This is a genomic window from Sorangium sp. So ce367 (assembly GCF_051520455.1).
In the GTDB taxonomy this organism is placed as follows: domain Bacteria; phylum Myxococcota_A; class Polyangia; order Polyangiales; family Polyangiaceae; genus Sorangium; species Sorangium cellulosum_B.
On the sequence record NZ_CP150334.1, the window covers coordinates 5,203,143 to 5,433,828 of the forward strand.

Annotated in this window: 178 protein-coding genes (2 of these 178 only partly in view); 108 read left to right on the forward strand and 70 right to left on the reverse strand. The window is 72.6% G+C overall.

Features of this window, described 5'->3' with window-relative positions:
* Positions 1-669: the end of a hypothetical protein gene (locus WME97_RS19810; protein WP_437553902.1), read on the forward strand. 1,026 nt of this gene lie to the left of the window's left edge; only the last 669 of its 1,695 coding nucleotides appear in the window; the start codon falls outside the window, past its left edge; its stop codon occupies positions 667-669.
* A gap of 73 nt (positions 670-742) precedes the next feature.
* The gene (locus tag WME97_RS19815) at positions 743-1,339 is read left to right on the forward strand and encodes a GNAT family N-acetyltransferase (RefSeq protein WP_437553904.1); all 597 of its coding nucleotides are present in this window, start codon (positions 743-745) and stop codon (positions 1,337-1,339) included.
* Between the two features lie 590 nt (positions 1,340-1,929).
* Here WME97_RS19815 and WME97_RS19820 read toward each other — a convergent pair.
* The 6 genes from WME97_RS19820 to WME97_RS19845 form a co-directional block, all read right to left on the reverse strand.
* A complete protein-coding gene (locus tag WME97_RS19820) occupies positions 1,930-3,201 on the reverse strand; it encodes an outer membrane protein assembly factor BamB family protein (protein ID WP_437553906.1) in 1,272 nt (423 codons plus the stop codon).
* Positions 3,188-4,486 (reverse strand): hypothetical protein, encoded by a 1,299-nt coding sequence (locus WME97_RS19825; RefSeq protein ID WP_437553908.1) that lies wholly within the window; start codon positions 4,484-4,486, stop codon positions 3,188-3,190. The genes WME97_RS19820 and WME97_RS19825 overlap by 14 nt, the downstream gene beginning before the upstream one ends.
* 31 nt (positions 4,487-4,517) lie before the next feature.
* Positions 4,518-8,030: a sulfatase-like hydrolase/transferase gene (locus WME97_RS19830; RefSeq protein WP_437553910.1), complete on the reverse strand. Its 3,513-nt coding sequence runs from the start codon at positions 8,028-8,030 to the stop codon at positions 4,518-4,520.
* Positions 8,027-8,503 (reverse strand): transcription elongation factor GreA, encoded by a 477-nt coding sequence (greA, locus tag WME97_RS19835; protein WP_012236225.1) that lies wholly within the window; start codon positions 8,501-8,503, stop codon positions 8,027-8,029. The genes WME97_RS19830 and greA overlap by 4 nt, the downstream gene beginning before the upstream one ends.
* Before the next feature lie 111 nt (positions 8,504-8,614).
* Entirely contained in the window at positions 8,615-8,929 is a 315-nt protein-coding gene (locus WME97_RS19840; RefSeq protein ID WP_044965207.1) for a hypothetical protein, read from the reverse strand.
* The gene (locus WME97_RS19845; RefSeq protein ID WP_437553912.1) at positions 8,926-9,783 is read right to left on the reverse strand and encodes an outer membrane protein assembly factor BamD; all 858 of its coding nucleotides are present in this window, start codon (positions 9,781-9,783) and stop codon (positions 8,926-8,928) included. Before WME97_RS19845 ends, WME97_RS19840 begins: the two co-directional genes overlap by 4 nt.
* A 119-nt stretch (positions 9,784-9,902) precedes the next feature.
* Here WME97_RS19845 and WME97_RS19850 point away from each other — a divergent pair, with 119 nt between their 5' ends.
* On the forward strand, positions 9,903-11,414 hold the full coding sequence (locus tag WME97_RS19850; protein ID WP_437553914.1) for a sigma-54-dependent transcriptional regulator: 1,512 nt from the start codon (positions 9,903-9,905) through the stop codon (positions 11,412-11,414).
* Positions 11,415-11,434: 20 nt separating this feature from the next.
* Here WME97_RS19850 and WME97_RS19855 read toward each other — a convergent pair whose 3' ends face one another.
* Entirely contained in the window at positions 11,435-12,979 is a 1,545-nt protein-coding gene (locus WME97_RS19855; RefSeq protein ID WP_437553916.1) for an ATP-binding protein, read from the reverse strand.
* A 293-nt stretch (positions 12,980-13,272) separates the two neighbouring features.
* Between WME97_RS19855 and WME97_RS19860 the strand changes: the two genes are divergently transcribed.
* The 5 genes from WME97_RS19860 to WME97_RS19880 all read left to right on the forward strand — a co-directional run bounded on the left by WME97_RS19860 (position 13,273) and on the right by WME97_RS19880 (position 22,848).
* Positions 13,273-13,923, forward strand: coding sequence for a transaldolase family protein (locus tag WME97_RS19860; RefSeq protein WP_437553917.1), 651 nt, complete (start codon positions 13,273-13,275; stop codon positions 13,921-13,923).
* A 6-nt stretch (positions 13,924-13,929) separates the two neighbouring features.
* Positions 13,930-15,507, forward strand: a complete 1,578-nt coding sequence (locus WME97_RS19865; RefSeq protein ID WP_437553919.1) for a methyltransferase domain-containing protein — start codon at positions 13,930-13,932, stop codon at positions 15,505-15,507.
* 402 nt (positions 15,508-15,909) lie between these two features.
* A complete protein-coding gene (locus WME97_RS19870; protein ID WP_437553921.1) occupies positions 15,910-16,695 on the forward strand; it encodes a hypothetical protein in 786 nt (261 codons plus the stop codon).
* A gap of 198 nt (positions 16,696-16,893) precedes the next feature.
* Positions 16,894-20,925 (forward strand): hypothetical protein, encoded by a 4,032-nt coding sequence (locus tag WME97_RS19875; protein WP_437553922.1) that lies wholly within the window; start codon positions 16,894-16,896, stop codon positions 20,923-20,925.
* Between the two features lie 240 nt (positions 20,926-21,165).
* Positions 21,166-22,848 carry a hypothetical protein gene (locus tag WME97_RS19880; RefSeq protein ID WP_437553924.1) on the forward strand — a complete coding sequence of 561 codons (1,683 nt, stop codon included), beginning with the start codon at positions 21,166-21,168 and terminating at the stop codon, positions 22,846-22,848.
* 17 nt (positions 22,849-22,865) lie between these two features.
* Here the strand turns inward: WME97_RS19880 and WME97_RS19885 are convergent, their stop codons facing one another.
* From WME97_RS19885 to WME97_RS19895, 3 genes are all read right to left on the reverse strand, one after another.
* Positions 22,866-23,114 carry a hypothetical protein gene (locus WME97_RS19885; protein ID WP_437553926.1) on the reverse strand — a complete coding sequence of 83 codons (249 nt, stop codon included), beginning with the start codon at positions 23,112-23,114 and terminating at the stop codon, positions 22,866-22,868.
* A gap of 53 nt (positions 23,115-23,167) precedes the next feature.
* Positions 23,168-24,439 (reverse strand): hypothetical protein, encoded by a 1,272-nt coding sequence (locus tag WME97_RS19890; protein ID WP_437553928.1) that lies wholly within the window; start codon positions 24,437-24,439, stop codon positions 23,168-23,170.
* Between the two features lie 142 nt (positions 24,440-24,581).
* Positions 24,582-25,946 (reverse strand): hypothetical protein, encoded by a 1,365-nt coding sequence (locus tag WME97_RS19895; RefSeq protein WP_437553930.1) that lies wholly within the window; start codon positions 25,944-25,946, stop codon positions 24,582-24,584.
* A gap of 284 nt (positions 25,947-26,230) precedes the next feature.
* Between WME97_RS19895 and WME97_RS19900 the strand changes: the two genes are divergently transcribed.
* Positions 26,231-28,141: a L,D-transpeptidase gene (locus WME97_RS19900; RefSeq protein WP_437553932.1), complete on the forward strand. Its 1,911-nt coding sequence runs from the start codon at positions 26,231-26,233 to the stop codon at positions 28,139-28,141.
* A 198-nt stretch (positions 28,142-28,339) separates the two neighbouring features.
* Positions 28,340-29,365, forward strand: coding sequence for a tetratricopeptide repeat protein (locus tag WME97_RS19905; protein WP_437553934.1), 1,026 nt, complete (start codon positions 28,340-28,342; stop codon positions 29,363-29,365).
* Between the two features lie 57 nt (positions 29,366-29,422).
* Here WME97_RS19905 and WME97_RS19910 read toward each other — a convergent pair whose 3' ends face one another.
* The 8 genes from WME97_RS19910 to WME97_RS19945 all read right to left on the reverse strand — a co-directional run bounded on the left by WME97_RS19910 (position 29,423) and on the right by WME97_RS19945 (position 37,536).
* The gene (locus tag WME97_RS19910) at positions 29,423-29,902 is read right to left on the reverse strand and encodes an ATP-binding protein (protein ID WP_437300662.1); all 480 of its coding nucleotides are present in this window, start codon (positions 29,900-29,902) and stop codon (positions 29,423-29,425) included.
* Positions 29,899-30,483, reverse strand: a complete 585-nt coding sequence (locus WME97_RS19915) for a SpoIIE family protein phosphatase (RefSeq protein ID WP_437553936.1) — start codon at positions 30,481-30,483, stop codon at positions 29,899-29,901. Before WME97_RS19915 ends, WME97_RS19910 begins: the two co-directional genes overlap by 4 nt.
* A complete protein-coding gene (locus WME97_RS19920; RefSeq protein WP_437300664.1) occupies positions 30,480-31,265 on the reverse strand; it encodes an anti-sigma regulatory factor in 786 nt (261 codons plus the stop codon). Before WME97_RS19920 ends, WME97_RS19915 begins: the two co-directional genes overlap by 4 nt.
* Positions 31,246-31,641, reverse strand: a complete 396-nt coding sequence (locus tag WME97_RS19925) for an STAS domain-containing protein (RefSeq protein ID WP_157906757.1) — start codon at positions 31,639-31,641, stop codon at positions 31,246-31,248. Before WME97_RS19925 ends, WME97_RS19920 begins: the two co-directional genes overlap by 20 nt.
* Before the next feature lie 23 nt (positions 31,642-31,664).
* Positions 31,665-33,014 (reverse strand): STAS domain-containing protein, encoded by a 1,350-nt coding sequence (locus WME97_RS19930; protein ID WP_437553939.1) that lies wholly within the window; start codon positions 33,012-33,014, stop codon positions 31,665-31,667.
* Positions 33,015-33,607: 593 nt separating this feature from the next.
* A complete protein-coding gene (locus WME97_RS19935; RefSeq protein WP_012236244.1) occupies positions 33,608-34,297 on the reverse strand; it encodes a tetratricopeptide repeat protein in 690 nt (229 codons plus the stop codon).
* 224 nt (positions 34,298-34,521) lie between these two features.
* The gene (locus WME97_RS19940) at positions 34,522-36,957 is read right to left on the reverse strand and encodes a DEAD/DEAH box helicase (protein ID WP_437553941.1); all 2,436 of its coding nucleotides are present in this window, start codon (positions 36,955-36,957) and stop codon (positions 34,522-34,524) included.
* 39 nt (positions 36,958-36,996) lie between these two features.
* Positions 36,997-37,536, reverse strand: coding sequence for a hypothetical protein (locus tag WME97_RS19945; protein WP_437553943.1), 540 nt, complete (start codon positions 37,534-37,536; stop codon positions 36,997-36,999).
* 140 nt (positions 37,537-37,676) lie between these two features.
* On the opposite strand from WME97_RS19945, the gene WME97_RS19950 reads away from it, so the two are divergent.
* On the forward strand, positions 37,677-39,164 hold the full coding sequence (locus tag WME97_RS19950) for a hypothetical protein (RefSeq protein ID WP_437553945.1): 1,488 nt from the start codon (positions 37,677-37,679) through the stop codon (positions 39,162-39,164).
* Between the two features lie 60 nt (positions 39,165-39,224).
* On the opposite strand, the gene WME97_RS19955 is transcribed toward WME97_RS19950, so the two are convergent.
* Positions 39,225-40,271 carry a hypothetical protein gene (locus WME97_RS19955; RefSeq protein ID WP_437553947.1) on the reverse strand — a complete coding sequence of 349 codons (1,047 nt, stop codon included), beginning with the start codon at positions 40,269-40,271 and terminating at the stop codon, positions 39,225-39,227.
* A 161-nt stretch (positions 40,272-40,432) separates the two neighbouring features.
* On the opposite strand from WME97_RS19955, the gene WME97_RS19960 reads away from it, so the two are divergent.
* From WME97_RS19960 to WME97_RS19970, 3 genes are all read left to right on the forward strand, one after another.
* The gene (locus WME97_RS19960) at positions 40,433-41,932 is read left to right on the forward strand and encodes a TolC family protein (protein WP_437553949.1); all 1,500 of its coding nucleotides are present in this window, start codon (positions 40,433-40,435) and stop codon (positions 41,930-41,932) included.
* A 116-nt stretch (positions 41,933-42,048) separates the two neighbouring features.
* Positions 42,049-43,638 (forward strand): 3,4-dehydroadipyl-CoA semialdehyde dehydrogenase, encoded by a 1,590-nt coding sequence (locus WME97_RS19965; RefSeq protein ID WP_437553951.1) that lies wholly within the window; start codon positions 42,049-42,051, stop codon positions 43,636-43,638.
* 53 nt (positions 43,639-43,691) lie between these two features.
* Entirely contained in the window at positions 43,692-45,254 is a 1,563-nt protein-coding gene (locus WME97_RS19970; protein ID WP_437553953.1) for a protein kinase domain-containing protein, read from the forward strand.
* Between the two features lie 93 nt (positions 45,255-45,347).
* Here the strand turns inward: WME97_RS19970 and WME97_RS19975 are convergent, their stop codons facing one another.
* Positions 45,348-48,044 carry a dynamin family protein gene (locus WME97_RS19975; protein ID WP_437553955.1) on the reverse strand — a complete coding sequence of 899 codons (2,697 nt, stop codon included), beginning with the start codon at positions 48,042-48,044 and terminating at the stop codon, positions 45,348-45,350.
* 250 nt (positions 48,045-48,294) lie between these two features.
* Here WME97_RS19975 and WME97_RS19980 point away from each other — a divergent pair, with 250 nt between their 5' ends.
* Positions 48,295-53,463, forward strand: coding sequence for a pentapeptide repeat-containing protein (locus WME97_RS19980; protein WP_437553957.1), 5,169 nt, complete (start codon positions 48,295-48,297; stop codon positions 53,461-53,463).
* A gap of 31 nt (positions 53,464-53,494) precedes the next feature.
* Here the strand turns inward: WME97_RS19980 and WME97_RS19985 are convergent, their stop codons facing one another.
* Positions 53,495-54,121 carry a recombinase family protein gene (locus tag WME97_RS19985; RefSeq protein ID WP_437553959.1) on the reverse strand — a complete coding sequence of 209 codons (627 nt, stop codon included), beginning with the start codon at positions 54,119-54,121 and terminating at the stop codon, positions 53,495-53,497.
* 288 nt (positions 54,122-54,409) lie between these two features.
* Between WME97_RS19985 and WME97_RS19990 the strand changes: the two genes are divergently transcribed.
* The 5 genes from WME97_RS19990 to WME97_RS20010 all read left to right on the forward strand — a co-directional run bounded on the left by WME97_RS19990 (position 54,410) and on the right by WME97_RS20010 (position 63,286).
* The gene (locus WME97_RS19990) at positions 54,410-55,204 is read left to right on the forward strand and encodes a helix-turn-helix domain-containing protein (RefSeq protein ID WP_437553961.1); all 795 of its coding nucleotides are present in this window, start codon (positions 54,410-54,412) and stop codon (positions 55,202-55,204) included.
* 24 nt (positions 55,205-55,228) lie between these two features.
* Complete coding sequence (locus WME97_RS19995; RefSeq protein WP_437553963.1) at positions 55,229-55,708, forward strand: DoxX family protein; 480 nt, start codon at positions 55,229-55,231, stop codon at positions 55,706-55,708.
* Positions 55,709-55,813: 105 nt separating this feature from the next.
* The gene (locus WME97_RS20000) at positions 55,814-58,306 is read left to right on the forward strand and encodes a TIR domain-containing protein (RefSeq protein WP_437553965.1); all 2,493 of its coding nucleotides are present in this window, start codon (positions 55,814-55,816) and stop codon (positions 58,304-58,306) included.
* Between the two features lie 107 nt (positions 58,307-58,413).
* A complete protein-coding gene (locus tag WME97_RS20005; protein ID WP_437553967.1) occupies positions 58,414-60,045 on the forward strand; it encodes a hypothetical protein in 1,632 nt (543 codons plus the stop codon).
* Positions 60,046-60,274: 229 nt separating this feature from the next.
* Entirely contained in the window at positions 60,275-63,286 is a 3,012-nt protein-coding gene (locus WME97_RS20010) for a TIR domain-containing protein (protein WP_437553969.1), read from the forward strand.
* Positions 63,287-63,484: 198 nt separating this feature from the next.
* Here WME97_RS20010 and WME97_RS20015 read toward each other — a convergent pair whose 3' ends face one another.
* The 3 genes from WME97_RS20015 to WME97_RS20025 all read right to left on the reverse strand — a co-directional run bounded on the left by WME97_RS20015 (position 63,485) and on the right by WME97_RS20025 (position 71,048).
* Positions 63,485-65,239, reverse strand: a complete 1,755-nt coding sequence (locus WME97_RS20015; protein ID WP_437553971.1) for a hypothetical protein — start codon at positions 65,237-65,239, stop codon at positions 63,485-63,487.
* Positions 65,240-65,445: 206 nt separating this feature from the next.
* Complete coding sequence (locus WME97_RS20020) at positions 65,446-69,351, reverse strand: serine/threonine-protein kinase (protein ID WP_437553973.1); 3,906 nt, start codon at positions 69,349-69,351, stop codon at positions 65,446-65,448.
* Positions 69,352-69,575: 224 nt separating this feature from the next.
* The gene (locus tag WME97_RS20025; RefSeq protein ID WP_437553975.1) at positions 69,576-71,048 is read right to left on the reverse strand and encodes a hypothetical protein; all 1,473 of its coding nucleotides are present in this window, start codon (positions 71,046-71,048) and stop codon (positions 69,576-69,578) included.
* Positions 71,049-71,425: 377 nt separating this feature from the next.
* Here WME97_RS20025 and WME97_RS20030 point away from each other — a divergent pair, with 377 nt between their 5' ends.
* Positions 71,426-72,160, forward strand: a complete 735-nt coding sequence (locus WME97_RS20030) for a hypothetical protein (RefSeq protein ID WP_437553977.1) — start codon at positions 71,426-71,428, stop codon at positions 72,158-72,160.
* A 31-nt stretch (positions 72,161-72,191) separates the two neighbouring features.
* Here the strand turns inward: WME97_RS20030 and WME97_RS20035 are convergent, their stop codons facing one another.
* From WME97_RS20035 to WME97_RS20045, 3 genes are all read right to left on the reverse strand, one after another.
* Positions 72,192-73,148: an outer membrane protein assembly factor BamB family protein gene (locus WME97_RS20035; RefSeq protein ID WP_437553979.1), complete on the reverse strand. Its 957-nt coding sequence runs from the start codon at positions 73,146-73,148 to the stop codon at positions 72,192-72,194.
* Between the two features lie 225 nt (positions 73,149-73,373).
* Positions 73,374-73,964, reverse strand: a complete 591-nt coding sequence (locus WME97_RS20040) for a Uma2 family endonuclease (RefSeq protein WP_437553981.1) — start codon at positions 73,962-73,964, stop codon at positions 73,374-73,376.
* Positions 73,965-74,057: 93 nt separating this feature from the next.
* A complete protein-coding gene (locus tag WME97_RS20045) occupies positions 74,058-74,684 on the reverse strand; it encodes a CDP-alcohol phosphatidyltransferase family protein (protein WP_437553983.1) in 627 nt (208 codons plus the stop codon).
* A gap of 222 nt (positions 74,685-74,906) precedes the next feature.
* On the opposite strand from WME97_RS20045, the gene WME97_RS20050 reads away from it, so the two are divergent.
* Positions 74,907-77,333, forward strand: coding sequence for a PQQ-binding-like beta-propeller repeat protein (locus WME97_RS20050; RefSeq protein ID WP_437553985.1), 2,427 nt, complete (start codon positions 74,907-74,909; stop codon positions 77,331-77,333).
* Positions 77,334-77,354: 21 nt separating this feature from the next.
* Here WME97_RS20050 and WME97_RS20055 read toward each other — a convergent pair whose 3' ends face one another.
* Positions 77,355-77,723, reverse strand: a complete 369-nt coding sequence (locus WME97_RS20055; RefSeq protein WP_437555439.1) for a septal ring lytic transglycosylase RlpA family protein — start codon at positions 77,721-77,723, stop codon at positions 77,355-77,357.
* A 191-nt stretch (positions 77,724-77,914) separates the two neighbouring features.
* Positions 77,915-78,466 (reverse strand): hypothetical protein, encoded by a 552-nt coding sequence (locus WME97_RS20060; protein WP_437553987.1) that lies wholly within the window; start codon positions 78,464-78,466, stop codon positions 77,915-77,917.
* Positions 78,467-78,781: 315 nt separating this feature from the next.
* On the opposite strand from WME97_RS20060, the gene WME97_RS20065 reads away from it, so the two are divergent.
* The 3 genes from WME97_RS20065 to WME97_RS20075 are packed head-to-tail and all read left to right on the forward strand — an operon-like array spanning position 78,782 to position 82,848.
* The gene (locus WME97_RS20065) at positions 78,782-79,423 is read left to right on the forward strand and encodes an RNA polymerase sigma factor (protein WP_437553989.1); all 642 of its coding nucleotides are present in this window, start codon (positions 78,782-78,784) and stop codon (positions 79,421-79,423) included.
* A 60-nt stretch (positions 79,424-79,483) separates the two neighbouring features.
* A complete protein-coding gene (locus tag WME97_RS20070) occupies positions 79,484-80,356 on the forward strand; it encodes a hypothetical protein (RefSeq protein ID WP_437553991.1) in 873 nt (290 codons plus the stop codon).
* Positions 80,344-82,848, forward strand: coding sequence for a hypothetical protein (locus WME97_RS20075; RefSeq protein WP_437553993.1), 2,505 nt, complete (start codon positions 80,344-80,346; stop codon positions 82,846-82,848). The genes WME97_RS20070 and WME97_RS20075 overlap by 13 nt, the downstream gene beginning before the upstream one ends.
* On the opposite strand, the gene WME97_RS20080 is transcribed toward WME97_RS20075, so the two are convergent.
* Together WME97_RS20080 and WME97_RS20085 are read right to left on the reverse strand one after the other, a co-directional pair.
* Positions 82,849-83,625, reverse strand: a complete 777-nt coding sequence (locus WME97_RS20080) for a sigma factor-like helix-turn-helix DNA-binding protein (RefSeq protein ID WP_437553995.1) — start codon at positions 83,623-83,625, stop codon at positions 82,849-82,851. It abuts the gene before it with no gap.
* 242 nt (positions 83,626-83,867) lie between these two features.
* Positions 83,868-84,386, reverse strand: coding sequence for a MerR family transcriptional regulator (locus tag WME97_RS20085; protein WP_437300694.1), 519 nt, complete (start codon positions 84,384-84,386; stop codon positions 83,868-83,870).
* Positions 84,387-84,841: 455 nt separating this feature from the next.
* Here WME97_RS20085 and WME97_RS20090 point away from each other — a divergent pair, with 455 nt between their 5' ends.
* From WME97_RS20090 to WME97_RS20100, 3 genes are read left to right on the forward strand one after another with little or no spacing between them, the layout of a single operon-like run.
* Positions 84,842-85,633, forward strand: coding sequence for an alpha/beta fold hydrolase (locus WME97_RS20090; protein ID WP_437553997.1), 792 nt, complete (start codon positions 84,842-84,844; stop codon positions 85,631-85,633).
* The gene (locus WME97_RS20095; protein WP_437553998.1) at positions 85,630-88,320 is read left to right on the forward strand and encodes an ABC transporter substrate-binding protein; all 2,691 of its coding nucleotides are present in this window, start codon (positions 85,630-85,632) and stop codon (positions 88,318-88,320) included. The genes WME97_RS20090 and WME97_RS20095 overlap by 4 nt, the downstream gene beginning before the upstream one ends.
* Positions 88,317-89,429, forward strand: a complete 1,113-nt coding sequence (locus tag WME97_RS20100) for an ABC transporter permease (RefSeq protein ID WP_437554000.1) — start codon at positions 88,317-88,319, stop codon at positions 89,427-89,429. The genes WME97_RS20095 and WME97_RS20100 overlap by 4 nt, the downstream gene beginning before the upstream one ends.
* Positions 89,430-89,444: 15 nt before the next feature.
* Here WME97_RS20100 and WME97_RS20105 read toward each other — a convergent pair whose 3' ends face one another.
* From WME97_RS20105 to WME97_RS20115, 3 genes are all read right to left on the reverse strand, one after another.
* Positions 89,445-92,492, reverse strand: a complete 3,048-nt coding sequence (locus WME97_RS20105; RefSeq protein WP_437554002.1) for a response regulator — start codon at positions 92,490-92,492, stop codon at positions 89,445-89,447.
* A gap of 181 nt (positions 92,493-92,673) precedes the next feature.
* On the reverse strand, positions 92,674-94,587 hold the full coding sequence (locus tag WME97_RS20110; protein ID WP_437554004.1) for a protein kinase domain-containing protein: 1,914 nt from the start codon (positions 94,585-94,587) through the stop codon (positions 92,674-92,676).
* A 123-nt stretch (positions 94,588-94,710) separates the two neighbouring features.
* On the reverse strand, positions 94,711-95,925 hold the full coding sequence (locus tag WME97_RS20115; RefSeq protein ID WP_437554006.1) for an SPFH domain-containing protein: 1,215 nt from the start codon (positions 95,923-95,925) through the stop codon (positions 94,711-94,713).
* A 374-nt stretch (positions 95,926-96,299) separates the two neighbouring features.
* Between WME97_RS20115 and WME97_RS20120 the strand changes: the two genes are divergently transcribed.
* On the forward strand, positions 96,300-97,418 hold the full coding sequence (locus WME97_RS20120; protein WP_437554007.1) for a hypothetical protein: 1,119 nt from the start codon (positions 96,300-96,302) through the stop codon (positions 97,416-97,418).
* 14 nt (positions 97,419-97,432) lie between these two features.
* Positions 97,433-97,855 (forward strand): nickel-responsive transcriptional regulator NikR, encoded by a 423-nt coding sequence (gene nikR, locus WME97_RS20125; RefSeq protein WP_012236284.1) that lies wholly within the window; start codon positions 97,433-97,435, stop codon positions 97,853-97,855.
* Between the two features lie 46 nt (positions 97,856-97,901).
* Here the strand turns inward: nikR and WME97_RS20130 are convergent, their stop codons facing one another.
* Positions 97,902-98,729 carry an SPOR domain-containing protein gene (locus WME97_RS20130; RefSeq protein ID WP_437554009.1) on the reverse strand — a complete coding sequence of 276 codons (828 nt, stop codon included), beginning with the start codon at positions 98,727-98,729 and terminating at the stop codon, positions 97,902-97,904.
* 321 nt (positions 98,730-99,050) lie between these two features.
* On the opposite strand from WME97_RS20130, the gene WME97_RS20135 reads away from it, so the two are divergent.
* From WME97_RS20135 to WME97_RS20165, 7 genes are all read left to right on the forward strand, one after another.
* Positions 99,051-99,674, forward strand: coding sequence for an RNA polymerase sigma factor (locus WME97_RS20135; RefSeq protein WP_437554011.1), 624 nt, complete (start codon positions 99,051-99,053; stop codon positions 99,672-99,674).
* On the forward strand, positions 99,671-100,942 hold the full coding sequence (locus WME97_RS20140) for a FecR domain-containing protein (protein WP_437554013.1): 1,272 nt from the start codon (positions 99,671-99,673) through the stop codon (positions 100,940-100,942). The genes WME97_RS20135 and WME97_RS20140 overlap by 4 nt, the downstream gene beginning before the upstream one ends.
* Positions 100,943-102,079, forward strand: coding sequence for a hypothetical protein (locus tag WME97_RS20145; RefSeq protein ID WP_437554015.1), 1,137 nt, complete (start codon positions 100,943-100,945; stop codon positions 102,077-102,079).
* Positions 102,080-102,158: 79 nt separating this feature from the next.
* A complete protein-coding gene (locus WME97_RS20150) occupies positions 102,159-102,653 on the forward strand; it encodes a hypothetical protein (RefSeq protein WP_437554017.1) in 495 nt (164 codons plus the stop codon).
* A gap of 314 nt (positions 102,654-102,967) precedes the next feature.
* Positions 102,968-106,810, forward strand: a complete 3,843-nt coding sequence (locus WME97_RS20155) for a hypothetical protein (RefSeq protein WP_437554019.1) — start codon at positions 102,968-102,970, stop codon at positions 106,808-106,810.
* A 399-nt stretch (positions 106,811-107,209) separates the two neighbouring features.
* Positions 107,210-109,228, forward strand: coding sequence for a potassium transporter Kup (locus WME97_RS20160; RefSeq protein WP_437554021.1), 2,019 nt, complete (start codon positions 107,210-107,212; stop codon positions 109,226-109,228).
* Between the two features lie 83 nt (positions 109,229-109,311).
* Positions 109,312-110,724 carry a hypothetical protein gene (locus WME97_RS20165; RefSeq protein WP_437554023.1) on the forward strand — a complete coding sequence of 471 codons (1,413 nt, stop codon included), beginning with the start codon at positions 109,312-109,314 and terminating at the stop codon, positions 110,722-110,724.
* 148 nt (positions 110,725-110,872) lie between these two features.
* Here the strand turns inward: WME97_RS20165 and WME97_RS20170 are convergent, their stop codons facing one another.
* A complete protein-coding gene (locus WME97_RS20170; RefSeq protein ID WP_437554025.1) occupies positions 110,873-113,311 on the reverse strand; it encodes an SUMF1/EgtB/PvdO family nonheme iron enzyme in 2,439 nt (812 codons plus the stop codon).
* An 872-nt stretch (positions 113,312-114,183) separates the two neighbouring features.
* On the opposite strand from WME97_RS20170, the gene WME97_RS20175 reads away from it, so the two are divergent.
* Complete coding sequence (locus WME97_RS20175; RefSeq protein WP_437554027.1) at positions 114,184-117,531, forward strand: DNRLRE domain-containing protein; 3,348 nt, start codon at positions 114,184-114,186, stop codon at positions 117,529-117,531.
* 34 nt (positions 117,532-117,565) lie between these two features.
* Here WME97_RS20175 and WME97_RS20180 read toward each other — a convergent pair whose 3' ends face one another.
* Positions 117,566-118,576: a helix-turn-helix transcriptional regulator gene (locus WME97_RS20180; protein WP_437554029.1), complete on the reverse strand. Its 1,011-nt coding sequence runs from the start codon at positions 118,574-118,576 to the stop codon at positions 117,566-117,568.
* A 190-nt stretch (positions 118,577-118,766) separates the two neighbouring features.
* Here WME97_RS20180 and WME97_RS20185 point away from each other — a divergent pair, with 190 nt between their 5' ends.
* Positions 118,767-119,720: an SDR family oxidoreductase gene (locus WME97_RS20185; protein WP_437554031.1), complete on the forward strand. Its 954-nt coding sequence runs from the start codon at positions 118,767-118,769 to the stop codon at positions 119,718-119,720.
* 34 nt (positions 119,721-119,754) lie between these two features.
* Here the strand turns inward: WME97_RS20185 and WME97_RS20190 are convergent, their stop codons facing one another.
* From WME97_RS20190 to WME97_RS20200, 3 genes are read right to left on the reverse strand one after another with little or no spacing between them, the layout of a single operon-like run.
* Positions 119,755-120,192: a 23S rRNA (pseudouridine(1915)-N(3))-methyltransferase RlmH gene (locus WME97_RS20190; protein ID WP_437554032.1), complete on the reverse strand. Its 438-nt coding sequence runs from the start codon at positions 120,190-120,192 to the stop codon at positions 119,755-119,757.
* Positions 120,193-120,199: 7 nt separating this feature from the next.
* Entirely contained in the window at positions 120,200-121,093 is an 894-nt protein-coding gene (rsfS, locus tag WME97_RS20195) for a ribosome silencing factor (RefSeq protein WP_437554034.1), read from the reverse strand.
* Between the two features lie 56 nt (positions 121,094-121,149).
* A complete protein-coding gene (locus WME97_RS20200) occupies positions 121,150-122,430 on the reverse strand; it encodes a glutamate-5-semialdehyde dehydrogenase (protein ID WP_437554036.1) in 1,281 nt (426 codons plus the stop codon).
* A 70-nt stretch (positions 122,431-122,500) separates the two neighbouring features.
* On the opposite strand from WME97_RS20200, the gene WME97_RS20205 reads away from it, so the two are divergent.
* From WME97_RS20205 to WME97_RS20270, 14 genes are all read left to right on the forward strand, one after another.
* A complete protein-coding gene (locus WME97_RS20205; RefSeq protein ID WP_437554038.1) occupies positions 122,501-122,890 on the forward strand; it encodes a hypothetical protein in 390 nt (129 codons plus the stop codon).
* A complete protein-coding gene (locus WME97_RS20210; protein ID WP_437554040.1) occupies positions 122,887-123,183 on the forward strand; it encodes a hypothetical protein in 297 nt (98 codons plus the stop codon). Before WME97_RS20205 ends, WME97_RS20210 begins: the two co-directional genes overlap by 4 nt.
* 69 nt (positions 123,184-123,252) lie before the next feature.
* Entirely contained in the window at positions 123,253-124,827 is a 1,575-nt protein-coding gene (gene guaA, locus WME97_RS20215; protein ID WP_437554042.1) for a glutamine-hydrolyzing GMP synthase, read from the forward strand.
* A 2-nt stretch (positions 124,828-124,829) separates the two neighbouring features.
* Entirely contained in the window at positions 124,830-125,147 is a 318-nt protein-coding gene (locus tag WME97_RS20220) for a PEGA domain-containing protein (RefSeq protein ID WP_437300722.1), read from the forward strand.
* 217 nt (positions 125,148-125,364) lie between these two features.
* Positions 125,365-125,742, forward strand: a complete 378-nt coding sequence (locus WME97_RS20225; RefSeq protein ID WP_437554044.1) for a hypothetical protein — start codon at positions 125,365-125,367, stop codon at positions 125,740-125,742.
* The gene (locus tag WME97_RS20230; protein ID WP_437554046.1) at positions 125,739-126,557 is read left to right on the forward strand and encodes an RNA polymerase sigma factor; all 819 of its coding nucleotides are present in this window, start codon (positions 125,739-125,741) and stop codon (positions 126,555-126,557) included. Before WME97_RS20225 ends, WME97_RS20230 begins: the two co-directional genes overlap by 4 nt.
* A 218-nt stretch (positions 126,558-126,775) precedes the next feature.
* The gene (locus tag WME97_RS20235) at positions 126,776-126,946 is read left to right on the forward strand and encodes a hypothetical protein (RefSeq protein ID WP_012236312.1); all 171 of its coding nucleotides are present in this window, start codon (positions 126,776-126,778) and stop codon (positions 126,944-126,946) included.
* 317 nt (positions 126,947-127,263) lie between these two features.
* A complete protein-coding gene (locus WME97_RS20240) occupies positions 127,264-128,991 on the forward strand; it encodes a serine/threonine-protein kinase (RefSeq protein ID WP_437554048.1) in 1,728 nt (575 codons plus the stop codon).
* Between the two features lie 149 nt (positions 128,992-129,140).
* Complete coding sequence (locus tag WME97_RS20245; protein WP_437554050.1) at positions 129,141-130,043, forward strand: hypothetical protein; 903 nt, start codon at positions 129,141-129,143, stop codon at positions 130,041-130,043.
* Between the two features lie 172 nt (positions 130,044-130,215).
* Entirely contained in the window at positions 130,216-131,589 is a 1,374-nt protein-coding gene (locus WME97_RS20250) for a 3-deoxy-7-phosphoheptulonate synthase class II (RefSeq protein WP_437554052.1), read from the forward strand.
* Positions 131,590-131,661: 72 nt separating this feature from the next.
* Positions 131,662-132,375, forward strand: a complete 714-nt coding sequence (locus tag WME97_RS20255) for a hypothetical protein (RefSeq protein WP_437554054.1) — start codon at positions 131,662-131,664, stop codon at positions 132,373-132,375.
* A 113-nt stretch (positions 132,376-132,488) separates the two neighbouring features.
* Positions 132,489-133,139, forward strand: a complete 651-nt coding sequence (locus WME97_RS20260; protein ID WP_437554056.1) for a hypothetical protein — start codon at positions 132,489-132,491, stop codon at positions 133,137-133,139.
* A gap of 351 nt (positions 133,140-133,490) precedes the next feature.
* Positions 133,491-133,814, forward strand: coding sequence for a ribosome-binding factor A (locus tag WME97_RS20265; protein WP_231864927.1), 324 nt, complete (start codon positions 133,491-133,493; stop codon positions 133,812-133,814).
* A complete protein-coding gene (locus tag WME97_RS20270; protein WP_437554058.1) occupies positions 133,811-134,938 on the forward strand; it encodes an RtcB family protein in 1,128 nt (375 codons plus the stop codon). The genes WME97_RS20265 and WME97_RS20270 overlap by 4 nt, the downstream gene beginning before the upstream one ends.
* A 9-nt stretch (positions 134,939-134,947) precedes the next feature.
* Here WME97_RS20270 and WME97_RS20275 read toward each other — a convergent pair whose 3' ends face one another.
* Positions 134,948-137,389, reverse strand: a complete 2,442-nt coding sequence (locus WME97_RS20275; RefSeq protein ID WP_437554059.1) for a S8 family serine peptidase — start codon at positions 137,387-137,389, stop codon at positions 134,948-134,950.
* A 628-nt stretch (positions 137,390-138,017) separates the two neighbouring features.
* On the opposite strand from WME97_RS20275, the gene WME97_RS20280 reads away from it, so the two are divergent.
* From WME97_RS20280 to WME97_RS20295, 4 genes are all read left to right on the forward strand, one after another.
* Positions 138,018-138,668, forward strand: a complete 651-nt coding sequence (locus tag WME97_RS20280; protein ID WP_437554061.1) for a class I SAM-dependent methyltransferase — start codon at positions 138,018-138,020, stop codon at positions 138,666-138,668.
* Positions 138,665-139,636 (forward strand): NAD-dependent epimerase/dehydratase family protein, encoded by a 972-nt coding sequence (locus WME97_RS20285; RefSeq protein ID WP_437554063.1) that lies wholly within the window; start codon positions 138,665-138,667, stop codon positions 139,634-139,636. The genes WME97_RS20280 and WME97_RS20285 overlap by 4 nt, the downstream gene beginning before the upstream one ends.
* 57 nt (positions 139,637-139,693) lie before the next feature.
* A complete protein-coding gene (locus WME97_RS20290) occupies positions 139,694-140,368 on the forward strand; it encodes a glutathione S-transferase family protein (protein WP_437554065.1) in 675 nt (224 codons plus the stop codon).
* 108 nt (positions 140,369-140,476) lie between these two features.
* On the forward strand, positions 140,477-142,222 hold the full coding sequence (locus tag WME97_RS20295; protein ID WP_437554067.1) for a cation:proton antiporter: 1,746 nt from the start codon (positions 140,477-140,479) through the stop codon (positions 142,220-142,222).
* A 59-nt stretch (positions 142,223-142,281) separates the two neighbouring features.
* Here WME97_RS20295 and WME97_RS20300 read toward each other — a convergent pair whose 3' ends face one another.
* Entirely contained in the window at positions 142,282-143,220 is a 939-nt protein-coding gene (locus WME97_RS20300) for a DMT family transporter (RefSeq protein WP_437554069.1), read from the reverse strand.
* Between the two features lie 290 nt (positions 143,221-143,510).
* Between WME97_RS20300 and WME97_RS20305 the strand changes: the two genes are divergently transcribed.
* Together WME97_RS20305 and WME97_RS20310 are read left to right on the forward strand one after the other, a co-directional pair.
* On the forward strand, positions 143,511-144,401 hold the full coding sequence (locus WME97_RS20305; RefSeq protein WP_437554071.1) for an MlaE family ABC transporter permease: 891 nt from the start codon (positions 143,511-143,513) through the stop codon (positions 144,399-144,401).
* Positions 144,402-144,416: 15 nt separating this feature from the next.
* Positions 144,417-145,274, forward strand: a complete 858-nt coding sequence (locus WME97_RS20310) for an MlaE family ABC transporter permease (protein ID WP_437554072.1) — start codon at positions 144,417-144,419, stop codon at positions 145,272-145,274.
* 31 nt (positions 145,275-145,305) lie between these two features.
* Here the strand turns inward: WME97_RS20310 and WME97_RS20315 are convergent, their stop codons facing one another.
* Positions 145,306-146,046: an ABC transporter ATP-binding protein gene (locus tag WME97_RS20315; RefSeq protein WP_272099386.1), complete on the reverse strand. Its 741-nt coding sequence runs from the start codon at positions 146,044-146,046 to the stop codon at positions 145,306-145,308.
* Between the two features lie 197 nt (positions 146,047-146,243).
* Here WME97_RS20315 and WME97_RS20320 point away from each other — a divergent pair, with 197 nt between their 5' ends.
* Complete coding sequence (locus WME97_RS20320) at positions 146,244-147,266, forward strand: MlaD family protein (protein WP_437554075.1); 1,023 nt, start codon at positions 146,244-146,246, stop codon at positions 147,264-147,266.
* A 121-nt stretch (positions 147,267-147,387) separates the two neighbouring features.
* Here the strand turns inward: WME97_RS20320 and WME97_RS20325 are convergent, their stop codons facing one another.
* The gene (locus WME97_RS20325) at positions 147,388-147,603 is read right to left on the reverse strand and encodes a biotin/lipoyl-binding carrier protein (protein ID WP_437554077.1); all 216 of its coding nucleotides are present in this window, start codon (positions 147,601-147,603) and stop codon (positions 147,388-147,390) included.
* Positions 147,604-148,125: 522 nt separating this feature from the next.
* Between WME97_RS20325 and WME97_RS20330 the strand changes: the two genes are divergently transcribed.
* The 3 genes from WME97_RS20330 to rlmB are packed head-to-tail and all read left to right on the forward strand — an operon-like array spanning position 148,126 to position 150,435.
* Complete coding sequence (locus tag WME97_RS20330; RefSeq protein ID WP_437554078.1) at positions 148,126-148,890, forward strand: hypothetical protein; 765 nt, start codon at positions 148,126-148,128, stop codon at positions 148,888-148,890.
* Positions 148,891-148,909: 19 nt separating this feature from the next.
* On the forward strand, positions 148,910-149,692 hold the full coding sequence (pyrF, locus tag WME97_RS20335) for an orotidine-5'-phosphate decarboxylase (RefSeq protein WP_437554080.1): 783 nt from the start codon (positions 148,910-148,912) through the stop codon (positions 149,690-149,692).
* The gene (gene rlmB / locus WME97_RS20340; RefSeq protein ID WP_437554082.1) at positions 149,689-150,435 is read left to right on the forward strand and encodes a 23S rRNA (guanosine(2251)-2'-O)-methyltransferase RlmB; all 747 of its coding nucleotides are present in this window, start codon (positions 149,689-149,691) and stop codon (positions 150,433-150,435) included. The genes pyrF and rlmB overlap by 4 nt, the downstream gene beginning before the upstream one ends.
* 476 nt (positions 150,436-150,911) lie before the next feature.
* Here the strand turns inward: rlmB and WME97_RS20345 are convergent, their stop codons facing one another.
* Both WME97_RS20345 and WME97_RS20350 read right to left on the reverse strand, forming a co-directional pair.
* Positions 150,912-152,084: a cysteine desulfurase family protein gene (locus WME97_RS20345; protein WP_437554084.1), complete on the reverse strand. Its 1,173-nt coding sequence runs from the start codon at positions 152,082-152,084 to the stop codon at positions 150,912-150,914.
* On the reverse strand, positions 152,084-153,355 hold the full coding sequence (locus tag WME97_RS20350; protein WP_437554086.1) for a hybrid sensor histidine kinase/response regulator: 1,272 nt from the start codon (positions 153,353-153,355) through the stop codon (positions 152,084-152,086). Before WME97_RS20350 ends, WME97_RS20345 begins: the two co-directional genes overlap by 1 nt.
* 364 nt (positions 153,356-153,719) lie before the next feature.
* Here WME97_RS20350 and lnt point away from each other — a divergent pair, with 364 nt between their 5' ends.
* Entirely contained in the window at positions 153,720-155,435 is a 1,716-nt protein-coding gene (lnt, locus tag WME97_RS20355; protein ID WP_437554088.1) for an apolipoprotein N-acyltransferase, read from the forward strand.
* Positions 155,436-155,648: 213 nt separating this feature from the next.
* Here the strand turns inward: lnt and WME97_RS20360 are convergent, their stop codons facing one another.
* From WME97_RS20360 to coaE, 3 genes are all read right to left on the reverse strand, one after another.
* Positions 155,649-156,299: a DUF72 domain-containing protein gene (locus WME97_RS20360; RefSeq protein ID WP_437554090.1), complete on the reverse strand. Its 651-nt coding sequence runs from the start codon at positions 156,297-156,299 to the stop codon at positions 155,649-155,651.
* A gap of 124 nt (positions 156,300-156,423) precedes the next feature.
* Positions 156,424-157,977 carry a ribonuclease H-like domain-containing protein gene (locus WME97_RS20365; RefSeq protein ID WP_437554092.1) on the reverse strand — a complete coding sequence of 518 codons (1,554 nt, stop codon included), beginning with the start codon at positions 157,975-157,977 and terminating at the stop codon, positions 156,424-156,426.
* A gap of 65 nt (positions 157,978-158,042) precedes the next feature.
* Positions 158,043-158,693 (reverse strand): dephospho-CoA kinase, encoded by a 651-nt coding sequence (coaE, locus tag WME97_RS20370; protein WP_437555441.1) that lies wholly within the window; start codon positions 158,691-158,693, stop codon positions 158,043-158,045.
* A gap of 305 nt (positions 158,694-158,998) precedes the next feature.
* On the opposite strand from coaE, the gene WME97_RS20375 reads away from it, so the two are divergent.
* Positions 158,999-160,996, forward strand: a complete 1,998-nt coding sequence (locus WME97_RS20375) for a putative bifunctional diguanylate cyclase/phosphodiesterase (protein WP_437554094.1) — start codon at positions 158,999-159,001, stop codon at positions 160,994-160,996.
* Positions 160,997-161,050: 54 nt separating this feature from the next.
* Here the strand turns inward: WME97_RS20375 and WME97_RS20380 are convergent, their stop codons facing one another.
* Together WME97_RS20380 and WME97_RS20385 are read right to left on the reverse strand one after the other, a co-directional pair.
* Entirely contained in the window at positions 161,051-161,734 is a 684-nt protein-coding gene (locus tag WME97_RS20380) for a cysteine hydrolase family protein (protein ID WP_437554096.1), read from the reverse strand.
* 66 nt (positions 161,735-161,800) lie between these two features.
* On the reverse strand, positions 161,801-163,183 hold the full coding sequence (locus WME97_RS20385; protein ID WP_437554098.1) for a nicotinate phosphoribosyltransferase: 1,383 nt from the start codon (positions 163,181-163,183) through the stop codon (positions 161,801-161,803).
* A gap of 146 nt (positions 163,184-163,329) precedes the next feature.
* On the opposite strand from WME97_RS20385, the gene folD reads away from it, so the two are divergent.
* Together folD and WME97_RS20395 are read left to right on the forward strand one after the other, a co-directional pair.
* Positions 163,330-164,193 carry a bifunctional methylenetetrahydrofolate dehydrogenase/methenyltetrahydrofolate cyclohydrolase FolD gene (gene folD / locus WME97_RS20390; protein WP_437554100.1) on the forward strand — a complete coding sequence of 288 codons (864 nt, stop codon included), beginning with the start codon at positions 163,330-163,332 and terminating at the stop codon, positions 164,191-164,193.
* Between the two features lie 2 nt (positions 164,194-164,195).
* Positions 164,196-164,948 (forward strand): class I SAM-dependent methyltransferase, encoded by a 753-nt coding sequence (locus tag WME97_RS20395; protein WP_437554101.1) that lies wholly within the window; start codon positions 164,196-164,198, stop codon positions 164,946-164,948.
* A 42-nt stretch (positions 164,949-164,990) separates the two neighbouring features.
* Here the strand turns inward: WME97_RS20395 and WME97_RS20400 are convergent, their stop codons facing one another.
* Positions 164,991-165,629 carry an ATP-binding cassette domain-containing protein gene (locus tag WME97_RS20400; protein ID WP_437554103.1) on the reverse strand — a complete coding sequence of 213 codons (639 nt, stop codon included), beginning with the start codon at positions 165,627-165,629 and terminating at the stop codon, positions 164,991-164,993.
* Entirely contained in the window at positions 165,626-166,906 is a 1,281-nt protein-coding gene (locus WME97_RS20405; protein ID WP_437554105.1) for a hypothetical protein, read from the reverse strand. The genes WME97_RS20400 and WME97_RS20405 overlap by 4 nt, the downstream gene beginning before the upstream one ends.
* A 49-nt stretch (positions 166,907-166,955) precedes the next feature.
* On the opposite strand from WME97_RS20405, the gene WME97_RS20410 reads away from it, so the two are divergent.
* The 3 genes from WME97_RS20410 to WME97_RS20420 all read left to right on the forward strand — a co-directional run bounded on the left by WME97_RS20410 (position 166,956) and on the right by WME97_RS20420 (position 170,225).
* On the forward strand, positions 166,956-168,125 hold the full coding sequence (locus tag WME97_RS20410; protein WP_437554107.1) for a DUF72 domain-containing protein: 1,170 nt from the start codon (positions 166,956-166,958) through the stop codon (positions 168,123-168,125).
* Positions 168,126-168,366: 241 nt separating this feature from the next.
* Entirely contained in the window at positions 168,367-169,932 is a 1,566-nt protein-coding gene (locus WME97_RS20415; RefSeq protein WP_437554109.1) for a phytoene desaturase family protein, read from the forward strand.
* Positions 169,929-170,225 carry a lipoprotein gene (locus tag WME97_RS20420; RefSeq protein WP_437554111.1) on the forward strand — a complete coding sequence of 99 codons (297 nt, stop codon included), beginning with the start codon at positions 169,929-169,931 and terminating at the stop codon, positions 170,223-170,225. Before WME97_RS20415 ends, WME97_RS20420 begins: the two co-directional genes overlap by 4 nt.
* A 43-nt stretch (positions 170,226-170,268) precedes the next feature.
* On the opposite strand, the gene WME97_RS20425 is transcribed toward WME97_RS20420, so the two are convergent.
* Both WME97_RS20425 and WME97_RS20430 read right to left on the reverse strand, forming a co-directional pair.
* Positions 170,269-171,171 (reverse strand): nucleotidyltransferase family protein, encoded by a 903-nt coding sequence (locus WME97_RS20425; RefSeq protein WP_437554113.1) that lies wholly within the window; start codon positions 171,169-171,171, stop codon positions 170,269-170,271.
* 122 nt (positions 171,172-171,293) lie between these two features.
* A complete protein-coding gene (locus WME97_RS20430) occupies positions 171,294-172,844 on the reverse strand; it encodes a protein kinase domain-containing protein (protein WP_437554115.1) in 1,551 nt (516 codons plus the stop codon).
* Between the two features lie 221 nt (positions 172,845-173,065).
* Between WME97_RS20430 and WME97_RS20435 the strand changes: the two genes are divergently transcribed.
* The 5 genes from WME97_RS20435 to gyrA all read left to right on the forward strand — a co-directional run bounded on the left by WME97_RS20435 (position 173,066) and on the right by gyrA (position 178,268).
* Positions 173,066-173,674: a hypothetical protein gene (locus WME97_RS20435; RefSeq protein ID WP_437554117.1), complete on the forward strand. Its 609-nt coding sequence runs from the start codon at positions 173,066-173,068 to the stop codon at positions 173,672-173,674.
* Positions 173,675-173,753: 79 nt separating this feature from the next.
* Positions 173,754-173,987: a hypothetical protein gene (locus WME97_RS20440; RefSeq protein ID WP_044965251.1), complete on the forward strand. Its 234-nt coding sequence runs from the start codon at positions 173,754-173,756 to the stop codon at positions 173,985-173,987.
* A complete protein-coding gene (locus WME97_RS20445) occupies positions 173,984-174,400 on the forward strand; it encodes an HNH endonuclease (RefSeq protein ID WP_437554119.1) in 417 nt (138 codons plus the stop codon). Before WME97_RS20440 ends, WME97_RS20445 begins: the two co-directional genes overlap by 4 nt.
* A 226-nt stretch (positions 174,401-174,626) precedes the next feature.
* Positions 174,627-175,202: a hypothetical protein gene (locus WME97_RS20450; RefSeq protein WP_437554121.1), complete on the forward strand. Its 576-nt coding sequence runs from the start codon at positions 174,627-174,629 to the stop codon at positions 175,200-175,202.
* 435 nt (positions 175,203-175,637) lie between these two features.
* Entirely contained in the window at positions 175,638-178,268 is a 2,631-nt protein-coding gene (gyrA, locus tag WME97_RS20455) for a DNA gyrase subunit A (protein ID WP_437554123.1), read from the forward strand.
* 19 nt (positions 178,269-178,287) lie between these two features.
* Here the strand turns inward: gyrA and WME97_RS20460 are convergent, their stop codons facing one another.
* The 4 genes from WME97_RS20460 to WME97_RS20475 all read right to left on the reverse strand — a co-directional run bounded on the left by WME97_RS20460 (position 178,288) and on the right by WME97_RS20475 (position 182,793).
* On the reverse strand, positions 178,288-178,872 hold the full coding sequence (locus WME97_RS20460) for a gamma-glutamylcyclotransferase (protein ID WP_437554125.1): 585 nt from the start codon (positions 178,870-178,872) through the stop codon (positions 178,288-178,290).
* A gap of 43 nt (positions 178,873-178,915) precedes the next feature.
* Complete coding sequence (locus WME97_RS20465) at positions 178,916-180,112, reverse strand: saccharopine dehydrogenase family protein (protein ID WP_437554127.1); 1,197 nt, start codon at positions 180,110-180,112, stop codon at positions 178,916-178,918.
* Positions 180,113-180,149: 37 nt separating this feature from the next.
* Positions 180,150-181,610, reverse strand: coding sequence for an amidase (locus tag WME97_RS20470; protein WP_437554129.1), 1,461 nt, complete (start codon positions 181,608-181,610; stop codon positions 180,150-180,152).
* A gap of 148 nt (positions 181,611-181,758) precedes the next feature.
* Positions 181,759-182,793, reverse strand: a complete 1,035-nt coding sequence (locus WME97_RS20475; RefSeq protein ID WP_437554131.1) for a hypothetical protein — start codon at positions 182,791-182,793, stop codon at positions 181,759-181,761.
* A gap of 412 nt (positions 182,794-183,205) precedes the next feature.
* On the opposite strand from WME97_RS20475, the gene WME97_RS20480 reads away from it, so the two are divergent.
* The 9 genes from WME97_RS20480 to WME97_RS20520 all read left to right on the forward strand — a co-directional run bounded on the left by WME97_RS20480 (position 183,206) and on the right by WME97_RS20520 (position 193,533).
* Positions 183,206-183,436 (forward strand): hypothetical protein, encoded by a 231-nt coding sequence (locus WME97_RS20480; protein WP_437554133.1) that lies wholly within the window; start codon positions 183,206-183,208, stop codon positions 183,434-183,436.
* A 105-nt stretch (positions 183,437-183,541) separates the two neighbouring features.
* Entirely contained in the window at positions 183,542-183,982 is a 441-nt protein-coding gene (locus WME97_RS20485) for a hypothetical protein (RefSeq protein WP_437554135.1), read from the forward strand.
* A 93-nt stretch (positions 183,983-184,075) separates the two neighbouring features.
* On the forward strand, positions 184,076-185,785 hold the full coding sequence (gene ilvB, locus WME97_RS20490) for a biosynthetic-type acetolactate synthase large subunit (protein WP_437554136.1): 1,710 nt from the start codon (positions 184,076-184,078) through the stop codon (positions 185,783-185,785).
* Between the two features lie 137 nt (positions 185,786-185,922).
* Positions 185,923-186,471, forward strand: coding sequence for an acetolactate synthase small subunit (ilvN, locus tag WME97_RS20495; protein ID WP_437554138.1), 549 nt, complete (start codon positions 185,923-185,925; stop codon positions 186,469-186,471).
* A 93-nt stretch (positions 186,472-186,564) separates the two neighbouring features.
* Positions 186,565-187,578, forward strand: coding sequence for a ketol-acid reductoisomerase (gene ilvC, locus WME97_RS20500; RefSeq protein WP_012236362.1), 1,014 nt, complete (start codon positions 186,565-186,567; stop codon positions 187,576-187,578).
* A 34-nt stretch (positions 187,579-187,612) separates the two neighbouring features.
* Complete coding sequence (locus WME97_RS20505) at positions 187,613-189,307, forward strand: 2-isopropylmalate synthase (RefSeq protein WP_437554141.1); 1,695 nt, start codon at positions 187,613-187,615, stop codon at positions 189,305-189,307.
* 83 nt (positions 189,308-189,390) lie between these two features.
* Positions 189,391-191,037, forward strand: a complete 1,647-nt coding sequence (cimA, locus tag WME97_RS20510; RefSeq protein ID WP_437554143.1) for a citramalate synthase — start codon at positions 189,391-189,393, stop codon at positions 191,035-191,037.
* Complete coding sequence (gene leuB, locus WME97_RS20515; protein ID WP_437554146.1) at positions 191,034-192,098, forward strand: 3-isopropylmalate dehydrogenase; 1,065 nt, start codon at positions 191,034-191,036, stop codon at positions 192,096-192,098. The genes cimA and leuB overlap by 4 nt, the downstream gene beginning before the upstream one ends.
* 916 nt (positions 192,099-193,014) lie before the next feature.
* Positions 193,015-193,533 (forward strand): hypothetical protein, encoded by a 519-nt coding sequence (locus WME97_RS20520; RefSeq protein ID WP_437554148.1) that lies wholly within the window; start codon positions 193,015-193,017, stop codon positions 193,531-193,533.
* 707 nt (positions 193,534-194,240) lie between these two features.
* Here WME97_RS20520 and WME97_RS20525 read toward each other — a convergent pair.
* The gene (locus tag WME97_RS20525) at positions 194,241-195,896 is read right to left on the reverse strand and encodes a serine/threonine-protein kinase (protein ID WP_437554150.1); all 1,656 of its coding nucleotides are present in this window, start codon (positions 195,894-195,896) and stop codon (positions 194,241-194,243) included.
* A 438-nt stretch (positions 195,897-196,334) separates the two neighbouring features.
* Between WME97_RS20525 and dusB the strand changes: the two genes are divergently transcribed.
* Positions 196,335-197,321, forward strand: coding sequence for a tRNA dihydrouridine synthase DusB (dusB, locus tag WME97_RS20530; protein WP_437554152.1), 987 nt, complete (start codon positions 196,335-196,337; stop codon positions 197,319-197,321).
* A gap of 42 nt (positions 197,322-197,363) precedes the next feature.
* On the opposite strand, the gene WME97_RS20535 is transcribed toward dusB, so the two are convergent.
* The 6 genes from WME97_RS20535 to WME97_RS20560 all read right to left on the reverse strand — a co-directional run bounded on the left by WME97_RS20535 (position 197,364) and on the right by WME97_RS20560 (position 202,244).
* Positions 197,364-198,869, reverse strand: coding sequence for an HAD-IG family 5'-nucleotidase (locus WME97_RS20535; protein WP_437554154.1), 1,506 nt, complete (start codon positions 198,867-198,869; stop codon positions 197,364-197,366).
* A gap of 146 nt (positions 198,870-199,015) precedes the next feature.
* Positions 199,016-199,579 carry an STAS domain-containing protein gene (locus WME97_RS20540; RefSeq protein WP_437554156.1) on the reverse strand — a complete coding sequence of 188 codons (564 nt, stop codon included), beginning with the start codon at positions 199,577-199,579 and terminating at the stop codon, positions 199,016-199,018.
* Between the two features lie 7 nt (positions 199,580-199,586).
* Positions 199,587-200,153 carry a SpoIIE family protein phosphatase gene (locus WME97_RS20545; RefSeq protein WP_437554158.1) on the reverse strand — a complete coding sequence of 189 codons (567 nt, stop codon included), beginning with the start codon at positions 200,151-200,153 and terminating at the stop codon, positions 199,587-199,589.
* Positions 200,150-200,725, reverse strand: a complete 576-nt coding sequence (locus tag WME97_RS20550) for an ATP-binding protein (protein WP_437554160.1) — start codon at positions 200,723-200,725, stop codon at positions 200,150-200,152. The genes WME97_RS20545 and WME97_RS20550 overlap by 4 nt, the downstream gene beginning before the upstream one ends.
* Positions 200,726-201,030: 305 nt before the next feature.
* Positions 201,031-201,627, reverse strand: coding sequence for a hypothetical protein (locus tag WME97_RS20555; protein WP_437554162.1), 597 nt, complete (start codon positions 201,625-201,627; stop codon positions 201,031-201,033).
* A gap of 344 nt (positions 201,628-201,971) precedes the next feature.
* Complete coding sequence (locus WME97_RS20560; protein ID WP_437554164.1) at positions 201,972-202,244, reverse strand: hypothetical protein; 273 nt, start codon at positions 202,242-202,244, stop codon at positions 201,972-201,974.
* Positions 202,245-202,368: 124 nt separating this feature from the next.
* Between WME97_RS20560 and WME97_RS20565 the strand changes: the two genes are divergently transcribed.
* From WME97_RS20565 to WME97_RS20585, 5 genes are all read left to right on the forward strand, one after another.
* A complete protein-coding gene (locus WME97_RS20565) occupies positions 202,369-203,115 on the forward strand; it encodes a nucleotidyltransferase family protein (protein WP_437554166.1) in 747 nt (248 codons plus the stop codon).
* Complete coding sequence (locus WME97_RS20570; protein WP_437554168.1) at positions 203,112-204,107, forward strand: GHMP family kinase ATP-binding protein; 996 nt, start codon at positions 203,112-203,114, stop codon at positions 204,105-204,107. Before WME97_RS20565 ends, WME97_RS20570 begins: the two co-directional genes overlap by 4 nt.
* Positions 204,108-204,172: 65 nt before the next feature.
* Positions 204,173-204,793, forward strand: a complete 621-nt coding sequence (locus WME97_RS20575) for a D-sedoheptulose-7-phosphate isomerase (RefSeq protein ID WP_012236377.1) — start codon at positions 204,173-204,175, stop codon at positions 204,791-204,793.
* Positions 204,794-204,800: 7 nt separating this feature from the next.
* Positions 204,801-205,412: a D-glycero-alpha-D-manno-heptose-1,7-bisphosphate 7-phosphatase gene (locus WME97_RS20580; protein ID WP_437554169.1), complete on the forward strand. Its 612-nt coding sequence runs from the start codon at positions 204,801-204,803 to the stop codon at positions 205,410-205,412.
* Between the two features lie 77 nt (positions 205,413-205,489).
* Complete coding sequence (locus tag WME97_RS20585; protein ID WP_437554171.1) at positions 205,490-206,491, forward strand: AAA family ATPase; 1,002 nt, start codon at positions 205,490-205,492, stop codon at positions 206,489-206,491.
* On the opposite strand, the gene dnaE is transcribed toward WME97_RS20585, so the two are convergent.
* Positions 206,484-210,122: a DNA polymerase III subunit alpha gene (gene dnaE / locus WME97_RS20590; protein ID WP_437554173.1), complete on the reverse strand. Its 3,639-nt coding sequence runs from the start codon at positions 210,120-210,122 to the stop codon at positions 206,484-206,486. The two genes, WME97_RS20585 and dnaE, sit on opposite strands and share 8 nt — an antisense overlap.
* Before the next feature lie 244 nt (positions 210,123-210,366).
* Between dnaE and WME97_RS20595 the strand changes: the two genes are divergently transcribed.
* From WME97_RS20595 to WME97_RS20620, 6 genes are all read left to right on the forward strand, one after another.
* Positions 210,367-211,440, forward strand: a complete 1,074-nt coding sequence (locus WME97_RS20595; RefSeq protein WP_437554175.1) for a hypothetical protein — start codon at positions 210,367-210,369, stop codon at positions 211,438-211,440.
* Positions 211,441-211,905: 465 nt separating this feature from the next.
* Positions 211,906-212,529, forward strand: coding sequence for an OmpA family protein (locus tag WME97_RS20600; RefSeq protein WP_437554177.1), 624 nt, complete (start codon positions 211,906-211,908; stop codon positions 212,527-212,529).
* A 218-nt stretch (positions 212,530-212,747) separates the two neighbouring features.
* Positions 212,748-213,197 (forward strand): c-type cytochrome, encoded by a 450-nt coding sequence (locus tag WME97_RS20605; protein ID WP_437554178.1) that lies wholly within the window; start codon positions 212,748-212,750, stop codon positions 213,195-213,197.
* A 6-nt stretch (positions 213,198-213,203) separates the two neighbouring features.
* Positions 213,204-213,647 (forward strand): hypothetical protein, encoded by a 444-nt coding sequence (locus WME97_RS20610; RefSeq protein WP_437554180.1) that lies wholly within the window; start codon positions 213,204-213,206, stop codon positions 213,645-213,647.
* A gap of 507 nt (positions 213,648-214,154) precedes the next feature.
* On the forward strand, positions 214,155-214,334 hold the full coding sequence (locus WME97_RS20615; RefSeq protein WP_012236385.1) for a hypothetical protein: 180 nt from the start codon (positions 214,155-214,157) through the stop codon (positions 214,332-214,334).
* 93 nt (positions 214,335-214,427) lie between these two features.
* A complete protein-coding gene (locus WME97_RS20620) occupies positions 214,428-215,519 on the forward strand; it encodes a TIGR04552 family protein (RefSeq protein WP_012236386.1) in 1,092 nt (363 codons plus the stop codon).
* Between the two features lie 382 nt (positions 215,520-215,901).
* Here the strand turns inward: WME97_RS20620 and WME97_RS20625 are convergent, their stop codons facing one another.
* Complete coding sequence (locus WME97_RS20625) at positions 215,902-216,642, reverse strand: Crp/Fnr family transcriptional regulator (RefSeq protein WP_272099495.1); 741 nt, start codon at positions 216,640-216,642, stop codon at positions 215,902-215,904.
* A gap of 232 nt (positions 216,643-216,874) precedes the next feature.
* Between WME97_RS20625 and WME97_RS20630 the strand changes: the two genes are divergently transcribed.
* The 10 genes from WME97_RS20630 (at position 216,875) to WME97_RS20675 (ending at position 226,149) form a co-directional block, all read left to right on the forward strand.
* Entirely contained in the window at positions 216,875-217,387 is a 513-nt protein-coding gene (locus WME97_RS20630) for a DUF507 family protein (protein ID WP_012236388.1), read from the forward strand.
* 205 nt (positions 217,388-217,592) lie between these two features.
* On the forward strand, positions 217,593-217,910 hold the full coding sequence (locus WME97_RS20635) for a hypothetical protein (RefSeq protein WP_012236389.1): 318 nt from the start codon (positions 217,593-217,595) through the stop codon (positions 217,908-217,910).
* Positions 217,911-217,933: 23 nt separating this feature from the next.
* A complete protein-coding gene (locus tag WME97_RS20640) occupies positions 217,934-218,980 on the forward strand; it encodes an SDR family oxidoreductase (RefSeq protein WP_437554182.1) in 1,047 nt (348 codons plus the stop codon).
* 27 nt (positions 218,981-219,007) lie between these two features.
* Complete coding sequence (locus tag WME97_RS20645) at positions 219,008-219,877, forward strand: YicC/YloC family endoribonuclease (RefSeq protein ID WP_437555443.1); 870 nt, start codon at positions 219,008-219,010, stop codon at positions 219,875-219,877.
* A gap of 9 nt (positions 219,878-219,886) precedes the next feature.
* On the forward strand, positions 219,887-220,525 hold the full coding sequence (gene gmk / locus WME97_RS20650; protein ID WP_437554184.1) for a guanylate kinase: 639 nt from the start codon (positions 219,887-219,889) through the stop codon (positions 220,523-220,525).
* Positions 220,522-221,409, forward strand: a complete 888-nt coding sequence (mtnP, locus tag WME97_RS20655) for an S-methyl-5'-thioadenosine phosphorylase (RefSeq protein WP_437554186.1) — start codon at positions 220,522-220,524, stop codon at positions 221,407-221,409. Before gmk ends, mtnP begins: the two co-directional genes overlap by 4 nt.
* A 241-nt stretch (positions 221,410-221,650) precedes the next feature.
* On the forward strand, positions 221,651-222,577 hold the full coding sequence (locus tag WME97_RS20660) for a PfkB family carbohydrate kinase (RefSeq protein ID WP_437554188.1): 927 nt from the start codon (positions 221,651-221,653) through the stop codon (positions 222,575-222,577).
* Positions 222,578-222,674: 97 nt separating this feature from the next.
* Positions 222,675-223,322, forward strand: a complete 648-nt coding sequence (locus WME97_RS20665; protein WP_437554190.1) for a hypothetical protein — start codon at positions 222,675-222,677, stop codon at positions 223,320-223,322.
* A 137-nt stretch (positions 223,323-223,459) separates the two neighbouring features.
* A complete protein-coding gene (locus WME97_RS20670) occupies positions 223,460-225,103 on the forward strand; it encodes a serine/threonine protein kinase (protein ID WP_437554192.1) in 1,644 nt (547 codons plus the stop codon).
* 59 nt (positions 225,104-225,162) lie between these two features.
* Positions 225,163-226,149 (forward strand): hypothetical protein, encoded by a 987-nt coding sequence (locus WME97_RS20675; RefSeq protein ID WP_437554194.1) that lies wholly within the window; start codon positions 225,163-225,165, stop codon positions 226,147-226,149.
* An 88-nt stretch (positions 226,150-226,237) separates the two neighbouring features.
* Here the strand turns inward: WME97_RS20675 and proS are convergent, their stop codons facing one another.
* A complete protein-coding gene (proS, locus tag WME97_RS20680; RefSeq protein ID WP_437554196.1) occupies positions 226,238-227,794 on the reverse strand; it encodes a proline--tRNA ligase in 1,557 nt (518 codons plus the stop codon).
* 269 nt (positions 227,795-228,063) lie between these two features.
* Between proS and WME97_RS20685 the strand changes: the two genes are divergently transcribed.
* Both WME97_RS20685 and WME97_RS20690 read left to right on the forward strand, forming a co-directional pair.
* The gene (locus tag WME97_RS20685) at positions 228,064-228,960 is read left to right on the forward strand and encodes an isoaspartyl peptidase/L-asparaginase (RefSeq protein WP_437554197.1); all 897 of its coding nucleotides are present in this window, start codon (positions 228,064-228,066) and stop codon (positions 228,958-228,960) included.
* Positions 228,961-228,976: 16 nt separating this feature from the next.
* A complete protein-coding gene (locus tag WME97_RS20690) occupies positions 228,977-230,491 on the forward strand; it encodes a phytoene desaturase family protein (protein WP_437554198.1) in 1,515 nt (504 codons plus the stop codon).
* A 9-nt stretch (positions 230,492-230,500) separates the two neighbouring features.
* Here WME97_RS20690 and WME97_RS20695 read toward each other — a convergent pair whose 3' ends face one another.
* On the reverse strand, positions 230,501-230,686 hold the 3' end of the coding sequence (locus WME97_RS20695) for a sigma 54-interacting transcriptional regulator (protein ID WP_437554200.1). It continues 1,389 nt past the right edge of the window; only the last 186 of its 1,575 coding nucleotides appear in the window; the start codon falls outside the window, past its right edge — the gene reads right to left on this strand; it ends in the stop codon at positions 230,501-230,503.

Here is a 230,686-nt window from a genome sequence, read left to right on the forward strand (position 1 = left end):
GTCCCGCTCGGCGCGGGCTCTTCGCAGGAGGCGACCGAGCGGCGCCCGGGGCTCTGGCCGAGCTCGGACGATGAGGGCACCGCGCGCCGCCCCCTGACCCCGCAGGAGCAGCGGGTGCTGATGGAGCTCCGGATCGAGGATCTGGACGAGGAGACGCCGATGCTCGCCCTGGAGCAGCTGGCGGGCGACGGCCAGCCGCCCGCGGCCGCACCGGAGGCGGACCACGCGTCCGACGACCGCGCCGACTGGACCGAGGCCGAGCCGGATGAAGCCGACGCCGGCATCGCCTCTGCGGATCATCAGGGCGACCCGACCTTGGCAGGGGAGCCCTCGGACGCGGCGCAGGGGCAGCGCGCGGAAGATGCGGCGTCCTGGTCGCAGGGAGACGCCACGGACGATCGTGGGGGCTCGTCGGAGGACTCGTCGTGGAGCGATCCGCCGTACGAAGGGGAATGGCAGGCGCCACCGCCGCGGCTGCCCGCGTCGCAGATCGAGCCGCTGCCGGCGCTGCGGATCGCGGTGATCGGCATCTCGAGCGCCGGGGAGCTCCGGCTCGTCCCGATGGACGGAAGGAACGCTCCGCCCCGGGGCGCAGCGCTCGGGATCCTCGTCCCGCTGAGCCCCGGGGACGGCGAGACGATCGCGCGGCTGCTCCAGCTGCGCAGCTGAGCTGCCGCGGCGCCGCGGGGACACGTTCGGCAAGAAGTGGGGCAATCCCGCGCATCGACGGTAGCCTCGGGGGATGCATGACGAACGGACAGCCCCGAAGCGGATCCGCGTGACAGGACTGCAGGAGGCCCAGCTGCCGGCGCTCGTAGCGCTGGAGCAGGCCTGTACGGCGACGCAGCGCGAGGCTGGCCCTGGGGCGGCGGAGATCGAGGCGCGGACGCTCGCCGATCTCGCCGCGCTGACACGGCGACACGACGTGCGCGTGGCGGAGGCGGACGACGAGGTAGCCGGCTACCTGGCGTGGCGCGACGAGGCGCCCGGGGTCGCAGTCCTGGAGGAGCTCTCGGTGCACCCGGACCACCAGCGAGGCGGCATCGGGACGCGGCTGCTCGCGGATCTCCAGGATCGAGCGCGCGAGCTCGGCATGGAGCAGGTCGTGGTGCGCTCCAGGGCGAAGGCGAGCGGGGCCCAGGCTTTCTACGAGAAGAAGGGCTTCCAGCCGCTCGGCGAGGGCGCGCCGGCGAAGGTCCGCGCGTGGTGGAGCGAGCAGGAGGCCTCCGGGAGCCCGCCGGCCCGAGCCGGCGAGGTCATCCTGTGGGCGGCCATCCCGCCGCAACGCCCTGAAGCGCTGGACGAGGGCGACGGGGGCGACGAGCGCAGCGAGAGCTGATCCCGGCCGGGCGGACCGTTCGCTCGGTGCCGCCGTGGGCCGGCGGGCGCCCGGGCGAAGGGGCGCGGTTGCAGAAGCGCGCGACGGCCCGGCCGGGGTTCGCCTGGCTGCGCCCGCGCCAGCCGTGGGGTCCCCAAACCCGCCCGGACGCGCGAGTTGACATAATGTTTCTTATGCGATCCAAGACCGGTGCGGCCGGCAGGGGAGCCCGGCTCGATTTCACGAGCAAATCCATGCACCTGAGGGCCGATCGGGCCGCATCCCGCGGCGGTCGCGGTCGCCGCCGTCGCCGCAACCTGGGTCGGTCGGCCTCGCCCGCGCGGCAACCTGGGTCGGCCGCACCGCAACCTGGGTCGGTCGGTCGGCCTCGCCCGCGGCAACCTGGGTCGGCCGCACCGGTCGCCGCAACCTGGGTCGGTCGGCCTCGCCCACGGACGGTCGGCCGCCACCCCTGGCTCTGCCCGCCACGAGACCTGGCCGGAGGCACCACTCCGGAGCCCCGCCGCGCGCCTCAAGGCGTCGTCCGCAACGCCGAGCGCGCCCTTCGGCCCGCCAGCATCGAGCCGCCGCGCCTCAATCTGTACGTGTGTTCAGCCCTTCGGAACCGGGGGCGTCTCGACGTCGAGGCTCAGCAGCGAGCCGCCGTTCGTCAGGACGAACGCGCGCCGGCCGTACGCCGCCGGCGTCATCGCGATGCCGCCGCCGGTCTCGATCCCGTCGATCACGGCCCCGTCCAGCGGAGAGAACAGGAAGATCCCGTAGCGCGTGGTCGTCACCAGCAGCGCCCCCGAGAACGGCACGGGGGCCGAGATGCCGCCGTCAGGCAGGTCCCGGCGCCAGATCGTGCGGCCATCCTCCGGATCGAGCGCCCACAGGCCGGTCATGCCGGAGGACGCAAGCAGCACCTTCCGCGCGGGCACGATCGGACCGCCTCCGCTCCGAGGCTGGTGCGCAGGCTGCTCCCACAGGAGGAGCTCGGTCACGCCGACCGCCGCCTCGTTCATCCAGGCCCGGGTCCCGTTCTCTGCGTCGAGCGCGAAGACCCCGCCCGCGTAACCCGCCACGAAGACCACATCGCCCGAGGCGATCTTCCCGAGGACCGGCGTGGTGTCCGTGTCGAGGTACTTCGGCGTCTGGCCGCCCGCGCTCTGCTCGGCCTCGGCAGCCAGGTCGACGAGCGCCCACTGCTCGGACCCGTCCTTGAGGTCGTAGGCCATCACGACCCCGTCCGAGAACGCGGTGTAGACCTTGTCCCGGCCGAGCGCCGGCCCCGCGTGCCCGGAGATCTCCATCCCGCCCGCCGGCGTCCTGTGCTGGTGCCAGCGCATCGCCCCCGTCGCCGCGTCGAGCGCGATCAGCGTGTCGTTCGAGTTCGTCACGTAGAGCACGCCGTCGCGCAACACCGGCCGCCGCGCGACCCTCGCGTTGGTCATGAAGCGGTAGAGCAGCGCGCCGTCGGACGCGCGCACCTTGTAGAGCGCGCCATCGTCCGAGCCGAAATAGACCGTGTCCGACGCGGCGTCGTAGAGCGGCTCGCACTGCACCGGGCCGAGCGTCTCGAAGCGCCAGAGGACGTCGCTCGTGTCCGCGCGCAGCGCGTACAGCCCGTGATCGCTCGATCCGACGAAGACGCGCCGGTGCGCCACGTCGATCTCGGGGCGGCCGCGCTCGTAGGCCTCGCCGACCTTGCGCGTCTCGGCGGTGAGCTCGCGGCGCATGGTGATGCCGAGGGCGCCGCCCGGGTGGTGGAGCCAGAGCGGCGCGTCGGGCGCCGCTGCGACGCCCAGGTTGCCGCAGCCGCTCAGCGACGCGAGCCCCAGCCAGACGAGCGCGACGCCCGCTGCGCGGCTATTGCGGCGCATCGCCCGCCTTCTTCTCCGCGTTCTCACGCGCCCGGCGGAGCAGCTGCTCGATCTCCTCCGGCGTCATCGACTGGCCCTTCGGACCGCCGAACGCGGCGCGAGGCGGCACGGCGGCCGGATCGATCTTGCGCAGCATCTCCTCGACGACCGCCTCGAGGAACTGGAACGGGCGGCCCTCCGTCGACGGCGCCTGGAGCTTCTCGTGCGCGCTCTTCAGCAGCTCCTTCGCCTTGTCGGTGTCGCCCTTGGCCAGGTGGAGCCGCGCCTGGTGGTACAGCGCGAGCTCCTTGTAGCCCTTCATGTCGATCGCCTCGAGCTCCTTGAACGACGCGAGCGCGCCGTCGAGATCACCCTTGCCCTCCCGGGCGAAGGCGATGCCCTCGATGGCGCGCCCCTTCACGTCGGGATCGGCCCCGGCCAGCGGCGACGAGACCACGACGCTGTACGCGTCCAGCGCGTGCGCGTAGTCCTTCTTGTCGAGCAGCACCCCGGCCTGCCCGAGCTTCGCCAGCGTCGCCGCCCCGGTGCCGGCGTGCTCGTCGATGACCTTGTTGTACTCGGCGAGCGCGGTGGCCGATCGCTCGTCCGCGGTCTTGAAGGTCCTCGTGACGTCGAGCTCCTTCTCCTCCTCGGTGCGCGTGTCCTCGGCGAGCACCCTGCCCCGGTCCGCGGCGACGGCCGAGACGAGCGCCGACGAAGAGACGGCGTCCTTCTTCTCGGCCCGCGACAGGTAGAACAGCACGCCGCCGGTCGCGACGATCGCCGCCAGCGCGCCCCACTGGAGGATGTGGAAGTTCGCCTTGATCCACCGGCCAGCGCCGCTGCTCATCCGGCTGAGCGCGTCCTCGACCATCTCGCCCGGCAACAGCTGGACCGGGCGGCGCCCCTCGGCCTGCTCCCTGCGGCGAGCGAGCAGCTCCTTCGCGCGGGCGTTCTTGTCCTTGGGCAGCTCCTCGCCGGTCGCCTTCTTCTTGCGACGGCGCGTGGTGGCCTCGTCGCGGCGGCGGGCCGCGCGGTTCGGCGCCGCCTCGGCCGCCTCTTCGCCCGCCGCCTCCGGCGCGGGAGCCTCCTCCGCCTCGCCGACGCCGAGCGCCTCGGCCACGCGCTGCGCGGCCTCGCCGTCGCCGTCGTCGTCGCCGCCGGCGTCCTTCACCGGAGCGCCGCGCGGCGGCCTCGCCGGGGCCGCCTCCGCCGCCCCGTCCTCGTCGCCATCGCTCCGCGTGGCGACATCGCCGTCGCTCCGCGCGGATTTCTCTTCGGCCTGCTCTCGGTCCTTGTCCGACACGCGGCGGACTCTAGTCTCGCGGCCTGCGGCGTCAATCTGGCCGGTGAGCGGCGGGCGCTTCGTCGTCCGAGCGCGGCGGCGCCCCGGCCTCCTCGGGCGACCAGGGCGCAGGCGGCGGGGGCGGGATCTCGTCGCTGAGCGGGACGACGGCGCACGCGGACACCTCGACGTTCTGGGTCGCGTACACCACGAAATCGCCGTAATTGCCGGCCTGAGCGCCCGCCGCGGGCGGCAGCGTCGCGAACGCCTCGGTCGGCTCGCTCCCCGGCGGGATCGCGAGCGTGACCGCGCGCTCCGGATCGAGCTCCGGCGCGCTGGCCGGGACGAGCGACGCGCCGTCCCGCTTCGGCGGGCGCCAGCCACGCGTGGGCCTGCCGAACCGCACCTCGCCGGGGCGGCCGTCGTCGGTCCGCGCGCGGCAGAGGACGCGCACGCCCTTGCCGTTGCCGGCCTTCGGGATCACGACGCCGAGGCCCACCCCGCTCTTCGCGAAGCGGCGCAGGCGGCCGAGATCGCGCTCGCGCGGCCCGCCGAGCAGGTCGAGGATGTCGGCCCGGAGCGCGAACCCGAGCCCCCCCGGCAGCGGATCGGGCGTGCCGAGCATGCGCAGGAGCGGCGCCCGGAGCTCGGGTCCGGCGCCGAGCTTCACGAGGGCCTCCGCGATCGCGACCCGCGCGGTCTGGTACGGCTCCTGGCTCAGCCGCTCCGCGAGCGCCGGCCGCGCGGCGTCCTCGCCGATCGCCGCGAGCGCGGCCGCGGCGTACGGGCGGAGCCGCACGTCGCCGAGCGCCGCGATGAGCGGCGGCAGCGCCGCCTTCACCCGGATCTTGGCGAGCGCGTCCACGATCTCGCGCGCCCGCTCGAACGAGGTCACCTCGCCCGCGTCGGCGCCGCCGTCCTGCTCGGGGCCGCGGACCACCTGCCGCAGCCACGCCACGAGCACGTCGTCGCCGCGGCGATCGCCCGACTCCGCCAGCGCGAGCGCCGCGAGGCGCCGCCACTTGCGATCGCGATCGACGACGAGATCGCGGGTGAGCGGCGCGCCCTCGCCGAGCCGCGTGAGCGAGAGCGCCGCCCAGCGCCGCACCTCGTCGTCCTCGTCGCGCACGAGCGCGAGGCGCAGCGAGGGCGCCGCCTCGGAGCGGCGCAGATCGAACAGCACCTCGCCCGCCTTGCGCCGGATGGCCACGTCCGCGTCGTCGAGCAGCGCCGCGACCTCGACGACCGCGTCGGCGTCGCCCGCGATACCGCGGCGGAGCGCGTCGGGCCAGCCCTTGCCCTCCTGCCGGAGGCCGCGGACCTCGTAGCGCCCGTGCGACGCCTCGATCGCGCGCAGCTCCGACCGCATCGCGCCGAGCTCCGCCGGGCGCAGCGCGGAGATGTCTTCCTGCTGGCGCGGATCGGTCGCCACGTCGTAGAGCGCGCACGCGCCGATCTTGCGCGCGCAGACGAGCCGCAGCGTGCCCTTGGCGAGCAGCGTCTGCGTGTCCGTCTCGGCGAACGCGAAGCCCGGGAGCGAGGGCGGCCCGCCCGGCGGGGCCGCCTTGCCCTGCTCCGCCGCCTCGTCGCCGGAGGCGAGCAGCGGCCCGAGGTCGGCGCCGCGCACGCGCGCCGGCCTCGGGATGCCGAGCCCCGCGAGCACCGTCGGCAGGAGATCGACGAGCTGCACGGGCGCCCGGACCACGCGCGGCGAGAGCAGGCCGGGCGCGCTCACGACGAGCGGCACGCGCGCCTGCTCCTCGTACACGGTCGTGCCGTGGTAGCGACCGCCGTGCTCGCCGAACTCCTCGCCGTGATCGGCGGTGACGATCACGACGGCGTCCGGGCGCCGCTTGCGGACCTCGTCCACGATCGCGCCCACCCCCGCGTCCGCCACGGCGATCTCCGCGTCGTAGCGGTCGATGTCGCGGTCGCCGAGCGGGTGCTCCGGGTGCGCCTCGTACGGCTCGTGCGGCTCGAAGAGGTGCACCCACATGAACGCGCGCTGCTCCGGCCCGAGCCCGGCGAGGTAGCCCCGCACCTGCTCCAGCCGGAGCTGGGCGCTCGCGAACTCGACCTTCCGGTACTCGAAGTCGAGCGCCCGGTCGCGCAGCGCGCCGAAGCGCTCGCCGTCGATGAAGAACACCGCCGGCGGATAGAAGCCCGCCGTCTTGTAGCCGTAGCGGCGGAGGTGCTGCGCGAAGGTCTCGGAGTCGTCCCCGAGCCCTTGCAGCACGAGCGGGCGGATGTACTTGCCCGTCATGAGCGACGACACCGCGTACGACGTGTGCGGCGTCGGCGTGTACGCCGCGTCGAAGCGCACGCCCTCGGCCGCGAGGCGATCGAGGTTCGGGGTGATCTTCCTGTCGTAGCCGTACGCCCCCACGTGGTCGGCGCGCAGGGCGTCGACGCTGATCAGCACGACGTCGCGCCCCCGCAGATCGATGGCGTGCCCGCTCGCGCGCTCGTCGAGCGGCGCGGCGTCGAGCGGCTCGGGCGGCGACAGCACAGCGGCGAGCTCGACCACGTGGCCGAGCAGCGGGCTGTGCGTCGCGTAGATCAGCCGGATGTTGTCCGCCAGCGCGAGCCTGTCCGCGGCGCCGGGCGCGAGCGCCGCGCCGAACGCGAAGAGGACGAGCGCGAGCGCCGCGCGCACCAGCCTGGGCGAGCGCCGGCCGTGCAGGTCCTCCAGGCGCGCCGCGCGCGCAGGCAGCGCCGGCGTCGCGAAGGTCGCCGCCGCGAGGGTGAGCGCCGCGAGCCCCAGGTGGAAGGCGGCGTAGAGGCGCGGCAAGACGCGCACGTTCGCGACCTCGAGCAGGACGATCGCGCAGATCGCCGCGAGCAGGAGCCACCTGCCGGAGGCCGCGGCGCGCGCTCGCTTCAGGGCGCGCGCGGCGCGCGGCGCCGCAGCGAACGTCGCCGCGGCGGCGGCGAGGGCGAGCGCCGCGATGAAGGGCGCGCGCCGGCCGCCCTCGAGCATGCGCCCCGTCGAGACCCCGAAGGCCACCGCGCCGCCGAACGCGCCCGCGATCAGCGCGGCCGCGGCGCGGAACGCCTTGCGCTCGGCGCGCATGACGATCTCGAGCACCGCGCCGAGGACGGCGGCGCACGGCGCCGCGGCCGAGAGCGCGAGCGGCAAGAGGTCGCGCAGGGCGCGGCCGAGCTCGTAGGGCCCTAGGAGCTCTCGCCACCGCCACACGCCGACGACCAGGAGCTCGGCGAGCGCGAGCGCCGCGATCGCGAGGTAGGCGTCCGCCATGCGCCACCCGATCTCCGTCTCCAGCTTCCTCGGAGGCGCGTCGGAGCTCCCGCTCGGGAAGGTGGCACGGCTCGGCGCGGGCGCCGGCGTGGACGGGCGCGCCGGCCCGGCCTGCGGGCGCGGCGCCGCCGGGGCCCGGTGGCCGGCCGGCCCCGGCACGACGCCGGCGATCCCCTCCCCGGCGGCCGTCGTGTCAGGCCGGCTCCCCAGGAGGGGCCGCCCGGAGGGCGCGGGCCCCCCAGGAGGCCGGCTGGCGCCCCCATGGCCCCGCGGGCGCATCGGAGCGGCCCCGTTGCGCTCGGTCATGCGTAGGAGACTTCGAGGATCTCGTACGTGCGCGGCCCGGCGGGCATGTTCACGCGGACCTCCTCGCCGACCTCATGGCCGAGCAGCGCGCGCGCGAGCGGCGAGGCGATGGAGATGCGCCCGACCTTGAGATCGGCCTCCTCGGGGCCGACGATCTGGAAGCTCTGCTCCTCGTCCGTGTCCACGTTCGCGAGCTTGACCTTGGCGCCGAACTGGACCTTGCTGCCGCTCAGCTTCGACGGATCGATCACCTCGGCGCGCGAGAGCGTCTGCTCGAGGTAGCTGATGCGGGCGACGATCATGCCCTGCCGCTCCTTGGCGGCGTGGTACTCGGCGTTCTCGGAGAGATCGCCGTGCTCCCGGGCCGTCCCGATGTCCTTGACGACCTGCGGCAGGTCGATCTCTTTCAGCCGTCGCATCTCTTCGCGGAGCCGCGCTTGCCCCTCGGGCGTCATCGGTACTTTCTCGGACATGGTGGGACGCTTTTAGCATGGCTCCCGGCCGGGAGACGACGGCCCTGGGCGCGCCGATCGCCCGAGGCGCCAGGCGCCCGGACCGCAGCGCGTGCCCCCCGCCGCCTTCGCCTAGCCGCGCCAGCGAACGATCTTCCGCGGCGGCCGCCGCGCATGGGCGTCCGCTGACTTGGTCGCGCTCCGGACGAGGGCCGCCGCCGTCCTGGAGAGCTCCTCGGGGTGCGGTCCGCCGTGCGGGACGGCCGCGGCGTCCACCGTCGCCGTGGCCGCGCCGGTCGCCTCGGCGACCCGCACCTCGACCGGGACGTCCGCGTCCGGGAGCCGCACGAGGCCCCGGTACACGAACTCCCCTGGCGCATCTCCGGCGTCGGCCTGCTCCAGCACGTAGCGAGCGCCGGAGGACGGCCGTCCGACGGCCTGCGTCACAGCCGCGGCCCCGCGGGGGCGCGGCCCGACGCCGCCTTCTTGGCAGGCGTGCCGCGCGGCCCGCCCATCTCGTCGAGGAACCGGCGCGCGGTCACGGCGAACGGGCCGCCCCAGTCCCGGATGACCGACTCGAACACGGCGCGCGCCTCGTCGGGCTTCTTCATCTTGAGGAGCGTCTCGCCCTTGAGGACGAGCGCCTCCGGATCGAGCCCGGAGCCAGGGAAGGTCCGCAGCGCGTAGTCGATCCGCCCGAGGGCCGCGTCGAACGCGTCTTCCTTGAGGTAGTAGCGCGCGACGTAGAGCTCGTGGCGCACGAGCCGCCCGGTCACGACCTCGAGCATGTAGGCCGCGTCCTCGCGGTACCGGCTGCGCGGGTACTGCCGGAGGAACGTCCGGATCTCCTTGTAGGCCTCGAGCGTGGTCGCCTGATCGCGCTCCTCGGCCGGGGGCAGGAACACCGTGTCGTCGATGTCCAGGTAGAGCGCCTTCGCCATCCGGTACTTCGCGTACTCGACGTTCCGGTCCGTCCGGTGCTCCTGGATGAACGCGCGGTACTCCGAGATCGCCTCCGGGTACTTTCCCTGCTCGAAATCGAGGTCCGCGATCCTGAGATCGGCGAGCCGGGCGTAGCGGCTGTACGGGAAGAGCCGCTTCACCTCGCCGAAGAGGGCGCGAGCGTCCTCCCAGTCCTTGGCCTGGAAGGCGGCCATCGCCTCGTTGTACGCGGCGCGCGCGTCCTCGGTGTACGTGAGGGTCGCGGTGCGGCCGTCGTTGAGCTCGAAATCGCAGCCCGCGAGCCCGCCGAGGGCAGCGAGGCACCCGGCGAGGGCGAGGACAGCGGCGGAGGGTCTCATCGAGCAGGCCTCGTACCCAATCCGGCGCCGGCGCGCCAGGGCTTCCGCCGCGGGGGCGGGCCTGTGCTCCTTCGCTCCCCGCATCGTAGCGCACGGCTGAGCTGGGGTATGGTCGACCCATGCCCGCTTCCTCTCCGCCGCTCGCCCCAGCGGCCACCGCCCCGCCAGGAGGCGCCGCCGCGCCCACCGTGCTCGTGGTGGACGACGAGCGCAACATCCGCCGCACCCTCGCGCTGGTGCTGCAGGGCGAGGGCTACCAGGTCGCGGAGGCGCCGAGCGCGGAGGCGGCGCTGGAGCTGCTCGCGCACGGCGACAGCCCCGTCGACCTCGCCCTCGTCGACCTGCTCCTGCCCGGCATGAACGGCCTCGACCTCCTCCAGCGCGTGCGCCAGGACGACGCAACCCGCGAGCTCCCGGTGATCGTGATCAGCGGCCACGCGACCGTCAACGACGCGGTGAAGGCGATCAAGCTCGGCGCCAGCGACTTCTTCGAGAAGCCGCTGAACCGCGAGCGCGTCCTCGTGGGCGTGAAGAACGCGCTGCAGAACTCGCGGCTCGCTCGAGAGGTCGAGGACCTCAAGGCGCAGGTGCAGGCGCGCTACGAGATGATCGGCCAGAGCGCGGCGATGCAGCGGCTGTTCAAGGAGATCGACCGCGTCGCGCCCACGAAGGCGAGCGTGCTCATCACGGGCGAGAGCGGCACGGGCAAGGAGCTCGTCAGCCGCGCCATCCACCGGCTGTCGCCGCGGGCGCGGGGCCCCTTCGTCCGGGTCAACTGCGCCGCGATCCCGCGCGAGCTCATCGAGAGCGAGCTGTTCGGCCACGAGCGCGGCGCGTTCACCGGGGCGAGCGGACCGAAGCGGGGCTTCTTCGAGCAGGCCCACGGCGGCACGCTGTTCCTCGACGAGATCGGCGACATGGACCTCGCCGCCCAGGCCAAGGTGCTGCGCGCGCTGCAGTCGGGCGAAATCTGCCGCGTCGGCAGCGAGCACAGCCGGTACGTCGACGTCCGCGTGCTCGCCGCGACGAACAAGGACCTCTCGCGCGAGGTCGCCGCGCTGCGGTTCCGCGAGGACCTCTTCTTCCGCCTCGCCGTGTTCCCCATCAAGAGCCCGGCGCTGCGCGACCGCATGGAGGACCTGCGCGCGCTCGCCGACGCGTTCATGGCGGCGTTCTGCAACGAGAACGGCCTCAAGCAGAAGGCCATCGATCCGGTGGTCTACGCCGCGCTCGAGCGCCGGAGCTGGCCGGGCAACGTCCGCGAGCTCAAGAACGTGATCGAGCGCGCCGCGATCCTCTCGAGCGATGTCGTCACGATCGCCGATCTCCCGGAGGATCCGCACGAGAACCCGTTCGAGGACGACGCGCAGGGGGCCGCCGGTGACGGCGCGGCGGCGCCCCCCGCCCCCGGCGCGGCCGAGCCGCCCGCGGGCGCGGCCCGCCACGAGCCGGAGCGCCCTCGCCTCACGCTCCGCGAGTTCCGCGATCGGTCCGAGCGCCGCTACATCGTCGAGGTGCTGGCCAGCCTCGACTGGAACATCTCGCGCGCGGCCGTCCTGCTCGGCGTCGAGCGCACGAACCTCCACAAGAAGATCCGCGCGTACGGCATCAAGCGAGGTGAGGCGCCGTAAGCAAGGCCGGCGCGTCCCGCCTACGCGGCCCCCTCGAGCGCCCGGCGGACGGCGCGGAGCAGCGACTCGGCCGTGAAGGGCTTCCCCAGCACCGCGGCGCCCGGGCGGACGGCGAACGGGCCGTCGAGCGCGTCGCCCGTGTAGCCGGACATGAAGAGCACCTTCATGTCCGGCCTGAGCTTCACGAGGCGAGCGGCGAGCTCGCCGCCGGACATCTCGGGCATCAGCACGTCGGTGAGCAACAGGTCGACGCGCCCGCGCTGCGCCTCGCAGACGCGCAGCGCCTCGCGCGGCCCGCGCGCCGTCAGCGTCGTGTAGCCGTTCTGCCCCAGGATCCGGCTCGCGAGCGTGACCACCGCGTCCTCGTCGTCGGTGACGAGCACCGTCCCGCCCTCGCCCGGGCGCGGCGCGGCGCGGCGCGGATGTCCCGCGCGCGCTCGCCGCGAGGACGCCGCGCGCGCGGAGAGCGGCAGGTAGATCTCGACGCGCGTGCCCTGCCCAGGCTGGGAGGCGAGCTCGATGTGGCCGTGCCACTGCTTGACGATCCCGTACACGGTGGCGAGCCCGAGGCCGGTCCCCTTCCCCCTCGGCTTCGTCGTGAAGAACGGCTCGAAGGCGCGGGTCCGCACGTCGTCGCACATCCCGCTGCCCGTGTCGCTCACGACGAGGCGCGCGTACCGGCCAGGCGGGACCGCCGGGTGCGCGTCGTGCAGGCTCCCCGCAGCGCCGACGCGGACCGCGCGCGTCTCGATCGACAGCCGGCCGCCGCCTTGCATCGCGTCGCGCGCGTTCAGCGCGAGGTTCATCACCACCTGCTCGAGCTGCCCCGCGTCCGCCAGCACCCGGCACGCCGACGGACCGAGCGCGATCGCGAGATCGATGCTGCCGCCGACGGCGGCGCGGAGCGCGCCGTCCATGCCGCGCACGACGTCCCGCAGATCCAGCACGACCGGCTGCGCGAGCCCCCGCCGGCTCACCGTGAGCAGCTGCCGCGTCAGCGACGCGGCCCGCTGCGCGGCGCGCTTGATCTCGGCGAGATCCTTCTGCACCGGGCTCTGCTCGTCGAGCTCCTCTATCACCAGGCTCGTGTAGTTCAGGATGATCGCGAGCAGGTTGTTGTAGTCGTGGGCGATCCCGCCCGCGAGCCGCCCCACCGCTTCCATCTTCTGCGCCTGGCCGAGCCCTTCCGAGAGCTCGCGCCGGCGATCGTCGGTGCAGCGCGCGGAGGAGAGATCGACGATGGCCCCGACCACGAGCCGCTCGCCGCGCGCCTCCGCGATGGTCTCGGTCCTCATCACCCGGACCGCGGATCCATCGCGGCGGGTAAGGAAGCCCTCGACCGCGCCGGCCGGCTGCGGCGTCGCGCCCGCCGCGCCCCCGCCGAGGTGGAGATCGCCCGTCGCGAGCGCCTCCTCCCGCGAGCCATAGCCCAGCAGCCGGGCGAGCCCCTCGTTGCAGTCGACGAGGTGGCCGTCGGGCGCGGCGACGTAGAGCCCCGCCGGCGAGCAAGCCGCGAGCAGCGGGCTGTGCGCTACCGGATCCCTCGACGATCGTCCGCTGCTCATCGACGCATGGCCGTGGAGAAACGTTCCGCCGGAGCGACATCTCCGACAACCAGAACTGAAGCGCGGACTCTCCGTCTTTGCAACGTCGTTCACACCGGCCGCACCGCGAACGTCACTGCAGGGCGGCGCGGCGAGCCGCGCAGCGTGGACGGTGTCTCGTTCTCCCCTTCTCTCTTCTCCCCTTCTCCCCTTCGCTATTCCCCTTCGCTATCCCCCTTCGCTATCCCCCTTCTCTATTGCATCGAACTGGCCTAGACCGCGCCGGGGCTCGAGCGAGCCCGCTGGAGCGCTCCATGTTCTTCCTCGACAGCTCGAACCCGGCCGAGATCAAGGAGCTCTTCTCCTGGGGCGTCCTCTCCGGCGTGACCACGAACCCGCTCATCCTCGCGCGCGACGCGGGTTGCGTCGATCTCGAGCGGCGCATCCGCGAGGTGCTCGCGACGTCGGCGGGGCCCGTGTCGGTCGAGCTGACGAGCGAGGACGAGGCGGCGATGCTCGACGAGGCCCGCGGCTATCACGCGTGGGCGCCCGAGCGGATCTGCGTCAAGGTGCCGTTCAGCGACGTCGGCCTCAAGGTGACGCACGCCCTCGCGAAGCGCGGCGTGCGCACCAACGTCACGTGCGTGATGAGCTTCAACCAGGCCTACCTCGCGGCGCTCGCAGGCGGCGCGTACGTCTCGATCTTCAGCGGGCGCATCCGCGACATGGGCTACGCCGCGACCCCGGTCATCGAGCGCACGCGCGCGAGGCTCGATCGCGAGCGGCTGGGCGCCGAGATCATCGTCGGCTCGATCCGCCACCTCATGGACGTGAACGAGGCGCTCGACGCCGGCGCGCACATCGTGACCGTGCCTCCCGCCATCTTGCGGAAGATGCTCCACAACCCGAAGACCGAGGAGACGATCCGCGAATTCAACGCCGCCTGGGAGAAGCGTGCTAAGTAGCCGCGCGTGAACGCCGAGCCCGGCCACGCGCGAGGAGACGGGGAAGACAGGGAAGGCCGCGAAGGCCGCGAAGATTGCGGGCCGCGCCCTCTCGGTAGCGGGGACACCCCGGGTCGGCGCTCGCCGCCCCGCGCCGCGCCGGAGGCCTTCGCCGGGCGCAAGTACGCGGTCGAAGAGGTGAACCGGGCCCTCGTCTCCGCCGCCGGCCGGCCGCGGACGGTGCTCGACGTCGGCTGCGGGATCGGGCTCAACGGCGCCGCCGTCAAGCGCACGGGCGCGCGCGTGACCGGGATCGAGATCGCGCCCGGCTCGCTCGCGCGCGCCGGCGCGGCGCTCGACGAGGTCCTCGCCGCCGACATCACGAGCGACGCCGCCGTGCGCGAGGCGCTCGGCGACCGGCGCTTCGACCTGCTCCTGTTCGCCGACGTCCTCGAGCACACCGCCGACCCGCTCGCCGTGCTCTGCCGCTTCCTGCCCCACCTCGAGGAGGACGGCCACGTCATCGTCTCGCTCCCCAACGTCGCGGCCTGGCCGGTGCGCCTCGGCCTGCTCGCCGGCCGGTTCGACTACGAGCCGAGCGGCATCCTGGACGACACGCACCTCCGCTTCTTCACCCGCGCGTCGGCGGTCCGGCTCATCGAGCGCGCCGGGCTCGAGGTGCTACGCGTCGAGCAGAACCCGATGCTCGTCCGGGCCGCCAAGGGGCTCATCCTCCGCGGCCTCGGCGCAGGAGACGACCCCGGCGATCTCGCCGGCTCGCTCCCCTACAAGGCGTATCACGCGCTCGTCCGCCCGCTGGAGGACGTGGTCGCCGACCGCGCGCCCGGGCTCCTCGCGTTCCAGCACGTGATCGTCGCCAGGAAGCCGCCGCGCCCGCGCCGGATGCGGCTCACCGTCGGCATGCTGACCATGGATGAAGAGGAGAGCGTCGGCGCCATGATCGGCGAGATCAGGAAGGCGGCGCCCGACGCGGAGATCCTCTGCGTCGACAGCTCCACGCGGGACAGGACCGCCGAGATCGCGGCCGGCCTCGGGGCGCGCGTGCTCCGGCAGGTGCCGCCCCGAGGCCACGGGCCGGCCATGGAGCTCCTCATGTACAGCGCCGCCGCCCGGAGCGATCTGCTCATCTACCTCGATTGCGACTTCACCTATCCGGCCGAGAACATCCCCGTCCTCAGGCGCCTCATCGAGGAGGAGGGCGCCGACGTGGTGAACTGCGCGCGCACACGCACGAGGCCGGCGGCCATGCCGGTCCCGAACTACGTCGCCAACCGCGCCTTTGCCGCCATGACACACGCGATGCACGGTATCCCGACAACCGACGTCCACAGCGGAATGCGCGCCTACCGCTGCTCGGTGATTCGCGCGTTCGATTTCGACGGTGAGGGCGACGCGTTGCCCATCGACACGCTGCTCTTCCCCGCGAAGTGCGGCTATCGCGTGGTGGAGATGCCCATCGAGTACAACGAGCGCGTCGGCACCTCGAAGCTGCGCAAGCTGGCTGGCACGGTGTGGACCATGATTCGCCTGCTGCGCGCGCTCCCCGTCGGCGCCCGGCTCGGCGACCGCTACGAGCGCCGCTAGGCGTCACGCCGCACGGCGACGCGGACGAAGCGCGCCGGGCTCATCGGCGTGTGACGTGAATGTGGCTATAGCGACGCGGCGCGGCGTCACCTCGACCGCGTGGTCATCGCATTGCCGCCGCCTATACTCCGCACCTTGCAACACCAGAGGAGGCAAGAGATGCGGTTTTTGAAGGGTTTTTGCGTATTAGGTGTGTCCGCGCTGATGGGCGCGGCGGCGGGAGCGGGGTGCGGGGGCGACGACGCCGGCGAGACGAGCTCGAGTTCGAGCTCGAGCTCAGCGGGAGGGACCGGCGGCGGGGCTCCAGGCGACTGTTCACCGACGAACCCGGTCTGCACGGCTGTCGCTTCCGAGTGCATTGCCGTCCACGACAATCAGGGCGCGACGAAGTTCGGTCTGCGGATGGCGCAGCTGACGATCACGAAGCCCGACGTGCTCGCGGTCGGCTATATCGCCCGCCTCGTCGCCGAGGGCCTGACGATGAACCTGCCCGTGTGCAACTTGAATGGCACCGGGACCTTTTCCTGGCTGCTCGAGTTCGACACGGCGACCGGCAAGCTGCGCACCGGCGGCGCGATGCCCACGAGCGACCCGCTCGCGGGCTACTGCTTCGCCAACATGTCTGCAGGCGAGTTCGAGATCGCGCCGAAGGAGCTCGACGCCCCCCTGACCGACGGCGCGTGGAGCGGCGCGTCCGACATCCTGAACGTCCCGATCTTCCTGGACACGGGGGCGGGAGACGCGGCCACCGAGCCGATCGTCCTGCCCATGCACCAGGTGCAGCTCACCGACGCGAAGGTGTCGGCGGACAACAACTGCATCGGACGGTACAACCACGAGGGGCTCAGCCCGATGGAGGCCTGCCTCCCAGGCCCGGACGGCGATCCCCCTGCGTTCATCAACGGCGGCAAGCTCACCGCGTTCATCACGCTGGAGGAGGTCGACCGGGTGATCATCCCCGGGATCGAGCAGAGCCTCTGTGTCGTGCTCTCGGGCGATATTGGAGAGTACGGCACCGGTGAGACGCCCAATACGTGCAAGCGCGACGAGAGCGGCGAGATCGTGCTGAAGGGCGACTGGTGCAGCACGACGAACTCGGCCGCGACGGACGAGTGCGCCGACGCCTATGCGCTCGGCGGCGAGTATGCCGCGAGCGCCGTCAAGATTACCGGTCTCTGTCCCCAGTAGCGCTTGCGGGCGGCTCTCCGGGGAGCGTACGATCTGTCGTGGCGTCCTGAAGCCCGCGCCCAGCGGGCACGGCGCTGCGGGTCGTGCTCCCCCGGAGGGTTCCTTATGCCCCGCGTCATCAAGCATTTCTCCGCCATCCTTGTTCTCCTCGTCATCGCCGGATGTGCCGCTTCGGGAGGCGGGTGCGCCGGCTGTGGAATGACCCCCCTCCCCGCCGGCTTCAAGCCCGCGGACCGCATCGAGAACGCCGGCGCGGCGCGGCTCACGCAGTCGGGCGTCGAGTTCCTCGAACAGAACCTGGGTGTCCTCGGGCGCGCGCTCCTCGGGGGTGGGGACGGTGGAATCATCACCTTCCCGATCCCCCGGTCCTCCGGGTCCGCGCTGGTCGACTACACCGTCTGTCCTGGTGGAGCCGACCCGAACGCGAGCCCGCCGAGGTGCGCAGCGGAGATCGACGTGGGGAGCGCGGCGCTTCATCTCGAACCGCGGACCCCGCACAACCTGCGAATCCGGGGGGCTCTGCCGGTGCGCCTGCAGAACCTCCCGATCCTGATCGACTTCCTCGTCACGGACAGCACGGTCATCGCCACCCTCAACGGCAACGACGCGTGCCCGCCCGACGACCAGACCTTCACGAACATCAACCTCGACGTCGAGCTCTCGGTCGAGATCGACGTGAATCCGCAGCACTCGCGGCAGGGCTACTCCCGCATCAAGATCGTCCGGCTCGGCATCGACGAGGATCAGCTCGAGTCGAGGCTGCAGCTCGACTGCGGCGATTCCGTCGCCGGCGACATCCTCGATTTCTTGAGCCCAATCGTCCTCCCCCTCCTGACCGGCTCGCTCGCTGACACGCTGAAGGCCCAGCTCGACCAGCAGCTCTGTCTGAAGGCGGAGCCGACGCAGGACCCAGCCTGCCCCGACGGCACGAACGACATCGGCGGCGTCTGCCGCTACGGCACGCACGCGAACGACGAGTGCGCCTCGATCCTGCTCGGCGTCGAGGGCCACATCGATCTCGGCCGGCTGCTCGCGAGCATCTCCCCGGGTACGCAGGGCGGGTTCGACCTCCTGCTCGCCGGCGGCGGCACGAGCGAGCGGGACGACGGCTCCGATCTCGCGTGGGGCGACCTCAACCCGGTCGGCAACGGGCTCACCCTGGGCCTCTACGGCGGCGCCGAGCCGGTGCCGACTTCGAAATGTGTGCCGCTGTCGAACATGGCGCTCCCGGCGGGCATCCCGATTCCCGATGAGCTCGTCGCCAACACCGTCTCCGACTGGCCAGCGGACCTTGCCGGCCCCCACGTCGGTCTCGCGTTCTCCGAGCGCTTCGCGAATTATGCCATGAACGGTCTCTACAACAGCGGCCTGCTCTGTCTCGGTATCTCCACGGAGACGGTGCCTCTCCTCAACTCTGGCACGCTGGGGCTGCTGGCCCCCTCCGCAAAGGATCTCGCGCTGCAGCGCGAGTCGCAGCAGGTCGCGATCGTCATCCGTCCGCAGACGCCGCCTCGGCTCACCTTTGGCAATGGCACGAACGGAAGCGACGACCCGCTGATCCGCATCCAGCTGGACCGGGCGAGCTTCGATTTCTACGTCTGGTCGCTCGACAGGTTCATCCGGTTCATGACGGCGACGTTCGACGTGGATGTGCCCATGAACCTCTCGGTCACCCCCGAGGGGCTCACGCCGGTGATCGAGGCGCTCAGGGTCGAGAACGGCGAGGTGACGAACAATGGACTGCTCCGGGAGAACCCCAAGTCCATCGCGGACGCGCTGGGCGGCCTCCTCGGCGGTCAGCTCGGGCAGCTGATCGGCGGCGGCATCCCGGCGATCGATCTCGACGGGCCGCTCTCGGCGCTCGGGCTCTCGCTGGTGATCCCGGAGTCGGCCGAGGGCGCGGGCTCCCCCGGCCTGCGGAAGCTCACGAAGGGGCAGGACAACTACCTCGGCATCTTCGCGGCGCTCGGAACGACGGCGCAGCAGCGCTCGGCGAGGAGCGACACGCAGGCCGAGCTGAGCCGCAAGGAGGTGCGCGCCGAGGGGCTCCGCCTGCCCACGATGACCCGCGACAACGGGCCGACGGCGCGGCTCGTCATGAGCTCGCCGCTCGACGACGGCACGCGGGCCGTCGAGTACTCGTACCGCATCGACAGCGGCGTGTGGCGCCCGTTCACGCGCGAGCGCATCGTCGAGCTGCGCGACGACTGGCTGCGGCTCCCGGGGCGTCACGTGATCTCGGTGCGATCGCGGATCGCGGGCGCTCCCCTGTCGCTGGATCCCACGCCGGCGACCGTCGAGATGGTGGTCGACGTCGATCCGCCAGTCATCTCCGTCGGCGCCGCGGTGGACGGCCGGGCGCCGCTCGAGGTGCGCGATCGGGTCTCGGACGCCGCGCGCGCGAAGGTGCGCGTGCGGCTCGACGACGGCGCGTGGTCCCCGTGGTCGACGGCGGCGGAGACGACATCGGTGGACGTCGGTGACGCCGTCGATATCGAGGTCGAGGCCGTGGACGAGGAGGGGAACCTCGGCACCGCGCGGCAGGCGATCCTCCGCGGCCGGGTCCCCGTCGACCCGTCGGCGGGCTGCGGCTGCGTCGTGGCCGGCGGCGCCGGCGAGACGCCGTCGGGCGTCCGCTGGCTCGGCCTCGCCGTCGCGGCGGCGGTCTTGCGGCTCGCGCGGCGCGGCGACCGGGGCTCGTCGCCTCGGCCCCCTGCGCGGCGAGGCGCGCGCGGCGTGAAGGGCGCGCTGGCGGGGGTCGCCGTCACGGCGCTCCTCGGCTCGCACGCCGGATGCTCGTGCAGCGAGGAGCCGGAGCAGGTGGAGCCTGGGTGCGTCGCGCCCGACTGCATGACGCTGGAGCACGGGCTCATCGGCGCGTACACCTCGGTCGCGGTCGCCGCCGACAAGCGCACGGTCTGGGTCGCCGGCTACGCGGAGGCCGACTGGCGGAACGCGTTCGCGTGGGGTGACCTCGTGGTCGGCACGTGGGACGGCGAGGCGGTCGCGTGGGAGGCGATCGACGGGGTGCCCGCGGAGCCCCCGGTCGACCCGGCCCGGTTCGACGTGAGCGGGTTCCGCGGGGGCCAGACCGACCCCGGCGACGACGTCGGCCTCTGGACGTCGATCGCGGTCGGGCCGGACGGCCAGCCGGCGGTGGCCTACTACGACCGCACGAACCGCGCGCTCAAGTTCGCGCAGCGGCAGGGCGACACGTGGGCGGTGAGCTTCGTGCAGCAAGCGCCGAGCAGCGACATCGGCCGTTACGCGAAGCTGCTCTTCGTGAAGGAGTTGCCCGTCATCGCCTACCTCGCGATGGAGCCGGGCGAGGGCGGCGCGGTCACGTCGAGCGTCCGGATCGCGACCGGCGAGAGCGCCACGCCCGGGGAGGGCGCGTGGCGGTTCGAGGACGTGGCGAAGGACGAGGCGACGCCGTGCCGCGCGTTCCTCTGCGGCGCCGGGGCGAAGTGCCTCCGGAGCACGGGACGCTGCGCGACGCCGCTCGCGGCCGGCGACTGCGAGCCGGGGTGCGCCTCCGGACAGGCGTGCATCGACGACGGCGGCTCGCCGGCGTGCGCCGCGACCTCCGACGGCAACCGGCTCGAGACGTACCCCGAGGCGATCGGCGACTACATCGCGCTGGCGCCCGACAATGCGGGCGGGTTCGGGCTGGCGTTCTACGATCGCATCCACGGCGACGTGGTGATCGCGTCGAGGTCGATGGGCGCGTGGGAGACCCGCATCGTGGACGGCGCGGCGCCTGACGGGACGGACACGGGCGACGTGGGCATGGGGACGTCGCTGTTCATCGATCGCGCCGGCGACTGGCACCTCGCCTACGCGGACGGCCGCTCGGAGGGGCTGCGGTACGCGCGGGTGAAGGGAGGCACGGAGGTCGAGCCCTCCGAGGTGGCGGACGACGGGCTCGGGATCGAGGGCGTCCCCTTCGAGGACGGGCAGCACCTCATCGGCGACGACGCGAACGTGTTCGTGACGGCAGCCGGGGAGGTGCGCATCAGCTACCAGGACGCGACGAGCGGTACCCTGCGGCTCGCGATCGGGACGAAGAGCGGCGACGGCCACAGCTGGCTCATCCAGGAGATCGAGCAGGAGGGGTTCGCGGGCGCCTTCTCGCGCATCGTGGAGGCGGACGGGCGGCTGCTCATCGCGAACTGGTGGCGCGTCGGCGGACAGACCACGAAAGGAGACGTGGCGCTCGTCGCCCCCTGAAGCGCGCGCCGGAGCGCGAGCGCCTGAGCCGCGAGACGACGGGATCGCCGCATGCGGCGTCCCCCTGGAGCACTCGGCCGACGGATCGCCGTTGAGCAGGCGATCCGCCGACTGGGTATGCTCCTGGGTCGGCGCGGCCAGGACGCGGGTGCGTCTTCTGCGAGGATCTGCAGGCAGAGCGAAGCGTCACAGGAAAGGCTTGGGACGATGAGAGCGACGGAACGAACGAGCAGCAACGCGGTGAGCAACGCATCCCCTGCGCCGTCCGGTGGAGCGCAGCATCAGGCCGGCGCGCCCGCGCGGCGCGCCGCGCGGCGGCGGATCGGCGTCCCGTTCTCGCTGTGGCTGTTCCCCGCCGCGTCGGCTGTCGTGGCGCTGCACCTCGCCGGGTGCTGGCCGCTGTCCTACGCCGAGGATTGCAAGGAAGACTCGAGGTACTGCCCCCCCGAAACGACGGGCGGCGGCGAAGGCCCTGGCCCCACGTGCGAGCCGGACCCGACCCAGGATGCGAGCACGGTGGTGGACCGGTGCGCGGTGTTCGCGAGCGCGGGGGCGGCGTCCGGAGGAGATGGGACGAAGGCCAACCCGTACGCGTCGCTCTCGGAGGCGCTCGCGAAAGCGAACGGCAAGCGGGTGCTGGCGTGCTCGAGCGGAGTATTCGAGGAGAGCGTCACGGTCCAGGAGGCCGTCGAGGTGATCGGCGGCTTCGACTGCAGCGCGGGCTGGACGTGGAGCCCGGCTGCGCGGAGCGCCATCGATGGGCCCGCGAACAAGGTGGCGCTCACGCTGACGGAGGACGCGGCCGGGACACGGGTGCGGAGCTTCACCATCAGCGCGGCCAGCGCGACGGCTCCGGGCGGGTCGTCGATCGGCGTGGCGGTCGCGGACATCGACGCGCAGCTCGAGCAGGTCGACGTGATCGCAGGGAACGGGGTGAACGGCGCGAGCGGCGAGACGCCGGCGGTCGTGCAGGATGGCGCGGACGCGCTGGAGGACGTCTCGAGCGCGTGCCTCGTGGCGGTCTACAGCGGCCAGCCCGGCGTAACGACGTGCGCGGATGGCGAGACGAGCGGCGGCGCCGGCGGCCTGGGTGGACAGCCCGCTGTAGATGAAGGGCGCGGGCAGACCGGCAGCGACGGCACGCCTGGTGCGGCCTCCCCGCCCGCATCCGGCGTCGGCGGCATCGGACACGGGCAGATGGGAGAGACGGGAGAGACGGTGGAGTGCAGGGACGGCGCGAGCGGCGCGAGGGGCGCCTCTGGCGGCGCTGGCACAGCGGGCAACGGCACCACGCTGACGCTGGCCAGCATCACCGGAGGGGACGGCGGCGCAGGCGTCGGCGGGACGCGCGGTCAAGGCGGAGGTGGAGGCGGCGGCGCGAAAGCAGGACGTTTCTGCATGTCCAGCGGGGGTAGCTACATCGACGGCGCGGGCGCCAGCGGCGGCGGCGGCGGGGCCGGCGGCTGCGGTGGAACGGGAGGCGGCGGTGGCAAGGCCGGCGGGTCGAGCATCGGGATCCTCAGCCTGGGGACCAAGCTGGCGCTGACCGATGTGACCATCGCCGTCGGCAAGGCGGGCCATGGAGGTGAGGGCGGAGGTGGAAGCCCCGGCGGCGAGGGCGGCATGGGGGGCAAGGGGGGGAGTCGCGTCTCCGGCGCCGGCTCGCTCGCGGGTTGCATGGGTGGCAAGGGCGGCGCCGGCGGCGATGGCGGCCCTGGCGGCGGCGGCCGAGGCGGTCACGCGGTGGGCATCGCCTACCAGGTCACGCCGAGCCCCGCGGCCGCCGAGGTGCCGTTCACGGGAGGCACGGCTGGCAACGGCGGTCCCGCCGGCCTCGGTGGCTCCCCGGGAAGCGACGGCGCGGCCGGGGTGAGCGGCGCCTGCTGGGATTTCGCCACGAACCAGAGCTGCCCGCAGCCGTGATCGGCGCCGCCGCGCCGTCAGGCGCTCAGCGGCACCGCGCGGATCTCCGCCGTCGCCGGGCCGCTCACGCGGGCGCGCTCCGCGGCCACGAGATCGAGGAGCTCTTGCCGGGTCACCTGCCCGCTGTCGAGCAGCGCGCGCATCGCGCCGTCGACGCAGCCCTTCACCCGTGCCAGGCGGGGAGCGCTCTCCCCGCCCTCCCGCGCGGTCAGCATGTCGTGCAGCATCCGCCTGAGCCCCGCCATCGCTTCGGTCTTCGAGCGCATCGCCATCACCTCGCCCGATCGGCCTAGCGGAGGCGGCGCGATCCGGCCAAGTTTCAGGCGCGCGGCAGCTTGCCCAGCGCGAGGTCCGCAGCGTCGCGCTCGATCCCCGCGAGCGCGACCCCCGGGCCCTTCCGTGGGACGAGCACCACGCGGCAGCGGCCGCGCGTCGCCGTCTCCAGGTGCGACAGCCCGAAGTCGAGCGCCGCGCCGAAGGCGAAGACGAGCGCGCCCATGCCGAGCAGCTCCGGGGAGCCCGCGCGCGCGCCGTCGACGAGCAGCGACACGCCCAGGTACGTCCCCAGCCCCAGCGCGACGAGCCCCGCGTAGAGGGCGAGCCGCGGGTAGCGCACCTCGCGCGTCGCCCGGAGGAGCGCCTCGACCGGGATGTACGTCTCCCGCTCCTTCAGCGTCCGGCCGAACAGCTCGGTCCGGCTCCGGACGGTCACGCCCTTCGGGCCGACCTCCAGCGCGGCGGGCCGGCGGTACCGCAGAAGGAACCGCCCGGCGAGCCGGAGGACGTGCATCACGAGCAGGATCCCCGTCGCCGCCAGCAGCACGAGCGTTACCGGCCCGCGCGGCGGCGGTGACAGCTCGCCCGCGAGCCGCGCCGTCGCCCCGCCGTCGCGCTCCGGCGCCCATCTCTCGTCCCCGGCGGCCCCGGCGCCCTCCTGCGCGGCCCCGCTGGCGCTCGGCGCGCGGCTCGGCCGCCTGCCGGGGGAGAGCGCGTCGCGCAGCAGCGAGCGCACGATCGGATCGCGCACGTCGTCCACCAGCGCCGCGGCCTCGGCGCGCGCGTCGGGCGAGGCGCTCCCCCGAAGCGCCGCCGCGGCGATGATGGCGCCCGCCCGGCCGAGCTGCGGCAGCGCGCCCTGGTCAGCGCGCCGGACCAGCGCGGCGATCGACCGCCAGAGGCCCGCGGCCCGCTCGCCCAGCGCGGCGTCCAGCGCGGTCAGCGCGTCGACGGAGGTGTACGTCGCCAGCCAGACGAGCGCCTCGGCGACGCGGCCCTCCGCCTCCGGCCCGTCGGGCGGCGAGAGCGCGACCCCGCGCGCGAGCAGCGTGGCCAGGAGCACACGGGTCGCGCTCCCCGCGCCCTCGCTCGTGCCGCGCTCGAGCGCTCGGACCACGTTGCCGAACCGGGTCTCCGCGTCGGCGCTCGACAGGCCCGCTCGGTCGACGAGCTCCGCGAGGCCGCCCTCCAGGGTCGTCCGCCGCTCGTCCGCGGCGGCAAAGGCCGCGGTGTGGACGACGCGCGCGAGGTCGTCGCCGCGGGGGTGTCCGGCAAGCTCATCGAGCACGGCGTACGGAGAGTGTTCGGGCGTCATCGGCGCGGGCTGGTCGGATTAACTGAACGCCGCCGCTTTGGCTAGTGTTCCGCGCGGCCCGGGCCGCGCTCCGCCCCGGCACGGCCCCCTTGGCGCCGGCCCGACCGCCTTCGCCCCGGCGCAGCCGCTCTCGCCCCGCGCGCTACGGCTTCCGCGCGCCGCCCTGCTCCAGGAGCGCCTTCTCCACGAAGCCCATGATCAGCTTGAGCTGCCGGTTCGTGACGTGGAGCTTCGACCAGATGACCTTCCCGTCGGTGTTGAAGGCGATCTCATCCACCACATCGATCCTCGTGATCCCCAGGTCGATGGTCCGGATCGCGTTCAAGGTCTTCGTGAGCTCCTGCGCGTGAACCAGCGCATCTTCAGCGGATTCATCGCCCGCCGTGAGCGCGAGGTCCGCGCCCCCGTCCTTGGTCGGCGTGACGGTGAGGCGCATCCAGGCGAGGCTGCGCGGGACCGCCTGGACCCCGCGAAACGCGTTCGCGGGCGTGAGCATCGAGATGACGATGCCTGCCGCCGAAGATTTGTTGAATCCTTTCATGGTCTTCAACTTGGACAGCTGATCTTCTTCAGCAGCGGGAAGGACCACGAGCAGCCGCCGGTCCGGGACCATCGCGAAGATGCGCTTGCTGCGGTCGGCGGTGGCCCGGGCGGCGGGGACGGGGGCGTCTTCGATCCACGCGCCGTTCGACCGCTGCACGATGACGTCGACGGCCGCGCGCATGGTCTCCTCGGGCGCCCGGTAGTCCATGACGGCGACGACCTTGCTGGAGTCGCGGAGCTGCGGCCCGGCGATGAGGAGGTGGTCGATGTCCCGGATCGGGTCGACGGCGGTGTCGCTGAAGAAGGACTGCCACTGGGGGATGGTCGTCAGGATCCGGCCGAACCACGCGCCGAGCTCGTGGTTGCGGAGCCGGTCGCCGGCGATGAGCACCTGGACGTTCGGGTCCTTCGACGCGAGCTTGCCCGGCGCGCCCGCGGCGCTCAGCGGGGTCCGCAGGTTCGGGTGGTCGCCGTCGTTCTCCGTGCCCCCATCGCCAGACGCGTCCGGTCCTGCGTCGCCCGGCGGCTTCCGGCGCGGCCGTTCGGGCGCGCCCGCGTCCGGCGCCTCCGGCGAGGCGCTCGCCGACGCGGCGGGCGGCGTCGCGGGCGACGGCGTCGCCGGCGCTGCGGCGCCCGCCGCGGAAGGCGCCCCCTCGCCGCCGCTCGCGGAGGGCGCCGCCGCGACCGCGCTGGGGTCGTCCGCGAGGAGATCGAGATCGATCGGCACGATCGTCTCGCCAGCGTCGTAGTCGGCCAGCTCGCCCCGGAGCGCGAACATCGCGTCGAGCCACGCGAACAGCGGGGTCGGGAGCAGGGGCAGGTGCAGGAGCGCCGCGACGACGGCCGCGGTGACGAGCGCCCGCCTGGATGCGGCGCGAACGAGCGGGACGACCGCGGTGCCACGGCCCACGCGCTGGGCCTCCGTCGTGTTGTTCAAGCCACGCCCCGGGGTCCGTTCCGCCACGGCGGTACCCTAGCAGCAGCCGTCCGAACGGCATCCATGCCCCGGAGCGCGCCCGCGCCGCGCGTCGCGGCTTCGTGGCACGTCGTTCGCTCAAGCGATGGTCATGCGATGCCGCCTGCCCCGGCGTCCGCCGTCGTCAGCTCGAGGGGCGCGCGCTCCGCAGAGAAGTGGATCGACACGTGAGTGACCAGGTACTAAGACCGCCGAGCCGACCCGACCCTACGGGTCGATCATCAGACCGCGAGGATCGGGAAGGCCGGTCCTCGCCCAACGCTGTGGATGCGATGAACCGCTCTCAGGCGCCCGGCCCCCGCGGGCAGAAGGACCCCGCACGATCGCACGGCAGCGGCAATGTCCGCACCGACGACCTGCGGAACCCGCAACCGGCGCCGGGCGCCGGACGCGGCGTCGCGCGCACCTCGCTCGTGTCCAGCGTGCTCGGGTTCGTCGCCGCGGCGGCCTTCGCCGGCACCGCGGCGTGGGCGAGCGGCTGCCAGGGCGAGGCCCCTCCCGGCCCCTCCACCGAAGGCGACTCGCCGCCCGAGCGGACGTCGTCCCTCCCCCGCCCCGCGCCCGCGTCGTCGGCGCGCGCCGCCGCGTCCGCCGAGGCGCCCAAGGAGGCCCCGACCGCCGCGCCCTCCGAGGCTCCGGAGCCGCCCGCGCCCGACAAGCCGTACACGGGGCCGCTGCTCGGCTCGATCGTGCCGCAGGCGGCGGTCTATCCGACGATGGAGTTCTCCAAGCAGCGGCTCGGCTACATCCGGCTCGGCGGCAAGGTGCCGGTCGATCCGAAGCCGATCAAGGGCGGGAGCTGCGCCAAGGGCTGGTACCGCCTCCTCGACGGCGGCTACGTCTGCGGGAGGTCGGCCACGACGGACCTGTCGAACCCGCAGGTCCGCCTCGGCATCACGCCGCCGAACCTCGACGAGGTCCTCCCGTACAAGTACGCCTTCAACACGACCCACGGCACGCCGCTCTACCGCTCCGTCCCCTCGAAGGACGAGATGACGCGCTACGAGCCGTACCTCGAGTCCTCGAAGCGCAAGCGGAAGGAAGAGGAGAAGCAGCGCGCCGAGGCGCTCTACGAGGAGACCGAGAAGGAGGTCGCCGCGGCGGCCGCCGCTCGCGCCGCGGCGAGCGCCGAGGCCGCCGCGAGCCCCGCGCCCGTGGCCGCCGTCGCCGCGGATCCGGCTGCAGTCGAGGACAAGGCGGCGGCCGTCGCCGCGGCCGCGTCGCTCGGCATCGCGCCGGCGCCGGTCGAGGAGGAGCCCGAGAAGCCCTGGTGGGAGAACGTCGACGAGAAGGGCAGGCCGCTCAACGTCACGCTCGCCGATCTCGACAAGGACGCCGACTCGACGGTCGCGAAGCGGATGGTCAAGGGCTTCTTCGTCGCGGTCGACAAGACCTTCGGCTGGAACGGCCGCAGCTGGTACAAGACGACCGCGGGCCTCGTCGCGCCGAGCGACCGCATGTACATCATCAAGCCGCCGGCCTCGCAGGGCATCGACTTTCCCGAGGGCGCGAAGTCCGTCGGCTTCATCCTCGCGAAGTCGGCGAGCAAGTACCAGTTCGACGCCGAGAAGAAGTCCGTCTCCGTGGCCGGCTCGCTCGAGCGCTTCGCGGCGTTCGGCCTCACGGGCGAGAGCCACACCCACAAGTCGACGGTGTACCGGAAGACCACCGAGGGCTGGTGGATGAAGGGCGCCGATGGGACGTACACCGATCTCGGCGCCCCGCCGCCGGATCTCGCGCCGGGCGAGAAGTGGATCGACGTGAACCTGTCGCGCAAGACGCTGGTCGCGATCGAGGGCGACAAGCCCGTCTTCGCGGCGCTCGTCTCGCCGGGGAGGCGCTCGAAGGACAAGAAGAAGGACCACCCCACGCCCGCGGGGGTGTTCCGCATCCGCGAGAAGCACATCGCGACCACGATGGACGGCGACGGCACGGTCGCGGGCGATCTGCCGTACAGCATCGAGGACGTGCCGTTCGTCGCGTATTACGACGGCTCGTACGCCCTCCACGGCGCCTTCTGGCACGGAAACTTCGGCCGGGAGATGAGCCACGGCTGCGTGAACCTCTCGCCGCTCGACGCGAAGAAGGTCTTCTTCTGGAGCGAGCCCAGGCTCCCGCGCGGCTGGCACGGGGTCTGGGCCACGCCGGAGAACCGCGGCACGCTCGTGTCCATCCACGAGTGAGCGGGCCGCGCGCGCCGGAGCCGCGCCTCGCCTCGCCTCGCCTCGCCTAGACCTGCCTAGCGGGCTTGGCCGCCTGGCGTCCTGCCTGCGCCAGTCGCTGGAAATCCGGGCGGGCCGTGCTCGGAATAGCTCGAACGGTCGCTTTGACAGGGCTCCCTCTTGACTCGGGGCTCCCCTTCGCACACTTGTGGAGCCGCCATGGACCAGTTCTCGGCGCACCTCGACCGCGGGTGGGATCTCGTCCAGCGCGGGGACACGCGCGGAGCAGAGGCGTCGGCCCGGCGGGCGCTCGAGCTAGATCCGAACTCGCCAGAGGCTCACAACCTGCTCGGCTTCGTCGCGGCCCTCGAGGGCGAGGGCGAGGAGGCCATCGAGGCGTACCGCCAGGCGATCGCCCTCGATGACACCTACCTGGAGGCGATGCTCAACGCCGCCGAGGTGTACATCCACCCGCTCGGCGATTTCGACCAGGCGATCGAGATGTGCGACCAGGCGCTGGATCTGGCCGAGGTCGACGAGGAGATCATCGACGCGCTCCTCCTGAAGTTCGACGCGCTCCTCGGCAAGGGCGATCTCGACGAGGCGGCCCAGGTCGCGGCGAGGATCCCCGAGGGCCCCTACGACAACCCGAACCACACCTTCCTCGTGGGCCGCGCGTTCTACGAGATCGGCCAGGCCGACAAGGCCGCTGCCCTCATCGAGGAGGCGGCGCTCAAGGACCCGCGGCACGCCGAGGCCCACTACTACCTCGGCCTCATCCGCGACGAGCGGGGCGATGTCCGCGGCGCGACGCAGGCCTTCCTTCGCTCCCGCGAGCTCGACGTCGAGCTGGGCATGCCCCCCTGGGCGCCGAGCCGCGAGGGCTTCGTGACGCTGGCCCAGAAGACGGTCGCCGCGCTCAACCCCGTGCTCCGGCGCTACGTCGAGGGCGCGGAGCTCTACATCTCCGACGTGCCCGGGATGGAGCTCGTCGCCGAGGGCGTCGATCCCCGCGCGCTGGTCCTCCTGGACGGCCTCAACGCCGACGAGCGCGAGCGGGGCCTCCGCGGCAGCGCCGAGATCCACCCGTGCGCGCGGGTCTTCGTCTACGCCCTCAACGTCGCCCGCCTCGCGGGCAGCATCGAGGCGCTGGAGCGCGAGATCAACCTGGCGCTCGAGCGCGAGATCACCGCGACGTTCCTCGAAGCCGAGCAGAACGAGCTGACCGAGAAAGAGCTCAACTGATCGAGCGAGGCGCTCCTCGCCACGACCGCCGCGCCGCGTGGGCGCGCGGGGCGCCGCTCACTTCCACTTGACGGCGATGATCTCGGTGCTGATGCCGGGCGACGAACGGATGATGACGGAGCTCATCAGCCGATGCACGGCGCCGAGCCCGACGCCGAGCCCCTGACCGGGCATCCTCGGCGTCAGCCGCGCAGAGCTCGACGAGGACGGGCCGCGATCGCTCTTCGGCCCGACGTCCTCGAGCAGCGCCAGCTTCGGGTCCAGGCCTGGGCCGGAGTCGCGCACGATCACCTCGACGCCCCACCGACCGCCGCCCGTCTGCGTGTCATCGCGGATCGCGCGGATGCTGATGCTCCCGCCGCCGCCGTGGCGCACCGCGTTCGACACGAGCTCGGCGATCGCGATCGCGAGCTCGTGCTGGGCGCGCTCCGAGAGCCCTGCCCAGCGCGCGATGTGCGCGCCCTCGGCCGCGCAGGCGAAGCGATCCTCCTCGCGCGTGACGGGGATGCTGAACGCGGGCGGGGACCGCTGGGTCACGCCGCGCCCCTGTCGCGGACCACGGCGACGACGCACGTGGCGTCGTCGAACGACTTCTTGTGGGCGTCGACGATCCGGCGCGCCATCTCCTCGGGATCGAAGTCGCGGAACGCGCCGAGATCGAAGCCGCTGGAGATCCCGTCGGAGTGGAGCAGGACGACATCGCCAGGCGATATGGGGAAGCGAAAGCTGCGGAGCCGCCGCACGCGCCGCCCGAGGATCCCCGCCGAGCAGAAGCTCGGCATGGCCGTCCGCGTGATCGCCTTCATCGCGATGTTGCCGACGCCCGAGAACTCGAGCTCGCCCACGCTCTCGTCGATGCGCAGGAGCGCAGCCGCGGCCCCGCGCGTCGACGCGAGCTGCTCCCCTGCCCCGGTCAAGAGATCCTCGAGCGGCATCGACGCGTGGTCCTCCACGTAGCGGCAGAACGCGGAGGCCGCTTGCGCGGCGTGGGGACCATGACCGAGCCCGTCGGCGAGGCCGATCAGCACCCACGGGGAATGTCGAACCACCACCACCTCGTCGCCGGCGATCTCCTCGCCGGCGGCGACGCAGCACGCGGTCCCGATGGCGACCGTCATCCGAGGTACTTCCTGACCGTCACGGTCGTCCCCGCGCCGGGCGCCGTCTTGACGTCGAACGCATCCATGAGCGCCTTCGTGCCGCGGAGGCCCGCGCCCATACCGTGACGCGAGCGGTACTTGCCGCTCAGGATCTCCGGCAGGTTCGTGATCCCAGGCCCGTTGTCCTGCGCGACGATCTCGATCGCGCGCATCGGCGAGGTGAGCGAGCGGACGACGACCTGCCCGCTGCCCGCGTACCTGACGATGTTGCGCCCGAGCTCGGAGATCGCCGTGACGATCTTCGTCTGCAGGACGTCGCTGACGAGGTGCTCGATGCAGAGCTCGCGGCCAGCGGACCGCGCGCGCAGCACGTCCTCCTCGTTGCGCACATCGATGGTGATCTCGCGCGGCGCAGGGGCAGCGTGATCGAGCTCACCGAGCTCGGAGATGCACCGATCGAGCTGCGCCTGGTCGCGGACGAACAGCTTCACCCCGCGCTTGACCTCGACGAGGAGGCGCCGGAGATCACCCTCGCGCGCGACCAGCGGATCGACCTTCGCCTGCCGGATCCCGCAGTCGATGACGCTCTTCCTCACCGCGGGCGAGAGGAACTGCGCCAGCACCGTCTCGATCTGATCGGTGATCGAGCGGCCGACGATCTGCGGAGACGACGGCACGGGGCCGCGCCCCGACTGAGGCGTACCCGGCAAGCGCGTCGACACCGGTCCGCTGGACCGGCTCGACGGCGGCCCCGTGGCGCCGCCGCTGGAGGGCGGTCCGTCACGAGGAGGGATCTTCATGCGACACCTCGTTCGTGAGCTCCGGCGGCATCATGTCGTCCTCCGCGGACGGCGCGAGCATCTCGACGGCGCGCTCCAGGTTGAGCGCCGTCACCACGCCAGGGATCTCGAGATCCATCTCCACGAGCGCGATCGCGACCGCGGGACGCAAGCCGCACACCGCCGTCCGGACGCCCATCAGCCGGGCCGTGAGTGCGATGTCACGGATGGCGCGGGTGAGATAGCTATCGAGAATCTCGACACCGGAGAGGTCGACGATGAGGCCGCGGGGCGATCGCGCTTCGATCGACCCGGTCACGTCGTCGCGCAGCTGCTCCACCTGGCCGTCGGTGAGCCCGCCCTGCACCGAGACGATTAAGTTCCCGAAGAGGCCCACGATGGGGACCCTACCCGCTTGCATCAAGTGGACGTCTCCTTCCTCGCGCTGAGCTGCAGCTGTGTCGTGGTCATTGCACCGCTGCCCGACGGATCGAAGGCGGCCCGAGGGCCGCCAGGTGTGAACGGCTGTCCTGTCTGCTTCTCGTTGTCTTTGGCCGCGCCGCGGCGGGTCCCCATGAGGGACGCGGGCGTCGGCTTCTGGCCGGCGAGCGCCATGCTCTCGCGCAGCGCATGCTTGAGGTTGCGCGCGGCGCGCACGGTGCCGAGGTTGATGCCGAGCTCCACCATCGTCTGCGCGACGGCGGGCCTGACCCCGGTGATCCGACACCGCGCGCCGAGCAGCTCGACCGCCTTCATCAGCTTCATGAAATGGTCGGCCGTCCGCGTGTCGATCACCTCGACGCCCGTCACGTCGATGATGACGTAGCGCGACTGGCGGCGGACGATCTCGTCGAGCAGCCGCTCCATGATCTGGGCGCTCCTGCGCGAGTCGACGACGCCGATGATCGGCAGCGCGAGGACGTCGTCCCACAGCTCGAGGATGGGCGTCGAGATCTCGTCGATCGCGTATCGGAGCCGCTCGACGAGCTCGCCCTTGGCGCTCTCGCTCTCCACGAGGTCGCGGTTCTTCGCCTCGAGATCCTCGATGAGGCGCTTCTTCTCGGTCGCGTCGCGGAACACGGCGACGGCGCCGGAGATCGCCCCGTCCTTGCCCCGCATCGGGCTGGCGCTCACCGTCAGGAACAGGCCGGACACCGGGCCGGTCTCGATGCGCGGCTCGGAGAACACCGGCGGCACGCGGACCGACCGCGGCTCGACGTCGTCCCCCTGCGGCCCCGCGGTGGGCGCGAGCGTCGGCATCGCGCCGCCCGCCATGCCGTTGGATCGGCGGGCGACCCGCGCGTCCTGGTCGGCGGACTTCCTCGCAAAGAGCTCGACCTGATCGACCGTCTCGCCGCGCAGCGCGCGCGAGAGCGGGTGCTCGGACATGGGCCAGGGGGTCGCGCGATCGGGGAAGAACAGCGTGGCGTCCCCGGGCCCCACGTCGTCCGCCGAGGTGAGGTCGAGCGGCGCGCGGCCGAGCATGTGCTCCGCGGCCGGGTTGCGCATCAGGAGCTCGCCCCTGTCGTCAACGACGGCGACGCCGTCCGCCATGCTGTCGAGCACGAGCTTGAAGATGCCAGCCTGTCGCCGCAGCTCCTCGTCCGCTCGGGCCAGCTGCTCGCCGCGCTCGCGCGCCTCGCGCGTCGCCCGGTCGAGCTGCGCGGCCTGCTCCTTCGCCGCGCGCTCGTGCCCCTCGATCTGCTGCTCGAGCGTCGCGACGCGCTCCGTGAGCCTCGCAATCTCTTGCCGCAGAGCTTCTTCGCTCATCGCGAACTCCCCGTCGTAAGCCCGCGCGCGCCGTGCGTGGCGCCAGGCAGCGCGTCCCTCCGGTGCGCGGCGCGGCGAATCCCCTCGCAGGATTGCTCCAGATGCGCGCGCCGGGAGGATGAGCCGCGCGGGCGAAACGAGACGGCCGCGGAGAGCGCGTGGCTCTTCGCCGTCCTGTCCGTCCTTTGCACGCTCGTGACGCTCATTTCTTCTCCTCGCAGGGTGCCCTGTCCCAAGCGGGGACCGTGTCCAGCACCAGTCGAGAAACACAGCTTATCGCCAACCGGGCAACCCACCGTCAAGCTTCGCGTCAGCCATGCGTGTCGCTTGTGGCGACGGCATCCACCGTCGCCCAGCCGAGGTAGCCCGTGCCCGCACAACCGCGCCCGTGCCCCGCGTCACGATCGAGCACGCCAGCAGCAGCTTATGCCGCGCCGCAGCGCAGCCGAGCTCGGTCGGCGCGCACCTCCTGCTTCCGCTCCTCGGATGTGCGGATGGAGAGGGTCCAAGCTCACGTGAGGTTCCCCCCTTACGACGCGCGCTGGTCACCAGCGCGGATTGCGTGCTCACCGCTGCGCGCGGGTCGCTCCACCTCAATCGCCGAGGCTCTGACGCTCGCGAGCGCGCCGTCGCTTGGCCTTGCGCTTCGAGTCGGCCGGGCGCTGAGGGTCTGGGCCGCTCTCGCCCGTGGTCGGGGCGCCCGCGTCGAGCCAGCGCCACAGCGCCATCTGGTCGGCGGTCGCTCCGTGACGGATGGCGCGCTTCAAGATCTTCTTGGCGAGCACCAGCTTGCCGCATCGGGCGAGCGCGTGCGCGTAGCTCGCGGCGATGTCGGCCTCGCCCGTCTGCGCCTCGGTGGCCTGCGCCAGGAGCGGCAAGGCGTCGTGCGGGCGGTTCAGCGCGACGTCGTAGAGGTGGCCCAGGTTGTGCGCATACCAGGGGTTCTCGGGCGCGATGGCCAGCGCGCGCTCGTAGGCGCGCGCGGCGTAGCGGTAGTTGCCGAGCAGCGACTGCGCCAGGCCCAGCACCGCCCAGGCGCCGTCGTCCTCCTCGTGGAACTGCAGCACGCGGCGCGCGAAGAGCGCGGCGCGCCACGGATCGTGCTCGACGCCCATCTCCGCGAGGTGGCGGTGCGCGTAGAGCCACGGCTCGCTCCCGGGCGCCGTCGCGCGGGCCAAGCGCGCGAGCAGCGGGAGCACCCTGTCCGCATCGAGCTTGTCAGCAAGCGCTCGATCGATGTCCCGTCGAAGCCGGTCGATGTCCTCCGCTCCACTGCGCCCCATCCCTTCCGTGATACGACCAGTGGGCGAGCTTGGCTAGCGCGTTGCGCGCCGAGCGGCGACGCCTGGACGACGTCGCACGCAAGCCCCCACCGACGTACCATCGACCTGCGCCGCCAGGCGGTGTCTTGCGCCGCGCGGAACCGCTTGAAACGCCCGCGTGGAGCCCGCTCCGCCGCCATGTGGCAGCGGACAGACGCTCTTGCGCCGGCCCGCGCGACCCGCGCTCAGGCGTCCTCCGCCACCTCTTCGGCGCTTGACGTGCGCTCCCGAGCCTGCTCCGCGCGCGCCTCCTTGCCCGCGATCGTCGCGCCGTTCAGCGTCGCCACGACCCGCGCGAGCTCGGCCTTCGGGACGCTGACGAACGCGTTGCGCTCGCGCACCCGGATGCGCCGGATGTCCCCCTTGGCCATCCCGCCCCGCTCGATGAGCGCGCGCTGGAAATCGGCCGCGCGCGCGCCGTCGCGGCGGCCGAGGTTGATGAAGACCTCGACGAACTCTCCGTCCGCCTCGTCGCGCGAGGGCTCGGCGCGCGGCGCTTCGCCGGCCTCGCCGCTCTCGATCTCGACCGCGGCCTCGCCGGTGGCCGACGGCAGGGCGCTGCTCGCGCGCTCGCGCTCGCCGCCGCGCGACACCGGCGAGCCGGGCGCCGGAGACGGAGGCTCGCCGAGGATCGGCTCGTCGTCGCCCTCCTCCTCGGGCGGCTGCCACATGGTGAAGTCGGCGTGGCGCGAGAACGGCTGTCCCGACGCGCCGCCCTGGGGCCTGCCCGGCGCGGCGCCAGCGGCGCCAGCGCCGCGGCGCGCCGACAGCAGCGTCGCAGCGGGCCGATCGCGCAGGCGCTCCGCCGGGCCGCGGCCCGACCCGCCCTCGGCTCGCGGCGGCTCGATCCGCATCAGCGGCTCCGGCCGCGTGAGCGGCTCGACCGAGACGGGGCCGTCGTCGCGCGCCCGCGCCCCCTCGGGCCGGCGCGGCTCCTCCCCCCCGGGCGCGTCCGCGCCGCGAGGGCCTCGCCGCCCCTCGTCCCGGCGGAGGCGCAGCGATCGCCGATCGCGCTCCCGCCCGCGGTCCCGATCGCCCTCGCGCGCCAGCTCGCGTTCGCGCTCGCGCTCGCTGCGCTCCGTCTCGGGCGAGCGCGGCTCGGCCGAGTCGGCCGCGCGGGGGATCGCCTCCCGCGCATCCCGCGCCGCCCGCCCGCGCGCCGCGGGCTCGGGCTTCGTCGACGGATCCGTGCCGCGCCCCTCGCTCTCGCGCGCCGCCGCGCGCTGCGGCTGCTGGGCGCGCCGCGCGGCGCTCGCCTCCTCCTGCGCCGTCGGCCGCGCGCCGAGGTGATCGCGCAGGAGGCCCGCCACGATCGCCTCGGCCTGGTCGTGCGTGAGCAGCCGGCGCGCGAGCGAGAGATCGTCGCGGTGCGTGCCCTTCGACAGGAACGCCTCGGCGAGCATCGCGACGAGATCGGCCTCGGCGCGCGTCTTGAGCTCCCCCTCCGTGGGGAGCTGCTTCTCGAGCGGGCGGATCTTGTACGTCAGCCGGAGGATGTAGAGCGGCCCGACGTCCTGCGGCGTGATCAGCGCGATCGCCGTGCCGGTGCGGCCCGCGCGGCCGGTGCGGCCGGTGCGGTGCACGTACGCCTCGGCGTCCTGCGGGAAATCGTAGTTGATGACGTGGGTGAGGTGCGAGATGTCGATGCCGCGCGCGGCCACGTCGGTGGCGACGAGGAAGCGCAGACGCCCCTCGCGCGTCGCGCTCATCACCTTCTCGCGATCGGACTGCGGCAGATCGCCGTTGAGCCAGTCGGCGTCGTACCCCTGGCGCTTCAGCGCCCCGGCGACCGCCTCGGTCTCGTCCTTGGTATTGCAGAAGACGACCGCGTTCTCGGGGTTCTCGACCTCGATGATGCGGACGAGGGAGGTCAGCTTGTCGCCCGTGATCAGGTAGACGAAGTGCTGGATCTGGAGCGCGCCGACGGCGTCGCCCGAGAGGGTGATGAACTCGGGCGAGCGCAGCTTGCTGCGCGCGATGCGCTCGATGTCGGGCGGGAGCGTCGCCGAGAACAGCAGCGTCTGCCGCTCCGGCGGCAGCTCGGCGAGGATCGCGGTGAGCTCGCGCTCGAAGCCCATCGAGAGCATCTCGTCGCACTCGTCGAGCACGAGCAGCCGGATGTGCTTGGCGACGATGGTCCCGCGGCGCAGGTGGTCGAGCACGCGGCCCGGCGTGCCGACGATGACCTGCGCGCCCGCGGCGAGCGCGTCGATCTGCCGCTGCATCGGCGCGCCGCCGTAGACGGCGACCACCTTGATGCCCTTGCGCTTGCCGAGGCGCTCGACCTCCGCCGAGACCTGGAGCGCGAGCTCCCGCGTCGGGCACAGCGCGAGCACCTGCGCCTGCGCGAGCGAGCGCTTCACGGCATGATCGACGATCGGGAGCCCGAAGGCCGCCGTCTTGCCGGTGCCGGTGCGCGCCTGCACGACCGCGTCGCGCCCGCGCGTCACCGGCTCCCACACGGCGAGCTGCACCGGCGTCGGATGGACGTAGCCAATCTCCGCGAGGGTCTCGCGCAGCTCGGACGACAGAGGGAGCACATCGAAGGTAGGCGGCGGCTGGGGCTTGTCGCCGGTCTGCGCTTCACCCGCCACTGCGGCAGGGGGAGAAGGAACGGTCATGTCGGTCATATCGTCCTGCGTGATCGCCGCGTCGGGGTATTATCTCGGGGACGCGGGCCCAAGCTGGCCATCGACGATCGCCCGGACCCGCCGCCGCAGCGGAGCCAGATCGCCTGCCTCGCGCCGCGCTGCGTGCTCCTCCGCATAGCGGAGCCGCTCGATGGCGTCGAGAGCGCGCTCGTTGTCCTCCGAGCCCCGGCACGAGGCGGCCACTCCGTCCCGGTAGGTCCACGCCGGAGCGAGCGTGCTCCTGAAGCGGGCCAGGGCGGCGTCCTCCCCGTCGGTCCCGGGGGCGGCCTCCCTGGCGCGCTCGACGGCCCGGACGAGCGCCAGGAGGCCCTCCTCGCAGCTCGCGTAAGGCGACGGGGCGGCCGGCAGAAAGAAGACCTGCCGGATCAGCTGGAGGGTGCACGAGGTGATGATGAGCGCGGCGAAGCTGTAGTACGCGACCAGGGCGATGCGCCGGCCACGGGCGCGAGGCCCGCCCGGGCGGCGCGGCGCTCCAAGGGGGCGCGCTCCCGCCCCGGTCCCCGGCACGGCCGGGGGGTGAGCGATGGGCGCGGGAGCTTGAGCGGGCATGGGAGCTGCGATTCCTAGGGCGGGCAGGGGTGCGCGGCCGCCGACGGTCGGGCTCCGCTTCCACGGTCCCTTCCGTGCGGGCCAGTGCTATCACCTCGCGGCGGGCGCGACGAGATGCTGTTGGACGGGAGCAGCGCGAGGTGACCGACAGGACCGCGGCGCTCCGCATCATCGCCCGCCGATCCGCTGCGGCGCTCTCCGCGATGGCCCTCGTCCTGGGCCAGCCCGGGGCCGCGCTGGCTCAGCCGCTCCAGGACAACGCCTACACCATCGACCTCTTCCAGGGGCCCATCCTGGCGCCGCTGCGCGTGACCGGGATCGCCGGCGCCTACGCCGGCTACGCCGAGGGGATCGCCGGCATGGTCGCCAACGCCGCGGCGCCCGCGCTCCGCGAGCCGTTCAGCATGCGCTGGTTCGAGTGGGACGTGGCCGCCTCGATCTCGCTGCCCATCGAGCTCTTCGAGAACAACGATTTCGACAACAGCGGCGACATCGATCTCGATTACTCGAATTTCGTGTACCTGACCCTCGGCGGCCAGCTCCAGGCGGGCGACTTCGGCGCCGGGGTCAACGCCGAGCTGCAACGGTATTCCCTGACGGACGAGGCCGGCGCCGAGACCACGGTCGTGATCGGCAAGTACCATTTCCTCGGCGGGGTCCGCCTGCTCGGCGACGCGCTCGTGCTGGGCGCCGGCGCGCGCGCGGTGACGCTCAACCTCCAGGCCGAGCAGACCGACCTGACCATGGCGGGCATCTCCCCGGAGCTCGGGGTGCTCGTGCGCCCCGACTGGGCGTCCTACCGGCTCGGCGCCACGTTCCGCTTCCCGGTGAACGGCGGCCGCTTGCTCGGCGAGGGCGTGGTGATGGACGGGCAGGTCCGCCGCGCCGGCGGGCTGATCCTGCCGAACGAGGTCGTCCTCCCCTGGGAGCTCGAGGTCGGCCTCGCCGTGCAGGTCGGACCGCGCCCGCTCAACCCGGCGTGGATCGACCCGCACGTCCAGGAGCGGGAGCTGCGCGAGGCGGTCGCGCGCAGGCAGGCCGCGCGGGAAGAGCGGAGGGAGCGCGAGCTCGGCGCCATCGACGACCCGGAGGAGCGCGCGCGGCGCGAGCGCGTCTTCGCGGCGGAGAGGGCGCGGGAGCGCGCCGACGACGAGCGCGAGCTCGCCGCGGGGCCCGCCATCCTCGAGGCGGAGCGGCGCGCGCGCTACTGGAACTGGCCGCGCGAGCACCTGCTCATCACGGCGGAGCTCCTCGTCACGGGCCCGGTGTCGAACGGGGTGAGCCTGGAGCGCTTCCTGGCGCAGAAGCAGCCCGGGAGCGAGCACGGCCCGTCGGCGGTGGGCACCTCGGGCGCGCACGTGAGCTTCTCGCCGCGGTTCGGGATCGAGACCGAGCCGATCCCGGGCCGCGTGCACACGCGGTTCGGCAGCTACTACGAGCCGAACCGCTTCGGCCGCCTGGGGAGCGGGCGTGTCGGCCGGCAGCACTTCACGTTCGGCGCGGACGTCCGCGTGCTCTCGACGACCTTCTGGGGCCTGATACCAGACACCGCCTTGACGCTGCAGGCGTCGATGGACTTCGCGCCTCGCTATGACAGCGTGAGCGCCGGCATCGGCGTCTGGCACTGAGCGCCCCAGCGCCGCTCACGCCGACGATGCGCGCCGCTCACGCCGACGATGCGCGGCCGCTCACGCCGACAGCGCGCGGCGGTGTTGCTCCGCGAGCAGCACGCGGAGGTGGCTCATCCGGGCGGGGTCGCGCTTGCCGAACTCGTCGAGCGCCGCGGCGACCGCGACCGGCGCGCCGCCGCGGGGCTCCTTCCGGAGCGCCCTCGCCGCCAGCGCGAGCGCGCGGGGGCACAGCACCTCCTCGATGCAGAGCCGCGCGGGCGGCGGCCGCCACGCGGCGTCGCGGTAGCCCCCCGGCGGCGAGGGCTCCGCGAGGAGCGCGAGGCCGTCCGCCTTCGCCTGTAGCGCCGAGAGGATCTCGCGCTCGATCGCGCTGCCCTCCTCGCGATCGCCGGAGCGCTCGATCGTGAAGATCGGCGTCGCCGCGCCGCGCCGCGCTGCGCCGAGCCAGCCCTTCCGCCAGCGCACCGCCGTGGCCCTGCTGATGGTCGCCTCGCCGCGCGCGACGAGGCCCGTGAAGGCGCTGAGCATCAGCACCTCGAACGGCGAGAACGCGTCGCCGCCCTTCGCCCCCGCGATGCGCGAGAGGTTCGCGGCGACGACGGGGAGCCCCGCCTCGATCGCGTCCGAGGAACAGAAGAGCGTCGAGCCCGGGCTCGTCGGGTGGAACCCCGTCAGGCTCACGCCCTCGCCGGCGCCGTACCACCCGAGGAGCGTGCGCACGGTCCCCCGGCGGGCGCCGTCGGCCGAGCAGTACGCCCACGTGGTGCCCCAGAGATCGAACAGCGACCGCGTGATCCACCGCGCGATCCTCGCGCCGAGCAGGACGCTCGCCGCGAACAGCGCGGCGGCCGCGAGGGAGTCGTCCGCGGCTGCGGCCAGGCCCGAGAGGAGCAGCCCGTAGAGCGCCGTGTACGCGAGCAGCAGCCCGCTCGTGATCGCGCTCAGGAACAGCTCGATCTTCGGCGACGCGCCGCGCGGCTCGGACCGCCGCCACACGGCGCGGTGGGACGGCTCGCCGCAGCGAGCGCAGGGGTCCGCGGCGCCGCATCGCCGCCGCGTCCCGCAGCCGAGGCAGATGTCGATCGGGGGCAACCGGCTTGGCATCGGTGGTCCAGAATAGTGGCGCATCCTCGGTTCGTCGCCACGACCTGACCCACGGCGCGCGCTCGCCGCGCGCACGGTTTCGCACACACGCACAGGGCGGGAGCGCGCCCCTGCCCGCTTCGGGCTTGTCGTCGCGCCCTGTCCGGCGCATCGAGTCGCGCATGCCCCATCGCCGGCTCCGCATGGTCGCTGTCAGCCACCTCGCCGTCCTCGCCCTGTGCCAAGGCGTCGCCCTCGCGCAGCCGGCGCCTCCCCAGGGTCGACCGGGCCAGCAGGCTCAGCCGCGGCCGGGCCAGCAGGCGCCCGCGGCGGCCCCGACGACCGCGGCCGCCGCGCCGCCGGCGATGCCGCAGCGCATCGAGGTGAACGACCCGGCGCTCGCGCCGGTCCCCCCGCCCGCGCGCACGCTGGCGAGCTGGAACGACGCGCGCGGGATGATCGAGCAGCGGTCGGTCGACTTCGCCATCGCCGTGCAGGAGGTCGCCCGCGCCGAGGGGGTCGCGCGGCGGGCGCTTGCCGCGGCGCTGCCGAGCCTCGACGCGCGCGGCGACGTGACGCACGAGCTGGCGGGCGGCGGCGCCGTGAGGTTCCCGCCGGGCATCGCTCCCGCCCCCGGGGAGCCGGGCGCGGGGGCGATCGAGGACGCGCCGACGACCGCGTCGGCGTCGCTCACGCTCCGCCAGCCCATCCTCGCCCCGCGCGCCTGGTACGGCATCGGCACCGCCAGGCGCTCGGTGGACGTCGCCAAGCTGAGCCTGGAGGATCGCCGCCGCGTCACCGTCGGCGCGGTGGCGGACGCCGTCGTCTCGATCGTCACGGCCGAGCGGGTCAGCGAGATCAACCGGGTCGGGCTGCGCAGCGCGCTCGAGCGGCTCGAGCTGACCCGGCGGCGCGAGCGCCTCGGCACCGGCACGAAGCTCGATGTCGTCCGCGCGGAGCAGGACGTCGCCCTCGCCCGCGCGACGCTCGTGTCCGGCGACGAGGCGCTGCGCAAGGCGCGGGAGACGCTCGGGGCCGTGCTGGGCGAGCGCGGCGAGGTCGGCGTCCCGCAGGGCTTCTCGCTGAACGCGATCGCGGCGGAGGTGCAGTCGGAGTGCGCCGAGGCGCGCTCGGATCAGCGCGCGGACGTCCGCGCCGCCCGGGCCGAGCTCGAGATCGCGGAGCGCAACCTCACCGACGCGAAGCTCGCGTTCGCCCCGTACGTCGATCTGTCGAGCACGCTGAGCGCCCGCACCTCGATCGGGGACGAGTCCACCCGAAGGGCGCGGTCCTGGGGGTGGTCCATCAGCGCCGTGCTCACCGTCCCCATCTGGGACGGCGGAGCGCGCTACGGCGATCTCCAGATCAGCAGGGCCGCGGTCGAGCAGCAGCGGGTGCGCCTCGGGGCGGTGGAGCGCACCGCGGGGCTCGAGACGACGCAGGCGGTCCGGGGCGTCGCCGTCGCCGAGCAGGCGCGCGCGGTCGCCGAGCAGTCGCGCGACCTCGCGCGCGAGACCGCGCGCCTCACGCAGGTCGCGTTCGAGGCCGGCACCGCGACGAGCTTCGATCTTGTCGAGTCCGGCCGCAGGCAGCGCGAGGCCGAGCTCGATCTCGCGGTGCGGGAGTTCGAGGTGGTGAAGGCGAAGATCACCGCGCTGCTCGCGTCCGCCTCGTGCAAATGAGGTGCGCGCAGGACGTGCGCCCGCCGAGCGCGGCTGCGGCGCGGCGCGCGACGAGCGCGGCCACGACCCCGCGCGGGGGTTGTGCCGAGCGACCGCGCGAGTAGGCTACGCGCCCGATGGAGCGGCTCGAGAGCTACGTCGAAGGGCAGTGGCGCGCCGGCCAGGGCGCGCCGCACGTGCTCGTCAACCCCGCGACCGAGGAGCCGCTCGCCGAGACGAGCACGGACGGCCTCGACCTCGCGGCCGCGGTGGCGTTCGCGCGCGCCGAGGGCGGGCCCGCGCTGCGCGCGCTCACGTTCGCGGAGCGCGGCGAGCTGCTCCGCGCGATGTCGCGCGCCGCGCACGCCGAGCGTGACGCGCTCATCGACGTCGCCATCCGGAACGGCGGCAACACCCGCGGCGACGCCAAGTTCGACATCGACGGGGCGATCGGCACGCTCGCCTACTACGCCGACCTCGGCGCCCAGCTCGGCGACGCGCGGCTGCTCACGGACGGCGACGGCGTGCAGCTCGGGCGCTCGCCGCGCTTCTTCGGCCAGCACATCCTCGTCCCGCGCCCCGGCGTCGCGGTGCACATCAACGCCTTCAACTTCCCAGCGTGGGGGCTCGCGGAGAAGGCCGCCTGCGCGCTCCTCGCGGGCATGCCCGTGATCACGAAGCCCGCGACCAGCACCGCGCTCGTCGCGCTCCGGCTGATGAAGCTCTTCACCGAGCGCGCCCCGCTGCCGCGCGGCGCGCTCTCCTTCGTCGCCGGCCCGCCGGGCGATCTCCTCGCGCACCTCGGCGGCGAGGACGTCCTCGCCTTCACCGGATCGAGCGCCACCGGCGCCGCGCTCCGGCTCATGCCGGGCCTCGTGCGGGAGGGCGTCCGCGTGAACGTCGAGGCCGACAGCCTGAACGGCGCCGTCCTCGGCCCCGACGCGGTCCCCGGCTCCGAGACGTACGCGATGTTCCTGCGCGACGTCGTGCGAGACATCACCCAGAAGGCCGGCCAGAAGTGCACGGCGATCCGCCGCATCTTCGCGCCCGCGGCCGTCGTCGACGCCGTGCGCGACGACCTCGTCGACCGCCTCCGCGACGCGCGCGTCGGCGATCCCGCGCAGGACGGCGTCACCGTGGGTCCGCTGACCACGTTCGATCAGCTCCGCGGCGTGCGCGCGGGCATCGAGCGCCTCGCGGCGGGCGCTGCGGTGGCGCTCGGCGGCGCCGTGCCCTTCGAGGCGATCGGGGTGCCCCCGGGCAAGGGGTACTTCGTGCCGCCGACGCTGCTCGTCGCGGGCGGCCCCGACGGCGCGCCCGCCGCGCACGAGCACGAGGTCTTCGGCCCCGTCGCCACGCTCTTCCCGTACGACGGCGGCGCGGCGCACGCCGTGGCGCTCCTGCGCCGGGGCCGCGGGAGCCTGGTTTGCTCCGTCTACAGCGACGACCGCGCCTTCGCGGCGGAGGTGCTGCTCGGCGTCGCGCCGTACCACGGCCGCGTCCTGCTCGGCAGCGAGAAGATCGCCGATCAGGCGCCCGGCCCGGGCACCGTCCTCCCTCAGACGATCCACGGCGGCCCGGGCCGCGCTGGCGGCGGCGAGGAGCTGGGCGGCCTGCGCGGGCTCCATTTCTACTCGCAGCGCACCGCCGTGCAGGGGTCGCGGCCGATCCTGGAGGCGATCCTCGGGGCGAAGGGCGAGCCCCGCCCCGCGCCGGCGAAGCCGTAGATCGCGAAGGCCGGGGTAGCTCTTTCCGTGGACTTTGTGGTGAAGTCTCGCTCATGAGCGCGGGCCCGCAACTCATCGGCAAGACGATCGCAGGGCGCTTCCGCGTCACCGGGTTCATCGGCGAGGGCGCGATGGCGGCGGTCTACCGCGGCGAGCAGGACGCGGAGCCGCGCGACGTCGCCATCAAGATCATGCACCCGCAGCTGCTCGGCGACGAGACGTTCGTCACCCGCTTCTACCGGGAGGCGAAGGCGGCGTCGCGCCTCCACCACCCGAACACGGTGCAGATCCTCGACTCCGGCGTGGAAGGGCACCTGCCGTACATCGTGATGGAGCTCGTCGCCGGGCAGGACCTGTTCGAGGTCCTGCTCGCCGAGCGCCGCTTCTCCGAGGCCCGCGCCGCGCGGTTCCTGATCGGCATCACCGACGCCCTCGCCGCCGCCCACGCGCGGGGCATCGTGCACCGCGATCTCAAGCCCGAGAACGTGATGGTCGTGCGGGATCCGGCGGATCCGTCGGTCGAGCGCGTGAAGGTGCTCGACTTCGGGATCGCGAAGATGGTCGAGAGGAACACCCGCGGCGGCGGCGGCGACGACGGGCCGAACAGCGCGCCCATCAGCGTCTGGGGCTCGGTCACCACGGTCGGCGTGGTCGTCGGCACGCCCGCGTACATGTCCCCGGAGCAGTGCCGCGGCGACGTCATCGACGGGCGCAGCGACGTGTACGCGTGCGGGGTGCTCCTGTTCCTGCTCGTCACGGGCCGGCTCCCCTTCCCGCCCACGCCCGTCGCGTGGGAGGTGGCGATGGATCACCTCCGGAAGCCGCCGCCCGCGCCGAGCCAGTTCCTGCCGCAGATCCACCCTGCCCTCGAGGCGATCATCCTCACCGCGCTCGCGAAATGGCCGAACCAGCGCCAGCAGAGCGCGGCCGAGCTGCGCGACGAGCTCGAGCGGCTCCTCCCCCACCTGCCTTCCGCGCTGCTCCCTGCCGCCCGGGCGAGCGCGCCCGAGGACGCGCCGACCCTCGAAGTGGCGATGCCACCGTCGCTCCGGAGCTCCATGACGGCCGCGCCGCCGCTGCGCGAGGGCGACATGCCGCCGCCGGCGCAGCGGGGCGAGGTGCTGGCGAAGTCCGTGTTCCGCGAGGCGTCGCTGACGGACGGACCGCCGTCGAGCGCGATCCTGTCGCTCGCCGCGACGCTCCCTGGCATCGCCCTCCCGCGCGAGGCGCCGGCCGGACCGACGTCGGACGACTTCTCGCGCACGCTCCCGGCGGTGCGGCGGCTCGTCGCGCCGACGAGCGATCCGCCGGCGAGCGATGTCGTGATCCACGATCGCAAGGACTTCGGGCCGCTCCTCCCCGCCGGAGGCGCCCGCGCGCTGTCCCCGAGGCCGGAGGCGCCGCGCGGCGCCGGCGCGCCCGCCGCCGCCGCGCCGCCGCGGCCGCCCTCGCGGTCCTCGGCCGAGAACGTCATCGAGATCGCGCCGGCGCCGATCCGGCGCGACCGCCGCCCGCCCGCGCGCCCGACGGACCTGTGGATGGTCAAGCTCGTGGTGCCGCTGGCGCTGGTGATCGGGCTGGCGCTCGGGGTGCTCGCCTTCTTCCTGAGCCGCTGACGCCCCGCGCCCCAGGCGCTGGCGGGCGTGACCGGCGCCGACGCCTTGCGCCTCAGGCGCTGGCCGGCGTGACGGGCGCTGACGCCTCGCGCCTCAGGCGCTGGCCGGCGTGACGGGCGCCTCGAAGGCGGCCCGGAGCGCCTGCGCGCGCAGCTCGATCGCCGCCGACGCGGGAGGCGGGACCGGCGCCTCCGCCTCGGCCGACAGCGCCATCGCGAACGCGTCGATCGCGGCCTCGACGACGCCCTCGATCGGGCGCGCCGCGAGCTCGTCGGGGGCGTCGTGGACCGCCACCATGCCCATCAGGACGGCGCGCACGTGGGCCGCCGCCCGCGGCGACGGCGCGGCGCCCCCTTCTTCGGCGCCGCGCGCGCCGCGCGCCCCCGGCTCCGCGCCGGCCCGCGCCGCCCTCGCGATCTCGGCGGAGAGCGGCCAGCTCAGCCGCGCCACGAGCCGCTCCTGCACGTAGGCGCGGACGCTCGCGTCGGTGCGCTTGCGCTCCTCGGGCAGCGCCGCGATCGGGCGCAGGTCGGACGCGAGCTCCCGGCGCGCCGGCTCGAGCGCCTTGTCGATCGCCGCGGCGAGCGCGCGCCGCTCGCGGCGCAGGTACGCCGCGCTCGCGCGGAGCCGGTCCGCCTCGGCGCGCGCCCTCCGCCCGGCCTCGCGGTCCTCGGCCGCGCGCGCCGACGCCGCCTGGGCGAGCTCGGCCGCGATGCGGCCCGCCTTGCGGCGGAGCGCGCGCTCGCGGAGCGCGTCGCTCGCGTCGACGATCTGCTCGGCGAAGAGCGCCTCGACCTCGGCCCACCCCGACGCCGCGAGCGCCGCCTCGTCGCCGAGGCGCCCCTTCAGCGAGAGGCGCGCCGAGAACGCGATCGGCGGCGTGAGCGAGGCGATGGAGCTCGCCGCGAGGCTGTCGCGCACGTGCGCGAGCACCGTCTCCAGGGCGTCGGGCTTGAGCCGGTCGGCCTTGTTCGCGAGGATCTGCACGGGCACGCCGAGCGCGCTGATCTCGGAGAGCACCCGCCGCTCCGACTCCTTCATCGCCTGGGGCGCGTCGAGCAGCCAGATGGCGACGTGGGCCTCGTCGAACGCCCGCCGCGCCTCGGCGATGTGATCGGGGTCGGGCGCGTTGAAGCCGGGCGTGTCGAGGATCTCGACGCGCTTGAGCCGCTCGATGGGCGCGTAGATGAACACCCGCGCCACCTTGTCCCCGGCCGCCGCGAGCGCGCGCAGCGTGTCCTTCAGCGCCGCGTGCGGTACGACGCGGTCCTGGCCGCCGCGCACGACGACGCGCGCGAACGGATCGGGCGCCCAGGCGACCCAGTGGAGCGTCGCGGTCGTCGGCAGGACGCCGGTCGGCGCCACGTCCTCGCCGAGCAGCGCGTTCAGGAACGTGCTCTTGCCCGCGTTGAACTCGCCCACCACGGCCGCGCGGAGCGGCCGCTCCCGCTCCACCGCGAGGGCCTCGATCGCCGCGAGCAGGTCGAGCCGGTCGAGGAGCTTGGCCGTGCGCGCGAGCTCGCGCAGCACGTCGCCCCACGCGGCGGCGGCGCGGGCCCCGGCGGGGCCGCCCGCGGGGGGCACCCACGCCTGCGCGATCGCGCGGCGCATGTCGTCGGCCCACGCGGCGCCCTCGCCGGTCACCGCGTCGAGCGCGTCGAGCGCGCCGCTCCCCTGCCCCGCGGACGCCATCGCCGCGGCGTCGCGCAGCCGGACGAGGTCGGGCGGGAGCGGGGGCGCGGCCGCGCCGCGCGGCGCCTTGTCATCGTCCTTGGCGTCGCCACGCGCGACGAGCGCGTCGAGCGCGCCGAGATCGCGGGTCTCGACGGCCATGCGGAGCAGCGCCGCGGCGGCCGCGCGGTCGCCCGCGGAGAGCCCGCGCGCGAGCGCCTGCCGCGCGTCGTCGCGCCGCCCCTCGGCGAAGGCGAACGCGGCGGCCCAGGTCGGCTCGTCGAGCGCGCCCGCGGCGCGGACGACGCGGCGCACGCGGTCCACGACGAGCACGTCGCGGGAGGCGGCGACCAGGGCGGCGCAGAGCTCGGCCGCGCCGGGGACGTCGAGCACGAGCGCCCGCAGCCCGAGGTCGAGCGCCCGCCCCACCACGGCGGGCGGCAGGGCCGCCGCGGAGGAGCCCGCCGCGGGGAACCCCGCCGCGGCGCTCGCCTCGGCCAGCGCGAGCCGGGCGAGCACGAGGGCGGCGCGCCCCTCGATCGCGGTGGGCTCGCCGAGGATCTCCGCGGCGGCGCGCGCGCCGTCGAGATCGCCGTACGCGAGCGCGCACTCGGCGCGGCGGAGGGCCACGTCGCGGTCGGGCACGGTCGTGAGCGGCGCCGGGATGCGGTCGAGCCAGCGCTGCGCGCGGGCCGGGTCGCCCGCGGCGAGGTCGAGGTCCGAGAGATCGAGCAGCGCGAGGCGCGCCGCATCGCGCTCCTCCGGCGCCGACGTTGCCCGCTCGAGCGCGTCGCGCGCGCCGTCCCAGCCGATGCGCTGCCCCGCGCGGCCGAGGCGGAGCCACACGTCGGCGCGCCACGGGACGCGCTTCGCGAGATCCGTGAGCGAGGCGACGACCTCCTGGTCGAGCCACGCGTCCTCCGCCGCGTCGGCCCAGAGCGCCAGCCCTACGGCCGAGTCGGGCAGCACGGAGAGGATGGTGCGGGCGTGCTCGCGGGCCTCGAGGGGCATGCCCTTCGCGAGCGCGGCCTCGGCGGCGCTGCGCTCGTTCTCGAGGCCGAGGGCGAGGATCTCGACCCGCCCGAAGAACCGGTTCAGCGCCTCGACGAGCCTGGCCATGGGCGGGATGAAAGCCTCCCGGGAGGGCGGTCGTCCAGGAAGAAGCGAACGCTGGAGCGGCGGGCGGCCGGGCTCCGATCTGGCCGGCGGCTCCCCCGGGGAGCCTCGCTGGAGGTCTCGACCTGGGGGGTGCCTCGAAAACGAGGGGGACCGTCAGGTCTGGGCCCCTTCAGGATCTGACCACAAGCGCTCGGCCAGGTCTCGATCGGACCGAGCCCGGAACGTGAGCGCCTGTTGTTAGAGTGGACCTGTGCCGGCAGACATCGTTAAAGGGCGCGTCGACGCGCTGATCGTCACCGCGCTGCAGGACGAGCTCGAGGCGGTCCTCGCGCTCGGCGAGGGCGGTCGAGACGGCTGGCGGGAGGCGCGGGATCCAGGCGGGTTCCCGTACTTCGTCCGCGACCTCCCGAACGACCGCGGCGAGCCGCTCCGCATCGCCGCGGCGTGGTCGGGGCGGATGGGCGAGAGCGCGGCGGCGGCGAGGGCGCAGGGGCTCATCGAGGAGCTCGATCCAGGGTGCCTCGCGATGTGCGGTATCTGCGCCGGCAAGCGCGGCGAGGTGTCGCTCGGCGACGTCATCGTGGCCGACCGGGTCTACAGCTACGACGAGGGCAAGCGCGTCGCCCACGGCGGCGGCGAGGGCGCGTTCTTCCACGACATCGAGACGTACAACCTCGAGCGCACGTGGAACATGGATGCCGCGCTCTTCGCGCGCGAGTTCGAGCGGCAGACCGCGTTCGCGGCCGAGCGCCCGCCGTCGAAGCCCTCGCAGGCGTGGTGGCTCCGGCACGCGCTCTACGAGAGCCAGGTGGAGGGGGGACCGCCGCCCGTCTCGCGGCCGGAGCGCGCAGCGCGGTGCCCGGGCTGGACCGAGCGCATCGGCGAGCTGGAGGCGGCGGGCGCGCTCCGCATCGGCGACGGCGGCCTCGAGCTCACGGATGCGGGCGTGGCGCAGGTCCGCCGGGATCGCCTGCTCCACCCGGACGGCCCGCCGTCGGCCCGGCCGTTCCGCGTGCACATCGGCCCGATCGCCACAGGCAAGGCGGTGCAGGAGGACGCGGGGCTGTTCGAGCGGCTGAAGCCGATCGGGCGCAAGGTGCTCGGCGTCGAGATGGAGGCCGCGGCGATCGGCTATGTCGCGGAGCGCCTCGGGCGGCGGTCGATCATCGCGAAGGCCGTCTCGGATCACGCCGACCACGACAAGGACGACAGCTTCCGCGCGTTCGCGTGCCGCGCCTCGGCGGAGTTCCTGGTCGCGTTTCTGAGGCGTTTTCTTGCGCCTGCGCGCGCCGATCACGCCGGGCGAGGCCCGAGGCTGCGCCGCTTCCCGGCGCGGGTGCGGGGCGGCCACGCGGATCCGCACGGCGACGACATCCTCCTGCCGGGGGAAGGGCGCAGCGACGATTTCCTCTCGCGGGTCGAGCGCGTGTGCAGGCTGCGCGAGCCCGAGGGCGTGAAGATCGAGTGGTTCGACGCGCCCCTCCCCTTCGGCGTCTACCTTCGCGTCTCGGTCAACGAGGGCGGCATCGTCCGGATCGCGCCGCTCGCGGCGCTCGAGAGCGGCATCTCGACCGAGGCGGTCTCCGCGTTCATCGAGAGCATCGACGCGTCGTACCGGCGCGAGGATCCGGGCCTCGTGTCCACGCTGGTCTACGGCGGCGAGCCCGCGCCGGAGGAGCTCGTGCGTTACGCGAGCGCGCGGCGCGTGCGCCTCGTGCGGTTCCTCGAGTACCAGGGCCTCATCGACTTCCGCGGCTACCTGGCGTGGCAGAACGCGGGCCTCGAGCGGGATCTCACGTATCCGCCTGCGCTCTACGTCGACCAGCGCATCGCGCTCACGATGGGCCAGGAGGAGGTGCTGCACGAGCGCGCGCTCGACGCCGTCGCAGAGCTGCTCGACTCGGAGCACAGCCGGTTCGTGCTGGTGCTCGGCGACTTCGGCACGGGCAAGACGTTCCTCCTGCACGAGCTCGCGCGGCGACTGGGCAGGGCGGGCGGCCCGCTGACGCCGGTGCTCATCGAGATGCGCGCGCTGGAGAAGGCGCGCGACCTGAACGCGCTCATCGCGCAGCACCTGGCGCTCGCGGGGCTCGGCAAGATCGATCTGCCCGCGTTCCGGCACATGCTTGGCGAGGGGCGGATCGCCCTCCTGTTCGACGGCTTCGACGAGCTCGCCTTCCGCGTGACGTACGACCGCGCGGTCGAGCACTTCGACACGCTGATCCAGGCGGCGCAGGGCAAGGCGGCGAAGGTGGTGGTCACGAGCCGCAGCCAGCACTTCATCTCGGAGCAACAGGTGCGGTCCGCGCTCGCGGAGAAGGCCGCGCTCTTGCCCGGCTACCGGCTCGCGCGGCTGCGACCGTTCACCGAGGGGCAGATCCACCGGTTCCTGGTGAATCGGCTCGGCAGCGAGGAGGCGGCGGACGCGCGCATGCGGCTGCTCGCGGACGTGAAGGACCTGCTCGGCCTGTCGGCGAACCCGCGGATGCTGGGGTTCATCGCCGAGATCGAGGAGGCGCAGCTGCGGCAGGCGAAGTCGGGCGACGGCGAGATCACCTCGGCGGGGCTGTACAGGCTGCTCCTGGATCGGTGGCTCGTCTGGGAGTACGAGCGCGCGCACCCGAAGGGCGCGCAGCCGGGGCTGTCGGTGGCGCAGCGGTGGCGGGCGGTGACGGAGCTCGCGACGCGGCTGTGGCAACGGACGGAGCAGAGCGTGAACGTGCGCGAGCTGCCGGCGGAGCTGATCGCGGCGCTGCAGGCGCTCGGCAGGCACGAGCTCGATGTCGGGGTGACGGCGCACCAGATCGGGTCGGGGACGCTGCTCGTGTGGGACGACCAGGAGAACTTCCGGTTCATCCACCAGTCCGTGCTCGAGTGGCTCGTGGCGCGGGAGGCCGCCGAGGAGGTGCAGCGCGCCGGCGAGGCGGCGGCGCTCGCGCAGCGAGAGGTGAGCGACCTGATGGCCGATTTCTTCGGCGCGCTCGCGGGAAGGGAGGCGGCGGCGACGTGGGTACGCGCGGCGCTCGGCGGGGCGTGGGGGACGGTGGCGGCGGCGAACGCGCTGCGGATCGACGGGCGGATGCGGCTCGGGGTGGGCGAGCGGATGAACCTCGCGGGGGCGGACCTGCGGGGGCAGGACCTCTCGGGGAAGGACCTCAGCGGGTGCGACCTGCGCGGGGCTGACATGAGGGAGGCGAAGCTCGTGGGGGCCAACCTGAGCGGCGCGCTGATGGCAGGGGCGCTGCTTGACGGGGCGGACCTCTCCGGCGCGGCGCTCCGCGGGGCGGATCTGACGGGGGTGACGGCGGTGCGGGGGCGCCTCGCGGGCGCGGATCTGACGGGGGCGACGCTCGCTTCAACGAGGCTGCGCGGAGCGAAGCTCGTCGGGGCGCGGGGGGCGCGGTTCGATGGGTGCGACACGTTCGGCGCGGCGATGCCGGAGGCGGCGAGGTTCGAGCCGGCCTGGATGCACGGCAGCCGGTGCAACGCCGTGGCGATCAGCCCCGATGGGACCTTGCTCGCATCGGGTCACGCCCACGGGATCGTGCTGTGGGACATGGCGACAGGGAGCGCGCTGCGCAGGCTGAACGGCCACGTCGCGTGGGTTACGAGCGTCACCTTCAGCCCTGACGGGGAGACGCTCGCGTCCGGCTCGGACGATTGCACCGTCCGGCTGTGGGACGTCTCGACTGGCAACGTGCTCTGCGTGCTCAAGGGGCACGCTCATAACGTGAACAGCGTGACGTTCAGCCCTGACGGCGAGACGCTGGCTTCCGGGTCTTCTGATCGCACCGTCCGGCTCTGGCAGGTGGCCACCTTCCAGCAGATCGCCGTGCTCCGCAGCCATCTGGATGGAGTGATGGCCGTCAAGTTCAGCCCCGACGGCGAGACACTGGCTTCCGGAGCCCACGACACCGTCATCCGGCTCTGGAAGGTCGCGACCGGCGAGACGCTCCGCGTCTTGAGCGGCCACCGGGGTGGCGTCCTCAGCGTTGCGTTCAGCCCCGACGGCGAGACGCTGGCCTCCGGCTCCCTTGACTACGACATTGGCCTCTGGCGCGTATCGACGGCCGAGATGCTGCACATGCTGAAGGGCCACGCGCGACATGTGAGGAGCGTCGCGTTCAGCCCTGACGGCGCCACGCTCGCCTCTGGCTCGGGAGATGGGGCCGTGCAGCTGTGGAATCGATCAGGCGTCGCGTTACACGCGCTCGAGGGCCACGCTGCCGGCGTGACGAGCGTCGCGTTCAGCCCTGACGGCGCCACGCTCGCCTCGGGATCGAAGGACAACACGGTGCGGCTGTGGCAAGTGTCGACCGGCGGCGCCTTGCGCGTGCTGAAAGGACAGCCGAGCGTGGCGATCGCCATGGCCTTGAGCAGCGATGGTGCGACGCTCGCGCTCGCCTCCGAGGACTTTGGCGCTCATCTCTGGCGGATGTCGACATGGAATGCGCTGCCGCCGCCCATGCATCGCCGCATCCCCACCGTGACGCTAGCCTTCAGCCCTGACGGCACGACGATGGCGTTCGCGCACTACGACCACACGATCCGGCTCCGGAGACTCGGCGCAGACCGCACGGAGCTCGTTTTGAGCGGGCATTATCATGGCATCACGGATATCGCCTTCCGCCATGACGGGGGCGTGATCGCGTCAGGCTCGCTCGACAGGACAGTGCGACTCTGGCGCACCGAGACAGCGGAGCCGCTTCGCGTGCTGGAAGGTCACGACGATGGAATCAGCAGCGTGGTGTTCAGCCCTGATGGATCGACGCTGGCCTCAGGATCGGTCGATCGAACCATCCGGCTCTGGCAGGCGGACGGCGAAGGAGCGGTGCGTGTGCTGGAAGGTCATGGCCACGTCGTGAGGAGTGTGGCGTTCAGCCCTGATGGATCGACGCTGGCCTCGGCATCGGACGACACGACCGTGCGGCTCTGGCCCCTCGCCGAGGGCCGCGAGCCACGCGCGCTGCGCGGCCACGCCGGCCCGGTGATGGGCCTGGCCTTCAGCCCCGACGGTACCTGGCTCGCATCGGGATCCGACGACGGCAGCGTTCTCCTCTGGCGCGTGTCCGCCGACGAGATGGCGCGCGTCCTCCAGGGGCACACCGGCGAGGTCGTGAGCGTGGCCTTCATGCCGGATGGCGAGACGCTGCTCTCCAGCTCCACCGACGGCACCGTCCGCTTCTGGGACGTGCTGACCGGCGCTTGCCTCGCCGTGCTCCTCAAGCTCCCCGAGGGCTGGGTCGCCTTCCGCCCCGACGGCCGCTACAAGGCTGGTGGCAACGTCGCGGGAGGCTTCTGGCACGCCGCGAACCTCTGCCGCTTCGAGCCGGGCGAGCTCGACGCGCTGGTCCCTGGCCTGCGCATCCCGGACGACGAGCCGGTGCTCCCCTTGCGGCCTGCGCTCGGCCGGGGCTGAGCGCGGATTGCCGAGCTGCCAGCCCGATCCATTACGGCACCTCGTCGAGCGCCTCGATCACGATCCCACCGAACCGGCCCTCGTCGGCGCGGCACCTCACGCCTCGGATGACGCATGCGTGGTTGTCCCGAGGCTCGCCGTTGTCGGCGTAGCGCGCCCCGAAGCCGCCCTCGAACGACGTGTTGAAGAACTCGAGAGGCCGCCCGGCCTCGTCCGTGGCCTCATGCTTGCAAAGCCCGCACACCGCGCGCGGGTGGCGTGGCCACAGCTCCAAGGGATCACCGCAGATCGGGCATCGGTGCGTCCCGTCCGGCATCCCGCTCCCGTCGGCGGTCACGAGGCGCGCGCCGCGCTCGCCTGCGGCGGACCTGTACGGGCCGCTGAGCCCCGCGATGCTGGCGCGGTCCTCGCTCGCGGCCGCGAGCAGGCCGGCGCCGGCGAGGGTGAGCGCTTCGAGCGCCGCCGCGAAGCCGGGCCGGTCGCCGATGTTCTCCCCGCGATCCTCGTGCCAGGATGCGATCTCGACGCCTTCCCGGCTGGCCCAGGCCTCGATCGCTTGGCGCTGCTCTGGAGCCGAGGCGCACGCGGCGTCCGTGGAGACGCGGACGTAGGCGACGGCGCGCTCCGGGCTGCCGCGCTTGAACCGGCGAGCTGTCATGCGCGATGAGAGAATCCTGGACGGCGATGGTTGTCCAGCGGGGCGTGGTCGCGCGGGCGCGGGTGGCTCGTCTCCGAGCGGCGCGCGCCGGAGGTTCGCCGCGCCCCTGTCCGATGCGTACCTCGGCACGCTCTCGGCGGAGACGCGCGCCGCCGTCCGCGCGCGCATCGGACGGTAGCGCGGCAGCTCTGCGGACCACGCCCAGCAGATCAGCGCGCCCGAAGGGCGCGGCGCTTGCGTGATGAGCCCAGCCAAGGCATCCGCTGCGTCCGGGTAGACTCCGGACCGATGCTCCTCCCGCCGAGAACGACAGGCCTCGCCGCGCCCGCGGGCGTCCTGCGCCCGTGGCCCTCCGTGCTGGCGACGTGGGGCGCTGGAGAGCGGAGCACGCTGCACGCCCACCATTGCTGGCACCTCGTGCTGGCGCTCGACGGGGAGCTCCAGATCCAGACGGCCGACGGGGGCGCGCTCCAGCCGGGAGGCGCCGTCCTCACGGCCCCGGACACCGCGCACGCGATCGACGCGTCGGGCCTCCGTGTGCTCATCGTGTTCATCGAGCCGGAGAGCAACGTCGGAGATGGGCTCGCCCAGGCGTTCGGGGCGTCGCCCATCGAGGTCATGGGCAGCGAGACCGCGGATCGGCTGCGGTCGTGCGTCGCCGAGCGTGGAGAGGCCGGGCTCTCGGCGTCGCTGCCCCGCGTGTTCGAGGCGCTGGGGATCGCGGTCCCGCCCTCCTCGCCGAGGCCGAGGCACCCGGGAGTCCGGCGGGTGCTGCGCCATCTGCGGGAAGGCGCCGGAGACGCGGACACGTCGCTCGAGGCCCTGGCCCGCATCGCGCGGCTCTCGCCGGGGCGGTTCATGCACGCCTTCACGGAGAGCGTCGGTGTGCCGCTGCGGCCGTACCTCCTGTGGCTCAAGCTGGAGCGCGCCGGGGCGGCGATCGCCGGCGGCGCGGCGCTCTCGGAGGCCGCCAGCGCGGCCGGCTTCGCAGACGCGGCGCACATGACCCGGACCTTCCGCCGGATGTTCGGGGTGAGCCCCTCCGATCTGAGACGCCGTAGCCAGCTCGTTCAAGACGGGTGAGGAGCGGGTCGCCACCTTGAGGGCATGGCACCTCTGCTCGTCCTCTCGATCTCGTTCGCGCTGTTCGTAGTCCTCGGGCGCCTCGGCGTCAGGCACCTCGGGAGCTGGGTGACGTGCTTGCGGTACGCCCTCGCGGCGATGTTCCTGCTGACCGGATCGGCCCACTTCGGGAGCCGGCGCGCAGAGCTCGTGGCGATGGTGCCCCCGGCGCTGCCCTACCCCGAGCTCCTCGTGGCCGCGACGGGGGTCCTGGAGATCGCGGGCGCGGCGGCGCTCCTGATTCCGCGGCTCGCGCCGTGGGCGGCTGCGGGGCTGACGGTGCTGCTCGTGGCGATGTTCCCTGCGAACGTCCATGCCGCGCGCGCGGGGCTCAGCCTGGGCGGCAGCCCGGTGACGCCGCTCGTGCCGCGAACGGTGATGCAGATCGTGTTCGTCGGAGCGACGGTCGCCGTGGCGATCGGTGCCCGTGGCGGGGAGCGGATGAACCGGAATCGGACGAAGTAGCATCCGATCCGGTGCTTTCCTCCACGGCCCTGATCCATCCTCGGCCAGCGGCGACCACACGGCGGCAAGAGGCGGCACGAGGAGGTCGTCTGTTAGACTAGCGCCGTGGCGAGAGACCTCATCGACTTCGGCATCGAGCGCAGCCGCCACGAGCACTTCTTCGGTCGAGAGGACGTGCTCGCGGTCATCGATCGCCACCTCGACGGCGCGGGCGCGTCCGGCCGCTGGGTGCTCGTCACGGGCGGGCCCGGCATGGGCAAGAGCGCGATCCTCTCGCGGTGGCTCGACGTCGAAGAGCAGCGTGGCCACAGGGCGCCGCACCACTTCCTCCGGCGCGACGTCTTGGACTGGGATCGCCCCGAGGCGGTCGCGCGCTCCCTCTCGGCACAGATAGAGGCGCTCTACCCGGCGCAGAAGGACCCAGAGGCGCGGCCGGAGAGCCGGCTGATCGAGCTCCTGGCAAAGGTCTCGAAGCACGAGCTCGTCCCCCGCGGAGAGCGCCTCGTGCTCGTCGTGGATGGCCTCGACGAGGCGCGGAGCGACGGTGCCGGGCAGAACCCGCTGCCGAACTTTCTGCCGTACGCGCTGCCGCCGCGCGTGCACGCGCTCTGCGCCTCGCGCCCGCAGTACCCGCACCTCGGCTGGCTGGAGAGCCGCGGGAACGTGCGACGCCTCGATCTCGACACGCCCGAGTGGGCGGGCTCGAACGAGCGGGCCTGCCGCGCGTTCTGGGGCGATCAGGCGCCGCGGTTCACGCCGCGGCTCGACCCGAGGCTCGTCGAGGAGGCGGTCGCCCGGGCGGAGGGGAACCTGCTCTATGCGGTGAAGCTCAGGGAGTGGCTCGAGGAGCAGCCGGTCGAGCAGCGGCGCGTGGAGCGCCTGCCCCGCGGGCTGAGCGGGTTCCTGGAGCAGATCTGGCAACAGCTCCGGAGCCTGCCGCGGGAGCAGTTCGGGCTGGTCGCGAACGGGCTCGGGCTGGTCTGCGCGGCGCGCGAGGCGCTGCCGATCGAGGAGATCGAGGCGGCGTGGGGGTGGAAGGACGTGGAAGCCGGCGAGGACTTCCTTCGCGCAGCGCGGGCGCTGCTCCTGGAGGAGCCGGAGGCGTGGCGCGGCGCGCGGGCGTATCGGCCGTACCACGAGGCGTTTCGCGCGTTCGTCGCGGAGAAGCTCGGGCCGAAGCGCATGGCTGAGCTGCACCGGCGGCTGCTGGAGACGATGGCGCGCTGGCCGGTGGCGGCGGGGGAGAGCGACTTCCAAAGGCGGTATGCCGCGCGGCACGCGATCGCGCATGCGCTCGCGGCAGGCGAGCGGGAGAAAGTACGGGGGTTGTGCCGGGATCTCGAGCTGCTGGAGGCACTCTGCCGCGAGGAGGGGCCTACGGGTCTGGACGAAGCGCTGCGGCTGGGCGCGAAGAGACTCGGGGACGGCGAGATCGACCTGCTCCACCGGGCGGTGCGGGCCGAGTCGCACTGGCTCGGTGAGGCACCGGAGGCGCTGCCGGCGCTGGTCTACAACCGGCTTCGCTCGGCCGGATGGGAAGTGGAGCGAATCGCGCGGACACTGCGGTTCCCGGGCGGATTGCCGAGGATCCGGTTACGGCATCCGGTACGGATCTGGACCGGCGTGGAGCGCACGCTGTCCGGCCACTCCGCTCAGGTCGCTGCCTGCGCGCTCAGCCCCGATGGCCAGCGCATCGTCTCCGCCTCCGGCGACAAAACGCTCAAGGTCTGGGACCTTGCGACCGGGCAGCTCCTCTCCACCCTCGAAGGCCACTCCGCTCAGGTCACTGCCTGCGCGCTCAGCCCCGATGGCCAGCGCATCGTCTCCGCCTCCTACGACAGGACGCTCAAGGTCTGGGACCTCGCGACCGGAGAGCTCCTCTTCACCCTCGAAGGACACTCCGGTTGGGTCAATGCCTGCGCGCTCAGCCCCGATGGCCAGCGAATCGTCTCCGCCTCCGCCGACAGCACGCTCAAGGTCTGGAATGCTGCGACAGGGGAATGCCTCGGGACCGTGCGTGGAGTCGGCTCGTTCTCATGCCTGGCTGTGTCGCAACAGCATTTCTACGCAGGCGACGCGAACGGCAACCTCTGGCACCTCGACTTCACCGCCTCGGCACCTCCTGAGCGAGGCTGCCCGACGAATCATCCCATCCGCCTCTTCTTCAGCTATTCCCCCATGGACGAGGCTCTCCGCGGCGAGCTGGAGGCGCACCTCGCCCTTCTCAAACGCGAGGGCCTCCTCCAGAGCTGGCATGGCGGCCACGTCACCGCCGGCGACGCCTGGGCCGACGAGATCGACAGGAACCTCGAGGAGGCCGAGGTGGTCATCCTCCTCGTCAGCGCTAACTTCCTCGCCTCAGACTGCTGCTTCAATCAGATGAGGCGCGCCCTCGAACGCCACGACGCCGGCGAGGCCTGCGTCATCCCGGTCCTCCTCCGGCCGACCGACCGGCACAGCGCGCTTTTTGCCAGGCTCCAGCCGCTGCCCAGGGACGCCAGACCGGTCACCAGCTGGCAGGATCGCAACGAAGCCTGGATCGACGTGGTTAAAGGCGTCCGGCGCGCAGTCGAGACGCTCCGAGGGCGCGCCGAGTAGCTTCCGAGCACGTTCCCCGAGTGCACACTCCGGACGCCGTGAACGGCGCTGGAAACGGAGCGGACCGAGATACGATGGCCGCACCGACGCCCTCCAAGGAGCACGCGATGTCCGACGCGATCACGACGTCTCAGGCTGAGCCGATCGACGACGAACAGTACCCGGCCTTCCTCGAAGCCATCCGCGCCCGCTTCGGCGAGGTGACCTCCGGCGGCGCGCGCCTCTTCACCACGGACGCCGCCGGCCTCTTCGACGCGTTCCTCGACGGGCTCCGCGCGGATCGGCGCCAGCACTACACATGCAGCGCGTGCCGCCGCTTCGTCGATCGCTTCGGCGGGCTGGTGAAGGTCGCGCCCGATGGGACCGCAACGTCAATCGCGTGGGCCCCCGATGCAGCGCCGCCGTTCTTCCGGACCTCCGTCGAGGCCATGGCGCAGATCGTCGCGCGCGCGAAGGTGACCGGCGTCTTCCTCTCCGACGAGCGCACGTGGGGGATGCCGAGCAACAAGAGCCAGAAGCCGCCCTTCTCCTGGAAGCACATGGCCGTCGCGCCCGGGCGGGAGCTGGTCTTCAAGCCGCCCGCGGTGCAGACCACCTCGCAGGTCGTGGCCGAGAAGCTCCAGGACCACGGCACCCTCTGCCGAGGGCTCGCCGAGTTCCCGCTCGAGGTCGTGAGGCAGGCGCACACCCTCCTGACCACCGGGAACCTCTACCGATCGGAGAAGTGCATCGGCGTCGCGACGTGGCTGGTCGATCTGCATGAGGCGCGCGCGGCGACGAAGAACCCCGTCGCCCGCGACAACCTCACATGGCTCGCCGCGGCGACCGCGCCGGCCGGGTTCTGCCACGTGCGCAGCGGCATGATCGGCACCCTCCTGGAGGATATCCAGGCCGGGCTCAGCTTCGCCGACATCAAGGCGAAGTTCGACGCCAAGATGCACCCGCTCCTCTACCAGCGCCCGCAGGCGGCGCCGAGCGCGGGCAACATCGCGCAGGCCGAGGCCATCGTGCAGAAGCTCGGCTCGGCCGGCGCGCTGGAACGCCGGTTCGCCAGGCTGGAAGACATCCAGGCGCTGTGGAAGCCGAAGGCGGGTGCGCCCCAGCAGGGCGGCGGCGTCTTCGGCCACCTGAAGGCCAAGATCGCCACGGCCGCAGCGTCCGTGGAGCAGCCGCCGGTCGTCATGACCTGGGAGAAGTTCCAGCGGACCGTGCTCGCGGACGCGGAGCGCATCGAGTTCTTCGTGCCGGAGCAGAACGCGTCGTACGCGGCGCTGGTGACGGCCGCGAACCCTGATTCGCCGCCCATCCTCCAGTGGGATCGCGAAGAGAAGCGGAACCAGGTGAGCTGGTACCTCTACGTCAAGGGCTCGCCGGCGAGCGCGTGGAACCTGAAGGCGGGGCAGTTCCAGAACGTCACGGCGATCGCGCTGCAGCCGACGATGTGGGACGGCCCGGACAGGTACCCGCACCAGGGCCAGTCGGTCTTCTTCCTCCTCGACGGCGCGCGAGACGTGAACCACGAGCGCAGCGGCGGCTTCTTTCCGGAAGACCTGCGAAGCGAGTACCACGGCATCCGCGCCACCATGGAGGCGTACGCGAAGAACGCGACCATCGCGGGAGCCAAGGAGGCGTCAGCCTGCGGCATCAAGCTCCAGAAGAGCGCCGGCAGATGGGATTACCTCTTCCGCGTCACGACGAAGAACGGGCGGGTTACCTACAAGCTCGACCGCTGGGACTGAGGATCGGGGACAGGGACATCCACGCGAATCCCTCCCTCTCGACGCACTCGGTGGAGACGCGCGCCGCCATCCGCGCGCGCATCGGACGGTAGGAGCCGCAAATCGGGGGCCCCGCGGGTGGTGCACCATCGACGGACAGGTGCCGGGAGCGCGGACACGCCGCTCGAAGCGCTGGTCCGCATAGCGCAGCGCTCGCCGGAGGGGGCATGCGCGCTGTTAGACTGGCGCCGTGGCGAGAGACCTCATCGACTTCGGCATCGAGCGCAGCCGCCACGAGAACTTCTTCGGTCGAGAGGACGTGCTAGCGGCCATCGATCGCCACCTCGACGGCGCGGGCGCGTCGGGCCGCTGGGTGCTCCTCACGGGCGGCCCCGGCATGGGCAAGAGCGCGATCGTCTCGCGATGGCTCGATGTGGAAGAACAGCGCGGCCACAGGGCGCCGCACCACTTCCTCCGGCGCGACGTCATGGACTGGGATCACCACGAGGCGGTGGTGCGCTCGCTCTCGGCGCAGATCGAGGCGCTCTACCCGGCGCAGAAGGACCCTGCGGCGCGGTCCGAGAGCCGGCTGACCGAGCTCCTGGCGAACGTCTCGAAGCGCGAGCTCGTCCCCCGCGGAGAGCGCCTCGTGCTCGTCGTCGACGGCCTCGACGAGGCGCGGAGCGAGGACGCCGAGCAGAACCCGCTGCCAGACTTCCTGCCGTACGCGCTGCCGCCCCGCGTGCACGCGCTCTGCGCCTCGCGCCCGCAGTATCCGCACCTCGGGTGGCTGGAGAGCCGCGGGAACGTGCGGCGCATCGACCTCGACGCGCCCGCGTGGGCGGGCTCCAACGAGCAGGCCTGCCGCGCGTTCTGGGGCGATCAGGCGCCCCGGTTCACGCCGCGCCTCGACCCGAGGCTCGTCGAGGAGGCGGTCGCGCGGGCCGAGGGGAACCTGCTCTATGCGGTGAAGCTCCGGGAATGGCTCGAAGAGCAGCCGGTTGAGCAGCGGCGCATCGAGCGCCTGCCCCGCGGGCTAAGCGGGTTCCTGGAGCAAATCTGGCAGCAGATCCGGAGCCTGCCGCAAGAGCAACGTGAGCTCGTCGCGAGCGGGCTCGGGCTGATCTGCGCGGCACGGGAGGCGCTGCCGATCGAGGAGATCGAGGCGGCGGCGGGGTGGAACGACGTGGAGGCGGGCGAGGTCTTCCTCAGCGCGGCGCGGACGCTGCTCCTGGAAGAGCCGGAGGCGTGGCGCGGCGTGCGGGCGTACCGGCCGTACCACGAGGCGTTTCGCGCGTTCGTCGCGGAGAAGCTCGGGCGGAGGCGCATGGCCGAGCTGCACCGGAAACTGATGGACACGGTGGCGCGCTGGCCTGTGGCAGATGGGGAGAGCGAGCTCCGGCGGCGGTATGCGGCGCTCCATGCGCTCGCGCACGCCCACGCTGCGGGCGAGCGAGAGAGGGCGCGGGCGTTGTGCCGGGATCTCGGCCTGCTGGAGGCGCTCTGCCGCGAGGCGGGGCCCGCGGCGCTCGAGGAGGCGCTGCGCCTCGGCGCAAAGGAGCTCGGGGACGATGAAGTCGATCTGCTTCACCGGGCGGTGCGGGCCGAGTCGCACTGGCTTTACGAGGCGCCGGGCGCGCTGCCGGAGCTGGTCTACAACCGGCTGCGCTCGGCGGGATGGGAGGCGGCGCGTATCGCGCGGACCGTGCGATTCCCGCGCGGCTTGCCGGAGATCCAGCTGCAACATCCGGTGCGGATGTGGACCGGAGAGGAGCGTACGCTCCGCGGCCACTCGTCTGCGGTCACTGCCTGCGCGCTCACCCACGATGGCTTGCGCATCGTCTCCACCTCCGACGACAACACGCTCAAGGTGTGGGACCTGGCGACCGGAAAGCTCCTCTCCTCCCTCGATGGACACTCCGCCAGGATCACTGCGTGGGCGCTCAGCCACGATGGCCTGCGCATCGTCTCCGCCTCCGACGACCACACGCTCAAGGTGTGGGACGTCGCGACCGGAAAGCTCCTCTCCTCCCTCGAAGGACACTCCTCTGCGGTCACTGCCTGCGTGCTCAGCCACGATGGCCTGCGCATCGTCTCCGCCTCCGACGACAAAACGCTCAAGGTGTGGGACGTCGCGACCGGAAAGCTCCTCTCCTCCCTCGAAGGACACTCCTCTGCGGTCACTGCCTGCGCGCTCACCCACGATGGCCTGCGCATCGTCTCCGCCTCCCGAGACAAGACGCTCAAGGTGTGGGACCTGGCGACCGGAAAGCTCCTCTCCTCCCTCGAAGGACACTCCTCTGCGGTCATTGCCTGCGCGCTCACCCACGATGGCTTGCGCATCGTCTCCGCCTCAGACAAGACGCTCAAGGTGTGGGACCTGGCGACCGGAAAGCTCCTCTCCACCCTCGAAGGACACTCCTCTGCAGTCACTGCCTGCGCGCTCAGCCTCGATGGCCTGCGCATCGTCTCCGCCTCCTACGACCACACGCTCAAGGTGTGGGATCTGGCGACCGGAAAGCTCCTCTCCACCCTCGAAGGACACTCCTCTCGCGTCACTGCTTGTGCGCTCATCCCCGACGGCCTGCGCATCGTCTCCGCCTCCTCAGACAACACGCTCAGGGTATGGAGTGCTTCGACAGGCGAATGCCTGAGTACAGTGCGCGGCACCAGCGCATTCACCAGCGTGGCTGTATCGCACCAGCTGCTGTGCGCCGGCGATGCCAGCGGCAATCTCTGGCGCCTCCATTTCACAGGCTCGGCACCTCAAGCGCGAGATCTATCCGCGCAGGAGGCCGTCCGTCTCTTCATCAGCTATTCACACGAGGACAAGGCTCTCCGAAAGGAGCTGGAGAAGCACATCGCCCCCCTCCGACGGGATGGCCTCCTCCAGGTCTGGCATGACGGCCTCGTCATCGCCGGCGAGGACGGGGCTCGCCAGATCGACCAGCACCTGGACGAGGCCGACGTCATCCTCCTCCTCGTCAGCCCGGATTTTCTCGCCTCCGACGACTGCGTCCGCCGGCAGATGCCGCGCGCCCTCGCGCGCCACCGCGCCGACCAGGCCCGCGTCATCCCGGTCCTCCTCCGGCCGGCCGACCTGCACAAGGCGCCGTTCGAAGGAATCGAGCCGCTCCCCAAGAACGACCTGCCGATCACCCTCTGGCAGAACCGCGACGAAGCCTGGAAGGACGTGGCCACCGGCATCCGAAGCGCCGTCGAGGCGCTCCGCGGGCGCGCCGATGCCAGCCCTCGCCGGTGAGCTATGCGGCGCGTCGCCGCGCGCGCCGCACGCTGAGGTCGCCACGCACCGCCCCACCTTCGCGGACCCGATGACCGACCTCGCCTTCAAGAGGATCTTCGGATCCGAGAAGCACAAGGACGTCCTCGTCGCCTTCCTCCTCGGCATCAGCCCGCCGACCAGCCCCCGGCCATGTCTCGCCCCCGCCCTCGCTCCCCCTCACCGGTACGGCCCACCCCGCCCCTCCCCCCGCATCTGCCTCGCCAGCGCCAGCATGGGCCGCAGCACCTCCCGCGCCGCCGCCGGATCCGCGAGCGGCGCCCCGATCACCACCGCGATCGCGCCCGGCACCACCGCGACCCCCTCCTCCGCATCCGCACCCGCCCCGAGGCGCGCCGCCTGCTCCAGGATCGCCGCTGCGATCCCCTGCTCCGCCGCGTTCCTCGGCCTGGCTGCGCCCTCGATCGGCGGATCCAGCCGCAATGAGACCCGTGTCCTCGCAGGAACGGCCCCCTTGAACAGCGTCTCCAGCTCGAACCGCGCCCCTTCGAGCGTCCCCGAGAGCCGCATCGGACCGACCCGGAGCGCCCCGTCGCTCTCCTCCGCGAAGCGGCGCCACGCGGGCAGCCACGCCGCCATCGCCGCCGGCGGCGGCAGCGCCGCGCCGGCCTCCGCGAGAGCCTGGGCAAGCGCGTTGACCTGCGCCAGGAACGCGCCGAGCGCCTGCTCGTCCGACGCCTCCGCGGCGCTCCACACCCACGCCTCCCTGTCGTCCACGTCGGCCCGATGGAAAGCACGCAGCGCGCGCCGGAGCGCAGGCCCGAGCACGGCCCGCACCTGCGCCTCCTCCCGTCCCGCCGCGCGGAAGCGCCGATCGAATCCCTCGTCCCCCGTCTCCAGCCCATCGAGCTCCAGCACGCGCCGCCACTGCACGTCGAGGCGCAACCCCCAGGGCTCCGCGAACCGCACCGTCGCGCCCAGGCCTGCCCTCAGCCCCTTCACGGCAGAGGCCACCTCGACGGTGCACCCCGCGCGCACGCCGCGGAGCCGGAGCCCCCGTTCCAGCGAGAGCCCCGCCCGCCGCCCCGCGCGCGCCCAGACCGCGCGCCAGCGATCCGCGCCGATCCGGGGCCGCTTTCCATCGCGCCCGGTCCGCGGCTCGAACAGGCCGACGATCACCGGCACGCGGTGCCGCACCAGCTCCCCACCCGCCAGGTGCTCGATCGTCACCTCCAGCGCGTACTCCAGGGCAACCTCGCGGAGGCGGAAGGACGGCGCGAGATCGCCCGGCAGAGAGATGCGGAAAGGCACCTCCGTTCCCTCGGCGATCCCTGTGACGTCCTGGAAGAACACGTTCGGGCAGCTCTCGTACGAACCGCTGCGCGCGTTCACCTGCTCCACCCCGTTGCCGACCAGCGCGACGCGGAGCCCGAAGGGGTAGCGCCCCGGGAGGCCACCGAAGGCGACGGCCCCGGTCACGATCGCGCCCGGGGTGAGGGTCCGGCCCGGCAGCGACACCTCGACGAAGGCGCCGCGCCCCCGGCGGCTCGCGTCGATGAACGGCCCGTCTTCCGGCCGCTGAGCGGACCTGGGCCGGATGAGGACCTCCTGGCTCTCCCGCGCGTCGAGCCACCACGGAATGGAGACGTGCGCGCGGACCTCGCACCGGCACGCCTGGAAGGCGCCGGCGAACGTCGGCGGGAGATCACCAGGCAGCGCGAACGAGACCCGGTAGCGGTGAATCCCCTCGCCGAGCCGCCCTTCCCCGGCCACCTCCTCGCTGAGGAGGAGCAGGTCGCGAACCTCGAAGGTCCCCTCGCCCGGAACCATCTGCTCGTGCGTGTGCCGCAGGGCCACGCGCACGAAGTTGATGGGCGTCTTCGCGGCGCTTTCGAGCGAGAGCCCGACGTCGAACGCCTCGCCCGGATGAACGACCCTGGGGAGGCGCAGCGTGATGAAAGGGCGGCTCCTCATCGCCGCCTCGCAGTGTAAACGACCTGGCCGCCCGCTCTCCGACGGGGCGTAGCACCGCCCGCTCGCTCGCGGTCAGGAGGCCACGCCGCCCGCTCGCTCGCGGTAGGAGCGACCGGCGAACGACGGCGCAGGCCACCCCGACGGCGCAGCGGCGCGGGCGCGCGGACCGCGCAGCGCTCCTCGCCAGGAGCGGCGAGCGCGCTCGGCTACTCCGCCGCCTCGCCCAGCCACGCCCGCGCGAGCTCGAGCGTGCGCGCGTTGTCCACGGCCCGCTCCAGGAAGTGCGCCCGGAACGCGCCGTCGCTGATCTTCTTGGCGCGCGCGAGCAGGCGATCGCGCGCCTCGGCGATCGCCCGCGCGGCCTCGGCGCCGCGCCCGCAGACCGACAGCGCCTCGGCGTAGACCAGGCGCACCACCGACTCGCCCTCCTCCACGCCCACCTCGTCGAGCAGCGCGCGCGCACGCTCGGCGGCGGCGAGCGCGTCGCCAGGGCTGCCGAGGTGGAGCAGCGCGCGCCCGAGCACCGCGACGGCGTAGGCGCGCATCGGCGGGGCCCGCTCGAGGATCGCGTCCGCGGCCCGCGCCTCGCGCGCCGCCGCCTCGGGATCGCCCGCGAGGAGCAGGATGCTCGCGAGGTAGACGCGCGCGCAGCCCTCCATCCGCACGTCGCCGTGGCGCTCCAGCATCGCGCACGCGGTCTCCTCGACCGATCTCGCCTCGTCGAGCCGGCCTCGGTAGGAGAGCACCAGGCCGAGGTTCTGGAGGACGTACGCCGTGGTGCCGCGCAGCTCCATGCGCTCCGACTCGGCGAGCGCCTGCCGCAGCGCCGCCTCGGCCGCCTCGAGCTGGCCCACCTGGCCGTACGAGTAGCCGAGGTTCATGCGCGCCATGCACGCCCGCCGCACGTCGCCGGCCTGCTCGAACGCCGCGAGCGCCGCCGCGATGCCCGCGAGGCTCGCGCCGGGGTCCCCGCCCGCGTGCGCGCGGATCGCGCGCGCCTCGTGGAGGTTCGCCACGGCCTCGAGATCCGGCGCCGGGGCGCCCTCGATCGCGCGCTCCGCGCCCTCGAGCAGCGCGTCGGCCAGCGCATAGCGCCCGCCGAAGATCAGCATGAGCGCGGCGGAGCTCAGGCAGGCGCTCTTGGCGGAGCTCCCGTCCTCGAGGGGCGCAGGCGTGTCGCGCGCGACGGCGGCCCAGCGCTCGACGCGCTCGAGGCCGCCCGTGGCGCCCGCGGCGATGATGATCCGGGTCAGCGCCGCGAACCAGGCGGCGGATCCCTCCGCGAGGTGCTCCGCGGAGGCCGCGGCGCGCTCCTCGGCGAGCGCGAGATCACCGCGCCAGAAGTGCGCCTGGCTCTCGAGCAGGCGGAGCTCGCCCACGGTGGCGGGCGCCGGATCACACGCGACGCCGCGCGCCGCGCGCGCCAGCACCGCGCCGAGGTCGTTGCCCCGCAGCGCCTGCCGCGCCGCCGCGAGGTACGCCGTGGCCGCGCGCGCGGGCTCGCCGCCGCGCTCGAAGTGCTCGGCGAGCGCCATGGGATCGGCCTCGCCGCGCTGCGCGAGGAAGCCGCCCGCGAGCGCGTGGCCGAGCCGCCGATCGCCCTCGGTCAGCATGCCGTAGGCGGCCTCGCGGATGAGCGCGTGGCGGAACCGGAGCGCGGCGTCGCCGGCCGGGCTCCGCGGCCCGATCCGCACGATCGCCTCGTGCCGCACGAGCTCGTCGACCTCGCGCGCGACCTCCGACCGGCCCACGAGCGCGGCGACCCCCACCTCGGAGAACGCCTCGCCGAAGACGCTCGCGGCGCGCAGCACGCGGCGCGCCTCCGGGTCGAGCGCGTCGAGCCCGGCCTGCACCATCGCGAGCACCGTCTCCGGCGGCGCCGCGGTCCGGCCGCGGGCGGCGGCGCGGATCTGCTCCTCCAGATAGAACACGTTGCCGTCGGCGCGCTCGACGAGCGTCCTCACGAGCTCCGCGCTCGCCCGGGCGCCGAGCGCCTCCCGCACGAGCCGCTCGCCGCCCGACGGCGCGAGCGGAGAGAGGCGGACCTCCCGGACGAGGTGAGGCCCCCAGAGCCCCGGGAAGAGCTCGTGCACGGAGGGACGCGCCAGCGCGAGCACCGCGAACCGCCTGCCCTTCAGGTTGCGCAGCGCGGCCTCGACAAGCGTCACGGTCGGCAGATCGCCCCAGTGCAGGTCGTCGAGCACGAGGAGCACCGGCTGCGCGGCGCACTCGGCGTCGAGGAAATCCTCCCACGCGAGGCGCAGCTGGTCGCTCATCAGGAGCGGGTGCCGCCGCGCCACCCTGAGCTGCACGTCGTCGTCGTCCGGGAACGGCGCGCCCGCGAGCTCGCCGAGGAACGGCGCGACGCGCGCGGACGCCGCGGCGCCGCAGCGGCGCTCGACGCGCGCGCGGATCTTGCGCCGCTTCGAGTCGATGGGCTCGCCGTCGCGCAGGCCGAGCCCGCGGCGGAGCGCGCGCTGGAGCAGGCCGAAGGCGGAGCCGGCGCTCATCGGGTCCGCCTGGCCGAGCCACACCGCGAGGGGCTCGCTGCGCGACCCGAGCGCGCGGACGAGCTCGTAGCAGAGGCGCGATTTGCCCGACCCCACCACGCCCGTCACAAGCACCGCGCCCGGGGCCGCCCCGCGGACGCAGGCGTCGATCTCGGCCTCGATCAGCCCGAGCTCGCGCTCGCGCCCGACGTAGGGCGCCGGCCGGCCGAGGAGCGAGGGCTGCGTCTCGGGCTCCTCGCGCGCGCCGTGGAGCCAGCACCCCGACGCGTCCCGGGTGGCGTCGAACCGCGCGCCGAGCAGGCCCGCGGTCGTGTCGTCGATGCGGATCGCCGCCGGATGGAGGGGCTCGCGGCTGCCCTGGACGAGCTGCACGAGGCGATCGATCACCGCGCCGACCGGCAGCCGCGCGGCGACCTCGGCCCGGCCGGTGACGAGCGAGAGGCGGGCGCCGCCGAGCAGCTCCCTGAGCGAGAGCGCGCAGCGGGCCGCCTGCGCCGCGAGGTCGGTGGGCGCGGCCGATCCCGAGAGCGTCACGAGCAGCCACCGCGCCTCCAGGAGCTCGATCCGGCCGCGGTGGCGCTCGACGATCTCGCGGATCGCCCGCGCCCTCGCCTCGTCCTCGACGTCGGAGAGCGTCGCCTCCGCGTCGGCCTGACCCTCCCGGGCGAGCAGGAGGCACATGACCTTCCGCTCGCTGGTCGTGATCTCGCGGCCGCGCTGCGCCGGCGGGTGGGACGACGGGGGCTGCAGCGACGGCGGGCCCGCGTCGAGGCGTGAATCCAGCGCCTCCGAGGCGAGCGCCGCCGCGACGACGCCCGCGTCGCGCGGCCGGGACTCCCGCGCCTTCGACAGCATCCGCGCGACGAGCCGATCGAGCCAGGCCGGGACGTCGTCGCGGAGCTCCCTGAGCCGCGGCGGCTCCTCGAGGAGGACCTTCATGAGGACCGAGAGCGGGTCGCTGCCGCCGAACGCGGCGCGCCCGGTGAGGCACTCGAAGAGCACGCTGCCGAGCGCGAACACGTCGGCGCGCGCGTCGATCTGCGGCTCGCCGCGGGCCTGCTCGGGGGCCATGTACTGGGGCGTGCCGCGGATGTCGCCGAGCGCCGGGAACTCCTCCTCGTCATCCCCGGAGAAGCGCGCGACGCCGAAGTCGATGAGCCGGACGCGCTGGAGGTCGCCGCCCTCGAGGATGAGGTTGCCCGGCTTCACGTCGCAGTGCACGAACCCCAGCTGGTGGACGGCGGCGAGCGTCTCGGCGATGCGCGCGGCGAGCGTGAGGCCCTCGGCGAGCGTGAGCGGGCCGCGATCGAGCCGCTCCGAGAGGGTCTCGCCATCGAGCCACTCCATCGCGAGGTAGAGCCGGCCGCCGCCCGTCGCTCCGTGCGCGACGTAACGGGCGACGCCGGGGATCGCGAGCGTCGCGAGGGCGAGGTGCTCGCGCGCGAGGGCGCTCAGCGACGCGGTCGCGGCGGTCTGGAGGAGCTTGAGCGCGACGAGCTCGCCGGACCGGAGGTCGCGCGCGCGGTACACGCGCGCCGTCGCGCCCGAGGCGGCGTGCTCCTCGATCTCGAACCGGTCGTCGATGACCTCTCCTGCCTGCATCGAGCTGACGCGCTCCTGGCGGGCGCTCTGCCGCTATTGCACAGCGTGCCAGCGGCGCGCGCCGTCCGTCCACTGTCACTTCGCTCGACGCCGCGCGGCGTGCGCGCCGGCTCACCGCGGCCGATCCCCTGGCCGAGCCACCTCGCAGGGACCCATGTCGCGGCGCAGGCGCTCGCGTCGGCGCGGCGCACACGCTGGCGCACCGGCGCGCCTCCCCGGCTCACCTACCTGTCGCGCTGCGCGCCCGCGTCAGGGGGCGCTTGGCCTGCCTCTGCGTCGCCTGCGCGCCGCCGCAGCACGACGTAGCGGAGGTGCGGGAGGCCGCTCACCGCCACGGGAGCGAACGCGTCGCCAGCGCCGGGCAGGCGCGCGACGCGCTGCTCCACCCCGCGCGCGAACCGCGACGCCGGCCACGGCGACGCGGGCGCCTCGCCCTCGGCGAGCAGCAGCACCAGCGCGTCCACCCGGCGCGCGTCCAGCAGCGCCCCGGGGATCCGCTTCGTTGTGTGCCCGCCGGGCAGCGCCGCGATGGCCGGATCCGTGACGCCCGCGAGATCGACGAGGGTCGCGCCCGTCGCCGCCCCGAGCCAGCCGATGTCGAGCGCCGCGACGACCTCCGCCCCGGCGAGCGCGCCGCGGAGCTCCTCGACGACGCGCAGCCGGTCGCTGCCCACCCGCGCGGCGGTCGGCCCGACCCGGACCATCACGAAGAGCTCCCCCGCGAGCGCGAGCGCGAGCCGGAGCGCCGTGGCGCGCGCATCCGCCACCGAGGCGACGTGGGCCGCCGCGAGCACCACGGCGGGCAGCGCCGGGACGACGAGCCGCGAGAGCGGCATCCAGTCGCCGCCCGCCGCCGCGACCGCGAGGAAGTGCACAGCGACCGCCGCGAGCAGCCCGCGCGGCCACGCGGGGAGCGCGCGCCACGCGGCCGGCGCGAGCAGCGCCGCAGGCCCGGTCAGGAGGAAACACGCGAGCGCGTACCGGGCCCCGAGCGCCGCGTCCGGCGCCTTCGCGAGCGCGGCGAGCGGCGCGGCCCGCCCGAAGATCGAGAGGCGCGCCAGGGCCACGGCGACGAAGGGGAGGCCCGCGAGCGCGAGCGCGGCGAGCGCTCGCGCCCACGCGGGCCGCGGCGGCGCGCCCCCCGCGGCGTCGCGGCGCGGAGCCGCCTGGGCCGAGAGCGCGACGACGAGCGCGAACGGCAGGAGCTCCGGCCGGAGCGCCGCCGCGGCCCCGGCGCAGGCCGCGCCGGCGAGCGCGCGGCCGAGCGCCGGCAGCGCGACGGCGAGCGCCCCGAGCGCCGTGACGACGCCCGTCTCCATGCCCGCCACGCTCCAGGCGGCGAGCGGCGCCGACGCCGGCACGAGCGCGAGCGCCGCGAACCGGATCGGACGATCGGACGCCCGATCGATCGCGAGCGCCAGGACGCCGGCGGCGAGCGTCCACGCGAGGGCGCCGAGCGCCTTCGCGGCCGCGAGCGCGGCGAGCGGCCCGCTGGCCGCGAACGGCGCCAGCACGAACGCCCACCCGAGCGGCGTCACGCCGTCGGTCACCGGCCCGGCCGCGTTGAAGCGGTAGCCCAGCCCCCGGGCGAGGTGGTGCGCATAACGCGCCGTGATCAGGGCGTCGTCGACCGTGAATCCCGAGAGCGCGAGCGCCGGGAGCAGCGCCGAGAGCGCGCCGGCGAGCGCAACGAGCACCGAACGCTCTCTCCCCGTCACGCCGCCCGTGCGTCCGCGCGGCACTCCGATGGACACGAGGCGCTGACGCCCGCGCTGGACCGGAGCCCGCGCCGCTCCGCGCGATCTCCATCGAGGACGCACGGGCAGCGGAGCAAGCGCTCAGGGTGTACGGCGATCAGCACGCAGCGATCCTGTGACAGGCGCACGAAGGACGCAATTGCGCTCGTCTGCTCGCAATCGTGCGAGCAGGCGAGATGCGAGACGCGACCACGCGGACACGTGCGCGCGAACGTCGCGAACACCTGGGCTCGCCGCGGCGCGCACGCCTCGGACAACGGCCGCGGCGCTGCGCCTCGTGGCAGCCATGCGCCCTCGTGGACGGTATAGTTCCCCGCATGGCACTTCCTGCCGCGCTCCTGGCCGCCGTCGAGCGGCATTCGTGTTTTACCGGCTGCTATCGCAGCGAATCGGAAGTCCAGGTCTGCATCGATCCCGCGCAGGCGCTCGTGCCGACGGTGCCTGTCTGTTGCAGCGATTGCCTGAACTTCCACCCGGCGGCGCTCGTGAGCCTCTTGCCCCTCGGCATGACGTCGTACGCGCTCGCGAACGCGCTGACGACCCACGTGCGCTCGCTGCGCGGGTACAAGTGGGCGACCGGCGGCTACCACACCGCGGGCACCGGCTTCTGGCTCAACGCCGCCTACTACGGCAATGGCCTCTTCCTGGTCGACGCCGCGCGCAACCGCAACGCGAGGACGGACGTCGACATGCTGATCGAGGCCTTCCAGCACGGGATCGTCCAGCCGGAGGACCCGCGCATGCTCGATCCGGCGCTCTACACGATCGAGCTCGCCTACATCAACATGTCGCGACCCATCCTGCCGGTCCGCAGCAAGCAGGATCTCCTGACGTCGCCGCAGCGCAGCGCCACGCCGAGGCAGGGGTTCTCGCGCGTGTCGATCGTGGAGTTCCAGCCGCTCGCCGTCGCGGGGACGTCCCCTTCCGCGCAGCCGGCGAAGCCGGCGCCGCAGCCCCGCGAGCTCAAGCTCGGCGATACGTGCCCGACGTGCGGCGCCGCGGTGATGGAGCGACCGCTGTTCTCGGGTACGTTCGTGGGCTGCCTCTGCTGAGGGCGCGCCGCGGGCCACGCCGGCGACAGGCTCACGGCGGCGTGGTCGCGCGCCACGCGGTCTCTCCGGTCGCCGGGTCGATCGCGCGCAGCGCAGCGCCGCTCACCGCGGCGCCGCTGATGACGTAGACGTAGGGGCCGGACGCCTTCGCCGCCGTGAGCCGGTCGCCGAGGTAGGCCGCGGCGCGCTCGTACCGCGCGGCCCCGGACACCGGATCGAGGGCGATGATCCGCGGCTCGGTGCCGTTCACCACGTCGACGCCGACGACGACGGCGGCGCCGCCGCTCGCGACGAGGAACAGGTCGGGCCGCCCGCCGGAGAGCGGCGCGCGCGCGGCGAGCTCCTTCTTCCAGAGCGACTCGCTGCCGCGCCGCCCCTCGGCGGTGAGCCGCGGCGGGCCCCCGGCCGGCGCTGTGAGCACGACCTCCACGCCGCCGGCCTGGACCACCTGGGGGTTCTTCTTGCGCTCCCAGAAGTGCCCCGTGATCGCCGACGGCTGCGGCGCCGTCGGGCAGTCGTCCGCCGCGCCCCCTTCGAGCTTGATCCCGGTCGCCGTGCCGTCCTTCATCACCACGGTCGCGCAGCCGTCGCCCCCCGCGATCTCGTCGGGGACCCCGGGGAGGTTCGCCACCCAGCGCTCCTTGCCGGTGCGGGCGTCGAGCGCGCGCAGCGCGGCGTCGCCCCCGCCCGCGAGCACCGTGTTCGCGTCCGCGCAGGCGAGCGCGTCCGGCTCCTCGATCTCCAGCGACGCCCAGATCCCCTGCCCGCTGCGCCCGTCGACGGCCACCACGCGCCCGCGGGTCTTGCCGTCCTGCCACAGCACCGGGTCGGGCGCGTCGTCGCCGTTCGCGTCCACGAAGCAGAGGGCGTCGAGCTGGGTGGAGAGCGGGCGCGCGCGCGGCGCGGGCTCCTGCGGCGGGTCGACGCGCGCGAAGAACATCACCGCGAAGCCGATCCCGACCACGGCCATCGCCGCGGCGAGGAGCACCTTCGTCGCCCGGGATGGCCCAGGCGCGGGCGCAGCCCGCGGTGCGGCCGCGCCTGCGACGCCGGGGGCGTCAGCGCCGCAGCGCGGGCATGCGATCCCATCACGACTTGCCTCCAGCGAGGCACCACAGCTCCTGCAGGGCCGCATCCGGACAGTCTATCGCCGCCGGGTACCCGTGATCGAGAGCCACCGTGCGCGGCCCGCCGGACCGGGGACTCGCCTCCGCTACTTCGCCCAGAGCACCGAGAGATCGAGCTCGATGGCCTCGAAGGGCACGACCCGGACCCGCGCCGCGTCTCGGTGGACGGGGCCGGGCTCCCAACCCCTGCCCGCGACGAGCGAGAAGACCTCGAGGGTGCGCCGGATTGGATCGACGAGCCACGCGTGGAGCACGCCTTCGCGCGCATAGAGGGGCATCTTCTCCCTGCGATCGACGTCCTCGGTCGACGGGCTCAGGACCTCGCAGATCCAGTCGGGAGCGAGCGGGAAGAAGGCCGTCTCGGGCAGCTCGGGCATGCGCTCGATCCGCCAGCCGGCGAGGTCGGGCACGAGCGCGTCGAACTCACCCGCCGTGTGCGGGTCGGGGAAGTGCAGCTCAGGCTCGACCAGGATGGTCCAGCCGCCGGGCCCGCCTTCGCCCAGGTCGAAGGGGCCGGACAGCTTCCCCCCAAGCCTGGACGCGGCTCGCGCATGCCGCGGCGCCGGCCTGGGGAACACGTGCAGGGTGCCGCGGACGAGCTCCGCCACCTTGTTCGATGGGACGGCTTCGAGGTCGGCGTACGTGGCGCGCGGCTGCTTCTCGGCGGGCTGGCCCATGTCCGGAGCCTGCCTGGGCGCCCAGGGAGAGGCAAGGCGTGTGGCGCGCCGAACCTGGACGCTCGCGCGGCGCCGCGTGCCTGCCCCTCCCCGTTACGGCTTCGGGATCCTCAACGTGCCGCTGACCATCGCGCTGCCGCTCACGACATAGACCAGGCTGAGCGGGTGGAACGCCCAGGGGCCGAGCGCGATGGACCCGAGCCAGAGCTGCTCGTGCACGCGCTCCTTGGCGAAGAGCACCCCGAAGAGCAGCACGATGAGCAGGCTCGTGGGGATCGGCGTCCCCTCGTAGTAGCGCACCTTTCCGCGCTCGTCCGACAGCTCGGCCGCCGTCACGTTGTACCGCGCGAGGCGGCTGATCCCGCAGGCGACGAAGTAGACGAGGGCGGCGGCGTCCCACGGCCCGCGCAGGCCGAGCGCGTAGCCGAGCACCGCGGGCGCGACGCCGAACGAGACCACGTCGGCGAGGGAGTCGAGATCGGCCCCGAGCGGCGAGTGCTTGCGACGCCAGCGCGCGATCGTGCCGTCGAGGACGTCGCACGCCAGCGCGAACGGCAGGAGCCCGAAGGCCACCCAGACATAGATGCGCTCGCGCTCGGCCACGTAGTTCAGGCAAAGCAGGATGCTCAGCGTGCCGCTCGCCGCGTTCGCCAGCGTGACGAAGTCGGCGAGCGCGAACGACCGGAGCATCGAGAAATGGGGCGGTCTCTCGGGAGGCATGGCGCTCGGGGTGCGCAGTGTCGCACGTCCGGTTCGATTGCCAACCATTCTGCGCGGCGCGCGTCGCCGTTCTCGGGGCGTCCTCGCGTCGCAGGGCGCCTCGGGCCGCGGCGCGCCCGGCGCCAGCGCCGTCTAGCCAGGTGGCACGTGCTTGTCCACTCCGCGGCGATCCGCGCACAAAACTTAGGACCGGGCCGCGCGCTGCCTAGCATCCGTCGGCGGATGCCCGGACTGTCACTTGTCGCCGACAACACCCGTTGCTCATCGGAGCCCGAGCGCACGTCGCTGCACGATGTGCTCGACTTCGTCCTGGAGGGGGCGCGCAACGCGCCTCCTCCGCTCGATGGAGCGGCGCTGCCGCTACGCGCCGAGACCGAGGCGCTGCCGCTGCTCTGCGAGCTCGCCGAGGCCGCGGCGGAGCTCGCCTCCGGACGCCGCGCGCGCGCGGTCGTGCGCCTGTGCCTCGAGCCCGACCCCTGGGAGCTCGGGCTGGAGCGCGTGGGCCGCGACCTCCTCGTCACCGTCTTCCAGGGCGGGGACGTGCCCGAGGTCGCCCTGCACGAGCGGCGCTTCGACGGCGAAGCGCTCTGCGCGCGCCTCCTCGCGGCCATCGACCGGTTCGCCTCGCGCAGGGGCCCGGGCGCGCGCCGCGACGCCGCCTTCGCCGAGAACGACGCGGATCTCGGCGGGATCGGCGAGCAGCGGCTCCCGGCCGCGCGGCGGTGCCTCGCGGCCTCCCTGCCGTTCTCGCCCGACGAGGCGGGAGGAGAGCCCGCGATCGTGGGCGTCGAGCCGACCGGCGAGATCCCGATCGCCATCGCGGCCGAGGCGCTCCTGCGCACGTCGCAGGGCGCGGCGCTCACGCAGCCGGCCGTGCTCCGGGCCGACCTCTTCTCGCTCCTCTTCCGGGGCAAGATCCGCGTGCTCGTGGGCGAGGAGGCGCGGGAGCTGCCCGACGTCTTCGTCTTCCCGTTCGCCGAGCAGCTCGCGTCGCTGTCGCTCGAGTCGCTCGACGCGTGGGCGCGGCGCCAGCCCTACCACCGCCGGCTGACCGTCGGCGGCGCGATCCTCGGCGTCCGGCTGCACAGCGAGGGGGCGCTGTCGCTCACGCTCGGCGTGCCCCGCGTGGGCCGCGTCCCCTCCGCGGATCCCCGCGCGCCCGGCGCTGGCCGCGTACCCTCGTTCGCGGCCGCCGAGGAGCGGGCGCAGACCTGGACCTTCCCGGCCGTCGACGTGGCGGCGCTCGCCCAGGGCGTGGTCGCGTTCGGGCGGGCGCTCGCGCGCAGCCTGGTGCGCCGCGATCGCGGGCAGACGTCGAACCTGCGCCTGTTCGAGTTCCGGGCGCGCGTCCGCGCGCTCTCCGAGCGGCTCCGCGAGCTCACGCGCAACGACGCGAAGATCAACGTGGCCCCGGAGACGTACCGCGCCTTCGCGGCGGCGGCGCGCCCGCAGGCCGCGGCCGAGGACACGTTCGGGCGGACGCGCCTGCGCTTCACGGCCCGGTGGATCGCGGCGATCCCGTCGCTCGATCTCCGCGCCACCTTCCTCTGCGGCGACGTGCTCGTGGTGGGCTCGACGCGCGAGCTGACGTGCATCGATCGGCGCACCGGCGAGTGCCTGTGGCGCAAGCCTGCGCCGCGCGCGGTCTCGGTGATGACGCCGGTCGGCCTCGGGCGGCTCCTGCCCGACGGCACGCTGCAGCTGCACGATCTGTCGAGCGGCGAGGTCGCCTGGTCGACGCGGCTCTCGCCGCGCGTGGGCGCGAACGCCTCGGGCGCGGTGGTGAGCGGCCCCGGGCTGCCGCGGATGCTCATCGTGAGCGAGGGGACGCGCCACCTCGCGGCCGTGGACCTCTACTCCGGCGAGGTGCGCTGGCGCTACGCCGCGCGGCGCGGCGAGAACTTCCGGCTCCGCCGCGCGGGCAAGCTCGTCCTCGTGGGCAGCGGCGAGCCGGCCCTCGCGGCGCTCGACGTGCTGAGCGGCGAGGTCGTGTGGCGCTTCTGCGACCGGCTCCCGTTCGCGTCGCCGGTGGCGGTCGATCACGACGCGCTCTTCGCGCTGGCGGGCGACGGCGCCTTCGTCGGCCGCGGCGGGGCGCGGCTGCACCACCTCGACCCGTGGTCCGGCGAGGCGCGGTGGACGGTCGATCTGCCGAAGCACGTGGCGCCGGTCGGCGCGCCGCTGCTCGGGCCCGAGACGGTGTGCGTGGTGACCCACGGGCGGCGCGGCACGGGGCTCGTCGGGATCGATCGCCGCACCGGGGCGACGCGCTTCGATCTGACCGCGTGCGCGTCGATGGCCTCGTGCCTCATGGTGGACGATGTGGTCGTCGTGAACAGCGAGGCAGGCGAGATCGTCGGGGTCGGCGCGCACGACGGCGCGGTCCGGTACCGGCACGTCATCGCGGGCGGCGTCGAGGGCGACAGGCCGCGGCGGCTCGAGCCGGTGCTCCGCTCGGGCGCGCTGTTCGTGCCGCAGAGCGAGGTGCACGTCGTCCGGCCGCGCGACGGCGCGCTGCTCGGCAAGGTGCCGACGGACCTCATCCCGGATCTCCTGCGGGTCGACGAGCGGTGCGACGTCTACGTGGCCGAGGAGAGCGGCCACCTCGCGGCCTTCTCCGCGGCCCCGCGGCTCAGCCTCGTCCAGTAGCGGTAGCCGCGGCGACGCGCGTCAGCGCGGCCGCCGCGCCGGCTTCCAGATGAGCTCGAGCGTCACCTGGGTGACGCCGTCCTCGATGAGCCCGATCCGCTCGGCGGCCCTGCGCGACAGATCGATGATCCTGCCGCGCTTGAACGGGCCGCGGTCGTTGATCCGCACGCGCACGCGGCGGCCGTCCCGGCGGACCACGTCGACCACGGCGCCGAAGGGCAGCGTCCGGTGCGCGGCCGTGAGCGCGCGCGGGTTGTAGCGCTCGCCGCTCGCGGTGCGGCGGCCGTTGAACTTGTCGGCGTAGTAGGTGGCGCGCCCGCCCTGGATCGGCGTCCCCTTCGCCGCGCTCCGCGCGCTCGCGGGCGCGATCGGCGTGGAGACGCCGTCGATGTCGTCCGGATCGTCGTCCTCGGCCTGGTGCCGCGGGGGCGCCGGCGGGGTGCTCGGCGCGACGCCGAGCGCGATCGGCGCGTCGGCTCCCGTGCGGGGCGCTGCAGGCTGGTGAGCGGAGCAGGCGGGGGTGCAAAAGAGGAGGAGGAAGGCGAGGGTCCTCGCCACGCCGCGGCGTCCACCGGGCGTCATCACGTCGCCTCCGGCGCGGCGCGATCGGCCGACGAGGGGTCGAGGTCGGCCGCGGGCGAGGTCACCGCGGCGACCAGGGCCAGGGCCGAGGGCTCGCCGCTCCCCGCCCCGTCCGCGGACGGCGCCGCCTGGGGCCTGGCCTTGGCCCGCACGAACCCGGCCAGCTCGCGGAACGGCACGCCGGTCGGGCAGATCCTCTCCTTCTCGGCGAGCACCTCCTCCGGCACGTGCGCGAGCGCGAGCGCCGCGGCGTCGAAGTCCGGCATGCTCCGCGACGACGCGAGCACCACGGTCATGAGGCCGCGGTAGGCCCCCCTGGAGGCCGCGATGCGCTCGGCCTCCCCGAGGTCGCAGCGCCCGCACGCGATGCAGCGGGAGAAGCGGGGCAGGGCCGCGCGCTCGGCGGGCGAGAGCGGCGGCAGGCCATCGGCGTCGTAGTTCTCGCGGAAGAGCGCGAGCCCGCTCGGACCGTCGTCGAAGAGACGGCGCACCGCGACCTTGAGGAACGACCACGCGAGGACCGCGAGGGCCAGGGCACGACCGGAGAGCACGATCCGTCCATAACCCGAAACAGGCCCGCGCGCCGAGCCGATGCGCGCGGGGTCTCCAGATCGGCGCCGGGCGCGTGAACCCGCGTTAACAGCGCCTCGGGCACGCGCAGGTCCGCGGCGACCCGCCGCCGCTGCGATGACCCCTGCGACGCGCGCTCGTCGCCCGAGCTCCGCGGCGCCCGAGATCGCGCGCCGCGCCGGCGCTCCGCGGCGGATCGCGCGACGACGGCCGCCGCCGGGCGAGGACGCCGCGCAGCGACGCCGCGCCCTCGCGCATCGGTCCTCGCTGGCACGTCGGGTGCACAGGAGCGAGGCATGCCCAACGACTTGCTTCTCTGCGACAACGGACGCTCCGAAGACCTCGGCGACCTCGCCGAAGGTGCGCTGGTGGAGGCGATGATCGCGGGGGACGAGCGCGCCTGGCGCGCCTTCCACGCCGGCTACGATCGGCTCGTCCACCGCTGCATCAGCGGCGTGATCGCCCGCTTCTCCGCTGTGGTCGCGCAGGACGACATCCGCGACATCCACGCAACGCTGCTCGTGCAGCTGCTCTCGAACGACATGCGCAAGCTGAGGACCTTCGACGCAGGCCGCGGCGCGCGGCTGAGCTCCTGGATCGGCACGCTCGCCGTCCACTGCGCGTACGACCATCTGCGATCGAGGAGGCGCGCGCCGCGCTGTGCCCCGCTCGACGACGCGGCCGTCGAGCTCCCCTGCGAGCGCCCCTCGCCGCAGGAGCACGCCGAGCGCCGCGAGCGCGCCGCGCTCGTGGGGCAGGTGCTCCACGCGTTCTCCAACAAGGACCGCGAGTTCGTCGCGCTCTACTTCGCCGAGGGCCTGCCCCCGGAGCAGATCGCGGCGCGGATGGGGATCAGCGTGAAGACGGTGTACTCGAAGCGCCACAAGATCCAGAGCCGCCTGGAGGCGATGCTGTCCAGCGTCAGCCTCGCGGCGTGACGTGTCCCTCCCCCGAAGGGGGCTCGGCGGCCGTCGGCCCTGTGGTATGAGCCGGAGAGGATGGCTCGCCCGCCCCGCACCTCCTCCGCGCTCCCGCTCATCGCGGCCGCCGCCCCGCTGCTCGGCGCGTGCGGCGGCGGCGACGGAGATGCCCCCGCGATCCCCCTCGCCGACGAGCGCGGCGGCGGCGCGCGCGTCGCCGAGATCGTCGGTGACGCCGGCTGGCTCGACCCGGAGGACGAAGAGAGCCGGCGCTGCGCCGCGCCGCCCGCTCGCCGCGCCCACGTCACCGGCGCCACCCTCGTCGCCATCGACAGCTTCGACGAGACCGGCGAGGGCGCGCGCGGCAACCACTACGTGCAAGACAGCGCCGACAAGCCCGTCCCCTACTCGGGGATGACGGTCTTCCAGCCCGCGTTCGACCCCCCGGATCTGCGGCTCATCCCCGGCGACGTCGTCGACGTGCTCGGCGAGCTCACCGAGTTCCTCGGCCCCGCCGCCGGCCGCTTCGGCGGCTGCCGCACCTTGCCCGAGCTCGGCGGGACCATGAGCTTCCGCTTCGAGGACCGCCCCGCCGTCCCGATCCGCGTGCCGCTCGACGACCTGAGGGGCTACGCGTCGGCGCGCCCGTACATCGGCATGCTCGTGCGGGTCGAGGGCGTCAGGATCGCCGGCGACCCCTCGAGCCGCGACGGCCGCTACGCGGCGTCGATCGACGTCGGGACCGGCGTGCGCCCCGCCGACGTCCCGCGCCTCTCGAACGAGCTCTACGATCTCGAGCGCGAGGGGCCGCCGCTCGCGGACGGCGCCTCCTTCCGGTCCGTCACCGGCGTGCTCACCTACTTCTACGGCTTCAAGATCGCCCCGCGTTGCCCGGCCGATTTCCAGCTGGAAGGCGCGCCGCTGCCCTCCGACGACGCATGCGCTCCCTGAGGCCCGCGCTCCTCTCGCCGCTCGTCCTGCTCGCGGCCTGCCAAGGCGCGGCGCCCGGCGGCCCGTCGGCGCCGGGGCACGCCCTCGCCTCGACGCCCGAGGGCAGCGTCGGGCGCATCGAGGTGCGCCACCTCGACGCCCGTCCGCGGCTCGCGCTCGTCTCGCGCGACGGCGATCCCGCGCCCGCGCTCGTCGTCTCGGTCGCGACCGATCTCGGCTCGGTCGCGACGACGGCGCTCGCCAGCGTGGTCGAGGCGCGCCTGCTCGCCGCCGGCTTCGACGTGGACGCGCGCATCGACCGCGGCGCCTTCCGCGTGCGCTTTCTCGTCAGGGACGCGGCGCGCGTCGCGCCGTTCCTGCGCGCGCTGTCGGCGGCGTTCGCGCAGCCCATCGCGTCGGGCAGCCCGGAGGTCGCCCGGGCCGCGGAGCGGACGCAGGCGCTCCGATCGAGCCCGCTCGACGCGCCGGAGCTCTCGCCGATCGCGGCCTGCACCGGCCAGCTGGGCCTCGCGGGCGCCGAGCCCGTGGTCGATCTGGCGACGCCCGCGGGCGCGCGGGAGCTCGAGGGGTGGCGCGCCGCGGCGCTGCACGCCGGGCGCACCTCGATCGCCGCCGTCGGCCCCGCCGCGTTCTGCGAAGAGGCGGCGCGCGCGGCGGAGGGCATCGACGCCTGGCCGGCGGGCGGCCCGCCCACGGACCCCTGGCCCGCGGCGGACACGGTCGGCGTGTACACGACGAACCAGCTCGGAGGGCGCGCCGCCCGCGTGACCGTGGCCGCGCGCGTCGCGAGCCCCCAGGCGGCCGTCGCCGCGGCGGAGCGGCTCGGCGCGCCGGGGTCCCCGCTCCGCGCGCGCCTCTCGGCGCTCCCCTCCCCGTTTCGCGCCGTCGAGGTGCTCGGGGTCGCCCGCCCGCGCGGCGGCTGCGTGAGCGTGACCATCGAGGCCGCCGATCTGCCCACGGCCCCGCCCCTCGAGGCCTCGGCGGCGCTCGCGGCCGCGGTGGCGCGGCAGGAGATCCGCCGCGGCCTCTCGGCGCCGGCGCACCCCGACGTCGCCACGCGCCAGGTCCTCACCGCGCAGGACCCTCGCGACGCCGGCGCGCGCGCCTCGTGGTGGGCGCTCTCGGGGAGCGCCCCGGGCGCGCCGCCGGAGCGGTGGGCGACGGCGCTCGGCCTCCCTCCGAGCGCCGACCCGCCGAAGCCCGCGGCGCCGGGCGAGGCCGGCGCTCGGCGCTTCGAGGCCGAGCTCTCGCGCGCGCTCGCGCCGGGAGCCCAGCCCTCCCTGGAGCGGCGGGCGCTGGTCGAGCGCGGGCAAGGCGAGGTCTGGGTCCTGCTCGGGAGCCCGTGCGGCGTCGCCGAGGAAGGGCTGTACGACGCCGGCGCGACGGCGCTCGCCGCGCTCGCCGCCGTGCAGACCCGGCGGCGCGAGCTCGACGTCACGATCGAGCCGTGGGTCACGGCGGATGCCGTCGGCGTGATCGCGCACGCGCCGTTCCGCGACGAGCGCGAGACCCCGGCCGAGCTCGGGCGCCGCGTGGCGAACGCCGCCGCGCGCACGGTCGCGGCGACGACGCTGGGCCCCGAGGCGCTGACGCTGGCGCGCGCCGCGGCGCTCCAGCACCTGGAGCACCTCTCCGGAGGGCGGGCCGCGGCGCTCGAGGCCTTCGCCTCCGCGATCGCGCCCGACCACCCGTCCTGGATCGAGCCGTTCGGCGTCTGGGACCGGGTGGCGAGCGGCGCGATCGAGACCGTACAGCTCCGCTGGCAGGCCCTCGCGACCGGCCCGCTCCGGCTCGCCGTCCTCGCGAACGCCGACGCCTCCCAGGCGGCCGCCGCAGCGGAGGCCGCCGAGCGCTGGCTCGCGCCGCGGCTCACCCCGCGCGGGTGCGGCTCACCGGACGGCGCGGTGGTGCCCCGGCCCGGTCACCACGACGCCCGCCTGCCGGCCGGGGCGGCCCTGTCGCAGGCCGTTGTCGGCGCGCGGCTCCCTGCGGCGCGCGAGGCTTCTCCCACGGCGCGCGAGCTCGCCGAGCTCACGGCCTTCGCCCTCAACGGCGAAGGCGGACTGCTCGCGGCCGCGCTCTCTCCCGCGGCGAGCACGGCGTCCCCGGCTCCAGCCAGCGCTGCGCCGGCGAAGCGGCCGCTCGCGGCCCGCGCGAGCGCGCGCGTCCTCGGCGGGACACGCGCCGCGGCGCTCGCCGTCGAGCTCAGGGCAGAGGCCGGCGAGCTGAGCGAGGCCTCGGCCCGCGTGAAGGAGCTCCTCGCCGGCCTGGCGCAGCGGGTGACCGACGCCGATCTCGGCCGCGCCGAGGCCCACCTCGCCCGGCGGGAGCGCGACGCGCTCGCGGAGCCCAGGCGCCGCCTCATCCACCTGTTCAACGGCCGCCCCTCCCGCGCGGCCGCCCCGAAAATCACGCTGGCCGCATGGCGCGCCTTCCTGGCGGGCGCGCTCGGCGCGGGCGCTATCGTGACCGTCGAGGCCCGGCCCGACTGATCACTCCCCGCCGTCGAAGTCGCCCGCGTCCTCGAGCTCGGCCGGCCGCCCGGCGCTGGTCGCGTCGAGGCCCTCGTCATCAGCGTCGCCGTCCGCGCACGTGGCCTCGTCCTCGTCCTCGTCGACCTCATCCTCGTCGTCGTCGTCGTCCGGCTGGGTCAGCACGGGGAGCCGGCGCTTGCCGACCGGACCCTCGTCGACGTAATCGCGCAGCGCCGACATGTCCTTCAGCGCCTCTAGCTTCGCGAGCGCCTTGACCTCGACCTGGCGGATCCGCTCGCGGGTCAGGTTCATGATCGCCCCGACGTCCTCGAGCGTCGTGCCGCCGCGATCCGCGACGTCGAGCGCGCACGTCTCGTTCATGTCCCAGACCTCGAGATCGGGGAAGTTCAGCTTGATGGCGCCCGTCCTGGCGGAGACGTCGAGATAGAGGTGGTGCTGGCACGAGACGTACGGGCACGGCCTCGGACCGTCGACGCACTCGGCGCGGGCCCGCGGCTTGTAGTAGTCGGTCTCGGGGTAGAGCATCCGGCCGATCTCGAGCTCGCGCTTGGTCATGCGCTTGACGCTGATCGTCCGCGCCCGGATCTCGCGCTTCCGCCGCGACCTGCGCTGCTCGCGCGTGATGGCGTTCCCCGACTCCGCGGGGTCGACCTGGAGCGCGAGCGCGCCCTCCACGACGGGCTCCGTTGAGCCCGCTGGGTCGCGATCGCCCTCCGCCGCATCCGCACCGTCCAGGCCGAAGATCTCGAGCTCGCTGTCAGACACCGTCGCCATGCGCTGCCTCCGTTTGGTAGCGTCTCCGCTCTCAAGCGCGCGCGTCTCTCCCCGTACGTCCGAGTCCCAGCTCGAACGCAGAGGGATCCGCTCCTTAAGCCCGACGTAAAGCCGGATGCCGTCCCTAAAAAATTGCGACGAAACGAGCCGATGCCCGTCCCGTCGATCGCATCAAACCCAGGTGGGGCCGCGCCCGCGGCCCCATGTACTTCACGACGACGAAAGCCCCGCGACTCGGCCCCTCAAGAGGAAGCCGCCTGTTTCGTGAGCCGCGCTTGCGCCATCAAGCGCTCTTCTATCAACGCCAGCTTGGAGACGAGCTCCCGCGCGAGCGACTCTGCGCTCGCGAGGTCCTGGGCTATCGCCCTGCCGCTCGTCTCGCTCCGCCTCTCCTTGGCGGCATCCCTGAGCGCATTGAAGACCTTGGTCATCGTGCGCTCGAGCTCCTCGATATCACCTCTCACGAACAGGAATTCACGCTGGATCTCTTCGATGGTGTAGTCCTGGGCCATCATCTCTTTGATGCGCTGAACCTGGCGGACTACCGTGGCCGGATACATCCCCTGCGAGCCCTGGTGCTTGCCCTTGCGCCCCACCCGCACACTTCGCGGGAGCAAGCCGAGCTGCACGTACTTCCGGAGCGTCGCCTCGCTGAACTTGATGCCATGAGCCGCGAACAGCTCGAGGATATCGCTCGATGTGATCCCCTGGGCGTGCTCCCGCTCGATGCGATCAAGCACCTCCTCAGGGATCCTCTGCACCGGTCCTCCCATCGATCGCCGGAGGCCCTACCCAACCGACGCGGGCGACTCTATTCCACTGAATGGAATACAGTCAATTGACGCGACTACGATTATTGTGTGGCTGTCGCGAGACGCGGTGCTTTGCCGGGGTTCTTGACAACCCTCGGACATTTTTCGTCCGTAGGAGCGACGCGTCGGCCCGCCCGGCACGGCGCGGGTCGGGGGCCGGGGTGGGAAAAAAACGACGCGCGGTGCAATGGGTGCGAGCAGGGGGGCGCCCGACACCCAGCGGGGCTCGTGCAGCGGCATGCCCCGTACCCTGACACACATCGGTCCTTTCAGACAAAAGGGCTGATAGTCTCGCCGCCACCATGGCCAAAGCCCTCGCCAGCGAGGGTCGGGGCTCGGCCTCTCCCGCCGCCCCCCGACCCGTCGAACGCGTCATCAGGGATGTCACCGCCCGGGGTGTCAGGATGCGGGTCCTGGTCGCCGGCGCGGGCAACGGCCCGGCGCTGCTGCTGATCCACAGCTTCCTCGTCAGCCACCTGGAGTTCGATGACGTGATCGACACGCTGGCCCAGCGGTTCCACGTCATCGCCCCGGACCTCCCGGGCTTCGGCGAGAGCGAGAAGCCGAGCCCGGCGCGGTACGCTTACGGCATCGAGACGTTCTCCGAGGCCGTGGCCGACCTCATCGCCGCCTTCGGCGTCGGCCGCGCGCACCTCGTCGGCCACGCGATGGGCGCCGCCGTCGCGATCACGCTGGCCGCCAACCACCCGGAGCTCGTGCAGCGGCTCGTCCTGGAGGACGCGCTCTGTTACCCGTTCCCGATGAGCTTCAAGATGAAGCTCCCGCTCCTGCCGGTCGTGGGCGGCATCGTCTTCAAGCAGCTCCACGGCCGCGGCACGTTCCGGTCGTACTTCCGCGACGACGTGTTCCGGGCGGACGCGGCCGTGCCGCTGTCGCGCGTCGACCGGCACTACGATCTCTTCAACGCCCCCTCGGCGCGCGAGAGCGCCCACGCGGTGATGCGCGCGGTGCTCGACGCGCGCCCCGTCGTGGCGCGCCTCACCCGGATCACGGCGCCGACCCTCGTCGTGTGGGGGCGCGACGATCGCATCTTCCCGGCGGCGAGCGCGCAGCGGCTCGCCCGCGAGATCTCCGGCGCGATGCTCGAGATCATGGACGCCGGGCACTCGCCCCACGAGGAGCGGCCGGGGGAGTTCGTCGCGCTCGTGACGCAGTTCCTCGAAGGGAAGCGGTGACGGCGGCGGCGCGCTGGGCTCGGCTCTCGCGCGGCGCGGCGCGAGCGGCCGGGCGCGCGGGGCGCGCCGTCCTCGGCGAGGACGCGGCGCGGCGGTTCCTCGGGGACCGCTCGGCGCTGCTCGGGCTCGGGATCGTCGCGCTGCTCTCGCTGTTCGCCGCCGTGGGGCCGGCCGTCATCCCCCACGATCCGAACGCGAGCGACTTCACCCTCGCCCGCGACGCCTCCGGCGCGCCGCCCGGGCCGTCGGCCGCCCACTGGCTCGGGACGGACCCGCTCTTCCGCGACCTGCTCGCGCGCCTCGCGCACGGGGCGCGGCTCTCCCTCGCCGTCGCGCTCTCGTCCACGGCCCTCGCCACGGGGCTCGGCGCGCTCGTCGGCGTCACGGCCGGCATGGCCGCCGGCACGCGGGCGGACGCGCTCGACGGCGCGCTCATGCGGCTCGTCGACGTGATCCTCGCCCTGCCGTACCTCCTGTTCGTGACCGCGATCGGCGTCGCCGTGGGGCGCGCGGACGTGGGGACGATCCTGCTCGTGCTCGGCCTCACGGGGTGGACCGGGGCGGCGCGGGTCGTCCGGGCCAAGACCGCAGAGCTCGCGCAGCGCGATTTCGTGGCCTCGGCGCGCGCGCTCGGCGCGGGGCCGCTGCACATCGTCCGGCGGCACGTCCTGCCGAACGTGGGCGGGACGCTGCTCGCGCTCGCGACCATCAGCGCCGGGCAGATGATCCTCGCGGAGGCCGCCCTCGGCTACCTGGGCGTCGGCGCGCAGCCGCCGACCGCGACCTGGGGCCGCATGCTGCACGAGGCCGAGCCGTACCTCGGGGTAAGGCCGCTGCTTGTGGCCGCGCCGGGCTTCGCCATCGTGCTCGCCGTGCTCGGCTTCCACCGCGCGAGCGAGGGGCTCCGCGACGCGCTCGATCCGGCCGGCGCGGCGCTCCCGCGCGGCCGTCGCCTGCCGGTCGATCTGCTCGTCGCGGGCGCGGCGCTGCTCCTGCTCTCGGGCGGCTCGACGGGCGGCGTCCGCGCGCCCCTCGGCGGCGAGCCGGCGCCGGGAGCGCCCGTGCGCGGCGGGACGCTGCGCCTCGCGACCACGGTCAACGCGCGCGCGCTCGATCCGGCGATCGCCTACGACGAGCTCTCGAGCACCGTCGCGGAGCTCGTCTTCGCCCGCCTCGTCACGTGGGACGAGGGCGGCCGCATCACGCCCGATCTCGCGCGCGCGATCGAGGTTTCGCGCGGCGGGCGGACGTACGTCTTCACGCTGCGCGAGGGCGTGCGGTTCCACGACGGCGCGGAGCTCCGCGCCGCCGACGTGAAGCGCTCGATCGAGCGGACGCTCCACCCGAGGACGCCGAGCCCGGGCGCGAGCCAGTACGACATGATCGAGGGCTTCGCCGAGTACCACGCGGGCGCGGCGCCGCACCTCGCCGGCGTGCGGGTGCTCGGCGATCACGCCGTCGCGATCGATCTGCGCGCGCCGGACGCGACGTTCCTGCCCCTCATGACGCTCGCGTTCATGGCGCCGGTGTGCCCCTCGTCCGGGGCCGCGGTCGACGCGGCGAGCCCGCCGCCGCCGTGCGGCGCCGGCCCGTTCCGCGTCGCGCGGTGGGACCCGGACGGCGGCATCGGGCTCGCCCGCCACGAGGGGTACTTCCGCCCGGGCCTGCCGTACCTCGACGCCATCGCGTGGCAGACCGGCGTGCGCGCGACGACCCAGCGCTACAAGTTCGAGGAGGGCGAGCTCGACGTCCTGCGCGATCTGACCGCGATCGACGCGGCGGCCTACCGCGCCGCGCCCGGGTGGGAGGGGCGCAGGCGCTGGGTGACGCGGGACAGGACGAACGCCGTCTTCCTCAACACCGAGCTCGCGCCGTTCGACCAGCTCGCCGTCCGGCGCGCCGTCGCGCTCGCCCTCGACCCCACCGTGCTGGAGAAGGTGCGCCCCGATCTGCTCGCGCTCGACCGGGTGCTGCCGCCGTCGATCCCGGGCCCCCCGCGCGACGCGCCGATGCGGCAGCACGACCTCCCGCGCGCGCTCGCGCAGATGGCCGAGGCCGGCTACCCGTACGACCCGGCGACCGGGAGGGGCGGCTACCCGGGCGTCATCGACTACATCGCGGTCCCGGACACGCTGGAGCAGGCGATCGGCGAGATCGTCCAGCAGCAGCTCGCCAGGATCGGCCTCCGCGTCCGCCTGCGGCTCGTCAGCTGGGCGACCTACCTCGCCGAGGCCTCGCGGCGCCGCGCCGTCCCCATGGGCTGGGTCGGGTGGCAGGCCGATTTCCCCGACCCGGCGAGCGTCTTCGAGCCGACGCTCTCCACGCGCGCCATCCGCGACGAGGGCTCGCAGAACTACGCCTTCTTCAGCGACGAGGAGCTCGATCGCACGCTCGACGCCGCCCACGCCGAGCAGGATCGCGCGCGGCGCCTCGCGCTCTACGACCGCGCCGAGCGCATCGTCCGCGATCGCGCGCCGTGGGTGCCCACGTACACGGCGCGGCAGCTCGAGCTCTGGCACCCCTACGTGCGCGGCCACGAGGGCGCCGCCGCGCTCATGTCCCGCCTCCACGAGGTCTGGCTCGACCCGTCCGCGTGGCCCGCGGCCGGCGGAGGGCCGCGCGCCGCCGCGCCACGAACCGCGACGCCGCTCCGCGCGCTGCTCGCGCGCGCGGCCCTTCCCCGATGAGCACCCCGCGCGCGCGCCGTGCCTCCACGCCCCGCCCGGGCCGCGCCTCCGCGGTGGGCTCCGCGCTCGCGCGCCTGCTCCGGCGCCTCGGCTGGGCCGCGATCGTCATCGCGGGGGTCACCGCCGTCTCGTTCGGGATAGCGTACCTGCTCCCGGGAGACGCCGCGCGGATGCTCGTCGGGCCGCAGGCCTCGGCGGTGGACCTCGAGCGCGCGCGGGCCATCCACGGGCTCGATCGCCCGGTCCCCGTGCAGTTCGCGCGGTTCGTCCGGCGGCTCGTCCACGTCGGCCCCGCGGGGATCGGCGACGGCGGAGCCCCTGGCGCCCGCGCGGGCGCGCGGGCCGATCCGGAGCACCGCAGCTGCGCGGCGGGGCCGCTCGGCCTGCACGTCGACCTCGGCTACAGCTTCCATTACCGCAAGCCGGTCGTGGACCTGCTCGAGGCGAAGGTGCCGCGCTCCGTCGAGCTGGCGCTGGCCGCCCTGCTGGTGCAGCTCCTGCTCGGCCTCTCGCTCGGGATCGTCGCGGCGATCCGCCGCGGGACGGCCTGGGAGGACGCGGCGCTCGGCGCCACCCTGCTCGGCGCGAGCGCGCCGACCTTCGTGATCGGCCCCGCGCTCCAGTACGTGCTCGCCTACAAGCTCCAGCTCTTGCCCTACGACGGGTACGGCGTCACGGCGGCCGATCACCTGCGCTCCCTCGTCCTGCCGGCGCTGACGCTCGGCGTGTTCGGCAGCGCCCTCTACGCGCGCATCGTCCGCGAGGAGCTCCGGACGCTGCTCCGCCAGGACTTCATCCGCACCGCGCGGGCCAAGGGCGCCTCTCGCCTGCGCGCGCTCGTCGTCCATGCGCTGCGCAACGCGCTCTTGCCGCTCGCGACGCTCGCCGCGCTCGACCTCGGGGCGCTGGCGGGCGGCGCGATCGTCACGGAGAAGCTCTTCCGCTGGCCCGGCGTCGGGAGCATGGCGGTCGAGGCGCTCCAGAACCGGGATGGCCCGCTCATCGTCGGGACGGTGCTCTTCTCCGCGGCGGCCATCGTGCTCGCCACCGTGGCGCTCGATCTCGCGGCCCTGGCCCTCGATCCTCGGCTCAGGTCGCGGTCGCGCTGAGCGCGGACCTCACGCTCACGGCATGCCGGCGAGCGCGCGGCACTCGGCGCCGAGCGAGGAGTCGGGCGAGGAGAGCTCGGCGCACTTGCGGAACGAGGCCCGCCCGCCGCGCCCGGCCGCCTGCTCTGCTGCGCCGCGCAGGTGCCACGCCGCGGCGCTCCCCGGGGAGGCGGCCGTGAGCTGCTGCGCGAGCTGCACCGCCTTGCCGGTCTGCCCCGACTCCAGGGCGCGCATCACGCGCGTCGAGAGGGGCCCGCTCTCGTCCGGCGCGGCAGGCGCGGGCGCGGCAGGCGCGGACGCGGGCGGGGCAGCCGAGGGCTCCGGCTCCCGCGCCGGTGCGGCGGCCTGGCCCGCGGTCGCCGCCGCGCTCGGCGGCGCCGCGTCGGTGGTCGGCGCGTGCGAAGCGCGCTCGGAAGGCGCTCCGGCCGGCGCGGGGCTCGCCGCGGCAGGCTTCGCCCGCGCGCTCGCGGAGGCCGACGCGGCCGGCTGGCCAGCCGGGGCGTCGGCGGGGGTCGCTGCGGAGAGCCCCGCCGCGGCGGCGGCCGCCGGCTCTCCTTCCGGCTCCGACGCGGCCATGGCCGCTGCGGGCACTGCCGCGGAGTGCTGCCCCGCCGGTCCCTCCTCCGGCAAGGGCGCATGGACCGGGGCCGCTGGCACGGGGCGCCCCGTCTGGCCGACCAGCCACACGCCGGCGGCCCCGAGCGCGAGCGCCGTGACCAGGCCGGCGACGATCCGCGCGGTGCGGGCCCGGCGCTCCTCGTGGCGGGGCCCGAAGAGCGTGGCCTCGACCGCGCCGGCGGTCGTGTCGGCGTCCTCGGCCGAGGGATGCTCCTGCGCCGCCATCCCCTCCGGCGCGTCCACCCCGCCGCCGAGGAAGAAGCGCTCGCTCTCGCTGATCGGCCCGCGGTCGCCAGGAGGCGCGTCGTCCGGCGCCGCCGCGAGGCTCGCCGCCGGGGCCGCGCCGGCCGGCGCGGCGTCGGGCAGCGGCGGGGGGGCCACGATCGGGCGCGCCTCCCCGGCCTTCGCTTCGACGGGCTGCGGCGCCTGCGCACGCTCCGCCGCGCGCGGGACGGCGACAGGCGGCGGCGCGTCGCTCGGCGGGCGGGGGCGCAGCGTGGGGCTCGTCGACGCCGCCGGGGTGCGCTCCTCTCCGGCGGGCAGCGCGACGCCCGCTGCCGCCGCAAGCGCAGGCGGCGCTGCCGCAGGCGCGGGTGGCGCCGCGGGCTCGGGAGGCGCCGCTGCGGGCGCCTCGGGGGGCGTGGAGCGAACGCGCTGCTCGGCGGGAGCGGCCGCGGCCACGGGCCTGTCGCTCTTCGTGGAGCGCTGCTTCTGCGCGAAGCTGCGCGGCGTCACGAGCGGTCGCGTGAGCGGGGCCTCATCGCTGCTCGCGAGCGTGGTGTCCTTGTCGAGATCGACCTCGGCGCGCGGCCGCGTGACCCGGGCGGCCTCGGCAGGCGATGCGGCGTTCCTCGGCGGCTCCGACGGCGCGCGGTCACCCGCCGCGACAGGGCGCGTCACGGCGTTCCTCGGCGGCTCCGACGGCGCGCGGCCACCCGCCGCGACAGGGCGCGCCACGGCGTTCCTCGGCGGCTCCGACGGCGCGCGGCCCGCTGTCGCCCCGGCGCGCGCCGGCGCGGCCGACACGGTGCTCCGCGGCGGCTCCGACGGCGCGCGGCCACCCGCCGCGCCGGAGCGCGCCGTCGCGGCCGACACGGCGCTCCGCGGCGGCTCCGACGGCGCGCGCGCCCCCTCCGGCGCGGATCGCGCCACGGCGGCGCTCGCGCTGGCCGCTCGGCCGACCGCCCCTGGCCCGTGCACCGCGCTGCGGGTCGTCACGGGGCGCCCGGGGGACTCCACGTCGGGGTCCCCCGCCGGCGCGTGCAGCTCGTGACCGGGCCGGGAGCGCGGGAGCACCGCCGGAGAGACCCGGTTCGAGAGCGGCGCCGGGACCACGGCGGCGTCCTCGAGGTCGTCGGGGCCGGCGTTCCCCGGGCTCCCCTCGGGGTAGTTGGAGTTGGAGCGCCGCGCGCTCGACGGCGACGAGAGCGGCGAGAACTCGTCGTGGAACGCCGCCTCCGGCTCGCTCGGCACCACGTCGTCGGGCGGGAGCGCCGCGGCGGGCACCAGCAGCCCCTCGAAGTAGAGCTTCGAGATGGTCGAGAGCGTCGAGAGATCCTCGAACGGGGACGCGTCGACCACCTGCATCAGCGTGCGCTTGCCGTCGAACAGGCGCAGGATCCCGTTCAGCTCGTCGGGGATCTCGTTCAGCCGCTCCAGCAGCTCTTCGCTGTCGACCTCGAACACGGTCGCGAGCGACGGCAGCGCCTCGAGGAGCCGGCCCCACTCGTCGACGCGGCGCATGCCCTCCATGAGGAGGCCCTGCGTCGACGTCTCGATCCCGTCGGGGTTGTCGACCTTGCAGAACTCGACCTCGAACGTCCCCTCGTTCCACAGGAGCGCGCGGTAGACGGCCTCCTCGCCGCAGAGCCGGCCGAGCGTCGCGTCGACGACCTTGCCCTCGCGGAAGTAGACCTGGGCCTCGTTGTCCGCGTGCGACAGGTGGACGATCCCGCTCTTCCGGCTCACCTCGAACGTCTGCAGCAGATCCACGACGTTCATGTCGAGGATCGACCCGGAGAACCTGGTCCGCCCCGTCGTCGAGAAGTGGCGCGTCGTGATCCCCTCGCGCGTCCGCCGCGCGAGGAGCAGCGTCACGCGCGCGATGAGCTCACGCACGAAGATCGGCTTGGTGAGGTAGTCCTCGACGCCGAGCTCGAGCCCCCGGATCTTGTCCTCGATGGACCGCTGGCTCGTGAGGAAGACGACCGGGATCGAGGCCCAGTCGGCGCGCTCCTTCATCTTGCGGACGAGGGCATATCCGTCCACGTTGGGGAGGCGCGTGTCGCTGAGGACGAGGTCCGGCGTGGAGACCTCGAGCTTCGCGAGAGCGTCCGCTCCATCCTTCGCGGTGGTCACGCTGTAACCGGCCTTTTTCAGGCTGACCTCGAGGACCCGAACGCTGCGCGGATCCGCGTCGACCAGGAGGAGCTGTTGCTTGGCCACTAGAGGTTTCCGCCTCGCGAAGGATGGCGAGCCCGAACGGACGCTGTCAAGCGCTCCGCCCTGAGCGTCGCCGCTGCCGTCGATCGCTTGTCCCGCGGCCGCGGGCCCGGTGATCGACGTCGTCCATCGTGCACACAGGACGGCTGGGAAGGCCAGGTTTCGTCGCGCGCCGATCGGGCGATCAGCGCTTCCAGGGATCGACGATATCGCCGGTTGCTTGCGGCCTTACCATGGAGGCCGTGGGCGCCGCGGTCGCCGACGGACGGGCCGTCGCCGCGGTCGGCTTCGCCGGGATCGGGGCGGCTGTGCCCTGGGTGCGGGGCGGCTCCTGCGCGGTCGGCGCGGGCGCCGCCGTCGCGGCCGCGGGCGCGGCGGGCGGCTCGTCGATCGCCCTGGCGGGCGCCGTCTCCGCCGGGAGGGCGCCGCCGGGAGCCTCGGCGGCGGCGACCTCGGGCAGCTCCTCGGGCGCCGAGGCGCGCAAGGCGCGGACGCCGAGGGCGATGACGATGGGCACGAGGACCGCCGCGAGCGCGATCGCCACGCGCGCGGCCATCGAGAGCGGCTCGGACGGCTCCGCGGGCGCCTGGACCGGGGCGAGCATCTCCTCGGTCGCGCGCGGCCGCATCGACTCGGTCGCGCGCGGCCGCATCGACTCGTACGCGCGCGGCCGTACCGACTCGTGGCGAGGCAGCTCGCCCGGGGGCGCGACGGAGGTCACGCGGCCCGGCGGATCGAGGGCGAGCTCGATGGCCTCGACGAGGTCGGCCATCGAGGAGAAGCGCTCCTCGGGGTTCTTCGCGAGGCAGCGCATGACGATCGGGCCGAACGCGCCGAGCGCGGTGGCGTCGGGCATCACCTGCTCGAGCGGCTCGGGCGACATGTACATGTGCTTGGTCAGCACGCCCATGTACGTGTCCGCCTCGAAGGGGACGCGCCCCGCGAAGCACTCGTACATGAGGACGCCGAGCGCATAGATGTCGGCGCGGGCGTCGATGCGCTTCCCCTCCGCCTGCTCCGGGCTCATGTAGTGCGGCGTCCCGAACACCATGCCGATGCGCGTGAGCCGCTTGCCGCCGGTCACCTTCGCCACGCCGAAATCGAGCAGCTTGACGAACTCCTGATCGCCGTTGCGGACGAGGTACACGTTGTCGGGCTTCAGGTCGCGGTGGATGACGCCCGCCGAGTGCGCGGCCCCGAGCGCGGCGGCGCACTGGAGCATGATCTGCCCGACCCTGTCGGCCGGCAGCGTCCTCTCGGTGCGCAGCAGCGACGCGAGGGAGGTCCCGGAGAGGAACTCCATGACGAAGAACGGCAGCTCTGCCTGCCCCGTCTCGACCTCGATCGCGCCGAAGTCGCTCACCGCGACGATGTTGGGGTGGCCGATCGCCGCGGCCGCCTTGGCCTCCTGGATGAAGCGGGCGACGAGCTCGGCGTCCTGCGCGATGTCGTGCCGGAGCACCTTCAGGGCGAAGAGGCGGCCGAGCGACTTGTGGCGCACCTCGTACACCGTCCCCATCCCCCCTTCCCCCACGACCGCCTGCACCTCGTAGCGGCCGTCGATGGTGCGCCCGAGCATCGGATCGGCCGATGGATTCCAGTCGGGCGCGTCGGCGAGCGGATCGCCGTCGAACGGGCAGAAGCGGGAGTCGCCGGAGAAGGTCTGCTTGCAGGTCGGGCAGCGCCGCGCGCGGGGGGTCTGCTTCACCTTCCCCCGGCGGGCCGGTCCGTCGAAGCGCGCCGGCAGCGGCGGGAGCGCCGGCAGCGGCGGGAGCGCCGGGCGCGCGTCGACGTGCGCTGGCAGTGGTTCCCCGCGCGGCGGCACATCGCTGCGGAGCGGCAACTCGCTGCGCGGCGGCGCATCGCTGCGCAGCGGCGCATCGCTGCGCAGCGGCGCATCGCTGCGCAGCGGCGCGTCGCTGCGCAGCGGCGCGTCGCTGCGCGCTGGTGGCACATCGCTGCGCGCCGGAGGCTGGGCAAATGATTCGTCTCCGTGCAGCCGCGGGATGTCTTCCCGATGGAACAGCTCGGCAGCCTCGGACTCGCCGACGGTCATCTCGGGCTGAGCATCCCCGGCCATGCGGAGCGTCACTGGCACCCCATCGAGTCTAGCCGAAAGCGCGCTCAGTGGTTCGGATCAGATGGCGCCAGTTTGGCGACCGCCGTGGAGCGCCCCCCCGCGGGTCGCCGCGCGCGGCGGCCGGCGCCGCCTGGTAAGGACTCAGATCTCTTCGAGAATCTTCGCCTTGCGGGCCTGGAACTCCTCGTCGGTGATGAGGCCCTTGCTCTTGAGCTCCCCGAGGCGCTCCAGGCGCTGCTCGATCGAGGGGGCTGCGGCGGGGGCAGCCTGCGGCGCGCCCGGGTAGCCCTGCGGCGCGCCCGGGTAGCCCTGCGGCGCGCCCGGGTAGCCCTGCGGCGCGCCCGGCTGCTGCATGTGGGGCGGCACGAACTGGGGCTGGCCCTGCGCGGCGAGCGCGGGGTTCATCGCCTGCGCCAGGCCGGCGCCGATCGCCACCTGGGCGCCCAGCCCCGCGACGCCGCTGCCGTCGCCGCCCTGCGCCATGCCCTGGCCGGCGCCCATCATCGCCTGGCCGGCGGCGTAGTTCTGCCAGTTGCCCGCCAGCTGCTGCACGTACCGCGCGTCCTGCTGGAACCGCTGATCGAGCTCGAACTGCTTCGCGCGGGCGCTGTCCTGCGCGATGCCGACGCCGCGGCGCGCCTCGCCGCGCCCCTTGTTCGCCTCGCGGAGGAGCTTCTGGTCCTCGGCCGAGAAGTTGATGTTGAAGTTGCCGATCTCGAGGATCTTGCAGCCGATCTCCTCGAGGTTCGGCGCGGATTGCACGATGCGGGCGCCGAGCTCCATGCTCATGCCGCCGAGGTTGAGCAGGCTCTTCTGCTGCTGCGCGCAGACCTGGCCGATCACGGTCTTCACGCTCATGAAGAACTTGCCCTTGATCCAGCTCAGGACGACGTCGTTGTCCCCGCTGCCGCCGCACTGCCCGTGGTACCCGACGACGAACCGCACCGGATCGACCACGACCAGCGAGAACTCACCGAAGATGCGCGGCGTCACGAACTCGTAGAGGACAGGGTCCTCCATCGACTCCAGCGGCCCGCCGAACGGCACGCCGCGGACCGGCTGCGTCTTGACGAAGAAGATCTCGGCGATGAAGACGTCCCCGCCCGTGAACTTGTTGACCAGGTTGTTCAGGAACGGGATGTTCTGCGTCTGGAGGGTGTGGCGCCCTGTGGGCAGGTAACCCATGTACCTGCCGTCCTTGAAGAAGAGGGCACACTCATCGCTGTCGACCGTCAGCTGCGACCAGAAGGGGATGTTCTGGTCCGGGTGCTTGTAGACGATGAGATGCTTCGCCGCGTCCGGGCGCGCGATCATCATCTCGCGGACGCCGCTCTTCACGAAATCGAAAATCCCCATGTCGCGCTCCTCTTCGGTGTGCTGGGTGTGACGGATCTGCCGGTCCCCTGCCCCCCGGGCTCGGGCTTCATTCCGGCAGACGGCGCGCAGGGCCCGCGCCGTTCGTTCTCCGTTGACGATCGCCGCGCCTTTCAGGCACACAGCGGCCTCAGGATAATCCGCAGATCGCAGGGCAGCAATGCCCGCCGGGAGGACCGTATGCCCGTTGCTCCGCTTGCTCTGCTAGCTCTGGTCGAGCCGCTGGCGTCACCCGAGTCATCCGAGTCACCCGAGTCCCCTGCGTCGCCCGCGTCCTCCGGGATCCCGAGCTCCGCCGTTCGGCAGCCGAAGCGCTCGTCCTCCTGGCACGGGGCCGCGCTGGCGAGGGCGCCTCGATGACCGCGCCGATCGACGTCGGCGCCCTCTCGGCGCCCGCGCAGAAGCTGGCGCAGCCGGGCGCGCCGCAGAAGCTCAGGGAGATGGCGGCGCGCGGCATCGCCCCCGGGCTCAAGCCGGGCGACGTCGTGACGGTGCTCGTGCTGCTCGCGTCGCGCGAGGAGGAGCCGGCCCGCGAGACCGCGGAGAAGACGCTGGCGGCGCTCCCCGAGCCGCTGCTCCAGGGGGCGCTCGGCGCGGATCTGCAGCCGCCGGTCATCGACCGGCTGGCCCGCGTGTACGCGGACCGCCTCCCGGTCGTCGAGAGGCTCCTCGCGATGCCGGGCGTCGCCGCGGAGACGCTCGAGGAGCTCGCGCGGACCGGGGGCGAGGCGGTGACGGAGCTCATCGCCGTCAACGAGGAGCGGCTGCTCAAGAACCCGCGCGTCATCGAGAAGCTCTACCTCAACAAGAACACGCGGATGTCGACCGCCGACCGCCTCGTCGATCTCGCGTCCCGCAACGGGGTCGAGCTCACGGGCATCCCGGCGTGGCGCGAGGTCAGCGTCGCGATCAAGGACGAGCTCATCGCGGAGCCGTCGCCCGAGCCCACGCCGGACGACGTGCTGTTCAGCGAGACGCAGGCGCTCGCGGAGTCGCTCGCCGCGGACGAGCCGGTCGACACCCACGTCGAGGACGAGGAGGGCAAGGAGGCGATCAAGGAGCAGTACGTCCCGCTCTACAAGCGGCTCGCCGACATGACCATGTCGCAGCGGATCCGGCGGGCGATGCTCGGCTCGCGCGAGGAGCGCATGCTGCTCGTGCGCGACTCGAACCGCCTCGTGGCCAGCGCCGCCGTGCGCAGCCCGCAGATGCAGGAGGAGGAGGTCGTCCTCATCAGCCGCAACCGGAACATCTCGGACGAGGTGCTGCGGATCATCTCGACGACGCCCGAGTGGCTGAAGAGCTACACGGTGAAGCGGAACCTCGTCGAGAACCCGAGGACGCCGGTGCTCGTCGCGACGCGGCTGGTCCAGCACCTGCGCGAGTCCGATCTCCGGGGCATCGCGAAGAGCAAGAACGTGACGTCGCCGGTGAAGGACGCCGCGCGGCGGCACCTCGAGCGGCGCAAGAGCTGAACGGGGGACGAGCGATGAGCGACCTGGTCCGCTTCGGCGTGGCGATGGATCGCGCGCTGCTGGCCGAGTTCGATCGGCGCATCACCGCGCAGGGCTACGAGAACCGCTCGGAGGCGCTGCGGGATCTGGTCCGCGCGGACCTGACGCGCGCCGCGCTGGACGAGGGGGCCGAGGTGGCGGCCACGCTGACGCTCGTGTACGAGCCCGAGGTGCGGGAGCTCGTGCTGCGGATCTCCGAGCTGGAGGAGCGGCGCGCGGGGTCTCTGGTCTCCAGCCTGCTGGTCCGCCTCGACGCGGCCCGGCTGCTCCAGGTGATGGTGCTGAAGGGCCGCGGGCAGGAGCTGTCCGAGCTCGCCGGGCAGCTCGCCGGGGCCAAGGGGGTCCTGTCCTGCGCGCTCACGCCGGCCGCGGCGCTCCCGGGGGCGGCGCGCCGGTAGCGGGGGGCGGCGCGCCGAGGGAGGAGGGCTCTCCGGAGCGCCTGATCTACGCGTCGTCGCCGGAGCTGTCAGCCACTTTGACCGTGGTCTTGGGCGGGTCGACGATGAACGTCACGAGGCGCTCCTTGGCCTCGAACTCCTGCCGATAGATCACGGCCGAGCGCTTGTACTTGAAGGGGCCCACGCGCACCCGGTGCCAGAGGCCGCGGCCCTTGACGTACGCCGGCTCGACGTACGCCTTGTGCCCGCGCCGGCGCAGGGCCGCCGCGAAATTCTCGGCGTCGGTGGGGTCCTTGAACGAGCTCACCTGGAGCTGGTAGCTGCCAGGCCCTCCCCGCTCGATCTCGGGCCCCTCCTCGCGCGACACGTGGCGCGCCATCGCCGTGAGCGTGTCGTTCGGTGCGGCCTCGCCGCCGGAGGGCCCGAGCACGTGCTGCGCCGGCAGCGGGACCACGGGCAGCCGGTCCGCGGCAGGCGGCGGGAGGGGCTCCGCGGCCGGCGCCTCGGCGGAGGTGGCCGCCTTGGCCGCCCGCGGATCGCGCACGGCCTCGAGCGCGGTCGTCGGGTGCTCCGCGTCCGAGAGGACCGCGGGGAAGGTCACGTCCTCCCCGATCGTGGCAGGGCGCGGGGCCGGCTTCACGCCGGCCGGGTGGGTGCGCGCGACCAGATCGCCGAGCGGATCGGCGGTGACCGGCCGCTCGCGCTGCGGGGCGCGCAGGAGCGCCACCGCGGCGAAGACGATGCACGCCCCGCCGAGCGAGGCCAGCACCAGCGCGCCCGCGCGCGACGGGCGAGCCCCGGGATCCTCTTCCTGGATCTCCTCGAGGTTCCGCACCGCCCCGGTGTCCATGCTCTCGCCCTTGCTGCGCCTCATGCGTCCTCCTCGCCCCGTCTACCCTGCCCGGCCGGCGACCCACAACTTTCGTGTGCTACTTTATCCTACATCTCCCGGATGGGTCCGGTCTCTGGACGAGCGCTCTCGGGTGAGCGCGCGCTTCGGCGGGGCCGGGCAGCCTCGCATGCGCGGCGCGCGCGGAGAAAGTTCTCGGCTGGCGCCGGGCGCGCGCTCGCCGGCCGATCCCCGCGGGCTTCGTCCGCTGTGAGCCGTCTCGCGGCGCTGCCGTGACTCAAGGGGGCCGATCGGATCACGAGGCGGCAGGAGGCGTTCGGTCATTCCCAGCGGAGCCCCACGATCATGGTGATGCGCGCCAGCGCGCTCGCGCCCCCGCGAAGGCTCGGCGTGGTCGCCTATGCGAGCGACGAGGCGCTCGTGGAGGGCCTCCGCGCGAGGCATCCTGCCGCGCTCTCCGCCTTCCACGAGCGCTTCTCCGGGCACGTGCTCCGCGTCCTCGGCCGGGTGCTCGGCGGCAGCCGCGACCTCTCCGACGCGCATCACGACGCCTTCGTCCGCGCGCTGTCCTCGCTCGACACCCTGCGCGATCCGGCAGCGCTGAAGGCGTGGATCACCTCGGTCGCCGTGTTCACGGCGCGGACCTGCATCCAGCGACGCGCGCGCCGGAAATGGCTCCTCTTCTTCGCCCCCGACGAGCTCCCACCCCTCGTGGAGCCCCCGTACGAAGGTGAGGCCCACGAGGCGCTGCGCGCGACCTATCGAGCGCTGGAGCGGCTCCCGGCCGACGAGCGCATCGCGTTCGCGCTGCGGCGCATCGAGGGCATGGATCTCCAGGAGGTCGCCGACGCGTGCGGCGTCTCGCTCGCGACCATCAAGCGAAGGCTGGCCCGCGCGGAGGTCCACTTCCGCGCGGCGGCGCGGGAGCAGCCCGCCCTCGAGGGGTGGCTGAAGGGAGGCGCGTCATGAGCGATCGTCCCCCGTTCGATCGTCTTCATGAGCTCCGCCGGGCCCAGGACGAGGAGCTCGCGGCGCAGGATCTCGATGGCGCGCGCCGACGGTTCCTGGAGATCGCGGCCGGCGGATCCTCCCGTCCCGGGGCCGCGCGCATCGGCCCCAAGCGTCCCCGGTGGATCGCGCCCGCGGCCCTCGTGGCGCTGGCGGGGGTCTGTGCGGCGCTGCTCCTCGTGCTGCTCCCCTCGTCGCGGTCGCTCTCGTTCGCGGTGGGCTCGGCGCGAGGTCGGGTCGGGGCGTGGATCGCCGCCAGCGCGGATGCTCCTCTGGCGGTCGCCTTCTCGGACGGCACCTCCCTGGCGCTGGACGCGAACGCCCGGGCGCGCGTGGTGGCCGCCGACGCACATGGCGCGCGCGTGCTGCTGGAAGGCGGCCGGCTGACCGCGACGGTGACGCACACCGCGACGAGCGCCTGGAGCTTCGACGTCGGCCCGTTCGACGTGCTGGTCACCGGCACGCGCTTCGAGCTGAGCTGGTCCCCGGAGAGCGAGCAGCTCAAGCTGGTGCTGCGGGAAGGATCGGTCGCCGTGTCGGGGCCGCTCGTGGGGGGGCGGCGCACCGTCGCCGCGGGAGAGACGCTCGAGGTCTTCTGCAAGGAGCAGCGCTTCGAGCTCACGCGCGGGGAGCTGCGCGCCGCCGCGCCGCCTGCGCCGTCCGCCACGCCCATCGATCAGGCGGCCTTCGAGCCGGCCCCCGCGGCGACCGGCGCCAGCGAACGCGCGATGGTCGCGAAGGCCGCGGACGCCGCCCCCCGCCGGCCGAGCTGGCGCGATCTCGTGGCCAGCGACAGGTACCATGAGGCCATGACGGCGGCCGAGGCCGAGGGCTTCGACGGGCTCGTCGCCCGCGCGAGCGCGGCGGATCTGCTGACGCTCGCGGACGTCGCGCGCTTCTCCGGGAAGGCGGATCGCGCCGCGGCGGCGCTCACCGCGGCGCGGAGCCGGTTCGCGGGCTCGGGCGAGGCGGCGAAGGCCGCCTTCCACCTCGGCCGGATGGCGTTCGACCAGCGGCGATCGTACGCCGAGGCCGAGCGCTGGTTCCTCGTGTACCTCGAAGAGCAACCGGGCGGCTCCTTTGCGCAGGAAGCGCTCGGGAGGGTCATCGAGTGCCGGGAGTCGATGGGGTCGGCCAGCGAGGCCCGCGACGCCGCGCGCCGCTACCTGGCGCGGTATCCGGCGGGTCCCCACGCCGCGCATGCCAGGGATCTCCTCGAGGGGGAGTGAATGCCGTCTCGAAGGCCGGATCGCGCGGCGCACGGCGGAGGCTGGGCGCTCGGGCTTTGCCTCCTCGTCGCACCCGAAGCGCGCGCGGCGCCGCCGGATCCGCCGCCGGAGCCTCCACGCACGAAGGTCGTCCTGATCGCCGATCGCCGGTCGGATTCCATCATGGCCCGCGTGTACGCCGAGCTCGCCACGCTCGGATTCACCGTGGTGGTCGTGAGGGGCGGCGCCGAGCCGCGCTCCCAGGGGCCCATCGAGACGAGCGCGCGCGAGGCCGGAGCGGCGGCGGAGATCCGGGTGACGGAGGTGCCGGGTGGCGTCGAGATCTCGATCGCCCGTGGCGCGACCGGTCGATCGGTCCAGAGCGCCGTGATGGCCGACGATCCAGCCACGGTCGCGGTTCGCGCGGTGGAGCTCCTGCGCGCGAGCCTCCTCGATGTGCGCTCGCCCCGTCCGTCGCAGGGCGAGGTCGAAGCCGATCCCGAGGCTCGCGCCGTCGTCGACATGCAAGAGACTCCGCCGGCCAGGCCCGTCGCCGCCGCGCGCCCGCGAGCCGACGGCGCCTCCCGCCCGCCCCCTCCCCCGGCCCCCGGGCCAGGCGCAATCCGAAGCACACCGATGACGTTCGGCGTCGGGGCGGCGCCGGCGATCCTGTGGAGCGCAGGCGGCGTGCCCGCCACCCCGATGCTGGACGTGTCGGGGTACGCGATGATCCGGTCTCGTCTGGGGCTCTCCGCCTTCGTCCAGATCCCGCTCGCCAGCGCGAGCCGTGAGGGCAAAGAGGGCACGCGGCACACGCGCATAGCGCTCGCCGCCCTGGGGGTGCGCGTCCCGCTCGGCCCCACCGACGCCGCGTGGCTGCCATCGGCCGGCGCAGGGCTCGCCGCCGCCTGGCTGCACGTCGAGGGCGAAGGCCGCTCGCCCCGGTACGCGGGCAGATCGGAGGACGCATACGCGGTCGCGACGTACCTGCGCGCAGGGCTCTCGTTCGCGCCGACTCCACACCTGCGGATCAGCGAGCACCTGCTCGCCGGCATCGCGGTGCCGCGCCTCGTGATCGACGCCGCAGGCCGCGCGACCGACACGTGGGGTCGCCCGTTCCTTGGCGCGTCTCTCGGCGTGGAGGTCGTGTTGCCGTGAGCCGAAATGGGCAGCTTCCGTGACCTCAGCGCAGACCATCTTGACGCCGGGCGCGTCGGCGCGCGGCGTGGAGGACCCAATGAAGATCACGGCTACGAAGCTCTGGGCTCTTGGCTTGTCGGCGGCCTTCGCGTCCGCACAGGCGGCGTGCGGCGACCGCCATGTCGATCCGATCGTGGAAGTCCACCTGGCGACCACCGTCGAGGTGCCCACCGAAGGGCCGTGGGCTCCCTGCATCCCCCCCGAGGACGGGAACTTCGGCCGTATGCAATGCCCGGATCGTGAACCGGACGGCGCAGAGCGCACATGCAGGGCGGCGTACGTGGCCGACAGACAAGACGATGGATCGATGTGGTGTGATCTGGCGGCGCAATGCAACTACGAGTGCGAAACGGCGGAGGACTGCCCGCGGCCGCCGAGCGGAACCGCCACGCCGGTGTGCAACTCGGTCTGCGAGTTGCCCTGCGACGCGAACACCACGTGCCCGAGCGGCATGGAGTGCTGGCACATGCTCCACGGGCCTGGCCTTTGGGACCAACAGGGCTTCTGCATGTGGAAGTACCAATGTGACTGAAGGCGGAGGTCGGCGAACCTGGCCCCGCTGGGGAGAGCCCGCTCGTTTCTTCCGGGCGTCGCCTCCATGGCGCATTGGATGCGCTGGCCGAGTGGCGTAAATTTTCTCACAAACCAGCCTCCAACGATCCCCGAGTGAAGAGCACGCTCGAGGCGACCCAACGCCAGAGGCGGCGACTTTCTCCGGGGTGGTCGGCGGCTTTCCATGGGCGAGCGAGCTCGAGCGTGAGAAATTGCGGGCACATGCCTTCTTGCGCTCGCACCTCGCACCCTACGACCAGGCCTTCGCACCCCGGGCTAGGCGCGAGCCGCCGGGTGACCAGCGCGCTGCTGCTGACGACCTTGGCGGCGCTCGGCGGGGCGGCCTGCTCCGATTCTTCCGCGCCGGAGCCGGGAGCCGCGGCGAAGGCCTCGAAGGCTGTCCAGAGCGGCGCCAGGTCGCCTCATGCCGTGCCCTTCGACCTCGAGAAGACGATGCGTCGAGCGCGCCTCGCCTTTCGCCGGACGCCCGGAGGCACCTTCAGCGGCGGCTTTGGCGCCTACCGGGCGCGTGTCTCCGAGGAGCGCGTGGAGCTGGGCCTTGCCGGCAAAGCCGCTCGAGGCGCGGCCCCGTCGGTCCAGGTCGCGTTCGAGACGTCTGGCTTCTCGTGCGGCGGAGGCGAGCTCGCGTCGCCCGAGCGGCGCGGCGCCGAGGTGGTCGCCGACGGTCACCTCGCGCTCGATCGCGGTTGGGCCGTCGAGCACCTCGCGAACACGGAAGAAGGCCTTCATCAGAGCTTCTCCTTCGCGGAGGCGCCGTGCGCGGGGGCGATCGAGGTGCGGCTCCGCGTGACGGGGGCCTCGTACCGCGGGTACTCCGCGGGCTCGGGGCATTCGTTCGTGACCGATGACGGTCGCGTGGTGAGCTACGGCGACGCGACATGGCGCGACGCGACGGGCAACGTCGTCCCGCTGGCCGTCGAGCACCTGGGCGAGGGCGCGCTGCGCATCGTGGTGCCGGAGGAGGTCGTGGCGAGCTCCATCTTCCCCGCCGAGATCGATCCGCTCCTCACGTTGCGCATCCCGCTGAACGAGCCGGTGCTCGGCTTTGCGCGCCTCGATCAGTCGATGCCGGCGATCGGCTTCGACGGCACCAACTACCTCGTGATCTGGAACGACAACCGGGCCATCGACGAGAACTACCGCAGGCTCTTTGCCACGCGCGTCACGCCGGCCGGAGAGGTCCTCGATCCGGGGGGCATCCCCGTGCTCGAGAACGGCACGGCGCAGCACCCTCCCGCCATCGCCTTCGACGGCACCAACTACCTCGTGGCGTTCGTCGACATCAGCGGCTGGGTTCGATTCAACCGCATCACGCCGGCGGGCGTCCCGCTCCACGGCCAGGGTGGTGTGGCGATCGAGCAGGCCCTCGGGCGGGACGTCGCGGTCGCCTTCGACGGCACGAACTACCTCGTGGCGTGGCCGACGCACACGGACTCGAGCTCGAACATCAAGGCGCGGCTGGTGAGCGCCAGAGGCACCTTCGTAGGCGCCTCCTTCAACGTCGCCACCCAGGTTCAGGCGCAGCTCGAGCCGCGCCTCCTCTTCGACGGCACGAACTACTTCGCGACCTGGTCGGATCGTCGGGGCGGGGGCGTCGCCGGCTTCGACATCTACGGCGCGCACATCTCGCCTGCGGGCGTGGTCCTCGAGCCGAACCACATCGCGATCGCGGCCGGCGCCTACGATCAGATCAAGCCGTCCGCCGCCTTCGACGGCACGCGCTACCTGGTCGCCTACCAGAACGGGACCGATCGCCCGCAAATCGAATCCGTGCGCGTGAGCCAGGCCGGCGTGGTGGAGGACGCGGTGAGCCAGAAGCTCTCTGCTGAGCCCGGCACGCACGTCGCCCCCTCGGCGGCGTTCGACGGGACGAGCTTCGTCGTCGTCTGGAGCTCCGGCAGCGCTCAGGACGTGTTCGTGAACCGGGTGAGCCCCGACGGCGCGGTCCTGGGCGGCGCCGGGAGCGCGCTCGTCACAGCCAGCGGGAGAAAGGCGCTACCCACCGTGTTCTGCGGCGCGGCCGGGTGTCTCGCCGCGTGGGAGGATGGGCGGTTCGGCAATGGAAGCTTTGCTGGCGACGACGACGGGGAGGTCTTTGGCGCCCGCATCGCGGACGGCGCCGCCCTCGACGTCGGCGGCCTGCACCTGAGCCGGGCAGCGAGCGAGCAGTCGATGCCCGCCATCGCCTACAGGGATGGACACTATTTCGTGGTCTGGCAGGACTACCGCGAGGGGACGCGCACCGACCTCTATGGCGCGCGCGTCAGCGAGGCGGGCACCGTCCTGGATCCAGCCGGAATCCTGATCAACAGTGCGCCGTACGATCAGCGCGAGCCTCGCCTCGCGGCGAGCGAGAGCGGCTATTTCGTGGTGTGGCTCGACGGACGCAGGAGCGGCAGCAACTACACCCGCCGCGACGTGGTTGGAGCGCGCGTGACGCCGGACGGACAGGTGCTCGATCCGGACGGCATCGCGATCTCGGTGGGCGGCTCCGATAAGACTCCGGCGGTCTCCTCGGATGGCTCTGGGTACCTCGTCGCCTGGCAGGATACGGCTGGCGGTGACAACGACAAGCTCGAAGCGTCGCGTATCGGCGCGGACGGCGCGGTGCTCGACGACCCGCCGCTGCTCGTGGCGCAGCGGACGGGCGCGAGCCACGTCACGATGGCCTATGGGGCAGGTCAATATTTCATCGTCTGGCACACGCCTGGAACGAGCCTCCTGCCGAGCGGGACGCGAGGCGCGCGCGTCCTGTCCGACGGCACGCGCCTCGATCCGAGCCCAGGTCTCAGCCTGGGTACGGGCATGTTCCCCGCGGTCGCCTACGACGGCACGTCCTTCGTGGTCGCGGCGCGACGGGTCGCCAGCAGCAGCGTCAGCTCGTCGACGTACCGGATGTGGGCGACCCGCGTGTCGCCGAGCACGGGCAACGTCCTGGATCCGAGCTGGATCCAGCTCTCCGCGACGAGCATCGCAGGGTACTCCGGCGCGTGGTATCGGCAGGGACCGGAGCTCGCCTTCGACGGCGTCGACACGCTCATCGTGTGGCCCGGAGGCATCACAGAGAAGAAGATCCACGGGGCGTGGCTCTCACCGGCGGGCGATGTGGTCCTCGGCACGACGCTCCTGTCGTCGTCGACCGGGGCGTACCACTCGCCGACCGTGGCAGCGGTCGGGGACGGACGCAGCTCGCTCGTCACGTACGTCTTCGGTGACCAGACGACTGGCGTTCAGAACTATCGCGTCAATGCCAATCAGATGGACGCCGCGTCGCAAGGACAGGAGTGCGACCTCGACATCCAGTGCAAGAGCGGGCACTGCGTCGATGGTGTCTGTTGCCGAACGACTTGCAGCGCGGCGACGGATGACTGCTTTGCGTGCAGCGTGGCGGCGGGCGCTGCCGTCGACGGGATCTGTGGTCCCACGAACAGCAACAGCTGCGGCGCAAGCGGTATCTGCATCGAGGGCTCGTGTGACGTCGCAGGGACGGGCGTCACGAGCACCGGAGGTGCAGCCGGCAGCGGCGGCACGAGCGTCACGGCAGGCGCCGCGAGCAGCGGCGGCAGCGGCGGAGAGAGCGGTGCGGGCGCCGCCGGCACCGGAGGTGCGAACACCGGCGGCGCCGGCGGAGAGAACGGCGCTGGGGGCGCCAGCAGCGCCAGCACAAGCGCCACGGCAGGCGCGGTGACCAGCGCAGGCGCAGGCGGAGAGAGCGGCGCTGGGGGCGCCAGCACAAGCGCCACGGCAGGCGCGGTGACCAGCGGCGGCGCCGGTGGCGCGAGCAGCGGCGGCGGAAGCGCGGGCAGCGGCGCTGCGAGCACAGGTGGCGCTGGAACGTCGGCGGAAGGCGCCTCGACGAGCGGCAGCGCCACAACGGATGGGTCGAACAGCTCGGCTGGTGGTGGCGGAGCTTCTACAGGCGGCGCGCCCCCCGATTCGAGCGGCTCTGGCTCAGCCGACGCGGACCCGTCGGACGATGGAGGATGTTCGTGCGCTTACATCGGAACGACGAGGTCGAGCCCATCGACCTCCCTCTGGCTGCTCGCACCGCTGGCCCTCGGCGTGCTCCGAAAGCGGCGCGCTCTACGCGCCGGCCATCGCCTGCCCTCTGGCTGAGCCCACCGCCTGACCCGCGCGAAGCGCGACCGTCCTGGAGGGGGCCTCTCCCGGTCCGGCGCCGGTCGATTCAATAGTTCCTGGTCTTCGTGCGCCGCGCGATGTCACCGCGCCCGGACGAAGAACGTCGAGCGCGGTGGCAGCTTCAACCACGATCGCAGCTTGAGCCAAGATGACGGCTCCGTCTGGCGATGAGCGCTTCACCTCCTCAATGCATCATGCGCCAGCCTCCGCGAGCCGCTGTGGAGGAGACTTACACCTCCGCGGGCTCCGCCCTTTCTGCTTGTTCGCGTCGGCGCGGTTGACGAGCGCATCCATGGCCTCCAGGATCCGGGCCTGATTCGGCTCCATTTGAGCGGCGGTGGGCTTTCACGACGGCGAGCGCTATGACTCCGCCCCATGAACGACCCGGCCTCTGCCGAGCCTCCCCCCGGCGCTCTGCCGGCCCCTCCTGGAGCGACGCAGCGGGCGGTGACCCGCGCGGACGATGGTCCCACGCAGCACGGCGCTGCTCGCCGTGGGGCCGACGCTACCGCGGCGCGCGGCCACCACGGCGGCAAGGCAGCGCTCGCCCTGGCCGCGCTCGGGGTCGTCTTCGGCGATATCGGCACGAGCCCGCTCTACGCGCTCAAGGAGTGCGTGAGCGCGACGCACGGCGTCCCGCCGACGCCCGACAACGTCCTCGGGCTGCTCTCGCTCCTCTTCTGGTCGCTGATGATGGTGGTCACGGTCAAGTACGTCACCTTCATCACGCGGGCCGACAACGACGGTGAGGGCGGCATCCTCGCCCTGCTCGCGCTGGTGCCGGAGCGGCTGCGCGCCAGCGGGACGCAGGGCGTCGGGTGGCTCGCTGGGCTCGTGGTGCTCGGCGCCGCGCTCCTCTACGGCGACGGGGTCATCACGCCCGCCATCTCGGTGCTGAGCGCCATGGAGGGGCTCGAGGTGGCGACGAGCGGGCTCAAGCCGTTCGTCGTGCCGCTCACCTGCGCGATCCTCGTCGGGCTCTTCAGCGTGCAGCGCTGGGGGACGGCGCGCGTCGGCAAGGTCTTCGGCCCCATCATGGTCCTCTGGTTCACCGCGCTCGCCGTGCTCGGGCTCGTGTTCATCGCCAGGAACCCGGCGGTGCTCGCCGCCCTGAACCCCGTGTACGCGGCGCGCTTCTTCGCCGCCCACGGCTTCCACGGGTTCGCGATCCTGGGGTCGGTCGTCCTCGTCATCACGGGGGGCGAGGCGCTCTACGCGGACATGGGGCACTTCGGGCGCGGCCCGATCCGGCTCGCCTGGTACGCGGCCGCGCTCCCCGCGCTCGTGCTCAACTACTTCGGCCAGGGGGCGCTCCTGCTGCAGGAGCCCGAGGCCGCCGCGAACCCGTTCTTCGCGATGGTGCCGAAGGGTCCCCTCACCTACGCGCTGGTCGCGCTCGCCGCCATGGCCACCGTGATCGCGTCGCAGGCGCTCATCTCGGGCGCCTACTCGCTCACGCACCAGGCGATCCAGCTCGGGTACCTGCCGCGGACCCAGGTGCGCCACACGTCGAGCGAGGCCGCGGGGCAGATCTACATCCCCCTGACGAACTGGGCCCTCGCGGCCGGGTGCCTCGCGCTCGTGCTGATCTTCCAGCAGTCGAGCCGGCTGGCCGCGGCGTACGGCATCGCGGTGACCGGCACGATGGGGATCACGTCGATCGTCTTCTTCGTCGTGATGCGGCACACGTGGCGCGCCCCGCTCGCGAAGGCGCTGCCGCTGCTGATCCTGTTCCTCTCGTTCGATCTGCCGTTCTTCGGGGCCAACCTGATCAAGTTCCTCGACGGCGGGTACGTGCCGGCGGTCATCGCCGCGGTCCTGTTCACCATGATGGTGATCTGGAAGCGAGGCCGCGCGATCCTCGCCGAGCGCTTCACGCGGGCGGCCCCTTCGGTCGACACCTTCGTGCGCGATCTCGACGCGAAGTGCCGCGCGCGGGTCCCCGGCACGGCGGTCTTCCTGAGCTCGCGCGCGGGCAAGACACCTTACGCGCTGACGCACCACCTCAAGCACAACAAGGTGCTGCACGAGACGGTGGTGATCTTGACCGTGGTGACGGAGCACGTCCCCCGGGTCGCCGACAGGGAGCGCCTCGACGTGACGAGCCTCGACAAGGGGGTTCACCAGGTCGTCATCCGCTCGGGCTTCATGCAGTCGACCGACGTCCCGGCCCTCTTGCGGCGGGCCGCGGCCGCGCACGCGCTGCCCATCGATTTCGCGGATGTGGCGTATTACCTCGGCCGCGAGACCATCCTCGCCACCGACAGGGGCCGGATGGGCAGGATCACGGAGACGATCTTCGCGGTGATGGCGCGGAACGCCGGCGCCGTGCCCGACTACTTCAGGCTGCCTCCGGAGCGGGTGGTGGAGATCGGCGTGCAGGTCGACCTGTAGCGCTTGGTGGAGATCGGCGCTCGGCGCGCTCGGCCCACCTCCGCTGGGCTTTCGCGCGCTCGAGGCGCTATGACTCGGCCCTCATGAAGATCCCGCTCCTGGGCCGTGTCCTTCCCGCGCTCGGCCTGTCGCTCCTCGGCTGCGCGGAAGGGCCGCGGACGCTCACGGTCGAGGTCGTGCCGGGGCACGAGGCGACCGCGTTCCAGGAAGATCCACCCGTCGCCCGGATCGAGGTGACCGCGACGGCGGCCGAGGGAGACGTCACCGTGTCGGCGGCGGCGGCGCCGGGCGGCGAGCTCGATTTCGGCGAGATCCCGGCGGAGCGGGCGTACACGTTCGACGTGCGCGGCCTCGACGCGGGCGGCGCGACCGTGGTGCGGGGGCGCTCCGCGGCGGGCATCTACCTCGCCGCGGTGACGGGCGACGTGCTGCCGCTCTTCGCCCAGCGCGCCGGCCGGTGGGCGCGGCCGCCGGGCGAGCTCGCGGCGTCGCGCGTCGGCGCGCCCGGGGCGGCGCTCGCGGAGCGCTACCTGATCCTCACCGGCGGGGCCGCGGCCGAGGGCGCCGCGGCGGGTGACGTGGACCCGGCGCGGCTCGACGCGTACGACCTCGCGGCGTGGGGCGGGAGCGCCTCCAGCGGCGCGCTCCCGCGGGCGGCGCGGTCGCTCGTGGTCCGGGGAGACCTGCTGCTCACGCTGGACGACGAGGGCGCGAGCTGGACCGACGTCGCGGCGGGGCAGAGCGCCGAGGCGTCGCTCCCCGAGGGGCTCGGCTCGTTCGCGGAGGTGGCGGGCGGCCGGACGATCGAGGCCTCGGACGGGCGCTCGTTCGTTGTCGGCGCGACGCGCGCGGGCGCGGCCGCGGGGGCGGCGGGCGCGCCTTCGGACAAGGTGCTCGTCGTCGGCGCGGACGGGGCGCTCTCGGTGGCGAAGCTCCGCCACGCGCGGGCCGGCGCCGCGGCCGTGTGGGTGGAAGGCCTGGGCCTGGTCGTCGCGGGCGGGAGCGCGGACGGCGAGGGGCTGGAGATGCTCGGCGACGGCGCGACCGAGTTCTCGCCGAGGCCGTTTCCGCCGGACGCCTCCGAGGGTGCGGGCGCCGCGGTGACCGGTCCCGGGGAGATCACGCTCGTCGGCGGGGTCCAGGGCGGCGCCGCGGCGCCGACGCGGCGAATCGCGCCGGGGTGCGCCGCGAGCGCCGCGACCTGCGCGGCCGTGGAGGTCGAGGGCGCCGCGTTGACCGCGGCCATCGGGGGCGTCGCCGCGTTCGCGCTGCCCGGCGGGCGCATCCTCGCGGTGGGCTCCGAGGCCGGCGAGGACGGGCTGACGCGGAGCTTCCTCGTCGACGTCGCGGCGGCCCAGGTCGAGGAGCTGCCGCTGAGGGAGCCGCGGCGCGGCGCGGCCGTGGTGCCCGCGCCGAACGGGACGCTCGCGCTGCTCGGCGGGGTCCACGCGGACGGGACGCCGGCGCTGACGATCGAGACGTTCTTCCCGGAGTGAGCGGTCCGCCGGAGGGTGCGGCGCTTTCAGGACGATCTCGCGGGCGCTGCGCAGGCCTCGCTCGATCGCTCTGGCGCAGCTCTTCCCGGCGCGGCCCGTCGGCGCGGACAGCAACCGGCGCGAGGGGCCCTCGCGGGCGGCGCCGCCGTCAGCGGGCGGGCTGCCCGGCCGGCGGCTTCGCGCTGTGGGCTTGCATCGAGCCGCGGACGCAGCGGAAGCCGACGTCGGCGTTCTTCGCGCTGGCGAACATGAAGTGGCGCGCCGCGGCCCGCAGCCGGTTCTTCGCGACCACCCGCCACGAACCGCCGCGGAGCACGCGCCCGTAGCCGATGGAAGGCCCGACCGGATTGCTCACCGGACCCTCGACGGCCTGGTAATCGCCGTACCAGTCCCAGCACCACTCCCAGACGTTGCCCGCCATATCGAGGATCCCGAACGGCGACGCCCCCTTCGGGTAGTACCCCACGGGGCTGGGTCCGGCCCGCATGGCGAGCACCGGGCTCTTGATGCGCGCGTCGCTCCAGGCGAGCTGGTCCGATGGCGGCTCATCACCCCACGGATACATGCGTCCGCGGGTCCCCCGCGCCGCGTACTCCCACTCTGCCTCTGTGGGGAGCCGATAGCCGTTCGCCTCGCGATTCCAGATCACGCCCTCTCCCTCGAGCTGGTATGCGGGCCCGAACCCTCGTAACGCGGACAGACGGTTGCAGAACTCGATCGCGTCCCACCAGTTGACGTTGTTCACCGGGAGCTCGTCGCTCGCGGGAAGCCCCGGGTTCGTGCCCATCACCTCGCGGTAGAGCCGCTGCGTCGTCGGATGGACGCCCATCCTGAACGCCGCGACCAGCACCTGCCGCCGCGGGCGCTCATCGGGCTTCGCCAACACGTCCTCGTCCGCGCTGCCCATCCAGAAACGCCCGCCCACGATCACGGCCATCTCGATCTTGGGCGCGCTCGCGGCGCGGCCGGCGTCATCCTCGGCGTCCACGGCGCGGGCCACGAAGGCCCCCGGGCTCCCCGCCGGCGCGGTGAAGGCCGCGGATCCGACGGCAGGGATCCCGGTCGCCGGCGTCGCCGTGGCGGAGGGCACCACCGCCACGGGCGCCGCGGCCGGAGGGGACTCGGACGGGCCGCGCCGGGGCTGCAGCGAGCCCCGCGGCCGGCTCGCGATGCTGAGCGCCGCGCAGAGGTCGTCGATGCTGGCGTACCGCTTCTCGCGCTTCCACGCGACGGCCTGCTCCAGGACCGCCTTGACCGTGCCGTCGCACGAGAGCTCCCGCAGGAACGCCGCCCGGTCGTGCACCGCCTCGGCCGGCAGCTGCGCGCCGTGGAGGCAGAAGAGCGCCGTCATCCCGAGGCCGTACACGTCGGCTCGCACGTCGGCGTCCTGCGGCCGGTCCATCGACTCCGGCGCGCTGTACACGTACGTGCCGAGCGCGCCCGTCCGCGTCCCGCCGGTCGTGTCCGCGGCCGCGACCAGGTCGAAGTCCGTGAGCCGCGGCTCGCCCGACGGCTCGAGCAGGATGTTCGCCGGCTTCACGTCGCGGTGCACGAGGCCCTTCGCGTGCGCCGCGCGGAGGGCGTCACCGACGCGCAGGACGAGGGGGATCACCTGCGCCGCCGGGAGGCGCTGCTGGAGGACCGCCTGGTGCAGATCGCCGCCGCTGACGAACTCCATGACGAAAAAGTGGAAGCCCCCGTCCTCGCCGTGCGGCTCGATCACGCGCACGACGCCGGGGTGATCGAGCCCGGCCATGCGCTGGGCCCCCCGGAAGAAGCGCTCGCGCCGGAGCGCGTCCTCCGCGAGGCTCGAGTGCAGCACCTTGATGGCGACGACGTGGCCCTGCTCGTCGTCGCGCGCGCGCCACACGTTCGCGAAGCCGCCTCGCCCGACGCGATCGAGGAGCAGGTACCTGCCGCGCTGCCCCAGCCTGTCGCCGGCGCGGAGCTGGCCTCCCTCGCGCAGCTGCCGCCGGAGCTCCAGGACCTCGCGCTGCGCCTCGGCCGTGTCGCCGCCTGCGAGCTGCAGCGCCCCGAGCCGCACGCGCGCGCGCTCCAGCTCCTGGGCGAGCCTGCGGGTCTCGGCGTCCGGGTAGATCGGCCTGTGGCTCTGCCCGCGCGGGCGCCTCTTGTCGCTCTTCTCGTTCTTCTCGAGCGCGGCGCGGATGCCGAGCGCCACGTCGGTCCAGGCCTCGTCGCGATCGGCCCGGCCCTGGATGGGGCGCTCGTTGTCCGGCAACGCCGCGAGGCGACCGAACGGCGCGCCCTTCCAGTCGCACGCCCTGAGCAGGATCGGGATGACGCGCGCCGAGCCGGCCGCGTGGCGGGCCATCGCGCGCTCCATCTCGACGTCCCAGCAGGACGGCGAGGCGATGAAATCCGCGCTGACGAGCAGCAAGATGAGCTGCGCCGCCTCGAGGCGCTCGCGCACCTCTTCCTCCCATCGGGCGCCGGCCTCGAGCTCCCGGTCGTGCCACGCCCGCAGGATCCCCTGTCGCTGCATGGGCGCCAGGTGCGAAACGAGCTCCCGGAGAGCGGCTTCATCCCTGCGCGCGTAGGAGATGAATACGTCGATGGGTTTCTGCACGGTCGTCCGAGGTGCCAGCCGGGAAGGCGCGTGATGCGGCGAGTCGACCAGGGGAATCTACTAGGAAGAGCAAACGACCCCTTGGAAGTCAAGCCCATCGTCGCGCCCGCGCGGTGGTCTCGCACGGCTCACACGGTTCGCACGGTTCGCCGGTTCGCACGGTTCCCGCGTCTCGCACCGTCCTCGCGGGTTCATACGGCTCGCCCCGACCTGAGCCCCTGGAATTGACTCTCAACGTAACCGCCCTGGCGTGGCCGCTGGCACTCTCTGCGACCCGCCTTCTCGCGCAACGACCGGCAGCGCCCCCACAGCTCGTGTCGCCCCGTGTTGCCCTCCAGGTTCCACGCAGTGCCTGGCGAGCGGCCAAGCCGTGAATTGCCTGTTCCAAGGACAACCGACCTTCCGGCCGGCTACCGATCGGCATTGACCGGCCGGTGAGACTCGCACGTGGCTCATCCGCCGCCGCCTTGATGACAGCTTCGCAAAATGTTGCAAGTGATGCAGATGCGATGCAGTCGGTGCAGACCGCGCAAACAATTCAATTCGCAAAATCTTGCGGCCGATGCGAGCGTGATGCAGTTGTTGCGGACCACGCAAACAATTGCAAAAACCTCAACGATGAACGCGCTGCCGGCAGCCCGCATCCCATGTCCGAATCACGAAATCGTCGCCTTCACGTCTTGACATGCATGCGTGAGCGGCGGACCATGGATGGATATTTGTCTTGGGCTTTTGCAGCGACTCACGCCGCACCTCGCCTCGTACCCAGCGCTCATGACCGTGGGGCCACACGACTCTGGCCTTGCGCGCGGCGAAGCCTTGCGCGGCGAACCACAACACCTGTCACGGAGAACCTTTGCATGAGAGATAAAATGAAGTTACTCAGCGCCCTGTGCGCTGGTCTGGCGAGCGCCCTCGCGGCCTCGTGCGGCGCCGATCCCGGCGGCGCGGGCGACGACGGCGACGAGAGCGTGGCGCGCGCCGCGCAGGAACTATCGACCGAAGGACAGGTGTGCACCACCGTCCAGCGCGGCGCCGGACCAGCGGGCGTGGCCGACGTCGTGCTCTGGCAGAGCGCGCCGACGTGGAACGACGGCGCGAACGTGGCGCTCAGCTCGGGGACGAGCGCGAGCGGCGGGATCCGGCGCAGCTTGCTCCGGTTCGACCTCTCCGGCCTCCCATCGAACGCCGAGGTCGTGTCGGCGAACCTGTCGCTCTCGCAGATCTACAAGGCGGACACCAGCACGGTCCGCGTCCACCGCGTCACGAGCGCTTGGGCGGAGTCCACCGCGACCTGGGGGAGCTTCGGAGAGTCCTTCGATCCAGCGATCGCCGCGTCGTTCACCGGCGGCGGGGCGGCCGGCGTCCGCTCCTCCGACCTCACCGCGCTCGCGCGCGCGTGGGTGAGCGGCGAGGCCGAGAACCACGGCGTCCTCATCGAGGAAGATCCGGTCGTGAGGAGCGAGTTCAAGAGCAGCGAGCGGCCGGAGATCGCGAGCCGGCCGAAGCTCGACGTCTGCTACGTCACGTGCGACGACGGGATCCAGAACGGCAGCGAGAACGGCGTCGATTGCGGCGGCCCGTGCGCGCCCTGCGGCGGCGAGTCGTTCGAGGGGCCGCCGGGCGGGAGCCCCGTCGACCTCGAGGGCAGCGGCGCGACCTATGGCTGGTCGGTCGGTGACCTCGACGAGCTGCCGGAGGCCGTCGCGCGGGAGGGCACGAACGAGCCGTGCACGACCGGCGAGGACTGCCAGTTCGACCAGCACTGCGACAACCCCGCGCAGGGAGCGTGCGCCCACGATCCGTGCGCCACGGGCACGCCGCTGCTGTCGACGTGCAGCGGCTGCGTCACGAAGGTCTGCGACGCCAACCCGAGCTGCTGCACGCAGACGGACGTACCGGGCGACTGCGGGCACGACGCCTGCGTGGCGGCTCCCGGCCCCGCGACCAACATGAACACGACCTGCGGTGACGCGTGCATCGCGACCATCTGCGCGAACCACCCGCGCTGCTGCGACATCACGTGCAGCACGACGGCGCAGTGCGCTGCGATCATCGGCGCGGGCAGCACCTGCGTCTTCCCAGGCCGCTGCACTCCGCCAAGCGGCGGCATATGTCCCCCGGGAACTGTCCTGCAAGGCGGCAGGTGCACGGGGACCTGGAGCTCCACTTGCGCTGGCTATGTCGCCACGGAGTGCGCCCCCAAGACGTGCAGCGCGAGCACGCCGCGATGGGACGCAAGCTGCGTCGCCCTGGCCGGGTCGTTGTGCGGCTCCAGCTGCGAGACCGATCCGGGATGCGCGCACGACAAGTGTTACACCGGCGAGCGGCTAAACGCGGGCTGCAACTCGTGCGTGTCGCAGATCTGCGATGTGTCGCCGAGCTGCTGCGCGCCGGGCGGCGCGTGGACACAGAGCTGCGTCGACCTCGTGGAGAGCGTCTGCGGAGAGACCTGCCCGCAGCAGGGCCTCTGCAATGCCTACCTGCCGGGCGAGACGAACCCCGAATGCTCTCTCCCGGACCTCACGATCGGCGTGCCCTGCGGCGGGACGATCCCCGTCTGCAACCGCGGCACCACGCAGGCGCCCGCGGGCATCGCCATCCACCGGTATGCTTCCACAGCAAACCAGCTGCCATCCTCCGCCCCGAGCCGGATCCTCGACGCCTGCAGCCCGAGCGGCGGCACCCTCGCCTGCACGACGGCGGAGCCGATCGAGCCGGGCGAGTGCATCAACGTGGCGGGCTGCACCGGCGTCACCGACGGCATGGAGCTCATCGTGAATCCGCCGGGCGCGGGGCAGATCGCCGAGTGCCAGTGCGGCAACAACGGGAGCGTCTATCAATCGGGTGAGTGCGGGTCACCCGCCTGCACCGCCGCGGCCAGCGCCACGCAGTCGAGGCCGGTCACGATGTTCGTGGCGCTCGATCGATCCACCTCGATGCGGCGGACGCTGAGCTCATCGTTTGACGACACGATCAACGATCGATGGATTCCCGCCACGAACGCGCTCAAGGCCTTCTTCCAGGATCCAGCGTCGGCGGGGCTCGGCGTCGCGTTCCGGTTCTGGCCGCACGACAACCCTGGCCCTTGCAACGACAACCCTTCCTGTCCGCCTGCCGGCGGCGGCGGCTGTGCGCTGCCGCTCGTCCCGTTCAACGGCGCCGCTGCCGACAGGTTGACCGCGGCGTCTGCGGCGATGGGGGACCAGCAAGAGATCAAGCTCATGCAGGCCTTCATCAACTTCCCGACGCCCACCGGCGAAACACCGATGTACCCGGCGCTGGACGGCGCCACGACCTGGGCGATCAACTACAAGAACGCCCACCCCGAGGAGGAGGTCGCGGTCGTGTTCATCACCGACGGCATCCCGTCGAGCTGCAACACCGTGCCCAACGCCATCGGAAACCTGGCGCAGAACGCATTCGCTAACCACGACGTTCGCGTGCACGCGGTGGGCTTCGGCAACTCGAACGCGGAGATCATCAACCTCATCGCGGCCCAAGGCGGAGGGCAGGCGCACAACCTCAGCGCCGGCTCGACGCTGCAAGGTAACCTCCTCAATGCGCTGGTCTCGATCCGCGGAGAGGCGCAGCCCTGCGACGTCGCCGTCCCCCCCGCGGGCGTCTCGGATCCCGCGTCGGTGTCCGTCGTCTACGAGAATGCCGCCGGCGTGGAGACGACGCTCACGCCCCGGGCCGGTATCGCCAGCTGCGGCGCGGGGGGCTGGTACTTCGATTCCGGAAACACGAACGTGAAGCTCTGCCCGACGACCTGCTCCACCATCCGCGAGAACCCCGGGGGCAAGGTCCAGGCGACCGTCCCGTGCGCTGACGAGACCCTCTCGCCCATCACCACGAGCTGGGAGCGCTACCACGGCGTCTGCCCGCCGGGGACCAAGGCCCGGTGGGAATACCTCACGTACAGCACGACCACGCCGGGCGACTCGAGCGTCGAGTTCTTCGTGCGATCGGCCGACGACACCGCCGATCTCGGCGCAGCGGCCGTGACGCTCGCCGCGACCGCCCACGCGACGCCGGCCGATACCCAGGTGTGCGACGACACCTCGACGCCGCCGTGCGCCGTCGATCTCGGCGCGCTGCCGGGAGCGCAAGCGGATTACCTCGAGCTCCAGGTGACGCTGAATCCGACGAGCGACGGCGCCGGCGGAGTCCAGGTGCAGGACTGGGAGATCGGGTATTCGTGTCCTGACGTGGAATGAGCCTGGACACGTTCGCGACCCCTCCGGTGTCGGCTCACCTCTTCCTGCCCGCACGCTGAGGCGCCGCCGCGCGACGCGCCCCGTAAACCGCTCGTAGATCCTTCGCGATCTCCCGGAGCCGCGCCCGCAGCGCCGCCGGCTCGACCACCTCGACGCCCCTGCCCAGCCCGACGATCTGCGAGACCGCGATCGACTCCCGCTCGAAGTCGACCGTCACGACGCTCGTCCCATCGCGCCCGCGCTTTTCCCGCCCCCACCGCTCGTGCTCGCCGCCGGGCCGGACCCGCCGGAGCGCCTCTTCCCCCTCCCCGGTCACGCGCAACGTCACCACGTAGCTCGCCCTCTGCTCCGCGAACCGCCGGCTCAAGGCCTTCCAGCATGCCGCCAGCTCGAACCCCTCCGGCCGCGCAAACACCGCGTCGAGGAGCCGCGCTCCCGCCACCCGCGCTCCCCGGAAGATGCTTGGCCCCCGCTCGGTGCCGGCGACGAGGTACCAGCGGTCGGCCTTGATCACGAGGCCATACGGCTCCACCACCCGCTCGCTCGCTTCCCCGTCGAAGTCCCGGTACGCGAGCAACACCTTGCGATCCTGCCAGACCCCCTCGCGCAGGACGTCGAGGTGCGGCACCACCTCCCTGCCCTGGAACCACCCCGACGCGTCCACGTGGAGCCGCTGCCGCGCGTGCTCGGCCAGCGACCGGTGCACGGCCGGCAGCGCCGCCGACAGCTTGATCAGCCCGCTCTCCAGCGCCGCCGAGAGCCCGATGTCGGCCAGCGCCCCGGGCGCCGCGACCGCCGCGAGCGCCTGCACCTCGGGCTGCGTCAGCCCGGTCAGGCTCGTTTGCCACCCCTCCGCCAGCGAGATCCCGCCGCTCGGGCCGCGCTGCGCATACACGGGCACGCCCGCGGACGACAGCGCGTCGAGGTCCCGGTAGATCGTCCGCGCCGAGACCTCCAGGCGGCGCGCCAGGTCCTCGGCCGTCAGCTGCCGGCTCTTCGCCCGCTGCAAGAGCAACATCAAGCTGAGCAGCCGATCCGCGCGCATGACCGTCCGTGGCTCCCGACCCCGAAATGACCTGCCCGCGAGGCTACGCGCAATTCATGACAGGAGACGTCAGGAATTGTCCCGTAGCGTCGCAGGACGACCGGAGCAGGCCGGAATGCAAGGGCGCGCGCGTCGCAGGAGCCCGCGCGCCCGCCGAGCCGCCGGTCCCCAAGCAAGGAGGAGACACCCTATGAGACCGCTCGAAGGACAGATCGCCCTCGTCGCCGGAGCCACGCGCGGCGCGGGGCGCGCCATCGCGTGCTCGCTCGGCGAGGCCGGCGCCACGGTCTATTGCACAGGGCGCAGCGTCCGCGGCCGGCCCGCCACGGGCCAGCGCCCCGAGACCATCGAGGAGACCGCCGAGCTCGTGGCCGCGGCGGGAGGGCGCGGCGTCGCCGCGCAGGTCGACCACACGGTCGAGGAGCAGGTCGAGGCGCTCTGCGCCCGGATCCGGCAGGAGCAAGGGAGGCTCGACGTCCTGGTCAACGATGTGTGGGGCGGCGATGAGCTCACCGAGTTCGGCCAGCCGTTCTGGAAGCTCTCCCTGCCCAGCGGGAAGGTCCTGCTCGAGCGGGCCGTCACCTCGCACATCATCACGAGCCGCCACGCGGTGCCGCTCATGCTCGAGCGCGATCGCGGCCTCATCGTCGAGATCACCGACGGCGACCACTTCGGCTACCGCGGCAACCTCTTCTACGACCTGGCGAAGATGTCGGTCATCCGCCTGGCCTTCGCCATGGCCTGGGAGCTGCGCCGCCACCCCGCCATGACGGCGCTCGCGGTGACGCCCGGCTTCCTGCGCTCGGAGGCCATGCTCGACCACTTCGGCGTCACGGAGGCGAACTGGCGAGACGCCGCCGAGAAGGACCCGCACTTCATCGAATCGGAGACCCCGTTCTACGTGGGCCGCGCCGTCGCGGCGCTCGCCGCCGATCCGCGCGTCGCGACGAAGTCCGGCCGCGTGTTCAGCTCGTGGGATCTCGCGAGGGAGTACGGGTTCGCCGACGCCGACGGCCGGAGGCCCCACTGGGGCGAGTACTTCGAGCGGCACCTCGGCCGGTACAACAGGGCCGGCGAGGCGGCCTATGCGAGCTGGTTCAACGGCCCGATGGAGCTCGCGTGCCCCGACTGGCCCAAGGAGTGACCGGGGCGGCGGCCGCAGGGGCGGCGCGGCCGCCTCAGTGGGCGTAGGGCTCGCCGCGCAGCAGGGTCATCGCGCGGTAGAGCTGCTCGATCAGCACGAGCCGCGCGAGGCGGTGCGGGAACGTGAGCGGCGACAGGCTCCACCGGTCGTCCGCCGCGGCGGACACGTCGGGCGGCAGCCCGTCCGCGCCCCCGATCAGGAACGCGACCACGCCCTTGCCGCGCGAGCCCCAGCGCTCGACGCCGGCCGCGAACGCCTCGCTGCCGAGCGCCTTGCCGCCCACCTCCAGGGCGATGACGTTCGCCCCCGCCGACGCGCGCGCAAGGAGCGGCCCGACCTTCGCCGGCGGGCCGTCCTGGATCTCGATCTCGTCGCACGCCACGTAGCGGCGGATGCGGCCGAGGTACTCGTCCATCGCCGCGCGCAGCGGCTTGTCCTTCACGCGCCCGACGGCGGCGACGACGAGTCGCACGGCGCGCTCAGCTCGGATCGAACCGCGGGGCGGGCTGCGCCCCCGGCGGCAGGCTCTCCTCCGGGACCGGGACGCGCCCCGCGTCGATCCAGAGCCCCTCGATGTCGTAGAGGCGGCGCGTCTCCTCCTGGAACACGTGCACCACCACGTCGCCGAAATCGATGAGCACCCAGGTCGCCGCGGCGAGGCCCTCCATCGAGAGCGGCGCGAGCTTCTGCTTGCGCACCGCCTCCTCCAGCCCCGTCGCGATCGCGTGGACGTGCCTGTCGGAGCGGCCGGTCATGATCACGAGGTAGTCCGCGTAGTCGACGCGCCCCACGACCTCGAGGATCTCGACGCCGATCGCCTTCTTGTCGAGCCCCGCCGCGGCCAGCGTCAGCGCGAGCTCACGCGCGGGGGCCGAAGGCTCGGGGACGGGCGGCGGCGTGCTCCGGCGCGAGCCGGCGCGCTTCGGGCCCGCGAGCGGCGACTTGGCGCGCGCGGGCGACCGCCCCGCGAGCGGCAGCGCCGCCTTCGCGCCGCCCTCGCCGCCGCCACGCGCGGCCCGCGGGGCCGGCGCGTCGCCGTCGTCGCGCGACGGACGCCGCGCCCTCGAGGCCGGCCGATCCGCCGGGATCGGCCGCGCCGCGCGCTCCAGCGGCTCCGCCTCGCCGCCCGCGCGGCGCGCGCGGACCACCTTCTTCGCGCCGGGCTCGCCGACGCCCGCGTGGGAGGCGCGGATCCGGGGCGACGCCGGCCGCTTCGGCTTCGCCGCGGACGACGCTCGACCGGCCGCGCCCGCCTTGGCCGTGGTCGCCTTCTTCCGCGCCGGCGCGCGCGGCTCCGCGCCCTCACTCGCCGAAGGCCCCGACTTCGCCCGCGGCTTCCTGCTCCCCTCGCCTGCGTCCTTCTTGCTCGCCAACGTTCTCTCGCTTTCTTGCGCCCGGTCGATGACCGGCGCCACTCGTCTCGCCCGCGTCAGCGGGTCTGGCCCTCGCCGTACGCGATCCACTTGAGCGTCGTCAGGCTCGCGAGCCCCATCGGGCCGTAGGCGTGGAGCTTCGTCGTGGAGATGCCGATCTCCGCGCCGAGGCCGAGCTCGCCGCCGTCGTTGAACCGGGACGACGCGTTCACGAGCACGCAGCTCGCGTCGACCTCGCGCAGGAACCGCTGCGCGTGGTCGTAGCGGGGCGTGCAGATCACCTCGGTGTGCATCGAGCCGTAGCGGCCGATGTGCTCGATCGCCTCGTCGAGCGACCTCACGACCCGGACCGCGAGGACGGGCGCGAGGAACTCCCGCCCGTAGTCGTCCTCCGCGGCCTTGCGCGCCGACGGCACGAGCGCGCAGGTGGCGGCGTCGCCGCGCAGCTCGAGCCCGCGCTCCGAGAGGGCGGCCACGCGCCCGAGCAGCGGCGCCGCGACGCTCTCGTGGACGAGCAGGCACTCCAGCGCGTTGCAGACGCCGGGGCGCTGGAGCTTGCCGTTCTCGACGAGGCGGCAGGCCATCTCGACGTCACAGCCGGCGTCGGCGTAGAGGTGGTTCACGCCCTTGTAGTGCTGGATCACGGGGACGCGCGCGTTCTCGGCCACGAACCGGATGAGCCCCTCGCCGCCGCGCGGGATGGCCAGATCGATCATGCCGGTCAGGCCGAGCAGGAGCCGCGTGGCCTCGCGGTCGAGCGAGGGGACCCTCTGCACGGCGTCGGCCGGCAGCCCGACCGAGCGCAGCGCGTCCGAGATCAGCTCGCCGAGGGCCGCGTTCGAGCGCGCCGCCTCCTTGCCGCCGCGGAGGATCGCGGCGTTGCCGCTCTTCAGGCAGAGCACGGCGGCGTCGACCGTCACGTTGGGGCGCGACTCGTAGATCATCGCGATCACGCCGAGCGGGACGCGCACCTGCCCGACGAGGAGCCCGTTCGGCCGCCGCTCCATCCCGACGACTTGCCCGACCGGATCGCTGGCGGCGGCGACCTCGAGCACCGCGCCGGCGATCGCCGCGAGCCGCGCCTCGTCGAGCACGAGCCGGTCGACGAGCGCCTCGGAGACGCCGGCGGCGCGCGCCGCGGCCACGTCCTCGGCGTTCGCGGCCAGCACCGGGGAGCGCTTGCCCTCGCCGGCCTCGGCGCGCAGCCGCTCGGCGATGGCGCGCAGCGCGCGGTCCTTCTGGGCCCTGTCCAGCGGGGCGAGGGCGCGGGCAGCCGTCCGGGCGCGCTGGCAGAGCGCGCGAAGCGTGCCCTCTAGATCGATGTTGCTCTGTTCCACAGCGGGAACCTAGCTCGCCTCCCTGCGCGGGCCAACCGTTCTCCTGCGCGTCCATGCTAGCGTACCCGCCGTGTCCGGCGATCTCCGAAGCTCGAGCCAGGCGTCGTTCGCACCCCGCTCCCGAGACGCCCGCCGCGCCCCCGCGAGGAGCGCCGCTGCCCGCCCGCGGCGCGGCGCGGCGCTCCTCGCGGGGGCGTTCCTCGCCGTGATCGCGCCGGCGTGCAGGGGCTCGGACGCAGGCGCGGACGCGCCCGCCATGGCGAGCACCGGCATCCCGCTCGCGGCGCCGGGCGCGCTGGGGGCGCCGCTCGATGCGCCGCCGGCGGCCCCCTCCGTCCCCTCCTTGCCGTTCGCCGATCCGGAGGGGCTCCAGGTCCCGCCCGATCCGGCCAGCCCTCCCGAAATACCGCCGTATCGTGCTCCTCCCGGGAACACCGGGGGGAGCGGAGTGGAGCTATGACACGCGCCCGCCACGCCTCGCCGATCGCCGCGCTCGCCGCGATCCTCGCCGCGGCGTGCTCCTCCGCCGCGCCGAAGCCGCTCCCGCCCGGTCCGCCGCCCGAGTACGAGCGCCCGCGCGAGTACGACGGAGGCGTCGGCGACGCGCCCGCCGCGCCGCCGGATGAGCCGGATGCAACGGATGCGACCGACGCGACGCCGGGCGCGCCGCTGCTCGCCCCGTCGCCGGGCGCGCCGCCTGCGTCCACGCAGCCGCCGCCCACCACGCCGCCGCCGCCGCCCACGCAGCCGTAGCGCAGGGCGCCGCGAGCGGGCGTGCGGCGAGCGCCTGGGCCGCGCGACTCTGGCGGATCCAGCCCCGCCATGCTAGCGGCAGCCATGCTCTCACCCCGGCGGGACTTCGTCGTCATCCTCGATTTCGGCTCTCAGTACACGCAGCTCATCGCCCGGCGCGTGCGCGAGTCTGGCGTCTACTGCGAGATCCACCGCTTCGACGTGCCCGTCGCCGAGCTGCGCCGGCTCGCCCCGCGGGCGCTCATCCTCTCGGGCGGCCCCGCCAGCGTGTACGGAGACAACGCTCCCCGCTGTTCCCGGGAGGTGCTGGAGCTCGGCGTCCCGACGCTGGGCATCTGCTACGGGCTCCAGCTCATGGCGTATCACCTCGGCGGCAAGGTCGAGCGCGCGCACACCGGGGGCGAGTACGGCCCCGCGGCGGTGCGCGTCGAGCGCCCGACGGGCATCTTCTCGCGCTTCGCCGAGGGCGACTCCATCGACGTCTGGATGAGCCACGGCGATCGGCTCACCGCGATGCCGGAGGGGTTCGTGTCGCTCGGCACCACGACCGGCAGCCCGCTCTGCGCCGTCGCCCGCGAGCGCGACAAGCTCTACGGCCTCCAGTTCCACCCCGAGGTCGTCCACACGCCGCGCGGCAAGGAGATCCTCCAGTCCTTCCTGTTCGACGTCGCCGGCCTGTCGCCGACCTGGACGCCCGCGTCGTTCGTGGAGGAGGCGATCGCCGCGGTCCGCGAGAAGGCCGGGCCGAGCGACCGCGTCATCCTGGGCCTCTCGGGCGGGGTCGACTCCTCGGTCGCCGCCGTGCTTTGCCAGCGCGCCCTCGGCGACCGGCTGACGTGCATCTTCGTCGACAACGGCCTGCTTCGCGAGGGCGAGGCGGAGAGCGTCGAGCGGACCTTCCGCGGCCACTTCCACATGAACCTCGACGCCGTCGACGCGTCGGCGCGGTTCCTCGAGGGGCTGCGCGGCGTCGTGGATCCCGAGCAGAAGCGCAAGGTGATCGGCCGCCTCTTCATCGAGGTGTTCGAGGAGGAGGCGAAGCGGGTCCAGGGCGCGAAGTGGCTCGTCCAGGGCACGCTCTACCCCGACGTGATCGAGAGCGTCTCGTTCAAGGGGCCGAGCGCGGTCATCAAGAGCCACCACAACGTCGGCGGCCTGCCCGAGCGGATGAACCTCGGCCTGATCGAGCCCCTGCGGGAGCTCTTCAAGGACGAGGTGCGGGCCGCCGGCGAGGCGATGGGCATGCCGCGGGACATCCTGTACCGCCAGCCGTTCCCCGGCCCGGGGCTCGCGGTGCGCTGCCTCGGCGAGGTGACGCCGGAGAAGCTCCGCGTGCTCAGGGCGGCCGACGCCATCTTCGACCAGGAGATCCGCGCCGCCGGGCTCTACGAGTCCCTCTGGCAGAGCTTCTGCGTGCTCCTCCCGGTGCGCTCCGTGGGCGTGATGGGCGACGAGCGCACCTACGACGAGGCGATCGCGCTCCGCGCGGTTCACTCGACCGACGGGATGACGGCCGACTGGGCGCGGCTGCCCTACGACCTCATCGCCCGGGCCAGCTCGCGCATCATCAACGAGGTGCGCGGCGTGAACCGCGTGGTGCTCGACGTGTCCTCGAAGCCGCCCTCGACGATCGAGTGGGAGTGACGATGGCCAGCGCGAGCGCGAAGCGGACGCGCGCCACGGCGGCGCTCCTGATGCTCGGGCTGTCGGCGTGCGTCGCGCGCGCTCCGGCGACGGTCTCGCTGCGGGTGAAGGGGAACGTGCCCGACGCGTCGGTCACCATCGACGACCAGTACATCGGCGCGCTCGCTTACGTCGCCGCCCACGGCGTCGCGCTGCCGCCCGGCGCGCACCGGATCACCGTGGAGAAGGCCGGCTACTTCGCCTGGGACCGCCTTGTCGAGGCCAGGAGCGGCGCCCCGCCGATCCACCTCCAGGTGCAGCTCACGCCCGTTCCGGATTGACGATCTCGCGGGGCTGGCGCCGGCTGGCCCTGGCGCAGCCGCCCCCTCACCGGGGCGCACGCGCGAGAGCACAGGACGAAATCATCTCCACGCGGTCTCCGTAATCCATGGGGTGGATGCACGCGGCATCCATCCCGATCTCCACTTTACGGGGGACCGCATCATGCCGAATCGGAGCAGTCCGAAGGCGCGCGTGGCGAAGACGCGCGCGCCTTCGATGAACAAATCAGCTCGGCGCGCCCGCCGGTGCGCCACCCTCGAGGTGTGCGGCCCCGAGAGCTGTCGTCCGGGAGGCCGCCTGTTTCACGCCCTGTGCGATCTCGCCGATCGCTTCCTGCAACGCCGGGGAGATCCGCGGGCGATGCAGCTGGGCACCGTGCTGTTTTATGTCGCGTTCCACAGCGCTCGAGCCGCCGAGGACGACGACTTCCGCCTCTCCCTCCGGACCTCTCTGGACATGCTCGTGGAGCTCGAGCCGGTCGAGCGCTGGCTCCGGCCGCCGCCGGCGTTCGATGTGCCATCCGGACGGCCTGCGCCGCGCCCCTACCCCACCTGCGCCGGCGCGGAGATCCCGGCGCCACGAGGCTCCGGATGACGCCGCCGCGTTCCTCGCCGTCCTCGCCGCCGTCCGCACCGGCGCGCCCGTCGTTCGAGACGGTCTACGCCGTGGGCTTGCCGTTCCTTCATCACGCGCTCCGCTGGCTGGGTGTCTCGGTGAACGATCTGGACGACATGCTCCAGGAGGTCTTCCTCGCGGCCTATCGTGGCCTGGCCAGCTACGAGCCATGGCGCTTTCACGCGGCCCCTGCGGGCGGGCTCGCCGCGGCAGGACCGCCGCCCCTTCGCATCACGCCCGAGGCGGCGCTGCATCGATGGCTGTTCGGCATCGCCTGGAGAAAGGCGAGCCACTACCACGCGCGCGCTCACCGGCGTCGCGAGATCCCCTCCGGGGCCGGCGTGTCCTGGCCGTTCGACGGGCGCGCCCCGGCGCCGACGCCCGAGCAGTCGCTCGCGGGCGCGGACCGCGCCGAGATCGTGACGGCGCTGCTGCTGAAGATCGCGCCCGAGCGGCGCGTGATCCTCGTCATGTACGATCTCCTCGGCGTCGCGGTGGCCGACATCGCCGGCGAGCTCTCGCTCAACGAGAACACGGTCCGCTCCCGCCTGCGCCTCGCCCGCGAGGACTTCCGCGCCGCCGTCGCGCGTCAGTCGGCCGAGCGCCGCAGCGCCCTGTGCGCCCTCACCGCGTCGGAGCGCCACCTCCACACGAGCGCCGCAACCATGCTCCACACCGTGCGCGCGTTCCCTCCCGTCCCCGCGCCCGCTGCACGCGCGCTCTGGCGCCGCCTCCAGCAGCGGATCGACGAGCGCGCTGCCATTGCCAGGACCGCCCCGCCGGCGCCGTGGTAAGGACCTGCGGGCCAGCGCCACCAACGCACAGACGATAGGGACAGAACGCAACACACACGGCGCCGCACACACCCACGCGATCACGCGACAGCGGACGGCACAGACGGCAAACGGTAAGACGAGAGCGAAAAATACGAAGCGGGCGACCCCACTGACAGCTTGACGCCCCCGCACGTTTGTGTAGTCTCCGCCGCCCTCGCAGAGAAAGTCCTACGATCATGGCCAATACTCCGAAGTGGAATGTCCGTCTGCGTCACGAATGGCTCGCCACCCCGCTCAAGAAGAAGCGCCTGAAGCGCTGCCAGAAGGCGCGGATCGGCCTGCTCGATGCGGAGCAGCGCAAGGCTGCCAAGCAGAAGCCCGTCCAGGTCGAGCAGCCCGCGAGCTGACCGGCTGACCACCGTTACGCACCGCGCGACACTTGCCAGCCCGGCCGCGCGAACACCTCGACATCACGTGCCGATCGCGGTTCCGCAGGTCGGCGCCCTCGCGCGGCGCGATCCGTGGTAGCGTCGCCTCGCGGTGTTCGCCCGCGCGTTGGCGACGACTCGTCGATCCTTGCCTCTGGTGAGGTTCGACCCGGATCCATGGGAGCGAGGCCCTGAGCGTGTCGGATTCGAGCTTTTCGCCCGGTCGCTCGGGCACTCCTGCCGTGCCTTCGTCTCGCTCTGCAGGGGGCGAGGAGGGCGACGGACCCACCCGCGTCATGAGCGACACGGAGCGGCAGGCCGCGCTTGCCGCCGTGCGCGGAGCGCAGGCCGCGGCCGCCGCCGCTGCGGTCACCTCCACGACCGCGGAGACGGTTCGCCCTCCGCCGCCCCCTCCTCCCGCGGGGGCTCCCCCTCCCTCCGCGTCGGGCGCGGCGGCGTACGAGCTGGCCGCCGAGACGGTCCGCCCCGCTGCGCTCCCCAAGGGGCTCGCAGCGGCGGCTGCGCACGACGCGACCGCCGACACGGTCCGTCCACCCGCTCCTCCCACGGCGAGCGCGGCGAGCCCTGCGGAGAGCGCGGCGGACGGGCAGCCGGCGGAGGCAGACCCGCTCGTCGGCACCACGGTGGCGGGCGCGTACCATGTCATCCGCCTGCTCGGCGAAGGCGGCATGGGCCGCGTCTACGAGACGCACCACACCCGCATCCCGGGCAAGCGGTTCGCGCTGAAGACGCTCCACCCCGAGCTCGCCCAGCAGCCCACCGTCCTCGCGCGGTTCCAGCGCGAGGCCGAAGCCTCAGCGTCGATCCGGAGCCCGCACGTCGTCGAGATCTTCGACGTGAACCGGCTGAGCGACGGCCGGCCGTGCATCATCGCCGAGTACCTGGATGGCAAGGGCCTCGACGAGCTCCTCGCGGGGTCGGGAGGGCGGCTGCCGGCCGGCGCCGCGGTGCGGATCGCGCGCGAGGTGTGCGACGGCATCGCGGCCGCGCACGCAGCGGGCATCGTTCACCGGGACATCAAGCCGGAGAACATCTTCCTCACGGGCGACCCTGCGTGTCCGACCGTGAAGGTCCTCGATTTCGGCATCTCGAAGACCTCCGCGCCGTCCACGCTCACGAGGACCGGCATGGTGCTCGGAACGCCGGCGTACATGGCCCCGGAGCAGGCGAAGGGGGACGAGATCGACCCTCGAGCCGACATCTACGCCGTGGGCGCGGTCCTCTACCACGCGCTCACCGGGCAGCGCCCCTTCGAGCGCAGCGACCCGACGGCAGTGCTCCTCGCGGTCATGACGGAGGAGCCCCCGCCGCCGCGATCGCTGAACCCGGACATCCCGCCGGGCCTGGAGGCCGTCGTCCAGCGCGCCATGGCGAAGGAGAGAGAGGGCCGCCACGCCTCGATGTTCGAGCTCGCCAGCGAGCTCGCGCCCTACGAGGAAGCGGCCGCGCCCGGGCCGCCCAGCGCTCGCGCGTCGCTCGCCCGCGCGTCCGTCGTGCTCGGGCGGCCTTACGCGCTCTCGCACGCCTTCGGCCTTCCCGGCTCGGCGTCGTCGGAGGCGTACCTGACGCGGCAGATGGTCTTCCTCGCGGTGAGCCTCGGCCTCGGGTGGCTCGGCGCGGGCCTCGTCAGCTGCCTCGCCGGCTTCGCGCGCGCGGCGCGCGGCGACGCCGCCGCGCTGTCGGGCCAGGGCGCCACCCTGCTCACGCTCGGGATCCTGTGCGCCCTGTTCGGCGTCGGGTTGCTCGGCGGCTTCTATGTCTTCCGGCGTGTCTGGCGGGACGACGCCCGGATGAGCGCGCTCGCGCCGCGGCTCACGACGCCCGTCGTGATCGCCCTCGTGGCCTACGGGTCGGCGTCGCTGCTCGTGCGGCTCGTCGAGGCCGTGCTCCTGCAGCGCGCCATCGGCATCGCATGGCCCGTCTGGGACGCGTTGCTCTTCCTCATCAGCGTGCTCGCCGCGGGCGCTGCCGCCCTGTTCCAGTGGCGAGGACAGCGGCGATGAGCCCGCGGCCGGGCCGCCGGACGCGGGCCATGGGCCGCTGTCCGGGCGTGTGTTAGGGGGAGCAGGCCATGCCAGCGCAGGCACCTGGGACGAGCGCCCGCCAGGCCAGCAGCCCCGACAGAGCGGGCACACAGGCGGGAACAACCACCGTGCTCGGCGCAGGCGGCAACGCCTCGGGCTCGCGCGCCTCCCTGCTCGCGCGGACGCCGCCCGCGGCGCTCTGGCTGATCACGGGCGCGGCTGCGCTCGTCGCCGTCGTGTTCGCCGCGGCGCTGCTGCGCGACGGCGTCTCGCTCTCCCGGCTCGAGGCGGCCTCGCTCGCAGAGCGCGCGCCGCCGTCGAGCTCCGGCCTCCGGCGTCCGGTCGCGCCGCGACCCTCCGATGCTGTCCCCGCCGACGAGCTCGCCACAGCGGCCGCGGGCGGCGTGCTCGCGCTGGAGGCGCTCGCCTCGCGCTACCCGAAGGATCCGGCGATCTTCCGCGCGCTGATGCTGCGCCACGCGCTCCCGCCGCCTTACCACGCCGCCGCGCTCGCCGCGGCGAAGCGGCTGCTGGAGCTCGATCCGGGGGCGGCGGCCGACGACGACGTGAAGCGCATCGTCTCGAGCGCCGCCGGCGGACCGCCCGAGGCGGCCTCGGCCGCGCTCGACCTGATGGCGAGCGGCATGGGGAGCCACGGGGCGGATCTGCTCTACGAGCTCGCGGTGGGCAGCTCCGCGCTGAAGGAGCGCGCCGCGAAGCGGCTCGCGGAGGCCGCGGTCCTGGGGCGGGCGACGCCCGCGCTGCGCATCGCGCACGAGCTCCGGATCGCGCCGTCCTGCAAGGCGCGGCAGGCCTTGCTGGCGCGCGCGACGACCGATGGCGATCGGCGCGCCGTCGATGTCCTCGCGCCGCTCGTCACCAGCAAGGGCAAGGGCTGCGGCTTTCTGGGCATGAGCCGGTGCGCGGCGGCGTGCGCCTCGATCGCGGGAGAGATCAAGGCGGCGATCCAGGCGATCGAGGCGCGCACCGGGCCATCGCCCCGGGCGGCAGACGCGCCCGCGAGCCGATGACCGCGCCTGCGAGCCGATGACCGCGCCTGCGAGCCGATGACCGCGCCTGCGAGCCGATGACCGCGCCCGCGAGCCGATGACCGCGCCTGTAAGCCCATCGCCTCACGCTCGAATCGATGACGTTGACCGAGGGTTGCGCAGGTGGGAGCCTTGCCATAATAGGGCTCAACTCATGTACGTTCCTGCTCAACCCTGGTCTCCGGATTCATGGCGTGAACGGTTCAACGCTGCGCCGCTCCCCTATGACGATCCCGACGCCGTCCAGGTGGCCGTCGAGAAGCTCCGGGCGCTGCCGCCGCTCGTGACCTCGTGGGAGGTCGAGCGACTCAAAGGCTATCTGGCCGAAGCGCAGCTCGGCCGCCGGTTCGTGCTCCAGGGGGGAGACTGCGCGGAGACGCTCGACGACTGCCGCCCGAACATCGTCACGAACAAGCTCAAGATCCTGCTTCAGATGTCGCTCGTGCTGGTGCACGGCGCCCGCCGGCCGGTCGTGCGCCTCGGGCGCTTTGCCGGGCAGTACGCCAAGCCGCGCTCCAACCCCGTCGAGACGCGCGATGGCGTGAGCTTGCCCAGCTATTTCGGGGATCTCATCAATCGCGCTCCCTTCGACGCCTCCGCCCGGCGCCCCGATCCAAACCTGATGATCGCGGGATACCAGCACGCGGCGATCACCCTGAATTTCATCCGTTCCCTGTCGGAGGGCGGCTTCGCCGATCTGCACCACCCCGAGTACTGGGACCTGAGCTTCCTCGAGCGGGCGGATCTCCCCGGAGAGCTGCGCGAGCGATACCAGCGGATGACGGAGCAGGTCGGGGAGGCCCTTCGGTTCATGGAGGCGCTCGCGGAGGTGCCGGTCGGGGAGCTCTCTCGGGTCGAGTTCTTCACGAGCCATGAAGGGCTCAACCTGCACTACGAGTCCGCGCAGACGCGGAAGGTCGCGCGCCGGCCTGGCTTCTACGACCTGACGACCCACCTGCCCTGGATCGGCGAGCGCACACGGCAGCCGGACGGCGCGCACGTCGAGTTCTTCAGCGGCGTGGAGAACCCGCTGGGCATCAAGCTCGGCCCGAAGACGCTCCGCGATGACGTCATCCGCCTCCTCGATCGGCTCAACCCGGCGGACGAGCCGGGCAAGATCGTGCTCATCGTGCGCATGGGCGCGGGCCGCGTGCGCGACGGGCTCCCGCCGCTCATCGAGGCGGTGCGGTCCGCGGGGCGCAAGGTGCTCTGGATGTCCGACCCGATGCACGGCAATACCCAGACGACGTCCAGCGGGATCAAGACACGGAATTTCGAGGATATCCTCACCGAGATCGAGGCGAGCTTCGAGGTGCACGAATCCATGGGATCCCACCTCGGCGGCGTCCACTTCGAGCTCACGGGCGACGATGTCACCGAGTGCGTCGGGGCGGGGCTCACGGAGTCCGATCTCGACCAGCGCTACGCCAGCCTGTGCGATCCGAGGCTGAACTACCGCCAGTCGCTCGAGATGGCGTTCCGCATCGCCCACCGCATGGCGGAGGCCTCCCGGCGCGCGAAGGGCTGAGTCGAGGACAGGAGTCTCCTGCTGGCGTTCCGTCGAGACTGCCCAATGAACTATCGCAGGGGGTAGTTCGCCATGCAGACCATCTCGACGGAACAGGGTGAGAGCCGACAGGGCGGAGAGCAAGCCGCGACGGATGCCTCGCACGAGTGCCCGCAGCGCTCCGGCGCCAGCCCCACGCTGCTCGAACATTTCCTGCCTGAGGCCGATATCGTCATGAACCACGCGATCGTGGTGATGGCGCCACCGGAGGTGACGTACGCCACGCTGAAGAGGGTGGATTTCGCGAGGAGCCGCTCTCTCCTCCTGCGCGCGGTCTTCGCGCTCCGCCTGGCCGCCGTGCGGCGCGCCCGGCGCAGGCTCCGCCTCGCGCCGCTCCCGGCGCGCGTGCGGATGTCGCTCCAGAACATCGAGGATTACGGCCAGTCCAAGCTTGCCGAAAAGGAGGGCTCCGAGATCGTCATCGGCTCGATCGCGCGCCTGTTCAACGTGGAGAGCCTGTTCACGAGGCGGACCGCGGCCGAGTTCAAGTCGTTCGACTGCCCGGGTCACTTCAAGGCGGCGGCGAGCTTCGTCGTGATGCCTTACGGACAGCGCCGGACGCTGCTCGCGTACGAGACGCGCATCCGCGCGACCGACACGCGGACGAGGCGGCGGCTGTTCCTCCTGGACGCGCTGACGGCGCCGCTCGGGAGGCTCGTCATGCGCCGGATGCTCCGCGTCGTCGCCAGGGTCGCCAACTACCAGTGCGCGGCGCCGGCGCATCATCATCGCCAGCAGGCCACGTAGCCGATCACTGGCGATCCGTCGAGACTACCCCAATGAATCACCGCAGGGGGTAGTTCGCCATGCAAAGCATATCGAGAGAACAGGGTGAGCTCCGGCAGGGAGCGGGTCAGTCCATGACGGGCGCCTCGTCCCAGGGCCAGCAGCGCTCCGGGGCGTGCCCCACGCTGCTCGAGTACTTCCTGCCGGAAGCCGATATCGTCGCGAACCACGAGATCGTGGTGATGGCGACGCCGGAGGTGACGTACGCCGCGCTGAAGCGGCTGGATCTGGCGAGGAGCCGCTCTTTCCTGCTGCGCGCGGCCCTCGCGCTCCGCGTGGCCGAGATCCGGCGCGCCCGGCGCCGGCTCCGCCTCACGCCGCTGCCCGCGCGCGCGCGGATGACGCTCCTGAACGTCGAGGACTACGGCGAGATCAAGCTGGCAGAGAAGGAGGGCTCCGAGATCGCCATCGGCTCGATCGGGCGTCTGAAGAACGCAGAGAGCCTGTTCACGAGGCGGACGCCCGCCGAGTTCAAGGCGTTCGATTGCCCCGGGCACATCAAGATGGTGGGGGGCTACATCGTGACGCCCTACGGCCAGCGTCGGGCGATGCTCTCGTACGAGCTGCGGATCCGCGCGACCGACACGCGGACGCGGCGGGGGCTGTTCTTCTGGGACGCCCTCATGAGGCCCCTCAACAGGTTCCTCATCCCCCAGATGCTCCGCGACGTCGCGAGGGCCGCCGAGCGCCAGTGCGCCGAGCCGACGTACCGCCAGGCCACGTAATCCCCTCGGTGTGCCGGGCGCGGGCCGCAGGCCGCGCGCCGGCCACGAGCGGGCGCGCGCGGCTCGCGCCCCCGCCGGGAGCGCTGCCCGGGCGCGCCTTGCGCCGCGGCCCTCGCTCGTGCACCCTACGCGGCGAAGGAGGCCCGCCATGCACCCCATTGCATCGACGAGCCTCGGCCTGACGCGCCGCTGAGCGCGCCGGCGAGGCTCACATCCCCGAGTTCATCTCGCGTGTCGCTGGAACTGCGCGGCCGACGCGTAGGTGCGTCGCTGCGCTCTCGGGAGCATGGCATGGGCAAAGATCGATCGCGGAGCCGCGAACGCGCGCGCTCCGTCGTGGATGCAGGTTCGTTGTTCGGTGGGACGGCGGCGCGGAGCGCGCAGCGCAAGGAGCGCCAGCTCTGCCGTCAGGTGCAGGAGGCGGTGAGCGACGCGCTCGCCGCGCTGCGCGACGACGTCCTCCAGGACGTCTGGGTGATGGGTGTGGAGCCGGCGCCCGACGCCAGCCGGCTCGCGGTGGTCGTGCAGGTCAGGCCTGGCACGCCGCCGGAGGTGGCGGCGGCGCGGCTGGAGAAGGTGGCGGGCTACGTGCGCGCGGAGGTCGCCGGGGCGATCACCCGCAAGCGCGCGCCGACGCTCGCGTTTCAGGTGCTGCCGCCGGAGGGAGAGCCGTGAGCGCGCGCATCTCCGCGTGGCTCCCGGACGGCGCGAGCGCGGCGCTCAGCGCGTCGCTCTCGCGGCTCGCGCGCACCGACGGCGTCGCGCACATCGCGGTCATGCCCGACGCGCACGTGGCCGACGACGTGTGCGTCGGCACGGTGACCGCCACGACCCGTCGCCTCTTGCCGGCGGCGGTCGGCGGCGACATCGGCTGCGGCATGGTCGCGCTGCGGCTCCGCGCGGACGCCGATCTGCTCGCGGATCGCGATCGCGCGGCGCAGCTCCTCTCCGCGCTGCGGGGCCGCGTCCCGCACCTGCTGCGCCCGGCCGCCGGCGCCCCGTCGCTGCCCGGCGATCTCGCCGAGGCGCGGCTCGGCGCGCCTCGCCTCGAGGCGATGAAGCACCGCGAGGGCCGGATGGAGCTGGGTACGCTCGGCCGGGGCAACCATTTCCTGGAGGTGCAGCGCGACGAGGAGGGCGCGCTGTGGCTGCTCCTCCACAGCGGCTCGCGCGCCATGGGCCCGGCGATCCGGCAGCACCACGAGGCGCTCGCGGCGCGGGATCCGTCGGGCGTCCGCTTCCTCGACGCCGACAGCGAGGCCGGGCGCGCGTACCTCGATGACGCAGCCTGGGCAGCGAGGTACGCGCGGGCGAGCCGCGCGCGGATGGTCACCGAGGCCCTCTCGCTCTTCGCCGAGCTGTTCGGCGTCGACGCCGACGCGTCGTCGCGCATCGAGATCGATCACAACCACGTCCGGCGCGAGGAGCACGGCGGACGCGCGCTGTGGGTGCACCGCAAGGGCGCCATGGGGCTCCGCGAGGGGGAGCCCGGCGTCGTGCCCGGGTCGATGGGGAGCCCGAGCTTCCACGTCGAGGGGCGCGGCCACCCCGAGGCGCTCGGCTCGTCAGCGCACGGCGCCGGGCGCGCGCTGCCGCGGGGCGAGGCGCGCCGCCGCATCGGCGCGCGGCAGCTGCTGCGCGAGGCCGAGGGCGTGTGGTTCGATCACCGCCTCGCGGACCGGCTGCGCGAGGAGGCGCCCTCGGCCTACAAGGACATCGGCGCGGTCATGCGGGCGCAACGCGACCTCGTGCGCGTCGTCCGCCGGCTCTGGCCGGTGCTCGTCTACAAGGCGCCATGAGCGGACCCGTCACGGCCGGTCGAGGGTGACGACGGGCGACGTCCACGTCTCCCAGTGCGCCTCGTTGTCCGGATCGCCGAGCGCCCGGAGCGCGCGGAGCTTGATCAGGTAATCCCCGTCCGGGACGACGGTGTGCCTCCCGTCGAGCTTCGTCGTGCCCTTCCATCCATACCGCGTGACCGCCGTCGCGGACGCGCTCTGACCGACGTGGGACAGCATCAACGCGCGCCCCCACGGCTTCGCCGTGGCGGCGTCGACGATGTCCAGCGTCAGGAGCTCCGCGCCGTGATCGAGGTGGACGACCACATACGGCGTGTCGTCCGACGCCAGCGTGTAGACCGCGCCGCGCGGCTGCTGGGTCAGGCGCGTCCCGCTCAGCTTGCCGAGCCACGGAGCGCCGAAACCCGACGGCTTGAGGAGGGGCAGGCTCTGGTAATCGCCCTTGAAGCCCGCATACGGCACCCGCAGCAGGCCGTCGGCCGCGCCGCCCCGCGGCGTGAACACGAGGTAGCCGCCGAACAGGCCGCCTTCCGCGAGCGCGTCGCTCGCCGTGACGGTGACGGAGACGGTCGCGCTCCCGGCCGCGGGCACCGTCACGCTCGCGGCGCTGAAATCGACGCGCGCGGCGCCGGTCGTGGCGCTCGCCGGCGCCCAGTGGTCGCCCCCGGTCGCGCACGCCGCGGGCGTGTGTGACAGGTCGTAGGTGACGTCGTGCCCGCTCGAGTTCTCGAGCGTCAGCGTGCGCGCGGCGGGGCCGGCCTCGCTCTCTCCGAGCGAGAGCTTTCCGGGGCTGATCACGGTGGTCGCGCGGATCGCCCGGTCGACGCGGATCACCCCTGCGCCCTGCCGGTGCGCGCTCTCCGGCACGCCGGCGCCCAGATCGCCGCTCCACGGCGCGGGGACCGCGCTGTTCTGGAGGACGTCGCGCACGCGCGCCGCGGACAGCTCCGGGCGCGCGGCGAGCAGGAGCGCGACGGCCCCGGCCACGTGCGGCGCCGCCATCGACGTCCCGCTGAGCGTGTCGTACGAACCTTGCTCGATCGGCACCGTCGAGTAGATCGTGCCGCCGGGCGCGGCGAGATCGGGCTTGAAGGACAGCGCCGCGCTCAGGCCGTGCGAGCTGAAGCGGGAGACGAGGCCCGCGGTGCTGTTCCGCGCGGCCACGGCCTGGTGCGTCCAGCTGTGGGTCACGGGCCCCGCGTCGAGACGCGCGTTGAGCAGCTCGCCGTCGGCCTGCGCGATCCCCACGACCGGGATGGTGATCGGAGGGTCGCCCTCCACGGACGGGCTCATCGCCCCGGACCGGTCGTTGTAGAACAGGACGCCGGCGGCGCCCGCGGCCTGCGCGTGCGCGGCCTTCTGGTGGAACGAGCAGCCGCCGCGCCGGACGAGCGCGATCTGGCGCGCGAGGCTGCCGGCGGGGAGCTCGGCGCACGCGTCGCGGGCGCTGGTGGTCGTCCCCGTGCGCGCGAGGGCGGCGCTCCCCGAGAGCGGCGCGGGCGGGCTCCCGGCGCCGCGGGTGTAGCCGATCACGGCGTTGCCCGGCGCGACGGTGAACGACAGGGTGGTGACGCGCGTGCTGTCGACGGACGCGGTGCCGATGACCGCCTCACCCACGCCGGGCGCGCCCGCGGCCCAGAGCCCTTTCTCGCCGCTGTTGCCGATCGACGCGACGACCACGACGCCGCGCGCGACGAGCGCGCTCGCCGCCGTAGCCGTCGGGTAGTCAGGCCACTGGAACGGCGTTCCGATGCTGATGTTGATGACGTGCATGCCATCGCTGGCTGCCCGCTCCATCGCCTTGAGGATGATGTCGGCGCGCGAGCCGCCGCGGCAGCCGAACACGCGGTACGCGCCGAAGGTCACGTCCGGGGCCACGCCCTGCACGACCCCGTTCGCCCCGATGATGCCGGCGACGTGCGTGCCATGGCCCAGGCAATCGTCCGGCTCTCCGTCGGGCACGGGCGGCTTGGTCGCGTCACCGGCGACGAAATCGTCGCCGACGAAATCGTAGCCAAACGCCACGCGGCAGCCCGGGCCGAAGCAGCCTCCGAGATCGGGGTGATGGTAGTCGACGCCGCTGTCGATCACGCCGACGCGGATGTCCTCGCCGGTCACGCCGAGCTCCCGGCGCGCGACGTCCGCGCCCGACATCTCGCCTGCGACGGCGAGGTCCGGGTCGACCGTCGGCGCGGCGCGCGTGGTGTCGAGCTCCACCGGCGCCACGGGGTAGACGGCCTTGACGCCGGGCACGTCCACGAGCGCAGCCGAGCTCTCCTGCGCGACCCGGACGGAGAGGCCGTTCCAGAGCTCCTCGAACGAGAATCGTTGTTTGTACCGGAGCCCCCGGGCCGCGGCAGCTCGCCGGAAGAGATCCCGCTCCTGGTCGATAAGGCCCTTGACGCTGGCGCCACCGATGCCTCTCGCGGCCGGCGCTCGCTCGAACTCCACGAACCAGAGCTCCGTGGCCTCCTCCGGCGCGAACGTCGCTTCACCTGGCTCCGAGTCGTCCGGAGGGACAGTGTCCTGGCCCGCCTCCTTGTCTCCAGTCTCTCCGCTGCACCCTGAAATGGCGAACCAGAGAGATGCCAGAACGAGCCGACAACCACCGCACCTCACACGCCCCTTCCCGCGCGCTCCCATCATCGATTCAGATATGTTCGATGACGCGAATCGGTCAAGCGTGAGCGGTGCGAGAACGGAGGGCGGCGCGCGCCACGGACCGTCATTGTCGCAGACCATGGAAGAGTGGTTGTTTCAGAGCAGCCTCCCTTTCGGGTCGGGCGTAACGAGAGCTGCGCTGTGCGGCCCTGCCACGCGCGACGGAGCGCGGTCGCGCGGTCGCGCGGTGGCGCGGCGGCCACGGAGCCCAGGGCGCCCTGAGAGGCGCCGTCGAGAGGTCGTTATCTCGCGATGTCGTCGCTGTCCTGCCATGCCGCGGCGTACGAGCTCGTCGCGCTCAGGACGCCGCCTCGGCCTCCGGCGGCGCGGGGACGGCCCCGGACGTTGCCGGTCCTCGAGCGCTCGACTAGCGTGGCGCGGCTCTCCGGCGCGGGCCGCGCCGGGGCTCGGATGCACGATGACGGTCCTCGAGCGCGCCCTGTTCTCCTTGCACCATCGCCTGGTCCACGTGCCGCGCGTGGGCCGCGTCGCGCGGGCGCTCGCCGCGCAGGTGGGCCCCGCGGCGTCGCTGCTCGACGTGGGCGCGGGCGACGGCACGGTCGCGCTGGAGGTCGCGCGCCTGGTCGGGGCGCTCCGCGTCGTCGGCGTGGACGTGAAGGCGCGCCCCGGGGCGGCGCTGCCGGTCATCGGCTATGACGGCGAGCGCCTCCCCTTCCCCGACGCGGCGTTCGAGGCGGTGCTCCTCTCCGACGTGCTGCACCACGCCGCGCGCCCCGGCGCGCTGCTCGCCGAGGCGCTCCGGGTCGCGTCGCGCGTCGTCGCGCTCAAGGATCACTTCCGGTTCGGTCCGGTCTCGGAGCGCGTGCTGCTCTGGATGGATCTCGCCGGCAACGCCGCGCCCGGCGTCGAGGTGCGGGGCACGTACTTCACGCCGGGCGAGCTCGTCGCGCTCGCGCGCGGCGCGGGCGGGCGCATCACCGGCCTCGAGTGGCCGCTCCGGATCCACGACCTGCCGTTCCGCCTCGTGACCCAGGATCGGCTCCAGTTCGCGGCGCGGATCGAGCGCCTGGCCGCGGAGATCACCGGAACCACGGGAGACGCGCGATGACGGAGCTCAGGTCGTTCGTCGTCGGCGGCGCCGGGTTCATCGGGAGCCACCTTAGCGATCGCCTGGTCGAGCGCGGCCCCGTGACGATCTACGATAACCTCTCTGTCGGGCGCCGCGCGTTCGTGGCGTCGCACCTCGCCTCCGGGCGCGCGACGCTCGTCGAGGCCGACGCCCTCGATCTGGAGCGGCTCACCGAGGCCATGGCGGGCCACGACCTCGTCGTGCACCTCGCGGCGAACCCCGAGGCGCGCTGGGGGCTCGCGCGGACGCGGCTCGACCTCGATCAGGGCACCATCGCGACGTACAACGTGCTCGAGGCGATGCGTCGGACGGCCGTCAGCCGGCTGATCTTCTCGTCCTCCGGGACGGTCTACGGCGACACCGCGCGTCGGTGTGCGGAGGGCGATCTCGGCGCCCTTCCCATCTCGCTCTACGGCGCGAGCAAGCTCGCGGGCGAAGCGCTCATCAGCGCCTACGTCGAGTGCTTCGGCCTCACGGCGTGGATCTACCGCTTCGGCAACGTCGTCGGGCCGCGCGGGACGCACGGCGCGGCGCTCGATTTCCTGAAGAAGCTGCGCGATCGGCGGACGGAGCTCGAGGTGCTCGGCGACGGGCGCCAGTCGAAGCCGTACCTCGATGTCCGGGATTGCGCGGAGGGGATCCTGTTCGGCTTCGACCAGGCCAGGGAGCGGCTCAACATCCACAACCTCGCGCCCGAAGACGCGACGAGCGTCTCGCGCATCGCGGAGCTGTGCGTGGCGGCGTCGCCCTATCCGGACGCGGTGATCCGGTATCAGGGAGGCGAGCGCGGCTGGCCTGGCGACGTGCCGCGATCGCGGATGGATCCTGGCAAGCTGGCGGCGCTGGGCTTCCGGGTGCGCCACACGAGCGACGAGGCGGTCCGGATGGCGGTGGAGGCGCTGGCGAGCGAGGTGTTCGGGGGCGAGCTGGCGCGACGAGCGCAGTGAGCGCGCCGTCGGCGCGGCCGCCGCCGCGCGGGTCGGCCGCGGTGGTAGAGTCCGCGCATGTCTGAGCTCACCCTCTACCTCGGGAACAGGACCTATTCATCGTGGTCGCTCCGGGCCTGGCTCGTCCTGAAGCAGGCTGGCGCCGATTTCGAAGAGGTGGTGATCCCTCTCCAGGCGCCCGGCACGCGCACCCTGGAGATCCAGCGTTACTCTCCGTCGGGCAAGGTGCCGGCCTTGCAGCACGGGGCGCTCACGATCTGGGAGTCGCTCGCGATCGCCGAGTACGCGGCGGAGCTCTTCCCCGCGGCGAAGCTCTGGCCGGAGGCGCGCGACGCGCGCGCCGTCGCGCGATCGGTGAGCGCCGAGATGGCGAGCAGCTTCACCGCGCTCCGCACCGCGCTGCCGATGAACGTGCGGCGGAAGATCCAGGGCGTGGCGCTCACCGACGAGGCGTCGCAGGACATCGCGCGCGTCCAGGCGATATGGAGCGACTGCCGATCGCGCTTTGGCCAGGGAGGCGAGTTCCTGTTCGGGCGCTTCAGCGTGGCGGACGCCATGTACGCGCCGGTCGCGACGCGGTTCGACACGTACGGCGTCGAGCTCGACGCGGTCTCCCGGCGCTACGTGGCGTCGATCCTCGCGCTGCCCGCGATGCAGGCGTGGATCGCGAAGGCCAGGGAGGAGCCGCACATCATCGAGGCGTACGAGGCCATCGGCGTCGTGGGCGTGTAGCTCGTAAACAGATAGGTAGAGGGGAGCGCGGCCCACGCCGCGCTCGGGATCACCCACGGCGCCGCACCGCGACGCGGCGGACGGCGACGGAAAGCGCTAGACGGGGACATGCCGCACGAACTCGATCTTATCCTCACGATCACGGGCGGGCTCACCGGAGCCCTGGCGCTCGGCTTCGTCACCCAGCGCCTAAGGCTGTCCCCTATCGTGGGCTACCTGCTGGCCGGCATCCTCGTCGGCCCCTTCACCCCGGGGTTCGTGGCGGACAAGCGGCTCGCGGACCAGCTCGCGGAGATCGGGGTCATCCTGCTGATGTTCGGGGTCGGCCTGCAGTTCCACGTCCGCGAGCTCCTCGCCGTGCGCAAGGTCGCCGTGCCCGGCGCCCTCATCCAGATCGCGGTCGCCACGGCGCTCGGCGCCCTGGTCGGCCGCGCCGCGGGCTGGACGTGGGGCGCGGCGGTCGTCTTCGGCGTCGCCATCTCGGTGGCGAGCACCGTCGTGCTCACGCGGGTCCTCAGCGACAACGACGTCCTGCACACCCCCGCTGGCCACCTCGCCATCGGCTGGCTCGTGCTCGAGGACGTCTTCACCGTGCTGGTGCTCGTGCTGCTCCCCGCCGTGATGGGCGAAGCCGCGGGCGCGGGCGCGGCGGGCGTCGCCGTGTCCGTGGGGATCGCGGTCCTGAAGCTCTCGGGGCTCGTGGCGTTCATCTTCATCGTCGGACAGCGCGTCATCCCCGGGCTGCTGGGGTACGTGGCGAAGACCGGCTCGCGGGAGCTCTTCACGCTGACGGTGCTCGTCGTCGCGCTCGGCGTCGCCGTGGGCTCCGCCATGCTCTTCGGATCGTCGATGGCGCTCGGCGCCTTCCTCGGCGGCCTGGTCGTCGGCCAGTCCGACTTCAGCTCGCGCGCCGCCTCGGAGGCGCTCCCGATGCGCGACGCGTTCGCCGTGCTGTTCTTCGTCTCGGTGGGGATGCACCTCGACCCGGCGCAGCTCGCGGTGGGCTGGCAGCTGGCCGCGGGGACGCTCGCGGTGGTGCTGTTCGGCAAGCCGCTCGCCGCGCTCGTGGTGACGACGCTGCTCCGCCGCCCCCTCCAGACCGGCTTCGCCGTGGCCCTCTCGCTCGCGCAGATCGGGGAGTTCTCGTTCATCCTCGCGGCGCTCGGCAAGAAGCTCGGCGTCCTCCCCGTCGAGGCCGAGCAGGCGCTCGTCGTCGCCGCCATCGTGTCGATCACGCTGAACCCGATGCTCTTCGGCTTCCGCGATCGCCTCGCGCGGTGGACGTCCGCGCTCTTCCAGCAGCGCGACGCCGCCCTCGCGGAGGCCGAGGCCGCTTCGCTGGACGAGCATGCCCACCGCACCGTCGTGGTGGGCTACGGCCCTGTCGGGAAGACGCTGACGCGGCTGCTCCGTGAGAACGGCATCGCGCCGACCGTCGTCGAGCTGAACCTCGACACGGTGAAGCAGCTGCAGGACCAGGGCATCCGCGCGATCTACGGCGACGCCACGCAGCGGGAGATCCTCGAGCGGGCCGGGGTCGGGACGGCGGACAGCCTGCTGTTCACGGCGGCCGGCGCGCCCGGGGACGGGGTGATCGAGCAGGCGAAGGGCGTGAACCCGCGGCTGTTCGTCCTCGCCCGCGCCTTCTACCTGCGCGAGGTGACCGCGCTGAAGAAGGCGGGCGCGGACGTCGTGGTGACCGGCGAGGCGGAGGTCGCGTTCTCGATGACCGAGCGCCTCCTCGTGCGGCTGGGCGCGACGTCCGAGCAGCTCGAACGCGAGCGCGATCGCGTCCGGAGCGAGCTCTTCGGCAGCGGCTCACCAGGGCCTCGCCCCGCGGTGCACGACGCCTGACCTCGCGGCGGGCATGCGCCGCGCCCCGCGGCCCCGGCGCTCCCGAGCGGGGCGCAGGTTCACTTCGACTTGCCGAGCCAGGTCACCCCGCCCACGACCAGCGTGAGCCCGACGACCTGCTGCCACGTGGCCGGCTCCCCCAGGATGACCCACGAGAACGCGATCGTGAGCACCGGGCCCAGCGTCGAGAACGTCGCCGCGCGGCCCGCGCCGAGCCGCCGGATGGCGGCGGCGAGCAGCACGATGGGGAGCACCGTGCTGATCGTCGCCATCGCCGCCGCGTACCCCCACACCGACGCCGGGAGCTCGCCCAGCCTCGCCGGGCTCCCCGTCGCCGCGTAGTGCGCGAGCACCATCAGGCACGATGCCGCCCCGCAGTACGCGGCGAGGCGCGTCGAGCCGACCCTGGAGGCGAGCTTGCCGACGCCGATGTAGTAGAGCGCGTAGGTCACCGAGCTCGCGAACACCCACGCTCCGCCGATGGCGACGGCCCGCACGTCCCCGGATTGCTCGAGATCGTGCCAGACGGCCGCCCCGAGCCCGAGATAACACACGGCGAGCGCTCCCCAGGCCTTCCCGTGGACTGGCTGCTTCAGCCACACCGCGCCGATCAGGAGGACGAGCGTCGGATACACGAACAGGATCAGCCGCTCGAGGCCGGTGCTGATGTACGTGAGCCCGATGAAGTCGAACAGGCTGGAGAGGTAATATCCGATGAACCCGACGATCAGCACACCTCCCCAGAGGCGAGGCGTCAGCGGCCCTTCGGCCGCGCCGCGCTCCCTCCGGGCGAGCCACAGGAAGAATGGCAGCGCGATGCCCATCCGCAGCGCCAGCAGCGTCACCGCGTCGACGGGGTGCGCGGCGTAGGCGAGCTTCACGAAGATCGCCTTAAGCGCGAATGTCGCCGCCGAGAGGACGGCGAACGTCCGGCCGTCGTCGAGGAGGCCAGCCCGGATCTCGCCCGTCAACGCGCCCACGCCCTCATGAGGGGACATCCCATCTGCTTCTCTGCTCTTCACCAGGCTCGCTCCACCAGGGGACCGGACATCGTCGCCGACAGCCCGCCTCCGGGCCGGCGCGCTCGTCCGGCGGGAGGCGCGCCGGCGTTGCGCGCAGGAGCGCGCGTTTGCCACCGCACGAGGCTGCCTCGAAGTGAGGCGGGCACATTTCAGGTAGAGGACGATCTCCTGCTTGGGTAGCGGTCTCGACCTCTCGGGCGTCGGCCTCTGGGGACGCCAGATCGCGCCGCGCTCCCCGGGAGCCTTGGGCTAAGCTCCCGTTTCCCATGACGTCTCCTGCTGGCCCAGGCACCGCCGCGCGCGCTGACGGCGGCGGCGCGCTCGCCTCGTCCGGCGCGCCGCCCGCGCCCCCCGTGAAGCGGCCGCGGGCGCCGCTCCCGCAGGAGCCCTCCGGCGTCCACCAGCTCGGCGGCTCGTTCCTCCAGATCGCCGCCACGGTGGGCGGCATGGCCGTGCTCGCGGGCAAGATCGCGGCGCGCGTGGCCACGCTCCGCGTCGACGGCGCCGAGTTCATGCGCAATCTCTACAGGATGGGCGTCAAGTCGATGCCCATCGTCGTCGTGACCGCCCTCTTCACGGGCGCCATCATGGTCATCCAGGCGGCGCCGCTGGTCGAGCGCTTCGGCGCGCACGGCCTGCTCGGCTGGGGCGCCGGCTTCGGCACGCTCCGCGAGATCGCCCCGCTGCTCACGGCGCTCATGATCAACGGCCGCGTCGGCGCCAACAACACCGCCGAGCTCGGCACGATGGTCGTCACCGAGCAGATCGACGCCCTCCGCGTCCTCGCGATCGACCCGGTGAGCTTCCTCATCGCCCCGCGCTTCCTCGCGATGGTGCTGACGCTGCTCCTCTCGGTGATCTTCGCCGACGCGCTCGCCCTGCTCGGCGCCGCGCTGACCGGCGACCTCCTCCTCGGCGTCGCCCCGGCCGTCTTCTACAACGGCCTCACGAGCGGGCTCCTCGACATCGGCGACGTCATGAGCGGCCTCGTCAAGAGCGTCGTCTTCGGCGTCGTGCTCGCGCTCTCGAGCTGCCAGTACGGCCTCGGCGTGACCGGCGGCGCGCCCGGCGTCGGCCGCGCCGTCAACGCGACCGTCGTCGCCTCGGCCGCCGGCATCTTCATCCTCGACTACTTCGTCTCCTTCACGCTCGACTGATCGGCGGCGCCGCGCATGCCCTCCCCGGACAAGAGCTCCTCCGATCGCCCGAGCGCCGGCCCGCCCTCGAGCGAGCTCAGGGATGTCGCGCCGGAGGCGTCCGGCGTCGCCGCGATCGGCGCCGCCGCGCTGTCCCTCTTCCAGTCGGCGCGCGAGCTCTACTCGGTATTTGTGAGGACGCTTTACTACTGCGCGAAGGGGCGCCGCGAGCCGGGCGCGGTGCTCCAACAGATGTACGAGATCGGCAACAAATCGCTGTTCTTCCTGACGGTCGTGATGGGCTTCATCGGGATGATCATGGTCTTCCAGGCCGGCCAGCAGGCGAAGCGGGTCATCCCGGATCTGACCATGCTCGGGGCGACGTACCTCGAGCTGCTCGTCCGCGATCTCGCCGCGTCGATCGCCGCGCTGATGCTCGCCACGCGGGTCGGAGCGGGCATCGCCGCCGAGATCGGCTCGATGGTGGTGACCGAGCAGGTCGACGCGCTCCGCATGTGCGCGGCCGATCCGATCGACTACCTCATCAAGCCGCGGTTCATCGCGAGCCTCCTCATGACCACGTGCCTCATCGTCTGGAGCGCCGCGGTCTCCTTCACCACCGGCATGGTCACCGCGTACAGCATGTTCGACGTCAGCCCCGAGACGTTCATGAACGTCAGCCTCGTCGACGCGGGTGATCTCGCGACCGGCCTCGCGAAGTGCGTGGCCTACGGCGCCGCGATCCCGGTGGTCTCGGGCCACTCCGGGCTGTCCACCTTCGGCGGCAGCGAGGGCGTTGGCTGGGCGACGACGCGCGCGGTCGTGAACTCCTCGCTCGCGGTCATCGTGCTCAACATGCTGATCTCGGCGGCCGCCTTCCTGATCTTCCGCTAGGCGGGCGGCCCCGCCGCGCCGCGCCGGCGCCTCACTCGATCGGCCCCTCGGCGCTGCCGGTGATGAACTGCTGCACGACCGGATCCGGCGAGCCCTGGAACGCCGCGCGATCCCCGAGCAGGCGCACCAGACCTTGATAGAGCATGACGATGCGGTCGGCGATCGTGAAGATGCTCACGAGGTCGTGGCTCACGACGATGCTCGTCACGCCGAGCGTGTCGCTGAGCTCGCGGATCAGCTTGTCGACGCGCCGCGCGCTCACCGGATCGAGGCTCGTGGTCGGCTCGTCGAAGAGCACGTAGCGCGGGTCGAGCGTGAGCGCGCGGGCGATGGCGACGCGCTTGCGCATCCCGTCGCCGAGCTCCGGCGGGAAGCGGTCCCCGAACTCGCGCATATGCACCTGCTCGAGCCGCCGCCGCGCCTCCGCGAGCGCTTCCTTCGGCCTGAGCCCCTTGTGCTTGCGGAGCGGGAGCGCGACGTTCTCGGCGCACGTCATCGAGTCGAACAGCGTCGAGTGCTGGAACACCATCGCGCACTTCATCCTCACCGGGTACATCCGGGCCTCGTCGAAGCGGCTCACCTCCTCTCCGTCCAGCCAGATCTCCCCGCCGTCCGGATAGAGCAACCCCACGAGGTGCTTGATGAGCACGCTCTTCCCGACCCCCGACTGCCCGATGATGAAGAACACCTCGCCGTCCTCGACGTCGAACGAGACATCCTTGAGGACATCTTTGGGGCCAAAGGATTTTCGGACATTTCGGAACGAAATCATCGGGACCTGGCAATTCCGGGAAGACGCGAGAGAAGAAGCGAGAGAAGAGGCGAGAGAAGAAGCGAGAAGCGCGGTTGCGTCAAAGCAATGGCTGCGCGAAGCGTCACGCCGCCCGCTGGAATATCGCGCTGCGGCAGGTGGATCCTGGCCTATTTCCCTCACCCGGCCGCCGCCAGATCGGAGAAGATAACGAACTCATGGCAAGCCCGCGATCGATCGAGGTCAAGGTCGGGATCCTCATCCTGACGGCGCTCGGGCTCCTCGCCACGTTCATCCTCGTGATGGGCGGGGTCAACTTCCAGCCGAAGTACTCGATCTACGTCGAGTTCGACAACCCGGGCGGCCTCCAGACCGGGGCGCCGGTGAAGATCGCCGGCGTGGAGGTCGGCAAGCTGAGCGAGATCCACTTCAGCGGCGGCAAGCTCGGCAAGGACGGCAAGCGCGAGCCGCTCGTGCGGATCCAGGTGCGCCTCGAGGAACGCTACCAGCAGAGCATCCACGACAACGCCACGTTCTACGTCACCACGCAGGGCGTGCTCGGCGAGCAGTTCCTCGCGATCGAACCCGGCTCGACCGACAGGCCGGTGATCCCGCCGAACGCCGTCGTCCGGGGGCTCGATCCGCCGCGCCTCGACATGCTGCTCGCCGAGGGCTACGAGCTCCTGCACGCGACGGTCTCGGCGATGCGCGAGCACCGCGAGGAGGTCGGGGAGGCGTTCGACGGGCTCCGGAAGACGCTGAAGGGCACCGGCGACTTCATGCACCGAAACCAGGATCGGCTCGATCGCATCGCCGAGAACGTCGAGCAGATGAGCGTCGACGGCACCGATCTCGTGAAGGACGCCCGGCAGCGGTACGTGAACAACCCGCAGATCGACCGCATCCTCGCGAACACCGATCAGCTGACCGGGACGGCCGCGCGCGATCTGCCGCCGCTCATGGCGGACGCGCGCGAGACGCTGGCGAACGCGCGCCGCCTCTCGACCACGGTCGGCGGCGAGACCGAGCAGGTCAAGATCAGGAAGACGCTCGACGACATCGCCGAGATCGCGGGCAGGGCGAGGGCTGCGACCGCCGACGCCCAGGCGGTCCTCGCCCACGTGAAGCGCGGCAAGGGGACGGTCGGCGCGCTCGTGATGGATGAGCAGCTGTTCGACGACCTGCAGGAGCTCGCGCGCGACCTGAAGCACAACCCCTGGAAGTTCTTCTGGCGCGAGTGAGCGGCGCCGCGCGCGTCCTGCGAGGGCGCACGACCGCGCCCCGCGCGCCGGGCCGATGACCCGGGCGTGCGCGCGATGTACGTCCGTGGGCCGTCGGGTCCCCGCCGGCCCTGACGGTCGATCAGGTCAGCCTGACCAGCGGGGCGCCTTCCGTGACGGCGGCCCCCTCGGTGACGAGGATCTCCTCGACCGTCCCCGCTTCCTCAGCCTCGACAGGCATCTCCATCTTCATGGACTCGAGGATGACGACGACGGTCCCCTCTTCGACCTCGTCGCCCGGCTTGACCTCGATCTTCCAGACCGTACCGGTGATGTGCGCCTTGATGAGTTTCGCCATGGGCGCGCGACGCTACCGGAGAGCCACCGAGAATCCAACGGGGCCGTGGTGAGCGAAGGAGCCCGCCCTCGGGCGGCACCTTCTTCCGTGATGCCCTGGGCGCCCTCGGCGACGGACCAGTTCGTCCGGCGGCGCAGGCGCGCGGTGACGACCGGGGGGAACGGAGGTGAACCAACGAGGACCAAGGAGAACGGAGGGCACGCGAGGTAAACGAGGTGGCCGACGTGGCCGAGGTGACCGAGGTGACCGAGGTGACCGAGGTGAACACGTGGAGGTGAGGTGGAAGGGACGGAGCGCAACGATTTCCGCTGGTACCTGCGGTGCACCACGGCGATACTCTGGCTGGCGACTCCGCGGCGCCTCGACATCACGAGGGTCGTGGCGTTCGCGAATAATTGCGTCAAAGCCGCTCTGCGGGTCAGAATCGTCCTGCTCGGTGGCCCTCCGAGGGCGACCTGCAGGTCCCCGCACCGCCCCTTGGTAGCCCAACCGCACGCGCTCGATCGAAGGAGCCACGAGGTCATGTCGGAACAGAAGGAAAGCTCGGTCCTGTTCTCGCTCAAGGAGCTGATGAACCTCGAGGAGGATCGCATCAAGAGCGAAGAGGCCCAGAAGGCCGCCGCCGCCGCCGCCGCCGAGAAGGCGCGCGTCGAGGCGGAGCGCGCGGCGCGCGATGCCGAGGAGCAGCGCATCCGCACCGAGGAGGAGCGCCGTCGCAACGAGGAGCGCCGGTCCCGCGAGGAGGCGGCGCGGCTCGAGGCGATCCGGCAGGCCGAGATCGAGAAGGCGCGCGTCGAGGCCGAGCAGAAGGCGCGGCTCGAGGCGATGGCCGCGCAGCAGCACCACGAGCGCTCGCTCGCGGCGCTGCAGCAGGACGAAGGGAAGAAGAAGCTGCGCAAGCTCCTCATCGGCGGCGCAATCGCCAGCGTGCTGGTGATCGGCATCGTCACGGTCGTCGCCGTCGACTCGGCGCAGAAGAACGAGGCGCGCATCCAGGCCGAGGCCGCGAGGGCCCGCGAGCTCGAGGAGGCGAACAAGCGCCTCGAGGCGCAGTTCAAGGAGTCCGAGGGCAAGATGGCCGGGCTGCGCGATCAGCTCGCGACCGCCAAGGACGAGGCGACGCGCCTCGCCCTGCAGAAGCAGCTCGAGGCCGAGCAGCAGAAGCAGGAGCAGCTGCGCCGCGGCGGCGGCGGACGCCCGGCCGCGGGCGGCGCGCCGGCGAGCGGCGGCGGCGCCAAGGCGCCCTGCAACTGTGCCCCTGGCGATCCGCTCTGCAGCTGCCTCTGACGCGGAACTGGGTCCCTGAATGGCCAACTTCAGCTCCGTCAGGCAGAGAACGAGCCTCGGCAGCGGCTCGCTCGACGAGGCGCGCCGCAGGCTCGTCTTCCCGCTCGACTACGCGAACCTCGACGACGCCAGGGCGGCGGCGATCCGCATCGCCCCCTCGATCGGCGTGCTCAAGGTCGGTCTGGAGCTGTTCGTCTGCGAGGGACCGAAGGCGGTCGAGATCGGCAATTCGCTCGGGCTCGACGTCTTCCTCGATCTGAAGCTGCACGACATCCCCGAGACGGTGGCGCGGGCGGTGGCGGGCGCCGCCGCGCTCGGGGTCCGGTACCTGACGGTGCACGCGGCAGGCGGCGCCGAGATGCTGAGGCGCGCGGCCAGCGAGGCGGCGCGCTCCCAGGACATGATCCTGCTCGCCGTCACCGTGCTCACGTCGCTCGACGACGGCGATCTCGCCGCGCAGGGCGTGCAGCGGAGCGCGTCCGAGCACGTGGTCCGGCTGGCGCAGCTCGCGCGCGGCGCGGGCGTCCACGGGTTCGTCGCCTCGCCGCACGAGGTGCCCGCGCTGCGGGAGGCGCTCGGGCGGGGCGAGCTCATCGTGACGCCCGGCATCCGCCTCGGTGCAGGCGAAGGCAGCGCACAAGGCGATGATCAGAGGCGCATCGCCACGCCCTCGGCCGCGATCTCGGCCGGCGCAGATCTCCTCGTGGTCGGCCGGCCGATCCGCGACGCGGCCGATCCGCTCGCCACGGCGCGCTCGATCGTCCAGGAGATCGCGCACACGCTCCACCCTCCGCGCCCGTGAGCCGCCTCGTCTACGGTCTCCAGCCGGTTCGTGAGGCGATCCGCGCGCACGGCGCGCGCGTCGGGTGGGTCCTTGTCCAGCGCGACGGCGGCCCGAAGCTCGACGCGCTCGCGCGCCTCGCGGAGGGCCAGGGCATCCCGACCGAGCGCGCGCCCCGCAACGAGCTCGATCGCCGCAGCGCCGGCGGGCGTCACCAGGGGGCCGTGGCCTCGGCGCCCGAGCTCCAGATCGTCGGTGTCGACGAGATCCCGGTCGTCGAGGAGGGCCAGCCCGGCGCCGGCACGATCACGGTGGCGCTCGACGGCGTCATGGACCCGCAGAACTTCGGCGCGGTGATCCGCAGCGCCGTCGCCCTGGGCGCCCGGGCCATCCTGTGGCCCGAGCACAGCTCGGCGCCGCTCACCCCGGCGACGTTCCGTGCGTCCGCGGGCGCGATCGAGCACGCGAGGCTGTGCCGCGTCCCCTCCTTGCCCGACGCCCTCGAGGCGCTCGCCGCCCGAGGCGTCGCCGCGATAGCGCTCGACGCCCAGGGTCCGGTGGAGCTCGGCGAGCTGCCCCTGACCGGCCCTGTCGCGATCGTCATCGGCGCCGAGGACAAGGGCACACGCCGCTCGGTCCGCCGCGCCTGCCAGCACGTCGCCCGGCTCCCCATGACCGGCCCCATCGCCTCGCTGAACGCCTCGGTCGCAGGGGCGATCGCGCTCTACGAAGTCGTCCGGCAGCGCCGCGCGTCGAGCGCGTAGCCGGACAGCGCGCTCGGCCTCTCGCGGCGCGCCTCCAGGTCCCGGTCACCGGCGCGCTCGCGCGCCGCGACGTGGCCTGGCAGCACCACCGCACGTCGAGCGCGAGCTCATCCGAGAGCTGGCCTGGACGGCCCTCGATCGATGCGTCCGGAGCCGGCGTGTTCGCGCGCCGCGAGATCGCCGGGCAGCGCCGCAGGCCGACTCCTTACATCAACAAAATTGACAATAAATTCGAATGGATACAATCAGAACCTGAAGCGAAGTCGAGCACCTCGCCGAACGCTGAACAGGCTCACAGCGAGATGCCCGATTCGATCCATTCAATGGATCGACCTAAAGAATCCACAGCCCCCTCAAAAAGCTCAATCACTGCGAAGAGATACCCCTGTGGACTCACCCTTCTCTGCGCGCTAATCCCGAATGGCTCGAGGGATGGTTCAAGAATCGACGGGTTCCCGGTAAGCGACGGGATCGGCTCAGCTTCCGGCTCGAAGCGATTGCAGGCGGGAGAGCACGCGGGCCACGCGGCGCGTGGCCTCGATGAGGTCGGCCTCGGCCGTGTCCTCGCCGATCGAGAAGCGCACGGCGGACGCCGCGCGCTCTGGCCCGAGCATCGCCGTGAGGACCGGGGAAGGCTCGGCGGTCCCGGCGCTGCAGGCCGATCCGCTGGACACGGCGACGCCCTCCAGGTCGAGCGCGGCGCAGAGCTCGTCGCCGCGCCAGCCGGGCCAGGAGAGGTTCGTGATGTGGGGGGCGCGGTCGCCGTCTCCGTTGCGGATCGGCGCGGCGCCGGCCGCGCGCCCGATCTCGACGAGCTCGGCCTCGAGGCGATCGCGGAGCGGGGCGAGCGCTGCGTAGCGGGCAGGACCTCCGATCGCGCGCCGGGCGGCCACGGCGAAGCCGGCCGCGGCGAGCGGGTCCTGCGTCCCGGGCCGCAACCCGCGCTCCTGGGCGCCTCCGAGCAGGACGGGCCGGAGGCGGATGCCCGGCCGGACCGCGAGGGCGCCGATCCCCTTCGGCCCGCGGATCTTGTGGGCCGCGATCGACGCGAGATCCGCCCCGGCCCACGCCTCCGGCGGGAGGCGTCCCACCGCCTGGACGGCGTCCACATGGAGGCGCGCCCCGCGTGCGTGGACGATCGCCGCCGCCTCGGCGATCGGCTGGACGACCCCCGTCTCGTGGTTCACCGCCTGGAGGCTCACGAGCCGCACGGGCGCGACGGCCGCCGCTCGATCCACGGCGGCAGCGATCGCCTCCGGCGCGACCCGGCCGGACGGCTCGGGATCGATCCACGCGACGTGCACGCCGCGGCCGGCGAGCGCCTCGGCGGCGCGGGTCACCGACGGGTGCTCGATCCGCGAGACGACGAGCGCCCCGGATCGCTCGTCGAACGCGTGGCAGAGCGCGAGGTTGTTGGCCTCGGTGCCGCCCGAGGTGAGGATCACGTCGCGCGCGTCGAAGCCCGTCAGCCGGGCGACCGCCTCCCGCGCCTGCTCGATGAACGCGCGCGCCCGACGCCCGGGCCCGTGGACGCTCGCGGGGTTGGCCCAGGCCACCTCCGCCGCGGACTGCATCGCGGCCAGGACCTCGGGGTGCGGCGGCGTCGTGGCGTTCCAGTCGAGGTAGATGGCGCGAGCGGCCGGGTGCATCAGATGGACGAGGGATCGGTGGGAGGCGACGAGGGCGGGCCGAGCCGTCCGGGGGAGCTGCCATCGTCCTGGAAGGGCGCTCGCCGGGCGACCGTCAGGTAGAACGCGGCCCCGGTCAGCGTCTCCCCCTCGATGATCTCGTTGCCGGGAGACGCGACGCGCACGTCGCCGCCGAGCCCCCGGGCGGTGCGCCGCGCGATCGCGAGCCCGACGCCGACGCCGCCGTAGGCGCGCGTGGCCGAGCCGTCGACCTGATAGAACGGCTCGAAGATGCGCGACTGGCGGTCCGCCTTGACCCCGGGCCCGCTGTCGGCGACGCAGAGCTCGTAGTGCCCCGACTGGAGCACGGTGACCCGCACGCCCGCGGTGCCGCCGGCCGGCGTGAACTTCGCCGCGTTCTCGAACAGCTGGATCATCGCCCGCTGCAGGCGGCCTGCGTCGCCCCACGCGGGGAGCGGGCCGCGCGGCAGATCCTCGACGAGCTGGACCTTCCCCTCGGCGAAGCGGTCGGCGACCTGGGCGAGGGCGCGCCGGGTGGTGTCGAGGAAATCGTACTCGGAGTGCATGAAGCGCATCCGACCCGTCTCGATGCCGGTGACGTCGAGGAGGTTGTCGATGAGCGAGCGGAGCCTGCGCACGCAGTCCTCCATCGCGAGGAGCGCCTTCTTCTGCGCCTTGTTGAGCGGGCCGAGCTCCTCGTCGGCGAGCAGCTTCACGTACCCGACGATCGGGGTCATCGGGGTCGCGAGCTCGTGGGAGATGTTGCGGTAGAACTCGGTGCGCGCGGCGTCGAGCTCGCGGAGCCGGGCGTTGGCGCGCGAGAGCTCGGCCACCTTCTGCTCCAGGTGGGCGACGATGCGCTGGCTCTGCTCGCGCAGCCGGAGCGGCCCCTGGGACGCGGGGAGCTCCTCGCGCGCGCCGCTGAGGTAGCGGGCGATGATCGACGGGAAGGAGCGCGCGTCGATCGGCTTCTGGAGGAAGCCGTCGCAGCCGACGGCGAGGCTCGTGTCCCGGTCGCCCTCCGCGGTGATCGCCACGATGGGGACGCCGGCGAGCGACGCCTCGCCGCGCAGGCGCAGGGTGACCTCGAATCCATCGAGGCCCGGGATGTTCAGGTCGACGAGGACGAGGTCGGGGTGCTGCGTACAGGCGAGACGTACCCCTTCGAGCCCGTCGGCGGCCTCTAGGACCTCGTAGCCCGCGTTCTGGAGCAGCTTGCGGACGAGCAGGCGGTTCGCGGGATCGTCCTCGATGTGAAGGATCTTCGACATGGGCTCTGCGGGCGCATAGTAGTCGCGATCGTGGGGGTTCAGGCACGTTCTGCGCGAACTTCCACCGCCTGGCCAGGCTGCGCGGGCGCGTCCTGCGCCGGGGTCGTCCGCTCGGAGCGCTCGTTTGCGGTGCGGGTTGCCAGGCTCGCGCCGAGCGGGTCGCCAGGCTCGCGCCGAGCGGGTTGCCAGGCTCGCGCCGAGCGGGTTGCCAGGCTCGCGCCGAGCGGGTTGCCAGGCTCGCGCCGAGCGGGTTGACGGAGCGACAGCGTCCCTTCAATACGGGGGCCGCCATGCTCGGCCCTTCCAGGTTCCACCGCGCCGCCGTCACGACGGCGCGCTGCCTTCCCTTCCCCGGGCGCTCCCGATGACGACCGCGCACCAGCAAGAGAGCGAGGCCGCCGTCGCAGACGCCGCGGGTGGAGAGACCGCCAGCCTCCCGCTGCCGGACGCGCCGCGCAGCGCGGGCGACCCCCCGGCGAGCGCGGGAAGAGCAGCGCGCGCCCTGCCCGCGCGCCTCGCCTGTGCGCTCGCGGCCCTCAGCGGGCTCTTCTACTTCCTCGGGTTTCCTGGGATGGATCTCTGGCCGATCTCGTTCTTCGGCCTCGTCCCGCTGATCGTCGCGCTGCGCGGACAGACGCCCAGGCGCGCGGCGCTGCTCGGCTGGATCGCCGGCTTCGTCATGACGATGACCGGCTTCTACTGGCTGCTCGAGATGCTGCGGGTGTTCAGCGGATTCCCCACGATCCTCTGCGCGCTCTTCATGGCCATCCTCTGCGGCTACCAGGCCGGGAGGATCGCCCTGTGCGGCTGGCTCTACGGGCGGGCCGAGGCGCGCGGATGGCCAGGCCCGGTGGCCTTCGCGCTCGCGTTCGTGACGAGCGAGCTCGTCTTTCCGCTCCTCTTCCCCTGGTACTACGGCGCGTCGGTCCACAACGCGCCGGTGATGGGCCAGGTCGCGGATCTCGGCGGCCCCTACCTCGTCGGCCTGGTGCTTGTCGCCGCGAACCTCGCGATCGCCGAGCTCGTGATGCTCCGGCTGGATCGCGCGAGCCCCGCGCGGGGCGAAGCCGGCCGCGACGCCGGCCCGCCGCGACGCGGTCGCCCGCTGAACCGCGCGGTCGTCGCGGTGGGGATCGCCGCCCCCGCGCTCGCCGCCGTGTATGGCGTCCTCCGGATCCGCGCCGTGGACGCGGCCGCCGCCGCGGCCGAGCCGATCAAGATCGGGATCGTCCAGCCGAACCTCGCGCTCTTCGACCGGCGGAACGCGCTCAAGATCCACGTGAGCCGGACCCGGGAGCTCGCGCAGCAGGGCGCGGAGCTCGTCGTGTGGAGCGAGGCGGGCGTGCCGCAAGCGTTCCGGGAGTCGGCCTACCAGCGCGAGGTCCAGCGGTCGCTCACGAGCCGCCTCGGCGTCCCCACGGTGGTCGGCACGGTCATCCACCGGCTACCGGCTGACCGGAACGAGCGCGGCGTGAGCTTCAACACGGCGCTCATGGCCGGCAAGGACGGCGAGATCCTCGGTCGATACGACAAGCAGTACCTGCTCGCGTTCGGCGAGTACCTCCCGTTCGGCGAGATGTTCCCGTACCTCTACAAGCTGTCGCCGAACTCGGGCCGCTTCAGCTCCGGCACGTCGCTCGCTCCGCTCGAGTGGGACGGCCACAGGCTCGCGACGATGATCTGCTACGAGGACATCCTGCCACACTTCGTGAACAAGCTGGTCGCCCAGGGCGACCCCGACCTCCTCGTCAACCTCACGAACGACGCCTGGTTCGGCGACTCGACGGAGCCGTGGATCCACCTCGCGCTCGCGAAGATGCGCTCGATCGAGCACCGCCGCTACCTCGTGCGCGCGACGAACAGCGGCGTCTCCGCGATCGTCGACCCGGTCGGGCGGGTCGTCACGCACAGCGACACGTTCAAGGAGCAGTCGCTCCTCGGCGAGGCCCGTTTCATGCGCGCGAAGACCGTCTACGGGACCGTGAAGGACATCCCGTGGTACATCGCCGCGGCCGCGAGCGCCGCCATGGCGCTGTTCACGCGGCCGAAGCGCTGGCGGCTCGGGCGCCGCGAAGGCTGAGCCGCCAGCGCATTCGCGTGGCACACGACGACGCCGCCCGCGGCGCGGTTGACGCTGGAGCACCCAAAGAGCGGCGGTCGCCCGCACAGGAGACGGGCCCAGATCGGCGTTTTCTGCGCGGACGCGTACTCACGTACGCTGAGCACAGAAAACGTCGAGATGGGCCCGTCTCCGAAGCGGGCGACCGTCGCTCCGAAGCGGGCGACCGCCGCTCTAGAGCTTCATCGCCTTTTTGAAGCGCTTCGCGTCGGCGAACATGTCGACGTTCGTGAACACGTACGTCGCGTCGTCGTGCTTCGCGCCGCGCGCGATCTCCGCGAGCCGCTCGATCGCCGGATCCTCGTAGCGCGACTTGTGCCCCGCGGGACCGTGCAGGCGGTAGTAGGCCACCTTCAGCCGCGAGAGCCCCGCGTTCAGCGGATCGCGCGCGGCGAGCGCGCCGACCTCCTGGGTGAGCTCGTCGCACTCGTCCGGATCCCACCCGGGCGGAGGCTCGAAGACGACGCGCTCGAAGCGCTTCTTCACGTTGACGAGGAATTCGCGCAGGATGGCCTTGTTCGCGCGCGTCGGCGTGAACTCCGGGGGGCCGACGAAGACGGCGAGCTTCGCCTCGAGCTCATCCGCGACCGCCTCGATGCTCTTGAGCGCCGTCTCGATCACCTTGCCGTCCCGAAAACCCTCCTGCCCGATCTCGCGCGGACCGAGGAGGGCGAAGCGAAAGCCGCCTGGAGCTTCGCGCCGCCAGCGCCGGATCGTTCCAGGTCCCGGGAGGGACACATGGGTCTCCTGCACCTCCACGAACATGAACTCGCGGAAATAGCGCGTCGCTGGGACGGGAAAACCGGCGCAGCCGACGGTAATCATCGCCCCCACCCTAGCCCACGCGCGCGCTGGCGAGAAGCCAGACCGATGGATTTCTCGATCGGCTCGCCTGGACGCCCGAACGACGCGGGGGCGCGAGGACGTGGTGGAGGCAGTGCATGCCCGCTCACTCCTCCCTCCCCCTCGCGCCGCGGCGCCGCGGCGCCGCTGGCTCGGAGCACGGGCGCGCAGGAGCGCCGTCGACCGCGCCCGCGCCAGCGCCAACGGATTGCTCGAACGGCAGCGCGAGCGCCGCGGCGCTGCGATCGACCTTGCGCTGCAGGCGGGCCCGGCGGCGGGCCTGCGCAGGCTCGGGCTCCGCGGTGCCCTGGTCGGCCAGCTCGAGGGCGCGGGCGAAGGAGCGCACGTGGTGCTCGTAGAGCTTCGCGAGCTCGAGGCGCACCGAGGGATCGTCGATCTCGGCCGCGAGGGCCTCGTAGTCCGCGAGCGCCCGCGCCTTGTCCCCGCGCGCCTTCGCGATGTCGCCGCGCGCCCGCCGCGCGACCGCGCCGCCGCCGCGCTCGACGGCCGCGTCCGCGAGCTCGGCCGCGCGCTCGAGCGCGCCCGCCCGCCGCAGCGTCGCGGCCGCCCCGGCGAGATCGCCGGCGGCGAGGCTGCCGAGCGGCTCGCCGTAGAGGCCGACCAGCGCGACCATCGCGAGGACGTCGGCGGCGTTGTGCTCGACGACCCCGATCAGCGCCTCCTCGTCGCCGGTGCGCAGGAAGTGGGCGTAGCACGCGACGATCTCGCCGCCGGGCACGTCCCCGACGCGCACCCGACCGAGCACGTCGTGCTCGAGGGCGATGAGGGTGCGGCTCTTCAGGCGGGCCTTGTGGATGCGGCGCGCGACGTGGACGAGATCGAGGTGCGGCAGCTCCGGCGGCGGCGGCAGGCGGTTCATCACGTAGCGCGTGCGCAGGAGCGGCATGTCGAACGCCTTGCCGTTGTACGTGACGATCATCGAGGCGCCGGCGAGGCGCTCGGCGAGGCGGCGCAGGATGGGCTCCTCCTCGCCGAGGCGGCGCAGGAGGAGCTGCTCCATGACGAAGCCGTCGGACGAAGGCTCGCCGAGCGGCCCGGCGCTGTCCGCCCCGGGGTCGAACCAGGCGAGGCCGATCAGGAACGGCACGGTGCCCGTGCCGCCCGCGAGGCCCGTGGTCTCCGTGTCGAGGAACAGCGCCCGCCGCACGTCGCAGCCGGCGAGCCCCGGATCGAGCGAGAGGAGCGCGAGCATGGCCGGGTCGGCGTCGCGCGCGGCGACGAGCGGCGCGCGGCCGACGCGGGCCGCCGCGAGCGAGCGGGTGCGACTCGCATAGAGCGGCCCCCCCGGCGTCTGCTCGACATGGAAGGGGAGCTCGCCGCGCGCGGGATCGGCCCTGGGGGTCGGCGGCGCGCCCCGGGCGACGATGCGGGAGATGCGCTCGCGCAGATCGTCGAGCGACGGTCGAGCGACGCCCGTCGAGGGCGATGCAGACGCCGCGGCCGGCGCCACAGCGGCCGGCGCCGCGTCGGTCGGAGCCGCCGCCGCGGCCGGCGGTGCGGGAGGAGCTTCGGAGGAGCCGGCGCCGTCCACGGCGGGACCGCGATCGAGCGACGCCTGCGCGGGGGCGAGCGGCGGAGCGCCGCGGCGCTCCGCCGGGAGCGGTCCGAGCCGCGCGAGCTTCGACTTGAACGACGTCATCGGCCGGTCGCGAGGTTTCCACGCCGGGCACTGCGCATCAAGTCAGTGGTCCAGCGGAGGCCGCGTCAGGGATCCTGGCCCGACCCCTTCCGCGCGGCGCTGGGACCGACGCCGAGCTTCGCCCGGATCGAGGCGAGCACCTCGTCGGCTTGCCGCTCGGTCGCGGCGCGATCGCCGGAGTTCTCGATGACGTAGTCGGCCACCGCGACCTTGCTGGCGAGCGGGAGCTGCGCGGCGAGCCGGGCGCGCACGTGGTGTTCGGCCGCGCCGTCCCGCGCCATCGCGCGGGCGATCTGGACCGCCTCGGGCACAGCGACCACGACGAGCGGGCGGAACGCATCGGCGACCCCGTTCTCGACGAGGAGCGCCGCCTCGTAGCAGGCCAGCGGCTCGCCCTGCGCCTGGAGCTCGGCGGCGCGCTCCAGCGTGAGCGCCGTGATGCGCGGGTGCACGATCGCGTTCAGCTGGCGGCGCTTGTCCGGATCGGCGAACACCACCGCGGCGACGCGCGCGCGATCGAGCGAGCCGTCCGGCGAGACCACCTCCGGGCCCAGGGCGCGCACCACCGCGTCGAGCCCCTCGGTGCCCTTCGCCACCACCTCGCGGGCGAGCGCGTCGGCGTCGATGACCGGAAGCCCCCGCGCGCGAAAATGAGCCGCCACCGTGCTCTTGCCAGAGCCCAGGCCGCCGGTGAGCCCGAACAGGACGATCCCCATGGCCACCTCAACCCCCTACCTGGAGCGACCAGCACGCCTCTCCGCTGCCTGATCTCGACCCAGCATCACAACGCATTGCGTTAACACCTGCCTCTGTCGCACCTGCGGTCGAGCGCGGCCGGCGCCGGAAGCCGGAAGAAGGGTGCGACCTGCGCCGGCGCCCACGTCTGCCCGGAGCGCCTGCTCGCCTCGTGACCACCACGACCCGAGCCTACCTCCAAGGGGGGTCTGCGACCGTCGAGTTTCCTCGCCGTCGGCGCTTAAGAAGTCCGCTTCTCCGGGAATGCAACTACCATAACGGGGTGGTGGCAAAGATCGATGACCGGCCGGAGTCGAGCCTGCACGCCGCGTTCGATCGCTCGGACGCGCACCGCGGCTCGCCGGACAAGCAAGTCGCCGCGTGGCTGTCCGAGCTCGACGTCGGCGTGATCGAAGTCGACGCCGAGCAGCGCGTGGTGCGCGTCAACGGTGCAGCGGAGCGGCTGACCGGCTGGTCGATCGTCGAGGCGCGCGGCGCGCTGCTCGATCGCGTGCTCCGGCTGATCCCGGCGGCGGGGACGACGAGCGGAGATCCGGACATCGACGTCGGAGAGATGACCGAGCTGTTCGACGAGGGCGCGCCGGCGAAGGCCGCTGCGCAGCTCACGCCGCGACGCGAGCCGGTGGCGCCGCTCGCGCCGGTGATCATCGACGAGGGCGCGCTGCGCACGCCGGGCGCGCCGCTCGCCGCGCCCGAGGCGGCCACGGCGAGTAGACCGACGTCCGCGCGGTACACCGCGCTGCTCGAGCGCCGCGACGGCTCGGTCATCCCCGTCGTCCACACGATCGGCACGCTCACGGGGCGACCCACGCGCGAGAGCCAGCGCGACTCGAGGCCGCCGCCCGCCCCCGGGCAGCTCGTCCTCTTCCGCGAGCTCGGCGCGCCGGGGCCGTTGCCGATCCACCCGGCCAAGCCCCGCTACGACGCGCTGACGCGGCTCCTCGATCGGTACGCGATCATCGATCGCATCGAGGAGGCGCTGAACGACTGCAGGGCGAACAACACGCCGTACGCGCTCTGCTACATCGACCTGGATCGCTTCCGGCTCGTGAACGCCACGTGCGGGCACGAGGCGGGCGACGATCTGCTCCAGTGGGTCGCAACGCGCGTGCACGAGATCGTCGGCCCGAAGGACGCGGCCGGGCGGATCGGCGGCGACGAGTTCGTCCTCTTGCTCGCGGACAAGAACGAGCGGGAAGCGGAGCGGATCGCGCGCGACCTGCAGATCTGCCTGCTCGAGTTCCGGTTCGGGTGGGCGGAGAAGACGTTCTCGATCGGCGCGAGCATCGGGCTCGTGGTGCTGACCCCGCACTTCGAGCGGGCCGTCGACGTGCTCGGCGCCGCCGATCACGCGTGCCGCATCGCGAAGGAGAACGGGCGCGGGAGGCTGCAGGTCTACCTCGACGACCAGCAGATGACGACGAGCCGGCGCTCGATGCAGTGGGTCGCGAGCCTGCAGCGCCACCTCGCCGAGGGGCGGCTCCGGCTCTACTCGCAGGGCATCCACCCGCTCATCAAGCCGGGCGCGGCGCACACGCCCCGCGGCGCGCACTTCGAGGTGCTCGTCCGGCAGCTCGGCGAGGACGGCCGGTTCTACTCGCCGGTCGGCATCATCCAGGCGGCGGAGCAGAGCGGCCTGATCCACGTGATCGATCGCTACGTCGCGCGGCAGGCGTTCCGGCTCATCGGCGCGCTGCCGCAGCACGCGCTGAGGCGCCTCGACACGTGCTCGATCAACCTGTCGGGCGTGTCGCTGCTGCGCGAGGGCCTGCTCGACTTCATCGTCGAGCAGCTGCACCGGGCGCAGGTGCCTCCGAGCAAGATCTGCTTCGAGATCACCGAGACGGCGGCGCTCGCCAACCTCGGCGAGGTGCTGTGGTTCATGCAGGAGCTCGGCGCCATGGGGTGCCGGTTCGCGATCGACGACTTCGGCAGCGGGCACGCGTCGTACGGCTACCTGGAGAGCCTGCCGGTCGACTACGTGAAGATCGACGGCATGTTCGTGCGCGATCTGAAGGACAACTCGCTCCACCGCGCGATCGTGGAGTCGGTGCACCGGATCGGCGACACGCTCGGCATCAAGACCGTCGCCGAGCAGGTGGAGAACCAGGAGATCGCCGAGCTGCTCACGTCGATGGGCATCCACTACGCGCAGGGGTGGCACTTCGACAAGCCGCAGCCGCTCGTGGACCTGTGCGGGTCGCTGCGCGCCCAGGGCGAGCCGAGCATCCCGGACACGACCGGCTCGCAGGAAGGCCGCTGACGCGATCGCGGCGGGAGCCCGCTCGGGCTCGCCGCGCGATCCGCTGGATCTTCCCTAGAAAAGAAGCGCTGACGACGTCGTGAGCGTGACGCCGGCGGCCTGCATCTCGGCGAGCGCGGCGGCGACCCCGGCGTCGGTGATGCCGGCGACGGCGTCGGTCAGGAGCACCGTGCTGTAGCCGCGCTGGGCGAGGCCGAGGGCGGCGGCGCGGACGCAGTAGTCGGTCGCCACGCCGTAGACCACGAGCTCCGGCGCGTCGCCGAGGGCCGCGGCGAGCTCGCGCAGGAACGCCTCGGCGAGCGGGTTCGCGAAGAGGCTGTAGACCTCCTTCTCGAAGTAGACGGCGTGGCTCCTGCGCGCCGCGAGCTCGCGCACCGCCGCGTCGATCGGCGCGCGCTCCACGTTTGGGAGGAAGCGGTAGCGCGGCGGCAGCGTCCCCTCGACCTTCAGCCAGCCCGGCGTCCCCTTCACGCAGTGGTCGGGGAAGCCCGGCTTGCCTCCCTCGGGGGCCGGCGTGTCGTTCGACGCGAACTCCCACGCGTCCCACGCGTGCGAGTCGACCGAGCCGACGATGGGGATCCCGTGCGCGACGGCGTGCTCGGTGAGCCTCCGGAACAGCGCGTTCGGCGAGCCCTTCACGTACAGGGCGCCGGTCTCGTCACAGAAGTCCCGCTGGACGTCGACGTCGACGAACACCCTCGGGGGCGAAGATTGTCGGGGCCATTTACCGCTCGCCATGTCGTCGTCTCCTGTCGTGGGGGGCGCGCGGCCTCTCGCGGCCGCGCACGCCAGGGGTCTCGCTCGCTACCGCTGTCCTGCGCCAGAGACGACGCGGGCGCGCACCGCCTCCACGAGCGCGCCGAGCCGCGGCGACACGTCGGCCGCGAAGGGCGCGCCCTGCTCGGGCTCGTCGTCGATGGAGAGGAGCGCGTCCGGGAGCCCGGCGAGCTGCGCGCGCGCGCGCAGCCGGACGGCGTCGAGCCCCTCGGGCGGCGCGACCCGGGCGCCGCGCGCCATCACGGGCGCGAGCAGCGGCTCGGCGTCGGGGCTCATCGGCTCGCCCTCGAGCGCGATCACGTCGCGGGCGAGCTTCCCCGATCGATCGCGGAAGCGGTGCACCTGGTGCGCGCCGGGCAGGGTCGACTTCCCTTCCGAGAACTTCGCGATGGGCGTGCGCTCTCCGCCCGCGCCCCGCTCGACGTCGCCGATCTCCACGAGCTTGTAGACGCCGCCCAGCGCCGGGGCGTCGATCGACGTCACAAGGTCCGTCCCGACGCCGTAGAGGTCGATGGGCGCCCCGGCGCGCCGGAGCTCGGCGATGCGGTGCTCGTTCAGATCGCCCGAGGCGACGATCTTCGCCGACGTGCAGCCTGCGTCGTCGAGGATCCTCCGCACGGCGACGCTGAGCGCGGCGAGGTCGCCGGAGTCGAGCCGGACCCCCTTCAGCTTGTCGCGCGCGATCGCCGCGGCGCGCGCCGCGCCGACGAGCGTGTCGTAGGTGTCGACGAGCAGGATCGCCGCGCTCGGGAAGACGGCGACGTAGGCCTCGAACGCGGCCTGCTCCGTCGGGTGAGCCATGGTCCACATGTGCGCGGCCGTCCCGAGCACCGGGATGCCGAAGCGCATCCCGGCCTCGACGTTGGAGGTGCCGACACAGCCGACCGCGTACGCGGCCCGCGCAGCGTCGATCGCCGCCTCCGGGTGCGCCCTGCGGCTGCCGAACTCGATGACCCCCGCGTCGCCGGCGGACAGGACGACGCGCGCGGCCTTCGACGCGATCGCGGTGGCGTGGTTGATGGCGGACAGGGCGAACGTCTCGATGAGCTGCGCCTCGATGAGCGGCGCCGTGACGCGCAGGACCGGCTCGTTCGCGAAGAACGCGGTCCCCTCGGGGATGGCCCAGACGTCGCCGTGGAAGCGGAAATCCCGCAGGTAGCCGCAGAACGCCGGCGTCATCGCGTCCGCGAGGGCGGGCAGCGCGCTCAGGTAGGCGATCTGCTCCTCGGTGAAGCGGAGCTCCTCGAGGTAGCGCACGACCCGATCGAGGCCCATCGCGACAAGGAAGCGCCGGTGCCGGGGCAGGCGGCGAACGAAGAGCTCGCACGTCGCGACGCGCGAGGCCATGCCGCGGTGGAAATAGCCCGCCGCCATGGTCAGCTGGTAGAGATCGGTGTGCAGCGCGTCCACAGATCATGGCTAGAGACGCTGGACGTACGGGTCAACCGGAAGATCGCGTGGCGTGAGGCGGTGCGACGGCCATCCTCACGATCGCTCCCCGGGGCCGCTGCGGGCAGTCCCCCGCGACGGCCGCGGCTGGACTAAGCTCCGCGGCCATGGCGGCGAAGATCCTGGACGGCAAGGCGATCGCGCAGAAGGTCCGCGACGAGGTGCGGGAGGGGGTGGCGCGCTTCGTGGCCGCCCACGGTCGGCCCCCCGGCCTCGAGGTGGTGCTCGTCGGTGAGGACCCGGCCAGCGTGACGCACACGCGGAGCAAGGAGCGGATGTCGAACGAGGTCGGCATTCGAGGACGGCTCCGCGCGCTCCCCGCCGCGACGACCGAGGTCGAGCTGCTCGCGTGCATCGCGGAGCTCGACGCGGACGACACCGTCGACGGGATCCTCGTCCAGCTGCCGCTGCCGACGCACGTCCGCGCGCACGCCGTGCTCGACGCCATCGATCCCGCGAAGGACGTCGACGGCCTCCACCCGGTGAACGCAGGGCTGCTCGCGATGGGCCGCCCGGGCGGCATTGCGCCGTGCACGCCGGTCGGCTGCATGCGCCTGCTCGCGGAGGCGGGCGTCGAGCTCGCCGGCGCCCGCGCGGTGGTGGTGGGGCGGAGCAACCTCGTCGGCAGGCCGATGGCGCAGCTGCTGCTCGCGCGGAACGCGACGGTCGTGATCGCCCACACGCGCACGCGCGATCTGAAGGCGCTCTGCCGCGAGGCCGACGTCCTCGTGGCGGCGGCGGGCAAGGCGAAGCTCATCGGCGGCGACTGGATCAAGGAAGGGGCCACGGTGATCGACGTCGGAATGAACCGCGACGACGCGGGCAAGCTGGTGGGCGACGTCGATTTCGACGCCGTCAGGGAGCGGGCCGCCTGGATCACGCCGGTGCCCGGCGGCGTCGGCCCCATGACGATCGCCTCGCTGCTCGAGACGACGCTGCGCGCCGCGGAGGCGCGCGTCGCGAAGCGGTAACGATGGCCCTGACGAGGGGGCTCGCGCCCGCGCCGCAGCCCGACGCCGACGGGGACGCCGCCTCCGCCCCCGAGCGCGCCGCGGCGTTCGTCGCGCGCGAGACGGCCGTCGCCTGCCCGCCGTTCGTCCCCGAGGTCAAGCTCCACCTGGCGACCGAGGTCACGCCGCTCTGGCACGCGACCGAGGCGGCGCTCGCGCGCGCGGGCGTGCCGCCGCCGTACTGGGCGTTCGCGTGGGCGGGCGGGCAGGCGCTCGCGCGGTACCTCCTCGATCATCCCGCGACGGTCTCGGGCAAGCGCGTCCTCGACCTCGCCTCCGGCGGCGGCGTCGTCGCGATCGCCGCGGTGCTCGCTGGCGCCGCGCGCGTGAGCGCCGCCGACATCGATCCGTTCGCCGCGGCGGCGCTCCGGCTGAACGCGGCCCTGAACGGCGTCACCGTCGACGTGATCACCGAGGATCTCACGGCGAGCGCCGCGACGGCCGCGTGGGACGTCATCGTGGCGGGCGACGTCTGCTACGAGCGCGCGATGGTCGACCGCGTGCTCCCGTGGCTGCGCCAGAAGGCCGCGCGCGCCACCGCGGTGATCGTCGGCGATCCCGGGCGCGCCTATTGCCCCTCGGAGGCGGTCGAGGAGCTCGCGCGGTACCAGGTCCCCACGTCGCTCGATCTCGAAGGTCGCGAGCAGCGCGAGACGCGGGTGCTGCGGCTGCTGCCGCACCCTCCGGGCCGCGACGAGGGGCAGCCCGGCCGGTAGGCGGCGTCCGGAGGCGCGGCGCCTCACGGGCCGAGGCGCCGCCTACTCCGCGCCGAGCCGCCCTCCGTTCAGCCGGCGCACGTGCCCCCCGATCGCCGCCGCGAAGGCCGCGTCGTTCGTCGTGAGGAGCGTCGCCTTCCCCTCCGCGCGGCGTTGCTCGATGAGCTCCAGCACCGTGCGCGCCCCCTCGGCGTCCAGCCCGTTGGTCGGCTCGTCGATCACGAGCAGCCAAGGATCGCCCACCAGCGCCGCGAGAAGGAGCGCGCGCTTGCGCTGACCGAACGACAGCCCGGAGAGCCGCTGTCGGTAGAAGGCGGCCGCGCCGAGCCGCTCGATCCACGCGCGCCACGCGCCGTCGAGCGGCGGCGCCTGCTTGAGCGCGCGCACGAGGGCGCAGAGCTCCGCGACCTGGAGATCGGGCAGCGCCTCGGTCGCGTCGGGCGCGTAGCCGAGCCGGCGCCGCGCCGAGGCCGCGGCGCCGTGGACGGCCTCCCCCGAGAGCGTCACGGCGCCGCGATCGGGCTCCAGCAACCCGACGACGACCCGCAGCAAGGTCGATTTGCCGGCGCCGTTCTCGCCCATCACGACCGCCACCTCCGAAGGTCCGCAGCGGAGTTCGACGCCCGAGAGCACGTCCCTGCCCGAGAGCCGCTTGTGGATCCCCGCCGCCTCCAGCGTCACAGCGCCCTCCCCACTCCCGCCGCCGCGCCGCGCCCGCGACCCGGCGAGAGCCAGCGCGCCGCGGCGGGCCCCGCGAGCAGCGCGGCCGCCGGAGCGAAGGCCGCGAGCGCGAGATCGCCCAGCGTCCACGCGGCCGCGGTCGACGCCGCGATCGCCGCGAGCACCGAGAGCAGCACCCGGCTGCTGTCGCGGCCGTCCTGCCGCGCGGACCACCGGACGCAGCCGAGCGCGATCGCGGCGAGGAGCGGCCCCGCGAGCCCCGCGCCGCCGACCAGGCGCAACGTCACCGAGGGGGCCGCGCCGGTGAGCGCGCCGACCACCGCGCCGTGCCCGAGCGCGAGCGCCACCAGCGGCGCGGCCACCGCCGCGGCGACGGCGCCCGCGCGGAGCCCGGCCGCCGCGCCGCACGCGTCGAGGAGCCACGCGAGCCGCCGCTCCTCGCGCAGGACCGGACCAGCGAGGCCAGCGCCCGCGCAGAGCGCGACCGGCGCGAGCGCGACGAGCGACGCCGCGGCGAGCGGCCCGCCGCCGAGCCGCCCGCTGTTCCGCGCCCAGGCCGCCGCGGCGAGCGCGCCGATCGCCGCGAGCGCGAGGCCCCGCACGAGCACCGCGCGGTGGCCACGGACGAGCGCCGCCAGGTAGACGAGCGCGAGCGCGACGAGCGCGGGCGCCGCCGGTGGGATCATCGAGCGCTCGCGGCCGGCGGGGATCTCTGGCGCGCGGGCGACGGCCGCGCGCAGCCCGACGGCCAGCGCAGGCGCGGCGCACGCCAGCAGCACCGACGCCGGGGCCCCGAGCGCGATGGCGCCCGCGAGCAGCGCGAGGGCCGAGAGCTCGCGCGCGCCGCGCGGACGGGCGAGGAGCATGCAGCGCGCCGCGAGCGCCGCGGCGCCGGCGGCGCAGCCGGCGAGCGCGCCGGCGCCGATCGCCCAGAGCGCCACCCACGGGAGCTCCGCGACGGCGAGGAGCAGCGCATGAGCCGAGAGCAGCTCCCGGCGCGGGACCGGCAGCGCGCGGAGAAAGAACGTCGCCGGAGCGCGGAGCAGCGCGCGCGCCGCCGGCGTCCCGACGAGCAACCACGCCCCCCACAGCGCGACCCGGAACAGGGGTGATTCACCCGCGATGCCCGTGAGCTGCGAGGGGTGCATCCCGTTGCCGCCGAACACGACCGCCGCGACGAGGCCCATGCCCATGTACAGCGGCATGGCGCGCGCGAAGGCGTCCTTCCCGGCCGTCGAGACCAGGACGCGCACGACGAGGGCGAAGCGGCGCAGCACGTCACGTGCTTGTACCGCACGGCCGGCCGGATGCTCCCCGCGGAAGCGCATGGCCAGCACGGCGGTCGTCCCCGGCCGCGTGGCCGGTGTCGCGGAGCGCGCCGGAAGCAGTAGACTCGACCGGGTGAGCCGCTCCCCTGGGCGCCGTGGCCCCGACCCATCGCAGCTCTCGCTGTTCGGTCCAGCGCCGGAGCCCGCCGCTGCCGAGGCGGCGCGCGAGCGCGACGCGATGGCGGCGGTCTACGACGACGCCGCCCGCCTGGCGGTGCGGCTGCCGCCGGGGCTCCACCTCGGCACGAGCTCGTGGAGCTTCCCCGGCTGGCAGGGCCTCGTCTACGCCGCGCGGCAGAGCACGGAGGAGCTCGCGCGCGACGGCCTCGCCGAGTACGCCCGGCACCCGCTGCTCACGACGGTCGGAATCGACCGCAGCTTCTACGCCCCCGTCCCCGACAGCGACTTCCGCCGTTACGCAGCGCAGCTGCCGGAGGGCTTCCGCTGCGTATCGAAGGCGCTGCACGCCGTTGTGTCCCAGACGATCGAGCGATCACAGACCCCGCCGAACGAGGACGAGGGGCGCGGCGCGGGCCCCGCTCGCCTCGAGCCGAACCCGGATTTCCTCTCGGTGCCGCTCTTCCTCTCGCGCGTCGCCGCGCCGCTGCTCACGGTGTTCCGGGCGCACGCGGGGCCGGTGCTGCTCGAGCTTCCCCCGGTCGGCCCGCCCCACCGGCTCGCGCCGCGCGCGTTCTTCGAGCGGCTCGACGCGTTCCTCGGCGCGCTGCCGCGCGAGCTCTCCTGCGCGGTCGAGCTCAGGGAGCGCGCCTATTTCACCGGAGAGTACCGGGAGATCCTTGGCGCCCGCGGCGTCGCCCACGCCTACAGCTACTGGCGCAACATGCCGTCTCCCGGGGCCCAGGCCGAGGTGGTGCCCGTCTCGAACGCCCCGTTCGCGGTCGTCCGGCTCTCGCTCAAGCCCGGTCGCCGCTACGAGACGGAGAAGCGCCGGTTCCACCCGTTCAACCAGGTGGTCGAGCCGGATCCCGAGATGCGCGCGGAGGTCGCGCGGATCCTCTGCGAGGCCGCGGCGCTGCGCATCGAGAGCTTCACGCTCGTGAACAACAAGGCCGAGGGCTCGGCGCCCCTGACCGTGCGCGCCATCGCCGAGGAGGTCGCCGCGGCGTGGCGCGCGCCCACGGCGCCCACGACGACCGCCGGCGGGTGAGCCCGACCAGGGCAGGACGGAGCGGGCCGGCGCGACGCGCGCGCCAGCGCCGCGGAGAGGACAGGCTGGAAAGGGTCGCCGTGCGGGCGGCCTCGGGGCCGGCGCGGCGCGCCCCTCCCCGCTACCGTGCGCGAAAAGGGCTCTCCTCGCCCCACCATCCGTGCAACACCTCGTGCGCCATGGCCCGAGCGCCGGCGCGCCGGCCGCGGCAGACGACGCGCACAGCGCTTGGAGGTGCCCAGTGAAACGCAGTGAAGCTCCGGCCCGCGCCGATGTGGTCATCGTCGGCGCCGGCCACAACGGTCTCGTCGCCGCCGTCCTCCTCGCCCGCAGCGGGCTCGACGTGGTGGTGCTCGAGGAGAAGGACGCGGTCGGCGGCGCGGTGAAGACCGAGCACCCCTTCCGGAAGGCGCCGAGCCTCGGCGTCTCGAGCGGCGCCTACCTGCTCGGGCTCGCCCCGCCCGAGCTGCTCCGCGAGGTCGGCGTCGCCCTCCCCCTCCGGCGGCGCGATCCGCATTATTTCCTCCCGACCACAGACCGGCGCTACCTGCTCTTCGGCTCGGACCAGGCCGCGATGAAGCGGCAGTTCCTCGAGTTCTTCTCCCAGGCGGACTGGGACGCGAACAGCGCGCTCCAGGCCGAGCTCGCCGCGCTCCGGGACGACATCGCCCCGACGTGGCTCGCGGAGCCGCTCTCCATCGAGGAGACGGCGGAGCGTTACGTGCGGCCCGCCCTCCGGCAGACGTTCGTGGCGCTCTGCCGGGGCACGATCTCCGACTACCTCGCGCGGTTCGGCTGGAAGAGCGACCTCCTCAAGGCGATGTACGCCGTGACCGACGCCTTCTCGGGGCTCGCGGGCGGCTTCGAGTCGCCCGGCACCGGCATGAACTTCCTCATCCACAACATGTGCCGCCTCCCCGGCGCCGACGGGACCTGGATGATCGTCGAGGGCGGCATGGGCACGTTCTCCCGCCTCTTCGCCGAGAAGGCGAGGGCCGAGGGCGCAACGATCGTCACCGGCGCCCGCGTCGCGCAGATCGAGGCGTCCGGGGGCGCCGTCTCCGGCGTGCTCCTCGAGGACGGCACGCGCATCGCCGCGAAGGTGGTCGTCTCGAACGCCGATCCATACCGCACCCGCGCGCTCGCCGGCGAGGCGGCGATCGGGGCCTCGCTCTCGGCGCGGCTCGACGCGCTCGCGAAGGACGGCTCGACGCTCAAGGTCAACATGGCGCTGACCGGCCTGCCCACGTTCAAGTGCCTCCCGGAGGATCGCGGGCAGTTCGGCCCGACCATCCACCTGCTGCCGGACGAGGACGTCGTGATGGGCACGCTGCGGCAGGCCCACCGCGACGCGATGAGCGGGCGCCTCCCGGAGTTCCCCGCGATCGAGTGGTACTTCCACACGCCGATCGACCCGAGCTTGCGCGACGCCGAGGGTCACCACAACGCGGCGCTCTTCGTGCAGTGGGTGCCCTACGCGCTCGCGGGCGGCGAGACGTGGGATGAGGCCGCGCCGCGCTACGTGAAGCACCTCCTCTCGATCTGCGATCGCTTCGCGCCCGGGATGAGCGACCTCGTGCTGGAGACGTTCACGCTGGCGCCGCCGGACATCGAGCGGCACTTCGGGATCACGAAGGGGCACATCCACCACATCGACAACAGCTTCGGCTTCGCCGACCGCGTGCCCTACCGGTTCGGGCTCGCCGGGCTGTACTCGTGCAGCGCGGGCACGCACCCGGCCGGGTCGGTCATCGGCGCGGCGGGGCACAACGCCGCGAAGGCCGCGCTCGCCGACCTCGGCAGATGAAGCGGCACCTCGTGGCGATGGGAGCGCTCGCCGTGGTGGCCGGGTGCAGCAGGGAGCCGCCGTCTCCAGGCGGCCCGCCGGGCGCGCCGGCGATCAGCGAGGCGGAGGTGCTCCTGCGCGAGTATCTGGAGCGACATCATCCAGCCATCCGGCCTGGCACTCCGGCGTATGGCGTCTTCATCAAGGACGTCCTCTGGGGTGTCTATCCCGAGCTGTCCGAGCACCGGAAGGCGGATGAGATCCGCAGGTTTGCGACCGAGTACGTGAATCGCCCCGACGCACCAGCGCGGTGAAGCTCGCCCCTCCCTGGTCGCAGGGACCTCTCCAGCCACGTGCTCACCCGGCCGCGCGCGCGACCGTCCCCTTCGCCGTCACCACCGCCCGCTCGAGCGGGGCGCCGACGCCGAGGACCACCTGCGCGCCCGGCCAGACCACACACCCGCGCGCCGCGCCGACCCCCTCGACCCGCGCCCCCGCCCCGACGACGCTGCCTGCCACGTCCACGCCCTCGGCGACGGACGCCCCCGGGCCGACGTAGCTCCGCAGGCCGCGCTGCGAGAGCCAGCGCGCGCTCGCCGCCAGGTACGCGGCCACCGTTCCGATGTCGTGCCACACGGCGGGCGCCGCGAACGTCGCGAGCGAGCGCCCCTCGCGCAGCCACGGCAGGTACACGTCCCCCACCATGCACCCGCGCGGCGGCAGCCTTCGCCGGAGCGCCCCGCCGACCACGTGCACGCCCACGAAATCGCCGCCCGCGACCTCGTCGCCGAAGCGCTCGCCACGGAGCCGCACCACCTCGCCCCGCGCGCCGACGCCGACCGTCCCTTCCCCGGCCGGCCGCGGGGCGACCGCGAGCGTCGCGCCCGCGCCGTGATGGCCGTGCGCCGCCGAGAGCGCCGCCACATCGAGATCGATCAGGATGTCGCCGTTCCAGAGGACCACGTCGCCCTCGCCGAGCGCGCCCGCCGCGTTCGCGAGGCCCCCGGCAGTGCCGAGGGGCTCCGGCTCGTGCAGCACCTCGACGGGCATCGGGAACGCCGCGAGCAGATCGCGCGAGAATCGCTCCGCGAGGTGGGACTTGTTCACCGCGACGCGGACGACACCGCCCGCGGCGAGCCGCTCGGCGATGTGCGCGATGAGCGGCCGATCGCCGAGCCAAAGGAGCGGCTTCGGCATCTCGTCCGTGAGCGGGCGGAGCCGGGTCCCGAGCCCCGCCGCGAGGATCATGGCAGAGGCCATGGCCGCGAGAATCACCCCTTCACGGGGAACGTTCAAGAAATCGAGGTCGCTGCTGCGCGACCGCGCCGCCGTGCGACGGCGCCAGCGGAGATCTCGGCCATCGGCCCGATCCCTCGTTCAGCTCACTCCCCCCGCTCGGGTAGCCCCCGCGCCGCGCGCTCGAGCAGCTCGTGCCCCGTCGCGTCCCCCTCCTCGACGTGCGCGACGCCGATGCGGAGGGTCATCCGAAAAGGCCTCGTGGCCGCTCGCCGGAAGCGGTGCTGGCGCACCTTCTCGCCGAGCACCTTCGCGAACGCGGACGCCCGCGTCCGGCCGATCCCGGGGCAGACGATCGCGAGGGTGTCGCGGCGGTAGCGCCCGAGGAGCCCGCCTTCCGGCACGTAGATCCTGACGATGCGCGCGAGATCGCCGAGGATGCGATCGACCCCGGCTCGGCCCTGCGTCTCCTCGACGTCCTGGAGCCCCTCCACGCTGAGCAGCAGCAGCGAGAGCCTCCTCGTCCGCTGCTCCTTGGCGCGCTGCACCTCCTTCTTCAGGAAGGCCCGGAGCCGCTCCTCGTGGACGACCGCGGCGAGGTCCTCGTCGCGCTGGCGTGACTCGCCGGCCTTGGGCCCTGGCTCCGGAGGCTTCGGCCCGGGGTCCGACGGCGAGCTGGCGCGCCGGTCGTCGGCGGCGCGCCGGTCGTCCGCCTCGCCCCCGCGGCTCTCGACCCCGCGGCGAGACGACGGCGGCGGATTCGTGGGCCGCTCGGGCGGGGGCGGCGTCGACGGGGCGGGCGCGCCGAGCGCCTCGGCCATCAGCGTGACGGCCGCCGTGGCGCGCTCGAAGCGGTCCTTCGGGTCGATCGCGGTCGCCTGCTGGAACCACGCGTCGAAGGCGGGCGGCAGCCGGATGCTGCTGCGGCGCCGCGCGGCGCGGGCGCTCGGAGGCTCGGGCAACCCCGCCACCATCCGCTGGAGGAGCGCGTAGACCGACGGCAGGACGTTGGCCTCGGTCAGCCAGTACGGGCTGCCCACGAGCAGCGCGAAGGCGACATGCGCGAGCGCATGGATGTCGGTCTTCGGCCCGACGGCGACGTCGCCGCGGATCTGCTCGGGCGCCATGTAGAGGGGCGTCCCGACCATCGCCGTGCGGTCCGCCATGCTGCGGTGCGCCACGACCTTCGCCAGTCCAAAATCAAGGACCTTCACGCAGGGGGAGCCGTCATCCCGCCTCGTCAGGAAGAGGTTCGCCGGCTTGAGGTCCCGGTGGATGATGGCGGCCGCGTGCATCTTGTCGAGCGCGCGCGCGACCTGGCCCAGGTAGAGCACCACCTCGGCCGGCGGCAGCGGGCCGCGGCGCGCCGACAGGCTCGCGAGCTCCTCGCCCTGGAGCAGGTCCATGACGAGGAACGGCATCCCCGAGTCGGCGTCGATGCCGGCATCGGAGATGTGAACGATGTGGTCGCTCTCGATCCCGCCCGTGATCTTGGCTTCCTGGGCGAACCGGGCGCGCTGGGCCGGGTCCTGGATGGAGCCGGGGAGCATCACCTTGAGCGCTCGGCGGCGGTCCGTGACCACGTCCACGACCTCGTACACCGCCCCCATCCCGCCCGTCTTGATGGGGCGCACGACGCGGTACCGCCCATGGAAAGGCGTGTCGGGTCGGAGCTGCGCGAGGCTCGGCGGATCCATGGGGTGATCGCGGCCCTGGGAGCATAGATCGGACCGGCCTTGTCCGGTCGCCGTTCGCGCCTCCCGAGGTGGGGCGGGCAGCTGGTGTGCCAGAAAACTCGACGCCTCCGGCGGCCGCGTGGTAGCTCCGCCGGGTGGGTTCGTCTGCGCTCGCCGTCCTCTCCGCCGCGAGGCGGAGCTCCGCGCTTTGGGCCGCGGCCGCGTTGCTCGGTCTCGGCGCCGTGACCCTCATCACAGCGCCGAGCTGTGGCAACGACGCTGTGGGCGTCGACGCCTGTCGGCGGATCGAGCAGGCCCGGTGCGAGGCGGCCGCCGTGTGCCCGGAGTGGATCGGCTCCGGGGACGCCGAAGAGCGGGTGAACACCTGCGTCGAGTTCTACTGGGACCAGTGCCTGCACGGCTTCGAGAACGGCGCCGGCGGCGGCCAGACCGTGGCAGATCCGACGACCGTCGAGGTCGATGCCTGCGTTGCCGCCGTCGGTGAGGCGCGCGCCTGCGCCAGCGCCAAGGTCGCGTCCATGGCGGAGTGCTCTGCGGCGCCGCTCGCCGCGGGCGTGGACCGCGCGATCACCCCCTGCGAGGTGATCACCGCGCAGGCGGAGGCGCTCGAAGCCTGCGCATTCGTCGCCCCGAACGGCAGCGGCGCCGGCAGCGGCAGCTCTGGCAACGCGGGCAGCGGCGGCTCCGGCGGCGGCAGCGCGGGCAACGGCGGTGGCAGCGGCGGCTCCGGCGGCGGCAGCGCTGGCAGCGGTGGCTCCGGCGGCGGCAACGCAGGCAGCGGCGGCTCCGGCGGCGGCAACGCAGGCAGCGGCGGCTCCGGCGGTCCCTGATACAGCTGCGGGAAGCTCCCTCGGACTGAGGGATCGCCCACCTCGCACCAACCTGCTAGGTTCAGGGAGGACTTCGACGATGGCTACGCCGGCAACAGTCCACGTTGATGTGGAGCTCCCTTCCGATCTCGCACAGCTCCGCCTCCCGGCGGGGGTCGATCGCAGGCTGCAGGCGCTCCTGGACAAGCAGGATCGCGGGGAGAAGCTATCGGCGGATGAGGCCATCGAAGCCGAGGGGCTCGTCGATCTCGCCGAGCTGCTCAGCTTGCTGCGCCTCCGCGCATCGCGGAAGGAGCCTGCGCTGACGCGATGAGCGGCGACGGCGTGCCCGCGGCGCTTCAGCGTCGCGTCCGCAGGCGTGCTGCCGATCGATGCGAGTATTGCCGGCTCTCCCAGGCCAGCCAGGAGGCCACGTTCCATGTCGATCACATCCAGCCACGGCACGCAGGTGGCCTGACCGCCCTGGAGAACCTGGCGCTCGCCTGTGTGTCGTGCTCCCTGCGCAAGGGAGCGCGGACCCATGGAGAGGACCCGACCACGGGCGACCACGCGAGCCTCTTCCACCCTCGCTGGGGTCGCTGGGAAGACCACTTCGACGTCACGGGCGAGCTGTCGATCGCCGGGAAGACACCGACAGGCCGCGCCACGGTCGCGCTGCTCCGGATGAATCGGCCTCTCGTCATGGAGATTCGACGTGAAGAGGCGTTGCGGGGTCGGTTCCCGTAGAGGGCGGGCGCCCGCAGCTTCCGCGAGCTCATCACCGCCTCGCGACCGCGAGCGGCGCATCCGGCAGCTCGCCCGCGAGCGCCGCCGCCAGCGGCGTCCCCTCTGGCGGGCCTCGCTCGGCCGCGCGCCGCGCGCGCGCAGCTGGGCCGCGTTTCATGTGGCGCCGTTCCCCGGCTTGGACTAGTGCCCCCTGCCGATGGGCCGAGCTCGAGCTGGTTTCGGAACCTTGTTCGCCGCGGATCGCGCGCGCGGGCGCTCCTCGCGACCCCGGGCCGGCCGGTGCGCCCTGGCGCTCGCCGTCCTCGCGCTCACGGCCTGCGCCGACGGGTCCAACAGCGACGACGACCTGCAGCTCGGGACGTCGGTGACCATCGACCCGCTCGCCTTCCTGGGCGGCGACGTCCAGTGCTCGGGCTCGGACGAGCCGGAGGCCATCCGCAGCTACGTCGCCACGCTCACCGACAACAGCGCGGAGGGCGGGCCGTCCCCCCTCGCCTCGTCGCCGCCAATCTCCTGTGCGTGGAGCGTGTCGTTCACCTCCGTCGTCGAGGGGCACGAGTACACGGTCAGGATCGACGGCTACGGGGGGGAGCTCGCCGATCAGCTCACGCCCAAGGGTGGCGAGACCTCCGGGAACCCCGAAATGCTGCTCCCCAACGGTGACAAGGCCGACCCGACCTGGACGTGGGAGTGCCCCGGCCCTGACTCCGACCCCCCGGGCGGCGCCGGCTCGATCGTGGCAGAGAAGGACGTGGAAATCGTCGTCCGGACGTGCGCCAAGCCCACCCGCGTCGAGCCCTGACCCTTCCGGCGCTCCCGTTGCGCCGCCTCACGCTCCCGCCGCGCTGTCCAGCGCCCCCGCCCAGGACGCTCCCGCGATCCCGCCCGCTGTCCGACCCCCTGATGCGCCTCACCGGCGCCTCGCGGCGTCCGCCGAGGAGCCGGCGGCAGGCCGCGATCCGCGCCCGCGCGCGCGGGCAGGAACGCCCTCTGAGGCCGGCAAACCCTTTGCGCCGGCCTGCCCCTTGGAGTACCTGAACGCATCCGTCGCATCCCCTGAACAGCGTGGGTCATAGGGCGGGCGGCGAAGGCCGGACTCCACCTCGTCGCTCGTCGTTCGAGGTCAGGGCCGCTTCTGCTGCTCCGCTCGACGCTCGAGCCGCGCTGGGATGGGCCTCTACGACGGGGGCCGAGCGCGCACCGCGCCCGCCCCCCGCGCCTCGGGTGCAGGTCCCCCATGGAAGAGACGTCGAACATCCAGCAGAAGGTTCCGGTCAGCATCCAGGACGAGCTCCGGACGAGCTACCTCGACTACGCGATGAGCGTGATCATCGGCCGCGCGATCCCGGACGTGCGCGACGGCCTGAAGCCGGTGCACCGCCGGATCCTCTACTCGATGAACGAGCAGAAGATCGGCCCCTCCGGCTCGCACAAGAAGTGCGCGCGCGTCGTCGGAGACGTCCTCGGCAAGTACCACCCGCACGGCGATCTCGCGGTCTACGACGCGCTCGTCCGGATGGGGCAGACCTTCAGCCTGCGCTACCCGCTCATCGACGGGCAGGGCAACTACGGCTCGGTCGACGGCGACTCGCCCGCTGCCATGCGGTACACGGAGTCGCGCCTGTCGCGGATGGCCGTCGAGCTGCTCGCCGATCTCGACAAGGACACGGTCGACTTCGTCCCGAACTACGACGACTCGGAGCTCGAGCCGAGCGTCCTGCCGGCGAAGTTCCCGCAGCTCCTGGTGAACGGCTCCGGCGGCATCGCCGTCGGCATGGCGACGAACATCCCGCCGCACAACCTCGGCGAGATCATCGACGCGACGATCGCCATCATCCGCAACCCCGACATCACCCTGGACGAGCTGCTCCACCTCGTCCCGGGCCCCGATTTCCCGACCGGCGGCCTCATCTACGGCAAGAGCGGGATCGTGCAGGCGTACACGACCGGCCGCGGCTCGATCACGATGCGCGGGCGCCACCAGGTCGAGAAGACGATGAAGGGCGACCGCGAGCAGATCGTCTTCACCGAGATCCCCTACCAGGTGAACAAGGCCCGGCTGGTCGCGAAGATCGCCGAGTGCATGAAGGAGAAGCGCATCGAGGGGATCAGCGAGGTGCGCGACGAGAGCGACCGCGAGGGGATGCGGATCGTCATCGAGCTGAAGAAGGACATCTTCCCGCAGGTGGTCGTCAACCAGCTCTACCGGCTGACGGACCTCCAGGCGACGTTCGGCGTCATCAACCTGTCGATCGCGAACGGGCGCCCCGCGGTGCTGAGCCTGAAGGACACGCTCTCGCACTTCATCGAGCACCGGCGCGAGGTCGTGACGCGGCGCTGTCGGTTCGAGCTCCGGCAGGCCGAGGCGCAGCGCGAGCTCATCGAGGGGCTCGGGATGGCGACGAGCGACATCGATCGCATCGTCGCGACGATCCGGGCCTCGAGCGATCCGGACGACGCGCGGGAGAACCTGCAGAAGCTGCCGCTCCGGGGGCTCGGCGAGTTCCTCCGGCGGGCCGGCCGGCCGGAGCCCGAGTGCGCCGAGGCCGACACGCGCGGCGACTACTTCCTGTCGGAGCGGCAGGCCAAGGCGATCCTCGAGATGCGGCTGTCGCGCCTGACCGGCCTCGAGCGGGAGAAGCTCGCGAAGGAGTACGGCGAGCTGTCGCAGACCATCGAGCGGCTCCGGGCGATCCTGGCCGACATGGGGCTGCTCATGAACGTGATCGTGATGGAGCTCGAGGAGATCAAGGAGCGCTTCGGCGACAAGCGGCGGACCGAGATCGTGCCGGCCGAGGCCGAGATCCAGATGGAGGACCTGATCCAGGAAGAGGACATGGTCGTGACCATCTCGCACGCCGGCTACCTGAAGCGGACGCCGACCTCGACGTACCGGGCGCAGCGCCGCGGCGGCAAGGGGATGGTCGGGATGGAGGCGCGCGAGGAGGACTGGGTGAGCCAGCTCTTCGTGGCGTCGACGCACTCGTACGTCTTCTTCTTCAGCGACAAGGGCAAGGTCTTCGTCAAGAAGGTCTACGAGATCCCGCAGGCGCCTCGGAACGCGAAGGGCCGGGCGATCGTGAACTTCGTCGGGATGGAGCCGGGGGAGAAGGTCGCGGCGATCACGCCGGTGCCGAGCTTCGACGGCGAGACGTTCGTGGTGACGCTTACCCGCCGCGGGCAGATCAAGAAGACGGCGCTCAACGAGTACGAGAACTACCGGGACAAGGGGATCATCGGCGTGCGCATCGAGGAGGGCGATCAGCTCTTCACGGCGGCGCTCACCGACGGCAAGCGCGAGCTCGTGATCGCGACGCGGAGCGGGATGAGCATCCGCTTCCCCGAGGACCAGGTGCGCCCGACGGGCCGCGCGACGATGGGCGTGAAGGGCATCGAGCTCGACGAGGGCGACGTGGTGGTGGGCCTCGGCGTGAGCGGCGACGGGCGCGACCGGGTGCTCGCGGTGTGCGAGCGCGGGTACGGCAAGCAGACGCCGCTCGAGGAGTTCCGGCTCCAGAGCCGCGGCGGCAAGGGCGTCATCCTCATCGACGCGAGCGAGCGGAACGGGCCGGTGGTGGGCGTCGCCATGGTGAGCCCGAGCGACGAGGTGCTGATCGTGACCGATCGCGGGCAGATGATCCGCACCAAGACGAGCGAGATCCGCGAGACAGGGCGCAACGCGCAGGGCGTGCGGATCATGCACGTCGGCCAGGACGAGCGGGTCGTCGCCGTCGAGGCCTTCGCGGCGGACGCGGCCGAGGCCGAGGAGGGCGGGTCGACGCCGCCGGGTGCGGGCGTGGACGGGACCAACGGGGTCGCGGATCACGCGGGCGGGAACGGGAGCAGCGAGGTCGGCGAGGTCAACTAGAGGTCGACCGGGCGCGGAGCTAGGGGCCTACGGTGGTTGTCGGGTCGACCGGACGGGGAGCTCGATGGCCGACGAGGGCCGCTAGCTCGGTCACGTGCTCGTCGTGGGCGCCCATCGCCACGAGCGCGTCGGCGAGCTGAAGGACATACTCGACGTTCGAGCCGCTCGGGCCGTGCGACGCGAGCACCTGAGCGGCAATCTCGGGGAGCGGCGCAGCGCCCAGATAATCGGGGTTATCGGGCGTGGCCAGGTACACGATGGCCGATCGGGCCGTGATCTCCGCGCGCACCGCCGCCCCGTCCTCCAGGTGGAGCGGCACGTCGTGGCGCGCATAGCCTCCCTTCTCGCGGTGGTCCAGCGCGCGAAGCACCTCGTCGAGCTCGGCCACGCCAACGCGATAGGCCATACCCCAGCAGCGCGCGCCAGGTGACGGAATCAGCGTGACCACCCGCCCGGGCGCCCCAGGGACGCCCCGATGATCGGTGGACCCCTGCCAGAAGCGGCGGGCCCACCCCGTGATGTACCCGGGCACCATCTGCTCGAAGCGGAAGGCAGGCCGCCAGATCAACGAGCCGTAACCGATGATCCACGTCTCGCGGTGCACGGGGCCATTGTACCAAACCGCGCCGGCCGCCAGCCGCCGCAGCTCACCCCTCGAGCAGCTCGAACCGGATCCCCGCAGCCTGAAGCCGCTCGATGAGCCGCTCCCCCATCGCGACGACCGGCGTGATGACCCCGGCGCGCGCCGGCAGCCGCTCGCGGTCGAACGCCATGCAGAGCGCCGACTCTGCCACCATCTTGGCCGTCTCCGAGTAACCGGGATCGCCGCCGCTCACCCGCGTCACCACCTTGCGCGATGCGCTCTTCCCCTGGAAGGTCACCTGGAACCAGCTGCGCGCCCGCTCCTCCGCGCTCGGCCCCTCCCCCGGACTCCGCACCTTGCGGAGCAGCTCCCGCGTCGGTCCCACCTTGGCCAGCGCCGTGACCGCGCCGAAGCCGGCGATCCCCATCACGAGCTGCAGCCCGGACTTGACCTGCACGTTGTGGCTGTACTGGAAGTCGGGGCCGTAGGCGTCGAGCTCCCGCGCGCTCCGCAGCACGACGAGCGGATCGATGCTGGGCATCGGACAGAGCCACGCGCGCAGCCCCTTCTCGTAGCGGATGCGCGTCTTGAGCCCACGCACCCTGCGCGCCCCGCGCGCGTCCTCGCCGCGCGCGGCGCCCTTCCTGGGGCCGGGGCGCGCCATGATCTCGAGCAGCGACTGCCAGGTGCCGCCGGAGAAGCTGCCGTGCACGCGCACGATGCCCTCCACCGCGATCGGCTCGCCCGCGGGGAGCTTCGTCACCGTGAAGAGCACCCCGAGGTCGTGCGGGATGCTGTCGAAGCCGCAGCAGTTGACGATCCTCACGCCCCGCGCGCGGGCAGCCTCGTGGTGGCGCTCGATGAGGCGGTCGACGAACCCGGGCTCGCCGGTGAGATCCGCGTAGTCGGTGCCCGCGCGGATGCACGCCTCGACGAGCGGCTCGCCGAGCGCCGTGTAAGGGCCGACCGTCGTGATGACGACGCGCGCCTGCCGGGCCATGCGCTCGAGCGACGCCGCGTCGTCCGACGCCGCCTCGATGACGCCCAGCGAGGAGCACGCCGGATCGATCGCCTCCATCGCCGCCTTCACCTCGGCGAGGCGCCCCGCGTTCCGGCCAGCGATCGCCCAGCGGATGGGCCGCTCTTCTGCGCCGCGGGCAGAGGCGTCCTTGCCCTTGGTGGCGAGATACTCGGCGACGAGGCGACCTGTGAAGCCGGTCGCTCCGAAGACGATCACGTCGTACGCGCGGTCGCTGGTCATGGGGGCAGCCTTGATACCACGACCGCGGGCGGGAACGTCAGCGCCGGCACCACGAGAGCGACGGCGGCACCCAGCCGCCGAACGAGCGCTCCAGGTGCTCCGCCACGGCGATCGTCACGTGATCGTTGCCGTGGATCGCCGCCACCTGGACGCCGAGCGGCAGCCCCTCGCCGTTGAGGCCCAGCGGCACCTGCGTCGCCGGCATCTCCATGACGTTGAGCACCGCGGTGTATGTCCACTGGAAGGGCGGCAGGAGCGGCGCGTAGTGCCGCGGCGCGGGGCTCGGATAGGACGGGTAGAGCATCACGCCCTGCTCGCCGATGCGCGACACGAGCTCGGCGCGCAGCGCCTTGCCGAGCTCCAGGGCGCGCTCGACGCGCGCCGGCAGCAGCCCGCCGACGTCCTCCAGCAACGCAAGCCCCAGCGCCGGCAGCGTGTGCGGCGAGCGGCGGACCGACCAGCGGGCGAGCTCGCGCGGCAGGCTGACCGGGCGGCCATCACCGAGCAACGCCCGGAACGTGACGCCCCCGGACGTGCCCACCATCGCCGTCCAGATGTCGAGCGCCCGCGCGAGGAGGTCGACCTTCGCCTCGATCACCCTCGCCCCGCAGGCGGCGAGCGCCTCCGCCGCCCTCCGCTGCGCGGCCACGAGATCGGCGCTCACCCGGCGCACGCCGTCGTGCTCGACGGAGAGCACCGTCAGCGTGCCGAGATCGACCGAGGCCGGATCGCCGAGCGGCAGCGGCGCACAGCCCGGATCGCGCGCGTCGGGGCCGGCGAGGATGCGGAGCACCGGCATGAGATCCTCGGCGCGCCGAGCGATCGGCCCCGTCGTCATGAAGCGGAGCCCCCGCTCGCCCGGCAGCGGGAACTGGCCCGAGGTCGGCACGAGCCCGCCGGTCGGCTTGTGGCCGAAGACGCCGTTGAAGAACGCGGGCATGCGGATGGATCCGCCGATGTCCGAGCCGAGCCCGACCGGCGCGCCGCCCGCGCCGACCACCGCGGCCTCCCCGCCCGAGCTGCCGCCCGCGGTGCGCGCCGGGTCGTAGGGGTTGTTCGTCCGGCCGTAGAGCCGGTTGTTCGTCTCCATCCACATGCAGAGCTCCGACACGTTGGTGACGCCGAGCGGGATGAAGCCGGCCGCGCGCAGGCGCGTGACCGTCACGGCGTCCTCCTCCGCGCGCACGCCGGCGCGGGCGACGAGCCCCGCGGAGTTCGGCATGCCGGCGACGGCGAAGCTCTCCTTGATGGAGCACGGGACGCCGAGGAACGGCGGCGCGCCCGCGGGCCCGCCCTGTTCGAGGAGAGCATCGGCCGCGCGCGCCTCGGCGCGGGCGGCCTCGAACCGGTCCGCCACCATCGCGTTGAGCGTCGGGTTCACGCGCTCGATGTGCCGGATATGGGCCTCCACGACCTCGGCCGACGTCACGGCGCGTTCGCGGATCAGCGCGGCGAGCCGGGTCGCGGAGAGCAGGAGCAGCGGATCTCGTGACAGCATGCGTGCGACCGAGGATCAGGCTCGGGACGACGACCCAGGTCAAGGGTCCGCCACCCCGGATCCGTCGATCGCCCCCCGCCCCATCCCGGGCGCGAGCCGCGCGCGGCCCTCGCCGGGCGTCCTTCTGGACGCCGGAGGCGCGCGCCGCCTACTCCTCCGTGGCCTGCTCCGCGCCCGCGGCCTGCCCCGCGCCCGCGGCCTGCTCCGTACCCGCGCGCTGCACCGGCGCGGCGGCGACCGAGCGCGCCCGCGCTCGCTGCGGGAAGGCCCACCGCACCGCCCCGGTGATAAGCCAGTCGACCGCCCCCCGGTCATCGACCTGGATGCCGGGATCGACGTACACCTGCACCCGTTCGCTGAGCTCTGCGCCGACCTCCAGCACGCTCGTCGACACGACGCGGTGCGCGCCGCGGTGATCGATCGAGAACGCCTGGTCCGGGCTCACCCAGAACCCGTGCGGCAGCTCGATGATCGCGAATTCCCTGATCGTCGACTTCTGGATGGGGTTCCGCCCCGGGTCGCCGCCGAACGACACGGCGTGCTGGAGCTGGGCGCCGAGCCGCGCGGGCCGCGCCACGCGGAAGTACGCCTGGACGAGGGGCGCCACCTGGTTCTTTCCCGCGCCGAGCGCGCGCTTCGTCGCCGAGTCGAGGACGAGATCCGTGCCGACGACCAGCGCGAACCGCGGCGTGCCCACAACGCGGACGAGCGGCCGGATCAGGATGTCGCCGAGCCCCGCGTCGCGCCGGCCCTCGATGTCGCCCGCGTACGCGAGCGGCAGGTCTGCGCGCAGCGAGAACGTCCTGGTGAAGGCGTAGTCCCCCCGGAGCACCGCTGCGTTGAAGAAGCCGTTCTTGCCGCTCGAGTAGTCGTCCCGGAGCTCGAGGAACGTGCTGAAGTTGGCGGCCGCCCTCGGTTGCGTCCGGGGCGCCGCGGCGGCGGGCCGCTCCGGCGCAGCAGGTGGCTGCGCAGGCGGCGCGGGTGGAAGCGACGGCCGCGCGGGCTGTGCACCGGCGAGCGCCGTGGGATCCCCAGGCTGCGCAGGATCGGCGCGGGCCGCGGCGGCGCCGCTCAGCGCGAGGAGCCCGACCGTGCCGAGAGAGGCCACGCGACGGCGCTTCAGACCCCAGGGCGAGACCGTCCGATCGGCAGGGCGCGCCTGCGCGACGCGATGCGCTTGCATGCCGGGTTCATGGGTGTGTCGCGCGATCTGGCGGCAGTCAGTTCAAGACAGCAGTCTGCACTTCGGGGGCGCATGAGCCGACGTCCGGTGTTTGCGCACCTCTCCCCTGGCACCCCAGCATCCTGGCCGCGCCCTCGCTTGCGCGCGCTCCACGCGACGCGCTCGGCGCGCTTCGCTCGACTCGCCCTGCGTCGCGCTCGAGCGACGCAGCCGTGCACATCGAGCGCAGTGCATCGCCTTTCGATCCACCGCGGACCGACCTCCCGGACAGCGCCGGTCCGTGCTGAACATCACGCGGTTCACGTGCGCGCGCTCGAACAAAAAACTGCACGAAATGCCGCAGAAACAAGCGATCTGTAAAGAAACAACTTGACGCGACGCAGCAGCTCTGTAGGGTAGAAGCATCTACGCCATGCAGAAGTCGATGTACACCGCCAGCGCCCACGCCTCCGGCGATGGGACCCTCGCTGAGAAGGTTGTGCACAATGCTTCGTTGGCGTCCTCGACGGCGCGTTCGTTCGTCGTCGTCGAAGGCGGCGTGTCCGTCGGGCTCCTAGCGGGCCTAGCCATTCCTGCGCTCATCAGCCTAGTTGACGTCGTCGGGCTGATTCGCGTCGGGAACGGTTGCGGGCCGCCGCTCTGAGCTGAGACAGCATGGAGATAGGCCCCCGCACCGAGATGGTCCGGGGGCTTTCGTTTTTTTCGGCCTGAGGGTTCACGGAGAGCAGCCGTCGTCGAAGGAGGATCAGTGAGCAAGGAACATTCGAGGAAAAATCGGGAGGACGCCTCGATCGAGGCCGTCGGCCAGCGCATCGCGGAGCTCGCCGAGCTCGTCGCCGCGGGATGTGGGGTGCCCGTCGCGTCGAGCGCCGTGCGAGAGGAGTTCGAGGCGCTCGTCGACGAGATCCGCGCCCGAGCCAGCGGGGGCGCCGTCCGCGCGCCCCAGCGGTCCTCGACGCACCTCAAGGGCGCGCGCCCGCACGGCGACGCCGCGGAGGCCTCGTTCGAGTTCCATGCTGACCCGCCCTCCGCGCGCTCCGACGTGGACCAGCGCGCCAAGCCGGCGAGCGCGCAGGGCAGCTCGCGCGTCGTGTCGCTCGACGACGCGCGCAGGGTCCTCGACGCGCTCCGCCGCGAGGAGAGCAGCGGCGGCGGCCCTCGGGAGGATCTGCAGCGCGCGATCGCCTAAGTTGCTGAGCCTCTGAGAAACGGCGGAACCCCGCGGCCAAGGCGCCCCCATGGGCCCCACCTTCACCCGCGTGACTCGATGGAGTCGGGAATTATGAAACGAACCGGTGCACAGATTATCTGGGAAGTCCTCGTCCGCGAAGGCGTGGACGTGGTCTTTGGCTATCCGGGCGGCGCGATCATGCCCGCCTACGACACGATCCTCGGTTACCCGATCCGCCATGTGCTCGTCCGGCACGAGCAGGGCGCGGCGCACATGGCAGACGGGTACGCCCGCGCCTCGGGCAAGGTCGGCGTGTGCGTCGCCACCTCGGGGCCGGGCGCGACGAACCTCGTCACCGGGATCGCGACAGCGATGCTCGACTCCTCGCCGATCGTCTGTATCACCGGGCAGGTGCCGTCCAAGCTGCTCGGGACCGACGCGTTCCAGGAGACGGACATCACGGGCGTCACCCTGCCCATCACCAAGCACAACTACCTCGTGACCGACGTCAGGGACATCGCCCCTGCCCTCCGCGAGGCGTTCTACATCGCGCGCTCGGGCCGGCCGGGCCCTGTGCTCGTGGACATCACCAAGGACGCCCAGCAGGCGTCGATCGACTTCGAGCCGCCGAAGGGCGAGGTCCGCTTGCCCGGCTACCGCCCCTCGCACCACGCCGTCCAGACCGACATCGAGAAGGCGATCGACCTCATCGACGAGGCCGAGCGGCCGCTCATCCTGGCCGGTCAGGGCATCGTCAGGGCCGAGGCGACGCGCGAGCTCCTCGCCTTCGTGGAGAAGACAGGGATCCCCGTCGCCTCCACGCTGCTCGGCCTCGGCGGCTTCCCGGCGACACACCCCCTCAGCCTCGGCATGATGGGGATGCACGGCGAGGCGTGGGTGAACACCGCCATCCAGGAGGCCGACCTCCTCATCGCGCTCGGGATGCGCTTCGACGACCGCGTGACCGGCAACCTCAAGACCTACGCCGTGAAGGCGAAGAAGATCCACGTCGAGATCGACCGCTCCGAGATCAACAAGAATGTCAAGATCGATGTCGGCCTGATCGGCGACGTCCGGGACACGCTGCTGTCGCTCATCCCCGGGTGCAAGCAGCGCAACCGGGGCCCGTGGGTCGAGCGCATCAACCTGCTGAAGGGCGACTCGGCGGTCCGTGACATTCAACAATTGCCGTACAACGACAAATTGTACGCCGCGCACGTGATGCACGACCTCTGGCGGCTCACCGACGGCAAGGCGCTTGTGGTAACCGACGTCGGCCAGCACCAGATGTGGGAAGCGCAGTACTACAAGCACGATCACCCGCGGAAGCTCATCACCTCCGGCGGGCTCGGCACGATGGGCTTCTCCCTGCCGGCGGCGATCGGCGCGCGCTTCGCGAAGCCGGAGGACGAGATCTGGGTCGTCGTGGGCGACGGCGGCTTCCAGATGACCGCGTGCGAGCTCTCGACCTGCGCGCAGGAGGGGCTCAAGGTCCACGTGGCCGTCATCAACAACGGCTACCTCGGCATGGTGCGGCAGTGGCAGGAGTTCTTCTACAACCGGCGCTACTCGGCGACCCCGATGCGCAGCCCGGATTTCGTGAAGCTCGCCGAGGCCCACGGGCTGACCGGCATCCGCGTCACGAAGCGCGAGGAGATCGCGGCGGCCGTGGAGCGCGCCCGCGCCACGCCGGGCACCGTGGTCGTCGACTTCCGCGTGGAGCAGGAGGATAGCGTCTATCCGATGGTCCCCGCCGGCGCCGACCTGAACGACATGATCCGGCGCCCGAGCCCCATCGTGGAGACCGGGGAGGACCCGTGAACGCGCCAGCAGACCCACGCGCCCTGGGCGCGCGCTCCAGCGTGAGCGTGCGCCCGTCGGACGGGCGGGGCGCGCCCGAGCGCGCCGCGGCCGGAGCCGGGCGCACCACAGACAAGAGGGACTTTCAAGAGGCATCCATGGATCGACCCATCCTGCGCACGTTCATCGCCTACGTCGAAGACCGCCCCGGCGTGCTCAACCGCGTCGCGTCCCTCTTCCGGCGGCGCGCCTACAACATCGAGTCGCTGAGCGTCGGGCGCACCCACATCGCCGGGATCTCGCGCCTGACCCTGGTCCTCGAGGCGGACGAGGACGGAGCGCGGCGCCTGGAGGCGAACCTCTACAAGCTGGTCAACACCCTCTGGGTCCGGGACGTCACCCACACCGCCTCGGTCGCGCGCGACCTCGCGCTCATCAAGGTGAAGGCGGACGCGACGAGCCGGGCGCAGGTGCTCCAGCTCTGCGAGGTGTTCCGCGCGCGCACCGTCGATGTCGCCCCCGAGGCGCTGACCATCGAGATCACCGGGACCGGCGACAAGATCGAGGGCCTGCTCGAGGTGCTCCGCCCGTTCGGGATCATCGAGATGGTGCGGACAGGGATGATCGTGATGACCCGCGGCGCCGAGGAGGCAGAGGCCAGGTTCGACTCGATCCCCGTGCGCACGGCCGAGAACGGCGCCACCTGACGGTGCAAGACGGTGTAAATAGCGCGCGCGAGACGTGAACGACGTGAAGGACGGGAGCCGCGAGGTGCGGGTCCCGGTTGTAAGGAGAGAGAGATGGCTAAGATTTTTTACGATAACGACGCGGATCTTTCGCTCATCCAGAGCAAGAAGGTCGCGATCGTGGGCTATGGCTCCCAGGGGCACGCGCACGCGCTGAACCTGCGCGACAGCGGCGTCACGGTAATCGTCGCCCTGCCCGAGGGCAGCAAGAGCCGGCCCAAGGCGCAGGCCGCGGGGCTGCAGGTGGCCACGGTGTCCGAGGCCGCGAAGGCCGCCGACGTCATCATGATCCTCGCCCCCGACACGTCGCAGGCGCGCATCTACAACGAGCAGATCGCGCCGCACCTCGGCCCGGGCAAGACGCTCATGTTCGCGCACGGGTTCAACATCCGCTTCAACACGATCACGCCCCCCCCGTCGGTCGACGTGTCGATGATCGCCCCGAAGGGCCCCGGCCACCGGGTGCGCGAGACGTTCGAGGCCGGCGGCGGCGTCCCGGCCCTCCTCGCCGTCCACCAGGACGCGAGCGGCAAGGCGGAGGCCCAGGCGCTCGCCTACGCGAAGGGCATCGGCGCGACGCGCGCCGGGGTGCTCCTCACGACGTTCGCGGAGGAGACCGAGACCGACCTCTTCGGCGAGCAGGCGGTGCTCTGCGGCGGCGCGAGCGAGCTCGTGAAGGCCGGCTTCGAGACGCTCGTCAACGCCGGCTACCAGCCGGAGATCGCGTACTTCGAGTGTCTGCATGAGCTCAAGCTCATCGTCGACCTCATGTACCGCGGCGGCCTCAACTACATGCGGTACTCGATCAGCGACACCGCCGAGCACGGCGACTACGTGTCGGGCCCGCGGGTCATCACCGACAAGACGCGCGAGGAGATGAAGCGCATCCTCGCCGAGATCCAGAGCGGCGAGTTCGCGCGCAAGTGGATCGCGGAGAACGAGGCGGGCCGGCCGAAGTTCGAGGCGACGCGGGCGAAGGAGCGGGAGCAGCGGCTCGAGATCGTGGGCGCCAACCTGCGCAAGATGATGCCGTTCATCGATCCCGTCACCATCAAGCCCGGCGACTGAGCCTCTCCACTCGTGGGAGGCGGCGGAGAACACCATGCCTGAGATGATTGCGAATCAAGCGATGCCCCCGTCCGATTACGTCCGCATCTTCGACACGACGCTGCGCGACGGCGAGCAATCGCCGGGCGCGACGATGACATCGTCGGAGAAGCTCGAGATCGCGCTCGCGCTGGCGAAGCTCGGCGTCGACGTCATCGAGACGGGCTTCCCCGCCGCTTCCCCCGACGATCTGCTCGCCGTCCAGACGATCGCCGAGCGCGTGGGCGCGGCCGCGGTCCCCGGCCGCCCCGCCGCGACCCCGCCGATCATCTGCGCCCTCGCCCGCGCCACCAAGGTCGACATCGACAAGGCGTGGGAGGGCGTCGCCCGGGCCGCGCACCCCCGGATCCACACCTTCCTCGCCACGAGCGACATCCACCTCAAGCACAAGCTCCGGATGACCCGGGCCGAGGTGCTCGACCGCGTGCGGGCCATGGTCGCCTACGCGCGCGACCTGTGCGCCGACGTGGAGTTCAGCCCCGAGGACGCCGGCCGGAGCGAGCCGGAGTTCCTCTACCAGGTGCTCGAGGCCGCGATCGCCGCCGGGGCCACCACGCTGAACATCCCGGACACCGTCGGGTACACCATCCCGAGCGAGTTCGGCGCGCTCATCGCCGGGATCCGCAAGAACGTCCCGGGGATCGACCGCGCCATCGTCTCGGTCCACTGCCACAACGATCTCGGGCTCGCGACGGCCAACGCGCTGGAGGGCATCCGCGCGGGCGCGCGCCAGGCCGAGGTGACCATCAACGGCATCGGCGAGCGCGCCGGCAACACCGCGCTCGAGGAGATCGTCATGGCGCTCGCCACGCGCCGGGCCGTCTTCGGGCTGCGCACCGGGATCGACACGACCCAGATCGCCACCGTGAGCCGCCTCGTCAGCGCGGCCACGGGCTTCAACGTCCAGCCGAACAAGGCGATCGTCGGCGCCAACGCGTTCGCGCACGAGTCCGGCATCCACCAGGACGGGATGCTGAAGCACCAGGAGACGTACGAGATCATGCGGCCGGAGATGGTCGGGGTGACGCAGACCCGGCTCGTCCTCGGCAAGCACTCGGGCAGGCACGCGCTCCGCAACCGGCTGGAGGAGCTCGGCTACCACCTCGACGAGGCCCAGCTGGCGGCGGCGTTCGCCAGCTTCAAGGCGCTCGCGGACAAGAAGAAGCACGTCACCGATCCCGACATCGAGGCGATCGTCTCGACCACGCGGGCGCAGGCCGACGATCTCTACACGCTCGACGCGCTCCAGGTCGCCTGCGGGAGCACGGGCATGCCCACCGCCACCGTCCGCCTCCGCGGGCCGGACGGGGCGCTGCACGTCCGCGCCGCGATCGGCACCGGACCGGTGGACGCCGCCTACCGGGCGATCGACGAGATCGTCCGCGTGCCGAGCAGCCTCCTCGAGTTCTCGGTGCACGCGGTGACCGAGGGCATCGACGCGCTCGGCGAGGTGAGCGTCCGCGTCCGGGCGGACGCGACGTCGAGCAAGCGGCACCCGCAGCACGACGCCGCGGCGCGGGTCTTCCACGGCCACGGCGCTGACACCGACATCCTGGTGGCCAGCGCGAAGGCGTACCTCACCGCCCTGAACCGGCTCCTCGCGACCTACGGCGTCGAGCCCAAGGACGACGCGGCGGCGTCAGAGAGCAACCAGAGCGGCCACGGCGCCGCCGTCGAGACCGCGAGGTAGGGCCGTGCGCCGAGCGCAGGAGGCCCCCCAGGGGGGCGACGCGCTCGGCGACCCGATCTCGCTGCACAAGGAAGTCGAACCTTATGAATCCGCCTCATAACGGCGCGGAGCAGGGCGCCCGCCCCTCGGACCGCGTCGACGTCTACGACACAACGCTACGGGACGGCACCCAGCGCGAGGGCATCTCGCTCGCGTGCGAGGACAAGCTGCACATCGCGCGCCACCTCGACGCGTTCGGCCTGGCCTTCATCGAGGGCGGGTGGCCTGGCTCGAACCCGAAGGACGCGCAGTTCTTCGAGCGGGCGAAGGACATCGAGTGGAAGCACGCGAAGATCGCCGCGTTCGGCTCGACGCGCCGGGCCTCGCTGGCCCCCGAGGACGACCCCGGGCTGCGCGCGTTGCTCGCCGCCGGGACGAGCGTCTGCACGATCTTCGGCAAGAGCTCGGTCCAGCACGTGACGGCGGTGCTGCGCACGACGCTCGACGAGAACCTCCGGATGATCGAGGAGACCATCGCCTTCCTGCGCGCGCACGGCCGCCGCGTGATCTACGACGCCGAGCACTTCTTCGACGGGTTCGCGCTCGACCGGTCGTACGCGACCGAGACGCTGCGCGCCGCCGTGCGCGGCGGGGCGGAGGTGGTCACGCTCTGCGACACGAACGGCGGCTCGATGCCCTGGCAGATCGAGGCGGTCGTGGCCGAGATGAAGGCGGCGCTGCGCCACCCGCTCGGCATCCACGCCCACAACGACGGCGAGTGCGCGGTCGCCAACTCGATCGCCGCCGTGCGCGCGGGCGCCCGCCACGTCCAGGGCACCATCAACGGCTACGGCGAGCGCTGCGGGAACGCGAACCTCTGCGCGATCATCCCGAACCTGGAGCTGAAGCTCGACCTCCGGGCGCTCCCGGACGGGGCGCTCCGCGGGCTCACCGAGCTCTCGCACTACGTCGCCGAGGTGGCGAACCTCTCCCCCGACGATCACATGGCCTACGTCGGGCGGAGCGCCTTCGCGCACAAGGGCGGCGTGCACGTCGCGGCGATGCGGCGCGAGCCTGCGTCCTACCAGCACATCGATCCCGCGCTCGTCGGCAACGCGATGCGGACCGTGGTCAGCGAGCTGTCGGGCCGCGGCAACCTCCTCAGCAAGGCCGAGGAGTTCGGGCTCGAGGTGCCGACGGGCGCCGAGGTCGAGGTGCTGGAGCAGATCAAGGAGCGCGAGGCGCGCGGCTCGTCGTTCGAGGCGGCCGAGGCGTCGGTCGCGCTGCTGCTCCGCCGGAGCGCGCCGGGCTACAAGCCGCCGTTCCGGCTGCTCGACTTCAAGGTTATCGCGGGCCAGCGCGAGGGCGTCGGCACCTTCGCCGAGGCGATGATCAAGATCGCGGTCGACGACGAGGTGGTGATCACGGCGGCCGAGGGGTCCGGCCCTGTCAACGCGCTCGACGGCGCGCTCCGCAAGGCGCTCGCGCCCGTGTTCCCGGCCGTGCGTGACATCCAGCTCGTCGACTACAAGGTGCGTATCCTCGACGGGCGCGACGGCACCTCGGCGACGACGCGCGTGCTCATCAACAGCCGCGACGCGCACCGCCAGTGGAGCACCGTCGGCGCGTCGACGAACATCATCGATGCGTCCTGGCATGCGCTCGCGGACGGGATCGAGTATGGGCTCACGCTCGCAGCGAGAGAGCCACAGCAGTACACATCCACGTTGCCTGCCAGCGAGGTCGCATGAAGGCCAATATCGTTCTTTTGCCCGGCGACGGCATCGGCGTCGAAGTGGTCGCCGAAACCCGCGCCACCCTCGACGCTGTCGCCGCCCAGTTCGGCCACAGCTTCAGCTACTCGGAGCACCTCATCGGCGGGTGCGCCATCGACGCGACCGGCACGGCGCTGACGCAGGAGACGCTCGACGCGTGCCGCGCGGCGGACGCCGTCCTGCTCGGCGCCGTCGGCGGCCCCAAGTGGGACAACCCGAGCGCGAGCGTCCGCCCCGAGCAGGGGCTGCTCGCGCTGCGCCAGGGGCTCGGCCTGTACGCCAACCTGCGGCCGATCCGCCTGTTCCCCGAGCTCATCCAGGCCTCTCCCCTCAAGGCAGAGCGGCTCGCGGACGTCGACATCCTGGTCGTCCGTGAGCTGACGGGCGGGCTCTACTTCGGCAAGCCGCGCCTCCGCGAGGAGGTGAACGGGCGCCGGCGCGCGGTCGACACGCTCGAGTACACGGACGAGGAGATCCAGCGCGTCGTCGAGCTCGCGTTCCGCCTCGCGTCGTCGCGCAGGCGCCTCGTCACGTCCGTCGACAAGGCGAACGTCCTCGAGTCGTCGCGGCTCTGGCGCACGGTGGCGACCGAGGTCGCCGCCCGCCACCCGGAGATCCGCATCGAGCACCAGCTCGTCGACTCGTGCGCGATGCGGCTCATCACCGCGGCCGCGGCGTTCGACGTCATCGTCACCGAGAACATGTTCGGCGACATCCTGACCGACGAGGCCGCCGTGCTCGCCGGCTCGCTGGGGCTCTGCCCGAGCGCGTCGCTGGGCGATGGGACGCGCGGGGTTTACGAGCCGATCCATGGCTCGGCGCCCGACATCGCCGGCAAGGGGCTCGCCAACCCGATCGGGACGATCCTGAGCGCCGCGATGCTGCTCCGGCACTCGCTGCGGCTCGACAAGGAGGCGGCCGTGCTCGAGCGCGCGGTGGCGCAGGCCATCGCCGGCGGCGCGCGGACGGCAGACCTCGGCGGCAAGCTGTCGACCCAGGGGATGGGCGAGGCGGTCCGCGCGAAGCTCGCGGGCTGAGCGCCCCCTCCAGGCGGTCCCGGACGAGCCCCTCAACGGGGCTCGCCGCGCGCATTCGACGGCGCGATCGCGCTCTCCTCGCCCCCTTCCCTGCACGGCCATCGACGCGTGGACACAAGGCCCCTTCGCGGGCCGCTCCTATGCGTTGCACCCAGGCTGTCCAGTGCACCGCGTTCCTCGCTCGAATCCATCGCTCTTCGCACCCGGCCATCGACCAGGACGGGACGGCATGTGTCGTGGACGGGTCCGATGGTGGCCCTGGCGATCTCCTGTGCGAACCGCGGGAGCATGTGCTCCGGAGACGCAGTCGCGCGGATCTCCCCCATCACCCTTCACGCTGGAGATCCTGGCGGACGACACGGTCGCGCGAGCCGTCATGAAGCATCCTTCGCCGCGCGCCGCGCCTGCTGCGCGGAGGGGGCTCGGGGCTGGCGCCTGGCTGCTCCTTGCCATCCGCTCCATCTCCGTTGACCGAGCTGTTCGCGTTCCAGGACACCACCGCGGCAGCTGATGACGATGGGCCTCCTCGCACCCGGTCCTCGCTAGCGTCGCAGTCCGGCGAGCTCGCGCTCCTCTGCGCTGGCCCGCCAGAGCGATGACGCCGCGCCTGGCGCGCGAGATCTGCGAAGAGCGCGCGACGCCACCGGTGGACGTCGAGGGGCCGGTGAGCGCCGCGCGGCCGCGCCTCGCGCCCTCGCGGAGGGAGCGCGCGACACTTCCCTCTCCGCGCGCCGCCGGCCTCGCAGAAAGCGTCCATGGTGTCTCAGGTGTCCTTTATGGGGTAATCGACATCACCTCCCGAACACCACACATGATCGCGCGACGGGGGATCTCAGATCCCGCGTGTCAAAGCTCGTCACCATGACGGGCGATGACTCCATTCGACATGGATTGATGTGCACAGGAGAACGGGAACATGAGCCAATTGACGAAGTTCGCATCGCTCATCGCCCTCTCGACGGCCCTCTCCGCGGCCGGTTGCATGGCCGAGGCGACGACGTCGGACGCGCCCACCGACGACGTGATGAGCGAGACCGACGAGGCGAAGCAGGCCTTCCAGGCCGAGGAGACGGATTCCGCTGATCAGGAGTCGAGCGCGAATCCGGCGATGGACGAGAGCGCGGCGGACCCCAGCGCAGCAAGCGCCAGCGCGCCGGCCCCTGGCGCGCCCGATCTCGGCGCCCTGGACCCCAGCTCGCCGATCCCGGCTGGCGAGGAGGGCGTCGGCGAAAAGCCCGATGCGTCACGCTTCTGGGGTGGTTGGGGCGGCTGGGGCTGGAACCGGCCCTTCTGGGGCGGCTGGGGCTGGAACCGGCCCTTCTGGGGCGGCTGGGGCTGGAACCGGCCCTTCTGGGGCGGCTGGGGCTGGAACCGGCCCTTCTGGGGCGGCTGGGGCGGCGGCTGCGGCGGCTGGGGCGGCGGCTGCGGCTGGTAGGGCGCCGCGCTCGCTATCCCACGGCTACCCGCTTGACAGGGAGCCCTGCTGACGCCCGCTCCGCGCCTCTGAAACGGCTCCTCTGCGGCTCGGTCCTCGCCACGGCACGGCGCCGGCAAGAGGTCATGAGCGGACGATGAAGCGACGGGCCCCCTTTGAAAGGTCGAGGCTCCCTCACGCGGCCGCGGAGGGCGCCTCGACCGCTACCGAGGTGCCCCCGGATCGCCCGCACGGGTTGGCGAGCGGTCCGGGGCACCCGGGATCAGGCGTCGGCCTCGGCGAGGCTCGGGACGCGGCTTACGAGGAAGCGGGTCCTCGTGTAGCACCACCACATGCCCCCCATGCAGGTGAGATAAAAGGCGAAGAAGTCCATGAGCGCCGTCGTCGCCTTGATCGAGGCGCCTCACCGAGATCGGGGAGCTGCCGTCATGAAACATGGCGACTCGGAGCGGCCGAGGCCCGATCAACTCACGCTCAACATCGGTCCTCGCTCATCAGATTGAACGATCCAAAACCGGAGTTTTTCGTGTGTTTTTGATCCGTTTCGACACGCTTTTCCAGCGCAGAGTCGATATAGGGGATGATCCGAGATCGGAGCTTCTCGTGTGTTTCCGATCCGTGTCGATGCGCTGCTACCATCTGGCGTCGATATCGCGCGCGGTGGCCGGCACGGCGGAGGCCGCGCGCGGCGCGACGGCGCGCTGGCTCTATCGAGCGGAGGCCGTCCGCGTCGAGCCCCCGCGCGCCGCGGTGGGGCGCTCGGGCGGCGCTTCCGGGCGGCCGAGCTTCTCCGCGCGCTCGGTCACCCAGAAGCGCTCCGCGTCGGCCGCGGTCCAGGCAGACTCGTCGAGCAGCGGGAGGAGCGCATCGGACAGCGCCCGCGCGCTCTGGAAACGGTGGCGCGGGTCCTTGGCGAGGCACCGCAGGACGAGGCGGTCGACCGCGCGAGGGACGGTCGGGCCGCGCCGCACCGACGGCGCGAGGGGCGCCTTCGTCATGTGGGCGGCGAAGAGCTGCCCCGACGACGAGCCCTCGAACGGCAGCTCCCCGGTGAGCAGGAAGTAGAGCGTGCCCCCGAGCGAGTAGATGTCGCTGCGCGCATCCGCCCGATCGCCGCGACACACCTCCGGTGCCATGTAGGCGGGCGTCCCGCAGAGCATGCCGCTGTTCGTGAGCTCGGCGTCGCGGCCGCCCTCGACCATCCGCGCGACGCCGAAGTCGAGCAGCTTGAGGAAGTCGTGATCGTCGCCAACGCGGGTGACGAAGAGGTTCTGCGGCTTGATGTCCCGGTGGATGATCCCGGCCTCGTGCGCCTCGATGAGCGAGCGGCAGGCCTGCAGGGCGAAGCGCAGGGCGCGCGCCACGGGCATGGGGCCGTAGCTGCGCACGATCGCGGCGAGATCGGCCCCGCGCAGGTGCTCCATGGCGATGTAGTAGATGCCGTCGTCGCTCGCTCCGAAGTCGAAGATCCGGATGGTGTGAGGATCGCTGAGCTTGCTCGCCGCGTGCGCCTCTTGCTCGAAGCGCTTCGGCACCGCCGGGTCCGGCGCGTCCCGCGTCCTCAGGAGCTTGAGGGCGACGTCGCGGTGGAGCGTCTCGTCCCACGCGAGCCAGACCTCGCTCATCCCCCCTTTGCCGATCGGCGCCTCGAGCCGGTACCTGCCCAGCTTGCGCGCCTGATAGACCTGCTGCTGTGCGGCCCACACGACGTGGCTCGACAGCGCCCCGATCACCCCCGAGGCAGGGACGAAGATGTAATGGCTCGCGGCCGTGAGCAGCGTCGTCGGATCGAGCCACGCCGCCTGGATGGACGGGGAGAAGATCGCGGCGATGCCCATGGTCGCCGGGAAGGCGAGGAACATCGTCGCGGAGGCGAGGAGCGCCTTGCTGAACGGCGCGGGCACGAGCGCCGTGCGGAGCAGCACGACGATGGAGAGCCCGTGCATGTACGCGCTCGTCAGGCCGCCGAAATCGAGCGCCATCAGCGAGATGAAGATCGCGGCGGTGAGGAACGCGGCCTCGTACCCGAGGAGCACGACGCGCCCCGAGAGCGTCGGGCGCCCCGAGAGCCGGTACACGGCGAGGGAGAGCGCCTGCTCGACGACGCGCAGGACGATGCAGCGCCACACCGGCGCCGCGGGGTACAGCACGGTCGCCATGAACACGTCGACAAGCGTGAACGCCGGCCATATCCAGAGCGCGACCCGGAAAGCGCGCCGGACCGCGCGCCGGACGCTCTCCGTGTCGTGGGCGCCCGGAGCGGTGCGCCGCGTGCCGAGCGGGCGAGTCTCGCGCTCTCTGAGCGTGCGCGCCGCGGCCGAGCGCTCAGCGCGGAGAGCCTCTCGGAGCAGCGCACGCTTCATGGCAATCTCGAGGGTCGCCAGAGCCACGCCGAACGTCAAGCGAGCGTTGTTGGCTTCTCGTGCGGCAGGTTTCCTCGGCCACGATGCCGGGCTGCGCTGCCCGCCGTCTCCCACCCCGGATGTCGTACCAACATGACCGTTCGCCGCCCCACATGCCGTGTTCGTCCGCCGTGCACACACATGCCCGTGAGGTCATGAATCCTGTCAGCGCCTCGGGGGAGCGGCGTGGCGGCACGCCGAGGCGCGGCGAGGTGACCGGGGCGGCTGGGGCCTCGGGTCTCGCTCGTCGCCTTGGCCGCCGGCCCGCGGCGCCGGTCAGGCGAAAGGCGCCGCTCGCGCCTCGGCGCCGCGGGCTCGAGCTCAGCGGGCCCCTTACGCCTCGGGCCACGGCGGTCGCCCTGGTCAACCGGCCGGATCCATGCTTGAAAGCTCGCCACTGTGCCGCTCTCGCCCGAAAGCTTTCGCCGGCTGTTCGCAAGCCGCCCCGTCGTCCTCGCGCCCATGGAGGACGTGACGGACGCCGTGTTCCGCCGCATCGGCCGGGAGCTCGGCGCCGAGCTGTGCGTGACGGAGTTCGTCAATGTCGAGGGGCTACTGCGCGGGTGCAAGACCGCGCGGCGCAAGCTCGACCTGGCCGACGGCGACCAGCCGACGGCGATCCAGATCTACGGGGCCAACCCGGAGCGCCTCGCCGAGGCCGCGCGCGTCGCCGAGCAGGCCGGACCGGCGTTCCTGGATATCAACTGCGGCTGCTGGGTGCCGAAGATCGCCGGACGAGGCGCGGGCGCGGGCTGGCTCCGCGATCCGGAGGCGATGGTGGCGATGGCCCGCCTCGTGACGCGCTCGGTCGCGCTCCCGGTCACCGTGAAGACGCGCATCGGCTGGGGACCGGAGTCCCATATGCCGATCGTCGACCTCGCGCGCCGCCTCGAGGACACCGGCGTCGCCGCGCTCACGATCCACTGCCGCACGGCCCAGATGGGGCACAGCGGCGCTGCCGACTGGAGCTGGGCCGCCCGGGCGCGCGAGGTCGTGTCCATCCCTGTCGTGGTGAACGGCGACATCAAGACCGCCGACGACGCGGCCCGCGCTCTCCGCGAGACGGGCTGCGCCGGCGTGATGGTCGGCCGCGCCGCCATCGACCACCCCTGGATCTTCCGCGAGGCCCGGGCCCTCCTCGACGATGGCGTGCACCTCCCGCCGCCGACGGCCGAGGAGCGGCTCGCCCTGTGCCGCGCGCACCTCATCGCGAACACCGAGGCGCGCGGCGAGCCGCACGGCGTGCGCGTGACCCGGCGCCACCTGACCGGCTATCTCCGCGGCCTCCCCGGCGCGTCGGCCCTCCGGCGCGAGCTGCTCTTCTGCGACAGCCTGTCGGGGTGCCTCGACATCCTCGACAGCGCCGCGCAGCGGCTCGCGGCCTGAGGCGCGGCAGCCCGAGGCGTGGCAGGCCGGCGGCGGCGCCGCCTACATGCCCACGGGCGTCGCGTCGTCGACCGGCGCGGGCTCGCCGTTCTGCCGCTCGGCGCCCGGCGGCGCGCCCATGGGATCGTGCGGCAGGCTCCCGCGGTGCGAGCGGAGCAGCACGTGAGGCGTCGCCAGGAGGAAATTGGAGACGCGGGACGTGTAGATGTCCGCCGAGCGCTCGATCTGCCGGGCCAGGTGGCTCTTGTCGTTGCCCGTGCGGAGGAGCAGCCCCCACCTCGGGTTCAACGTCTCGGCCGACGCCTTCGCGAGCGGCGCGATCCGCGCGTCGAGCGCCGCGAGGCTCGCCTTGAGCTCGTTCATCTTCGCCTGGATCTCGCCCTCCGTCGCCCCGGCCACCGGCCCGTAGCCGGCGCGCATCCGCTGGAGCTCCAGGCGCAGCCTGGCATAGACGCGCTCCGCGTCCTCCTTCTCCCGCATCCAGAGATCGAGGCGCGCCTCGGCCCCGCGCGCCTCCTCGATCGCGAGGATCTCGTCCTCGAGCTCCCGGATGATGAGCGCCGTCCGCCACCGCAAGGCGCTCTTCGACACATGCACATCCCCATAGATGTGATCGCCGATGTAGAGGATCTCGTCGCCGGACAGCCCCAGGTGGTGCTCGACGAGCCCCGCGTTGCCGCCCAGGTAGTGCCCGCCCACGCGCAACCGGCCGGCCGGGCGCAGGAGGCCATCCTCCGTGACCACCTCGAAGAGCGGGCTGCGGCTCGAGAAGAACTCCGGCTTCCGCGCGGAGACGATGACCACGTCGAACAGGTCGCGCCACGTCATGCCCCCCGGCAGGAAGCGGTCGAACGCGTAGCTCATCATCGCGCGCGTGTAGACCCACTCCGAGTTCGTGATCAGGACGAGCTTCTTGCCCGCCTCCCGCTGGTCGAGCAGCGTGAGCGGGATCTCCGGATCGAGCAGCACGAACCGCTCCGGATCCCCGATGATCTCGGCCTTCAGCTGCCCCTCCATGTGCGTCGCGTCGAGGCGATCCTTCACGCGGCGATAGAGGTCGCTGTAGCCGAGCACCTCGGGCAGCCGGCGCTGATCGAGCAGATCGACCAGCTTCGCGTACATGCACCCCTCCGACAGAGAGAAGAGCGTGTTCAGGAAGACGTAGCGCCCGTCCGCGAGGTCGACGATCGTCCGCGCGTAGGTCGCGCGCTGGGTCTCGAAGTCGATCGGCTTCGTTCCGTGGAAGGCCCGCTTCACGTAGCCGAACCGATTCACCTTGAGCAGATTGCCGAGCTCGGTGTCCAGGATGAGCCCTCGGATCACGAGGTCCGGCTCGAACGTCAGGTCCCCGACCGGCCAGCCCTCGCTCTCCAGGAGATGCCGGAGGTGCTCATAGGCCCGACGCTCCCACGCCTCCACACGGTAGTGGATCAGCGTGTAATCCATGTCGTATCCGATCGCCTTGATCGAACGGAGATTCAGCGTCCGGTTGCAGAAGATCCCCCGCTGCTTGGGCGGCGGGGCGGCGAGGCAATCCAGCTTGTCCATGGTGATCGCCCGGAGAGCGGTCGTGAGGCATACCAGGGACCCACGGCGTTGCCCACCCGGACAATCACCGTCACCCCGCCGTCAGGAGGGCGCGTTCGGCGTGTCGATGTCGTCGTAGACGTAGACGCGCACGCGCGCGCGCGTCCTCAGCGGCGCCTGAGCCGGCTCTTCGCGCTCTGCCGCCGATCGATGCTCGTCGTGGGCCGCGCGGACCGCCCGTTCGTCGGCGCTCGGCGGGAGTCGCCGCGGTCGTCCGCCTCCCACCCGTCGTCTTCCTCGTCTTCCTCGTCCTCGTCGTCGAACAGGTCGTCGTCGTCCTCGTCGTCGTCCTCGTCGCGCGCCTCGGCCCGGCGCACCTCGAGCCCGAGCATCGTGAGCGCCTGCTCGAGCGTCAGCGCCGTCTTCACGGCCTCGAGCTCGACCCCCATGGCCTGGAGCGTCATCGCTATCTCGGGGCTCAACCCGGACAGGATGGTCGGTGTGCCCATGAGCCGCGCAGCGGAGGCCAGGTTCGAGAGCACCGCGCACAGGTGGCTATCCATGATCCAGACGGCCGTGAGATCGATGACCAGCCCCTTCGCGCCGCTCTCATGGATGGCCCGCAGCACCTCGGTGTTCAGCTGCTCCGCGAGGTCATCGGTCACGTCCCCCTGGATGGGCACCAGGATCCGGTCCCACAGGTTGATGATGGGAAGGCGCTTGAGCTCCATGGTCATCCTAAGGTTCGATGTCAGCGATCAAGACCGTTGAGTCATCGTGCGAGCGCCGGTGTCGGCTCATGAGGGCGCGGCAGGCATCCGCGGCCTTCATTCCACGAAACAGCGATAGATCGAAGCGAGGGGAGACCCCGTCGGTGAACACGACGAGCCGGTCGCCCCGCGCGAGCTGCGCATCGAAGATCCGGACCTTGCTGAGCGATGCGCCGAGGATGCCCGGGCTCTGGAGCCACTGCACGCGCGTGCCGTACGACATCAGCTCGACGTTGCCGATGCCGCAGCCCTGGAGCCGCCCCTCCCGGAAGCGACAGATCATGCCGGCGGCGCCGCGGGTGCCGCGGAGCCGCACGTGGAGACGATCGATGAGGGCGCGGACGTCCTCGCCGCTCGGCGCGTCGGCGAGCGTCTTGAGCGCGACGTTCGCCGCGGCCGCCGCGTGCTCGCCGTGGCCGAGGGCGTCGATGACCGCAAAGAGGACGCCGTCTTCCCCGGCCCGCACGAACGCGGCGTCGCCGCTCACGAGCTCTCCGTCCTTGGGGAGGATCGCGTACTCCACGGAGAGCTTCACAGGTGGACCTCGATCTCCACCCGCGTGCCCTTCGGCCCCGAGTCGATATGAAAGCGATCGGCCAGCCGCTTGACCCCGATGATGCCGCGCCCCATACCGGTCTTGCTCTTGTAGCGCCCGGCGAGGATCTCCTGCAGGTTCTGGATGCCTGCGCCCTCATCCACGGCGACGATGAGGAAGCGGACCGGGCTGTCGCGCTGCACCGCGAGTTCGATCGTCCCGCCAGGGGTATAATGGACGATATTTCGCGCGAGCTCGCTGACGATGGTCGCGACCTTGTGCGACGTGAAGCTCTTTGCGCCGGCCGCATCGCAAACGGCCTTCGCGCTCAGGCGCGCCTCGCTGATGTCGGCCTCCACGTTGATGACCATGACCTTCGAGCGCCGCGAAGGTCGTTCGCCGCCAATCGCCGAAATTTCCGACCGGAGCCGACCGAGCCGCGTCGGATCCACATAGAGGCGGGCTCGGCGCTCGATGCTCGGAAGGATGTCGGGGAGGTCGTCGAGCGAGAACGCCTCGGGCTGGATCTCCGCCTCCCGCATGGCCCGGAGCAGGACTCCCTCTGCGTTCATCGCCGAGAGATAGCCGAGCAGGACGTTGAGAATCTGTTCGTGCGCGGGAGTCATCCGGAAAGCGCCTGGACCGGCAGGGTACCGGGGCCCCGGGTCCGCGTCGAGTGCGCGGCGACGGCATCGCCGGGTTCGCCAGCTGTGAGGCGGAAACCGCCGAGCTCCGGCCGGACAGCGCCAGCAGGGCTCGCTCGGTCCATCACCCGCATCGCGCAGGGCATCGACCGGCCCGTGCCCGCGCCGACCGGACGGCCTACGGCCGGCTCCAGGCAACGCTCGTGCCTGGCTGACCGGCCCACCGTGGTCGCTCAGGCCGGGTAGTACGACGCCTGGCCTTGACGCAGCTCCTCGGTGATCTTGTTCTCCGCAAGGAGCTTCTTGAGCGGCTCCTGGAGCTCCGCCGCAGGGGTCCCCATCGCCAGCGCAAGGTCGTCGATCCCTTGCCCAGGCTCGATCTCCACATGGGCGAGCAGCGCCTCGGCGATCTCGTCCCCGGAGCTCCCGGACGACAGGCTCGCCTGGCTCGCGGGGTTCACCGGGCTCGCCGGAGCGGCCTGTTCGGCGGCTTTCGCGGGGGCCGTGACGGCGGGCGCCGGGGTGCGCGCGGCGCGCGACTTCGGCGCAGCGACGGCCGCACGCGCGCCACCTCCGCTCGTCCGCGGCGCGGCAGCCTTCTTGCGCGACGCAGCGCGCGTCGGCTTCTTGGGCGACGGGGCGCTGCGGGGAGGCGCGGCCGGGCGGCTCGGCGCCGGAGCGCGCTCGCCCTTGCGGACCGGCTTGGCGGGAGTCGCGGCCGGCCCGGTCGATATCCCAGCGGCGCTGATGTCGACTTGCAGGTACCGCCCAGCGGTCCGGAGAACGTCCTTACGGACCAGCGCTCTCAGGCCCTCCAGGAACTCGGCCACGGAAGCACGAATCTCATTCTCGATCTCGACATCGGATATCACGCTGCCGCCGTCTCATGAATCCCTCGGAATGTCAACGTCTTCCACGCACAGTGGCCCGCACCGGCCGGAGAAACCAGGTGTTCCTGCGCCGGTCGGCGCTCGCGACCGGACGCCGGATCCCTGGCTGGGGCCGCGCGCGTCCAGTGTGAATTTGCCGTTTTATCAAATGAAATGCTGGCAAGATCTGAAACGCATCGAGAGATCATGTCGGGCCCCTCCGTCCGCACGCATGGGCCTCGCGCTCGGGCAGAGATCGACTCGCCGCTCACGGCCGCGCCAGGGTGGCGGCGCTGTGGGTATGCTCAAGCGGCCTTGACGGCGCGGAGCGACGCGCGGCGCAACGGGCGGAGCTGCGACGCCGCAAAGGCCGCGCCGAGGGCGAGCCCGCGGAGCGTCAGCCGCATGCAGAGGACGTCGAGATACCCCTCGCGGTGCAGGGCGGTGATCGCCCGGCGAACGTCGGTCCGACGCACCTGAAGGGCCGTGGTCAATGTGTCGAGGTTCACCGTCTTGCCCTCGCTCTGGAGGGCAACCAGCGTCCGGAGGAGATGCGGAGCGAGGTCCTTGTTGGTCATGGCGCGCACCGTAAACCGCCTCCTGAACGGCCGTACAGTTTGTGGCGACGTTTTTCTCCCAGTCGCCTGCGGGGAGCGCTGGAGACGCCCCGAAGGCGACCGTCGTCTATGGTAGGCCCTCCCCGTGCACGCCGACGCCTCACCTCCTCAAGCCGTGATCCTCGCCGGCGGACTCGGCACCCGGATGCGCCCCTGGACGGAGCGCACCCCGAAATTCCTTCTGCCCGTGGCCGGGCGGCCGTTCGGGGCGTGGCTCCTCGAGCGGCTCGCCGCAGCGGGCTTTGGTGAGGTGGTCCTCTGCGTGGGTCACCTCGGCGACGCCGTTCGACGGGCGATGGGCGATCGGTTCGCGGGACTGCCGCTCCATTATGCCGACGACGGCCCCGATCTCCTGGGCACGGCCGGCGCGCTGCGCCGCGCGCTGCCCCAGCTGGCTCCAGTGTTCCTCATGACCTACGGCGACTCCTACCTCCCCTTCGACTACCTGGCCCCGCTCCGGGACCTCTGCACACACCCCGGCGCGCTCGGCACGATGGCCGTGTACCGGAACGAGGGTCGGTTCGATGCGTCGAACGCCGCGGTCTCGGGCGACCTGGTGGTGCGTTACGAGAAGCGGCGCGCGGGCGCGGCGCCCGACCCTGCGCTCGACCACATCGATTACGGTGCCACCGCGCTCCGCCGTGAGGTCGTCGAGGCGCTGCCAGCCGACGCGCCGCTCGGCTTCGAGGTGGTGCAGCGCGACCTCGCGGCGCGCGGCCTCCTCCGGGCCTTCGCGGTCGCGGCGCGCTTCCACGAGATCGGCTCGGAGCAGGGCCTCCGCGATCTCGAGGCCGCCCTCACGACCGCGACCGCGACGGAGGAGCGGGGATGATCGTCTCTCGCGCCCCGGTCCGCTTCTCCCTCGGCGGCGGCGGGACCGATCTGCCCGCGTACTCCGGCCACTTCGGCGGCTACCTCGTGTCGGCCGCCATCGACAAGTACATCTATGTGACGGCCAACAAGCGCTTCCACCGGGACATCCGCCTCGCGTACTCCAAGACCGAGATCGTCCCCTCGGTCGACGCGATCGAGCACCCGATCTTCCGGGAAGCGCTCCGGATGCTGGGAATCGAGCACTCGATCGAGCTCACGAGCGTCGCGGATCTCCCCGCGAACTCGGGCCTCGGCTCGTCGAGCTCGTTCACGGTCGCCCTCCTCAACGCCCTGCACACGTACAAGCGCGACTTCGTGTCGTCCGAGCAGCTCGCTCGCGAGGCCTGCTCCATCGAGATCGAGCGCCTCGGAGAGCCGATCGGCAAGCAGGACCAGTACATCGCCGCCTATGGCAACGTCACGGCGTTCACGTTCTCTCCGGACGGCTCGGTGCACGTCGAGCCCGTCCCGGTCCGCGACGAGGTGCTGGACGAGCTCGAGAGCAACCTGCTCATCGTGTGGAGCGGCGTCGAAAGGCCGGCCAGGATCGTGCTCTCGGAGCAGGGCCGGCGGCTGCAAGACCTGGAGCCCGCGGTGGTCGAGCGGATGCACCGCATCAAGGAGATCGGCCGCGACGTGCACCGCATCCTCGTCACGGGCAGGCTCGACGATTACGGCGAGCTCCTCCACGCCCACTGGACCCAGAAGCGTAAGCTCGCGTCCAAGATGACCGACGAGGTCCTCGACGAGATCTACGAGCTCGCTCGAGGCGCTGGGGCGCTCGGCGGCAAGCTGATGGGGGCCGGCGGCGGGGGCTTCTTCATGTTCTACGTCCGACCGGCGGAGCGGCGCCGGGTGCTGGAGGCGCTCGCCGCGAAGGGCCTGCGCGTCCTGCGCTTCCGCTTCGATCTCGACGGCGCGCGCATCGTCGCGAACCTGCACCGATCGTGAGCGGGCGCGCCGGCGCACCCCTCCTGCTGGGCATTTCAGCGGGACTCTGGCTATAGATCGGCCCTATGCCTCAGAGCACGCACGACTTCGTCGAAAAGTACCTCCGCGAGACGTCCGAGATCGCCCTCGCGACGAGCCCCGACGACATGGCTCGCGTCATCGAGATCCTCTTCGATGCGTACCGGAGCGATCGCACCATCTACACGTGCGGCAACGGCGGCTCGGCGGCCAACGCGAGCCACCTCGCCTGCGACATCGCCAAGTTCACGTGGGTCGATGGCAAGCGGCGCTTCAAGTGCACCTCGCTCTGCGACAACGCAGCGCTCCTCAGCGCCCTCACCAACGACGTCGGCTTCAACCGGATCTTCCTCGAGCAGCTCGACGGCCGTATGGTCGCGGGCGACGTGCTCGTGTGCCTGAGCGTGCACGGCGGCTCGGGCGCCGATCGCGCCGGCCCATGGTCGCAGAACCTCGTCGCCGCCGCGGATTTCGCGAAGAAGACGGGGGCCAAGGTGGTCGCGCTCGTCGGCTACGACGGCGGCGCCCTGCGCCAGATGGCCGACGCCAGCGTGATCGTGCCGAGGACGCGGGCGGGCTACACGTCGACGCCGCACGTGGAGGGTTTCCACGAGGTCTACCACCACCTCATCTGCGAGCGGCTCCTCCAGCTCGTGGCCGAGAGCTGAGCCCCGCGTGGCGAGGCGCGGGATCCTGTTCGACCGCGACGGTACGCTCATCGACGTGGTGCGCGATCACGAGCTCGGCGTCGTCGTGACGGCGTTTCATCCGGATCAGATCCGCCTCCTCCCCGGCGCGATCGAGGGCCTGCGGCGCCTGGCGGACGCGGGGTTCCTGCTGGCGATCGCGACCAACCAGCCGGGCGCGGCGAAGGGCCAGGTCCCGTGGGGGGCGATCGAGCGCACGAACCGCGCGCTCGTCGATCGCCTCCGCGAGGCCGGCGTCGCGATCGCGGCGCTCGCGGTGTGCCCTCACCACCCCGAGGGCGGGCCGGGCGGCGATGCGGCGCTCATCGGCCCGTGCGATTGCAGGAAGCCCAAGCCGGGCATGCTCACGGCGCTCGCGCGCGATCTCGATCTCGACGTCGCGGCGAGCTGGATGATCGGCGACGCGCCGAGCGACGTGGCGGCCGCGCGCGCGGCGGGCATGCGGGCGGGCCTCGTCATGGATGGACGCCGCTGCGAGCTGTGCCCGCTCCGCGGCGAGGCTGGTCTCCCCTGCCCCGATCGCGCGGCGCCGCGCCTCGATCTCCTCGCCGCCGAGATCCTCGCCGAGCCGCGCGGCTAGCGGGCTCTGGCGCGCCACGCCGTGCCGCGCCGCGCCGCGACGCCGATAGCCCGCGCTCGGCGTGCTACCGTCCCGCCGTGACGCCTCCTCCGGATCACGACGGCGGCGCGCTCGACGATGGGGGCGCCCGCGACGACACCCCGGCCACCGCGGCCGAGCTCGACGCCCGCCTCTCGGCGGCCCGCTACATCTCCGATCCGGCGACCTCGCTCGCGCTCTGGCTCGCCCTCCGGATGGCGCGGCCGCTGCTGCTCGAGGGGCCGGCCGGCGTCGGCAAGACCGATCTCGCCCGCGCCGCCGCCGAGGCGCTCGGCCGAGGGCTCATCCGGCTCCAGTGCTACGAGGGCCTCGACGAGGCGAAGGCGCTCTACGAGTGGGACTACGCGAAGCAGATGCTCTACACGCAGCTGCTGCGCGACGCCGTCGCGAAGGAGATCGCCGGCGCGGCGAGCCTCGCCGCGGCCGCGCGCGCGATCGCGGGGAGCGAGGCGTCGTTCTTCAGCGAGCATTTCTTGATCGCGCGCCCGCTCCTCGCGGCGCTGCGGAGCGCCGCGCCGGTCGTCCTGCTCATCGACGAGGTCGATCGCGCGGACCCTGAGTTCGAGGCGTTCTTGCTCGAGGTGCTCTCCGACATGCAGGTCACGATCCCCGAGCTCGGCACGATCCGCGCCGCGCACCCGCCGCTCGTCCTGCTGACGACGAACGCGACGCGCGAGATGACCGAGGCGCTGCGCCGCCGGTGCCTGCACGCGTTCCTGGACTACCCGCCTCCGTCGCGCGAGCTCGCCATCCTGAGGGTCGCCCTCCCGGGGATCGAGCCCCGCCTCGCGGCGCAGATCGTGGCGTTCGTCGGCGCCCTGCGGGCCATGGATCTGCGGAAATCTCCCGCGATCAGCGAGACGATCGACTGGGCCCGCGCGCTGCTCCTGCTCGGCAAGCGCGCGGTGACGCCGGAGCTCGCGCGCGACACGCTCGGCGTCCTGCTCAAGCACCAGAGCGACCGCGGCGACGCGGAGGCGAAGCTCGGCCCCCTCGTGCGTGCCGCCGAGCACGCGGGAGCGGACGAGCCGGTTACCTGAGCTCGGCCACCTTCTCGCCGAACAGCTTCTCGAGCCGCCCGAGCATGGCGTCGTTCGGCTCGACGCGCAGATCACGCCCCAGCGACAGCACCGCCTCTGCACCATCGTCGAGCTGGATCACGAGCTGCACCGGGCACACCCCGGGGCTCGCCCGCAGGAGCGCCCCGAGCCGATCGATGTGCTCGCGCCTGGCGCTGCGCGACTTCAGCGTGATCGCCACGCTCCGGGTCTGCGCGAGGATGGCGTCGGCGAGCGGCTGCACCTCGTCGAGCAGCAGGGTCGGCTCGCGCGGCGCGGCCTCGGCCTCCTCGGCCCCCTCGTCCACCATCGGGAAGCTGATCTTCCCCGAGATCAGGACCGGCTCCCCCCGGTTCAAGAGGTCCGCGTAGCTCTCGATCTGCTTCTCGCGCACCTTGACCTCGACCCGGCCCGTCGTGTCCTCGAGCACGAAGAACGCGATCTTGCCGCCGCCCCCCTTGAAGATGCGCTCTCGGTAGCCCTCGACCATCCCGCCGACGCGCACCCTGGCCCAGGCATCCATGCCGGCCAGCGCGCTCACCGCGGTCACGTCGAAGCGGTTCAGATCCACGCCGTACCGATCCAGCGGGTGCCCCGAGACGTAGAACCCGAGCGACTGCTTCTCCCGCGAGAGCGTCTCGCGCAGATCCCAGTCCTCAGCCGTCGGGTAATCGTCCAGCCTCACCTCGCTCTTGGACGCCACCGCCGCGAACAGGCCGATCTGCGCGCTGTTCCGATCCTTGCTCGCGGAGCGCGAGCGCTCGAGCGCCCTGTCGATGCCGGCGAACGCCCGCGCCCGCGAGATGCCCCGCGCATTGAGGCTCGCGTCGAACGCGCCGCACTGCACGAGCGCCTCGAACACTCCCTTGTTGACCCGCCGCGGATCGACCCGCTCGGCGAAGTCGAACAGATCCGCGAACGCGCCGCCCGCGTCCCGCGCCTCGAGGATCGCCTCGAGCGCCGACTCGCCGACGCCGCGGATCGCGCCCATTCCGAAGCGGATCTTCGGATCGTACGGGTCCCTCACCCGCGAGCCTCCGCGCCGGGTGCCGGTCACGCGCTTGCCGTTCGTCGCCGGCTTCGCGCTGTAGACGACGGTGAAGTCGGTCTTGGACTCGTTGATCTCGGGCGGGAGGATCTCGACCCCCCACGCGCGCCCCTCCGCGATGATCCGGACGACCTTCTCTATCTTGTCGCGGTCGGCCGTCATCAGCGCGCAGAGGAACTCGACCGGGTAATGCGCCTTGAGGTAGGCCGTCTGGTAGGTCAGCAGCGCGTACGCCGCCGAGTGGCTCTTGTTGAAGCCGTAGCCCGCGAAGTACTCGAGGAGCCCGAAGATGCGCTCGGCGTCCTCGCCCTTCACCCCGTTCTTGAGCGAGCCGTCGACGAACGTCGCCTTCTGCTTCGCCATCTCCTCGGGCTTCTTCTTGCCCATGGCGCGCCGGAGCAGATCGGCGCCGCCGAGCGTGTAGCCCGCGAGCTTCTGCGCGATCTGCATGACCTGCTCCTGGTAGACGATGACGCCGTACGTCGGCTGGAGGAGCTCGTCGACGAGCGGGTGCATCTTCTCGATCGGCTTGCGGCCGTGCTTGCAGTCGACGAAGTCCTTCACCATGCCGGTGCCGAGCGGCCCGGGCCGGTACAGCGCCACGGCGGCGACGATGTCCTCGAAGGCGTCCGGCTTGAGGTCCTTGAAGAGCTGCTGCATGCCGCTCGACTCGAGCTGGAACACCCCGGTGGTCTCGCCCGACTGGAGGAGCGCGTAGGTGGCGGTGTCGTCGAGCGGCACCGTGTTCACGTCGAAGCGATTGCCCTCCTTGCCCGCGAGGTCGGGCCGCGCGTTCACGAGCCGCACCGCGATGTCGATGACGGTGAGCGTCTTCAGCCCGAGGAAGTCGAACTTCACGAGCCCGGCCAGCTCGGCGTCGTCCTTGTAGTACTGCGTGACGAGCTGCTCGCCGTTCTTGAAGCAGGGGACGTGGTCCCAGAGCGGGCCCTCGCTGATCACGACGCCGGCGGCGTGCATGCCCGCGTGCCGCGTCAGGCCCTCGAGCTTCTGCGCCTGCTTCAGGAGCTCCGCGACCGTGGGGTCGCTCTCCTTGAGGGCCTTGAGCTTCGGCTCGATCTCGAGCGCCTCGGGGATCGTGTACATGATCCCCGGGCTCTTCTGCGGGATGAGGCTCGCGATCTTCTGCGCCTCGTTCGCGGGGAACGCCATCGCCCGCGCGACGTCCTTGATCACGCTCCGCGCCTTGAGCTCGTGGAACGTCGCGATCTGCCCCACGGAGGGTTTGTCGGCCTCCTTGCTGTACTTCTTGGTGACGTAGGAGATGACCTCGTCGCGCCGGTCCATGCAGAAGTCGACGTCGAAGTCGGGCATGCTCACGCGCTCCGGGTTCAGGAAGCGCTCGAACAGCAGGTTGTACGGGAGCGGATCGAGATCGGTGATCTCCATCGCATAGGCGACGAGCGAGCCCGCGCCCGATCCGCGGCCCGGCCCGACCGGGATGCCGTGGTCCTTGGCGTACTTGATGAAGTCCCAGACGATGAGGAAGTAGCCCGGGAAGTCCATCTGGACGATGACGTTGAGCTCGACGTCGAGCCGCGCGCGGTAGGTCGCCTCGTCCACCTTTCTGCCCGTCTGCGCGATCTGGGCGAGCCGCTTCGTGAGGCCGTCGTGCGCCACGTGCCGGAAGTACGACGCCGAGTCCGAGAACCCGCTCGGCAGGGGGAACGTCGGGAGCATCGGCTTGCCGAGCTTGAGCTTCAGCGTCGAGCACCGCTCGGCGATCTCGAGCGTCGACCGCACCGCCTGCGGGTGGTCGCGGAACAGGTGCATCATCTCGTCGGCGGGCTTGAGGAACATCTCGAAGCTGCCGTGGTGCGCGGCGCTCGCCTCCGCGAACGTGCGGTTGGCCGCGATGCACGACAGGTAGAGCTGCCCCTCGCCGTCCTCGCGCGCGCCGAAGTGCGCGTCGTTGGTCGCGACGAGCGGGAGCCCCAGATCGCCCGCCGCCCGCGCCAGGATGCCGTTGAGCACCGACTGCTCGACGAGCCCGTGGTCCTGCAGCTCGACGTAGAGGCTCCCCGGCTGGAAGCAGTCCCTGAGCCGGCTGAGCGCCTCGCGCCCCTCCCCCTCGCCCTGCTCGAGGATCCGCTGGGCGACGACGCCGCCCATGCAGCCGGTCAAGCCGATGAGCCCCGCGCTGTGCTGCGCCACCGTGTCGAGCCGCACGCTCGGCGCGAGCCCGCTCGCGGGATCGACGTGCCCCTGGGAGACGATGCGGACGAGGTTCTTGTAGCCCTCCTCGGACGCGGCGAGCAGCACGAGGTGATCGACGGGCGTCTCGTCGACGCCCGAGCGCGACACCTGCCCCGCGGCCGCGCCCCAGCTGCGGGCGACGTTGACCTCGCAGCCGATGATCGCGCCGATGCCCTGGTCCTTGCAGGCCTTGTAGTGCTGAATCGCCCCGAACATGTTCCCGTGGTCGGTCAGGGCGACGGCGCGCATCCCCAGCGATTTGGCGCGCGCGGCGAGGTCCTTGACGCGCAGCGAGCCGTCGAGGAGCGAGTACTGCGAATGCACGTGGAGGTGGATGAACTCAGCTGTCACAGCGGGCTTCCAGGGGGCTTCTCATCGTGGTGGTAGTCGGGAAAGACCGGTAATCGGGGAGAGGGCGCGGAGAGCGAGATCGGGAGGCGCTGGGACAATCCACCAGCGCTCACCGGCGGGCTCACATATAGCGCATTGCGCAGCGGGGATCGCCCTTGATGAGCCGCGCAGGCCGGCGCTAGCATGTGCGCCCGTCCGAGAGCACTTGCCTGATCCGGGGTGGGGTTTCCAGAAAGTGAGGTCGATGATGCGTCAATCCCGTATCGCCGTCGCGGTGTATTTGGCGACCGCGCTCGTGTCCGCTGCCGGTTGTGGCTCCGAGGCCACGGCGCCTGTCGTTCAAGACGTCGACCTCGGTCAGCCGCCCGCGCCGGGGCCGGAGCAGGCGGGGGATGGCGAGGGCGTCGCGTTCGCGATCGACCGGCTCTTCCTCGGCGATACGGATCGCGACGGGAAGAAGGTGGCCGGCAGCTGGAAGCAGTACGGATTCAACCTCGACGGCAAGGTGTCCAGCACCGTATCACAGGACCTGTGCAAGCCGGTGGATGACACCGCTCCTTCGGAGGTCTATCCGGACGGCGCCGATGGGATCGACAACGCCTTTGGCAGCAAGCTCGTCGGCCTCATCTCCAACCTCCTGACCGACCCGTCGACCCGGGTCAGCGACGCCATCGGCAAGGGCGATTTCACGGTGATCTTCAAGGTCGACGGGCTCGGCGAGCGGTCGTCCTACAACCCCCTCACCGCGAAGCTCTACGGCGGCGCCACGCTGGGCGAGGCGCCCACCTGGGATGGCGCCGACCGGTGGCCTGTCGTACCGGAGCTCCTCGACGACGCTCAGGACGTCGAGAGCTCCAAGGTGGTGTTCCCGGCCAGCTACGTCGTCGACGACACATGGGTTTCGGGCCCGGATTCACAGGTCACGTTCCAGCTGAACCTGACGGTCTCGGACACCATCATCGGTCTCACGATCCGCAACGTGAGGATCGCGATGGATCTCGCGCCCGATCACAAATCGGTGGTCAAAGGGACCATTGCGGGCGTGCTCGAGACGGCTGTCCTCGTCGAGGAGCTCCGCGGCGTCATCGGCGCCGTACAGCCGAATTTCTGCGAAGGCCCCGCGCTGGAGACGATCCTCGACCAGGTCCGCCGCGCCTCGGACATCATGAAGGATGGCAGCCAGGACCCGAGCAAGGAGTGCGACGCCATCTCCATCGGCATCGGGTTCACAGCGAAGGCGGTCCAGCTGGGCGAGATCGCGCCGCCTGCCGAGACGACCGGCGTGCCGTGCCAGTCGGCGCCCGCAGACGAAGGCTGAGCGCCGCGCGACTCGCATCCACCGGCGGCGCCGCGTCGCGCACGCCTCCTGGGCTCCGTGGGCACCTCCCGGGTGCCCGCTCCCGCCGCAATCCCCACAGCCTGCGACGTGCAACCGGCTCCGCTGGGTCCGGCCAGCCGCGAAGATCGTGCTCGCGCTTGAGCCGTCGCGCCCCCCGCGAGCGTCTCAAGGAGCGACCCCACCCGTCCAGGGTACGCGCTGGGGCAAGGGAGGTCTTGCCAGCGCGCTCTCTCGGTCCGCCCGCTGGTGGGCGGGCCGCGAGGCGCCCTCTTCCTGGTTTCGTTCGTCCTGACTTTTCGCTAGAAGTCGGCATCGCTTCGAGCGTCCACCACGCAAGTACCCGATGGCGGTGAAGATTCATGGCGAGCTGCCGTCCAAGGGCGTCAGCCCGGCGGGTCGCCGATGCGAGCTCTGGCTCGTGCCCCTCAGAGGAGAACAAGGTCCATGCGTAGATACGTCGCTTCCGTTCTGTGCGCCGTGATGATGATTGGCGCTGCCGCCGCGACGGCGGGTTGCACGGCCAGCGCCTCGTTCAACGCCGGCAAGGAGCCGGTGGCCGAGCCCCCGCCCCCGCCCCCGCCGGAGCCGAAGCCCGAGCCGAAGGAGGAGAAGAAGCCCCGCCCGCGCTTCAAGCTGACGTTCAAGCTCAAGGGCAACGAGGTCTCTCTCCCCGGCCCGGTGGTCTTCGAGACGAACAGCGACAAGCTCCTGCCCGAGAGCGACGAGGTCCTCAACCTCGTCGATGACTTCCTGAAGCAGCGGGAGGATGTCAGCCTGCTCCGCGTCGAGGGCCATACCGACTCGGACGGTGAGGACGCCGCGAACCAGACGCTGTCCGAGAAGCGCGCGATGGCGGTCGCTCGCTGGCTCGTCGCGAAGGGGAACGACTGCAAGCGCTTCATCGCCGTCGGGTTCGGCGAGACCAAGCCGGTCGCCGACAACAACACGCCCGAGGGCAAGGCCCAGAACCGCCGCACCGGGTTCTTCATCGCGGCCATCAAGGGCAAGGCGGTCGACAAGCAGCCCGTGGACGGCGGCGGCAAGGTCGCCGGCGACGCCTGCAAGTGACGCCGCTGCGCCCGGGCGCGCTTCGTGACGCGCGCCGCGATCACCGCGGGCCCGGGCACGTCGGGGCGCTCCCCTTCTGCTGACGGCGGAGCTCAGTGGCCGGCGCACGCCGGCCGCCGGAGCCGATGCGTTCTCCGCGCGCCGGCGGCCGACGTTGCCCTGCGATCCTTCTTTTCTTGCCTCCCCCGCCAGCTTCACTATCGGTACGTCTCCACGACATGCGGAGACGTCACGACAGGTCCCTGGGTCGCCTCCTTTCCATCGCCCTCCTCTCGGTCGGCCTCTTCGGCTGCAACTCCGGGGCGGGCGACGTCCGCCCGTGGACGCGGGACGACCACGATCCGCCGAACCCCGGCGAGGGGCAGGGCCAGGGCGGCAAGGTAGCCGCTCGGCCGGTCGCGTCCGATGAGACCGATCCAGGGCTGATCGAGCTCGCCTGGCAGCGAAACTGCTCCACCTGCCACGGCAGGGCCGGGCGAGGCGACGGCCCGCAAGGCCCGATGGTCCGCGCCCCGGACCTCACCGACGCGGCATGGCAGGATCGGGTGACCGACGCCCAGATGGCCGACACGATCAGGAAGGGCAAGAACAAGATGCCCGCGTTCGACCTGCCGCAGCCGGTGATCGAGGGCCTCGTGAAGCGCGTCCGCACCAACCGAGCGCGCTGAAGCCTGATGAGCTCGACCTCGCAGCACGATCTCGATGAGGCGCCGGAGGAGAGGCCGGCGGAGCCGGAGGCCCGGCCGCCGTGGCTCCGGCGTCTCGCGCCAGCGATCCTCCTGCTGGGTGCGCTGGTTGCGGGGAGCATCCTCGTCAAGCGCCTGCCCGAAGAGCGGGAGATCGAGCTGCGGCTCGACGATGCAGCTACGGTCGTGCAGCTCGACGTGACGTGGACGGATTCTTCTTCGAGCGACCGCGCGGACGACACGGCGACGGTCATCGACAGCTCATGGCGCTTCGCCGAGGGCACGGCCCCGCGGGCTGTCCTCACGAAGGTGTCGCTCCCGGATGGCCTCTACCAGGTGGAGATCACGGTCGGCAGGAAGGGCGGGCACGACGTGACGAGCCGGGCCATCACGCTCGCGGACGAGTCCCGGATCACGCTGTTCGTGCACTGAACGGCGCCCCGCGCGTTCTCGCCGGCCTCGCGGAGCGCGCTTCGGCCGGCGCTCCTGGAGCGAGCCCAACAGCAGCCGGGTCTGCCGGAGACCTGCTGGTGCTCGTTGCGGTCGCCCGGCGCATGAGACCGTTGACGCCCGGAAACCGACAAGCAAGGCAGCGGCGTGAGTTGGAGGCGTGTCCCTCAGGTACCACCTCGCGTCCAGCAAGCCGCACGCAGCCCTTGATGAAAAACCATCACATTTAAATACAAGCCATTGTTATTGTTGACGTTTTTCTTCTTCCAGTGGCAGCGTTTCGGGTGGGAATGGAATGTGAGAACGAATTCCCTTGATGCGTTCCCCCCGAAACCGCTACTTCTTGGCCCGCGGAAGCAGGGCGTGGCACCTTATCCTACAACCACTTACACGCTCTGACTGGGACGACCGTGGTGCATCGTGGTGCCCCCCCGGAGGGAGCGACCATGCGGCCTGTACAGTGCCGCTGGAGGCGGAGAAGGAGAACCGATGAGGATCACCCCGTGGTATCTGGCTGCGCTCGCCCCGTTCGCCGCCATTGGTTGCAGTGGCGCGTACCTCGGTCACGCCGCTGTCGTCGCATTGACGATCGGCATCTTCCTCGGGACCCTTTCGCTCGGCCGCACGCCGAGCTCGAGCCCCGCCCCGCCGAACGCCCCTGTCTCCTGACTTTCTCGCCCAGCTGCCGCCTGCTGCACCTCGACGCGAGGGTTTCCCGAGCGCGCGACAGCGCTGGAGCTTACGCTCGGGGAGCGTGAGGTCATGACGCAAGACGCCTCGGTCGGCCGGCTCAAGCGGCTCGAAGAGTTCACGCTCATGGACCTCGAGTCCGTGCACCTCATCCTGCGCGGCGACTCGGTCATCGACTGGAGGAGGCTCAACCTGCAGGGCGAGCAGGCGGCGCGGGACCTCTTGCTGGCGCAGGAGTTCCGCCCGGACGAACCGGGAGATCGCGCCCACCTCGAGAGCGTCAAGAACGAAGCGATCGCGTACCTGCGCCGCCATTTCGAGTTCCCGATCCCGAGCCCGGTCGCTCGCGCCTCGGTCGAGGAGATCCTGCTGCTCGCCTCGGGCAAGGGCCACCGCCAGCTCTGCGCCTGCACGATCCTCAAGGCGATGCACATCATCCATCACCTGGCCGGGCGCGAGCTCCTCTTCTCGATCCCCATGTCGGACCAGGACGTCTTCCACCTCGTCGAGGAGAAGGTGTACCGGGTGATCGGCGGCATGCTCGCGGCGGGCTTCCCGATCACCGAGTTCATCGGCGGGCGGAAGAACAAGGACTCGCTCTACACGAAGCTCCTGTCGAAGACCGACACGACCGCGGCGGCCATCTACGACAAGCTTCGCTTCCGCATCGTCTGCCGCACCGTGGACGATCTGCTTCCGGTGCTCCTGTACCTGTCCGAGCGGCTGTTTCCGTTCAATTACGTCGTGCCAGGCGAGAGCACCAACACGATCCTGCGGTTCCGGAGCTACTGCGAGACGCGGCCCTTCCTTCAGCCGATGCTCGACGCGTTGCAGACCGACGTCGACGACGGGCTCACGGCAGGCGACAACAGCTTCAGCGATCGGAGCTACCGCGTGATCCACTTCGTCGTCGATCTGCCGGTGCGGCTCCCCGCCGAGATCCTCGACATGGCGCCGCCCGCGGCCTGGGCGCTCGGGCCGATCATCTTCGTCCTGTGCGAGTTCCAGCTGATCGACCGCGAGACCGAGGCGGCGAACGAGGTCGGCGAGGCCAGCCACGCCAGGTACAAGGAACGGCAGAAGCAGGCCGTCATGCGCAGGCTCAAGCTCGGGGTCCGCTCCACCCGTGACCCGGCGAGCGGCGGACCCAAGCGGGATCGCTAGGCGCCGCGGTCCGCGCGGGGCACGGTCCTGACGCCGTAACGACGAGGCCGCTGGCGCGCAGCAACGCTGGACCGCGCAGCGAGCCTGAACCGCGCGGCGAGGCCAGACCGCGCAGCGCATGGACAGAACGGCCACGGCTGCGGCGGATGCGTGGGGCAACACCGCGACGAATCGAGCGGGCAGACGGGAGAGATCCGCGAGACATCCGGGGTGGGTCCCCGGAGAGCGGCATGCGTGAGCAAGGCGGCGAACGCCGCTGCGACGCCGGGAGCAGTCGGGCTATCGGAGCAGAGGCCGCCGAGCGAACAGCCTGGACGGTGACCGCCGGCGCTCGATCGAGGAGGCCTGCCGGCCCCTCAACGACACCGCCGGACGAGCGGGCTCAGATGCGGCCCTTCAGCGCGTCGCGATCGAGGACGACGATCCGGCGGCGATCGATCTCGATCACCCCCTTGCGACGGAGATCGCCCAGGGTGAGCGTGACGGTCTCGCGCGTGGAGCCGATCATGCTCGCCATCTCCTGATGGGTGAACGGCGCGGAGATGAGCACCCCGCGCGGATCGGGGATGCCCCAGCGCGTCGCGGCCTTGAGCAGGAACTCACAGAGGCGGGCCTCCACATTGCGGAAGAGCATGGACGCCAGGCGCTCCTCGGTGTCCGTGTGCCGCTCGACCAGCGTGGTCACGATGGCGGCGGCGAAGTTGGCGTCGCTCGCCATCAGGTTGCGCACCGTCGCGAGGGGGACGAGGAGCGCCTCGACGTCCTCCGTGGCGATCGCGCTCTCCCGGTGGGCCGTGACGCCCCCGAGCGCAGCCTCGCCTAGCACGTCGCCGGCCCCTCTGTAGCCGAGCGACAGGCTGCGCCCGTCGCTCATCCCACGCACCAGCCGGACTCGGCCGAGGCTGAGCATGGCAAGCGCGGTCGCTGCGTCGCCCTGCGTCACCAGGTGACGCCCTTTCGCGACGCGTTGGATCGTCCCTCCGTCCGCCAGCGCCGACTGCGTGGCCGGGGAGGCCGCGTTGCCGATCGCGCCGCGCCGGACAACCCGCCGTTTGCGGGAGTCCAGGTCGAGTCCACCGTCGTTCCCGAGCGCGCCAGGCTGGACCCTGACGCTCCGTGCCATCGCATCCTTACCCATCATCATCGCGGCTGCTCCTGCGGTTTGCGGTGTCGCGGTCCTACTGTTCCGGAGGGCCCCACCGGCTGGGGGGGGCCCGACTTGTGCCGGAACCTCCCACTTGCGTTGACATCCTGGATACCCGGCCCTTACCTTTCGGTTCGAGCCGGGCACGCCCCGTGAATGAACCCCTGCACGGGGGAGCCAGTTCGACCGCTCCTCCAGCTACGGACGTTGGATGCGCCTCTTTAGCGGCAAAATTACTCCCCTCACAGAAGAACTCGTCCGCGCGCTCGTGGACAACCGCGATATCGAGTGCGAATCGAAGAAAGAGGTCGCGCTCGACGTCGAGTCGGTCTTCACGAGCTACCTGCACGCAGAGCGGGAAGCGACCGAGCGGGCGAAAGAGATCCTCCAGGCACGCGGACTGCCTCAGGGCGAGTTCAACCGGGTCAAGCGCCTGGCCGCGGAGCAGAAAGGGATCAAGACCGGCGAGGAAACCATGGATTATCTCCTCGACCAGCTGCTCGAGATGCTGATGCACTCGAACAACGTCGAGGAGGTGTTCGTCGAGGACCACGACCTGCGCCGCCGGATAAGGCCCATCCTTCGGAAGTACCTCGAGATGGACGAGGCGCTCGACACCGAGGTGCGCGGCAAGCTCCGCCACGTGCAGGAGGGCTCCCGCACCTGGGAAATCGAATACCAGCGGGTCATGGGCGAGATCCAGCGGCGCAAGGGGCTGCTGTAATCGCCGCCAGGCAGGCGGGCTCTCAGCCGAGCAAGCGAACCGTCTGCGGCGTTTGCCGGTCCAGCGAGACGCCGTCTGCCCATGGCCTCGGCGCCCGATCCGCAGGGACATCGCCCGTGGGATAAGCGCGCACCATCTGCGACCATGCCCGCTGCGGAGCGTTCCTTCTGCCAGATCGGGCGTCGTCGTGGTACCGGAGGACATCATGAGCTGGATTCCGAAGGTCGAGGCGAAGCGCCACTTCTGTCATAAATGCAAGAACGAGCTCATCTTCGAGGTGAAGCTCCAGCGCGCGGACACCTGTCCCCACTGCGGTGTCGACCTCCACTGCTGCAGGAACTGCGAGAACTGGGACCCGGCCGCGCACAACCAGTGCAAGGAGCACATCGCCGAGTACATCCCGGATCGGGAGAGAGCGAATTATTGTACTTTCTTCACGTTCAAGAACGGCGTACCGGAAGACAACTCGAAGCGCATCGCGGATTCTCGCTCCAAGCTCGACAACCTTTTCAAGAAGAAGTAGGCGCCCGCTGGGGGAGCACGCACATGTCCACGCCTCGCTACTTGATCACCGGCGGTGCCGGGTTCATCGGAAGCAACCTCGTCGCGGCGCTGACCGCCGCCGGCGAGCGGGTCCGCGTCCTCGATAACCTCGCGACTGGGCGATGGGAGAACCTCGACGGGCTCCCCCACCAGTCGCTGATCGAGCGCATCACGGGGGACATCCGGGACGCGGCGGCGGTCGCGACGGCGGCCAAGGGGGTCGAGGTCATCCTCCACCAGGCCGCGCTCGGCTCGGTCCCGCGCAGCGTCGAGTCGCCCATCGAGTCGAACTCCGTCAACGTCGGCGGCACGGTCACTGTGCTCGACGTGGCGCGCCGCCAGGGCGTGCGCCGGGTGCTCTTCGCCGCGTCGTCCAGCGCGTACGGCGAGACGCCCGTCCTCCCGAAGCACGAGGGCATGGAGCCGATGCCGCTGTCGCCGTACGCGGTCACGAAGCTCGCCTGCGAGCACTACATGAAGGTCTTCGCGGGCATCTACGGCATCGAGACCCTGAGCCTGCGTTACTTCAACGTCTTCGGGCCGAACCAGACCCCGGACGGCGCCTACGCCGCGGCGATCCCGCGGTTCGTCGACGCCGCCCTGCAGAACCGGCCGATCCCCATCTTCGGCGACGGCGAGCAGACGCGCGACTTCTGCTTCATCGAGAACACCGTGCTCGCGAACCTCCTCGGCGCGACGTCGCCGAAGAAGTTCAAGGGTGAGGTCATCAACATCGCCGGCGGACGCAGGATCGGGCTGAATGAGCTCTGCAAGGAGATCTCGCGGGCCCTCGGGCGGGACGTCGCGGTCGAGCACCTCCCCGCCCGCGCCGGGGACATCCGGCACTCGCTCGCCGACATCTCGCGCGCGGCCGAGCTCATCGGGTACGAGCCCCGCGTACGCTGGGAGGACGGCATCGTCCCCACGGTCACGTACCTGCGGACGCTCCGTGAGAAGGGCCCCGCGGCCGCGTCGGCCACGGTGACCTGTGGCAAGGTTCCGCTGCCCAAGGCCCAAGGGGCCTCGGACGGCGGACCAAAGGCGAGCTAGGTAGAGCGGGGGCGGCTCGTGCGGAGCATGACCGGCTTCGGGCTCGGTGACGCTTCGCTCACCGATGGGCGCGTCGTCGCCGAGATCCGCTCGGTGAACCAGCGCTTCCTCGACGTGCGCGCGCGGCTCCCGCGCGAGCTCGTCGATCTGACGATGTTCGCCGAGCAGGTGGCGCGCGAGCGCCTGCGGCGGGGACGCATCGAGATCATCGTGCGTACCGAGGGCGCGGTGCTGGCCCCGAGCACGCTCGACAAATCGAAGGCGCGCGCGGCGTTCCGCGCCCTGGCGGAGCTCCGCGACGAGCTCGCGCCGGGCGCCGACGTGCCGCTCTCGCTGCTCTGCGCCGTGCCGGACCTCTTCGCGCCCGCAGGCGGCCACGAGATCGCTGCCGTCCGCGCGGCGCTCAAGCTGGCCATCGAGCGCGCGATCGACGCGATGGAGGGCATGTGCCTGCGCGAAGGCGAGGCGCTCGCCAGCGACATGCGCGGGCGGGTGGCCACGTTGCGCGCGCTGTCGTCCGAGGTCGTGGCGCGCGCGGACGAGGCGCGCGAGGCGCTCAGGCGCCGCCTGCGCGAGCGGGTCGAGCGCCTGCTCCAAGGGGTCGAGGCCGGCTTCGAGGCGACGCGGATCGAGGCGGAGGTGATGCTGCTCGCCGAGCGCAGCGATATCACCGAGGAGGTCACCCGCCTCCGGAGCCACCTCGACCAGTTCGGCGGCGCGCTCGCGGCCCCGAGCGGCGACCCTTGCGGAAGGAGGCTCGACTTTCTGCTTCAGGAGATGGTACGCGAGGCGAACACGCTGGGCTCCAAGGCGCAGGACGCCGCCATCTCCCATCACGTCGTGGCGATGAAGGTGGAGCTCGAACGCCTGCGGGAGCAGGTCCAGAACATCGAGTGACAGGAGAGCATGTCGACCGAAGCACTCAGTGACGACTTCCTCCTCCTCATCGTGTCGTCCCCGTCCGGCGCGGGGAAGACGACGCTCTGCGGGAGGCTGCGCGGCGAGTTCCCCGACCTGCGCTTCTCGGTCTCCCACACGACCCGGCGCCCGCGCCCGAACGAGGTCGACGGCCGGGAGTACCACTTCGTCGACCCGAACACGTTCGAGCAGATGATCCGCATCGGCGCGTTCGCCGAGTGGGCCAGGGTGCACGATCACCTCTACGGCACGAGCCTGAAGGAGATCGAGATCGCACGCGCCACCGCGCGCGGCGTGCTCTTCGACATCGACCACCAGGGCGCGCGGCAGATCAAGGCGAGCCTGCCCGAGGCGGTCGCCGTGTTCATCCTTCCCCCGTCGCTCGCCGAGCTCGAGCGGCGCCTGCGCGGGCGCGGCACCGAGGACGAGCCCACGACGCTCCGCCGCCTCCGCAACGCGAAGGGCGAGATCGAGCATTACGGCTTCTTCGACTACGTGATCGTGAACGACGAGATCAACCGCGCCTACGAGCAGCTGCGGTCGCTCGTCTTCGCCGAGCGGTGCCGCCGCCAGCGGCGCGCGGCCCTCTGCGAGCGGCTGCTCTCGGAGCGGAGGTTCGAGCGATGAGCGCCGGCGCGACGCGCGACGTACTCGCCATCATCGGCGGCAGCGGCGTCTACGAGATGGGGTGGCTGGAGGACGTCGAGGAGGTCTCGGTCTCCACCCCCTTCGGGCTGCCGAGCGACGTGGTGCTGCGCGGGCAGGTCAAGGGCGGCGACGCGACGGTGCTCTTCCTGCCGCGCCACGGCCGCGGGCACCGCTTCTCGCCGTCGACGATCAACTACCGCGCGAACATCTGCGCGCTGAAGATGCTCGGCGCCACGCACGTGCTCAGCGTGAGCGCGGTCGGCTCCCTGCGCGAGGACATCGTGCCTGGCGACCTCGTCGTCGTCGACCAGTTCATCGATTTCACGAAGCGGCGGATCTCGACGTTCTTCGATGAAGGCCTCGTCGCTCATGTGCCGTTCGCCGATCCGGTGTGCCCGATCCTGGCGAGCGCGGTCCACGACGCGGCGCTCGCCACCGGCGCGCGCGTCCACCGCGGCGGCACCTATGTCTGCATCGAGGGCCCTCAGTTCTCGACGCGGGCCGAAAGCCGCATGTTCCGTACGTTCGGCGCGCATGTCATCGGGATGACCAACTTGCCCGAGGCGAAGCTCGCCCGCGAAGCGGAGCTCCCTTACGCCACGCTCGCGCTCACCACCGACTTCGATTGCTGGCACGTCAGCGAGGAGGCGGTGAGCGTCGAGGCGGTCATCGCCGTACTCAACCGCAATATCGGGTATGCGCGGGACGTCGCGAAATCCCTCGCCCGTAATCTCCCCGACGTGTCTCAGAGCCCGGCCCGTCATGCGCTTGAGAAGTGCATCATGACCACGGCCGGCGCGTCATCGCCCGACGCAGAGGCGCGGCTCGAGTGGCTCATCGGCCCTCGGCGCAAGGCCGACTGAGCTGACCTCAGGGCCCCTCGGCGGCGCGCCCGCTCCTCCGCGAAGCGGGCGCGAGGGGGCGCAGCGGGCACGAGGGGGGCGCGGGGGGCGCGGGGGGCGCAGCGGGCGGGAGGAGGCGCGACGGGCGCGAGGAGCAAGGCGGGCTCTGCTGGCGTCGGGTACGGCCGCGGCGCAGCGGCGCTGTCGCAGAAACGAAACGCGCGGCTAGCGGCTACGCACAAACCTGGCTAAGAGGCGTCCTGTGACGACCTCATCCGCGATCCTCATCATCGGCTCGATGGCGTTCGACGACCTCGAGCTCCCCTCCGGCAACGAAAGAGACGTCGTCGGTGGCTCGGCCACCTACTCGGCGTTCGCTGCCTCGTGCTTCGCTCCGGTGCGCACCGTAGCCGTGGTGGGCGATGATTTCCCCGAAGAGACCCTCACGGCGATGCGATCGCGAGGGATCTCGATCGAGGGCGTCGAGCGCGCGCCCGGGAAGACGTTCCGCTGGGCCGGGCGCTACGACGTGGATCTCATCCATCGCACGACGCTGGACACGCAGCTCAACGTGTTCGCGTCGTTCGCGCCGAAGCTGCCGGACACCTACCGCGACACGCCCTTCCTCCTGCTCGGCAACATCCATCCCGCGCTCCAGCTCGACGTCCTCGAGCAGGTCCGCGCGCCGCGCTTCGTCCTCGCCGACACGATGAATTTCTGGATCGAGGGGGAGCCGAAGGCGGTCGCGGCGATGCTGCGCCGCATCGACACGCTCGTGGTCAACGACGAGGAGGCGCGCCAGCTCTCGGGCAAATACAATATCCGCCGCGCGGCGAAGGAGATCCTGTCCCGTGGTCCGCGCCGGCTGATCATCAAGCGCGGAGAGCACGGCGCGCTGCTCTTCGACGAGGAGGGCGTCTTCGCCGCGCCCGGCTTCCCGCTCGAGGACGTCATCGACCCCACGGGCGCGGGCGACGCCTTCGCCGGCGGGCTCATCGGTTACCTGGCGTGCCAGCCGGAGATCACGCCGCTCGCGCTCCGGCGCGGCATGCTCCATGCGACGGCGACGGCCTCGTTCTGCGTCGAAGCGGTTGGCACGCGGCGGATCGCGACGGTCACTCGAGCCGAGATCGCGGCGCGGCTGACCGAGATCCGGGCGCTGTACGAGTTCGGCGCAAGCACCATGTGAAGCCCGCCTGGGGGCGGCGCTGGTCCGAGCGCCTGCCGTGTGCGGTCGCTGTTCACCTTCCGGCGCATAGCCGTGCTAGACGACCGTCAAAGTGAACATGAACCTCACCACCCGAACATTCGCAGGCATCGCCTTGCTGGCCCCCCTCGTCTTCGGTTGCGCGGCCCGTACGGCGCCGTTCGACGAGATGGACAAGGCGCAGATCACGGTCCTCCGCCTCCAGGGGCAGGAGCTGGCCCCGACGCCCGTAGCGACGACCGGGGCCCCCACCCTCATCCCGGGCATCCCGCCCGAGCTCCAGCAGATGGGGCAGGCCGCCCTGCAAGGGCTGCAGCAGGCGCTGCCCGGGCTCATCCCGCCCAACCTCATCCCGGGGCAGACCGCCAGCACGCCGGTCCTGCCCGCGCAGCCGCGCTTCAAGAACTTCGTCATCCTCCAGCAGCGTCAGCTCACGACCAGCGACGCCGACGCGGAGCTCACGGACCAGATCCTCGACGTCTTCGGCGACGAGGACAGCTTCACCGCGGATCGCGGCAACTGCTTCTATCCCGGCCTGGGCATCTCGATGGTGCGGCCGAACAACCCCACGCCTGTCGACCTGCTCATCTCCTTCTCGTGCAACCAGGCCATGGGAGACGGCTTCCGCTGGCCTTACGCGACCAACGGCTTCTCGGCCGAGACCCACAAGAAGCTGAGCGAGATCTACCAGCAGCTCTGGGGACAGGCGGTCCCGCCCGGCGCGTGATCCCCTCCCGCAGCGAGGAGCTCCGCTGGGAAATTTGTAACCAGTACCACATATCGTGACCGCAGGGTCCGGATGGCTAGACTTGATCGAGCTTCCGAGGTCCACGCGTATCGGTCAGGAGCGCGCCGCACGACGTCATGATCCCCCAACCCCAGCTGTTGCCGGGAAAGGAGCTCGGGCACTACGAGCTCCTCCTGCCCATCGCGCAGGGGGGAATGGCCACGGTGTGGGCCGCGCGCCACAAGGGTCGTCGTGGCTTCCAGAAGACGGTCGCCATCAAGACGATGCTGCCGTCGCTCTCGGATGATCCCCAGTTCGAGAAGATGTTCCTCGAGGAGGCGAGGCTCGCCTCGGGGATCCATCACCCGAACGTCGCCGAGATCCTCGACCTCGGCGAGCAGGACGACGTCCTCTACATCGTGATGGAGTGGGTCGACGGCGAGGCGCTGTCGGTCATCGCGAAAGCGGCGAACAAGAGCGGCGTGGCCATCCCGCTGCGCATCGCGCTCCGCGTCCTCGGCCGCGCTTGCCTCGGCTTGCACGCCGCGCACGAGCTCCGGGACCCGCAGAACGACGACCAGCTGCTCGGGCTCGTGCACCGCGACGTGTCGCCCCAGAACATCCTCGTGACGTACGACGGCCACGTGAAGCTCGTGGACTTCGGGGTCGCCAAGGCCACCAACCGCACGCACAACGACACGACCGCGGGACAGATCAAGGGCAAGGTGCCGTACATGTCCCCGGAGCAGGCGCGAGGCGAGCGGGTCGATCGGCGCACCGACGTCTTCGCGATGGGGATCGTGCTCTACAAGTTGACGACGGGAGAGCACCCCTTCGCCGCAGAGAACGACCTCCTCACGCTCAAGTACATCACCTCGCGACCGGCGCTCTCGCCTCGCCTGAAGAACCCGGATTTCCCGCCCGAGCTGGACCAGGTCCTGATGAAGTGCCTGCAGAAGGAGCCGGAGCGGCGATACCAGACGATGCTCGAGCTGGAGAGCGCCCTGGAGGCCGTGCTGGCCAAGGAGCCGACGGTGACGGACCACGACGTCGGGGCGTTCGTGCGCGGGCTCCTGGGAGAGCGCAACCAGCGCCGGCGCGCTGCGCTGCGCGACACGGTCCGCACACTCGACGAGCGCGCCTCCCACCCGCCCGAGGTGATGCTCGTTCGCGACAGCATCAGCGAGCTCTTCTTCACGCAGCTCCCTCCTGGTCACCCGAGCGCCCAGCTCCCCGCGCCCCGCCGGAGCACCCCCGCGCCCTCGCGACCGGCGCTGCCATCGCTGCCATCCGAGTCGCTGATCCCGAGCTCGCCTGGCCAGGACACTCAGCTGGGCCCGATCGAGGTCCCGGCGGCGCGCCGCCGCGCGGGGACGCGGGTGGCAGCCGCTGCGCTCGCGCTCATCACGTTGCTGGGCGCCGGGGTGATGTGGATCCGGCGGCCCGCGCCGCAGCAGAGCATGTCCGAGGAGCACACGGTGCACGCCCACGGCGCTGGCCCGGCGGCGACCGAAGCCACGACGGGCGCAACGCCGAGGCCGGACGGCGCGCCCTCGCTCCTGGCCGACCACGGCGGCGTGGGTGCTCGGTCCGCCCCCGAGGCGAGCGACCCGGAGGGGCGCGGGGCGAGCGCTCCGGACCCGACGGCCAAAGGCGCAACGGCCGCCGCGACGCCGAGCGCGACGGCTGCAGGATCGAGCGCCACCAGCGCGCGCAGAACAACCCCGGGCAAGCGTCCCTCGACGAAGTGGGTACCGACCGTGACCAACCCCGGGTTCTGAGCGGCCGCAGGGCGCGGCAGCTCCGCGACGCGCTCCTCCTGGCAGCAAGCCTGGGCGTCGTGGGCGGGGCCCTGCTGTTGCGGCGGAGCCGAGCGTCCAGCGCCTCGCCGGCGCAGGCGAGCGCGCCCGCGGAACCGTCGCCCCTGCCCAGGGGCGGTGAGCCCGAGCGCGCGGCGCTTGATCAGCACGATACGCAGCACGAAGCGCAAGCGGGGTGCGGCTTTGCCGACCAAGGGTTCGGCGTCTACGAGCGATGGCGCCCGCTTCCGCTGGGGAAGCTCCTCGTCCCGCCGGCGCACGCGATTCGCTCGGATGGCGGCTACGATCTTCTGATCCACTTCCACGGCGCCGAGCCTGTCCGGAAGGTGCTGGCTCCCAGGGGCATGGATCTGGTCATCGCCGGGGTCGACGTGGGGACCCGCTCGAGCGAATACGCGCGCGCGATCGAGGGCGGCAGCTGGGACGCGCTGCTCCAGGCGATCGACCGCGAGGTCGAGAGCGCATCCGGGAGCGCGGGCGCGCGCGTGCGCCGCCTGGTGCTGTCGTCCTGGAGCGCTGGGTCCGGCGCGATCGGCAGGATCATCGAGCGCGGGAGCAGCCACGTGGATGCGCTGATCCTGCTCGACTCCCTCTATGGCTCCTACATGCCGGGGCAGACGTCGCTCGCGCAGGGGCAGCTCGCCCCGTACGTCGCGCTGGCCAACGCCGCCGCGCGCGGCGCGCCGGTCTTCTACCTGACGCACACCGACATCCCGACCAGCGGCTACGCGTCCACGAAAGAGGCGGCCACGTTCCTTCTTCGCGAGCTCGGAGCCACCCCCATCGCGGTGACCTCGATCGGGGACGAGGCCCCCTCCGCTGCGCCCGGCGCGCCGGGCGACCGCGCTGCGGAGGCAGGAGACGCGCTGCGGCTCACCCGGATGTACGACGGCGGCAGCCTCTACGTGCGCGGCTACGCCGGAGCGGGCCCCGGGGAGCACTGCGCGCAGCTGCGGCTGCTCCCCGCCATCCTGGCGGAGCACGTGCTCCCGGCGCTTCGCCGTTGAGGCGACGCTGCTGCGAGGAAGCGCGCGGCGTCTTCTCGGTGAGGGAACGCGCCGACGCGTCGGCGCGCGCCCTGTGAACCGCCGCGACTCAGTACGACTTCGCGAACACCACGCGCCGCGGGCTGGGCTTGCCGGTGAAGATGCACTGCCCTTCACCCGTCAGCGCGTCGGCCCACGGCGCCCCTTCGAACCCCCCGGTCGGGATGCAGCGGATGGTCACCTTGTGCGCATCCTTCACTGCCGTCTCGATCTCCGGATCACCGGACCAGTGCGCCAGCGCGAACCCGCCTTGCGCCTCCTTGCCCCCGGTCGACGCGAAGAACGCGTCGAAATCTGCGCGGCTGTTGATCACGTGCGTGTTGCCGTCGCGCACGGCGAGCGCGCGCGTGTAGAGGGTCGCCTGAATGTCGCCAAGGATCTCCGTGATGCGGCCCACGAGCTCCCCGCGCGCCATGCTCGACTTGTCCTTCGGCGAGCGGTCCCTGCGCATCACCATGGCCACGCCGGCGTCGACGTCGCGCGGCCCGATCTCGATGCGCAGGGGGACGCCCTTCTTCACCCACTCCCACTGCTTGTCGCCGCCGCGGATGTCCCGCCGATCGATCTCGACCTCGACGCGGCGCTCGCCGAAGCGCTGCGCCCGGAGCTCCTTCGCGAGCCCGTCGATGTACTCGTCGATCTTGGCGCGCGTGTCGTCGCCCCGGTAAACCGGCAGGATCACGACGTGCGCGGGCGCGAGGCGCGGCGGGAGCACCAGGCCGTCGTCGTCGCTGTGGGTCATGATCAGCCCGCCGACGAGGCGCGTCGATACGCCCCAGGACGTCGTCCAGGCGTGCTCTTCGGTCTCCTCCTTGGTCTGGAACTTGATGCCGCTCGCCTTCGCGAAGTTCTGCCCCAGGAAGTGGCTCGTCCCGGCCTGCAGGGCCTTCCGGTCCTGCATCATCGCCTCGATCGCATAGGTGTCGACCGCCCCGGGGAAGCGCTCGCTCGCCGTCTTCGGCCCCTCGAGGACGGGCATCGCCATGAAGTCGCGCGCAAACGTCGCGTAGACCCCGAGCATGCGCAGCGTCTCCTCGCGCGCCTCGGCCTCGCTCGCGTGCGCCGTGTGCCCCTCCTGCCACAGGAACTCCGCCGTCCGCAGGAACAGGCGCGTCCGGAGCTCCCAGCGCACGACGTTCGCCCACTGGTTGATCAGCAAGGGGAGATCCCGGTAGCTCTGCACCCAGCTCGCGAACGCCGCGCCGATGATCGTCTCGGACGTGGGGCGCACGATGAGCGGCTCCTCCAGCCGGGCCTGAGGGTCGGGAATGAGCCCGCCGCCAGGGCCGGGGACGAGCCGGTGGTGGGTGACCACGGCGCACTCCTTCGCGAACCCCTCGACGTGCTCCGCTTCCTTTTCAAGGAACGACTTCGGGATGAACAGCGGGAAGTAGGCGTTCTTGTGCCCGGTCGCCTTGAACATGCTGTCGAGCTCGCGCTGGATGTTCTCCCAGATCGCGTAGCCCCACGGCTTGATGACCATGCAGCCGCGGACCGGGGAGCTCTCCGCGAGGTCGGCCGCGCGCACGACCTGCTGGTACCACTCCGGGTAGTCCTCGTTGCGGGTGGGCGTAATGGCGGTCTTCTGCGCTTCGTTCTTGGCCACGGTCTCTGCTCTCCTCGATGGGCGGCTTGGCCGGCGGCCTTCGACCGGGCCGCCTTCGTCCCGCTGCGGACGGTCGGCTGGCGCCGGCCCCGCTCCGGGCTGAGCGCGCGACGTATCAGGAGCGCGGCAGGGTGTCGAGCGCAGCGGTCCCAGCGCCGGAGCCGCGCCGCCCTCCCGCTGGCTGGAGCGATGCCGCTCGCCTCGCCGGCCGCCGCGCGCCAGGCTGCCTTCGCGGCGGCGCGCCGTCGTGGTACGCGCAGGAGAACGACGTGAACTACGTCATCCTCACGCACGGCGGGGTGACCGCGCCGCAGAGCGGCTCGGAGAGCTGCGCCAGGGCCGCCGACGAGGCACGCCGCGCGCTCGACGGGGGCGGAGAGGCGCTCGCGGCGGCGATCGGAGCGACCGTGCGCCTCGAGGACGACCCGCGCTTCAACGCCGGGACGGGCTCGAACCTCCGCCTCGATGGGCGGACGGTCGAGATGGATGCGGCCGTGATGGCCAGCGACGGACGGTTCGGCGCGGTGGCGTGCATCGAGCGGGTGAAGAACCCCGTCCTGGTCGCCGCGAAGGTGACGGAGACGCCGCACCTGCTCCTCGCCGGCGCCGGCGCGACGGCGTTCGCTCGCCGGCTGGGGTTCGCCGACCACGATCCGGTCACCGAGGAGGCCCGCCGGAAGCACGCCCGCGCCCTCGCCGCGCTGCGCGGCGAGGGCGGAGACGACGAGACCACGAACGACGCGGCGCGCTTCCATGCGCTCACGGCGACGCGGTTCTGGAACTTCGACGCCGAGCCGATCGAGTGCGACACCGTCGGGGCCGTCGTGCGCGACACGCACGGCCGGTTCGCCGCCGCGGCGTCGACGGGCGGATCGACCTACTCGCTCCGCGGCCGCGTCGGGGACGTGCCGCTCCTGGGCGCAGGGATCTACGCCGGCCCGCACGGCGCCGTGGCGGCGACCGGCGTCGGCGAGGAGATCGCGCGCCGCTTCCTCGCGCGGACCGTCTATGACTGGCTCGCCGACGGCGTGGCGCCCGCGCGGGCCGCGCAGCGCGGCGTCGCGATGTTCCCCGACGTGCTCGCCGTCGGCGTGCTCGTGGTGGGGCGGAGCGGCCAGGCGATCGCCTCGAACCGCACCATGGCAAGCGCGCAGCTCGTGGGCTGAGGAGCCGCAGACGACGATGCAAAGTGGAGACCCTGATGCGATCGTGGTGGGCGCGGGACCGAACGGCCTCACGGCGGCGGCGTACCTCGCCCGCGCGGGCTTCTCGGTGCTCGTGCTGGAAGCCGAGCCAGAGCCGGGCGGCGCGGTCCGCACGCGCGAGGTGACCCTCCCGGGGTTCCGCCACGATCTCGGCGCGGCGTTCTTCCCCTTCGGGCAGACGAGCCCGGCGCTGGTGCCGCTCGATTTGCCGGGGGCCGGCCTCGTGTGGCGGCACGCGCCTATCGACAGCGCTCACCCGGCGCCCGACGGGACGTGCGCCTCGATCGCGCGGGACGTCGAGGCGACGGCGCGGTCGCTCGGCGAAGACGGCCCCGCGTGGCGCCGGATCGCCGGCTGGCACGCGGCCACCCGCGAGCGGCTGCTGAACGCGCTCCTGTCCACGCCGCCCGCCCTCGGACCGCTGCTCCGGCTCGGGCCCCTCAACCTGCTCCGCCTCGCGCAGGTGGCCCTCTCGAGCGGACGTGGCTTCGCGACACGGACCTTCCGGACAGAGGCGGCCCGGCGCGTTGTCCCGGGGCTCGCGCTCCACACCGACGTAGGCCCGGACGATCCCTGCGGAGCGATCGTCGGCTTCATGCTCACCGTGCTCGCCTCGAGCGGCGGCTTCGCGGTGCCCGAGGGCGGCGCCGGCGCGATCACGAGCGCCTTGCTCAGGCGCGTCGAGGAGCGCGGGGGCGCCCTCCGCTGCGGCGCCCGCGTAGACCAGATCATCGCCAGGGAGGGACGGGCGGTCGCGGTCCGGCTCGAGGACGGCCAGGAGCTCCGCGCCCGCCGCGCTATCGTCGCCGACCTCGCCGCGCCGACGCTCTACCTCCGCCTGCTCGCGTCAGAGCTGGTTCCCGAGCGGGTGCAGCGCGCCATGCGCCGGTTTCGCCAGGGGTTCGGCACCTTCAAGATGGACTGGGCGCTCGACGGCCCGACGCCGTGGTCCCACGAGGACCCCGCGCGCGCGGCGGTCGTGCACGCGGGCGACAGCCTCGACGACCTCTCGGCCTTCACGCGGCAGGTGCGCGCCGGGGCGCTCCCCGAGCACCCCTATCTCGTGATCGGGCAGCAGTCGCTGGTCGATCCGACGCGCGCGCCGGCCGGCCGCCATACCCTGTGGGCCTACTCCCGCGTCCCCTCCACCATCGAGGGCGGCTGGGCGGGCTCGCGCGAGCGCTTCGCCGATCGCATCGAGGCGCGTATCGAGGAGCTCGCCCCTGGCTTCCGGCAGAGGATCATCGCCCGGACGATCTGGGCGCCGGACGATCTCGAGGCGATGGATGCAAACCTCATCGGCGGCGATCTCGGCGGAGGCTCGGCCGACATCCGGCACCAGCTCATCTTCCGGCCCGTGTTCCCCTATTTCCGCTACCGCACGCCGCTCCGCGGCCTGTACCTGGGCTCGTCCTATGCGCACCCCGGCGCCGGCGTCCACGGCGCGTGCGGGCGCAATGCAGCCCTGGCGGTGCTGGAGGACGAAGGCTAGCGCGCTTCGCTACTTCGACCGCGACGACGGGCCGTCCCGGTAGTCGGAGCGCTTCAGGCCGTGGCTCGCGATCTTCTCCTGGAGCGTGCGCAGCGGCATCCTGAGCCGTCGAGCGGCCATCGCCAGGTTGCCGTTGGTGCCGCGGAGGGCATCGAGGATGATCTCCGTCTCCAGACGGTCCATCTGCGCCTTGAG

Excerpts from the sequence above, each read along its gene's own strand:
- WME97_RS19815 (WP_437553904.1), top strand. The coding sequence starts at position 743 with ATGCATGACGAACGGACAGCCCCGAAGCGGATCCGCGTGACAGGACTG.
- WME97_RS19820 (WP_437553906.1), bottom strand. The coding sequence starts at position 3,201 with ATGCGCCGCAATAGCCGCGCAGCGGGCGTCGCGCTCGTCTGGCTGGGG.
- WME97_RS19830 (WP_437553910.1), bottom strand. The coding sequence starts at position 8,030 with ATGACCGAGCGCAACGGGGCCGCTCCGATGCGCCCGCGGGGCCATGGG.
- greA (WP_012236225.1), bottom strand. The coding sequence starts at position 8,503 with ATGTCCGAGAAAGTACCGATGACGCCCGAGGGGCAAGCGCGGCTCCGC.
- WME97_RS19845 (WP_437553912.1), bottom strand. The coding sequence starts at position 9,783 with ATGAGACCCTCCGCCGCTGTCCTCGCCCTCGCCGGGTGCCTCGCTGCC.
- WME97_RS19850 (WP_437553914.1), top strand. The coding sequence starts at position 9,903 with ATGCCCGCTTCCTCTCCGCCGCTCGCCCCAGCGGCCACCGCCCCGCCA.
- WME97_RS19855 (WP_437553916.1), bottom strand. The coding sequence starts at position 12,979 with ATGAGCAGCGGACGATCGTCGAGGGATCCGGTAGCGCACAGCCCGCTG.
- WME97_RS19860 (WP_437553917.1), top strand. The coding sequence starts at position 13,273 with ATGTTCTTCCTCGACAGCTCGAACCCGGCCGAGATCAAGGAGCTCTTC.
- WME97_RS19870 (WP_437553921.1), top strand. The coding sequence starts at position 15,910 with ATGGCGCAGCTGACGATCACGAAGCCCGACGTGCTCGCGGTCGGCTAT.
- WME97_RS19875 (WP_437553922.1), top strand. The coding sequence starts at position 16,894 with ATGACCCCCCTCCCCGCCGGCTTCAAGCCCGCGGACCGCATCGAGAAC.
- WME97_RS19885 (WP_437553926.1), bottom strand. The coding sequence starts at position 23,114 with ATGCGCTCGAAGACCGAAGCGATGGCGGGGCTCAGGCGGATGCTGCAC.
- WME97_RS19890 (WP_437553928.1), bottom strand. The coding sequence starts at position 24,439 with ATGACGCCCGAACACTCTCCGTACGCCGTGCTCGATGAGCTTGCCGGA.
- WME97_RS19900 (WP_437553932.1), top strand. The coding sequence starts at position 26,231 with ATGAACCGCTCTCAGGCGCCCGGCCCCCGCGGGCAGAAGGACCCCGCA.
- WME97_RS19905 (WP_437553934.1), top strand. The coding sequence starts at position 28,340 with ATGGACCAGTTCTCGGCGCACCTCGACCGCGGGTGGGATCTCGTCCAG.
- WME97_RS19915 (WP_437553936.1), bottom strand. The coding sequence starts at position 30,483 with ATGACGGTCGCCATCGGGACCGCGTGCTGCGTCGCCGCCGGCGAGGAG.
- WME97_RS19920 (WP_437300664.1), bottom strand. The coding sequence starts at position 31,265 with ATGAAGATCCCTCCTCGTGACGGACCGCCCTCCAGCGGCGGCGCCACG.
- WME97_RS19930 (WP_437553939.1), bottom strand. The coding sequence starts at position 33,014 with ATGAGCGAAGAAGCTCTGCGGCAAGAGATTGCGAGGCTCACGGAGCGC.
- WME97_RS19935 (WP_012236244.1), bottom strand. The coding sequence starts at position 34,297 with ATGGGGCGCAGTGGAGCGGAGGACATCGACCGGCTTCGACGGGACATC.
- WME97_RS19940 (WP_437553941.1), bottom strand. The coding sequence starts at position 36,957 with ATGACCGTTCCTTCTCCCCCTGCCGCAGTGGCGGGTGAAGCGCAGACC.
- WME97_RS19945 (WP_437553943.1), bottom strand. The coding sequence starts at position 37,536 with ATGCCCGCTCAAGCTCCCGCGCCCATCGCTCACCCCCCGGCCGTGCCG.
- WME97_RS19955 (WP_437553947.1), bottom strand. The coding sequence starts at position 40,271 with ATGCCAAGCCGGTTGCCCCCGATCGACATCTGCCTCGGCTGCGGGACG.
- WME97_RS19960 (WP_437553949.1), top strand. The coding sequence starts at position 40,433 with ATGCCCCATCGCCGGCTCCGCATGGTCGCTGTCAGCCACCTCGCCGTC.
- WME97_RS19965 (WP_437553951.1), top strand. The coding sequence starts at position 42,049 with ATGGAGCGGCTCGAGAGCTACGTCGAAGGGCAGTGGCGCGCCGGCCAG.
- WME97_RS19970 (WP_437553953.1), top strand. The coding sequence starts at position 43,692 with ATGAGCGCGGGCCCGCAACTCATCGGCAAGACGATCGCAGGGCGCTTC.
- WME97_RS19975 (WP_437553955.1), bottom strand. The coding sequence starts at position 48,044 with ATGGCCAGGCTCGTCGAGGCGCTGAACCGGTTCTTCGGGCGGGTCGAG.
- WME97_RS19985 (WP_437553959.1), bottom strand. The coding sequence starts at position 54,121 with ATGACAGCTCGCCGGTTCAAGCGCGGCAGCCCGGAGCGCGCCGTCGCC.
- WME97_RS19990 (WP_437553961.1), top strand. The coding sequence starts at position 54,410 with ATGCTCCTCCCGCCGAGAACGACAGGCCTCGCCGCGCCCGCGGGCGTC.
- WME97_RS19995 (WP_437553963.1), top strand. The coding sequence starts at position 55,229 with ATGGCACCTCTGCTCGTCCTCTCGATCTCGTTCGCGCTGTTCGTAGTC.
- WME97_RS20005 (WP_437553967.1), top strand. The coding sequence starts at position 58,414 with ATGTCCGACGCGATCACGACGTCTCAGGCTGAGCCGATCGACGACGAA.
- WME97_RS20015 (WP_437553971.1), bottom strand. The coding sequence starts at position 65,239 with ATGAGGAGCCGCCCTTTCATCACGCTGCGCCTCCCCAGGGTCGTTCAT.
- WME97_RS20020 (WP_437553973.1), bottom strand. The coding sequence starts at position 69,351 with ATGCAGGCAGGAGAGGTCATCGACGACCGGTTCGAGATCGAGGAGCAC.
- WME97_RS20030 (WP_437553977.1), top strand. The coding sequence starts at position 71,426 with ATGGCACTTCCTGCCGCGCTCCTGGCCGCCGTCGAGCGGCATTCGTGT.
- WME97_RS20040 (WP_437553981.1), bottom strand. The coding sequence starts at position 73,964 with ATGGGCCAGCCCGCCGAGAAGCAGCCGCGCGCCACGTACGCCGACCTC.
- WME97_RS20045 (WP_437553983.1), bottom strand. The coding sequence starts at position 74,684 with ATGCCTCCCGAGAGACCGCCCCATTTCTCGATGCTCCGGTCGTTCGCG.
- WME97_RS20050 (WP_437553985.1), top strand. The coding sequence starts at position 74,907 with ATGCCCGGACTGTCACTTGTCGCCGACAACACCCGTTGCTCATCGGAG.
- WME97_RS20065 (WP_437553989.1), top strand. The coding sequence starts at position 78,782 with ATGCCCAACGACTTGCTTCTCTGCGACAACGGACGCTCCGAAGACCTC.
- WME97_RS20070 (WP_437553991.1), top strand. The coding sequence starts at position 79,484 with ATGGCTCGCCCGCCCCGCACCTCCTCCGCGCTCCCGCTCATCGCGGCC.
- WME97_RS20075 (WP_437553993.1), top strand. The coding sequence starts at position 80,344 with ATGCGCTCCCTGAGGCCCGCGCTCCTCTCGCCGCTCGTCCTGCTCGCG.
- WME97_RS20080 (WP_437553995.1), bottom strand. The coding sequence starts at position 83,625 with ATGGCGACGGTGTCTGACAGCGAGCTCGAGATCTTCGGCCTGGACGGT.
- WME97_RS20090 (WP_437553997.1), top strand. The coding sequence starts at position 84,842 with ATGCGGGTCCTGGTCGCCGGCGCGGGCAACGGCCCGGCGCTGCTGCTG.
- WME97_RS20100 (WP_437554000.1), top strand. The coding sequence starts at position 88,317 with ATGAGCACCCCGCGCGCGCGCCGTGCCTCCACGCCCCGCCCGGGCCGC.
- WME97_RS20115 (WP_437554006.1), bottom strand. The coding sequence starts at position 95,925 with ATGGGGATTTTCGATTTCGTGAAGAGCGGCGTCCGCGAGATGATGATC.
- WME97_RS20120 (WP_437554007.1), top strand. The coding sequence starts at position 96,300 with ATGACCGCGCCGATCGACGTCGGCGCCCTCTCGGCGCCCGCGCAGAAG.
- nikR (WP_012236284.1), top strand. The coding sequence starts at position 97,433 with ATGAGCGACCTGGTCCGCTTCGGCGTGGCGATGGATCGCGCGCTGCTG.
- WME97_RS20130 (WP_437554009.1), bottom strand. The coding sequence starts at position 98,729 with ATGAGGCGCAGCAAGGGCGAGAGCATGGACACCGGGGCGGTGCGGAAC.
- WME97_RS20135 (WP_437554011.1), top strand. The coding sequence starts at position 99,051 with ATGGTGATGCGCGCCAGCGCGCTCGCGCCCCCGCGAAGGCTCGGCGTG.
- WME97_RS20140 (WP_437554013.1), top strand. The coding sequence starts at position 99,671 with ATGAGCGATCGTCCCCCGTTCGATCGTCTTCATGAGCTCCGCCGGGCC.
- WME97_RS20145 (WP_437554015.1), top strand. The coding sequence starts at position 100,943 with ATGCCGTCTCGAAGGCCGGATCGCGCGGCGCACGGCGGAGGCTGGGCG.
- WME97_RS20150 (WP_437554017.1), top strand. The coding sequence starts at position 102,159 with ATGAAGATCACGGCTACGAAGCTCTGGGCTCTTGGCTTGTCGGCGGCC.
- WME97_RS20160 (WP_437554021.1), top strand. The coding sequence starts at position 107,210 with ATGAACGACCCGGCCTCTGCCGAGCCTCCCCCCGGCGCTCTGCCGGCC.
- WME97_RS20165 (WP_437554023.1), top strand. The coding sequence starts at position 109,312 with ATGAAGATCCCGCTCCTGGGCCGTGTCCTTCCCGCGCTCGGCCTGTCG.
- WME97_RS20175 (WP_437554027.1), top strand. The coding sequence starts at position 114,184 with ATGAAGTTACTCAGCGCCCTGTGCGCTGGTCTGGCGAGCGCCCTCGCG.
- WME97_RS20180 (WP_437554029.1), bottom strand. The coding sequence starts at position 118,576 with ATGCGCGCGGATCGGCTGCTCAGCTTGATGTTGCTCTTGCAGCGGGCG.
- WME97_RS20185 (WP_437554031.1), top strand. The coding sequence starts at position 118,767 with ATGAGACCGCTCGAAGGACAGATCGCCCTCGTCGCCGGAGCCACGCGC.
- WME97_RS20210 (WP_437554040.1), top strand. The coding sequence starts at position 122,887 with ATGACACGCGCCCGCCACGCCTCGCCGATCGCCGCGCTCGCCGCGATC.
- guaA (WP_437554042.1), top strand. The coding sequence starts at position 123,253 with ATGCTAGCGGCAGCCATGCTCTCACCCCGGCGGGACTTCGTCGTCATC.
- WME97_RS20220 (WP_437300722.1), top strand. The coding sequence starts at position 124,830 with ATGGCCAGCGCGAGCGCGAAGCGGACGCGCGCCACGGCGGCGCTCCTG.
- WME97_RS20225 (WP_437554044.1), top strand. The coding sequence starts at position 125,365 with ATGAACAAATCAGCTCGGCGCGCCCGCCGGTGCGCCACCCTCGAGGTG.
- WME97_RS20230 (WP_437554046.1), top strand. The coding sequence starts at position 125,739 with ATGACGCCGCCGCGTTCCTCGCCGTCCTCGCCGCCGTCCGCACCGGCG.
- WME97_RS20235 (WP_012236312.1), top strand. The coding sequence starts at position 126,776 with ATGGCCAATACTCCGAAGTGGAATGTCCGTCTGCGTCACGAATGGCTC.
- WME97_RS20240 (WP_437554048.1), top strand. The coding sequence starts at position 127,264 with ATGAGCGACACGGAGCGGCAGGCCGCGCTTGCCGCCGTGCGCGGAGCG.
- WME97_RS20250 (WP_437554052.1), top strand. The coding sequence starts at position 130,216 with ATGTACGTTCCTGCTCAACCCTGGTCTCCGGATTCATGGCGTGAACGG.
- WME97_RS20255 (WP_437554054.1), top strand. The coding sequence starts at position 131,662 with ATGCAGACCATCTCGACGGAACAGGGTGAGAGCCGACAGGGCGGAGAG.
- WME97_RS20260 (WP_437554056.1), top strand. The coding sequence starts at position 132,489 with ATGACGGGCGCCTCGTCCCAGGGCCAGCAGCGCTCCGGGGCGTGCCCC.
- WME97_RS20280 (WP_437554061.1), top strand. The coding sequence starts at position 138,018 with ATGACGGTCCTCGAGCGCGCCCTGTTCTCCTTGCACCATCGCCTGGTC.
- WME97_RS20285 (WP_437554063.1), top strand. The coding sequence starts at position 138,665 with ATGACGGAGCTCAGGTCGTTCGTCGTCGGCGGCGCCGGGTTCATCGGG.
- WME97_RS20290 (WP_437554065.1), top strand. The coding sequence starts at position 139,694 with ATGTCTGAGCTCACCCTCTACCTCGGGAACAGGACCTATTCATCGTGG.
- WME97_RS20295 (WP_437554067.1), top strand. The coding sequence starts at position 140,477 with ATGCCGCACGAACTCGATCTTATCCTCACGATCACGGGCGGGCTCACC.
- WME97_RS20300 (WP_437554069.1), bottom strand. The coding sequence starts at position 143,220 with ATGTCCCCTCATGAGGGCGTGGGCGCGTTGACGGGCGAGATCCGGGCT.
- WME97_RS20305 (WP_437554071.1), top strand. The coding sequence starts at position 143,511 with ATGACGTCTCCTGCTGGCCCAGGCACCGCCGCGCGCGCTGACGGCGGC.
- WME97_RS20310 (WP_437554072.1), top strand. The coding sequence starts at position 144,417 with ATGCCCTCCCCGGACAAGAGCTCCTCCGATCGCCCGAGCGCCGGCCCG.
- WME97_RS20315 (WP_272099386.1), bottom strand. The coding sequence starts at position 146,046 with ATGATTTCGTTCCGAAATGTCCGAAAATCCTTTGGCCCCAAAGATGTC.
- WME97_RS20320 (WP_437554075.1), top strand. The coding sequence starts at position 146,244 with ATGGCAAGCCCGCGATCGATCGAGGTCAAGGTCGGGATCCTCATCCTG.
- WME97_RS20325 (WP_437554077.1), bottom strand. The coding sequence starts at position 147,603 with ATGGCGAAACTCATCAAGGCGCACATCACCGGTACGGTCTGGAAGATC.
- WME97_RS20330 (WP_437554078.1), top strand. The coding sequence starts at position 148,126 with ATGTCGGAACAGAAGGAAAGCTCGGTCCTGTTCTCGCTCAAGGAGCTG.
- pyrF (WP_437554080.1), top strand. The coding sequence starts at position 148,910 with ATGGCCAACTTCAGCTCCGTCAGGCAGAGAACGAGCCTCGGCAGCGGC.
- WME97_RS20345 (WP_437554084.1), bottom strand. The coding sequence starts at position 152,084 with ATGCACCCGGCCGCTCGCGCCATCTACCTCGACTGGAACGCCACGACG.
- WME97_RS20350 (WP_437554086.1), bottom strand. The coding sequence starts at position 153,355 with ATGTCGAAGATCCTTCACATCGAGGACGATCCCGCGAACCGCCTGCTC.
- lnt (WP_437554088.1), top strand. The coding sequence starts at position 153,720 with ATGACGACCGCGCACCAGCAAGAGAGCGAGGCCGCCGTCGCAGACGCC.
- WME97_RS20360 (WP_437554090.1), bottom strand. The coding sequence starts at position 156,299 with ATGATTACCGTCGGCTGCGCCGGTTTTCCCGTCCCAGCGACGCGCTAT.
- WME97_RS20365 (WP_437554092.1), bottom strand. The coding sequence starts at position 157,977 with ATGACGTCGTTCAAGTCGAAGCTCGCGCGGCTCGGACCGCTCCCGGCG.
- coaE (WP_437555441.1), bottom strand. The coding sequence starts at position 158,693 with ATGGGGATCGTCCTGTTCGGGCTCACCGGCGGCCTGGGCTCTGGCAAG.
- WME97_RS20380 (WP_437554096.1), bottom strand. The coding sequence starts at position 161,734 with ATGGCGAGCGGTAAATGGCCCCGACAATCTTCGCCCCCGAGGGTGTTC.
- folD (WP_437554100.1), top strand. The coding sequence starts at position 163,330 with ATGGCGGCGAAGATCCTGGACGGCAAGGCGATCGCGCAGAAGGTCCGC.
- WME97_RS20395 (WP_437554101.1), top strand. The coding sequence starts at position 164,196 with ATGGCCCTGACGAGGGGGCTCGCGCCCGCGCCGCAGCCCGACGCCGAC.
- WME97_RS20410 (WP_437554107.1), top strand. The coding sequence starts at position 166,956 with ATGGCCAGCACGGCGGTCGTCCCCGGCCGCGTGGCCGGTGTCGCGGAG.
- WME97_RS20420 (WP_437554111.1), top strand. The coding sequence starts at position 169,929 with ATGAAGCGGCACCTCGTGGCGATGGGAGCGCTCGCCGTGGTGGCCGGG.
- WME97_RS20425 (WP_437554113.1), bottom strand. The coding sequence starts at position 171,171 with ATGGCCTCTGCCATGATCCTCGCGGCGGGGCTCGGGACCCGGCTCCGC.
- WME97_RS20430 (WP_437554115.1), bottom strand. The coding sequence starts at position 172,844 with ATGGATCCGCCGAGCCTCGCGCAGCTCCGACCCGACACGCCTTTCCAT.
- WME97_RS20440 (WP_044965251.1), top strand. The coding sequence starts at position 173,754 with ATGGCTACGCCGGCAACAGTCCACGTTGATGTGGAGCTCCCTTCCGAT.
- WME97_RS20445 (WP_437554119.1), top strand. The coding sequence starts at position 173,984 with ATGAGCGGCGACGGCGTGCCCGCGGCGCTTCAGCGTCGCGTCCGCAGG.
- gyrA (WP_437554123.1), top strand. The coding sequence starts at position 175,638 with ATGGAAGAGACGTCGAACATCCAGCAGAAGGTTCCGGTCAGCATCCAG.
- WME97_RS20465 (WP_437554127.1), bottom strand. The coding sequence starts at position 180,112 with ATGACCAGCGACCGCGCGTACGACGTGATCGTCTTCGGAGCGACCGGC.
- WME97_RS20470 (WP_437554129.1), bottom strand. The coding sequence starts at position 181,610 with ATGCTGTCACGAGATCCGCTGCTCCTGCTCTCCGCGACCCGGCTCGCC.
- WME97_RS20475 (WP_437554131.1), bottom strand. The coding sequence starts at position 182,793 with ATGCAAGCGCATCGCGTCGCGCAGGCGCGCCCTGCCGATCGGACGGTC.
- WME97_RS20480 (WP_437554133.1), top strand. The coding sequence starts at position 183,206 with ATGCAGAAGTCGATGTACACCGCCAGCGCCCACGCCTCCGGCGATGGG.
- ilvB (WP_437554136.1), top strand. The coding sequence starts at position 184,076 with ATGAAACGAACCGGTGCACAGATTATCTGGGAAGTCCTCGTCCGCGAA.
- ilvN (WP_437554138.1), top strand. The coding sequence starts at position 185,923 with ATGGATCGACCCATCCTGCGCACGTTCATCGCCTACGTCGAAGACCGC.
- ilvC (WP_012236362.1), top strand. The coding sequence starts at position 186,565 with ATGGCTAAGATTTTTTACGATAACGACGCGGATCTTTCGCTCATCCAG.
- WME97_RS20505 (WP_437554141.1), top strand. The coding sequence starts at position 187,613 with ATGCCTGAGATGATTGCGAATCAAGCGATGCCCCCGTCCGATTACGTC.
- cimA (WP_437554143.1), top strand. The coding sequence starts at position 189,391 with ATGAATCCGCCTCATAACGGCGCGGAGCAGGGCGCCCGCCCCTCGGAC.
- leuB (WP_437554146.1), top strand. The coding sequence starts at position 191,034 with ATGAAGGCCAATATCGTTCTTTTGCCCGGCGACGGCATCGGCGTCGAA.
- WME97_RS20520 (WP_437554148.1), top strand. The coding sequence starts at position 193,015 with ATGAGCCAATTGACGAAGTTCGCATCGCTCATCGCCCTCTCGACGGCC.
- WME97_RS20525 (WP_437554150.1), bottom strand. The coding sequence starts at position 195,896 with ATGAAGCGTGCGCTGCTCCGAGAGGCTCTCCGCGCTGAGCGCTCGGCC.
- WME97_RS20535 (WP_437554154.1), bottom strand. The coding sequence starts at position 198,869 with ATGGACAAGCTGGATTGCCTCGCCGCCCCGCCGCCCAAGCAGCGGGGG.
- WME97_RS20540 (WP_437554156.1), bottom strand. The coding sequence starts at position 199,579 with ATGGAGCTCAAGCGCCTTCCCATCATCAACCTGTGGGACCGGATCCTG.
- WME97_RS20550 (WP_437554160.1), bottom strand. The coding sequence starts at position 200,725 with ATGAACGCAGAGGGAGTCCTGCTCCGGGCCATGCGGGAGGCGGAGATC.
- WME97_RS20560 (WP_437554164.1), bottom strand. The coding sequence starts at position 202,244 with ATGACCAACAAGGACCTCGCTCCGCATCTCCTCCGGACGCTGGTTGCC.
- WME97_RS20570 (WP_437554168.1), top strand. The coding sequence starts at position 203,112 with ATGATCGTCTCTCGCGCCCCGGTCCGCTTCTCCCTCGGCGGCGGCGGG.
- WME97_RS20575 (WP_012236377.1), top strand. The coding sequence starts at position 204,173 with ATGCCTCAGAGCACGCACGACTTCGTCGAAAAGTACCTCCGCGAGACG.
- WME97_RS20595 (WP_437554175.1), top strand. The coding sequence starts at position 210,367 with ATGATGCGTCAATCCCGTATCGCCGTCGCGGTGTATTTGGCGACCGCG.
- WME97_RS20600 (WP_437554177.1), top strand. The coding sequence starts at position 211,906 with ATGCGTAGATACGTCGCTTCCGTTCTGTGCGCCGTGATGATGATTGGC.
- WME97_RS20605 (WP_437554178.1), top strand. The coding sequence starts at position 212,748 with ATGCGGAGACGTCACGACAGGTCCCTGGGTCGCCTCCTTTCCATCGCC.
- WME97_RS20610 (WP_437554180.1), top strand. The coding sequence starts at position 213,204 with ATGAGCTCGACCTCGCAGCACGATCTCGATGAGGCGCCGGAGGAGAGG.
- WME97_RS20615 (WP_012236385.1), top strand. The coding sequence starts at position 214,155 with ATGAGGATCACCCCGTGGTATCTGGCTGCGCTCGCCCCGTTCGCCGCC.
- WME97_RS20620 (WP_012236386.1), top strand. The coding sequence starts at position 214,428 with ATGACGCAAGACGCCTCGGTCGGCCGGCTCAAGCGGCTCGAAGAGTTC.
- WME97_RS20625 (WP_272099495.1), bottom strand. The coding sequence starts at position 216,642 with ATGGCACGGAGCGTCAGGGTCCAGCCTGGCGCGCTCGGGAACGACGGT.
- WME97_RS20630 (WP_012236388.1), top strand. The coding sequence starts at position 216,875 with ATGCGCCTCTTTAGCGGCAAAATTACTCCCCTCACAGAAGAACTCGTC.
- WME97_RS20635 (WP_012236389.1), top strand. The coding sequence starts at position 217,593 with ATGAGCTGGATTCCGAAGGTCGAGGCGAAGCGCCACTTCTGTCATAAA.
- WME97_RS20640 (WP_437554182.1), top strand. The coding sequence starts at position 217,934 with ATGTCCACGCCTCGCTACTTGATCACCGGCGGTGCCGGGTTCATCGGA.
- WME97_RS20645 (WP_437555443.1), top strand. The coding sequence starts at position 219,008 with ATGACCGGCTTCGGGCTCGGTGACGCTTCGCTCACCGATGGGCGCGTC.
- gmk (WP_437554184.1), top strand. The coding sequence starts at position 219,887 with ATGTCGACCGAAGCACTCAGTGACGACTTCCTCCTCCTCATCGTGTCG.
- mtnP (WP_437554186.1), top strand. The coding sequence starts at position 220,522 with ATGAGCGCCGGCGCGACGCGCGACGTACTCGCCATCATCGGCGGCAGC.
- WME97_RS20665 (WP_437554190.1), top strand. The coding sequence starts at position 222,675 with ATGAACCTCACCACCCGAACATTCGCAGGCATCGCCTTGCTGGCCCCC.
- WME97_RS20670 (WP_437554192.1), top strand. The coding sequence starts at position 223,460 with ATGATCCCCCAACCCCAGCTGTTGCCGGGAAAGGAGCTCGGGCACTAC.
- WME97_RS20690 (WP_437554198.1), top strand. The coding sequence starts at position 228,977 with ATGCAAAGTGGAGACCCTGATGCGATCGTGGTGGGCGCGGGACCGAAC.